At 70.5% G+C, this 230,686-nt stretch carries 145 protein-coding genes and 1 riboswitch (1 of these 146 running past the window's edge); of the genes, 85 read left to right on the top strand and 60 right to left on the bottom strand.

The annotated features are described in order from the left end of the window. Together tal and tkt are read right to left on the bottom strand one after the other, a co-directional pair. Positions 1 to 618: the 5' portion of a transaldolase gene (gene tal / locus IE302_RS09510; RefSeq protein WP_191253900.1), read on the bottom strand. It extends 495 nt beyond the left edge of the window; only the first 618 of its 1,113 coding nucleotides appear in the window; its start codon is at positions 616 to 618; its stop codon lies beyond the left edge, outside the window. 14 nt (positions 619 to 632) lie between these two features. After that, on the bottom strand, positions 633 to 2,735 hold the full coding sequence (tkt, locus tag IE302_RS09505) for a transketolase (protein WP_191253898.1): 2,103 nt from the start codon (positions 2,733 to 2,735) through the stop codon (positions 633 to 635). A 300-nt stretch (positions 2,736 to 3,035) separates the two neighbouring features. On the opposite strand from tkt, the gene IE302_RS09500 reads away from it, so the two are divergent. From IE302_RS09500 to IE302_RS09485, 4 genes are all read left to right on the top strand, one after another. Then, positions 3,036 to 4,016, top strand: a complete 981-nt coding sequence (locus tag IE302_RS09500) for a heme o synthase (protein ID WP_191253896.1) — start codon at positions 3,036 to 3,038, stop codon at positions 4,014 to 4,016. 200 nt (positions 4,017 to 4,216) lie between these two features. Continuing rightward, positions 4,217 to 6,472 (top strand): HelD family protein, encoded by a 2,256-nt coding sequence (locus IE302_RS09495; RefSeq protein ID WP_191254733.1) that lies wholly within the window; start codon positions 4,217 to 4,219, stop codon positions 6,470 to 6,472. Positions 6,473 to 6,482: 10 nt separating this feature from the next. Then, positions 6,483 to 7,058 (top strand): FKBP-type peptidyl-prolyl cis-trans isomerase, encoded by a 576-nt coding sequence (locus tag IE302_RS09490; protein ID WP_191253894.1) that lies wholly within the window; start codon positions 6,483 to 6,485, stop codon positions 7,056 to 7,058. Further along, on the top strand, positions 7,058 to 7,300 hold the full coding sequence (locus IE302_RS09485) for a cold-shock protein (RefSeq protein WP_191253892.1): 243 nt from the start codon (positions 7,058 to 7,060) through the stop codon (positions 7,298 to 7,300). Before IE302_RS09490 ends, IE302_RS09485 begins: the two co-directional genes overlap by 1 nt. Before the next feature lie 66 nt (positions 7,301 to 7,366). Here the strand turns inward: IE302_RS09485 and IE302_RS09480 are convergent, their stop codons facing one another. Then, a complete protein-coding gene (locus tag IE302_RS09480; RefSeq protein WP_191253890.1) occupies positions 7,367 to 7,903 on the bottom strand; it encodes a GNAT family N-acetyltransferase in 537 nt (178 codons plus the stop codon). Beyond that, positions 7,900 to 8,871, bottom strand: coding sequence for a quinone oxidoreductase family protein (locus IE302_RS09475; RefSeq protein WP_191253888.1), 972 nt, complete (start codon positions 8,869 to 8,871; stop codon positions 7,900 to 7,902). Before IE302_RS09475 ends, IE302_RS09480 begins: the two co-directional genes overlap by 4 nt. Positions 8,872 to 8,966: 95 nt before the next feature. Between IE302_RS09475 and IE302_RS09470 the strand changes: the two genes are divergently transcribed. Beyond that, on the top strand, positions 8,967 to 9,275 hold the full coding sequence (locus IE302_RS09470) for a hypothetical protein (protein WP_191253887.1): 309 nt from the start codon (positions 8,967 to 8,969) through the stop codon (positions 9,273 to 9,275). Continuing rightward, positions 9,272 to 10,138, top strand: coding sequence for an ATP-grasp domain-containing protein (locus tag IE302_RS09465; RefSeq protein WP_191253885.1), 867 nt, complete (start codon positions 9,272 to 9,274; stop codon positions 10,136 to 10,138). Before IE302_RS09470 ends, IE302_RS09465 begins: the two co-directional genes overlap by 4 nt. Before the next feature lie 77 nt (positions 10,139 to 10,215). Here the strand turns inward: IE302_RS09465 and IE302_RS09460 are convergent, their stop codons facing one another. The 5 genes from IE302_RS09460 to mptB all read right to left on the bottom strand — a co-directional run bounded on the left by IE302_RS09460 (position 10,216) and on the right by mptB (position 15,820). Next, positions 10,216 to 11,163 (bottom strand): acyl-CoA desaturase, encoded by a 948-nt coding sequence (locus IE302_RS09460; protein WP_191253883.1) that lies wholly within the window; start codon positions 11,161 to 11,163, stop codon positions 10,216 to 10,218. Positions 11,164 to 11,281: 118 nt separating this feature from the next. Then, on the bottom strand, positions 11,282 to 12,250 hold the full coding sequence (locus IE302_RS09455) for a COX15/CtaA family protein (RefSeq protein ID WP_191253881.1): 969 nt from the start codon (positions 12,248 to 12,250) through the stop codon (positions 11,282 to 11,284). A 240-nt stretch (positions 12,251 to 12,490) separates the two neighbouring features. Continuing rightward, a complete protein-coding gene (locus tag IE302_RS09450) occupies positions 12,491 to 13,291 on the bottom strand; it encodes an ABC transporter permease (RefSeq protein ID WP_191253879.1) in 801 nt (266 codons plus the stop codon). Continuing rightward, complete coding sequence (locus IE302_RS09445) at positions 13,288 to 14,214, bottom strand: ABC transporter ATP-binding protein (protein ID WP_191253877.1); 927 nt, start codon at positions 14,212 to 14,214, stop codon at positions 13,288 to 13,290. Before IE302_RS09445 ends, IE302_RS09450 begins: the two co-directional genes overlap by 4 nt. A gap of 19 nt (positions 14,215 to 14,233) precedes the next feature. Further along, positions 14,234 to 15,820, bottom strand: a complete 1,587-nt coding sequence (mptB, locus tag IE302_RS09440; protein WP_191254732.1) for a polyprenol phosphomannose-dependent alpha 1,6 mannosyltransferase MptB — start codon at positions 15,818 to 15,820, stop codon at positions 14,234 to 14,236. Positions 15,821 to 16,033: 213 nt separating this feature from the next. Here mptB and IE302_RS09435 point away from each other — a divergent pair, with 213 nt between their 5' ends. The 7 genes from IE302_RS09435 to IE302_RS09405 are packed head-to-tail and all read left to right on the top strand — an operon-like array spanning position 16,034 to position 22,441. Then, positions 16,034 to 16,834 carry a helix-turn-helix transcriptional regulator gene (locus IE302_RS09435; protein WP_373307927.1) on the top strand — a complete coding sequence of 267 codons (801 nt, stop codon included), beginning with the start codon at positions 16,034 to 16,036 and terminating at the stop codon, positions 16,832 to 16,834. Further along, positions 16,831 to 18,279, top strand: coding sequence for a Fe-S cluster assembly protein SufB (gene sufB / locus IE302_RS09430; RefSeq protein WP_191253875.1), 1,449 nt, complete (start codon positions 16,831 to 16,833; stop codon positions 18,277 to 18,279). The genes IE302_RS09435 and sufB overlap by 4 nt, the downstream gene beginning before the upstream one ends. Positions 18,280 to 18,281: 2 nt before the next feature. Continuing rightward, complete coding sequence (gene sufD, locus IE302_RS09425) at positions 18,282 to 19,454, top strand: Fe-S cluster assembly protein SufD (RefSeq protein ID WP_191253873.1); 1,173 nt, start codon at positions 18,282 to 18,284, stop codon at positions 19,452 to 19,454. 37 nt (positions 19,455 to 19,491) lie between these two features. Then, positions 19,492 to 20,262: a Fe-S cluster assembly ATPase SufC gene (gene sufC / locus IE302_RS09420; protein ID WP_191253871.1), complete on the top strand. Its 771-nt coding sequence runs from the start codon at positions 19,492 to 19,494 to the stop codon at positions 20,260 to 20,262. A gap of 39 nt (positions 20,263 to 20,301) precedes the next feature. After that, on the top strand, positions 20,302 to 21,588 hold the full coding sequence (locus IE302_RS09415; RefSeq protein WP_191253869.1) for a cysteine desulfurase: 1,287 nt from the start codon (positions 20,302 to 20,304) through the stop codon (positions 21,586 to 21,588). After that, the gene (gene sufU, locus IE302_RS09410) at positions 21,588 to 22,037 is read left to right on the top strand and encodes a Fe-S cluster assembly sulfur transfer protein SufU (RefSeq protein ID WP_007029705.1); all 450 of its coding nucleotides are present in this window, start codon (positions 21,588 to 21,590) and stop codon (positions 22,035 to 22,037) included. The genes IE302_RS09415 and sufU overlap by 1 nt, the downstream gene beginning before the upstream one ends. Then, positions 22,034 to 22,441, top strand: a complete 408-nt coding sequence (locus IE302_RS09405; RefSeq protein WP_191253867.1) for a metal-sulfur cluster assembly factor — start codon at positions 22,034 to 22,036, stop codon at positions 22,439 to 22,441. The genes sufU and IE302_RS09405 overlap by 4 nt, the downstream gene beginning before the upstream one ends. Before the next feature lie 79 nt (positions 22,442 to 22,520). Here IE302_RS09405 and IE302_RS09400 read toward each other — a convergent pair whose 3' ends face one another. Further along, positions 22,521 to 23,012, bottom strand: coding sequence for a DUF4232 domain-containing protein (locus IE302_RS09400; protein ID WP_191253865.1), 492 nt, complete (start codon positions 23,010 to 23,012; stop codon positions 22,521 to 22,523). An 85-nt stretch (positions 23,013 to 23,097) separates the two neighbouring features. Further along, entirely contained in the window at positions 23,098 to 24,387 is a 1,290-nt protein-coding gene (locus IE302_RS09395) for a protein kinase domain-containing protein (RefSeq protein ID WP_191253863.1), read from the bottom strand. Positions 24,388 to 24,556: 169 nt separating this feature from the next. Between IE302_RS09395 and IE302_RS09390 the strand changes: the two genes are divergently transcribed. The 4 genes from IE302_RS09390 to lepB all read left to right on the top strand — a co-directional run bounded on the left by IE302_RS09390 (position 24,557) and on the right by lepB (position 26,696). Continuing rightward, the gene (locus tag IE302_RS09390; protein ID WP_191253861.1) at positions 24,557 to 24,898 is read left to right on the top strand and encodes a hypothetical protein; all 342 of its coding nucleotides are present in this window, start codon (positions 24,557 to 24,559) and stop codon (positions 24,896 to 24,898) included. Positions 24,899 to 24,986: 88 nt separating this feature from the next. Then, positions 24,987 to 25,526 carry an RNA polymerase sigma factor gene (locus IE302_RS09385; RefSeq protein WP_191253859.1) on the top strand — a complete coding sequence of 180 codons (540 nt, stop codon included), beginning with the start codon at positions 24,987 to 24,989 and terminating at the stop codon, positions 25,524 to 25,526. After that, a complete protein-coding gene (locus tag IE302_RS09380) occupies positions 25,523 to 25,852 on the top strand; it encodes a YnfA family protein (protein ID WP_191253857.1) in 330 nt (109 codons plus the stop codon). Before IE302_RS09385 ends, IE302_RS09380 begins: the two co-directional genes overlap by 4 nt. Before the next feature lie 52 nt (positions 25,853 to 25,904). Then, on the top strand, positions 25,905 to 26,696 hold the full coding sequence (gene lepB, locus IE302_RS09375; protein WP_229907743.1) for a signal peptidase I: 792 nt from the start codon (positions 25,905 to 25,907) through the stop codon (positions 26,694 to 26,696). Here lepB and IE302_RS09370 read toward each other — a convergent pair. Both IE302_RS09370 and IE302_RS09365 read right to left on the bottom strand, forming a co-directional pair. Next, entirely contained in the window at positions 26,620 to 28,584 is a 1,965-nt protein-coding gene (locus IE302_RS09370; RefSeq protein WP_191253853.1) for an ABC1 kinase family protein, read from the bottom strand. The two genes, lepB and IE302_RS09370, sit on opposite strands and share 77 nt — an antisense overlap. Before the next feature lie 13 nt (positions 28,585 to 28,597). Beyond that, positions 28,598 to 29,815, bottom strand: a complete 1,218-nt coding sequence (locus tag IE302_RS09365; protein ID WP_191253851.1) for an MFS transporter — start codon at positions 29,813 to 29,815, stop codon at positions 28,598 to 28,600. Between the two features lie 89 nt (positions 29,816 to 29,904). Between IE302_RS09365 and IE302_RS09360 the strand changes: the two genes are divergently transcribed. The 3 genes from IE302_RS09360 to IE302_RS09350 are packed head-to-tail and all read left to right on the top strand — an operon-like array spanning position 29,905 to position 32,363. After that, the gene (locus tag IE302_RS09360; protein ID WP_191253849.1) at positions 29,905 to 30,474 is read left to right on the top strand and encodes a TetR/AcrR family transcriptional regulator; all 570 of its coding nucleotides are present in this window, start codon (positions 29,905 to 29,907) and stop codon (positions 30,472 to 30,474) included. A gap of 9 nt (positions 30,475 to 30,483) precedes the next feature. Next, positions 30,484 to 31,713 (top strand): sensor histidine kinase, encoded by a 1,230-nt coding sequence (locus IE302_RS09355; protein ID WP_191253847.1) that lies wholly within the window; start codon positions 30,484 to 30,486, stop codon positions 31,711 to 31,713. Then, positions 31,710 to 32,363 carry a response regulator gene (locus IE302_RS09350; protein WP_191254730.1) on the top strand — a complete coding sequence of 218 codons (654 nt, stop codon included), beginning with the start codon at positions 31,710 to 31,712 and terminating at the stop codon, positions 32,361 to 32,363. Before IE302_RS09355 ends, IE302_RS09350 begins: the two co-directional genes overlap by 4 nt. Before the next feature lie 73 nt (positions 32,364 to 32,436). Here IE302_RS09350 and cysC read toward each other — a convergent pair whose 3' ends face one another. Continuing rightward, a complete protein-coding gene (cysC, locus tag IE302_RS09345; protein ID WP_191253845.1) occupies positions 32,437 to 34,266 on the bottom strand; it encodes an adenylyl-sulfate kinase in 1,830 nt (609 codons plus the stop codon). Further along, complete coding sequence (gene cysD / locus IE302_RS09340; RefSeq protein ID WP_191253843.1) at positions 34,266 to 35,174, bottom strand: sulfate adenylyltransferase subunit CysD; 909 nt, start codon at positions 35,172 to 35,174, stop codon at positions 34,266 to 34,268. Before cysD ends, cysC begins: the two co-directional genes overlap by 1 nt. A 77-nt stretch (positions 35,175 to 35,251) precedes the next feature. Here cysD and IE302_RS09335 point away from each other — a divergent pair, with 77 nt between their 5' ends. After that, on the top strand, positions 35,252 to 35,719 hold the full coding sequence (locus tag IE302_RS09335) for a nuclear transport factor 2 family protein (protein ID WP_191253841.1): 468 nt from the start codon (positions 35,252 to 35,254) through the stop codon (positions 35,717 to 35,719). 23 nt (positions 35,720 to 35,742) lie between these two features. On the opposite strand, the gene IE302_RS09330 is transcribed toward IE302_RS09335, so the two are convergent. Then, on the bottom strand, positions 35,743 to 36,621 hold the full coding sequence (locus tag IE302_RS09330; RefSeq protein WP_191253839.1) for a helix-turn-helix domain-containing protein: 879 nt from the start codon (positions 36,619 to 36,621) through the stop codon (positions 35,743 to 35,745). A gap of 87 nt (positions 36,622 to 36,708) precedes the next feature. Between IE302_RS09330 and IE302_RS09325 the strand changes: the two genes are divergently transcribed. Genes IE302_RS09325 through IE302_RS09315 form a run of 3 tightly spaced genes read left to right on the top strand, consistent with a single transcriptional unit; the run spans position 36,709 to position 39,867 of the window. Beyond that, complete coding sequence (locus IE302_RS09325) at positions 36,709 to 37,917, top strand: hypothetical protein (protein WP_191253837.1); 1,209 nt, start codon at positions 36,709 to 36,711, stop codon at positions 37,915 to 37,917. Continuing rightward, positions 37,914 to 38,696, top strand: a complete 783-nt coding sequence (locus IE302_RS09320) for an SDR family oxidoreductase (RefSeq protein WP_191253835.1) — start codon at positions 37,914 to 37,916, stop codon at positions 38,694 to 38,696. Before IE302_RS09325 ends, IE302_RS09320 begins: the two co-directional genes overlap by 4 nt. Before the next feature lie 10 nt (positions 38,697 to 38,706). Then, positions 38,707 to 39,867 carry a sulfotransferase family protein gene (locus IE302_RS09315; protein WP_191253833.1) on the top strand — a complete coding sequence of 387 codons (1,161 nt, stop codon included), beginning with the start codon at positions 38,707 to 38,709 and terminating at the stop codon, positions 39,865 to 39,867. Between the two features lie 87 nt (positions 39,868 to 39,954). Here the strand turns inward: IE302_RS09315 and IE302_RS09310 are convergent, their stop codons facing one another. Beyond that, positions 39,955 to 41,640 carry a GGDEF domain-containing protein gene (locus IE302_RS09310; RefSeq protein WP_191253831.1) on the bottom strand — a complete coding sequence of 562 codons (1,686 nt, stop codon included), beginning with the start codon at positions 41,638 to 41,640 and terminating at the stop codon, positions 39,955 to 39,957. Positions 41,641 to 41,712: 72 nt separating this feature from the next. After that, positions 41,713 to 42,840 (bottom strand): lycopene cyclase family protein, encoded by a 1,128-nt coding sequence (locus IE302_RS09305; RefSeq protein WP_191253829.1) that lies wholly within the window; start codon positions 42,838 to 42,840, stop codon positions 41,713 to 41,715. Positions 42,841 to 42,883: 43 nt separating this feature from the next. Between IE302_RS09305 and IE302_RS09300 the strand changes: the two genes are divergently transcribed. The 5 genes from IE302_RS09300 (at position 42,884) to IE302_RS09280 (ending at position 50,672) form a co-directional block, all read left to right on the top strand. Continuing rightward, complete coding sequence (locus IE302_RS09300) at positions 42,884 to 44,446, top strand: deoxyguanosinetriphosphate triphosphohydrolase family protein (protein ID WP_191253827.1); 1,563 nt, start codon at positions 42,884 to 42,886, stop codon at positions 44,444 to 44,446. A gap of 237 nt (positions 44,447 to 44,683) precedes the next feature. Further along, positions 44,684 to 47,572, top strand: coding sequence for a S8 family serine peptidase (locus IE302_RS09295; protein WP_191254729.1), 2,889 nt, complete (start codon positions 44,684 to 44,686; stop codon positions 47,570 to 47,572). Positions 47,573 to 47,845: 273 nt separating this feature from the next. After that, positions 47,846 to 48,514, top strand: coding sequence for an acVLRF1 family peptidyl-tRNA hydrolase (locus IE302_RS09290; RefSeq protein ID WP_191253825.1), 669 nt, complete (start codon positions 47,846 to 47,848; stop codon positions 48,512 to 48,514). Between the two features lie 141 nt (positions 48,515 to 48,655). Beyond that, positions 48,656 to 50,284, top strand: a complete 1,629-nt coding sequence (locus IE302_RS09285; protein WP_191253823.1) for an ABC-F family ATP-binding cassette domain-containing protein — start codon at positions 48,656 to 48,658, stop codon at positions 50,282 to 50,284. 178 nt (positions 50,285 to 50,462) lie between these two features. Next, on the top strand, positions 50,463 to 50,672 hold the full coding sequence (locus IE302_RS09280) for a helix-turn-helix domain-containing protein (protein WP_003071237.1): 210 nt from the start codon (positions 50,463 to 50,465) through the stop codon (positions 50,670 to 50,672). On the opposite strand, the gene IE302_RS09275 is transcribed toward IE302_RS09280, so the two are convergent. Next, positions 50,673 to 51,974: a glycosyltransferase family 87 protein gene (locus IE302_RS09275; RefSeq protein WP_191253821.1), complete on the bottom strand. Its 1,302-nt coding sequence runs from the start codon at positions 51,972 to 51,974 to the stop codon at positions 50,673 to 50,675. Between the two features lie 146 nt (positions 51,975 to 52,120). Here IE302_RS09275 and IE302_RS09270 point away from each other — a divergent pair, with 146 nt between their 5' ends. Continuing rightward, entirely contained in the window at positions 52,121 to 53,986 is a 1,866-nt protein-coding gene (locus tag IE302_RS09270) for an ABC transporter ATP-binding protein (RefSeq protein ID WP_191253819.1), read from the top strand. An 80-nt stretch (positions 53,987 to 54,066) separates the two neighbouring features. Here the strand turns inward: IE302_RS09270 and IE302_RS09265 are convergent, their stop codons facing one another. Continuing rightward, on the bottom strand, positions 54,067 to 55,215 hold the full coding sequence (locus IE302_RS09265) for a serine hydrolase domain-containing protein (RefSeq protein WP_191253817.1): 1,149 nt from the start codon (positions 55,213 to 55,215) through the stop codon (positions 54,067 to 54,069). 93 nt (positions 55,216 to 55,308) lie between these two features. After that, positions 55,309 to 56,037, bottom strand: coding sequence for a sugar isomerase domain-containing protein (locus IE302_RS09260; RefSeq protein WP_005152167.1), 729 nt, complete (start codon positions 56,035 to 56,037; stop codon positions 55,309 to 55,311). A gap of 131 nt (positions 56,038 to 56,168) precedes the next feature. Between IE302_RS09260 and IE302_RS09255 the strand changes: the two genes are divergently transcribed. From IE302_RS09255 to IE302_RS09240, 4 genes are all read left to right on the top strand, one after another. Further along, positions 56,169 to 56,864, top strand: coding sequence for an alpha/beta hydrolase (locus tag IE302_RS09255; protein ID WP_191253815.1), 696 nt, complete (start codon positions 56,169 to 56,171; stop codon positions 56,862 to 56,864). 21 nt (positions 56,865 to 56,885) lie between these two features. Further along, complete coding sequence (locus IE302_RS09250; RefSeq protein ID WP_191253813.1) at positions 56,886 to 58,148, top strand: SAM-dependent methyltransferase; 1,263 nt, start codon at positions 56,886 to 56,888, stop codon at positions 58,146 to 58,148. Between the two features lie 94 nt (positions 58,149 to 58,242). Then, a complete protein-coding gene (locus tag IE302_RS09245) occupies positions 58,243 to 59,439 on the top strand; it encodes an LCP family protein (protein WP_191253811.1) in 1,197 nt (398 codons plus the stop codon). A 143-nt stretch (positions 59,440 to 59,582) separates the two neighbouring features. After that, positions 59,583 to 60,113: a GNAT family N-acetyltransferase gene (locus tag IE302_RS09240; protein ID WP_191253809.1), complete on the top strand. Its 531-nt coding sequence runs from the start codon at positions 59,583 to 59,585 to the stop codon at positions 60,111 to 60,113. Here the strand turns inward: IE302_RS09240 and IE302_RS09235 are convergent. The 5 genes from IE302_RS09235 to IE302_RS09215 form a co-directional block, all read right to left on the bottom strand. Next, positions 60,100 to 60,564 (bottom strand): peroxiredoxin, encoded by a 465-nt coding sequence (locus IE302_RS09235; RefSeq protein ID WP_191253807.1) that lies wholly within the window; start codon positions 60,562 to 60,564, stop codon positions 60,100 to 60,102. The genes IE302_RS09240 and IE302_RS09235 overlap by 14 nt on opposite strands. A gap of 17 nt (positions 60,565 to 60,581) precedes the next feature. Further along, on the bottom strand, positions 60,582 to 62,261 hold the full coding sequence (locus tag IE302_RS09230) for a diguanylate cyclase domain-containing protein (RefSeq protein WP_229907742.1): 1,680 nt from the start codon (positions 62,259 to 62,261) through the stop codon (positions 60,582 to 60,584). 375 nt (positions 62,262 to 62,636) lie between these two features. Continuing rightward, entirely contained in the window at positions 62,637 to 64,082 is a 1,446-nt protein-coding gene (locus IE302_RS09225) for a cytochrome P450 (protein ID WP_191253805.1), read from the bottom strand. Positions 64,083 to 64,215: 133 nt separating this feature from the next. Then, positions 64,216 to 66,489: a 5-methyltetrahydropteroyltriglutamate--homocysteine S-methyltransferase gene (metE, locus tag IE302_RS09220; protein WP_191253797.1), complete on the bottom strand. Its 2,274-nt coding sequence runs from the start codon at positions 66,487 to 66,489 to the stop codon at positions 64,216 to 64,218. 101 nt (positions 66,490 to 66,590) lie between these two features. Then, positions 66,591 to 66,811: riboswitch (cobalamin riboswitch) on the bottom strand. 39 nt (positions 66,812 to 66,850) lie between these two features. Further along, positions 66,851 to 67,420 carry a TetR/AcrR family transcriptional regulator gene (locus IE302_RS09215; protein WP_191253795.1) on the bottom strand — a complete coding sequence of 190 codons (570 nt, stop codon included), beginning with the start codon at positions 67,418 to 67,420 and terminating at the stop codon, positions 66,851 to 66,853. Between the two features lie 90 nt (positions 67,421 to 67,510). On the opposite strand from IE302_RS09215, the gene IE302_RS09210 reads away from it, so the two are divergent. Continuing rightward, positions 67,511 to 68,461 carry a ketopantoate reductase family protein gene (locus IE302_RS09210; protein ID WP_191253794.1) on the top strand — a complete coding sequence of 317 codons (951 nt, stop codon included), beginning with the start codon at positions 67,511 to 67,513 and terminating at the stop codon, positions 68,459 to 68,461. A gap of 86 nt (positions 68,462 to 68,547) precedes the next feature. Here IE302_RS09210 and IE302_RS09205 read toward each other — a convergent pair whose 3' ends face one another. From IE302_RS09205 to IE302_RS09185, 5 genes are all read right to left on the bottom strand, one after another. After that, complete coding sequence (locus IE302_RS09205) at positions 68,548 to 69,636, bottom strand: ribonucleotide-diphosphate reductase subunit beta (RefSeq protein ID WP_268246744.1); 1,089 nt, start codon at positions 69,634 to 69,636, stop codon at positions 68,548 to 68,550. Between the two features lie 72 nt (positions 69,637 to 69,708). Beyond that, entirely contained in the window at positions 69,709 to 72,720 is a 3,012-nt protein-coding gene (locus IE302_RS09200; RefSeq protein ID WP_191253792.1) for a ribonucleoside-diphosphate reductase subunit alpha, read from the bottom strand. A 222-nt stretch (positions 72,721 to 72,942) separates the two neighbouring features. Continuing rightward, complete coding sequence (locus tag IE302_RS09195; protein ID WP_191253791.1) at positions 72,943 to 73,551, bottom strand: acetoacetate decarboxylase family protein; 609 nt, start codon at positions 73,549 to 73,551, stop codon at positions 72,943 to 72,945. Further along, positions 73,548 to 74,387: an enoyl-CoA hydratase-related protein gene (locus tag IE302_RS09190; RefSeq protein WP_191253790.1), complete on the bottom strand. Its 840-nt coding sequence runs from the start codon at positions 74,385 to 74,387 to the stop codon at positions 73,548 to 73,550. Before IE302_RS09190 ends, IE302_RS09195 begins: the two co-directional genes overlap by 4 nt. 41 nt (positions 74,388 to 74,428) lie before the next feature. Continuing rightward, positions 74,429 to 74,809 carry a MerR family transcriptional regulator gene (locus IE302_RS09185; protein WP_191253789.1) on the bottom strand — a complete coding sequence of 127 codons (381 nt, stop codon included), beginning with the start codon at positions 74,807 to 74,809 and terminating at the stop codon, positions 74,429 to 74,431. Between the two features lie 50 nt (positions 74,810 to 74,859). On the opposite strand from IE302_RS09185, the gene IE302_RS09180 reads away from it, so the two are divergent. From IE302_RS09180 to IE302_RS09120, 13 genes are all read left to right on the top strand, one after another. Continuing rightward, positions 74,860 to 75,714: an NAD(P)-dependent oxidoreductase gene (locus IE302_RS09180; RefSeq protein WP_191253788.1), complete on the top strand. Its 855-nt coding sequence runs from the start codon at positions 74,860 to 74,862 to the stop codon at positions 75,712 to 75,714. A gap of 284 nt (positions 75,715 to 75,998) precedes the next feature. Beyond that, on the top strand, positions 75,999 to 76,793 hold the full coding sequence (locus IE302_RS09175) for a TIGR03084 family metal-binding protein (protein WP_191253786.1): 795 nt from the start codon (positions 75,999 to 76,001) through the stop codon (positions 76,791 to 76,793). Next, a complete protein-coding gene (locus tag IE302_RS09170) occupies positions 76,790 to 78,487 on the top strand; it encodes an acyclic terpene utilization AtuA family protein (RefSeq protein WP_191253784.1) in 1,698 nt (565 codons plus the stop codon). The genes IE302_RS09175 and IE302_RS09170 overlap by 4 nt, the downstream gene beginning before the upstream one ends. After that, the gene (locus IE302_RS09165) at positions 78,484 to 79,632 is read left to right on the top strand and encodes an acyl-CoA dehydrogenase family protein (protein WP_191253782.1); all 1,149 of its coding nucleotides are present in this window, start codon (positions 78,484 to 78,486) and stop codon (positions 79,630 to 79,632) included. The genes IE302_RS09170 and IE302_RS09165 overlap by 4 nt, the downstream gene beginning before the upstream one ends. Beyond that, positions 79,629 to 81,227, top strand: a complete 1,599-nt coding sequence (locus IE302_RS09160) for an acyl-CoA carboxylase subunit beta (RefSeq protein ID WP_005152118.1) — start codon at positions 79,629 to 79,631, stop codon at positions 81,225 to 81,227. The genes IE302_RS09165 and IE302_RS09160 overlap by 4 nt, the downstream gene beginning before the upstream one ends. Before the next feature lie 187 nt (positions 81,228 to 81,414). Continuing rightward, the gene (locus IE302_RS09155) at positions 81,415 to 83,367 is read left to right on the top strand and encodes an ATP-binding protein (protein WP_191253780.1); all 1,953 of its coding nucleotides are present in this window, start codon (positions 81,415 to 81,417) and stop codon (positions 83,365 to 83,367) included. After that, on the top strand, positions 83,364 to 84,530 hold the full coding sequence (locus IE302_RS09150; protein WP_191253778.1) for an acyl-CoA dehydrogenase family protein: 1,167 nt from the start codon (positions 83,364 to 83,366) through the stop codon (positions 84,528 to 84,530). Before IE302_RS09155 ends, IE302_RS09150 begins: the two co-directional genes overlap by 4 nt. A gap of 11 nt (positions 84,531 to 84,541) precedes the next feature. Continuing rightward, positions 84,542 to 85,378 carry an SDR family oxidoreductase gene (locus IE302_RS09145; protein ID WP_191253776.1) on the top strand — a complete coding sequence of 279 codons (837 nt, stop codon included), beginning with the start codon at positions 84,542 to 84,544 and terminating at the stop codon, positions 85,376 to 85,378. Then, complete coding sequence (locus IE302_RS09140; protein WP_191253774.1) at positions 85,375 to 86,016, top strand: TetR/AcrR family transcriptional regulator; 642 nt, start codon at positions 85,375 to 85,377, stop codon at positions 86,014 to 86,016. Before IE302_RS09145 ends, IE302_RS09140 begins: the two co-directional genes overlap by 4 nt. Positions 86,017 to 86,103: 87 nt before the next feature. Beyond that, entirely contained in the window at positions 86,104 to 86,373 is a 270-nt protein-coding gene (locus IE302_RS09135) for a hypothetical protein (protein WP_005152108.1), read from the top strand. Between the two features lie 123 nt (positions 86,374 to 86,496). Beyond that, positions 86,497 to 87,036, top strand: a complete 540-nt coding sequence (locus IE302_RS09130) for a hypothetical protein (protein WP_229907689.1) — start codon at positions 86,497 to 86,499, stop codon at positions 87,034 to 87,036. Between the two features lie 222 nt (positions 87,037 to 87,258). After that, entirely contained in the window at positions 87,259 to 89,244 is a 1,986-nt protein-coding gene (locus IE302_RS09125) for a CobW-like GTP-binding protein (protein ID WP_229907688.1), read from the top strand. Positions 89,245 to 89,263: 19 nt separating this feature from the next. Beyond that, a complete protein-coding gene (locus IE302_RS09120) occupies positions 89,264 to 90,832 on the top strand; it encodes a type 1 periplasmic-binding domain-containing protein (RefSeq protein WP_229907687.1) in 1,569 nt (522 codons plus the stop codon). A 92-nt stretch (positions 90,833 to 90,924) separates the two neighbouring features. Here the strand turns inward: IE302_RS09120 and IE302_RS09115 are convergent, their stop codons facing one another. Continuing rightward, on the bottom strand, positions 90,925 to 91,875 hold the full coding sequence (locus tag IE302_RS09115) for a chitinase (RefSeq protein WP_191253771.1): 951 nt from the start codon (positions 91,873 to 91,875) through the stop codon (positions 90,925 to 90,927). 229 nt (positions 91,876 to 92,104) lie between these two features. Here IE302_RS09115 and IE302_RS09110 point away from each other — a divergent pair, with 229 nt between their 5' ends. Further along, positions 92,105 to 93,370 (top strand): GGDEF domain-containing protein, encoded by a 1,266-nt coding sequence (locus tag IE302_RS09110; protein ID WP_229907686.1) that lies wholly within the window; start codon positions 92,105 to 92,107, stop codon positions 93,368 to 93,370. Here the strand turns inward: IE302_RS09110 and IE302_RS09105 are convergent. Beyond that, entirely contained in the window at positions 93,367 to 93,831 is a 465-nt protein-coding gene (locus IE302_RS09105; protein ID WP_191253769.1) for a nucleoside deaminase, read from the bottom strand. The genes IE302_RS09110 and IE302_RS09105 overlap by 4 nt on opposite strands. A 580-nt stretch (positions 93,832 to 94,411) precedes the next feature. On the opposite strand from IE302_RS09105, the gene IE302_RS09100 reads away from it, so the two are divergent. After that, on the top strand, positions 94,412 to 95,371 hold the full coding sequence (locus IE302_RS09100; protein ID WP_191253767.1) for a helix-turn-helix transcriptional regulator: 960 nt from the start codon (positions 94,412 to 94,414) through the stop codon (positions 95,369 to 95,371). On the opposite strand, the gene IE302_RS09095 is transcribed toward IE302_RS09100, so the two are convergent. Both IE302_RS09095 and IE302_RS09090 read right to left on the bottom strand, forming a co-directional pair. After that, complete coding sequence (locus tag IE302_RS09095) at positions 95,330 to 96,715, bottom strand: MFS transporter (protein WP_191253765.1); 1,386 nt, start codon at positions 96,713 to 96,715, stop codon at positions 95,330 to 95,332. The genes IE302_RS09100 and IE302_RS09095 overlap by 42 nt on opposite strands. A gap of 158 nt (positions 96,716 to 96,873) precedes the next feature. Then, on the bottom strand, positions 96,874 to 97,488 hold the full coding sequence (locus IE302_RS09090; protein WP_191253763.1) for a TetR/AcrR family transcriptional regulator: 615 nt from the start codon (positions 97,486 to 97,488) through the stop codon (positions 96,874 to 96,876). Between the two features lie 138 nt (positions 97,489 to 97,626). Between IE302_RS09090 and IE302_RS09085 the strand changes: the two genes are divergently transcribed. Both IE302_RS09085 and IE302_RS09080 read left to right on the top strand, forming a co-directional pair. Continuing rightward, positions 97,627 to 98,379: an SDR family oxidoreductase gene (locus IE302_RS09085; RefSeq protein ID WP_191253761.1), complete on the top strand. Its 753-nt coding sequence runs from the start codon at positions 97,627 to 97,629 to the stop codon at positions 98,377 to 98,379. Beyond that, complete coding sequence (locus IE302_RS09080) at positions 98,376 to 99,170, top strand: SDR family oxidoreductase (protein ID WP_191253759.1); 795 nt, start codon at positions 98,376 to 98,378, stop codon at positions 99,168 to 99,170. Before IE302_RS09085 ends, IE302_RS09080 begins: the two co-directional genes overlap by 4 nt. Here IE302_RS09080 and IE302_RS09075 read toward each other — a convergent pair. After that, on the bottom strand, positions 99,157 to 99,651 hold the full coding sequence (locus tag IE302_RS09075) for a beta-class carbonic anhydrase (protein WP_191254724.1): 495 nt from the start codon (positions 99,649 to 99,651) through the stop codon (positions 99,157 to 99,159). The genes IE302_RS09080 and IE302_RS09075 overlap by 14 nt on opposite strands. A 235-nt stretch (positions 99,652 to 99,886) precedes the next feature. Between IE302_RS09075 and IE302_RS09070 the strand changes: the two genes are divergently transcribed. From IE302_RS09070 to IE302_RS43060, 5 genes are all read left to right on the top strand, one after another. Beyond that, entirely contained in the window at positions 99,887 to 100,222 is a 336-nt protein-coding gene (locus tag IE302_RS09070; RefSeq protein ID WP_191253757.1) for a hypothetical protein, read from the top strand. A 519-nt stretch (positions 100,223 to 100,741) separates the two neighbouring features. After that, positions 100,742 to 101,407, top strand: coding sequence for a helix-turn-helix transcriptional regulator (locus IE302_RS09065; protein WP_191253755.1), 666 nt, complete (start codon positions 100,742 to 100,744; stop codon positions 101,405 to 101,407). Between the two features lie 486 nt (positions 101,408 to 101,893). Next, positions 101,894 to 104,596 (top strand): AAA family ATPase, encoded by a 2,703-nt coding sequence (locus tag IE302_RS09060; RefSeq protein WP_229907685.1) that lies wholly within the window; start codon positions 101,894 to 101,896, stop codon positions 104,594 to 104,596. Then, positions 104,593 to 107,346, top strand: coding sequence for an AAA family ATPase (locus IE302_RS09055; RefSeq protein WP_191253750.1), 2,754 nt, complete (start codon positions 104,593 to 104,595; stop codon positions 107,344 to 107,346). Before IE302_RS09060 ends, IE302_RS09055 begins: the two co-directional genes overlap by 4 nt. A gap of 9 nt (positions 107,347 to 107,355) precedes the next feature. Then, positions 107,356 to 110,079 (top strand): AAA family ATPase, encoded by a 2,724-nt coding sequence (locus IE302_RS43060; RefSeq protein ID WP_191253748.1) that lies wholly within the window; start codon positions 107,356 to 107,358, stop codon positions 110,077 to 110,079. 6 nt (positions 110,080 to 110,085) lie between these two features. Here IE302_RS43060 and IE302_RS09045 read toward each other — a convergent pair whose 3' ends face one another. The 5 genes from IE302_RS09045 to IE302_RS09025 form a co-directional block, all read right to left on the bottom strand. Next, entirely contained in the window at positions 110,086 to 112,863 is a 2,778-nt protein-coding gene (locus tag IE302_RS09045; protein ID WP_191253746.1) for a helix-turn-helix transcriptional regulator, read from the bottom strand. A gap of 206 nt (positions 112,864 to 113,069) precedes the next feature. Beyond that, complete coding sequence (locus IE302_RS09040) at positions 113,070 to 114,623, bottom strand: MFS transporter (RefSeq protein WP_191253743.1); 1,554 nt, start codon at positions 114,621 to 114,623, stop codon at positions 113,070 to 113,072. Further along, complete coding sequence (locus tag IE302_RS09035) at positions 114,620 to 115,558, bottom strand: ACP S-malonyltransferase (RefSeq protein WP_229907684.1); 939 nt, start codon at positions 115,556 to 115,558, stop codon at positions 114,620 to 114,622. Before IE302_RS09035 ends, IE302_RS09040 begins: the two co-directional genes overlap by 4 nt. Before the next feature lie 27 nt (positions 115,559 to 115,585). Further along, positions 115,586 to 116,998 (bottom strand): class I adenylate-forming enzyme family protein, encoded by a 1,413-nt coding sequence (locus IE302_RS09030; RefSeq protein ID WP_191253741.1) that lies wholly within the window; start codon positions 116,996 to 116,998, stop codon positions 115,586 to 115,588. Positions 116,999 to 117,017: 19 nt separating this feature from the next. Next, the gene (locus IE302_RS09025) at positions 117,018 to 118,709 is read right to left on the bottom strand and encodes a flavin monoamine oxidase family protein (protein WP_191253739.1); all 1,692 of its coding nucleotides are present in this window, start codon (positions 118,707 to 118,709) and stop codon (positions 117,018 to 117,020) included. Positions 118,710 to 119,023: 314 nt separating this feature from the next. Here IE302_RS09025 and IE302_RS09020 point away from each other — a divergent pair, with 314 nt between their 5' ends. The 16 genes from IE302_RS09020 (at position 119,024) to gntA (ending at position 192,335) form a co-directional block, all read left to right on the top strand. Further along, positions 119,024 to 125,416: a type I polyketide synthase gene (locus IE302_RS09020; RefSeq protein WP_191253737.1), complete on the top strand. Its 6,393-nt coding sequence runs from the start codon at positions 119,024 to 119,026 to the stop codon at positions 125,414 to 125,416. Beyond that, positions 125,416 to 125,637, top strand: coding sequence for a hypothetical protein (locus IE302_RS09015; protein WP_026467854.1), 222 nt, complete (start codon positions 125,416 to 125,418; stop codon positions 125,635 to 125,637). The genes IE302_RS09020 and IE302_RS09015 overlap by 1 nt, the downstream gene beginning before the upstream one ends. Positions 125,638 to 125,648: 11 nt before the next feature. Further along, positions 125,649 to 135,506, top strand: a complete 9,858-nt coding sequence (locus IE302_RS09010; RefSeq protein ID WP_444541938.1) for an SDR family NAD(P)-dependent oxidoreductase — start codon at positions 125,649 to 125,651, stop codon at positions 135,504 to 135,506. A 326-nt stretch (positions 135,507 to 135,832) separates the two neighbouring features. Beyond that, positions 135,833 to 137,080 carry an HNH endonuclease signature motif containing protein gene (locus IE302_RS09005; protein WP_191253733.1) on the top strand — a complete coding sequence of 416 codons (1,248 nt, stop codon included), beginning with the start codon at positions 135,833 to 135,835 and terminating at the stop codon, positions 137,078 to 137,080. Positions 137,081 to 137,828: 748 nt separating this feature from the next. Then, positions 137,829 to 142,190 carry a type I polyketide synthase gene (locus tag IE302_RS09000; protein WP_191253731.1) on the top strand — a complete coding sequence of 1,454 codons (4,362 nt, stop codon included), beginning with the start codon at positions 137,829 to 137,831 and terminating at the stop codon, positions 142,188 to 142,190. Positions 142,191 to 142,229: 39 nt separating this feature from the next. Then, the gene (locus IE302_RS08995) at positions 142,230 to 163,973 is read left to right on the top strand and encodes a type I polyketide synthase (RefSeq protein WP_191253729.1); all 21,744 of its coding nucleotides are present in this window, start codon (positions 142,230 to 142,232) and stop codon (positions 163,971 to 163,973) included. Between the two features lie 34 nt (positions 163,974 to 164,007). Then, positions 164,008 to 175,050, top strand: coding sequence for a type I polyketide synthase (locus IE302_RS08990; protein ID WP_191253721.1), 11,043 nt, complete (start codon positions 164,008 to 164,010; stop codon positions 175,048 to 175,050). A gap of 33 nt (positions 175,051 to 175,083) precedes the next feature. Next, on the top strand, positions 175,084 to 183,843 hold the full coding sequence (locus IE302_RS08985; protein ID WP_191253719.1) for a type I polyketide synthase: 8,760 nt from the start codon (positions 175,084 to 175,086) through the stop codon (positions 183,841 to 183,843). Positions 183,844 to 183,851: 8 nt separating this feature from the next. Continuing rightward, a complete protein-coding gene (locus IE302_RS08980) occupies positions 183,852 to 186,788 on the top strand; it encodes a type I polyketide synthase (protein ID WP_191253717.1) in 2,937 nt (978 codons plus the stop codon). Beyond that, complete coding sequence (locus IE302_RS08975) at positions 186,785 to 187,630, top strand: 3-hydroxyacyl-CoA dehydrogenase family protein (RefSeq protein ID WP_191253715.1); 846 nt, start codon at positions 186,785 to 186,787, stop codon at positions 187,628 to 187,630. The genes IE302_RS08980 and IE302_RS08975 overlap by 4 nt, the downstream gene beginning before the upstream one ends. Before the next feature lie 45 nt (positions 187,631 to 187,675). After that, positions 187,676 to 187,927, top strand: a complete 252-nt coding sequence (locus IE302_RS08970; protein ID WP_191253713.1) for an acyl carrier protein — start codon at positions 187,676 to 187,678, stop codon at positions 187,925 to 187,927. Between the two features lie 14 nt (positions 187,928 to 187,941). Further along, entirely contained in the window at positions 187,942 to 189,081 is a 1,140-nt protein-coding gene (locus tag IE302_RS08965) for an acyl-CoA dehydrogenase family protein (protein WP_191253711.1), read from the top strand. Beyond that, entirely contained in the window at positions 189,078 to 190,136 is a 1,059-nt protein-coding gene (locus IE302_RS08960; protein WP_191253709.1) for an HAD-IIIC family phosphatase, read from the top strand. Before IE302_RS08965 ends, IE302_RS08960 begins: the two co-directional genes overlap by 4 nt. Continuing rightward, entirely contained in the window at positions 190,133 to 190,879 is a 747-nt protein-coding gene (locus tag IE302_RS08955) for a thioesterase II family protein (RefSeq protein ID WP_191253707.1), read from the top strand. The genes IE302_RS08960 and IE302_RS08955 overlap by 4 nt, the downstream gene beginning before the upstream one ends. Next, complete coding sequence (locus IE302_RS08950) at positions 190,876 to 191,634, top strand: 4'-phosphopantetheinyl transferase family protein (protein WP_191253705.1); 759 nt, start codon at positions 190,876 to 190,878, stop codon at positions 191,632 to 191,634. The genes IE302_RS08955 and IE302_RS08950 overlap by 4 nt, the downstream gene beginning before the upstream one ends. After that, positions 191,631 to 192,335 (top strand): guanitoxin biosynthesis heme-dependent pre-guanitoxin N-hydroxylase GntA, encoded by a 705-nt coding sequence (gene gntA / locus IE302_RS08945; RefSeq protein ID WP_191253703.1) that lies wholly within the window; start codon positions 191,631 to 191,633, stop codon positions 192,333 to 192,335. Before IE302_RS08950 ends, gntA begins: the two co-directional genes overlap by 4 nt. A 202-nt stretch (positions 192,336 to 192,537) precedes the next feature. Here gntA and IE302_RS08940 read toward each other — a convergent pair whose 3' ends face one another. Beyond that, on the bottom strand, positions 192,538 to 194,925 hold the full coding sequence (locus tag IE302_RS08940; RefSeq protein ID WP_191253701.1) for an ATP-binding protein: 2,388 nt from the start codon (positions 194,923 to 194,925) through the stop codon (positions 192,538 to 192,540). A 250-nt stretch (positions 194,926 to 195,175) separates the two neighbouring features. Beyond that, entirely contained in the window at positions 195,176 to 197,959 is a 2,784-nt protein-coding gene (locus tag IE302_RS08935) for an ATP-binding protein (protein WP_191253699.1), read from the bottom strand. Positions 197,960 to 198,132: 173 nt separating this feature from the next. On the opposite strand from IE302_RS08935, the gene IE302_RS08930 reads away from it, so the two are divergent. Next, on the top strand, positions 198,133 to 198,750 hold the full coding sequence (locus tag IE302_RS08930) for a TetR/AcrR family transcriptional regulator (RefSeq protein ID WP_191253698.1): 618 nt from the start codon (positions 198,133 to 198,135) through the stop codon (positions 198,748 to 198,750). Positions 198,751 to 198,753: 3 nt separating this feature from the next. Here IE302_RS08930 and IE302_RS08925 read toward each other — a convergent pair whose 3' ends face one another. The 7 genes from IE302_RS08925 to fabG form a co-directional block, all read right to left on the bottom strand. Next, the gene (locus IE302_RS08925; RefSeq protein ID WP_191253697.1) at positions 198,754 to 199,146 is read right to left on the bottom strand and encodes a DUF7715 family protein; all 393 of its coding nucleotides are present in this window, start codon (positions 199,144 to 199,146) and stop codon (positions 198,754 to 198,756) included. Between the two features lie 82 nt (positions 199,147 to 199,228). Next, complete coding sequence (locus IE302_RS08920; protein WP_191253696.1) at positions 199,229 to 200,344, bottom strand: acyl-CoA dehydrogenase family protein; 1,116 nt, start codon at positions 200,342 to 200,344, stop codon at positions 199,229 to 199,231. After that, positions 200,341 to 201,522 carry an acyl-CoA dehydrogenase family protein gene (locus IE302_RS08915; protein ID WP_191253695.1) on the bottom strand — a complete coding sequence of 394 codons (1,182 nt, stop codon included), beginning with the start codon at positions 201,520 to 201,522 and terminating at the stop codon, positions 200,341 to 200,343. The genes IE302_RS08920 and IE302_RS08915 overlap by 4 nt, the downstream gene beginning before the upstream one ends. Beyond that, entirely contained in the window at positions 201,519 to 202,739 is a 1,221-nt protein-coding gene (locus IE302_RS08910; RefSeq protein ID WP_191253694.1) for an acyl-CoA dehydrogenase family protein, read from the bottom strand. The genes IE302_RS08915 and IE302_RS08910 overlap by 4 nt, the downstream gene beginning before the upstream one ends. A gap of 2 nt (positions 202,740 to 202,741) precedes the next feature. Further along, positions 202,742 to 203,767 carry a phosphotransferase family protein gene (locus tag IE302_RS08905; RefSeq protein ID WP_191253693.1) on the bottom strand — a complete coding sequence of 342 codons (1,026 nt, stop codon included), beginning with the start codon at positions 203,765 to 203,767 and terminating at the stop codon, positions 202,742 to 202,744. Positions 203,768 to 203,858: 91 nt separating this feature from the next. Next, on the bottom strand, positions 203,859 to 204,311 hold the full coding sequence (locus IE302_RS08900) for a MaoC family dehydratase (RefSeq protein ID WP_191253692.1): 453 nt from the start codon (positions 204,309 to 204,311) through the stop codon (positions 203,859 to 203,861). Between the two features lie 3 nt (positions 204,312 to 204,314). Next, positions 204,315 to 205,076 (bottom strand): 3-oxoacyl-ACP reductase FabG, encoded by a 762-nt coding sequence (gene fabG / locus IE302_RS08895; protein WP_020637045.1) that lies wholly within the window; start codon positions 205,074 to 205,076, stop codon positions 204,315 to 204,317. 225 nt (positions 205,077 to 205,301) lie between these two features. On the opposite strand from fabG, the gene IE302_RS08890 reads away from it, so the two are divergent. Then, on the top strand, positions 205,302 to 208,610 hold the full coding sequence (locus IE302_RS08890) for a S8 family peptidase (RefSeq protein WP_191253690.1): 3,309 nt from the start codon (positions 205,302 to 205,304) through the stop codon (positions 208,608 to 208,610). A gap of 297 nt (positions 208,611 to 208,907) precedes the next feature. Next, the gene (locus IE302_RS08885; protein WP_191253688.1) at positions 208,908 to 209,192 is read left to right on the top strand and encodes a hypothetical protein; all 285 of its coding nucleotides are present in this window, start codon (positions 208,908 to 208,910) and stop codon (positions 209,190 to 209,192) included. Here IE302_RS08885 and IE302_RS08880 read toward each other — a convergent pair. The 4 genes from IE302_RS08880 to IE302_RS08865 form a co-directional block, all read right to left on the bottom strand. After that, positions 209,167 to 210,216, bottom strand: a complete 1,050-nt coding sequence (locus IE302_RS08880) for a phospholipase D-like domain-containing protein (RefSeq protein ID WP_191253686.1) — start codon at positions 210,214 to 210,216, stop codon at positions 209,167 to 209,169. The genes IE302_RS08885 and IE302_RS08880 overlap by 26 nt on opposite strands. A gap of 80 nt (positions 210,217 to 210,296) precedes the next feature. Next, positions 210,297 to 210,950 carry a dCTP deaminase gene (locus IE302_RS08875; protein ID WP_191253685.1) on the bottom strand — a complete coding sequence of 218 codons (654 nt, stop codon included), beginning with the start codon at positions 210,948 to 210,950 and terminating at the stop codon, positions 210,297 to 210,299. Then, positions 210,947 to 211,702 (bottom strand): hypothetical protein, encoded by a 756-nt coding sequence (locus IE302_RS08870; RefSeq protein ID WP_191253684.1) that lies wholly within the window; start codon positions 211,700 to 211,702, stop codon positions 210,947 to 210,949. The genes IE302_RS08875 and IE302_RS08870 overlap by 4 nt, the downstream gene beginning before the upstream one ends. Continuing rightward, positions 211,699 to 212,994: a helix-turn-helix transcriptional regulator gene (locus tag IE302_RS08865; RefSeq protein ID WP_191253683.1), complete on the bottom strand. Its 1,296-nt coding sequence runs from the start codon at positions 212,992 to 212,994 to the stop codon at positions 211,699 to 211,701. The genes IE302_RS08870 and IE302_RS08865 overlap by 4 nt, the downstream gene beginning before the upstream one ends. Before the next feature lie 362 nt (positions 212,995 to 213,356). Here IE302_RS08865 and IE302_RS08860 point away from each other — a divergent pair, with 362 nt between their 5' ends. Beyond that, complete coding sequence (locus IE302_RS08860) at positions 213,357 to 213,689, top strand: hypothetical protein (protein WP_191253682.1); 333 nt, start codon at positions 213,357 to 213,359, stop codon at positions 213,687 to 213,689. Then, positions 213,686 to 214,336 (top strand): hypothetical protein, encoded by a 651-nt coding sequence (locus tag IE302_RS08855; RefSeq protein ID WP_191253681.1) that lies wholly within the window; start codon positions 213,686 to 213,688, stop codon positions 214,334 to 214,336. The genes IE302_RS08860 and IE302_RS08855 overlap by 4 nt, the downstream gene beginning before the upstream one ends. Here IE302_RS08855 and IE302_RS08850 read toward each other — a convergent pair. Further along, the gene (locus IE302_RS08850; protein ID WP_229907683.1) at positions 214,230 to 214,907 is read right to left on the bottom strand and encodes a class I SAM-dependent methyltransferase; all 678 of its coding nucleotides are present in this window, start codon (positions 214,905 to 214,907) and stop codon (positions 214,230 to 214,232) included. The genes IE302_RS08855 and IE302_RS08850 overlap by 107 nt on opposite strands. Before the next feature lie 101 nt (positions 214,908 to 215,008). Next, the gene (locus tag IE302_RS08845) at positions 215,009 to 215,695 is read right to left on the bottom strand and encodes a DUF998 domain-containing protein (RefSeq protein ID WP_191253680.1); all 687 of its coding nucleotides are present in this window, start codon (positions 215,693 to 215,695) and stop codon (positions 215,009 to 215,011) included. A 235-nt stretch (positions 215,696 to 215,930) separates the two neighbouring features. Here IE302_RS08845 and IE302_RS08840 point away from each other — a divergent pair, with 235 nt between their 5' ends. Continuing rightward, a complete protein-coding gene (locus tag IE302_RS08840) occupies positions 215,931 to 218,429 on the top strand; it encodes a M14 family zinc carboxypeptidase (protein ID WP_229907682.1) in 2,499 nt (832 codons plus the stop codon). A 158-nt stretch (positions 218,430 to 218,587) separates the two neighbouring features. Here IE302_RS08840 and IE302_RS08835 read toward each other — a convergent pair whose 3' ends face one another. Next, positions 218,588 to 219,667, bottom strand: a complete 1,080-nt coding sequence (locus IE302_RS08835; RefSeq protein WP_191253679.1) for a J domain-containing protein — start codon at positions 219,665 to 219,667, stop codon at positions 218,588 to 218,590. A 151-nt stretch (positions 219,668 to 219,818) separates the two neighbouring features. On the opposite strand from IE302_RS08835, the gene IE302_RS08830 reads away from it, so the two are divergent. Then, on the top strand, positions 219,819 to 220,685 hold the full coding sequence (locus IE302_RS08830) for an alpha/beta hydrolase family protein (protein WP_191253677.1): 867 nt from the start codon (positions 219,819 to 219,821) through the stop codon (positions 220,683 to 220,685). Here the strand turns inward: IE302_RS08830 and IE302_RS08825 are convergent. Together IE302_RS08825 and IE302_RS08820 are read right to left on the bottom strand one after the other, a co-directional pair. Beyond that, positions 220,682 to 221,581 carry a hypothetical protein gene (locus IE302_RS08825; RefSeq protein ID WP_191253675.1) on the bottom strand — a complete coding sequence of 300 codons (900 nt, stop codon included), beginning with the start codon at positions 221,579 to 221,581 and terminating at the stop codon, positions 220,682 to 220,684. The two genes, IE302_RS08830 and IE302_RS08825, sit on opposite strands and share 4 nt — an antisense overlap. Continuing rightward, complete coding sequence (locus IE302_RS08820; RefSeq protein WP_191253673.1) at positions 221,578 to 222,087, bottom strand: hypothetical protein; 510 nt, start codon at positions 222,085 to 222,087, stop codon at positions 221,578 to 221,580. Before IE302_RS08820 ends, IE302_RS08825 begins: the two co-directional genes overlap by 4 nt. Positions 222,088 to 222,304: 217 nt before the next feature. Between IE302_RS08820 and IE302_RS08815 the strand changes: the two genes are divergently transcribed. From IE302_RS08815 to IE302_RS08795, 5 genes are all read left to right on the top strand, one after another. After that, on the top strand, positions 222,305 to 223,714 hold the full coding sequence (locus IE302_RS08815; protein ID WP_191253671.1) for an APC family permease: 1,410 nt from the start codon (positions 222,305 to 222,307) through the stop codon (positions 223,712 to 223,714). Beyond that, positions 223,711 to 224,610 (top strand): ROK family protein, encoded by a 900-nt coding sequence (locus IE302_RS08810; RefSeq protein WP_191253669.1) that lies wholly within the window; start codon positions 223,711 to 223,713, stop codon positions 224,608 to 224,610. The genes IE302_RS08815 and IE302_RS08810 overlap by 4 nt, the downstream gene beginning before the upstream one ends. Before the next feature lie 329 nt (positions 224,611 to 224,939). Then, the gene (locus IE302_RS08805; RefSeq protein WP_191253667.1) at positions 224,940 to 225,512 is read left to right on the top strand and encodes an NADPH-dependent FMN reductase; all 573 of its coding nucleotides are present in this window, start codon (positions 224,940 to 224,942) and stop codon (positions 225,510 to 225,512) included. A 24-nt stretch (positions 225,513 to 225,536) separates the two neighbouring features. Then, on the top strand, positions 225,537 to 226,517 hold the full coding sequence (locus IE302_RS08800) for an ATP-binding cassette domain-containing protein (protein WP_191253666.1): 981 nt from the start codon (positions 225,537 to 225,539) through the stop codon (positions 226,515 to 226,517). Further along, on the top strand, positions 226,514 to 227,365 hold the full coding sequence (locus IE302_RS08795) for an ABC transporter permease (RefSeq protein ID WP_191253657.1): 852 nt from the start codon (positions 226,514 to 226,516) through the stop codon (positions 227,363 to 227,365). Before IE302_RS08800 ends, IE302_RS08795 begins: the two co-directional genes overlap by 4 nt. 27 nt (positions 227,366 to 227,392) lie before the next feature. Here IE302_RS08795 and IE302_RS08790 read toward each other — a convergent pair whose 3' ends face one another. Further along, a complete protein-coding gene (locus IE302_RS08790) occupies positions 227,393 to 230,518 on the bottom strand; it encodes an ATP-binding protein (protein ID WP_191253655.1) in 3,126 nt (1,041 codons plus the stop codon). Positions 230,519 to 230,686: the final 168 nt, after the last annotated feature.

The following is a 230,686-nucleotide window of genomic DNA, read 5'->3' as shown; positions in this document are numbered from 1 at the left end:
GGACACGAAGAACGACGCGACCGAGTGGATGCCCTTGAGGTCGTGGCCGTTGGCCTTCGCCTGCTCCAGACCGGCGAAGTAGGCCTCGATGACCGCCCGGTACCGCTCGACCGAGAAGATCAGCGTGACGTTGACGCTGATGCCTTCGGCGAGGGTCTTGGTGATCGCGGGGATCCCCTCTTCGGTGGCCGGGATCTTGATCAGCACGTTCGGCCGGTCCACGGTCTTCCACAGGTCCTGCGCCTCGGCCACCGTCTTGTCGGAGTCCTTGGCCAGCCGCGGGTCCACCTCGATGGACACCCGGCCGTCGACCCCGTTCGTGGCGGTGTACACGTCACGGAACAGGTCCGCGGCGTTGCGCACGTCGGTGGTGGTCAGCTCTCGGATGGTGGCCTCGACGTCGGCGCCGCGGGCGGCGAGCTCCTTGGTCTGCTCGTCGTACGCCTCGCCCTTCGACATCGCGTTGGCGAAGATCGTCGGGTTGGTCGTCACGCCCACGACGTGCTTGTCGCGGATCAGGCCCGCGAGGTTGCCGGTGTTCAGGCGCTCACGCGACAGGTCGTCGAGCCAGATCGACACCCCGGCCTCGGACAGCTGCGCGAGCTTGTCGGTGCTCATGCTTGCTTTCCCCTTCAGTTCTTGGTGTTGGAGATCGAGCGACGGGCGGCTTCGACGACTGCCTCCGCGGTGAAACCGAACTCACGGAACAGTGTGGCGGCGTCGGCCGACGCACCGAAGTGCTCGATCGAAACGTTCACCCCGGCGTCACCGGTGAAGCGGTGCCACGACTGGGCGATCCCGGCTTCGACGGAGACGCGCGCCTTGACCGACGGCGGGATGACCGAGTCCTTGTAGGACTGGTCCTGCGCGTCGAACCACTCGACACACGGCATCGAGACGACGCTCGCCGGGATGCCGTCGGCTTCGAGGGTCTTGCGGGCCTCGACGGCCAGCTGGACCTCGGAACCGGTCGCGATCAGGACGACCTCGGGGCTGCCGTTGGACGCCTCGGCGAGGACGTAACCGCCCCGCTTGACGCCTTCGGCGCTGGTGCCCTCCAGGACCGGCACGTTCTGCCGGGTCAGCGCGAGGCCCGACGGGTGGTGGACGTCCTCCAGGACGGCCTTCCACGCGTACGCGGTCTCGTTGGCGTCCGCCGGGCGGACGACGTTGAGGCCGGGGATCGCGCGCAGCGAGGAGAGCTGCTCGATCGGCTGGTGGGTGGGGCCGTCCTCGCCCAGGCCGATCGAGTCGTGCGTCCACACGTAGGTGACCGGCGCCTTCATCAGCGCGGCCAGCCGCACGGGCGGGCGCATGTAGTCGGAGAAGATCAGGAACGTCGCGCCGTAGGGGCGGGTGCCGCCGTGCAGCGCGATGCCGTTGAGGATCGAGCCCATCGCGTGCTCGCGGATGCCGAAGTGCAGCGTCCGGCCATACGGGCTGGTCTTCCACATGTCGGTGGAAGCCTTCTCCGGGCCGAACGAGTCGGCCCCCTTCATGGTGGTGTTGTTGCTCTCCGCGAGGTCCGCGGAACCGCCCCACAGCTCGGGAAGCGGGTCGGCGAGGGCGTTGAGCACCTCACCGGAGGCCTTGCGGGTCGCGACGCCCTTGGCGTCCGGCTCCCACTTCGGCAGGTTGTCCGCGAAGCCCTCGGGCAGCGAGCGGGTGGCCATTCGGTCCGCGATCTTCTTGCGCTCCGGGTTGGCGGCGCCCCACGCCTCGAACTTCTCCTGCCATTCGGCGCGGGCGGTCTTGCCGCGGTCGACGGCCTGGCGGGTGTGCGCGATGACCTCGTCGTCGACCTGGAAGTCCCGGTCCTTGTCGAAGCCCAGGTACTCCTTGACCGCGGCGACCTCTTCGGCGCCGAGCGCGGCGCCGTGGGCCTTGCCGGTGCCCATCTTCTTCGGCGCCGGGTACCCGATGACGGTCTTCAGCGCGATGAACGACGGGCGCTCGGTCTCGGCCTTCGCGGCCTTGATCGCCTCTTCGATCGCGACGACGTCCTCGCCACCCTCGACGACCTGGGTGTGCCACCCGTAGGCCTCATAGCGCTTCACGACGTCCTCGGACAGCGCGATCTTGGTGTCGTCCTCGATCGAGATCTCGTTGTCGTCCCAGAAGACGATGAGGTTGCCCAGCTCCTGGCGGCCGGCGATCGAGGAGGCCTCGGCGGTGACGCCCTCTTCGATATCGCCGTCGGAGGCGACGACGTAGACGTAGTGGTCGAAGATGCTCTCGCCCTGCGGGGCGTCCGGGTCCAGCAGGCCGCGCTCGCGGCGGGCCGCCATCGCCATGCCGACCGCGTTGGCCAGGCCTTGGCCGAGCGGGCCGGTGGTGGTCTCGACGCCCTTGGTGTGGCGGTACTCCGGGTGACCCGGGGTCTTCGAGTCCCACTTGCGGAGCTGCTTCAGGTCTTCCAGCTCCAGGCCGAAGCCGGCGAGGTAGAGCTGGATGTAGAGGGTGAGGCTCGAGTGACCGGCGGAGAGGACGAAGCGGTCACGGGCGGGCCATTCGGGGTCCGCCGGGTCATGACGCAGCGTCCGCTGGAAGAGCGTGTAGGCGAGCGGCGCCAGGCTCATCGCGGTGCCGGGGTGACCGCTGCCGCAGTTCTCGACCGCGTCCGCGGCGAGCACCCGCACGGTGTCGACGGCCCGCGTGTCGATGTCGGTCCAGTCGGCGGGCACGTTGCGCCCGAGGAGTGGGTTCTTCTCGCTGGTAGAGGCGGTTTCGGACACTGAACTCGAACTCCCCGTCATCAGGTTGTGGCTTCTCTTCCCTCGTGGGTAGCCCACGCGTACCGCTACTAATCTCAATCGATCCGGAAGGGACGATATTCCTGCTCCGGGCCGTTCGCAGAGGCACGCCGCGAGCCACCGCGGCCAGCCTAATGGTTCGGCCGGTCGAGGACCCGCGATCACCCTCTGGAAACAGCACGTCTAACATCGGGGAAGGGTTCAGAACACTCCGGATCCGGGGCCGCCACATCACCCGGAAGCCTGGTGGGCCCCGCCCCGAAAACTGACGCAGGGAGTGAAATGTCGTTGGTGAACGCTGCGCACGGACGCAGTGACAGCACCAGCGCCGTACATCCGACCGGTGAACGACCGCACGGTGGCCGGCGAACAATCCGCCAGGTCGTCGGCGCGTACGCCGCCCTCGCGAAGCCCAGGGTGATCGAGCTCCTCCTCGTCACCACGATTCCCGCGATGTTCCTGGCAGGACGGGAAATCCCGTCGCCGTGGCTGGTGCTCGCGACGCTCGTGGGCGGCACCATGGCCGCGGGCAGTGCCAACGCCTTGAACTGCGTCATCGACGCGGACATCGACAAGGTGATGAACCGCACCAAACGCCGCCCGCTGGTGAAGGATTCGGTGCCCCGGCGCGGCGCGTTGATCTTCGGTCTCGCGCTCGGTGTCCTCTCGTTCGCCGTGCTCTATCTCACGGTGAACCTGCTCTCGGCGATCCTCGCGATCGCGACGATCCTGTTCTACATCTTCGTCTACACGCTGCTGCTGAAGCGGCGTACGTCACAGAACGTGGTCTGGGGCGGCGCGGCGGGCTGCATGCCGGTCGTCATCGGCTGGGCCGCCGTCACCGGCACCGTCGAATGGCCCGCGTTCGTGATGTTCGGCGTCATCTTCTTCTGGACCCCGCCGCACACCTGGGCGCTGGGCATGAAGTACCGCGACGACTACGAGCGCGCCGGCGTCCCGATGCTGCCGGTGGTCGCCACCCCGCAGCACGTGGCGCGGCAGATCGTCATCTACTCGTGGGTGATGGTCGCCTGGACGCTCCTGCTGGTCCCGGTGACGAGCTGGATCTACACGACGTTCGCCATCCTGGCGGGCGGCTGGTTCCTCTTCTACGCGCACAGCCTGAACGCGGCGGTGCGGCGCGGAGAGGAGACCAAGCCGATGTCGCTGTTCCACCGCTCGAACACGTACCTGATGATCGTGTTCGTCGCGCTGGCCGTGGACTCGGCCATCGGGCTCCCCACCATCGGGCTGCCTTTCTAAGGGCAGCTCGCATTTAGTCCTCTGGATGCGGTACTTGCGCGTGCAACTACCGCATCCAGAGGACTAATTGCATAGAGGGGTGTCGCCGGCGCCCGGGGAGCCGGACCCCCGGGGTGCGACAGCGGGAATGAGATGATGACGGGCGCCGTTGTAGTTTCTTCGGCCCCTGTCCCACCTCCGAAAGCAGGCTGCTTTTGTCCGTGTCCCCGGACCGGGAACTCGACGCGCTCGAGCGTGATGTCGCGCTCGAACAGGAGTACGTCACCACCCTCTACCGCAAGCTCGACGCCGAACGCGTCGACGCCCAGCGCAGGCTCGACCAGACGCTGCGCCAGACCGGCGGCACCCCGCAGGCCCGCACCGAACGCGACGTCGCCACGACGCTGTACACCGACCGGCTGTCCCAGCTGGGCTCCGTCGAGCAGGGCCTGTGCTTCGGCCGCCTCGACTTCCTGCCCGGCCACGCCGAAGAGACCACCTACATCGGGCGGCTCGGGCTGTTCGACGAGGACGACGACTACCGCCCGCTGCTCGTCGACTGGCGCGCGCCGGTCGCGCGGCCCTTCTACCTCGCCACCGCCGCGTCACCCGAAGGTGTGCGGCGGCGCCGCCACATCCGGTCGCTGAGCCGGAAGGTCGTCGGCGTCGACGACGAGATCCTCGACCTCTCGGCCGCCGACCAGGGGCAAGACCTCGGTCTCGCGGGGGAGGCGGCACTGCTGGCCGCGCTCGAACGCCGTCGCACGGGTGAGATGAGCGACATCGTCGCCACCATCCAGGCCGAGCAGGACCGCATCATCCGCGCGTCGCCGAACGGCGTCCTGGTGGTCCAGGGCGGTCCGGGCACCGGCAAGACCGCGGTCGCGCTGCACCGCGCGGCGTACCTGCTCTACACCCACCGCCAGCAGCTCACCACGCGCGGCGTGCTGGTGGTCGGGCCGAACAGCACGTTCCTGCGCTACATCGGGCAGGTCCTGCCGTCGCTGGGCGAGACCGGGGTGCTGCTCGCCACGATGGGGCAGCTGTACCCGGGCCTGGACGCCACCGGGCCGGTCACCCGCGAGGCCGCCGAGATCAAGGGCCGTCCGGTGATGGCCGACGTGCTCGCCAACGCCGTCCGCGACCGTCAGCGCGTCCCGGAACCGGTGCTGGAGATCGAGTTCGAGCGCGAGATCCTCATGCTCGACCGCAAGACCTGCACCGAGGCGCGGACGCGGGCCCGGCGGTCGCGCCGTCCGCACAACCTCGCGCGGCGCATCTTCGTCTCCGACCTCCTCGACGCGCTGACCCGCCAGGCCGCCCGCAAGCTGGGGGAGGACCTGCTCGACGCGCGCGACGTCCAGGACATCCGGGCCGAGGTCGCCGCCGACAAGAACGTGGCCACCGCGATCAACGGACTGTGGCCGCAGCTCACCCCCGAGATCGTCCTCGACGAGCTGTTCGCCGACCGCGAACGGCTGCGCAGCGCGGCCGGGAAAGCCTTGTCGGACACCGATCGTGAGCATCTCTACAGTCCGACGGACGCGAAGTGGAGCCCGTCGGACGTCCCGCTGCTCGACGAACTCGCCGAACTGCTCGGCGAGGACGACACCGAGGCCCGGGCCGAAAGCGCCCGTCGCGAGCGGGAAGACCGCGCGTACGCGGAAGGCGTGCTCGACATCCTCGAACAGGACGAGGAGATCATCGACGAGGAACTGCTGCGGGTCGGCGACGTCCTCGACGCGGAGCTGTTCGCCGAGCGCCAGCATCGCCGCAGTGAGATGACCGCGGCGCAGCGGGCCGCCCAGGACCGGACCTGGACCTTCGGGCACGTGATCGTCGACGAGGCACAGGAACTGACCGCGATGGACTGGCGGCTGCTGATGCGCCGGTCGCCGAACCGGTCGATGACGCTGGTCGGCGACGTCGCCCAGACCGGCGCTTCCGGCGGCGCGCGGTCCTGGGGCGAGGTGCTGTCGCCCTACGTCGCCGATCGCTGGCGGCTCGAAGAGCTGACCGTGAACTACCGGACCCCGGCGGAGATCATGGCCGTCGCGTCCCGGGTGCTCGCCGACGTCAACCCGGAACTGGAAGCGCCGGTTTCGGTGCGGGAGACCGGTTTCGAGCCGTGGCTGCGTTCCGTGGAACCCGCGGATCTCGCCGGCACGCTGCCGGGGATCGTCGGCGCCGAACTGTCCGCTGTGGACGGTGGGACGGTCGCCGTGCTGTGCCCGGTCCCGATGATCGAACCGGTTTCCGAGGTGCTCGGTGAAGCGGGAGACCGGGTCTCGGTGATGCCGGTCGAGCGGGCGAAGGGCCTGGAGTTCGACTCGGTGGTGCTGGTCGCCCCGGACGAGGTCGTCGCCGGGTCCCCGCGCGGGCTCAACGACCTTTATGTGGCTCTGACCAGGGCGACCCGTCGGATGGGCGTAGTGCAGACCGGTGACCTGGTTCCGGCGCTGGAAGGTCTTGGCTAAGGTCGGCCGCATGCGCACATTCGGCAAGATCGTGGTCATCGGCGCGGGCGTGCTCGCCCTGGCGGCCTGTGGCGAGAAACAGAACACCGCAGGTTCGGTCCAGACCTCCGGCGCCGCCCCCGCGTCGGCTTCGACGTCGGCCCCGGCCTCGAAGGCCCCGACGGGCAAGGAGTGCACGGCGGAGGACGTGAAGACCACCGGGAAGTTCGGCGAGGCGCCGACCATCACCATCCCGGACGACTGCGACCCGCCGAAGAAGCTCATCACCAAGGACCTCGAGCCCGGTACCGGCGAGGGCGCCAAGTCGGGCGCCAACCTGAAGATGAACTATTCGCTGGTCACCTGGTCGAACAAGCAGAAGCTGGACAGCTCGTTCGACCGGGGCGAGCCGTTCGACCTGACCCTCGGCGCCGGCATGGTCATCAAGGGCTGGGACCAGGGCCTCGAAGGGATCAAGCAGGGCGCGCGGCGGCTGCTGATCATCCCGCCGGACCTCGGCTACGGCGAGGGCGGCCGCGGTATCGCGCCGAACGAGACCCTCGTGTTCGTCACGGACGCGGTGAGCGTCCCGACCGACAAGGGCTGATGGGGACTTCCGACGGCCGTGTCCACCGCGGCCGGGTCCGCTCCTGGCTGGTGGACGACGGCTGGGGAGTGGTCGAGTCGGCCGACTTCGCCGATCCCGTCTGGGTCCACTATTCGATGATCACCGGTGTCCGCCCCGGAGCGTTCCGGGAGCTTCATGTCGGTGACGAGGTGGAGCTCACCGTCGAGCACGCCGAACAGGACGAATTCCGGCTGCGGGCCGTCTGGGTGCGGTCGGCTTGACCGAAGTACATGAAGGCCCCCTTCCTTGCGCCTAGGTACAGGAAGGGGGCCTTCATGTACTTCCCGTCAGCCGCTGTATCCCCAGGTGAGCAGGGTGATCTCCAGGCCCTTCTCGACCTTCGCCTCCGGCGGCGCGTCGGTCAGGGCGTAGCCGACCCGGCGCGCGACGGCCTCGCTCGCCGCGTTCTCGGAGTCGATCTGCAGCCTCAGCGGGCTGAGCCCGAGCTCCAGCGCGTACGCGGTGAGAACCCGCAGCGACCGGGCCGCCAGATCCTGTCCGCGATGCGCGGGGCCGACGGCGTAGCCAAGTTCGGCGGGCCCCGAGAGACCCTCCTTCAGCAACAGCACCACCTCGCCGAGCGGCTCGCCGCCGTCGGTCGTGATGGCCAGCCGCAGTCCCTTGCCTTCGGCGCGGCTGCCGACGTACTTCGCGTAGTGAGCCTTCGCCGCCACCTCGTCGAACGGCGACGGCAGCGGCGTGAACCGCGCGACCGCGGGATTGTCGAACAGCCCGGGCATGAAAGCGACGTCGTCTTCGCGCCACTCCCGCAGGACGAGCCCCTCGCCGGTGAGCCGGATGTCGTCGGGCCAAGGCGCTGTCACGGGATCAGCAGGAGCTTGCCGGTGGTGCGCCGCCCCTGGAGGTCTTCGTGCGCCTGGCGGGCGTCGGCCAGCGGGTAGCGGCCGCCGATCCGGATGTTCAGCGAGCCGTCCTGAACGGCGGCGAACAGCTCGTTCACCCGCCACTCCAGTTCCTCGCGGGTGAGCACGTAGTGCGCGGAGGTCGGCCGGGTGAGGTACACCGAGCCGCTGCGGTTGAGCAGCTGCGGGTCGATCGGCGGCACCGGGCCGCTGGCCGCGCCGTAGAGGGCGAGCAGGCCGCGGACCTTCAGGCTCGCCAGGCTGCCGTCCACAGTGGACTTGCCGACGCCGTCGTAGACCACCGAGACGCCCTTGCCGCCGGTGAGGTCACGGGTGGCCTTGGCGAAGTCGACCTGGTCGTAGCGGATGACGTCGTCCGCGCCCGCCTGCTTGGCGAGTTCGGCCTTCTCGTCGGTGGAGACGGTGCCGATCACCCGCGCGCCGCGTGCCTTGGCCAGCTGGACCAGCAGCAGGCCCATCCCGCCCGCGGCGGCGTGGATCAGCACGTCGTCGCCCGCCTTGACCTCGTAGGTCGAAGCGATCAGCGCGTGCGCGGTGACACCTTGGAGCATCGTCGCGGCGGCCGTCTCCTCGGTCACGCCGTCCGGGATCTTCACCGCGATCGAGGACGGAAGCAGACGGCGCTGGGCGTAGCTGCCGAGCGAACCCTGCCAGGCGACCCTGTCGCCGACGGTGAACCCGGTCACGTCCGCGCCGACCGCGGCCACCGTGCCCGCGCCTTCCATCCCCAGGATGAACGGCGTGTCGATCGGGTAGATGCCCTCGCGGTGATAGGTGTCGATGTAGTTGACGCCGGCCGCGGCGACGTCCACGAGCAGTTCCCCGGCGCCGGGTTCGCCCACCTCGACTTGCGCCGGCTCAAGGACTTCGGGACCGCCGGTTCGCCGGATCTGCACTGCCGTGGGCATACATCCTCCTCGTTCAAGGTCGTTCCGACCGGGACAACTATGGCCGACGCCACGGTTATTCCGCGTCCCGGGCCGTTCGCGGTTAAGCTCGGCCCGTGGCTGAGACCGAAGAGAAGACCGAGACCGCCGCCCCCACGTCGCGCCAGGTCGCGGCCGCCCGCGACTTCGTGAAGCGGCACGGGAAGCCGTCGCGCGCGGTGGTGGAGAACATCGGCCGCATCGGCGCCAGGGTCGTGCTCGTGGGCGCCGACGGCGCGCTCGGCGACGTCGTCGTCGCCTCCACGGAGGCGGGCGACGCGCTGGTCGAGGCCGTCCAGGACCTCGAACCCGCCGAATGGGACAGCGAGACCGTGAAGGCCACCAAGATCGGCGCCGAGCACCGCCGCCGGATGGCGGGGAAGTGAGCGGCTCCGCGATCCTCGTCTCCTGCTCGGCGCTGCCGGAAGGCGACGGCGACGAGCACGCCGTTCCCGAGGCGCTGGCCGACCTCGGCTTCAAGACCCGCTGGGCCGCCTGGGACGACAAGACCGTCGACTTCGGCGCCGCGGACATCGTCGTCCTGCGCGCCGCGTGGGACTACGCCGAGCGCCGCGACGAGTTCCTGTCCTGGGCCGAATCCGTGCCCGCGCTGTCCAATTCGGCCGAGGTCGCGCGCTGGAACACCGACAAGTCCTACCTGGCCGAACTCGGCGACGCCGGGGTCGCGGTCGTGCCGACGACCCTGATCGCGCCGGGCGGCGACACCCCGCGCTGGCCCAAGGGCGAGTTCGTGCTGAAGCCCGCGATCGGCGCGGGCTCCCGGGGTGTCGGGAAGTTCTCGGCCGGCGACGACGCCGCGTCGCATCTGAAGACCCTCCACGACGACGGCCACACCGTGATGATGCAGCCGTATCAGTCCAGTGTGGACAGTGAAGGTGAGCAGGCGCTGGTGTTCTTCGGCGGCGTGTACTCGCACGCGTTCTCGAAGGCCGTCATGCTGGGCCGGGAACTCGACGAATCCGGTTTGTGGGTCACGGAAAAGCTCGCGCCCGTGCAGCCGTCCGCCGCGTTCCGCGCGCTGGCCGAAGACGCCCTGGACGCGACAGCGGCGCTTCTCGGCATCCTGCGCGCGGAGCTGCTCTACGCGCGCGTCGACCTCGTCACCGGTCCGGACGGCAGGCCGCTGCTGTTGGAACTGGAGCTCGTCGAGCCTTCGCTCGGTTTCCGGCAGACCGATGCCGCCGCCGCTTGGCGCTTCGCGTCCGCCGTGCGGCAGCAACTCGCCTGACGCCTGACGCGTTTCGTCCTCTGAATGCGGTAGATGCGTGTGCAACCACCGCATTCAGAGGACGAAATGCGAGAACGTCAGGCGGGCTTCACGCGTTTCGCGGCCAAACGCTCCGGCTTCGGCCACCGCACGTCCCGCGCCCACCCGAACTTCTCGAACAGCCAGATCACCCGCGCCGACACGTCGACCTGTCCGCGCAGGACACCGTGCCGCGCGCAGGTCGGGTCGGCGTGGTGGGAGTTGTGCCACGACTCGCCCATGGACAGGATCGCCAGCGGCCAGAAGTTCGCCGCCTTGTCCCGGCTGGCGAACGGGCGCTCCCCGACCAGGTGGCAGATCGAATTCACCGACCAGCTGACGTGGTGCAGGAACGCGATCCGGACCAATCCCGCCCAGAAGAAGCCGGTCACCACACCCCACCACGACCAGCTGAGCAGTCCGCCGAGCACAGCGGGCAGCGCGAGGCTGAGCGTGATCCACAGCCAGAAGTAGCGGTTCACCAGGCGAAGATCCTTGTCCGCCACCAGATCCGGCGCGAACCGCTCGTAGTTGGTCACCTCGCGGCTGAACATCCAGCCCATGTGCGCGTGCCAGAACCCGCGCAGCAGCGCCCCGGGCGACGTCCCGAACAGCCAGGGGGAGTGCGGGTCGCCTTCGCGGTCGGCGAAGGCGTGGTGACGGCGGTGGCTGGCCACCCAGAAGATGACCGAGCCCTGCACCGCGAAACTCCCGGCGATGGCGAGCGCGATCCGCAGCGGCCGCCCGGCCTTGAAGGCACCGTGGGTGAAGTAGCGGTGGTATCCGACGGTCACCCCGAGCGTCCCGAGCGTGTAGAACACCGCCGCCAGCACGAGATCGACCCAGGTCATGCCCCAGCCCCACACGATCGGCACGGCGGCGAGCAGCGCGACGAACGGGACCAGCAGGAAGGTCTTGAGTATCAGCATCTCGCCGGAACCCCGGCGGTGCGAGATCAGCGGTTTCGACGGGCTTGCCGGAGGGGCGGGATCGGTGCTGGCGGTCATGCGACACCTCGTGTGCCTAGGACTCGACGGTCACTCCCGGACGGGGTACCGAGGCGCAGCGTAAGGGCATCGTCTGGCGGGTATGCCGCCTGGGGGTTACGTCCGGTTTGCCACGGGGTCAGTTCGAGGTGGCGAGTTCGCGTTCCGGCGCCGTCGCGGAGGGAACGGGACCACGATCGCGCGAACCGCACCAGAGTGCGGCCGTCGAGATGATCACCAGCGCGGAGCCGAGGACGTGGAACGAGACCAGCGCCTCCGGCACGCCCAGGGCGTACTGCACCGAACCCAGGACGCCCTGCGCGAGCGCGATGACCCACACGATGGTGTACCGGCGCCACAGCTGCTTCGGCGTCTCGCCTCGCATCAGCTGGAGCCCGAAGACGGCCAGCACGATCAGGTAGGCCACCAGCAGTCCACCGTGGATCTGGGTGAGCGTCTCGATCGGGGCCTGGAACCGGTGGGTGCCGGGGTCGCCGCCGTGCGGGCCCGCCCCGGTCACCGCGGTTCCCGCCACGAGGACGGCCCACATCGCCGCGGCGAGCACGACCAGCGTCTTGCGGCCCGCGTCCGGGATCAGCCAGCGCGCGGGCTCGTCACCCTCCTTGAACGCCCGCAGCAGCAGGACCGCGAGCCACACCAGGGGAGTGGAGGCCAGGAAGTGGAGCGCGACGGTCCACCATTCGAGTTTGGCGAGCACGGTGATGCCGCCGACGACGGCCTGCAGTATCACGCCGGCGGGCATCGTCCAGGCCAGCTTCACCAGACGGCGGCGGCTCGGGTGCTCGATCTGCACGCGCCACGCGGTGATCACGCACAGCGCGGCGACGGCGATGACGACACCGGTCAGCATCCGGTTGCTGAACTCGATCCACTGGGTGAGCGCGTCGAACTCGGGGTGTGCCACCGGGACGATGCTGCCCTCGACGCACTGCGGCCAGGTCGGGCAGCCGAGGCCCGAACCCGTGACCCGGACGACCGAGCCGGTGACGCCGATTCCGGCCTGCGCGATCACCGCCGCTATCGCGACCGCTCGCTGAACCGCGAACGAGGGATACGGCAGACGCGCTACAAGGCTCTGGAACGGCACCGTCCGATGCTAGAACGCCCTTCCTGAGAGCGTTCCACCGGCTACGTGGGGTGTGTCGGGGGCCTCAGAGTCTGGTGGTGAACCCGCGTCCGCGATCGACGTCGGCAGGACGCTGCCTGGTCGACCACCTCGCGACGGCGGGCAGGGCGTCCTGCCACCGCGATAGCGGGGCCTTCGGCCGAGGCGGGTTCACGCGTGTGGTCGCCTCTTCGGGTCCATCTCAGCTCCGCCGACAGAGCTTCAGGTGAGCTTGGTGGTCTTGCTCGCCAGCGCGCCCGCGACGACGCCCCAGCCGACGAGGACCGCGAACGGGCCCCAGCCGAACGAACCGTCCAGCAGTACCGAGCGCAGGCCTTCGGCGAGCGCGCCCGACGGCAGCAGCTCGACGACCGTCGCGAGCCCGGCCGGCATCGTCGACGGCGCCAGCAGGATGCCGCCGGCGAGCAGCAGCACGAACCAGACGATGTTCGCCAGCGCCAGCACGGCTTCCGCGCGCAGCGCCCCGCCGAGTAGCAGGCCCAGCGCGCCGAACGCGAGCGTGCCGACGATCAGGAACGGGATGGCGCCGAGGATCCCGCCCAGCGACGGCGACCAGCCCAGCAGCGCGGCCACGACCCCGAGGATCACCGCCTGCAGCGCGACCACCACCAGCGCGGCGGCCACCCGGCCCGCGACGAGCAGCCAGCGGGGCAGCGCGGTGGCGGAAAGCCGTTTGAGGACGCCGTACCGGCGGTCGAAGCCCAGCGCGATGGCCTGTCCGGTGAACGCGGACGACATCACCGCGAGCGCCAGGATCCTCGGCGTGATCCAGTCCACTTTGGACGAATCGCCGAGTTGTGCCGACGGCAGGATGTCCAGCAGCGACAAGCCGATCAGCAGCGCGAGCGGGATGAGCAGGGTCAGCAGGATCTGCTCGCCGTGGCGCAGGGTCAGGCTCGCCTCGACCTTCGCGTGCGTGCGCAGCATCCTGCCGAGCGAACCGCGGCCGGGGGCCGGGGTGAACGTGCCGGGGGTGAACCGCGGTGCCGGTGTCGTGGTCATGCGCGCAGTTCCCGTCCGGTCAGCTCCAAGAAGACCTCTTCCAGCGTGCGCCTGCCGACCTGCAGTTCCTCGGGCATGACGCCCTGCTGCGCGCACCACGCCGTCACAGTCGACACCACCTGCGGATCGATCGCGCCCTCGACGAGGTACGTCCCCGGCGCCGACTCGCGCACGAGGTGACCTTCGGGCAGCGCCGCGGTCAGCAATCCGGTGTCGAGCCGCGTGCGGGCCTTGAACCGCAGCTGCGCGGTCTCGCCGGCGTCGACGGTCAGCGACTGCGGGGAGCCTTCGACGACGACCTTGCCGTGGTCCACGATCACCACGGTGTCGGCCAGCGTTTCGGCCTCCTCCATCAGATGCGTGGTGAGCAGCACGCTGACCCCGTCGGCGCGCAGCGCCTGGAGCAGGTCCCAGACCAGGCGGCGGGCCTGCGGGTCCATCCCCGCGGTCGGCTCGTCGAGGAAGAGCAGTTCAGGGCGCCCGACGAGCGCGCAGGCGAGCGAGAGCCGTTGCTGCTGCCCGCCGGAAAGCCGTTTGAACGGCGTCTTGCGCGCTCCCGCGAGACCGAGGACGTCCAGCAGCCAGGCCGGGTCGAGCGGATTCGCCGCGCACGCCGCGACCAGTCCGAGCATCTCGTCGGCGCGGACGCCGGGATACGCGCCGCCGCCCTGGGGCATCACGCCGATCTGCGGCCGCAGCGCCGAGCCGTCCCGCGACGGATCCAGGCCAAGGACCCGGACTTCGCCGCCGTCAGGCCGCAGGAAGCCTTCGCAGATCTCGACGGTGGTGGTCTTGCCGGCCCCGTTCGGGCCGAGCAGAGCGAGCAGGGTGCCGCGGTCCATCCGCAGATCGAGTCCATCGACCGCGGTGGTGGATCCGTAGCGTTTCACCAGCCCGGTGATCTCGACGGCGGGGGCGTTCACGACAGGTCACGATACGGCCTCACGCCGGGACCGAATGCTCCGGGGACGGTCTGGACAGCAGCAGTGGTGAGAGGCGGTGGACGATGAACAGTCCCAGAAGCGTGACGACCCCGGCGGCGGCCCACGCGAACGGCAGCACGAAGCCGCGGCCTTCGAAGGTGCTGCCCGTCGTCGGCAGCAGGAACGGCAGGACGGCGGTGACGATCGTCGCGGCGATGCGGAACCGCGAGGTCCCCGCCGCCGCGGCGAGCGGGATGATCGCCCACAACAGGTACCAGGGCTGCAGCGCCACGTGCAGCACCATCACCGCGCCCAGCGAGACCCCGAGGCCGATGATCGGCCGGTAGCGCCACTTGAAGCTGTCCCACAGGAACTTGACCGTCACCGCGCCCGCGACGAGATACCCGAGCGCGCCGAGGATCGGCACCATCGCGTTGGTGTGGTTGCCGAGACCGAGCGCGATGCCAAGGACACCGCCGAGCGCCGCGAGCTCCGACGTCGGCGAGATCCACGAGCGGACCAGCCCCGGGGTCCCGAGCGCGCCGACCCAGCCGAAGCCGAGGCCGGTGCCGTAGCAGACCGCCACCAGCACCACCCCGAACAGCAGTGCCATCGGCACCGCCGCGGTGAGCAGGTCCTTGATCCGGCCGTGCCAGCGTCTGGCCACCATCACCGTGAAGAACGGCAGCGCCAGGATCGCGTTCAGTTTCACCGCGACGCCGAGGGTGATCAGTACGACCCCGAGCCCGATGTACAGCAGCTCGCCCTTGGCAAGCGGGGGCGGTTCGTCGTTCTTGAACCGCACCGGCATCCGCTGGAGACCGACCTCCAGCCCGGCGACCATGAGCCCGATCGCCAGCGCGTCGTTGTGGGCGCCCGCGACGAAGTGGAAGATCAGCAGCGGGTTCGCGGCGCCGAGCCACAGCGCGGTGGCAGGCTGCACGCCGAACCGCTTGGCCAGCCGGGGCAGCGCCCAGATGATCAGGATGACGCCGATCAGCGCGAGCCCGCGCTGCAGCAGCACGCCGGTGACGATGTTGCCGCTGCTCAGCGGGGCGAGCCAGCCGCCGAGACGCAGCAGCAGCGGACCGTAGGGCGCCGGGGTCTCGCGCCACATGTTGGAGACGCCCGAGGTCAGCGGGTCGGAGACGCCGAGCGCCTCGGCCGGGCCGAGGGAGTACGGGTCCATCCCGCGGGCCACGATCTCGCTCTGCGCGAGATAGCTGTAGACGTCGCGGGAGAACAGCGGCGGGATGAACAGCAGCGGCGCGCACCAGAGCGCGATGGTCCGGGCGAGCTGGCCCTGGGTGGTGAGACGGCGGCGCGCGGGCTGCGCGAACCGGCCGAGCAGCAGCCAGCTCAGCACGATGATCGCCATGCCCGCCAGGCCCATCGCGAGCGAGACCATGGGGATGCGGGTGAACAGCCGCAGGACCGGGATCTCCTGCACCGGGTTGATCACCGGCGCGGCGCCCGCGCCGAGCGAGCCGAGGGCGAGGAACAGGGAACCGACCGCGCCGAAGCGGCGGACGACGTTCAGCCCGCGCAGTTCCTTGTCGTCGAGCGGCTCCGGTTCACGCGGGTGCCCGGGGGAGAGCGTCGCCACCGATCCCGCGGCCGGGTACTTCTCCGGGCCTGCTTCGTCCGTGTCCCGCCCTGCCGGGTGATCGCCCACTGCCACGAACGAAGGGTAGCGATCGCGGGAACAGACCGAGCGGGTACATGGTTACCCCTGTGGTTTCACCGGCGGACGTGACCCACGCCACTCCGTGAGGCACCCCTCTTTGCCGTCTCCCCGGAAATACGTCACACTTGTGTTGTGAAAAAGACGGGGACGCGGAACGAGGCCGGTGGCGACATGCCCCGCGCCGAGGTCCAGCCTGTCCCCGCGCAGGTCGGCCCCGAGGGCCGGACCAGGCACGAAGTGGCCCGTTTGCTGCTGGAACAGGGTCCGATGACCGCCGTCGAGGTGGCCGATCAGCTGGGCATCAGCGCGGCCGCCGTCCGCCGTCATCTCGACGCGCTGCTCGCCGACGGCGAGGCCGAAACCCGGGACGCGTCCCGCCGCGGCCCTCGCGGACGCGGCCGTCCCGCCAAGAACTTCCTGCTCACCGAAGCGGGCCGCGCCCGGTTCGGGCACGCCTACGACGACCTCGCGTCCTCGGCCATCCGCTTCCTCTCCGAGCACGCGGGAGAAGACGCGGTGAAGGCCTTCGCGGAGGCCCGTGTCGCTTCCCTGGTCGGTCCGCATCAGGACGCGATCACCAAGCACACGGACCCGGCCGCCCGCGCCGAGGCCCTCGCTGCGGCGCTGACCAGGGAGGGTTACGCTGCGTCGACCCGTCAGGTCGGTGTCGGCGAACAGCTTTGCCAGCACCATTGCCCGGTCGCCCACGTCGCCGCCGAGTTCCCTCAGTTGTGTGAAGCCGAGACAGAGGCTTTCGCGGAACTTCTGGGTACCCACGTGCAGCGACTGGCGACCATCGCACGCGGTGACAACGTGTGCACCACCCACGTACCCGTCGTTCCGACGGGTCACCCGGCCACACCCGCGCCGGGAAGCACGGCGCCCTCCCCAGGGCGCACAGCACGGATCCCGAATGGAGGGAAACCCGCATGACTGCCGCTGCCGAGCAGCGCACTCCCACCACCGCGCCCATGAGCCAGGAAGAGACCATCGAGTCCCTTGGCAAGTACGCGTTCGGCTGGGCGGACTCCGACGAGGCGGGCGCCAGCGCCCGCCGAGGACTGAACGAGGACGTCGTCGTCGACATCTCCTCGAAGAAGTCCGAGCCGGAGTGGATGCGCGAAGCGCGACTGAAGGCGCTCAAGCTCTTCGACTTGAAGCCGATGCCCAACTGGGGTGCGGACCTCTCCGGGATCGACTTCGACAACATCAAGTACTTCGTGCGGTCCACGGAGAAGCAGGCCACTTCCTGGGAAGACCTGCCCGAGGACATCAAGAACACGTACGACAAGCTCGGCATCCCCGAGGCGGAGAAGCAGCGCCTCGTCGCCGGTGTCGCCGCGCAGTACGAGTCCGAGGTCGTTTACCACCAGATCCGCGAGGATCTGGAGGCGCAGGGCGTCCTGTTCCTGGACACCGACACCGCGCTCAAGGAGCACCCGGAGATCTTCAAGGAGTACTTCGGCTCCGTGATCCCGGCCGGGGACAACAAGTTCTCCGCGCTGAACACCGCGGTGTGGTCCGGCGGCTCGTTCATCTACGTCCCCAAGGGCGTCAAGGTGGACATCCCGCTGCAGGCCTACTTCCGCATCAACACCGAGAACATGGGTCAGTTCGAGCGGACCCTGATCATCGTCGACGAAGACGCCTACGTGCACTACGTCGAGGGTTGCACCGCGCCGATCTACCAGTCCGACTCGCTGCACTCGGCGGTCGTGGAGATCATCGTGAAGAAGGGCGCCCGCTGCCGTTACACGACCATCCAGAACTGGTCGAACAACGTCTACAACCTGGTCACCAAGCGCGCCAAGTGCGAAGAGGGCGCGACCATGGAGTGGATCGACGGCAACATCGGGTCCAAGGTCACGATGAAGTACCCGTCCGTCTTCCTCATGGGCGAGCACGCCAAGGGCGAGGTCCTCTCGGTCGCGTTCGCGGGCGAGGGCCAGCACCAGGACGCCGGCGCGAAGATGGAGCACCTGGCGCCGCACACCTCCTCGACCATCGTGTCGAAGTCGGTGGCGCGCGGCGGTGGCCGCACCTCCTACCGCGGCCTGGTCAAGGTCGCGAAGCGGGCGCACCACTCGCGGTCCAGCGTCGTCTGTGACGCGCTGCTGGTCGACACGATCTCGCGGTCGGACACGTATCCGTACGTCGACATCCGCAACGACGAGGTGTCGATGGGCCACGAGGCGACCGTCTCGAAGGTCAGCGAAGACCAGATGTTCTACCTCATGTCGCGCGGTCTCGACGAGGCCGAGGCCATGGCGATGATCGTGCGCGGGTTCGTCGAGCCCATCGCGCGTGAGCTGCCGATGGAGTACGCGCTCGAGCTGAACCGCCTGATCGAGCTTCAGATGGAAGGGTCCGTCGGCTAGTCATGTCGGTTACCGAGAACAACGTTTCCGAAGCGATGCGCGAAGGGGTCGTCATCCCGGCGACCTCTCGCGCGGAGCGCTTCACTTCCCACGACGTCGAGGCCTTCGAGGTCCCCGGCGGCCGTGAGGAGAACTGGCGGTTCACGCCGATGAAGCGGCTGCGCGGCCTGCACGACGGGTCCGCCACCGTTTCGGGTTCGGCCACCGTGGACGCCGACGCCGCCCCTGAACTGAAGATCGAGAAGGTCGGCCGGGACGACGAGCGCCTCGGCGTCGCGGGCGTCCCGAGCGACCGGATCGCCGCGCAGGCCTACTCCTCGTTCACCGAGGCCACCGTCATCACGGTGCCCAAGGAGACGAAGACGTCGAAGCCGTCGACGGTGAAGATCACCGGCCCCGGCGAGGGCAAGGTCGCCTACGGGCACGTGCAGGTCCGCGCCGAGCAGTTCTCCGAGGCCGTCATCGTCCTCGACCACGTCGGCTCCGGCACTTATGCCGACAACGTCGAGTTCGTCATCGGCGATTCGGCGAACGTGACCGTGGTCAGCGTCCAGGACTGGGCCGACGACGCGGTGCACGTCTCCGAGCAGCACCTCAAGCTCGGCCGCGACGCCACGCTCAAGCACATCGTCATCACCCTGGGCGGTGACCTGGTCCGCGTCTCGCCGACGGCGACCTTCGCCGACAAGGGCGGCGACGTCGAGATGCTCGGCCTGTACTTCGCGGACGAAGGACAGCACCAGGAGCACCGGCTCTTCGTCGACCACGCGGTGCCGAACTGCAAGTCGCGGGTGATGTACAAGGGCGCGCTGCAGGGCGACGACGCGCACACCGTGTGGGTCGGCGACGTGCTGATCCGGGCGGCCGCCGAGGCCACCGACACCTACGAGCTCAACCGCAACCTGGTGCTGACGCCGGGCGCGCGGGCCGACTCGATCCCGAACCTGGAGATCGAGACCGGCGAGATCGAAGGCGCCGGGCACGCGAGCGCGACGGGAAGGTTCGACGACGAGCAGTTGTTCTACCTTCAGTCGCGCGGGATCGGCGAGGACGCCGCGCGGCGCCTGGTCGTACGCGGGTTCTTCCACGAGATCCTGGTCAAGATCGGTGTTCCCGAGGTGCGCGAGCGTCTCGAGGCCGCCATCGAAGCCGAGCTCGAAGCCGTGGGCGTCTAAGCCCTCTCGTCCGTCCACATCAGACTTTAGGAAAGAAATGCCTACGCTGGAAATCAAGGATCTGCACGCCTCGGTCACGACCGAGGAGGGCCCCAAGGAGATCCTCAAGGGCGTCAACCTGACCATCAAGTCGGGCGAGACCCACGCGATCATGGGCCCCAACGGTTCGGGCAAGTCCACGCTGTCCTACGCCATCGCCGGTCACCCCAAGTACGAAGTCACCTCCGGGCAGGTCCTGCTCGACGGTGAGGACGTGCTGGAGATGAGCGTCGACGAGCGCGCCCGCGCGGGCCTGTTCCTCGCCATGCAGTACCCGGTCGAGGTGCCGGGCGTGTCCATGTCCAACTTCCTCCGCACCGCGGCCACCGCGGTCCGTGGCGAGGCCCCCAAGCTGCGCCACTGGGTCAAGGAGGTCAAGGAGGAGATGGGCAAGCTGGAGATCTCGTCCGAGTTCGCCGAGCGTTCGGTGAACGAGGGCTTCTCCGGTGGCGAGAAGAAGCGCCACGAGATCCTGCAGCTGGCGCTGCTCAAGCCGAAGATCGCCATCCTCGACGAGACCGACTCGGGCCTCGACGTCGACGCGCTGCGCGTCGTGTCCGAGGGCGTCAACGAGTTCAAGGCCAACAACGACGCCGGCGTCATGCTGATCACGCACTACACGCGGATCCTGCGGCACATCACGCCCGACTTCGTGCACGTCTTCGCCGGCGGCAAGATCGTCGAGTCCGGCGGCCGTGAACTCGCGGACGAGCTGGAGGAGAACGGGTACGTCAAGTACACCGGCTCCGCCGAGACCGCCTCCGTCTGATCACTGAACTTCACGACTACACCGAGAGGAGTTGGCCCGATGACCACCACCACGGCTAACTCTGTACCGCTAGATGTGGCGGCCATCAGGGCCGACTTCCCGATCCTGACCCGCACCGTGCGGGACGGGAAACCCTTGGTGTATCTGGATTCCGGTGCGACGTCCCAGAAACCGGCGCAGGTGCTCGAAGCCGAGCGCCGGTTCCTGGAGACTTCGAACGCCGCGGTGCACCGCGGCGCGCACCAGCTCGCCGAGGAGGCGACCGACGCCTACGAATCCGCCCGTGTGCGGATCGCGGAGTTCGTCGGCGCCTCCCCGCACGAGCTGGTGTTCACCAAGAACGCCACCGAGGGCATCAACCTCGTCGCCTACGCCATGAGCAACGCCGCCACGGCCGGTCCCGGGGCCGAGCGGTTCAAGATCGGTCCCGGCGACGAGATCGTCATCACCGAGATGGAGCACCACGCGAACCTGGTGCCGTGGCAGCAGCTCTGCCAGCGCACCGGCGCGACGCTGAAGTGGTTCTCCGTCACCGCCGACGGCCGCCTCGATCTGTCCAATGTGGATGAACTGATCACCGAGCGGACCAAGGTGCTCGCGTTCACGCACCAGTCCAACGTGCTCGGCACGATCAACCCGGTCGAGTTCCTGGTGAAGAAGGCCCGCAAGGTCGGCGCGCTGGTCGTGCTGGACGCCTGCCAGTCGGTGCCGCACTTCCCGGTGGACCTGCACGCGCTGGACGTCGACTTCGCCGCTTTCGCCGGGCACAAGATGGTCGGCCCGTACGGCATCGGTGTCCTCTACGGCCGCCGCGAGCTGCTCGAAGCGATGCCGCCGTTCCTGACCGGTGGTTCGATGATCGAGCTGGTCCGCATGGAACAGACCACGTTCGCCGCGCCGCCGCAGCGGTTCGAGGCGGGCACCCCGATGACGTCGCAGGCCGTCGGCCTCGGCGCGGCCGCCGATTACCTGTCGGCGATCGGCATGGACCGCGTCGCCGCGCACGAGCACGTCCTCACCGAGGCCGCGCTGGCCGGGCTCGGCGAGATCCCCGGTGTGCGGATCATCGGCCCCACCGACATGGCCGACCGCGGCGGGCTGGTGTCGTTCGTCATCGACGGCGTCCACCCGCACGACTCGGGCCAGGTGCTGGACAGCCTCGGCGTCGCCGTGCGCGTCGGGCACCACTGCGCGTGGCCGCTGCACCGGGCCTGCTCGGTCCCGGCGACCGTGCGCGCGTCGTTCTACGTCTACAACACACTGTCCGAAGTGGACGCACTGGTGAACGGTGTGCGCGAGGCGCAGAAGTTCTTCGGGGTCGCCTGATGAACCTCGAAAGCATGTACCAGGAGATCATCCTGGACCACTACAAGAACCCGCACGGCCGTGGCCTGCGCGAGCCGTTCGACGCCGAGTCGTTCCAGGTCAACCCGACCTGCGGCGACGAGGTGACGCTGCGGGTGAAGGTCGACGACGGGAAGGTCGCCGACGTCTCCTACGAGGGGCAAGGCTGCTCGATCAGCCAGGCGTCCACGTCGGTCTTGACGGATCTCGTCGTCGGGCACACCGTGGAGGAGGCGTTCACCACCATGGACGCCTTCGTCGAGCTGATGCAGGGCAAGGGACAGATCGAGCCGGACGAGGACGTGCTGGAGGACGGCATCGCCTTCGCCGGCGTGGCCAAGTACCCGGCCCGCGTGAAATGCGCCCTGCTCGGATGGATGGCGTTCAAGGACGCCGTCGCCCGCACGACCAACGGAGTTGAGACGGCATGACCGAACAGCAGACCGAAACCCGCGAGGGGCGCACGGCCGCCGACCTCGACGCCGAGACCGCCGCCGCCCCGGACACCGCCGACGTGGCGAAGGTCGAGGACGTCGAAGAGGCGATGCGTGACGTCGTCGACCCCGAACTCGGCATCAACGTCGTCGACCTGGGGCTCGTCTACGGCATCCACGTCGAGCCGGACAACACCGCCACCATCGACATGACCCTGACGTCCGCGGCCTGCCCGCTGACCGACGTCATCGAGGACCAGACCGGTGCCGCGCTCGTCGGCGGGGGAACGGGCCTGGTCAAGGACTTCCGGATCAACTGGGTCTGGATGCCGCCGTGGGGCCCGGAGAAGATCACCGACGACGGCCGCGAACAGCTGCGGGCGCTCGGCTTCACCGTCTGAGGCTCACCTCCCCGGACCGCATTTAGTCCTCTGGATGCGGTCCGGGGAGCGTATAACGACCTATACCGCGGCCCGCAGGTCAGTCGTGGGTCGGCTGAACGGCGGTGAAAAGCAGCGGCTGAGCGGTGTCGATCCCGCCGCCCTTCCAGTCCACGACGCTCGTCTCGTCGGCGCCCGGCAGCCGGACCTCGAGGTACGCCGGCACCGTCGTCCCGTCGGTCCAGGTCAGCCCGACCTCCGCGCCCGGTCCGTTACCGACCTGCGCGAGCCGGACGGGCTGGGAGGTGTCCCGGGTGGCGACCGACGGGATCGGCCGCTTGCCCGCGTCGAGCAGGCGCACGTCCTGGACGTAGCCGGTCAACGTGCACTCGCCGTTTTCGGCGATGGTGCCGAAGAACAGGCCGGATCCCTTCACGGTGCCCTGCTGTCCGGCCTCGTTCGTGAACAGTTCGACCTCGGCGGCACGGCACGGCCCCGCGGGTTCGCTCGCGAAAGCGGTCCCCGCCAGGATCAGCGACGCGGCCGTGGTCCCGGCGAGCGCCAGTCCGATGAACTTCTCCGTCTTCCCCATGATCTTTCCCCTTCCTGGACCGGGTGGTCCGGACATGGGGTGTGATGCCGCCCGGGGCGGGGGAGTTGGACCACGATCGGGTGATCTAGTTCACTGCCGGGCCGATCGGGCCGATCTCCAGCTGACCTTCGTCGCCGACCGGCCCGAGACCCCAGGGCAGGACGTAGCGGGTGCCCGTTCCCGGCACGGTGAACTCCGCGCGGACCGGCGTCGGGGCCGCGGAGCCGTCGACGGTCTCCCGCGACCAGCTCATCGACACCTCCGCCATTCCCTCGCCGGGCACGAGGGTGACGCGTTTCGGTTCACCCGTCCCGTCGCCGACTTTCCGGGGCAGCGGTCCCGTGGCGGTCACGAGCCGGAAGTCCTGCGGGTAGCCGAAAACATCGCAGGTGCGGGTCGTCGCTTCGATGAGCAGGGCGGCGTACCAGCGGTTCTCGTTGCCGGTGCCGTTGTCCGCGTCGTTGTGGTAGATCCGCAGTTCGTCGGCGCGGCACAGGGCCGGATCCACCGCCGGAGGCGTCGCGGCCGGGGGCGGAGCCGCCGGAGTCTCGCGGGGGACCAGCCACCACGTCGCGCCCGCGGCCGCGATCACGCAAGCGCAGAGGTACGGCAGCCAACGGCGTTTCGCCGGCTTCGCGTTCCCGCGCAGGCCGTCGGCGAAGGCCCGCATCGTCGGCCATCGTTTCGCCGGGTCGGGTTGAAGCGCTTTACGGATGACGGCGTTCAGCGTCCGGGGCAGGGTGACGGCCGAGGGATCGCCCACGACCGCGCCGGTCAGCAGCCGGTGGGCGAGCGCGCCGAGACCATAGACGTCGGTCCGCTCGTCGACGATTCCGGCCTGCTTCGCCTGTTCCGGCGCCATGTAGCCGGGTGAACCCGCCATCTGCGTCAGGCCGGAACCCTGGGCCAGCGCCTTCGCCAGGCCGAGATCCGCGAGTACCACGCGATCGCCCTGGAAGAGCACATTGGACGGTTTGAGGTCCCGGTGCACGACGTCCATCCCGTGCAGGACGCAGACCGCCTCCGCCACTTCGAGCAGGATCGGCAGGGCCACCTCGGGAGCCATCGGGCCGTCGAGACGCTCTTCGAGGCTGCCGCCATCGGCGAACGGGGTGACGAAATACGGGCGCCCGTCGGGAAGCTCGCCGATGTCGAGCACGCGCAGGACGCGGTCCGAATCGGCCTGGCGCAGCAGCCGGGCTTCGGTGCGGAAACGGTCGCGAACGTCCATTCTGGACGACCAGTTGTCCGCGAGAACCTTGACCGCCACGGAAGAACCCAGGATGTCGTCGCGGGCCAGCCACACCGACGCGAACGCGCCGGTGCCCAGCAGGCGCTCGACCCGGTAGCGCCCGATCTCTTCGATGATCTTCACCCCCGGCCACGATGCTAACCGAGCCCGATGTCCCGCTGACCGGCCACCTTTCTTCGAAAGTCCTGGAAATGCTTGTGGACCTCGGCGGCGTTTCGCCACGATTTTTCGAGCCTGGACGAAACCAGGCGGAACTGGGGAACAAATGAAAACGCGCAAAACCCTCACGGCCATGTTCATGGTCGTGGCCTCCGTGATCGCCACGGCGGGGACTGCGGACGCTTCGCCTGCGGTCGCTGACAAGGCCGGACTCGTCTACTTCACCACCTTGGTCACCCAACCGAGCTACAAGCTCCAGTACGCCGACGAGTGGAACAAGATCGGCACGCTCTACGCGGGCTCGAACTACTTCAAGTGCTGGAAGGTCGGCACCCGCATGCGTGCCTTCAACCGCAGCAGCGCGATCTGGCTGCTCACGGACGACGACACCGGGAACGCGAACGTGTGGGTTCCGGACGTCAACCTGGACGACTACGGCTTCGCGAACGACACCACCCTGCTCAACGAGTGCTGATCCGCGGTGACCGGCGGGGAGGATTCGCCCCGCCGGTCACCCCGGTTACGATCCGGATGGGGTGATCAGCCGAGTCCGGGGGAGCGCGATGGTGGACGACGATCTCGAACGGCTCGCCGCCGAGGCCGCGGCCGACCCCGCCGCGCTGGACAGGCTGCTCCGCCGGATCGAACCGGAGGTGCTGCGCCGCTGCGGCCGCTTCCTGCCCTGCCGTCAGGACGCCGAAGAAGCGTGCCAGGACGTCCTGCTCAAGGTGTCGGCGAATCTCGCCGCTTTCGAGTGGCGGTCGAAGTTCGGCACCTGGCTGCACACGATCGTGTCGAACAGCGCGCTGAGCACCTATCGCTCACTCAAACGCCGCTCCGCCAAGCAGTTCTCCGCCGACGAACTGATCGCGCTGAAACCGGACCCGCGCACCACGAGCGTCATCGCCGGCTCACGGCTCGATCTGCTCGACGCGCTCGAAAAGCTCGAAGTGTCCAAGCCGCAGGTGGTCCGGCCCTTCATCTTGCGCGACATCTCCCAACTCACCTACGCCGAGATCGCCGACGAACTGGACGCCCCGGTCGGCACGGTGAAGTCCCAAGTGCACGACGCGCGCCAGGCGATCCAAGAGCTGTTGGGATGATCTTCCGGTCCATCGGGCTCTTCGCCCTCGCCGCCCTCCTGGAGATCGGCGGCGCCTGGCTGATCTGGCAAGGCGTCCGGGAACATCGTGGCTACCTGTGGATCGGTGCGGGCGTCGTCGCGCTGGGCCTCTACGGCTTCGTGGCGACGCTGCAACCCGACGCGAACTTCGGCCGCATCCTCGCCGCGTACGGCGGGGTGTTCGTCGCGGGCTCGCTGGCCTGGGGAATGGTCGCCGACGGCTACCGGCCGGACCGCTACGACGTCATCGGCGCCCTGATCTGTCTCGCCGGGGTCGGCGTCATCATGTACGCGCCCCGGGGTTGACGCGTTCGCCGGAAACTGTCGGCCATCGGAGCTAGTCTGCGCTGTGACCGAAATGGACTTTCCCGCTCCGCCCGCCGACAGGCCCGGGCAGAAGCGAAGATTCTCCCCGCTCCTGCTCGTGATGATCCTGGTGGCGATCGTCGGCGTGGGCACCGGAGGATACGGGTTCTGGACCCTGATGAGCTATCGCATGGTGAGCGTCCCCGGCGAAGCGATGATGCCCACGATCCAGCCGGGGGAGGTCGTCCTGTACCGCTGGGCGGATCTTCCCGAGGTCCCGCGCGGCGCGGTGGTCCTCATGGATCTGTCCGCTTTCCCGGACGCGAGTCCCGGCGAGGGCCGGGCCGTCAAGCGGGTGATCGGCGTGGGTGGTGATCAGGTCGTCTGCTGTACGAAGGACAACCTGATCACCGTCAACGGGAAGCCGGTCAAAGAGCCTTACACCAACGACGACAACGGGTACGGCCGCAAGGAATACCGGCCGTTCAGCGTCCAGGTGCCGCCGGGCACGGTGTTCGTCGCCGGTGACCTGCGGAACAATTCCCGGGACTCGCGCATCTACGCCGAGGAGCCCGGCAACGGCGCCGTTCCCCTGTCGAAGCTGAGCGGAATCGTCGTCGGACTGGGGAGTCCTTTCGCCGCCGAGCCCTTTCCTCAGACCACCGCTTTCGTGGAGGCCGGTCTTCCCGGCGATCCCTTGTCCGACACCGGTTTCCGTACCTCGCGGCTGCTGATGTTCGCCGGCATCGGTCTGTTCGTGCTCGGGGTCATCGGGACGATCGTGATCGTTGTCCGGTCCGCCGGAAAACGACGAAAAGCAGCCGCAGTCCCACCAGCGCGCTGACCACCAGCAGGTTGTAGCCGAACATCTGGTGCAGCGTGACACCCGGCATGGCCTCCGGGCCGGTCGCGCTGCCCAGCAGCAGCACCGCCATCAGCCCGGTGGCCGCGCCGACGAACGCCAGCAGGACCTCGTGCACCAGTCCGGTCACCACGTCGCGGTCGCGTTCGTCGGAGAACAGCCGGACGTTGACCGAAAGCCTGCCCTGCTCCAGCGCGTTGCCGATCCGGTCGACGCGGCGGGGGAGGCGGCGCAGCACCGGCAGGAGCGCCAGCAGTTCGTTGGTGGCCGTGGAGCGCAGCGATTCCGGGCGCAACCCGGCACCCACCTGCTCGGCGGCGTAGGCGCGGGATTCGACGACGATGTTGAATCCCGGCGCCAGCGCGGCCAGCGTTCCCTCCAAAGTGGCCAGTGCGCGGAACACCGCGGCGATCGGCGGGGGCACACTGAGCCGGAAGTCGGCGATCACCCGGAACAGGTCGGTGAACATGTCCAGATCCGGGGCCTGGCCGTGGTTGAAGTGCTTGGCCACCAAGGAACCCAGTGCCCGCTCCAGCCGCCGTTCCTCGATCTCGTCCGGCTGGTCGACGATCTCCAGCAGGCCGTCGCGCAACGCGGCCGGGTCGCCGCGGTCGAGGGCGAGGATGAGGTTCTGCAGCCCGCCGCGCAGACCCGAGTCGAGCCGTCCGACGGAGCCGAAGTCGAGCAGGCCCAGCCTGCCGTCGGCGAGCAGCAGGACGTTGCCGGGATGCGGGTCGGCGTGGAAGACGCCGCTGCCCATCACCTGGCCGAGCACGCAGCGCAGCATCGAGCGCGCGAGGTTCGCCCGTTCCGCGACCGGGACCTGCTCCTTGGCGGCGGCCAGCGGTTTGCCGTCGAGGCGCCGCATCACCAGGACGCGTTCGGTGGACAGTTCCTTGTGGACGGTCGGGAGCGCGACCTCGGTGCCGGGGTAGGCCGCGGCGACCGCTTCGATGTTCCTGGCCTCGGTGCGGAAATCGAGTTCCTCGACCAGTGCGTCGGCGAAGCCCTCGGCGAGGTCGACGACGCCGAGCGAGCGCGCCCAGTCCGCGCGCTGGTCCAGCGCGGCCGCGACCCGGCGGACGATGTCGAGATCCCGGTCGACCAGGGCCTGCACACCGGGCCGCTGCACCTTGACGACGACGTCCTGCCCGCCGCGCAGCTTCGCCCGGTAGACCTGCGCGATCGACGCCGCCGCGATCGGCTCCGGATCGAACTCGGCGAAGATCTCGTCCGGATCGCCGCCGAGTTCTTCCTTGAGCACGGTCGCGATCTCGTCCGCGTCGGCGAAGGCGACCTGGTCCTGGAGTTTGCTCAGTTCGTCGATGAACACCGGCGGGAGCAGATCGGACCGTGTCGAGAGCAGTTGCCCGAGTTTCACGAACGTCACGCCGCCCTCTTCCAGCGCGCGTCGCAGCGACCGCGCCAGTTTGGCGTGCCGGACCTGGGCGAGGCCGGGTTCGCGGCGGCCGGTGAGGTACCGGCCGAGGCCGTGCTTGATCGCGATGCGGGTGATCTGCGAGTACCGCCGTGTCCGGGCAACGCGGCGGCGCAGCGACCGGATCCTGCCGATCAGCCCGAGCCCCGAGCCGGACGGCAGGGCGAACTCCGCGACGAACAGGAAGATCAGCGTCGCCAGGAACGCGCCGCCCGCCACCGGGACGATCAGCCCGGCGACGGCGCCGCCCGTGTACAACGGCCGGGGGAACGCGCTGAGGATGCCGCCCGCGACCAGCCAGCCGAAGCCGGCGGCGCAGAACGCGCGGATCACGCCGATCCGGACGCCCAGTACGCGGCGGGCGGCGACCACGAGCGGCCACAGCATCAGCGCGTAGACAGGCAAGGTGAGCAGGCCGAGCAGCAGGTTCATGCCGATGAGGACATCACGCGCAGCCCGCGCGGGATTCCCGCTCCGGCGGGACGGTACTCACCCTCGAGAGGGAACGGACCCCGAAGTTGTAGGTAGTGGTCGCTTCCTTGGGCGCGAACAGGACACCGAGGACGGCCGTCGCCGCGGCGACGAGGAAGCCGGCGCGAAGGTCGATCAGGTCGCCGAGCAGGCCGATGAGCGGTGCGCCCGCGGCTTGGCCGAGCGCCAGCATCAGGAAGGCCACGCCGACACCGAACGCGGGTGCCGTCGGATAAGCCCTGGTGCCCCAGAGGATCAGCACGCCGGTCAGTCCGATGTAGACGGCTCCGAACAGTGCCGCCGCGACGACGAGCGCGGGGAACGACCGGGTGGCGAGGGCGAAGAGCGCCGTGGCGAGGGCGAACAAAACCATCCCCGCCGACCACGCGCGGCGCAGTCCCGCCCGCGAGGTCAGCTCGGCGGTGAACGCCCCGGCCAGGCCGACCGCGCCGAGGACGATCCACACCACCGTCGACTCCGTTTCGCCGAGCCCGCCGACGCTCACCGCGATGTCCCGGCCGAACGTCCAGATCGCCGCGCTGGCCAGGCCGAGGGTCGCGGCGGCGGGCAGCAGCCGTCCGGTGGCCGGCGGGAACAGCGGTGCCGGCAGGCCGCGCGCACGGTCCTCCTTGACCGGCGGCACGATCCGCGCGATCCACAGGGTCACCAGCGCGGAGGCGGCGGCGAAAGCCCACCAGGCCAGCCGCCAGTCGCCGATCGCGAGCAGCGAGACCGGGCCCGAGATCAGCACACCGAGTCCGGTCCCGGCGTTCACCACGGACTGGGCGCGGTCGCGGCGGGTCACCCGGACGACGCGGGAGACCGCGTCCGCGAGCGAAGGGGACGCCAGCCCGGTGCTGGCCCCGGCGAGGACGACGCCGAGCGCGAGGACGGCGGCGTTCGGCGCGGCCGCGATCAGCGCGGTTCCCGCGGTGGCGGCCGTCCCGGCGGCGAGCGCGCCCGTCCGCGCACCCCAGCGGGTGGTGACGGCGGTCGAAGCGACGACGGCCAGGCAGTACGCGACGTAACTTCCCGCCGCGATGGCGCCGAGCGTGCCGCCGTCGAGGTCGAATTCCGTCCGGAGGGTCGGTGCGAAGAGCCCGTAGGCGTACCTCGCGAGTCCGTAGGTGACCGCGATCAGCGACAACCCGGCCGCGGTCAGCGTCAGCTCGCGTTTGTACGAAGAAACCATCAGCGCGCCTCCATGCGTATACCGATCGGTATACCTAGGGAGTGTTCCTGCATTTCGCGCTCAGGTCAACCGATCGGTATAGTCGAGGCATGCTGACTCCAGCCGGCGAGCGTGTCCTGGCGGCCGCGACCGAGCTCTTCTACCGGGAGGGCCTGAACGCGGTGGGTGTCGCCGCCGTGGCCGAGGCCGCCGGTGTCACGAAAAAGACGCTGTACGCGTGCTTCGGCTCGAAGACGGAGCTCACGCTCGAGTACCTCCGACGCCGGCACGACGTTTGGTGGGCGTACCTCGAAGAGCGGCTGGCCGAGGCCGACAAGCCCCGGGCGCTCGTGGTCTTCGACGCCTACGTCGACCATCCCCGGCTCGGCAGCGACCGGGGTTGCGCGTTCCTCAACGCGGCCGCCGAGCTGCCCGCCGGGCATCCCGGGCTCGACGTGATCCGGCGGCACAAGGAGGCGGTCCGGGCGAAGTTCGCCGAACTCCTCCGCGAGGACGCCCCGGGCGCGGCCGATCCCGAGCGGCTCGCGGAGCAACTCTTCCTCCTGCTGGAAGGCGCCGTCGCGCACACCGGCATCGACGGTGACTCGCACCGGGTCACGCTCGCGAGGGAGATCGCGGAGATACTGATGAGGGATCCGCGCGAAGCCGGCACGCGCTAGAAAGAGCGCATGCGACTTTTCGGCCCGCTCGTGGACCGGGCGACCTACCGGCGATGGGTGTACTTCATCCTCGGTGGTGCCCTCAGCGTGCCGTATCTGCTCTTCGCCGCCATCGTGGTGCCGTCGCTGCTGCCCCTCGTCGTGACGCTGGGGCGCGGGATCGTCATCGGGATGATCGTCCTCGTCCTGGTGATCATCGCGTCGTCGTTCCTCCCCGCGGTCCGGGTGCTCGAAGGAGCGGCCGTGCGGGAACTGCTGGACGATCCGGTGCCAGGGGTGACGTTCGGGCCCGCGGGGAGCTGGCCCGTCCGGCTGCGGTCGAGCGCGATGTTCCTGCTGCACGTGGGAACCGGTTGCGTCGTCAGCCTGGTGAGCCTGCTCGTCCCGGTCGCCTTCGGCTTCTCGGTCGCGGCGCCGTTCACCGGCCGGATCGCGCTGTCCACAGAGGACCCGATCGTGGTGCCGAAGGGCTGGGCCAGCGCCTGGATCCCGCTGGCGCTCCTGGTCGGCCTCGTCGCGCTGGTGTACGTCGTCTGGGCGGCGGGCGCGGTGCTGACCCGCTGTGCCAAGAGCCTGCTGGGGATCTCGGCCGCCGAGCGGATCGCCCAGCTGGAGAAGCGCACCGAACAACTCGCCGAACGCAACCGGCTCGCGCGGGAACTGCACGACTCGGTCGGCCACGCGCTGAGCGTCGTGACCATCCAGGCCGGGGCCGCGCGCCGGACCCTGCGGTCGGATCCGGAGTTCACCGAACAGGCGCTCACCGCGATCGAGGATTCGGCCCGGGCCGCGCTGGACGACCTCGACCACGTGCTTGGCCTGCTGCGCGAGGAGGCGTCGTCGCGGGCGCCGCAATCGGGACTGACGGAGCTGTCCGCGCTGGTCGAGGCCACGCGGCTGGCGGGCGCCGAGGTGACGGCGGAGGTGCGGGGAGCCCCGGCGTCGGTGCCGCCGGTCGTCTCCCGTGAGGCGTACCGGATCTTGCAGGAATGCCTGACGAACGCGCTGCGGCACGCCGGTAAGGTGCCGGTGACGGTGCTCGTCGACGCCGAAGCGGAGCTGCTGCGGTTACGGGTGACCAACCCGCTCGGCGCCGCGGCGCCGTCACGGGACGGGGGCGGCCGGGGGCTCGAGGGAATGACGGAACGGGTGGAAGTGCTCGGGGGCACGATCACCGCGGGCCGCGCGGACGGATGCTGGAAGGTCGAGGTGGCGGTGCCATGGGGGAAACGGCGATGAGCATCGGGGTGCTGCTGGTCGACGACGAACAGCTCATCCGGGCGGGGCTGCGGGCGATCGTCGCCTCCGAACCCGACCTGGAGGTCGTGGGCGAGGCCGCCGACGGTGCGGAGGTACCGGGCCTGGTCTCGCGATTCCGGCCCGACGTCGTGCTGATGGACGTCCGGATGCCCTCGGTCGACGGGATCAGGGCGACCGCACATCTGATGTCCACTCTTGCCAATCCGCCGAAGGTGATCGTGGTGACCACCTTCGAGAACGACGACTACGTCTACGACGCCCTGCTCGCCGGTGCGAGCGGTTTCCTGCTGAAGCGGGCCAGGCCCGAGGAGATCGTCGCGGCGATCCGGACGGTGGCGGCGGGGGAGTCCCTGCTGTTCCCGGCCGCGATCCGGCGGCTGGCCGCGCAGCAGGCCCATCGGCGCCCGCAGGACGGTCTCGCCGACGCCGGGCTCACTGAACGCGAGCGCGAGGTGCTGCGGCTGATGGCGGCGGGACTGTCCAATGTGGAGATCGCGGGTGAGCTCTACCTCGGTGTGCAGACGGTGAAGACACATGTCGGGAACATCCTCGCGAAACTCGGTGCGAGGGACCGGACGCAAGCGGTGATCAAGGCCTACGACACCGGATTCGTCACGCCGGCGGGCTGAAGGACGCTTTACCCGCATAGGACGAGGCGAAGGGCGCTTTACCCGCATCGGATGCGGGGAAAGCGTCCTTCAGCTATTCCAGCGCGGCGAGGATCAGCGCGGCCATCGCGGCGGGGTCCCCGTCGTCCGGGCGCAGCACCAGATCCGGGTTCTCCGGGCGCTCGTAGGGAGCGTCCACCCCGGTGAAGCCGCTGATCTCGCCCGCCCTCGCCTTCGCGTACATCCCCTTGGGGTCGCGGTCTTCGCAGACTTCGAGCGGGGTGTCGACGAAGATTTCGAGAAACGGCAGCCCGGCCGCCTCATGTGCGGCGCGGGCGAGTTCGCGGTCGGCCTGGTACGGGCTGATCAGCGAGACCACCGACACCACGCCGGCGTCGGCGAACAGCTTCGCGACCTCGGTGACACGCCGGACGTTCTCGGCACGATCGGCCGGGCTGAAACCGAGGTTCCCGTTCAGCCCGTGCCGGAGATTGTCGCCGTCCAACAGATACGCGGGCCTGCCGGACGCGACGAGCCGCCGCTCCAGTTCCACGGCCACGCTCGATTTCCCGGACGCGGAAAGCCCGGTGAGCCAGACGGTGAGCCCGCGCGTCGGGCGTTCCGACCTGGTGACCGCGGCGGTGTGCCAGACGACGTTCGACGCCGTCACGCTCGGGCCGGTGATCATGCCCGCCGCGACCGTCGCCCCGGAGTGTTCGTCGATGAGGAGGAATCCGCCGGTGGACCGGTTGCGGCGGTAGGGATCGAACAGCAGCGGCTGCCGTGCGCGCAGCCGGATCCGACCGATCTCGTTGAGGGACAGAGACTTCGCGGTCTCGTCGCGGTGCAGGCTGGTGACGTCGAGCCGGTAGTCGAGGTCGCGGATCTCGGCCTTGGTCTCCCGGGTGGTGTGCCGGACGACGTAGTTGTTCCCGGGCTTCAAGGTCCCTTGTTCGGAGAACCAGCAGACCATCGCGTCGACGTCCCGGCTCGTGTGCGGTCGATTGCCGGGGCGGCAGATCAGATCGCCGCGCCCGAGGTCGAGTTCGTCGGCGAGTTCGATCGTGACGGCCTGCGACGCGAAGGCTTCGGTGACCGTGGTGCCGCCCGGCCCCCAGATCGCGCGCACCGTCGTGGTGAAGCCGGACGGCAGCACGGCGACCTCGTCGCCGGGTTTGAACACCCCGCCCGCGACGGTGCCCGCGTACCCGCGGAAGTCCCGGCTGTGCTCCCGGATCACGTACTGCACCGGGAATCGCGCGTCGATGAGATTGCGATCCGAGGCCACGTGCACCTGTTCGAGGTGATGCAGCAGGGAAGTCCCTTCGTACCAAGGCATACTGGCGCCCCGGTGCACGACGTTGTCGCCGTGCAGTGCCGACATCGGCACGAAGGTCAGGTCGTGCACCTGGAGTTTCATGGCGAAGCGCCGGAAGTCCTCACGGATCTCTTCGAAGCGCTCCTGCGACCAGTCGACCAGGTCCATCTTGTTGACGCACAACACCAGATGCGGGATTCCCAGCAGGCTCGCCAGGAACGCGTGCCGCCGCGACTGTTCGAGCACGCCTTTGCGGGCGTCGATCAGGATCAGCGCGAGATCCGCCGTGGACGCCCCGGTGACCATGTTCCGGGTGTACTGCACGTGTCCCGGCGTGTCGGCGATGATGAACTTCCGGCGCGGCGTCGCGAAGTACCGGTGGGCGACGTCGATCGTGATGCCTTGTTCCCGTTCGGCGCGCAGGCCGTCGGTCAGCAGCGCGAGGTTCGGATACGCCTCGCCGCGGTCGCGGCTGGCGCGTTCGACGGCTTCGAGCTGATCGGTGAACACCGTCTTCGAATCGAACAGCAGACGGCCGATGAGGGTCGACTTCCCGTCGTCGACGCTGCCCGCGGTCGCGAGGCGGACCAGCTGTGAAGCGCCCATCAGAAGTAGCCTTCCTTCTTCCGGTCTTCCATGCCCGTCTCGGAGATCCGGTCGTCGGCGCGGGTGGCGCCGCGTTCGGTCAGCCTGCTGACCGCTACCTCGGCGACCACTTCTCCCGCCGACGCCGCCGTCGACTCGACGCAGCCGGTGCAGGTCGCGTCGCCGACGGTGCGGAAGCGAACCGTTGCCTCGTAAGGACTTTCGCCTTCACCCAAGGTGAGGAAACGGGTGTGCGCGAGCAGCATCCCGTCCCGCTGGACGACCGGGCGCCGATGCGAGTAGTAGATCGACGGCAGGTCGACGCCCTCGGTCTCGATGTACTGCCAGATGTCGAGTTCGGTCCAGTTCGACAGCGGGAAGACGCGGATGTGCTCGCCTTTGCGATGCCTGCCGTTGTAGAGATCCCAGAGTTCCGGCCGCTGATCGCGCGGATCCCATTGGCCGAACTCGTCGCGGAAGCTGAACACGCGCTCCTTGGCGCGGGCTTTCTCCTCGTCGCGCCGGGCTCCGCCGAAGACGGCGTCGAAGGAATGCTCGCGGATCCCGCGCAGCAGGGCGGCGGTCTGGAGACGGTTGCGGCCCGCCTTCGGGTCTTCGACGACCCGGCCCGAGTCGATGTCGTCCTGGACGCTGGTGACGACGAGCCGGAGCCCGTACCTGTCGACCGTGCGGTCCCGGAACTCGATCACCTCGTCGAAGTTGTGCCCGGTGTCGATGTGCATCACCGGGAACGGCGGTGGTGACGGCCAGAACGCCTTGGCCGCCACGTGGAGCATCACCATCGAGTCCTTGCCGCCGGAGAACAGCAGCACCGGTCGTTCGAAGGTCGCCGCGACCTCGCGGAAGATGTGCACGGCTTCGGCTTCGAGTGCTTCGAGATGGGTGAGCTCGTAGGTCGGCGGCGCCATCGTGACCTCCGTGGTTCGAGATCAGAAAAGTAGAACAGGTTCTTGTGCTTGGTCAAGGGGAGGAGGACGCTGTCGGCATGGACCTGGTCGCGCTCGAAGAGATCCGTCGCCTCAAAGCCCGCTACCTCCGGTGCCTCGACCTCAAGCTGTGGGACGAGATGCCTGGGACCCTGACGGCCGACGCGCACGCGCGCTTCGGCACGCCGTCCTACGGCGAACCTCTGAACTTCGAAGGACGTGAGGCGATCATCGGGTTCTTCCGGAACGCCGTCGGTCCCGGCGTCACCACGGTGCATTTCGCCGGGCAGCCGGAGATCGACGTCGACGGCGACACCGCGACGGGCACCTGGCTGATGCGCGACAAGGTGATCGTGCCCGAGCATCGGGTGGTGATCGAGGGCGCGGCGTACTACGAGGACACCTACCGGCGGGTGGACGGCGTGTGGCTGACCGCGTCGACCCAGTACGACCGGCTGTACGAAACGATGATGTCGATGGACGACGTGCCGAGTCTGAAGCTCACCGCGAACCGCTGGTCCTCCTGACCCGCATTACCGCATCCAGAGGACTAAACGCGCGGGTCGCGGCCGCCGGATTCGGCGGTGACGGCGTCGGCGTTGGCGGCCAGTGCCGCGCCCCGCCGCGCGATCTCGGCGCCGGTGATCGGTTCGCCGACCGACAGCGTGAGTACCAGCTCCTGCCTGCCCGCAGCGTCGAACGTCGGCGCGGCGAGCAGGCTCACCGCGTGCTTGTGGCGCGGCTCCAGATCGGCGCCGAGGTAGACGCGTTCGCCGAGGCTCGACACGAGTTCGCCCACCAGGCTCCGCACTTCGGGCGGCAGTTCCTCCGCGCCGACGCCCGCCATCAGCGTGTAGAGCCGTCGCCCGGCGGAGGTCAGGCTCTCCACCAGATAGCCGTGCTCGCGGCACTCGGCGACGACGCGACGCAGGTGCGCTTCGTCCAGCCGTACCGGTACAGCCGGGGGCTTGGCGAGCCACGCGTCGAACGCCGCGTCGGAATCCCACAGCACGTACATCAGGCCGACCGGCGGGGCGAACGGGTAGGTCTCGCCGAGTTTGACCCGGCCGGGCCCGGCGCTCTGCAGCATCAGGATCCGGTCCCCGACGACGGCCGACGCCGTGCACGTGGCGCCGTATCGCCTGCTCAGGTCCTCCAGATGCCGTCGCGCGACCTCGCTCGCGCCGAAACCCTCGCCCGCGACGCGGCCCGCGGCGACCATCGCCGGCCCGAGGCGGTACGTGACCGGGCTCGGGTCCCGGACCAGGTAGCCGCCCGCGGCCAGCTCGGTCACGATGCCGAGGCAGGTCGGTTTGGCCAGGTCCAGTGCGCGCGCGAGTTCCGAAAGGCCGAAGCGGCGGCCGGGGTGCGCGGCGAAGAAGTCGAGCAGCCGCACGACTCGCTCGGTGGGCGGGGAACGTCGGGCCATTGACCCATCCTTAGAACGCGTTCTAGTCTGATATCGGGAAGAACGTACCAAGTCGGTACGTATTTGTACCAGCATGAGGAGTCGCCGGTGCTCACTCAACCGTTCGCGGACGCGATCGTCGAAGCCGAGAAGGTCATCGCGGAGGCGCCGCACATCCGGACCGAACAGGATCTGGTCGAGGGATACGACTACCTCGCCGGCAGCATCCGCGCGTCCCTGCAGATGGCGTGGGCCTACGAACGGGACTATCCGTTCTTCACCCAGTCCACCGGGCCGTACACGAAGATGGGCCTGGACAACCCGGACACGCTGTACTTCAACGCGAACATCCGCGAGGACCGCGAGTACGTCGTCACCGGGACGCGGGGGAGCACGGCCGACGTCAGTTTCCAGATCCTCAACGGCGACTACTCACCCGTCGAGGTGCCGGACAGTCTCGCCGCGTTCGACGACCGCGAGATCGAGATCGCCGACGACGGCACGTTCGAACTCCGCTTCGGACCGGCCAAACCGGATCCCGGTCCCAACAGCGCCGATGAGTCCTCGGCGGGAAAACGTGCCTCGAACTACTTCGTCCTCGGCCCGGGTTCGTCGATGCTCGTGGTGCGCGAGGTCTACAGCGACTGGGCCACCGAACGCCGCGGCACGATCCAGATCCAGTGCGCCGACACCGCGGGCGGCGCGCCCGCGCCGCTCACCCGTGACGGGCTGGCCAAACGCTACGGCGTCTCCGGCAAGATCCTGCTGAGCAGGCTGCGCACCTTCCTCGCCTTCCCGAAATGGTTCTACCTGAACCTGCCGGCGAACACGATGACCGAACCGCGGCCGACGCCGGGCGGCCTGACCACTCAGTACTCCTCAGCCGGGCATTACGAACTCGGCGACGAGGAGGTCATGATCGTCACGGTGCCCCGTTCGGACGCGCCCTATCAGGGCATCCAGCTCGGCAGCGTCTGGTACCTCTCGCTGGACTACATCAACCACCAGACCAGCCTCACCGCCGACCAGGCGCGGGTCGACCCGGACGGCAAGATCCGGTTCGTGATCAGCGAACGCGACCCCGGCCTGGCCAACTGGCTCGAACGCACCGGGCACGATCGCGGCTACGTCCAGATCCGCTGGCAGCGGCTGTCTCGCGCGCTGGACGTCGCCGACGGTCCCGAGGTCGAGGTGGTGAAGTTCGGCGAACTCGCTGACAGGCTGCCCTTCCACGACGACGCCCGCGTGAGCCCGGAGGAATGGGCGGCCCGGATCGCGGCCCGCCAGGAGGCCGTCGCGGGGAGGATGCTGGGATGACGGATCTCTTGCGGGACAAGGTGGTCGTCGTCTCCGGGGTCGGACCAGGACTCGGCCGGTCCATCGCCGTGCGCAGCGCAGCGGCGGGTGCCGACGTCGTCCTCGCCGCGCGCACCGAATCCCGGCTCGCCGAGGTGGCCAAGGAGGTCGACGCGCTCGGCCGCCGCGCGGTCACCGTGCCCACCGACATCACCGACGACGCGTCGGCGGCGAACCTCGCCGAAACCGCGCTGAAGGAGTTCGGCCGGGTGGACGCCTTGGTGAACAACGCTTTCGCCATCCCGCCGATCATGGATCTCGCCGACGTCGACCTCGCCGCCGTGCGGGCGGGGTTCGAGACCAACGTGCTCGCGGCGCTCCGGCTCACGCGGTTGTTCACGGCTTCGCTCGAAGAGAGCGGCGGTTCGGTGGTGATGATCAATTCGGCCGTGCTGCGGCATTCCCGGCGGACGTTCGGCGCGTACAAGATGGCGAAGGCGAGCCTGCTCGCGCTCGCCCAGAGCCTCGCCTCGGAACTCGGCCCGCGCGGGATCCGGGTCAATTCCGTGGCGCCCGGCTACATCTGGGCGGACTCGCTGAAGTGGTATTTCGCTTACCTGGCCAAGGAACGCGGTGTGCCACCAGAGCAGGTGTACGCCGAGACGGCGGAGACGATCGACCTGCGCCGCCTTCCCGAACCGGACGAGATCGCCGACACCGTCGTGTTCCTGACCTCGTCGCTCGCCCGGTGTGTCACCGGCCAGTGTCTCGACGTCAACGCCGGCGAATACCACCACTGAAGGGGAGAACATGCTGCCAGGGCGGGAAAACGTCGGCACCGTGGAGGATCTGCACGCGTCGGCGGCGAAACTCACCGGGCTGGACGACTTCGGTGGAGACGACCATCTCGAAGGGCTGCGGGTCCTGCTGGATTCCTATGCCGGAGAGGCGGGTTTGACACCGTACGGCAACAAGATCCATCGCGCGTTCCTGCGCGGTGCCCTCGTGGCGAGGTCGTTGAGCGAGGCGTCCTGGAAACAGAACCCTCAGTACGCCGAGATTCCCGTCGAGCGGCCCATCTTCGTCACCGGCCTGCCGCGCACCGGGACCACGGCGCTGCACCGGCTGCTCACCGAGGATCCGGCGCACCAAGGGCTGGAGGTGTGGCTGACCGAGGTGCCGCAACCGCGGCCGCCGCGCGAGACCTGGGCGGAGAACCCCGTCTTCCAAGGGATCCAGGCGGGCTACGAGAAGCATCACGTCGACCATCCCGAGTTCATGGGACTGCACCACATGTCCGCCGACCAGGTCGAGGAATGCTGGCAGCTCCTGCGGCAGTCCCTGAAATCGGTGTCCTACGAATGCCTCGCGCACGTGCCGTCGTACTCGCGCTGGCTGGACGGGCAGAGCTGGACCGACGCCTATCGCAGGCACCGGCGGAATCTCCAGCTCATCGGCCTGCCCGACGCCGGGCGCCGCTGGGTGCTCAAGAACCCGAGTCACCTCTTCGCGCTCGACGCGTTGCTGGAGGTGTACCCGGACGCGCTGATCGTCCAGACGCATCGCGCGCCCAGCACGATCATCGCGTCGGTGTGCAGCCTGAACGAACAGGCTTCGGAGGGCTGGTCCGACGTCTTCCGCGGTGACGTGATCGGGCGCGCCCAGCTGGATCTGTGGGCGCGAGGCGCGGAAAGGTCGCTGGAGGCGAGAAAACGGCACGACCCGGCGCAGTTCTGCGACGTCCGATACGAGGATTTCGTCGCCGACCCGATCGGCACGGTCGAGGGTGTCTACCAGCACTTCGGGCTGTCGCTGAGCGACGAGGCACGGGACGCGATGACCGTCGTGCACGCCGAAAGCCGTTCCGGGGAAAGGAAACCCGTGCACCGGTACGACCTCGCGGACTTCGGGCTCACCGCGGGCGAGGTCGACGAACGCTTCTCCGCCTACCGCGCGGCTCACTCCCTCTGAAACCCCCGCATTTCGTCCTCTGAATGCGGTACTTGCGTGTGCAACTACCGCATTCAGAGGACGAAATGCGGGGTGTCGAGAATGAGGTCAGAAGCCGGCGGCGGCGCGTTGCGCGGGCAGGCCCCGCGTCGTGATGCCGCGCAGCACCTCGACCCGGTCCGAGCCCGGCCGGCCGAGCACCCAGCTCGACCCGGGCACCTCCTTGGCCCGCTTCTTCAGTGGCGCCAGGAGCCGGGAAGCGTCCTTGTAGGACCGGATCGCGCCGTTCCCGCACACCAGGGTCGCCAGCGAAACCGTCACGGGCAGCCCGTCGGCCGACCACGGCGTGTCCAGCAGCGCGGCGGCGACCGTGCCGATCTCGTCGACGTCGCAGGCGATCAGGAAATCGTCCCCGCCGACATGGCTGACCCGCATCCGGCGCAGCCGGGCCTCCAGATCGGTGAGCGTCCGGCCGAGGGTGCGGATCAGGTCGTCGCCCGCGGCGAACCCGGCGGTGTCGTTGACCGTCTTGAACGAGTCGACGTCCAGCCAGGCCGCGACGAACGGCTCCCGCGCGTTGATCCGGCGGTCGACGTCCCTGGCGACGGCGTCGCTGCCGGGCAGACGGGTCAGCGGGCTCAGCGAGACGGCCTCCTCGACCTTCGCCTCGGCGACGCCGCGGAGAACCTCGTTCACCAGCACCACACCCACGCATCGGCCGCGGTCGTCGACCACCACGACGTCGTCGCCGGTGCGGCTCCAGTCCGCGTCGGTGACCAGTTCGAGGAACTCCAGCGCGCTCGCGTCGGCGTGGATCGTGTGCGGCCGGTCGGCGAGCCGGGACGCGGGCCGCTTGGCGTGCAGGGCGTGGCCGTACAACCCGGTGACCGCGACCAGGAACCGGGTCCGGTCGATCGACCACTGTGGACGGTGCCGGTCGTCGATGCCGACGATGCCGCTCGGTCCGTCGGCGGCGGCCAGCACCTCGCGCACGTCGTCACAGGTCGCGTCTTCGGGCAGGGTCGTCGCGGGCTTGAGGAAGTCGCCGACCCGGCGGGCACGCGCGGTTCCCGGGATGAACGGGCCGGGCGCGTCCGGAGCGGGCAGCGGCGCGTGATCGCCGTCCGGCGGGGCGAGCAGGTTGCCCTGCGCGATCCGCACCCCGAGCCGCCGCGCGGACTCCAGCTGTTCGGTGGTTTCGAGCCCGGTCGCGACCAGCCGGTTGTCGGTGCGCGACGCGAAATGCAGCACCGCCTCGACGATCGCGACGGCGGCCGGGTCGTGCGGCAGGCCGCGCAGCACGCTGCGGTCCAGTTTCACCAGGTCGATCGGCGCGGAGGCGAGCAGCGTGAGCGGCAGGTCACCGCGGCCGAGACCGTCGAGCGCGAGCCGGAACCCGAGTTCGGTGAGCCGTCGCATCCCGGTGAGCAGCAGATCGGCGGGGATCTGCGTGAACGGCGGCCCGATCTCCAGCACGACGTCCCTGGTCCGGCGGCCGGACAGGGTGAGCGCTTCGGTCAGCGGTTCGAACCGGGACGGTGGTGCCGCCACGGTCCGCGCGGACAGGTTCAGGTGGAGCGGGAGGGTCGCCTGCGCCTCGTTCTGCTGCCGCACCGCTTCCGCCGCCAGACCCACGTCGACCTCGGTCAGCTTTCCGCTGCGCCGGGCGTCGGCGAGCAGTTCGTGGGCGGTGCCGCGGCCTGGCCGGGCCAGGGCTTCGAACGCGACGACGCCACCGGTGTGCAGGCTGTACAACGGTTGGTAAGCGAAGCGGACCGCGATCTGCAACGTCACAACCGCATGGTCGTCGGTGACGGTACGAAACGAAACACGTGTCAACTGATGTTCATCGTGCAGGCACCTGGGTTACCTAGAACGGCGTAACGCACGCCACCCGATCAGGTGTTTTCTTACTTTCCACGGCGCTATCCGGAAAAGTGCCGACATCGCTTCGACGGTCGCCGGGGCGTCTTCGCGGCCGGAAGTGAAAGCACGCTGGAGAGGGATCGGCAGCGTGAAGAAGAGATCGAAGAACACCGGGACCATTTCGGACGGCATTCCGCACAGCGCCCGCAGCCCGTGCCGCCGCAGCCCGTGCACCGTCCGGGCCGAGGCCGGCCACAGCGCGCCGTGAGCGGCCGCCGCGGCCGCGCCGGGTCCTCGTTCCCAGGACCGGGCGACGGCGTCGGCGACAGGCTCCGCGAGCCGCACCGACGTCGCGACGCTGTATCCGGTCGCCGGATGCACCAGGCCCGCGGCGGCCCCGAACGGCACCGTCCGGCCGCGCCGGGGCACCGGAACGTCGAGCACGATCCGCACGCGTTCCTCGCGCCCGCGTGACGTCAGCCCGACGGCCTTCAGCCGGGCACGCAGGCGCGCGGCGAGGAGTTCCAGCGGCAGACCGGGCTTGCGGGCCAGCGAGGTCTCCTCGACCAGGACGGCGCCGTCGCCGAGCGGCAGCACGTACAGGAAGCCTTGTTCGCTGCCGCGCCAGTCCATGAACACGGCGGTGTCCGGGCTGTCCACCAGGCGTAGCGCGTCCTCGGCCGGCAGGACCGCGCCGAAGGCCGTCTGTTCGTACCGGTCGCCTCGCGGCCGGGCACCGGAGGCGTCGAAGTACAGACCGGCCGCGAGGACCCGCCCGTCTTCGAGACGCACCGAGGAGCCCTGCCCGCCGTGGTCCACGCCGGACACCGTCCCGGCGACGACGTCGTAACCGCCGTCCAGCCACGTGCGCAGACCGGCGTTGTCCACCACGAGGTACCGCCGATCGAGGACGTGCGGCGCGGTGCCGAACGCGAGCGTCGTCGAAGGCGCGCAGGCGACGGCGTTTCCGGGCAGTGACGGCAGTTCGTCGGCCCACAGCCCATAGGTCGCCCGCCAGCGCCTCGCCGGTGCGGGGTCGATCAAGACCGTCACCAGGCCACGCCGGGCGCAGGCACGCGCGAGCGCGCGCCCGGCCGGGCCGCCGCCCGCGATCACCACGTCCGCCACCTGGGCAGTGTCTCAAAGCGCCCCGGCGGATACGGTGTGACGCATGGGACAGACGGATCCAAGGGCGTGGCGGCGCGATCCGGAGAGCGAGAGCGCCGGGTTCACCGACCTCGCCACGAGCCCGTTCCGCATCGACCGGGACCGGATCGCCGCGTCGCCGTTCTTCGCCCGGCTCGGCGGGGTGACCCAGGTGGTCAGCGCCGGCGGCTCCGGGCTGCTGCACAACCGGCTCACGCACAGCCTCAAGGTCGCGCAGGTCGCGCGCGCGATCGCCGAACGGATCAACTCGACCAGCGATTCCGCCGAACTCGCCGCGAAACTGGGCGGCTGCGACCCGGACGTCGCCGAGGCCGCCTCGCTCGCGCACGACCTCGGGCATCCGCCGTTCGGGCACCTGGGGGAGCAGACCCTCGACCGGATAGCCCGGCACCGGTTCGGCCTCGCCGACGGGTTCGAGGGCAACGCGCAGTCGTTCCGGATCATCACCACGACCGACGTGCGCGGGCCGTCCGCCTCCGGGCTCGACCTCACCACGGCGGTGCGCGCCGCGGTGCTGAAGTACCCGTGGGCGCGCCTGCACGTACCCGATCCGCATCCGACGTCGATGGACGTCCAGCCGCGCGGCGCGGCCGAACCGGCCGACGCGCCCGGCACCGGCGCGAGCAAGTTCTCCGCCTACAGCACCGAACTCGACGACTTCACCCAGGCGCGGGCGCCGTTCGCCGGCCGGATCGAACCCTGGCAGCAGACCGTCGAAGCGTCCGTGATGGACACCGCGGACGACATCGCCTACGCCATCCACGACCTCCAGGACTTCCACCGGATCGGTGTCCTGCAGCACGCGCCGGTCGCGGCCGAGTTCGCGGGCTGGGTCGACCACGCGGTGGAACTGGCCGGGCTGGACGACGCGACCTTGACCGCCGAACGGCGGCTGCCGGGCCGTTCGCTGGAACGGCTGCGCCGCCGGATGCACGCCAAGGACGGCTGGATAGTCGACGACGACGCGTTCACCAGCGCGGTCGCCCGTGTCCGCGCCGAACTCGTCGACGGGCTGCTCGCCACCGGATTCGACGGTTCGATCGAGGCCGAGCAGGCGACCGCCGCCTTTTCCGCGAAATGGACCGCGCGGCTCGTCGACGGCGTACAGGTGGTGTCGTCGCCTTCGACCCGGACGGGGCATCTCACGCTGCGTCCCGCGCAATGGCACGAGGTGCAGGTGCTGAAGTTCGTGCACCGGAGGTTCGTGCTGCTCCGCCCGGAACTCGCGCTGCACCAGCGCGGACAGGCGAGCCTCGTGACCACGCTGGTCGACGCGCTCGACGCGTGGCTGCTCGACCGCGACGAGTTCTACCGGCTCCCGCGGCGGCTGCACGATCTGGTGGAGCTCGCGCAGGCGGAGTTCACCGGGCTCGCGCGGACGTCGCCGGAACTGCTCATCGGAGCGACCGGGGAACCGGTCACCGGGGCCGACGCCGTGCGCGGTCTGGCGCGGGGGCGGGCGGTGGTCGACTTCGTGGCGTCACTGACCGACAAGCAGGCCGTGACCCTTTTGGACGGCTTGTCCGGTCGCGCTTCGCAGCCCTGGTCGGACTCGTTCGTCCTTTGAGGCCGGTCAGGTCATCACATCGTGACCATACGATTACGCTGAACAGGCTACGACTTGCGGCCAAAACGGAAAATCCCCATCCGACGTCACTCGAACGGCGCCTCCCGCCAGTGCACGCCCGGTACTTAGCTTGATCCAGCCGGTGATCGCCGGCGTCGGTCAGCGTGAGTCGGGGCACGCGCCTAGGAATCGGAGGCGCACGTGCGTCCAACCCGTTCTAACAGGAGAAGAAGATCGATTCTGACCGCGAGCACGGCGGCACTCGTCGCGGCGCTCGGCTTGGTCAGCCCACCCGTCTCGGCCGCGGAAACCGCCCAATCCCCGGACGCGTTCTCGGAGAACACCGTCCGGCAGATCGAGGCCCTGCAGTCGATCAAGAAGAACCAGACCGCCGAAGAGTCCAAAGTGGACAGCCGGCTTCTCGTCGAACACAAACTCCGCGCTCAACGCATGTCGGCCTCCGCGGTTCCCGCACTGGGGTCTGGGGCGAATGTCTCCGCCGCCGGCACCGTACTCGTGGACATCCGGGGCCAGGTCTCGGAAGAACTCCTGAAAAGTCTGCGTGAATCCGGTGCGGGGATTCGCGCGGTCTCGCAGCGGTACGGCAGCGTCCGCGCCGAAGTGCCGCTGAACGCGGTCACGGCGATCGCGGGCCGCGCCGACGTCAAGCGGGTCGAGACCGCCAACGAGGCGTTCACCGCCCGCCAACTGGCCGAGCCCGCCACCGCGGTCGAGGAGAAGCGGGAAAGCAAGGAAGAGAAGGCCGCCCGGATCGCGGACGAGCTGAAGAAGGCCATCGAGGCCAAGGGACAGGTCGGCGTCGCCGCCGGACCGGTCAACAGCGAAGGCGACCGCGCGCACAACGCCGACACCGCGCGCCAGCAGTTCGGCGTCACCGGGGTGGGCACCAAGATCTGCGCGTTGTCCGACGGCATCGACTCGCTCGCGACCTCGCAGGCGCGCGGCGAACTCCCGCCGGGTGTCGACGTGATCCCCGGCCAGGAGGGCAGCGGCAACGAGGGCACCGCGATGCTCGAGATCATCCACGATCTCGCGCCGAACGCGTCGCTCGGTTTCGCCACCGCGTTCAACTCCGACGCCAGCTTCGCCGACAACATCCGCAAGCTGCGGTTCGACGCGCACTGCGATGTCATCGTGGACGACGTCCTGTACTTCAAGGAATCGCCGTTCCAGGACTGGATCATCGCCCAGGCCGTGAACGACGTGACCGCCAACGGCGCGCTGTACTTCTCCTCGGCCGGTAACGAGGGCAACGTCGCCGACGGCACCTCGGGCCACTGGGAAGGCGACTTCGTCGACTCCGGCAAGGGCGTCGGCAAGTTCGCCGGGACCGCGCACAACTTCGCCGGGGCCGAGGGCAACCAGATCTTCCAGCCGATTTCGTCCGCGTCGTCGGCGGGCGTGCCGGTCACGCTGTTCTGGTCGGACCCGCTGGGCCGGTCGAACAACGACTATGACCTGTACCTGCTCAACGCGGCGGGCAACGTCGTCGACCTGAGCCAGGACGTCCAGACCGGGACCCAGGACGCCTACGAGCGGGTGGACACGCCCGCCGCCGGCGGTCTCGGGCTGCGGCTGGCCGTCGTCAAGTTCTCCGGTGAGGGCCGCTACCTGTCGCTGTCGGCGCTGCGCGGTCGTTTCTCCGACTCGCCGGACGGCCTCAAGGCCTACACCAAACCCGGCGTGACCGTGGGCCACTCGGCCGCGCGGGACGCGTTCAGTGTCGCGGCGGCCCCGGCGGCCAAGGCGTTCCCGCGTGCCCTCGAACCGAACGACCCGGCCAACCCGGCCGGTCCGTTCCCGGCCGCGTTCGGCGCGACCAGCAAGGTCGAACGGTTCACTTCGGACGGTCCGCGGCGCGTGTTCTACCAGGCCGACGGCACCCCGATCACCCCGGGCAACGTGTCCGGCACCGGCGGTGAGGTCCGCGCCAAACCGGACATCACCGCGGCCGACGGCGTCTCCACCAGCGTCACCGGGTTCACCACGTTCTACGGCACGTCGGCCGCCGCGCCGCACGCCGCCGCGATCGCGGGCCTGGTGCTTTCGGGCAACCCGGGGCTGCCCCCGGCCGAGGTGCGCGAGGCGCTGATCAACACCGCCGTCGACATCCTGGCCCCGGGCCGCGACAACTCCAGCGGCGCGGGCGTCATCCTCGCCGACAAGGTGCTCGCCTACACCGGTGCCAGCCCGCAGCCGCTCGTGACCGCGGGCCAGCCGACGGTCACCCCGGCCGACGGCGGTCCCGCGCTCGACCCGGGCGACACCGCCAAGGTGACCCTGCCGGTGACCAACCGCGGCGACGGCACCGCGACGTCGACCAGCGTCGTGCTCTCCAGCCCGACCCCCGGTGTCACGGTGGCGCCGCGGTCGAAGTCGTACGGCACGATCAGCCCCGGGCAGACCGGCGTGAACGACTTCACCATCACCGTTCCCCCCACGCAGGAACTCGGGGTGCCGGTGGTGCTGAACGCCAGGGTGACCTTCGCGGGTTCGTACTCGCCGACCACGTCGACGTTCTCGCTGCCGGTCGGCACCCCGTCGCCGGTGACGCAGAACTTCGCCTACGCCGGTGCGCCGGTGGCCATCCCGGACAGCGACCCGACGGGTGTGACCGTGCCGATCACGGTCAGCGGCGTCGGGCGCGCGGCGAAGCTGACGTTCTCGGTGGACGGGGCGACCTGCAACACCGACCAGACCTCGACGACCGTGGGCATCAACCACTCGTACGTCGGTGACCTGGTCGGCACGCTGACCGCGCCCTCGGGCGCCAAGGCGACCGTGTTCCAGCGAAACGGCGGCTCGGGCAACAACCTGTGCCAGGTCGTCTTCGCCGACAACGCGGCCACCCCGTTCAGCTCGGTCAGCGCGGCGAACAACCCGTTCACCGGGACCTACCGGCCGGCGCAGCCGCTCGGTGGCCTGACCGTCGGCGCCGCGGCCGACGGCACCTGGAAGTTCACCGCGGTGGACGTCGCCGGTGGCGACACCGGGTCGATCCGCGCGATCTCCTTGCACATCAACGGTTTCGCTCAGCCCACGGCGGCTGAGCGGCCCGCGAGTGTCGGGAAGTCGGTCGGGACTGGTCCGGTGAAGCCGGTCTAGCCCTTTCGTCGGTCCGTGAAGGACTCCTTGAGGGACTCTGGGTCTCTCAAGGAGTCCTTCACGGACTCCGTTATCGCCCACGTTCACCTCAGACGCACCAGCAGCCACAGCAGTCACAACAGCTGCGCGTGAAGGCCCCCTTCCCTCGGCTGAGCCGAGGAAACTCGACCTTCACACCTTGCCGAGTACATGAAGGGGGCCTTCATGTACCTCAGGCGGGCAAGGGCTCCGGTGCCGGCTGCCGAACCAAGCCCGGACCCGTAGGTTGGAGCCATGGCGAGGGAGCGGCAGGTGGCGGGCGGGGGACGCGCCGTCGAGGTCGCCCCGGAACGCCTCGAAGGCTGGTACGCCCGCTTCGCCGTCCGCAACGAAGGCGTCCGCGAGACGCGATTCGAACCGGAAACCGTCACGGTCACCGCGGAAAACGGAGTCATCGCCGTCGCGACCGTCCCTTTCGGACCGCTGAAAGCGGAAGGTGCGACAGCGGGACTGGCCGTCGGCCCGCTCGTCGACCACGCCCTCATCTCCCGGAGGATCGCGCTCCTGCTGGTCCGTCGCGGCGGGCACAGCGTCGGGATCGCGCGCGGGGGAGTGGTCGTCCAGTCCAGGACCGATCGCCACCTCGTCCAAGGCCGGTCCGCGGCGGGCGGCTGGTCGCAACAGCGGTTCGCGCGACGGCGGGAAGGACAAGCGCGCACAGCACTTCGTTCCGCCGCCGAGGACGCGTTCGAAGTCCTCGTGCCGCAACTGTCCGAAGTGGACGCCGTCGTGCTCGGCGGCGACCGCCGGGCGCTGGAATCACTGCGCGAGGACAGGCGGCTGGCGCCGTTGTTCCGGCGCGCCGAAACCTGGATTCTCGACATCGCCGAACCGCGTCGCACGGTGCTCGACGACGCGGCCGAGCGGGCGGTCGCGGTCGAAATCACCCTGTCCGGGCCGTGACCTCGGGCACGGTCGGATAAAACCGCTCGACATCGGCCCGTACACTGATCGCGTGGACATCCTCTTGGAGTAGCTCCTCGCCGGCCTCGCCCGGCGAGTCGAAGCTGTCCGCTCATCCACCCCCTTTTACCGGGAGTTCCCGTGATCACGGCCTCTGGCCTGCAGCTGCGCGCTGGTTCGCGCATTCTGCTCGACGACACCAACGTCCGCATCCAGCAGGGCGACCGCATCGGTCTGGTCGGCCGCAACGGCGCCGGCAAGACCACCTCGCTCAAGGTCCTGGCGGGGGAAGGCGAGCCGTACGCCGGCGAGGTCCGCCGCAGCGGTGAACTCGGCTACCTGCCGCAGGACCCGCGCGAAGGCGACCTGTCCGTCACCGCGAAGGACCGCGTGCTCTCCGCGCGTGGCCTCGACTCCTTGCTGCGCAACATGGAAAAAGCGCAGAACGCGATGTCGGAGCTGGTGGACGAGAAGGAACGCGACAAGGCGGTCAACCGCTACAGCCGTCTCGAAGAGCGCTTCGCCTCTCTCGGTGGTTACGCGGCCGAGAGCGAGGCCGCGCGGATCTGTTCCAACCTCGGTCTCGCCGACAGGGTGCTCGCGCAGACGCTGCAGACGCTCTCGGGTGGTCAGCGCCGCCGCGTGGAGCTGGCGCGGATCCTGTTCGCCGCCGCCGAAGCGGGCGCGGGCGGCAAGTCCGAGACGATCCTGCTCCTCGACGAGCCCACCAACCACCTCGACGCCGACTCCATCACCTGGCTCCGTGGCTTCCTGAAGCAGCACGACGGCGGTCTCGTGGTCATCAGCCACGACGTCGAACTGCTCGCCGACGTGGTCAACAAGGTGTGGTTCCTCGACGCGACCCGCGGCGAGCTCGACCTGTACAACATGGGCTGGCAGCGCTACCTCGACGCGCGCGCCACCGACGAGAAGCGCCGCCGCCGCGAGCGCGCGAACGCCGAGAAGAAGGCGTCCGCGCTGCAGCAGCAGGCCGCGAAACTCGGTGCCAAGGCGACGAAGGCGGTGGCCGCCAAGAACATGGCCCGCCGCGCCGAGCAGATGCTCTCCGCGCTCGACGAGACCCGCCAGGCCGACAAGGTCGCCCGGATCAAGTTCCCCGAGCCCGCCCCGTGCGGCCGGACCCCGCTCACCGCGGAGGGGCTTTCGAAGTCCTACGGCTCGCTCGAGATCTTCACCGGAGTCGACCTCGCCATCGACCGCGGTTCGAAGGTTGTCGTACTCGGATTGAACGGTGCCGGAAAGACGACTTTGCTCCGGCTGCTCGGCGGAATGGAAACTCCGGATACCGGCGAGACCATTCCAGGTCACGGATTGCGTTTGGGCTATTACGCACAGGAACATGAAACACTCGACCACGACGCGTCCGTGTGGGAAAATATCCGTCATCTCGCGCCGGACACGGGAGCGCAAGAGCTCCGGAACCTTCTCGGGTCGTTCCTCTTCACCGGCGAGCAGCTCGATCAGCCCGCCGGCACGCTTTCCGGCGGCGAGAAGACGCGGCTCGCGCTCGCCGGGCTGGTGTCCAGCGCTGCCAACGTTTTGCTGCTCGACGAGCCGACGAACAACCTGGATCCGGCCAGTCGTGCGCAGGTCCTGGACGCTTTGCGCAGCTTCTCCGGAGCCGTCGTCCTGGTGACGCACGACCCGGGTGCTGTCGAGGCTCTGGAGCCGGAACGCGTGATCCTGTTGCCGGACGGAACCGAAGACCATTGGTCTGCGGATTATCTGGAACTTGTCCAGCTTGCGTGAGGTCTGCGTCCGTTCGGGTGCTTGATCGATGCCATCCGGCCACTGAAATGGCCCAATGTGATCGCGGTTTCAGCAGTTTTGCGCTCGTCGTCTGGCATTCCGGCGCTCAGTGTTCGATCATTGCGGCGACAGGGGCCGTTATGTGGCCCAGAACACTCTCGGCGGGAAGGCGATCGACGTGGCTGATCTCAAGAAAGGCGCGCGGATCACCGGCAACACGCGTGACAAGCTGGCCGCTGACCTGAAGAAGAAATACGAGAAGGGCTCGAGCATCCGCGCTCTGGCGGAGTCCACGGGTCGCTCGTACGGATTCGTGCACCGGGTCCTCTCGGAGTCCGGCGTCCAGCTGCGCGGGCGTGGCGGTGCCACCAGGGTCAAGAAGAAGTAGTCACGAAGAAGTAGCGGACTGCTGCGCGGGGGGCGCAGTTCCCTTTCCCGGGACCGCTGTTTCACGGGTTTCAGCAGACAGGAAGACCAGCCTGGCACCGAGCAGGACCAGCGGATACACCAGGTATCCGTATCTCGTCGCCGGAGTGAGCAGGATCAGCGCGACGAGCCCGACAGCCATGCGTGTCAGCGCGTCCGATCCGGTCGCGGGAGGGCGGCGCACCAGCCAGACGAGGATCACGACGGCCGCGATGCCGAGCAGGGCGAAGGAAACCGCCGTGCCCACCGGGCCCAGTGAGGCGATGAGACGACCCGGCAACGGGCTCGCCGCCGGAGACTTGATCGCGCCGATTCCCATCGGGAACCGGAAGACGTGCTCGACGAACGCCTTCGGGTCCACGAGATAGACCGGGACGTGCAGGACGAGGGTCGTCACCACGAGTGCCGCGGCGAAGCCGCCCAGTGCGCGAGGGCCACGCCGCGTGATCAGCAGGACACCCAGTACCACCACCGCGGGCGCGACGATGAGTTTCGCGCTGATCACCAGGGCCAGCATCAGGCCGGACAGGACGGCGCGGCCGGTCGCGGCCAGTGCGAAGGACAGCACCAGCAGGCCGACGATGGCCAGGTCCGGTCCCGCCACCGCCCAGGTCAACGCGGTCAGCGGGCAGGCGAGGGCGAGCTGGGCCGCGCTGACCGGGATCTTCGGCCACTTCAGCAGTCGCAGCGTCAGCAGTACACACGCGACGGCCGCCAGGGCGAACATCCAGCGCGCGTCGGTGAGGGCGTTCGCGACCGGGCCGCCGCCGAAGAGCGCACGCGGCAGGCCGAAGACGGTCATGACCGGGCCGTAAGGGGTGTAATCGTTTACTTCCACCGCGCGACCGAGCGCGGTGACGTCGACGTACGGGGTTCCGTTCTCCAGCAGGAGTTTCGCCGACCGCTCGATCACCCAGACCTCGGGCTGGGCGGCCCACGAGATCGGCGTGACGAGCCAGTCCACTCCCGTCAGACGGCGAATGACGAGCATTCCCAACGGAAGGATCATTGCGAACAGTCCGATGGCGCCGATACCGATCCACCGCGAACCGAGCGCTCCGGCCGGCGGCTTGCCGCGCCGGGCGGCGATCGTCAGCCAGGAGGTGTGGACCACGGCGAGGCCGTAACCCGCCACGGCGAAGTTCGCCCACACGCGATAGCCGTAGAACTCCGCGACGGCCGTGTTCACGACGGCGAAGATCAGGCAGCCCGTGTAGAAGACCAAGTCGATGGTCAGTCGTCGCCGGTCCGGATCCTTGGTCACCGACTCAGGCTACCGACGCTGCCCGCTCCGCCGGAAAGAGGACGCGGAAACCGGGAAGCATCTGGTGTGCTGCGGTGTTGGTGATGCTTATATCCGGGAAAACTCTCGACTAATATCGAGGTTTTGGGGGCGAAGAGAGGGTTCTCATGGACAACACGTGGACGCTGATGAACTCGGCGATGAAGTCCGCCGACGTTCCGAAGGGGCTGCACAAGGGCACGCTCCGCCGCGTCGCGAGGTTCGCCAGGCCGCATTGGCGAAGGTTGCTGATATTCCTGGTGCTCACCGTCGTCTCGGCGGTCCTCGCGGTGAGCACACCGGTGCTGGCCGGGAAGGTGGTCGACGCGATCGTCGGCGGGCACGACGTGTCCGTGGTGGTGTGGCTGGCCGTGGTGATCGCGGCGCTGGCGCTGCTCGACGCCGGACTCGGGCTGGCGGAACGGGCCCAGTCGTCGAGGATCGGCGAGGGGATCATCCTCGACCTCCGGCTCGCGGTGTACCGGCACGTGCAGCGGATGCCGGTCGCGTTCTTCACCCGCACCCGCACCGGCGCGCTGGTGAGCAGGCTCAACAACGACGTCATCGGCGCGCAGCGCACCTTCACCGCGACACTGTCCGGTTTGGTCACCAACGTGATCCAGCTGGCGCTTTCGCTGGTGGTCATGGTGACCCTGTCCTGGCAGGTCACCTTGCTCGCACTGGTGCTGCTGCCGGTGTTCATCCTGCCGACACGGCGGCTCGGGCGGCGGATGGCCGGGTTGCAGCGGGAGGCCGGTCAGCTCAACGCGGCGATGACCACACAGATGACCGAACGGTTCTCCGCGCCGGGCGCGACGCTGGTGAAACTCTTCGGCGACCCCGGCCGGGAGGCGGGCGAATTCGGCGCGCGGGCCGGACGGGTACGCGACATCGGGGTGCGGACGGCGATGCTGACCCGCTGGTTCCTGACCAGCCTGACCACGGTCTCCGCGCTCGCGCAGGCCCTGGTCTACGGCCTCGGCGGGTACCTCGCGCTGACCGGGGCGCTCGCGCCGGGCACCGTCGTGGCGCTGGCGTTGCTGCTGACCAGGCTGTACTCGCCGCTGACCGCGCTGGCGAACGTCCGGGTGGACGTGATGACCGCGCTGGTGTCGTTCGAGCGGGTCTTCGAGGTGCTGGACCTCAAGCCGATGATCGAAGAGAAGCCTGACCCCGGCCGCGTTCCCGAAGGCCCGGTTTCGGTGGAGTTCGACGGCGTCCGGTTCGGCTACCCCGCGGCGGACCGGTACTCGCTGGCGTCGCTGGAGGACGTGTCCACTTTGGATCACCGAGGTGGGGAAGAAGTGTTGCACGGCATCAGCTTCCGTGCCGAACCCGGGCAGATGATCGCCCTGGTCGGGTCCTCCGGTGCGGGCAAGTCGACGATCGCCTCGCTGCTGCCGCGCCTCTACGACGTCGACGCCGGGTCGGTCAAGCTGTCCGATGTGGACGTTCGTGAGCTGAGTTCCGCCTCGCTGCGGGACACCGTCGGTGTGGTCACTCAGGACGGACATCTCTTCCACGACACGATCCGGGCGAACCTCGAATACGCGCGGCCCGGCGTCACCGACGCCGAGATCTGGTCGGCGCTGGACCGCGCCCGGCTGGCCGAGCTGATCCGGGGCCTGCCGGACGGGCTGGAGACCGTGGTGGGGGAGCGAGGCTACCGGCTCTCCGGCGGCGAACGGCAGCGACTGACCATCGCCCGGCTCCTGCTGGCGCAGCCGCGGGTCGTCATCCTCGACGAGGCGACCGCGCATCTGGACTCGCAGTCCGAGGCGGCCGTGGGCGAGGCGCTGACCGACGCGCTGGACGGGCGGACCGCGCTCGTCATCGCGCACCGGCTGTCGACGGTCCGGGCGGCGGACCAGATCCTGGTGATCGAGCACGGGGAGATCGTCGAGCGGGGGACGCACGAGGAACTTCTGGCACTGGAAGGGCGCTACGCGACTCTGTACCTGACGCAGTTCTCGGAGGAGCCCGCGGCCGCGTGACTCCGGAAACGCTATGAAGGACGCTTTCATGGCAAATTTTGCTATGAAAGCGTCCTTCATAGCGCGCGCGAGGGCGAGGGTCAGGCGAGGGCGGGCGAGGAGAAGGTCGCGTTCACCAGCGCCATCTTCCGCGGATCGTCCCGCAGCAAGGAGCCCATCCGGTTCATCGTGTAGCCGAACGCGATCCCGCTCTCGGGATCCGCGCCGCCGGACGAGCCGCCGAACCCGTCGTGCCCGAACGCCCGCGGGTTCGGCCCGAAACCGCGTTCCTCGCTGCCGAGGTAGAACCCCAGCGCCCATTCGGTGCCCAGCCCGCCGACGACGTCGACCTCGCGGCCCTGCCCCGCTCGGGCGGTCGCGAGCGCGGCGTCCGACAGCAGCCGTCCGGAGGCGAGCGCGCCGTAGATCGTCGCGATGGCCCGCGCGGTGCCGTGTCCGTTGAGGGCGGGCAGGATCGCGCGCCGCCACGCGGGGTCGTTGGAGTCCCGCCCTTGGACGCGCGGGTTCCCCAGTGCCGCGAGGGCGGGCGGGCCGGCGCTGGCGAAGGCCTGTGCCAGCGCGCTCGCCGTCTCGGCGCTGAGCACCGGTTCGACGAGGGTGGAACAGCGCGCCAGGTCGGCGTCGGTGTCCAGGCCGATCCGGAAGTCGGCGTCCAGCGGACCGGCGACGTGCTTCGCGAAGTACGCGCGGACGTCGAGCCCGCTCACCCGGCGGATCACCTCGCCGACGAGGAAGCCGAACGACAGTGCGTGGTAGCCGCTGACCGTGCCGGGTTCGAAGAGCGGCGCCTGCGCGGCGAGCAGGCCGGTGAGGTGGTCCCAGTCGTAGAGCTCCTCGACCGCCACCGGCCGCTCCGGGCCGATCCCGGTCACCCCGGAGCGGTGCGAGAGCAGCCAGCGCACCGGGATGTCCTGTTTGCCCGCCGCCGCGAACTCGGGCCAATACTCCGCGACAGGCGCGTCGAGGTCGAGCAGACCGGCGTCGGCGAGGTGGTGGGCGCAGATCGCGGTCATGCCCTTGGTGGTCGACCAGACGTTGGTGAGCGTGTCCGCCCGCCACGGCGTCGTCCGGTCCGGATCCGCCCAGCCCGCCCAGAGATCGACCACGGTCTCACCGTGCCGGGTCACCGAGAACGCGGCGCCGATCTCGTCGCGCTCGGCGAAGTTCTCCTCGAAGGCGGCCCGGACGGGCTCGAAGCCCGCCGCGCATTCGCCGTGGATCTCGGTCATGGGCACGGACCTCCCGCGAGACACCGACCAGTCGGTATGTGACCGTAGGAGTGCCGCGCGGACGAGTCAAGAGGCTCGTCCGCGCGGCGACCGCTACCGGAGAGCGGGAACCCGCGCGCCGTACTTGGCCAGCAGCGCGGCGTTGGCCTCGTCGCCACCGTCCACGTTGGAACTGCGCCACAGCGGGATGTCGACGCCCTGTGCCGCGCCGAGGTCCACGACCTCGGCGAGGACGAGGTTCCACAGGAACGCGTTGATCACTGTGGACAGTGGCGCGGTCCGCGGCGCGTCCGGCGGGTAGCTCGAATCGCCGGGCCGGACGTGGGAGTCGAGCACGATGCTCGCCTCTTCGATCAGCGTCGTCGCCGCGCGCTTCGGCGCCGCGGCCACGGACGCGGCCGAACTCACCGCGATGACCGACGCGCCGCGCGCCCGCGCCCCGGCGGCCAGCTCGACCGGATACGGGTTGACGCCCGAGGTCGAGAACACCACCAGCAGGTCGTCCGGCCCCGGCGCGCGTTCGGCCAGCACCTCTTCGGCGAGCCCGGAGCGGCGCTCGGTCTTGGTGCTGTGCTGCGCGCCGTGCAGCGGCAGCAGTTCGGGGTGGTAAACCGGGTACACGCAGGCGAGCCCGCCCGCGCGATAGAAGGTCTCGGCGACCGCGGCCAGCGAGTGCCCGGCCCCGGCGGTGAACACCAGGGCGTCGGCCCGGATGACCCCCAGGATCAGCTCGGCCGACTTCCGGATCTGCTCCGCGTTACCCCGTTCGGCCTCCGCGAGCCGTTCGGCGACGTCTGCATAACGTTCGGTGGTGCTCACCACATCCGCCCTTCCGTCTGAAGATCAGCGACGAATGTATCGCGTGGACCAATGGCAGAAGTGGAATACATCGGGTCATGATCGAGGTTGACCCGATCGCTGTGGCCGGGGATTCGGAGACTGGAGGGCCCAGGGTGAGCGAGGCTGATCCCGCGGTGCGGACATGGCGAGTACGCGGCCAGGTGAAAGCCGTGGTGCTGGTGCTGCACGGCGGCGCCGAGCACAGTCATGCCCGCGTGGCGCCCTGGCGGCTGGCGTACCAGCGGATGGTGCCGCTGGCGAAGGAGGTCCACCGGGCGGGCCGTGAGCACGGCGTCGAGGTACGGCTCCTGCGCAACCGGATCTACGGCTGGAACGACCACGGCACCGACGCGCTCGCCGACGCGCGCTGGGCCCTGGAACGCATCCGTGAAGACCACCCTGGAGTGCCGGTGGTCCTCGTCGGCCATTCGATGGGCGGGCGGGTCGCCTTGCGTGTCGCCGACGATCCGGCTGTCATCGGAGTCTGCGCACTGGCACCGTGGACACCACCGGGTGAACCCATCGGTGCCGTCGACGGTCGCGTCGTGCTCATCGCACACGGGACCAAGGACCGGATGACCGATCCGGTGGCGTCACACGCTTTCGCGGAACGTGCCGAAAAGGTGACATCGCGGTCCGCGCGGTTTGAAATCGGCGGCGAAGGGCACGCGATGCTACGAAGGTCGCGCGTCTGGAACCGTCTCGTACGGGCTTTCACACTCGAGCTGATCGAAGCCGGTGGAACTGACGAAACGGTGAGCGCGGCCTGGGATCGGCCGAGCTCCGAGCGGCTGCGGATCCCGGTCTAGACCGGGTGGGAGGGAGCACCTATGTCCACATCGAGCGTCGATCGGACGGCGGGTCCGGCCGACCTGCCCACCCCTGACGAAACCCGGTGGCCGGGATTGGCCACCCCGCCGCATTCCCCGTTCCGGGCGCGGATCGCGGAGCAGTTGTTCCGGCAGGCGGTGCGCCCGCTGAACGTCCGCGTGCGCATGCCCGACGGCTCGCAGCTGGGCGCAGGCGGCCCGGACGCGCCCGAAATGCGGCTCAACCGCCCCGCCGCCTTCTTCCACCGCCTCGGCGTGGACGCGAAGATCGGGTTCGGCGAGGCCTACATGGTCGGCGACTGGACGAGCGACGCGCTCGCCGAGGTGCTGACCCCGTTCGCGGAGCGGATGGCGACGCTCATCCCGCCGCTGCTGCAACGGTTCCGCCGGTTCGTCGACCGCGGCCACCCCGCGGACGAGGAGAACACCATCGAAGGGTCGCGGGCGAACATCCACCGTCACTACGACCTGTCCAACGAACTGTTCGGCGCCTTCCTGGACCCGTCGATGATGTACTCGTCGGCGTTGTTCGGGCCAGACGACGACCTCACCACCGCCCAGCACCGCAAGATCGACAGCGTCCTCGACTACGCCGGGGTCCGCGACGGCAGCACCGTGCTCGAGATCGGCACCGGCTGGGGCGAACTCGCGATCCGCGCCGCCGCGCGCGGGGCCCGGGTCACCTCACTGACCATCTCCGAGGAGCAGGCGAAGCTGGCGACCGAGCGCATCGCGGCGGCGGGCTTCGCCGACCGCGTCGACGTCCGGCTGTGCGACTACCGCGACTCCACCGGCGAGTACGACGCCGTGGTCAGCGTCGAGATGATCGAGGCGGTCGGCGAGTCCTACTGGCCCACGTTCTACGAGACCATCGGCAAGCGGCTGAAGCCGGGCGGCAGGCTCGGGCTCCAGGCCATCACCATGGACCACGAGCGCATGCTCGCCGCGGCCCGGTCCTACACCTGGGTGCACAAGTACATCTTCCCCGGCGGGCTCATCCCGTCGACCACCTCGGTGGAGCAGGGCCTGCTGGAGCACGCGCGGCTGAGACTGCAGGGGGTGCGCGAGTTCGGCCAGGATTACGCCCGCACGCTGCGGTTGTGGCGGGAGACGTTCACTCGGCGGTGGGACGAGATCACCGAATTGGGCTTCGACGACGTCTTCAAACGGATGTGGGAGTTCTACCTGGCGTACTCCGAAGCGGGGTTCCGTTCGGGGTATCTCAAGGTCCACCAGTTCGGATTCGCCGAAAACGGACAGTGAACGCCACCCAACCGATGCGGGGTGCCGGACGTCCTTCACCTAGGGTCTGCGGTTGACTGGGCCCTACACGCGAAATCGGGACGGGTGATTCGGCATGACCTATGGAGGCGACGACCGGGGGCGACGGATGCCGCCACAGCGGCCGCCGTCCGGCCGCCCCCGGCGGCATCAGCCCGCGCAGATGATGCCGCTGCCGGGTCGCGGGAGCAGCCCGTACGACGAGCGGACGACGCCCATGGGGCACGGGGGCGCCGAACGCCCCGCCGGCCCGCCACCACGCCGTCCGGAGCCCCCGCAGGGCCGCCCGATGGACGACGCGCGCCCGCCGCGGCGACGCAAGCGCTGGGGTTTCGGCAAGGTGCTGCTGACGTTGCTCACCGTGTTCGTGGTGTTCCTCGCCGGTGTGTGGGTGTACCTGGAGTTCTCCATCAACCGCGTCGACGCGCTGGCCGACTACGCCGGCCGTCCCGTCGCCGCCGAGGGAACCAACTGGCTGATCGTGGGCTCCGACAGCCGGGACGGGCTGACGCCCGAGGAGCAGGAGAAACTGGTCACCGGTTCCGGCAACGAGGCCGGTGGCAAGCGGACCGACACCATCATGGTCGCGCACGTCCCGGACAACAGCACCAAGCCGACGCTGCTGAGCCTTCCGCGCGACTCTCAGGTGAGCATCCCGGGGCACGGCAAGAACAAGATCAACTCGGCGTTCGCGATCGGTGGCCCGACGCTGCTCGCGAAGACCGTCGAAGGCGCCACCGGCCTGCGGATCGACCACTACGCCGAGATCGGCTTCGGTGGGTTCGCCAAGATCGTGGACGCGATCGGCGGGGTCAACATGTGTGTCGAGAAGCCGATGGAAGACACCATGACGGGGATCAAGATCGAACCGGGCTGCCAGGATCTCCAGGGTCCGCAGGCGCTCGGGTTCGTCCGCATGCGGCACAGCGCGGCCACCCCGCGTTCGGACCTCGACCGCGTCGCCAACCAGCGGAAGTTCATCGGCGCGCTGGTCAGCGAAATCGGCAGCCCCGGCACGCTGCTGAACCCGTTCTCGCTGTTCCCGCTGCTGTCGACCGCGCCCGACGCGCTGACCATGGACACCGGCGACCACGTGCACAACCTGGTGGGGCTCGCGCTGGCGATGCGCGGGATCTCGTCGGGCGGCGTCGTCACCACGACGGTGCCGGTGACCAGCGGCTCGGCGGAGAACTGGGACAAGACGAAGTCGAAGCTGCTGTTCGACGCCCTGAAGAACGACACGGAGGTCCCGGACAGCGTCATCCTGTCCTGATGGACCCCGCGGGCTGCCAGATGTCATGAAAGGGGCGTTCAGGACGAAAAACGTCCTGAACGCCCCTTTCATGACATCCGCGTGGCCCGTCCGGCGCCCGAAAATCGGAGGCGCTCAAGGCGACGGCGAGTCACCATGGGCCGATGGAAGCGCCTGCCGAGACCCTCGCCGACGACGTCGTCGTGCTGCGCCGCTGGAAGCCGGAGCAGCTCGAAACCCTGACCGCCGTCGCGGGGGATTCCGCGGAGCATCTCGGCGCCTGGATGAGCTGGGCCACCCGCGGCTACGGCCGCGACGAGGCCGCCGAGTTTCTGGAGAACACCGCGAAGAACTGGGCCGATGGCAAGACCTACGACTTCGCGATCTTCGCCGGCGGTGAGGTCGTCGGCGGCTCGGGCATGATCACCCATCCGGACCGGATCGAGATCGGCTACTGGCTCAGCCGCCGTCACACCGGCCGCGGCCTGGTGACGAGGGCCGCCAGGTTGCTGGCCGACGAGGCCTTCCGCCTCGGCGCGCCGGAGGTCGAGATCCGGCACGACGAGAACAACGTCGCGAGCGGCGCCGTGCCCGCGCGGCTGGGGTTCACGCTGACCGGCGACGAGGCCGCCGAACCGCCGCTCGCCCCCGCCTGCGCGGGCGTCAACCGGATCTGGCGGCTCAAGCGTCCTTAGTCTTGCGTCCGCGCAGGGCCGCGAGCGCCTTGTCGGCGTGCACGGTGAACTTCAGTTCGCTCTTGATCACTTCGAGCACCTTGCGGTCGGTGTCGATGACGAACGTGTGCCGCTTGGCGTGCAGCGGGCTGAATTTGCGCCAGACGCCGAACTGTTTGGCCACCACACCGTCCACATCGGACAGCAGTGGGTAGTCGAAGCCGTGTTTGGCCGAGAACTCCTGCTGTTTGGCGACGGCGTCCGGGCTGATGCCGACGCGGTGCGCGCCGACTTCGGCGAACTCCGCGGCCAGATCGCGGAAGTGGCAGCTTTCGGCGGTGCAGCCGCTCGTCATCGCGGCGGGGTAGAAGAACAGCACGACCGGGCCGGACGAGAGGAAGTCCGACAGCGTGCGCTCCTCGCCCTTGTCGTCGGGCAGGGTGAAGTCCGGGGCGATGTCACCTTGGTCCATGGGTGGATCCTGCCACCTCAGTGGGCGTGCCGTTCGATGAGCTCGTCGACCTCGTCCCCGGTCGCGGAATCGGCGACGAACGAACCGCGCGCCGCGAGCACGCCGTACCGCCGCAGCCGTTCGGCCTGTTCGTGGCTGCGGACGCCTTCCGCGCCGATGCGCAGTTTCAGCTCCTTGGCCCTGGTGACCAGCTGGCACAGGTGACGGACGTCGGCCTCGTGCTCGCCATCGGCCAGCGCGTCGATCACCGCGCCGGACAGGATGACGTGGCGGACCGGCAGGCCGTGCTGGGGGATCAGCTCCAGATCGGCCGAACCGGAGATCGTCAGCACCAGCTGGGCGCCCAGATCGGCCAGTACGGCGAAGGAGTCCAGCACCTCGCCTCCCGCGTCGAGCACGGACTCGCGGTCGGTGCACAGCCGCAGCGCGTGCGCGGGCAGGCAGTGCCGGTCGAGCTGTTCCTTGACCAGCAGCACCAGATCGGGATCGATGGCCAGCCGCTTCGGCAGCCGCACGCAGACGTCCGGCGCCGCGTCGCCGAACCGGTTCCGCCAGCGCGCGGTGGCGGCGAGCGATTCCGCCAGCAGCCACCGGCCGAGCGGGATGGTCATCCCGGTGATCTGCGCGAGCGGATAGAACTCGTCGGAGTCCAGCTCGCCCTTCTCCGGATGGGTCCAGCGCAGCCCGGCGTTGACCGCGGCCAGCTGGTCCGGGTTCGCGAGCTTCACCGTCGGCTGGTAGATCAGCGAGAACTCGCCGTTCTCCAGCGCGCCCGCGATGACCGCGCCGAGCTGGTACCGGCCGCGGTCGCGCGCGTCGAGTTCGGGGTCGAACAGCATCCACTGCGCCTTGCCCGCCTCCTTGGCGCGGTGCAGCGCGATCTCCGCGGCCCGGAGCAGGTCTTCCGGTCCGCCGTCGGCGACCGGGCGGACGACGATGCCGGCGCTCGCGCTGACCCCGATGCCGTGCCCGCCGAGGTAGATCGGCTCGACCAGTTCGTCCAGCGCCTGCTCGACCAGCGCGATCACCTGGGGCGAGGTGAACTCGCCGCGCAGCAGGACCGCGAACCCGTCGCCGGACAGCCGGGCGACGGAACCGTTGTAGCTGCCGGTGAACACGGACTTCAGCTTGTTCGCGACCCCGCGCAGCACCTGGTCGCCGACACCGGCGCCGAGACCGTCGTTGATCACCTTGAAGCCGTCGACGTCGAGGTAGACGAGCGCGACCTGCTCGCCGCCCGGCCCGGCCAGCGCGGTTTCGAGGGCGTTCCCGAACGCGGTGGCGTTCGGCAGGCCGGTCAGCGCGTCGTGCACGTTCTGGTGCAGCAGCTGTTCCTGCAGCAGGTGGATCTCGTTGGCGTCGGCGACCATCAGCACCGGGTACGCCGAGCCGGGCCGGTCACCGGGAAGGTCGGTGAGGGTCACGTCGACCCAGAGCGTGCCTTCTTCGCTGTGGTTCAGCAGCAGGCGTTCCTGCTGGGTCTGCTGGCCGAGCGTCATGAGCTGGGAGAGCCCGTTCCGGAGCCGGGCGACGTCGTGCTCGGCGGAGCCGAGTTCGGGGATGGTCCGGCCGCGCAGCGCCACGGGGCGGCAGCCGAGGAGTTTGCCGAGCGCGGTGTTCGCCTCGACGATCTTGCCGTCGGCGTCGGCGAGCGCTATCCCGATGGGGGAGGCGGAATAGAGCTTGGTGAAGCGCATCCGGGCGGGCTCGTGGTCGGGCTCGGTCCGGACGGCGTCCTGAGCGACGCCGAGCAAGAACTCTTCGAGTTGCTCCTGGGGAAGCGATACTCCTTTAGTGTCAGCGAGCGTCGCGGCCCATCTCCGAGCGACGTCCACCAACCCTGGCTCGGAACCAGGCTCGGGCACACTTCACCTCTTCATGCGCGGTTAATGGCCAGCTCAGACCGGGTGTCCGAGCGCATGGGCCCACACTGGGTATGAGCCGACCGGGTGTAGTGCCACGCCATCACGCGCGATCCGGGGTGTCTACCGGCTGAAAGGGTGATCGCTACTACACGAGTGGTGACCGGAAGTTACCAAGAGTGCTCGATAGTGGTTGTCCGTTGACCGGCCTCAGCGCGCCGCCAGCCGGATCGGCAGACCGTCCGCGGGAACGGGCAGGGAGACGTAGTCCCAGCGAGCGGTGTAGTCCTCCGGGACCGACCATCGATACGCGCGCAGCATCTCGTGGAGCAGCGCTTTCACTTCGAACGTCCCGAAATGCAGGCCGATGCACTTGTGCGCGCCGCCGCCGAACGGCATCCACGCGTAGCGGTGCGACTTGTCCTCGCGGCGTTCTTCGCCGAAGCGGTCAGGGTCGAAACGCCTCGGATCGGTCCAGTGCTCCGGCGCGAAATGATTGACGGTGGGCGAAACCCCGACCAGCGTACCTTCGGGGATGAAGTGCCCGAGAACCTCGGTGTCCTTCACTGTTTTCCTTGCCAGAGAAGGCACCGGGGCCACCAGGCGCAGGGATTCCTTGATCACCAGGTCCAGCGTCGTCAGGGATTCCAGCGCCTCGATGTCCGGCACGTCGTCGCCGAGCGCGAGGGATTCCTGCCGCGCGCGTTCCTGCCAATCGGGGTTCTTGGCGAGGTGGTAGACGGCGGCGGCGCTGGTGATCGTCGACGTGTCGTGCGCCGCCATCATCAGGAAGATCATGTGGTTGACGACGTCGGAGTCGGTGAAGCGGTCGCCGTCCTCGGTGGTGGCCTGGCACAAGGCGGCGAAGAGGTCGTCGCCGTCGCTCGCCCGTTTCGCGGGCAGATTCGCCGCGAAGTAGCGTTCGAGGACCTTGCGGCCGTGCAAACCCGCGGCCCAGCGGCCGCCGGGAACGGGGAACCGCACGATGGCCGTGCCCGCGCGCACGGAGTTCACGAACGCGCGGTTGATCGCGGCCGCGTCGTCACCGGACCGCATGCCCATGAACACGCGCGTCGCGACGTCGAGCGTGAGTTGCTTGAGGGACCAGTAGATCCGCGGGTTCGGCCGGTCCGTCCACGCGGCGACGCCGTCGCGCAGAGCCGGCCCCATCTGATCGACGTAACCGGTGAGCCGCTGCCGGGTGAACGCCGTCTGCATGATCCGGCGGTGCAGATGGTGCTCGCCGAAATCGAGCAGCATCAGGCCGCGGTCGAAGAACTGCTCGATGAAGAACTTCCAGCCCTCCTGGGAGAAGGCCTTGTCCTTGTTCACCAACGCGATCTGAGTGGCCTCCGGCCCGGAGAGGGCGACGATGCGGCGGCCGAACGCGCCCATCCACGACACCGGGCCGTAGGTCTCGTAGCGTTTGAGACCGAAGTCGATGCCGAAGCGCATGAAGTCCAGCGCGTGCCCGATGACCGGCGGGCCTTCGTCGCCGAGGACGGGTTTGAGGCCCGGCGGGGCGGGCGCGAGTTCGCGGACCGGCCAGGTCGCGCCGAGCCAGCGCCGGTCCACCGAACGAGGCAGGGGGATCGAGGTGAGCGGCGGAACCCGCTCGCGCAGCGCCCCGGTGACCCTTTCGACGGCGTTCGCCATGGTGACCATCTCCCCGTTGAGACCGGTTACCGCTCCACCATCGCACCCTTATTGACGTTCTGACAATACCTCGGGTGCGCGTGAAGGCCCCCTTCCCTCGGCTCAGCCGAGGGAAGGGGGCCTTCACGCGACGTCAGCCGAGTTCGGCCCGGACCGCCTGGGCGGCCGCGACCAGGTTCCGCAGCGCCGGTTCGACCTCGGCGTAGCCGCGGGTCTTCAGGCCGCAGTCCGGATTGACCCAGATCCGCTCGGCGGGCACGGCGCCGACGGCGGTCCGCAGCAGCCCGCTGACCTCGTCGACGTCGGGGACGCGCGGCGAGTGGATGTCGTACACGCCGGGTCCGACGCCGCGCCCGAAGCCCGCCGCGCCGAGATCCGTGACGACCTCCATCTTCGATCGCGCGGCCTCGATGCTGGTGACGTCGGCGTCGAGCGCGTCGATCGCCTTGACCACCTCACCGAACTCCGAATAGCACATATGCGTGTGGATCTGCGTCGCGTCGGAGATGCCGGACGTCGCCAGGCGGAACGACGAGACCGCCCAGGCGAAGTACGCCTCGTGCGCCCCGGCGCGCAGGGGGAGCAGTTCCCGCAGCGCCGGCTCGTCCACCTGGATGACGCGGATGCCCGCGTCCTGCAGGTCGTGCACCTCGTCGCGGATGGCCAGCGCCACCTGACGGGCGGTCTCGCCCAGCGGCTGGTCGTCGCGGACGAACGACCACGCCAGGATCGTCACCGGGCCGGTCAGCATCCCCTTGACGGGTTTGCCGGTCAGGCTCTGCGCGTAGCGCGCCCAAGCGACGGTCATCGGCTCCGGACGCGAGACGTCGCCGTACAGGATCGGCGGCCGCACGCACCGCGAACCGTAGGACTGCACCCAGCCGAAGTCGGTGGCGGCGAACCCGGCCAGCCGCTCGGCGAAGTACTGCACCATGTCGTTGCGCTCGGGTTCTCCGTGCACCAGGACGTCCAGGCCGAGGTCCTCCTGCAAGCGGATGACGTGCTCGATCTCCGCCTTCATCGCGGCCTCGTAGCCCGCGTCGTCCAGCGAGCCCGCCTTGTGCGCGGCGCGGGCTTTGCGGACCTCGGTGGTCTGCGGGAACGAGCCGATCGTCGTGCTCGGCAACGGCGGCAGGTCCAGCGCGGCCTGCTGCGCCGCCGCGCGCCGGGCGTAGGGGGAGCGGACGGTGTCCTCCGGACGCAGCGCCTCCAGCCGGGCGCGCACGCTCGCGTCGGCAAGGTCGGCCGCCGTGGCGCGGTCCGTGACCGCCGCTCGGGCGGCCGACAGGTCGACGCCCTCCTCCTTCAACGCGCGCCCGAGCAGGACGACCTCGTCGACCTTCTGCTTGGCGAAGGCGAGCCAGCTCTTCAGGCGCGGGTGGAGCCCGTCTTCCCGCTCGACGTCGTAGGGCACGTGCAGCAGCGAGCACGACGTCGAGACGCTGACCGACTTCGCGGTGCCGAGCAGCGTCGCCGCCCGGCCGAGCGCGCGGGCCGGGTCGGTGCGCCAGACGTTGCGCCCGTCCACGACCCCGGCCAGAACCTCCTTGTCCCGCAAGGCGGGTTCGGCCACGACGGCGTCCACAAAGGACTCATCGGTGACGAGGTCGACGGCGACGGCCTCGATCGGGGAGCGGGCGAGCACCCCCAGACCGCGTCCGAGGCCGCCGAAGTACCCGGCGACCAGGATCTTCGGCCGCGCGGTCTCCTTCGCGAGCCGGTGATAGGCGCGGATGAGCGCGTTGAGCTCTTTTTCGGTGCGGTCCGCGGCGAAGGCGGGCTCGTCGAGCTGGACCCACTCGACGCCTTCGTCGTGCAGGCGGCGCAGCAGTTCGACATAGCCGTCGAGAAGGTTGTCGAGCAGCTCCAGCGGGCGGAAACCCTCCGGCGCGCCCTCGGCCGCCTTGGCGAGCAGCAGGAACGTCACCGGGCCCACGAGCACCGGCCGCGTCTCGACGCCGATCGCGCGGGCCTCGCGGTACTCGTCCAGCGGCTTGGTGCCGGTGAGCGAGAACGTCGTGTCCGGGCCGAGTTCGGGGACGATGTAGTGGTAGTTCGTGTCGAACCACTTGGTCATCTCCATCGCCGGCGCGTCCTGGACCCCGCGTGCGGCGGCGAAGTAGGTGTCGAGCGGCGAAAGGCCGAGTGCCGTGAAGCGCTCCGGCAGCGCCCCGAACAGCTCGGCGGTGTCGAGCACCTGGTCGTAGTGGGAGAACGTGTTGGACGGGACGGAGTCCAGGCCCGCGTCCTTGAGTTCCCGCCAGCTTCGGGTACGCAGCGCGCGGCCGGTGTCCAGCAGCCCGGCCTCGTCGATCTTGCCCGCCCAGTAGCGTTCGAGTGAACGCTTCAGTTCCCGGTCCGGGCCGATCCGGGGGTAGCCCAGCACTGTCGTGCCGATTTCGGTCACAGCTCTCTCCTCGCGAGCTTGTCGTCAAAGCCCGGAGCGCGCGCAGGAGTGACCGCCGTTCGGTCGTGCCCATCCCACGAGGCTCGGACTCACGCACGCCGTCGGCGCGCGTACCACGGGCAGGTCTTCGGACTCGTGGGCGACGCGCTCGCTCCTACCGGCCGTCGCTTCCCGGGAGCCATTCCCAGTGCTTTACCGTGTCTCGCACGGTGACGGCTTTCGTTCCCACATACCGCTGCGGGGCAGTCCCGGATTCACACCGGGTTCCCTGTTACCTCGCCCGGCCTGGAGGGCCGGGCGAACCAGTAGCACCTCGGAGCGTACCGAGGCCCGCTACGGGACTGCTCGAATGTGAGAAAAGTCAGAGCGGGCGGCGCAGCCCGTCCAGCACGAGGGTGATGACGCCGTCGGCCTCGGCCCGCCACCCGGGGCGGTCATGGGCCGCGCCTATGCCGTGCAGAGCCATCATCACGGCGCCGGCGTCCACGTCGTCGCGGACGGCGCCGTCCCGCACGGCGGCGGCCACCAGGGCGGTGACGGCCTCTTCCAACGCTCGGCTGCCCTCGGCGAGAGCCCCTGAACGATCGGCCATGAGCGTGGCCAGCGTCCGGGCCAGGCCTTCATGGGCACCGATGTGGTCGACCATTTCGCGGAGGAAGGTCGCCAAGGCCTCCGCCGCGGGCAGCGTGGCCTGCAGCTGGCGGGCGCGATCGGACAGCGCGGCGACTTCCCCGTGGTAGACCGCTTCGGCCAGTGCCTCCCTGGTGGGGAAGTGGCGGTAAAGCGTGCCGGTGCCCACGCCGGCCAGACAGGCGAAGTCATCGAAGCGCAGCTCGAAGAAGCATCCGGCCTGGAAGATCTCCCGGGCCTTGGCGAGCAGGGCCTCGCGCTTGCGTCGGGCGTCGGCCCGCAACGGCTTGTCGGCGGTCATGCGCTCCCTCGCGTTGACAAATGGAGATCATCTCCATATTTTCGAAGTGGAGATGATCTCCACATCGAATCGTACCCCGTGAGGTGCAGCTTGAAGATCCTGATGTTCGGCCGCGGCGTGATCGCCACCGTCTACGGCTGGGCCCTGCAAAAGGCGGGACATGACGTCGAGTTCTACGTCCGGCCGGGCCGCGCGGCGGAGTACGGGGACACGGTGGACCTCGACCTGCTCGATACGCGGCGCCGGGTGCGGGGGCAGCGCGTCGTCGAGAAGTGGCCGGTCCGCTATCACGAGACACTGGAGCCGGACCACGACTTCGATCTGATCGTGCTCAGCGTGTCGCACCACCGCCTCCCGGAGGCGACGGCCTTCCTGGCCCCGCGGATCGGCAAGGCCACGGTGCTGGTCTTCGGCAACATCTGGGCCGAGCCGACGGACGCGATCGGTCCCCTTCCCCTCGACCGGATCGCCTGGGGCTTTCCCCAGGCCGGAGGCGGTTTCGACGCGGACGGCGTGCTCCGGGGGATGATGATGCCCTCGGTCATCTTCGGCACCCTCGGCCTGCCTCCGACCGAGCGGGAGCGGGCCGCGCGCCAGGCGTTCCGCGAGGCCGGGCTCCGGATCAAGGAGCGGCCCGACTTCCGTGGCTGGCTGTGGGTCCATTTCGCGTCGGATGCCGGCCTCCTCTCACAGGGCCTGCGGCGGGGTTCCCTGTCCCGGCTGGCCGGGGCGACGGGGGCCCTGCGCGAGGGGTTGCTGACCGGCCGCGAGCTGCTGCCGCTCCTTGAGGCACGCGGCCTTGACCTGCGACGTCATCGGGTCGGTGTGCTGCCGTTCCAGGCGCCCACCTGGCTGACGGCCCCCGTGCTCGCGTGGCTGACCGCGCATGTCGAGGTGGCGCGCGTGAGTGTCACGGCGCACTCCGACCCCGACGCCGAGGAGCCGCGTGAGGTCTGCCGGGACACCTTGGCCGAAGCCCGTCGGTTGGGTGTCTCGGTACCGCGCTTGGAAGCGGCGGAACCGTACTTCGCCCGGGCCTGAACCGGTCGGCCGCGGAAGTACATGAAGGCCCCCTTCCTTGCGCTAGGCGCAAGGAAGGGGGCCTTCATGTACTTCTGGATGGACTGTCAGTCCCAGTCGAGGGCGCCACCGGACTGGTACTCGATGACGCGGGTCTCGAAGAAGTTCTTCTCCTTCTTGAGGTCCATCGCCTCCGACATCCACGGGAACGGGTTCTCCGTCTCGCCGAAGATCGGCGCGAGGCCGATCTGCTGCGCCCGCCGGTCGGTGATGAAGTGCATGTACTGCTCGATCAGCTCGGCCGACAGCCCGAGCATGCCGCGCGGCATGGTGTCGCGGGCATAGGCGACTTCGAGCTCGCAGGCCTCGGTCAGCATGCCGCGGATCTCCGCCTGGAACTCCTCGGTCCACAGGTGCGGGTTCTCGATCTTGATCTGGTTGATGCAGTCGATGCCGAAGTTCAGGTGGATCGACTCGTCGCGCAGGATGTACTGGTACTGCTCGGCGATGCCGATCATCTTGTTCCGGCGGCCGAGCGAGAGGATCTGCGCGAAGCCGGTGTAGAACCACATGCCTTCGAAGATCACGTAGAACGCGACCAGGTCACGCAGGAAGTTCTGGTCGGCCTCGGGGGTGCCGGTCTCGAAGTCCGGGTTCTCCAGGTTCTGCGTGTACTTGAGCGCCCACGCGTCCTTCTCCGAGATGGACGGGACCTCGCGGTACATGTTGAACAGCTCGCCCTCGACCAGGCCGAGGCTCTCGCAGATGTACTGGAAGGTGTGCGTGTGCACGGCCTCCTCGAACGCCTGGCGCAGCAGGTACTGGCGGCATTCGGGGTTGGTGATCTGGCGGTACACCGCGAGCACGATGTTGTTGGCCACCAGCGATTCCGCGGTGGCGAAGAAGCCGAGGTTGCGCTTGAGCATGGTGCGCTCGTCCTCGGTGAGGCCGTCGGGCGACTTCCACAGCGCGATGTCGGCCTGCATGGCGACCTCGGTCGGCATCCAGTGGTTGTTGCAGCCGGCGAGGTACTTCTCCCACGCCCAGGTGTACTTCATCGGCAGCAGCTGGTTGACGTCGGCGCGGGCGTTGATCATCCGCTTGTCGTCGACGTTGATGCGGGCAGCGCCGACTTCGATCTCACCGAGCCCGGTGGCGTCGGTGGAGGAGTCAAAGGTGGTCATAGAGCGGCTCACTTCACGAGGTGGTCGGATGGGTCGTGAGTGGCGATTCGGGTTGGAACACGAATCGCCACTCACGACCGGAGGTCACTGGCAGGCTTCGCAGTCGGGGTCGTCGATCCGGCAGGCGGCGCCGTCGGTGGCGACGAAGTCGACGTCCGAGACCTGCGGAATCTCCTTCGGCTCCGGCTTGGCGGCGGGAGCCGCGGCCGGGGCGGTCACCGGCACGGCCGGAACCGCGGCGGCGGGCGACGGCGAGACCGCGGCGGAAGCCGACGGCGCGGGCGAAGCCGCGGGCGCCGGAGCGGCGGCGGGCTTGGGCGAAGCGGGAGCGGCGGGGGCCGGGGTGGCCGACACCGCGTTCAGCTTGCCGTCGGTACCGCGCAGGGTGCTCTTCTCCACGTGCGTCGCGGACCGCGCCCGCAGGTAGTACGTGGTCTTGAGGCCCTTGTGCCAGGCGTAGCGGTACAGCTCGTCGAGCTTGCGGCCGCTGGGCGCCGCGATGTACAGGTTCAGCGACTGAGCCTGGTCGATCCACTTCTGACGACGCGAACCGGCGTCCACGAGCCACTTCGACTCGATCTCGAACGCGGTCGCGTACAGCGCCTTCAGGTCGTCCGGCACGCGGTCGATCTGGCCGAGGCTGCCGTCGAAGTACTTCAGGTCCGAGACCATGACCTCGTCCCACAGCCCGCGCGCCTTGAGCGAGCGGACCAGGTGCGGGTTCACCACGGTGAAGTCGCCGGACATGTTCGACTTGACGAACAGGTTCTGGAACAGCGGCTCGATCGACTGCCCGACGCCCACGATGTTGGAGATCGTCGCGGTCGGCGCGATCGCCATCACGTTGGAGTTGCGCATGCCGACGGTCTTGACCCGCTCACGCAGCGGCGCCCAGTCCAAAGTGGACGAGGTGTCGACGTCGAGCGCGTCGCCCTGGCGGGCGTCGATCAGCAGCTGCATCGAGTCGATCGGCAGGATTCCCTTGCTCCACAAGGAACCCTCGAACGTCTGGTACTGGCCGCGCTCCTCCGCGAGATCGGTCGAGGCCGAGATCGCGTAGTAGCTGATGTGCTCCATGCTGAGGTCCGCGAACTGGACGGCCTCTTCCGAAGACAGCGGGACACCGATCTCGAACAGCGCGTCCTGGAAGCCCATCAGGCCCAGCCCGATCGGGCGGTGGCGCAGGTTGGAGCGGCGCGCCTCCGGGATCGTGTAGAAGTTGATGTCGATCACGTTGTCGAGCATGCGGACGGCGGTGCGCACGGTCTTCTCGAGGCGCTTCGCGTCGATGCCCTCGGGGGTCACGTGCTTGAGCAGGTTCACCGAGCCGAGGTTGCAGACGGCGACCTCGTCGGTGGTGGTGTTCAGGGTGATCTCGGTGCACAGGTTGGACGAGTGCACGACGCCCACGTGCTGCTGCGGCGAACGCAGGTTGCACGGGTCCTTGAAGGTGATCCACGGGTGGCCGGTCTCGAACAGCATGGTCAGCATGCGGCGCCACAGGTCGACCGCGCGGACCTTGCGGAACACCTTCAGCTCACCGCGTTCGGCGGCGGCCTCGTACTCGCGGTAGCGCTCGGCGAACGCGGTGCCGTAGAGGTCGTGCAGGTCCGGGGTCTCGTTCGGCGAGAACAGCGTCCACTGCGCGTCGGCCTCGACGCGGCGGAGGAACTCGTCCGGCACCCAGTTCGCGGTGTTCATGTCGTGCGTACGACGACGGTCGTCACCGGTGTTCTTGCGCAGGTCGAGGAATTCCTCGATGTCCACGTGCCAGGTCTCGAGGTACGCGCAGGCCGCGCCCTTGCGCTTGCCGCCCTGGTTCACCGCGACGGCGGTGTCGTTGGCGATCTTGAGGAACGGCACGACACCCTGCGACTGGCCGTTGGTGCCCTTGATGTGCGCGCCGAGGCCGCGGACCGGGGTCCAGTCGTTGCCGAGACCGCCCGAGTACTTCGCCAGCAGCGCGTTGTTCTTGTACGCCTGGAAGATCGAGTCCAGGTCGTCGTCGACGGTGGTCAGGAAGCAGGACGACAGCTGCGGGCGCGTGGTGCCCGAGTTGAACAGCGTCGGCGTGGACGCCATGAAGTGGAACGACGAGAGCAGCTCGTAGAACTCGATGGCGCGGGCTTCGCGGTCGTCCTCGCGGATGGCCAGGCCCATCGCCACGCGCATGAAGAACGCCTGCGGCAGCTCGAAGCGGACGCCGTTGTGGTGCTGGAAGTACCGGTCGTACAGGGTCTGCAGGCCGAGGAAGCCGAAGTCGAGGTCACGCTCGGCGTGGATCGCCGCGGTGATCTTGTCCAGATCGAAGGTCTGCAGCTCCGGGTTGACCAGCTCCAGCTCGATGGCGCGCTTGAGGTAGTCCCGGAAGTACTGCGGGTACCGGGTGGTCATCTCGTCTTGGCTGGCCTGCTGCGGCACGCCCGCGAGGTAGCTGAGCGCCTCGCCGCGGAGCTTGTCCGCCAGCAGCCGGGCGCTGACGTAGGAGTAGTTCGGCTCCTGCTCGACGAGCACGCGCGCGGCCATGATCTGGGCGAGGGCGAGTTCGTCGGCGCTGATGCCGTCGTAGAGGTTGCGCTTGGCCTCGGCCAGCACCGGCTCGGCCGAGACGTCTTCCAGACCGGAGACGGCCTCGCCGACCACGTGCGAGACGCGGGCCCAGTCGAGCGGGCGGAGCGAACCGTCGGCCGCCTTGACGCTGATCGCGACGTCGGACGACGCGGGCTTCTCGGCCTCGCGGGCCTTCGCGCGCTCGTCGCGGTACAGGACATACGCGCGGGCGACCTTGTGGTGCTCGCCGCGCATCAGCGCGAGCTCGACGATGTCCTGGATCTGCTCGATGTGCAGCGCGGTCTCGGGACCGGCGTGGCGGAGCAGGGTGGTCTCGATCTGCTCGGTCAGTTCCTTGACCAGATGGTGGATCCGCGACGAGGCGGCCGCGTCACCGCCCTCGACGGCGAGGAAGGCCTTGGTCACGGCGACCGAGATCTTGTTCGCGTCGAAGGGGGACACGCTGCCGTCCCGCCGGATGACCCGCACGGTCGCGGGCGTGGTGTCCGAAGACGAAGGTGGCCGCTGACCGGTATCGACTGACATGCATCACTCCAAGAAGGCGCGTTGAAGCACCACAAGGCCTCACAAGGCCGTGCGCTGCAGGTTCACAAAGCTGCCCGACCACCGCTCCCGAGCGGTCTCCCCGTCGCTGGGCGGTGCCGGTTCCCAGAGACTACATGTAGGGGTCGGAGGCTGCACGTGCCCCAATGGGTGGCGTGTCGTGGTCTCACCCTGGCGGGTTAGACGATCACGCTGTGCGGCTGGTCAGCCGCCGAAAACGAGGGTGAAATCGCGCAGGCAGGCGCTCAGGACGGGCCGCTGACCGGCCAGGAAACCGATCGGCCCGTGCTCGTTGATCCGCCAGTCCGCGGCCGCCGGCCGCGGTCGCGCCTTCGCCCGGACGGGGCTCCTTTTGAGACGGTCGTCCAGCATCTGGACGACGTCGAAGGCCGCGGGCATCTTCACCGGGAGGCTCGGACGGACGGTGAAGGCCGCCGTCGCGATCCAGTCCTCGTGGGTGGCCGCCGAGGCGGTGAACGTCCGCCCGTGGGTGAAGTCGAGTGTGGCGAGGTCCTTGGGGATGCCCCACAGCGCGCGGCCGCCGGCGAGCGAGACCTCGCTGTCGACCCAGATGTCGGTGATGGAGCTGGAGAGGCGTTTGCCGCGGACGGCGACGGTCGCCAGCAGCTCGTGGTACTGGAGCTGCCCGGGCTCCTGGTAGTCGATCCAGGCGGTGAACACCTGAGCGCGGCCGCCCGCCACGACCGGTTCGGCGCCTTCGGGCAGCGCGGGCAGTTCGTTCACCGGGACACGCCAGACCGACAGGTACGCCTGGCCCGCCAGGTGCCACGGCTCCGGGGGATAGGCGGTCACGCGTTCCGCCACGGCAGGTAGTCGGGCTGATCGGTGTCGACGCGCATGGAGAACTCCGGTGGTCGTTTCTGCAGGAAGGACAGGACCCCTTCGACGGCGTCCGGGCTGGAGCCCAGGCCGCCGATCAGCCGCGAGTCCAGCTCGTGCACGGGGAACGGCGACGCGGCGCTCGCCATCCGGTACAGCAGCTGGCGGGTCACCGCGACGGAGACCGGTGACGTGGTCGCGGCGATCTCCAGTGCCAGTTCGCGGGCCTTGCCGAGCACCTCGCCGGGCTCGTGGACACTGTGGACCAGACCGGCGTTTTTCGCTTCGTCCGCGCCGAAGACACGGCCGCTGATCATCCAGTCGAGTGCCGTGCCCATCCCGACGAGCCGGGGGAGGAACCAGGCGGACGCGCCTTCGGGATAGATGCCGCGGCGGACGAACACGAAGCCGAACCGGGAATCCGTGGACGCCAGGCGGTAGTCGCACGACAGTGTGATCGTGACGCCGCCGCCGACGGCCGCGCCCCGCAGGGCCGCGATCACCGGCTTGTTCATCGTGAAGACGCGTTTCGAGCAGCGTCCCGCCGGCTCCTGCCACGCCGCGTCCGGCCCGGCCTCCGGATCGAAGTCGAAACCGCCTTGCGAGAGGTCCGCGCCCACCGAGAAGTCCTTGCCGTTGCCGGTCAGGATCACCACGCGGACGTCTTCGTCGCGGTCGGCCCGGTCCATCGCGTCGCCGAGTTCGTCGGCCATGCGGATGGTGTAGCCGTTGCGGGCCTCGGGCCGGTTGAGCGTGACCGTCGCGATGCGGTCGGCGACCTCGTAGGTGATTTCGGCGTACGCGCTCATGACGTGAAAGTAAGGCTCCGTTGACAAGGTGTCAATAAGGCTCAGGCGAAGAGCTCGTAGGTCTTCTTGCCGGTCTGTTCGGCGGCGTCGATGTACCCGGCGAGCGCGGTGCGGGACCGCATGATCCTGTCCAGCTGTTCGTCGAGCTTGCCGAGTCGTTCGCGCATCGCGGCCAGCAACTCGGGGCAGCCGATCAGCTCGGGCTCCTCGCCGATCGCGCAGGGCAGCAGGTACGCGATGTCCTCGGACGACAGGCCCGCGGCGAGCAGGTGCCGGATCTGTTTCACCCGCAGGACGGCGTTCTCGTCGTACTCGCGGTAGCCGTTCGTGGCGCGCTCCGCCTCCAGGAGGCCTTGTGCTTCGTAGTAGCGCAGCTGGTGAGTGTTGACTCCCGTGCGGCGGCTCAGTTCCCCGATTTTCATCGTGTTTCCCACTTGACCTTCATACCGGTCTCAACGTCGACGATGCAGCCATGGACAACGAAACCACCGCACCTGTGACAGTTCTCGGCCTCGGCCTGATGGGGACCGCGCTCGCCCGCGCGTTCCTGAAGGCCGGGCATCCCACCACCGTCTGGAACCGGACCGCCGCCAAAGCTTCCCCTTTGGTTGCCGAGGGTGCGCGGCTCGCGCCCACGATCGGTGACGCGCTCGCGGCAGGCGGCACGACGATCGTGTGCCTCACCGACTACTCGGCCGTGCGCGACCTGCTCGACGATGCCGCGCTGGAAGGAGCGACCTTGGTCAACCTGACCTCGGGCGATTCCGCTCAAGCACGGGAAACCGCCGCCTGGGCCGAAAAACGAGGTGCCCGCTACCTCGACGGCGCGATCATGGCGATCCCGTCGTCGATCGGGACCGCCGAGGCGGTGATCCTGCTGAGCGGGCCGCGGCCGGACTTCGACCTCGGCGCGCTCGGCACGGCCAGCCATCTCGGCGAGGACCCCGGGCTCGCGTCCCTGTACGACGTCGCGGGTCTGACGATGATGTGGAGCGTGCTGAACGCGTGGCTCCAGGGCACCGCGATGCTCAAGACGGCCGGTGTGGACGCCGCGACGTACGCGCCGTTCGCGCAGCAGATCGCCGCCGGCGTGGCCGGCTGGCTGCCCGGATACGCGGAGCAGATCGACAAGGGTTCCTTCCCCGCGGAGGTGTCGGCGCTGGAGACCGACGCGCGGGCGATGGCGCACATGGTCGAGGAGAGCGAGGCGCTGGGCGTGAACGCCGAGCTGCCGAAGCTGATCAAGGCGATGGCCGACCGCGCGATCGCGGCCGGGCACGGCGGGGAGCAGTACCCGGTGCTGATCCGGGAGTTCGAGCGGCCCTGACGAGCGGACGCGCGTGATCAGGCACGTGACTCGCGTGATTGAGCACGTGACTCGCGTGACGGAAGGCGGAACTCGCGTGTCTGGACGCCGTCCTTGGTGTGCGGAGTCCAGACACGCGAGTTCCGTGTCTGATCACGTGAGCGCGGCGTCGTGTCACGCCATGTCACGCATTTAGTCCTCTGAATGCGGTTTGGGTCGGTGGGCGCAGGCGAGTAAAACAATCAGGCGTGCTTGATTTTTCTGGCGGAGGGTGCCAGCCTGGGGAGAGACGCGAGGAGGCGGGCATGGCTGACCTGGGCGTGATCCTTGGGGATCTCGCGGCGGAATCGCAGGCCATCGACGACGTGGTGGCGGACCTGCCCGCGTCGGACTGGGCGCGGCAGACCCCGGCCGAAGGCTGGACGATCGCCCATCAGATCGCCCATCTGGCCTGGACGGACCAGAAGGCGCTGATCGCGGCGCGCGGATCCGAGGCCGACTGGCAGGCCGAGATCGAAGGGCTCCTCGCGACCGGGGAGTCCTACGTCGACGACGGCGCGGCCGAGGGCGCGAAGACGCCGCCCCGTCAGCTGCTGGCCGAATGGCGCGCCGGCCGCGCGGAACTCGCGAAGGCGCTCGAAGAAGTGCCCAGCGGCCAGAAGATCCCCTGGTACGGACCGCCGATGAGCGCCGCGTCCATGGTGACCGCGCGCCTCATGGAGACCTGGGCCCACGGCCAGGACATCTTCGACGCGCTCGGCCTCACGCGCGAGAACTCGTCCAGGATCTGGCACATCGCCCGGTTCGGGACCCGCACGCGCGACTTCGCCTACAAGCTCAACTCGCTCGCCCCGCCCGCCGAGGAATTCCGCGTCGAGCTGGCCGCGCCCGACGGCACCACCTGGGCGTTCGGGCCCGAGGACGCCGGGCAGCGGCTCACCGGGAGCGCGGTCGACTTCTGTCTCGTCATCACCCAGCGCCGTCATCCCGACGACACCGACCTGGTCGCGACCGGCGCCGACGTCGAGGAATGGCTCGGGATCGCGCAGGCCTTCGCCGGGCCTCCCGGTGCGGGACGGCGGCCGGGGCAGTTCGCATGACCCCCGCCCCGATCAGGATCGGCAACGCGTCCGGGTTCTACGGCGACCGGTTCTCCGCGGTCCACGAGATGCTCACCGGCGGCCCGCTCGACGTGCTGACCGGCGATTACCTGGCCGAGCTGACCATGCTCATCCTCGGCCGCGACCGGATGAAGGACCCGAATCGCGGCTACGCCAAGACGTTCCTCCGCCAGATGGAGGCGAACCTTGCGCTGGCCATGGAAAAGGGCGTCAAGATCGTCGCCAACGCCGGTGGGCTCAACCCCGCCGGACTCGCGGACGCGCTGCGCGAGCTGGCCGCGAAACTGGGTGTCGACGTCGCCATCGCGCACGTCGAGGGCGACGACCTCGTCCAGCGCGCCGAGGAGCTCGGGTTCGGCAAGACGCTGACCGCCAACGCCTACCTCGGCGCGTGGGGGATCGCGGAATGCCTGAACGCGGGCGCCGACATCGTGGTGACCGGACGCGTCACCGACGCTTCAGTGATCGTCGGCCCCGCGGCCGCGCACTTCGGCTGGGCGCGCGACGACTACGACGCGCTGGCCGGCGCGGTCGCGGCCGGGCACGTGATCGAATGCGGCACGCAGGCCACCGGCGGCAACTACGCCTTCTTCACCGAGCACGAGATCGGCGTGCCCGGCTTCCCGATCGCCGAGATCTCCGCCGACGGCTCCAGCGTGATCACGAAGCACCCCGGCACCGGCGGCATCGTGAACGCCGGAACCGTTACCGCGCAACTGCTCTACGAGATCACCGGCGCCCGTTACGCCGGGCCGGACGTCACGACGCGGTTCGACACGCTGACCCTCACCGACGACGGCCCGGATCGCGTCCGCATCAGTGGTGTCACCGGCGAACCCCCGCCGCCGACGCTCAAGGTCTGCCTGAACGGTCTCGGCGGTTTCCGCAACGAGACGACGTTCGTCCTCACGGGACTCGACGTCGAAGCGAAAGCCGCGCTGGTCAAGGAACAACTCGAAGGCGCGCTCAAGGCGCGGCCGCCCGCCGACGTCCGGTGGACGCTGGCCCGCACCGACCGGCCCGACGCCGAAACCGAGCAGCAGGCGAGCGCGTTGCTGCACGTCGCGGTGAAGGACGCGGACCCGGAGGTCGCCGGGCGCGCGTTCAGCGGCGCGGCCATCGAACTCGCCTTGGCGAGCTACCCGGGATTCCATGTCACCGCACCGCCCGCGGCGGCGTCGCCCTACGGCGTCTACCGGGCCGCTTTCGTCGACGCGCACGAGGTTCCGCACGTCGCCGTGCTGCCGGACGGGACGCGCCACGACATCGCGCCCGCCACCGAAACACTTCCTCTGTCCGAAGTGGACAATGAGCCGCTGCCCGCCCCGTTCACGCAGGCCGAGGTCCGCCGGGCGCCACTCGGCAGGGTGATCGGCGCGCGCAGCGGCGACAAGGGCGGCAACGCGAACGTCGGCGTCTGGGCGCGTTCGGACGAGGCGTGGCGCTGGCTCGCGCACCGGCTCACCGTCACCGAGTTCAAACTGCTGCTCCCGGAGACCGCGGACCTCGAGGTCCAGCGGCATCTCCTGCCGAACCTGCGGGCGCTCAACTTCGTCGTCGAAGGCATCCTCGGCGAGGGCGTGGCGTCGCAGGCGCGGTTCGACCCGCAGGCGAAGGCGCTCGGGGAATGGCTGCGCTCCCGCGAGATCGACATCCCGGAGGCTCTCCTGTGACCGACCCCTTCTCCACGCCGGAACGCGTCGAGCTGCGCAAGACCGTCCGGCGGTTCGCCGAAGCCGAGATCCTGCCGTATCTCGACGACTGGGAGCGCGAAGGCGAATTGCCGCGCGACCTGCATCGCAAGGCCGGAGAGCTCGGACTGCTCGGCGTCGGCTTCCCCGAGGAGGTCGGCGGCGGGGGCGGCGACTACCTCGACGCCGTCGTCATCGCCGAGGAACTGCACTACGCGGGCGGTTCCGGCGGGCTTTTCGCCTCACTGTTCACCTGCGGCATCGCCGTCCCGCACATCGCGGCGGCAGGCGATCCGGTGCAGCTCGAACGCTGGGTCCGGCCGACGCTGGAAGGCGCCAAGATCGGCTCGCTCGCGGTCACCGAACCCGACGGCGGTTCGGACGTCGCCGGGATCCGCACCACGGCGGTACGCGAGGGCGACGAGTACGTCATCAACGGCGCCAAGACCTTCATCACCTCGGGTTGCCGCGCGGACTTCGTGACCACGGTCGTCCGCACCGGCGAATCCGGCGCCCATGGCATCTCGCTCATCGTGGTCGAACGCGGCACGCCGGGTTTCACTGTATCCCGCAAGCTGGAAAAGATGGGCTGGCTCTGCTCCGACACCGCCGAACTGTCCTATGTGGACGTCCGGGTGCCCGTGGAGAACCTGATCGGCGCCGAGAACAGCGGGTTCGCGCAGGTGGCCACGCAGTTCGTCACCGAGCGGGTCTCCTTGGCGGTGCAGGGTTACGCGCACGCGCAGCGGGCGCTCGACCTGACCCTGGACTGGTGCCGCCTGCGGGAGACCTTCGGCCGTCCGCTGATCTCCCGGCAGCTGGTGCAGCACAAGCTCACCGAGATGGCCCGCAAGATCGACGTCGCCCGCGCCTACACCCGGCAGGTCGCGCAGCGGCACGTCGCGGGCGAAGAGGTCATCGCCGAAGCCTGTTTCGCGAAGAACACCGCCGTCGAGACCGCCGAATGGGTGGTCAACGAGGCCGTGCAGCTGCACGGCGGACTCGGCTACATGCGAGAGTCCGAAGTGGAGCGTCACTACCGTGACGTGCGCATCCTCGGCATCGGCGGCGGTACGAACGAGATCCTCACCGGCTTGGCCGCGAAGCGATTGGGATACACCGCATGAGCACGATCAGGTCCACAGTGGACTCACGGAGTGAGGAGTTCGCGGCCAACCGCGAGTCCATGCTCGGCAAGCTCGCCGAGATCGACGGCGAGCAGGCGAAGGCGATCGCGGGTGGCGGCGAGAAGTACGTCACCCGGCATCGCAAACGCGGCAAGCTGCTCGCCCGCGAGCGGATCGAACTCCTCCTCGACGAGGACTCGCCGTTCCTGGAGCTGTCGCCGCTCGCGGCCTGGGGTTCGGACTACCAGGTCGGCGCCAGCGTGATCACCGGCATCGGCGTGGTCGAAGGCGTCGAATGCATGATCTCGGCGAGCGATCCCACGGTCAAAGGCGGGGCGAGCAACCCGTGGACGGCCAAGAAGAGCTATCGCGCCGCGGACATCGCCGCGCAGAACCGCCTGCCGGTGATCAACCTCGTCGAGTCCGGTGGCGCGGATCTGCCGACGCAGAAGGAGATCTTCATCCCCGGCGGCCGGATCTTCCGCGACATCACGCGGTCTTCGGCGGCCAAGGTGCCCACGATCGCGCTGGTGTTCGGCAACTCGACCGCGGGCGGTGCGTACCTGCCCGGCATGTCGGACTACGTCGTCATGGTCAAGGAACGCGCGAAGGTGTTCCTGGGCGGGCCCCCGCTGGTCAAGATGGCCACCGGCGAGGAGTCGGACGACGAATCGCTCGGCGGCGCCGAGATGCACGCCCGCACATCGGGCCTCGCCGACTACCTCGCGGCGGACGAAGAGGACGCGATCCGGCTCGGCCGCAGTATCGTCAAACGGCTCAACTGGACCAAACAGGGGCCGACGCCGAAACCGGACTACGCCGAGCCGCTGTACTCCGCCGAAGACCTGCTCGGCATCGTGCCCACCGACCTCAAGGTGCCGTTCGACCCGCGCGAGGTGATCGCCCGGGTCGCCGACGGCTCGGATTTCGACGAGTTCAAACCCTTGTACGGCAGCAGTCTCGCCACCGGCTGGGCGAGCATCCACGGCTACCCGGTCGGTGTTCTCGCCAACGCGCAGGGCGTGCTCTTCGGTGAGGAATCGCAGAAGGCGGCGCAGTTCATCCAGCTGGCCAACCAGATCGACACGCCGCTGGTCTTCCTGCACAACACCACCGGCTACATGGTCGGCAAGGAATACGAGCAGAGCGGCATCATCAAACACGGCGCGATGATGATCAACGCCGTGTCGAACTCGAAGGTCCCGCATCTTTCGGTGCTCATGGGTGCCTCGTACGGCGCCGGGCACTACGGCATGTGCGGCCGCGCCTACGATCCCCGGTTCCTCTTCGCTTGGCCCAGTGCGAAATCCGCGGTCATGGGGCCGCAGCAGCTGGCCGGTGTGCTGTCCATCGTGGCCCGCGCCGCCGCCGCGTCGCGCGGGCAGGACTACAACGAGGAGCACGACGCCGCCATGCGCGCCATGGTCGAGGGCCAGATCGAGGCGGAGTCGATGCCGATGTTCCTCTCCGGGATGCTCTACGACGACGGGATCATCGATCCCCGCGACACCCGCACGGTGCTCGGGCTCAGCCTGTCCGTGATCCACAATGGACCAGTGAAGGGCGCCGAGGGCTTCGGCGTCTTCCGTATGTGACGGGCGGCGGAGCAGACTGATGTCGCGGCAACCAAATACACGTAAAGGCGCGCGTTCGGCCGAAGGCCCCGCTATCGGGGCGGCAGGGCGCTTGTCGACCGACAGCGCGGGTACTACGCGAAGTCGCGCCCTGGCGACCCGATCGCGGACGCGCGCGATCTCGCGTAAGGACAGTGAGGGGCCGAAAGTGATCGAGAAACTTCTGGTCGCCAACCGCGGTGAGATCGCCCGCCGCGTGTTCCGCACCTGCCGTGACGCCGGGATCGGCACGGTCGCGGTGTTCTCCGACGCGGACGCCGACGCGCCGCACACCGCCGAGGCGGACGTCGCCGTCCGGCTGCCGGGCAACGCGCCGTCCGACACCTATCTGCGCGCCGAACTGCTGATCAAGGCGGCCGTCGAGACCGGCGCCGACGCGATCCACCCCGGTTACGGCTTCCTGTCCGAGAACGCCGCGTTCGCCCGCGCCGTGATCGACGCCGGGCTGACCTGGGTCGGCCCGCCGCCGGAAGCCATCGAGAGCATGGGGTCGAAGGTCGAGTCCAAGCGGATGATGGCCGACGCCGGTGTCCCGATCCTGTCCGAATTGGACCCGGCCGAGGTCACCGAGGCCGACCTTCCGTTGCTGGTCAAGGCTTCCGCCGGTGGTGGCGGACGAGGCATGCGCGTCGTGCGCTCGCTCGGCGAGCTCGCCGAGGCCGTCGAAGGGGCGAGCGCGGAAGCCGCGTCGGCGTTCGGCGACCCGACCGTGTTCTGCGAGCGGTACCTGGAGACCGGGCGGCACATCGAGGTCCAGGTGCTCGCCGACACCCACGGCACGGTGTGGGCGGTGGGGGAGCGGGAATGCTCGATCCAGCGCCGTCACCAGAAGGTCGTCGAAGAGGCGCCGTCGCCGTTCGTAGACGAAGCCATGCGGGAAGCGCTGTTCGACGCCGCCCGCAAGGCCGCGCAGGCGATCGACTACGTCGGCGCCGGGACGGTCGAGTTCCTCGCCGGTCCGGACGGGCGGTTCTACTTCCTGGAGATGAACACCCGGCTCCAGGTGGAACATCCGGTCACCGAGGCCACGACCGGACTCGACCTTGTGTCGCTGCAACTGCGGATCGCCGAGGGCGAGCACCTGCCGATCGACGAGCCTGAGACGCGGGGGCACGCGATCGAGGTCCGGCTCTACGCGGAAGACCCGGCCGCGGGCTGGCAGCCGCAGAGCGGCACTCTGCATCGCTTCGCACTCCCCGCCGCACAGCGGGAATTCGAAGTCGGCCCGGGTGTCCGGCTCGACTCCGGCTTCGTCAGCGGCCAGACCGTCGGCGTGCACTACGACCCGATGCTCGCCAAGGTCATCGCCTTCGCCCCGGACCGCCGGAGCGCGGCGCGGGCGTTGGCCGGAGCGCTGGCCGACGCGGAGATCCACGGCGTGGTGACCAACCGCGACCTGCTGGTGAACGTCCTGCGCCACGAGGCCTTCCTCGCGGGCGAGACCGATACGGCGTTCTTCGACCGGCACGGTCTCGAAACGCTGGCCCGGCCACTGGCCACTGTGGACACTGTACGGATTTCCGCGCTCGCCGCCGCTTTGGCCGGTGCCGCCGTGAACCGGGCGGACGCGCGGGTGCAGGGACGACTGCCGAGCGGCTGGCGGAATGTCCGCTCACAAGGGCAGCGCAAACGTTTTCGTCAAGGAGAGGACGAGATCGAGGTCGTCTACACCCTTGGTCGCGACGGTCTGCGCGCGGACGGATTCGAAGGCGTCGAACTGGTTTCGGCCGAGTCCGGCGGCGTGGTCCTGGAAGTGTCCGGGGTGCGGCGGAAGTTCGGCGTCGCCCGGTACGGCGACACCGTGTACGTCGATTCGCCGGAAGGCACCGTCGAACTGAACGTGGTGCCGCGGTACACCGATCCCGACGCGGCGCTCGCCGCCGGTTCGCTCGTGGCGCCGATGCCGGGCACCGTCGTCCGGCTCGCGGTCGAGGCCGGCGACACCGTCAAGACCGGCGATCCGCTGCTGTGGCTGGAAGCGATGAAGATGGAACACCGGATCGCGGCGCCCGCCGACGGCGTCGTGACCGAACTCCCGGTGGTGGTCGGACAGCAGGTCGAAGTGGGCACGATCCTCGCGGTGGTAGGAGACGACGAATGAACGCGATGAACTTCACCGAGCCCGAGGAGCGCGTCGCGCTGCGGGCCGCGGTCGCCGAACTCGGCAAGAAGTACGGGCACGAGTACTACGCCAAGCAGGCCCGCGCCGGGCTCAAGACCGAGGAACTGTGGGCCGAGGCCGGACGGCTGGGCTACCTCGGCGTGAACCTGCCCGAGGAGTACGGCGGCGGGGGAGCGGGGATCGCGGATCTCGCCGCGGTGCTCGAAGAACTCGCCGCGGCGGGCTGCCCGCTGCTGCTCATGGTGGTCTCGCCGGCGATCTGCGGCACGGTCATCTCGCGGTTCGGCACCGACGAGCAGAAGAAGCGCTGGCTGCCCGGCATCGCCGACGGCAGCAGGCGGATGGTCTTCGCGATCACCGAACCGGACGCCGGGTCGAACTCGCACAAGATCACCACCACCGCGAAACGCGACGGCGGTGATTGGGTCCTCAGTGGACGGAAGGTCTACATCTCCGGTGTCGACGAGGCGGACGCCGTCCTGGTCGTCGGCCGTACGGAGGACTCGAAGACCGGCAAGCTCAAGCCCGCGCTGTTCATCGTCCCGACCGACGCGCCCGGCTTCGAGTACAAGCAGATCGAGATGGACATCGTCTCGCCGGAGAAGCAGTTCGGCCTGTTCCTCGACGACGTCCACCTGCCCGCCGACGCGCTGGTCGGCGAGGAGGACGCGGCGATCGCGCAGCTGTTCGCCGGGCTCAACCCCGAACGCATCATGGGCGCGTCGTTCTCGCTCGGCATCGCGCGGTACGCGCTGGCCAAGGGCGTGGCGTACGCCAACGAGCGCAAGGTGTGGGGCGCGCCGATCGGCACCCACCAGGGCCTCGCGCATCCGCTGGCCGAGATCAAGATCGAGCTGGAACTGGCCAAGCTCATGACGCAGAAGGCGGCCTCGCTCTACGACTCCGGCGACGACTTCGGCGCGGGCGAGTCGGCGAACATGGCGAAGTACGCCGCCGCCGAGGTCGCCATCCGTTCCGTCGACCAGGCCGTGCAGACCCACGGCGGCAACGGCCTCGCCAGCGAATACGGGCTGGGCACCCTGGTCGCGGCCGTCCGGCTGGGCCGGATCGCGCCGGTGAGCCGCGAGATGGTGCTCAACTTCGTCGGCCAGCACAGCCTGGGCCTGCCCAGGTCCTACTGAGAGGCGAGCGTATGAGCACGCTGCACGGAAAGACGATCATCATCTCCGGTGGCAGCCGCGGGATCGGCGAGGCCATCGCGGTCCGTGCCGCCCGGGACGGGGCGAACATCGCCCTGCTGGCCAAGACCGCCGAGCCGCACCCGAAACTGCCGGGAACGCTCTACACCGCGGCGAAGGCGATCGAGGACGCCGGAGGGCAGGCGCTGCCGATCGTCGGTGACGTCCGCGACGACACGTCGGTCGAGGCCGCGATCGCGCGGACCGCGGAGCAGTTCGGCGGCATCGACATCGTGCTCAACAACGCCAGCGCGATCGACCTGACGCCGACCGAAGCGGTCAGCATGAAGCGTTACGACCTGATGCAGGACATCAACGCGCGCGGGTCGTTCCTGCTGTCGAAACTCGCCATCCCGTACCTGAAACAGGCGGAGAACGCGCACATCCTGACGCTGTCGCCGCCGATCAGCCTCGACGAGAAGTGGTTCAAGGCCGGGCATCTCGCGTACAGCATCGCGAAGTACTCGATGAGCCTGGTGACCGTCGGGCTCGCCGCGGAACTGCGGCAGTACGGGATCGCGGCGAATTCGCTGTGGCCGCGCACCACGATCGACACCGCGGCGATCCGCAACGTCGTCGGTGCCGAACTCGCGGCGAAATCGCGGACGCCGGAGATCATGGCGGACGCGGCGCACGCGATCCTCACCAAACCGAGCACCGAAGCGACGGGGAATTTCTACCTCGACGACGAGGTGCTGGCCGCCGAGGGCGTCACGGACTTCTCGAAGTACCGCGTCGGCGGGAGCGAGGAAGACCTGCAGCTCGACTTCTGGGTCGAAGAGCGGCGATGATCCGCGAACCACAGCAGGAACGCAGCCGGACGACTCGGCGGCGGCTGGTCGAGGCCGCCGTCGGGACGATCGGGGAGCTGGGCTGGAACGGGACCACGGTCGCGGTCATCGCCGAACGCGCCGGTGTCTCGCGCGGTGCCGCCCAGCACCACTTCCCGACCAGGGAAGACCTGGTCGCGGCGGCGGTCGAGCACGTCGGCGAGATCCAGATCGTGGAACTGCGCGCGCGGGCGGCGGAGCTGCCGTCCGGGCGGTCCCGGATCGAACGGGCCGTCGACATGGTGCTCAACCTCTACAGCGGGCCGATGTTCCGCGCCGCGCTGCACCTGTGGGTCGCGGCCTCGACCGACGAAGCCCTGCGCGCCACCCTGGTGCCGCTGGAGGCGCGGGTCGGCCGGGAAGCACACCGGGTGACCGTCGAACTGCTCGGCGTCGACGAATCCCACCAGGGCGTCCGTGAGCTGGTCCAGGCCACTCTCGATCTTGCCCGCGGCCTGGGCCTGGCGAATCTGCTGACCGACGACACGAAGCGCCGCAAGCAGATCGTGGCCCAGTGGGCACGGGTCCTGGAGCCCACGCTGGCACTGGCGAAAAGCCAGAAGATCGAACGGAACCTGGATAATCCCGGGAACGTCTGAGATCTTGTTAACACTGATGGAGCAGCGACCGATAACACGGTGTAAGTGCTGCTGATTCGGGTAGCTGATCGAGAGAGGTCCAGTCCGGTGTCCGGTTCAGAGGTCGAACTGTCCCATCGAGCGATGGCGATGCTGCGAGCGGTCGCGGCCCGTCGTGCCGAGATGTCGTGCAGCTGCGAGCCGGACCTCTTCATCGACGGGTTCGCCTGTTGCGATCAGATGACCGCGCACGCCCTGGCCCACGGCGGGTACATCCGCCCCGCCGAGTCCACCGGGCTCTCGGCGGTCACCGGCCGGGTGCCCGCCGAACTGACCGAGGCCGGCGAAGCCGCCATCGCGGTCACCGCAGCGGCCTGACCCTTCACCGCACCGTCTGTCCGCAGTGGACGACGGCCGTTTACAACCGCCTCCCGCGTTCCTAGGATCCACCCCGGGTCGAGGCCGCCGAGTCGATCGGCGGACCGGGGTTGGGAGGTGCCGATGGCACGGACGGCTCGCCGCGAAGCCGGTGGGGACGCCCTGAGCGAGCTGATGCGGGCGGCCGGTGCCGTACCCCGTCGCCGGGGGCCGCGCGGGCCGAAGCACCGGGCTCCGATCACCGTCGGTCCTGGCAGCGGGAGGCTGCTGCGCATCTCGGCGCTTTCGGCGGGTGGTGTCGTCGTCGGTGGCCTGCTGGCCGTGCTGCTCACCCCGGCCGACTCGGCCGAGGTCGTCCCCGGGACACCGCTCCCACCGCCGTCGCTGACCATCGCCCCGCAGGCGATCGTGGTCCCGGACGACGCGGCGTCTTCACCCGTCCCGTCGGGACCCTCGGGCGGCAGTGTCGCGCCCCCGCCGCCGATGACCGCGTCGATCCACGGCTCGGAGACCCCGTCGCCCACCCCGGAGCCCGAGCCCGAAGAACGGCAGGATCCGCGCGCCGGCCATCACGATCACGACGAGTACTACGACTGGTACTACGGCGGCGGATATCCCGGTGGGTATCGGGGCGGCGGCCGTCAGCCGCACTGGGGCGGATAGCGCCGATCGGGTGAGCGGCGGTATCGCTCACCGCCGAAACAAAATTACGATTCTTACCGGATTTCGTCCTTTCGTGTCTGGTGTCATTGTTCCCGTGTCCCGGATCCGGCCGGGTACCTACGATGGTTCGCACTCTCTATTCCCTTCCCGGAGCACAGCTAGGGGCTGAACAGGAAAATGAGTGTGGACCGACATTCTCCCGCGGTGCGGTTCGCCCGGAGAATGCTGATCAATCGTGAGACCGGCAGGCCGTCGCGCCGTCAACCGGTGACACTGCTGCTCGGACCGGTCGGTTCGGGAAAGACCACGGCACTGGAGGCGATCCGCCGCGACCTGGGCTGGGGTGTCGTGCACGCCGGGTTCGATTTCGGGCAAGGCGGCAGAGCGAGCACGATCGACGTGCTCACGAAACTGGCCTACGGGTTGTCGGGCAAATGGCGAAATCGGCCGAAACCGCAGTTCGTTCGTTTCACCATTGCGCTGATCGCGGTACAGGCGGAACTTTCCGGGCGAAATCGTGACGAAGACCTGGCGCAACTGAAGGCATTGATCAACAGTTTCCACCGGATCATCTGGAAACCGGCGCTCGACAACGCGCTCGACACACTGGCCGAGACGGCGAAGGCGATCGGTCTCGTCGAACCTCCGTACGCGGAGTTGTTCCGGCAATTCTTCCCGCATCTGGTCCGGAACATCCGGCCGAGGCTCGGGAAGGCGCTGCGCTCGCTGGCCGACTTCCCCAACGCGGAGGGAAGACCCCCGTTCGACGCGCTGCTCGAACTCAACCGGCTCGCGCACGGCAGCGCCCGTGATGCCAAGGCGGTCACCGAATGGGTGATGGCGGCGTTCCTCGCCGACGTCCGGGAGAACCATCCACGGCTGGCCAAACCGGAGGAGAAGAGCCCGTGCGACTGCGACATCTCGCAGCAGCGCAAGCACCGGCACAACTGGGTGGTCGTGCTCGACGACGTGGACCACGCCGGCGGGACCGAGTTCCTCGCCGACCTGGTCGCCGCGCGGGAACGCTACGCGGTCCAGCATCCGAACGACCGCGACGCTCATGACGCGCTGCTGATCATCGCGACCAGCGGGCGATGGCAGGACGAGTGGGGCACCGCGTGGCTCGCGCCGTGGAAACCCGCGTCGGGAGCCCCGCCCGCCGTCCGGCCGATGGCGGAGTGCGAAGAGGCCTCGTACGAAGACTGGGCGAACCCGGGCAACGGCGCGCTCGATTCGCCCTATTACCCCATCCGGATCGCGCCGCAGCCGGTCGGGCGGATCGCGCGCTTGCTCGATTCCGGGGTGCGGAGCCCGAAGGTCACGCTCGCGCACCGGGCGACCGGTGGACTGCCGTCGGCCGTCGCGCAGCTCACGGAACGGCTGCGGGCGAGCGACGTGCGCGAAGGCGACCGCGACCTGCTCACCGCCGATCCCCGCGGCGAGCAGGACCCCTGTTACCGCAGGCTGGCCGGGCTGGGGCTGACCGATCACCTCGACGGCGTCCACCTCGACGATTTCGTGACGGCGGCGCCGTTCGCGACCGCGCCCTGGCTGATCCCGGACGCCGCGCAGAGCCGCATCGACCAGCCGCACGTCGGGCGGATCCTGACCGAACTGCGCACCTCGTTGTGGGTGACGGCGAAGAACTCGGCCGGGACGACCGAGGACCAGGCGGCCCTGCATCCGTGGATCGCCGCGAACCTGGTGTCCGCGCTGGCCCGGCGAGGCGACGGGGACGGGCCGACCTACACCGACCAGTTCAAGGCCCTGCGCGACGACCCGGACACCGCGCAGGACCCGGTGCGCCTCGCGTACTGCAACCTCGCGCTGGGAGACATCGGCGAGGTGGTCACCTTCTTCGAGGACGAGTTCAACCGGATCCCGCACGCGGAATGGATCGCGAAGCTCGAACTTGTCCTGAACGCGCCGGACGATCTGCCGCCGGGGCGGGACCACACGGAGCTGTACGACGAACTGGTGAATCTGGACAACGCGCGGTGCCCCACCGGCCGGTCCAAGATCCGCAACGACGTCGCCCGGCTCATCGCGGCGGGCTGGTTGACCGCCAACCCCTTCGCCGTCCGCGCGGAGAAACAGCGCGAAGCGATCGCGAACGCCTTCGCCGCGCTGGCCGCCACCTCGCACCAGCCCGACGTCGGCGCGCTCGTGTCGGCGAAGAAAGCCGCCGGCCGCGGCGAATTCCTCTGAACCCGAACGGAAGCCCGTCATGCCCTGGCTCGATTCGTTGAGAACCCGTATGTCCGAGGCCCGTGAACGAGCCGAGACGGGCCCGCCCGTCCGGCCCCATGGCTGGGCGCGCCGTTATCGCGCCCTGCTGCTCGCTCTCGTGGTCCTGCTGGCGGCGACCACGTTGGCGATCACCACGCCCTGGGAGTCGTGCGGCGCGGGGCTGCACACCGTGTCCGCGGACGAAGAGTCCGTCGGCTCGTCGTACGTCTGCGTCGGGCTGAACCTCGACTCCGGCCCCCTGCGGGACGACGACCCGCTCGATCCGCTGGAGAAGCTCATCAAGGGCCGCAACGAGTCGGCGGGCGACAACTTCAGGACCATCGTGGTACTGGAGAACCTGGCCCCCGATCCGAAGGTCGACAGCCAGCCGTTCCCGTTCGTGCGGCGTGAGGTCCAGGGCGCGATCACCGCCGCCTGGCCGAAGAACGGGCCGCCGGGGATCAAACTGCTCCTGGCCAACTACGGGAGCAACGCCGACCACTGGCGCGTCGTCGCCGACGAGATCGTCGCCGCGGCCGCCGCCCAGCGCATCGTGGCGGTCACCGACGTCGGCACCAGTTCGGAGAACAGCCGGGCCTTGGTGGCCGAGTTGTCCCGGCACGGCATCGCCACGATCGGCGCGACCGTCACCGCGGACAACATGAACACCGACCTGACGGGCGCGCGGATCGACAACTTCTTCCGCGTGGGCCCGACCAACACCGACGAGGCCCGTGCGGCCGCCGGGTACATCGCCGCGCACGGTTTCCAGCGGGTGATGCTGATCCAAGGCGCCGGCAAGGAGGACACCTACGCGACCACCCTCGCCGAGGCCTTCAAGAACTCGTCGAAGGTCCCGATCGTCTTCACGAAGACCTACGACGTCAAGCCGCTCGCCGACACCTCGCGCGAGGCGTACCTGCGGGGGCTGTTCAGCAGGTGGCACAACGACATCTGCGGCGCGAGACCCGATCTGATCTACTTCGCGGGCCGCGGTCTCGACCTCGGCGCCCTCGTGGCGGCGCTGGCGGGCGACGGCGCCTGCGAAGGGCTCGATTCGGTGACCGTGATGACCGGTGACGACGCGAGCACCCTCGCCGGGAAACCCTTGGAGCTCAACAAGGACATCAGCGTCCGGCTCCGCTACACGGCGCTCGCCTATCCCGACCAGTGGGATATGTTCACCGCCGATCCGGCGTATCCGACGTACAAGAAGAACCACGACAACTTCGTCGCCGAATTCACCGGCACCCACGGTTTTCCCAAGGGGGAGTTGTGGGACGGCGCCGCGATGATCGAACACGACGCCGTCGCGGCGGCGGTCGAGGCCGCGGTGCAGAACGTGTCGGCGGATCCGGTCTCGGTGGCGAACGTGGTGCGCAGCATCGACTGCAACTCGCCGGTGCCCGGCGCCACCGGGTTCATCGCGTTCGACCAGGCGACGGGGAACCAGCTCGACAAGGCGCTGCCGATCCTGTCCATCGATCCGGACGGTTCGGTGCATCCGGTCGACCTCGTCTGGTCGCGGGGACGGCCGCTGAACACCGCGCCGGACTGCGGCCGGTGAGGCTCTGAAGTACATGAAGGCCCCCTTCCTTGCGCCTATCGCAAGGAAGGGGGCCTTCATGTACTAGTGCTGACACCGGTGGGGAACGGAAGTCAGCCGGTGTAACCCGCCACGATCTTCGTGTAGTCGTACTTGCCCTGCGAGATCCCCGCGCAGTTGTTGCAGTCGCGGTTCACCGCCCAGAACGACAGGCGGGCGAGATGTTTGCTCGCCGCGTAGTCGCGGATCGCGCGGAAGTCGGCGACGCTGACGGTCTCGCCCGCCACATCGGTCTTCCCGTTCATCGACGAGAGCCCGCTGCGCCGGTAGGCGGCGTCGTCGCTCAGGCCGAAGGTGGACTTCACGGCGTTCTTCAGCCCGTCCACGGCACTGCGGGTCTTGCCGGCCATGTCACCGCCGCTGGAGAAGTCGAACGGCATGACCGACCACGCGTCGACGCCCGCGCCGAGCACCTTCGACTGGTTGATCAGCCGTTTCCCGGTCGCGTTGGGGCCGCCGACCTCGGTCGGGATGGTGATGACCACGCGCAGGCCGGGGTTCTTCTGCTTCGTGATCTTGACGGCGTTCAGGATCCGGTCCTGGACGGTGTAGTTCTCGAATTCGTCGGTGTTCTCGATGTCGAGGTCGATCGCCTTGAGCTTGTAGGCGTCGATGACCTTCTGGTACGCGCCGGCGAGGGCGGCGGGGGTGGTGCACTTCGTGCCGAGCTTCGTGCCGGACCAGCCGCCGAACGACGGGATGACGTCGCCGCCCTTGGCCCGGATGTTGTTGATCATGGTGGCGTCGGAGCCGGTGAGCGAACGGCTGCCGTCCCACTTCGGGTTGCAGCCGCCGTCGGAGAGGATGAACGCGAGGGTGAAGGCCTTGACGCCGGTGGCGTTCATCGCCGCGATCGGGTCCGTCTGTCCCGACCACTGGTACAGATACGGCGAGGCGAGCACCGCGTCCGGTGCCGCCGAGGCGACGGGGGCGAGGCCGACGGCCGTGGCGAGAGCGGCGCCGACGGTGGTGGCCAGTGTTGCCCAGCGTCGTAGGGATTTCATAGGTCCTCCAACTGGTACGCGCGCGGTGAGGCGCGCAGGTGTGGAGCACCTCCGTCTTGACGCGGCGTATCAACCGGGAGGTCACTGTGTGCTCCCTCACAGTGGACTAGACCATTGAGGACTGTCAAGAATTCACCGGCATTCCTGGCCGGAACGACCGACCTTAGTAGGGGGGTCATGACCCGGAAAGAGGATCGACACCACCGCCGGAACGGGCTAGTTTGCCGAAATGGTGGGGGACTCCCTGATGGCGACCGGAAGCCGAGGCCGGAGAGGCCGGCTCGCCGCACCGCGTCGGCTACTGGGGTCCTGGAGCCTGTGGGAACTACCCAGGCGGGGCCTCATCGGGTACCTGCTCCTCGTCGACGCCGCCGCCTTCGCCGCCACCGCCTACCTTTTCGTGCTGCGGCCGCCCGCGCCGTCGTCACTGCTCCCGTTTTCCGCTCTGCTGGCCGGAATGATCCTCAGCTCGGAGCTTTCGCGTTCCGTTGAGCGGTCCCGTGCCGACACCCGGCTCGGCGCCGGACTCGACGCCGCCTGGATCTTCGCGGGCGCGTTGCTGCTGCCGCCCGCGCTGGCCGCCCTGCTCGTCGTCGTCTCGGCGGGGTACCGCTGGTTCCGGATCCGGCGTGGAATCCCGCACCGTCAGGTGTTCGCGGCGTCCGCGACCATGCTGTCGGCGCTGGGCACCTCGATCATCCCGGTGTTACTGGGCGCGCCTCCGTTCGCCGACGCGACAAGGGATTTCGAAAGTTTCGCCCTGGTTTTCGCGACCGGGCTGGTGTTCTTGTCCGTCGACGCCGCGCTGGCCGCGCCGGCGGCGGAATTCGGGGCGGAGCCCTCGGGATTCGCCTTCGACGCGGCGATGGTCGCGTTCGGATTGCTGCTCGCGTGGTCGGCGGTGGACTGGCCGTTCGTCACCGTGGTACTCGCCGGTGCGCTCGTGGTGTTGCACCGGGCCGGGACGATGCGCGCGCTGCGCGGCCACGCGGGTACGGATTCCGGCACCGGGCTGCTGACCGCGTCGTCCTGGATGGACGGTGCGCGCACCCAATTCGACCTGCTTCGCGGCCGTGGCGCCGATCTTTCGCTGCTGATGCTCGACCTCGACCACTTCGCCCGGCTCAACGACCAGCACGGCAGGCACGTCGGGGACGACGTTCTCCGCGCCGTGGCGGACACTTTGCGCGCGGAGGTCCGGGCGGCGGACCTGGTCGGCCGGTTCGGCGGCGAGGAGTTCGTCGTCCTGCTGCCCGGCACGAGCCGGTTCGACGCGCACGCCATCGCGGAACGGATCCGGCTGCGGATCTCCTCGACGTTCGTCTCATTGGGTGGGACGTTCGCCGGGGCGACCGTCTCGATCGGGGTCTCGTCGCATCCCGCCGGCGGCGAGACGCTCGACAGGCTCGTCGGCGCGGCGGATCAGGCGCTGCGCGCGGCCAAGGGGGCCGGGCGCAACCGGACCGTCGTGTTCGACGCCGAGGAGCCGGTCTAGTTCTCGGCCGGGACCCCGATGTCCTCGAACCACAGTTCCGGACGGTCCCGGATGAACTCGGTCATCAGCGCGGTGCACGCCGGGTCGTCGAGCAGGGTGATCTCGACGCCGTGCTCCTCGAGCCAGCCGTGCCCGCCTTCGAACGTGGCCGCCTCGCCGATGATCACCCGGCCGATGCCGAACTGGCGCACCAGTCCGCTGCAGTACCAGCAGGGGGACAGGGTGGTGACCATGATGGTGTCCCGGTAGTGCGGCCGCCTGCCCGCGTTCCGGAACGCGGAGGTCTCGGCGTGCATCGACGGGTCGCCGTCCTGGACCCGGCGGTTATGGCCGCGGCCGAGCAGGACGCCCGTGGTGTCGAAGAGCGCGGCGCCGATCGGGACGCCGCCCTCGGCCTTGCCGAGTTCGGCCTCTTCGCGGGCGACGGACAGCAGACGCGCGGGATCGATCACCCGGGTCACTTTACGGCCTCGTGAGTGGTGATTCGGGTACCGGCGCTTGCTCGCTTGAAGTACATGAAGGCCCCCTTGCTTGCGCCTGGCTCCGTGAAGGACCCCTTCATGTACTTGGGCCTGGCGTGAAGGTCGAGTTTCCTCGGCTGAGCCGCGTGAAGGGGGCCTTCACGCGCACCCGCTGTGGCGTGTGGGGTTTCTGGGGTTTTTGAGGTTCCTGAGGCGATGCGGCTGTCCGTGAAGGGCCCCTTCACGGACCGGCCCGCGATCGCGACCTGCTTCAGCCCCGCGCAGGCGGAAATCGCTCACGAGGACCTCTGCCCAATGCACTCCAAGAAGTGGTGTTGTGAAAGCCACCTTCGCAACCTTCAACGTTGTGAAGGTGGCCTTCACAACGCCCACCCTGCGGGAAGTACTTGAACTGCGGCAGCGGAGCGTTCGCGGCACTGGCTCCTACCTGGCCACGCTGGGTACAGGACCTCGTGAGTGGTAGGGACGGTTCTAACCATCCTTACCACTCGCGAGCACAATGCGGACCGGATCTGTCCGCGATGTCTGCCAGACTCACCGTCATGAAGCGAGCGAACCGATGACCACGGGCACGTCGGCGCGGCTGCTGAGGCTGCTCTCCCTGCTCCAGGCCCGGCGCGACTGGCCGGGCGCGGACCTGGCGGACCGGCTGCAGGTCGACGTCCGCACGGTCCGGCGTGACGTCGAGCGGCTGCGGGAGCTGGGCTACCCGGTGCACGCCACCCCCGGCGTCGCGGGCGGCTACCGGCTCGGCGCGGGGGCCGCGTTGCCGCCGCTGCTGCTGGACGACGACGAGGCCGTCGCGGTCGCCGTCGGGCTCCGCACGGCCGCCAACGGGACGATCTCGGGGATCGAGGAGACCTCGGTGCGCGCGCTCACGAAACTGGAGCAGGTGCTGCCCGCCCGGCTGCGGCACCGGGTGGCCGCGCTGAACACCGCGATGATCCCGCTCGGCGGCGCCGGTCCGGTCATCGACGCGGAGACGCTGACGGTCATCGCGTCCGCGTGCCGTGACCATCATCGGCTGCGGTTCGGTTACAGCGGCTACAACGGCGAGGTCAGCGAGCGCCGCGTCGAGCCGCTGCGCCTCGTGCACACCGGACGTCGCTGGTATCTCGTCGCGTTCGACCTCGACCGCGACGACTGGCGGACCTTCCGCGTCGACCGGATCGACGGCGTCCCGGACACCAGTTTCCGCTTCACACCGAGGGAACCGCCCGCCGAAGACCTCGCGGCCTACGTCTCCCGCGGGATCTCGTCGTCGCCGTATCCGCATCAGATGGTGCTGCGGGTGGACGCCCCGGCGGAAGCGCTCGCCGAATGGATGCCACCGACCGTCGGGACGATCGAGGCCATCGACGAGCGCACCAGCCGGGTCCGCGTCGGAGCCGCCAACCTTTCCACGGTGCCGTACTACTTCGCCCAATGGGACGTCGATTTCGTGGTGGAGGAGGCGTCGGACGAGCTCAAGGAGCGGCTACGGCTGGTCGCCGACCGCTTCACGCGAGCGATCCGCTGAGTCCGAAGTGGACTGTGCGGCGTGTTTGGCGCGCCGGGCCAGCAGGCCGATCGAGCCGAGCGAGATCAGCGCCAGCACGATGATGTAGAGCGAGACCGACATCGAGGTCCCGGTGGATTCGAGCAGCAGCACCATGATGAACGGCGCGAGCCCGCCGCCGACCACAGCGCTGATCTGGTACCCGAGCGAAGCGCCGGTGTAGCGCATCTCGGCGGTGAACAACTCGGCGAACAGCGCGGCCTGCGGGCCGTACATGATGCCGAGGAACATCGACCCGACGAACGAGGCGACCACGAGCAGCGGCAGCGAAGCCGTGTCGATCAGCAGGAACATCGGGATCGCCCAGAGCGCGATCCCGGCGGCGCCGAAGGTGTAGATCTTGAGCCTGCCGATCCGGTCGGACAGCTTCGCCGAAAGCGGGATGATCGCCAGCTGCAGCGTGCTGATCAGCAGGGTCGCGACGAGCACGGTCGTCCGCGACATCCCCAGATGGCGGGTGGTGTAGTCGAGGACGCCGTTGAGCAGGATGTAGAAGGTGGCGGTGTTGACCATGAACGAACCGCCTGCCAGCAGCACGGTGCCTTTGTGGTTACGCAGGACGTCGCGCAGCGGCGACTTGGCCCGGCCGCGTTCCTCGGCGGTGAGTTTCGCCGCCGCCCGGCGGTATTCCGGCGTTTCGTCGATCTTGACGTGCATGTACCAGGCCAGCCCGAGTACGAGGATGCCGACCAGGAAAGGGATCCGCCAGGCCCAGGTGAGGAAGTCCGACGGCGGCGCGACCTGAGCGGCGATCAGGAACACCGTGTTCGCCAGCACCACGCCGATCGGGACACCGAGCTGGACGAGACTGCCGTAGAGCCCGCGTTTGCCGGGCGGCGCGTACTCGGTGGCGAGCAGCATCGCGCCGCCCCACTGCGCGCCGACCGCGACACCCTGCACCAGCCGCAGCAGTACCAGGAGGATCGGCGCGGCGATGCCGATCGTGTCGTAGGTGGGGAGCACGCCGATCAGCGTCGTCGCCGCGCCCATCAGCGCGATCGCCAGTACCAGCACGGGTTTCCGGCCGCGTTTGTCGCCGAGGCTGCCCGCGATGATCCCGCCGAGCGGGCGGGCGAGGAAGCCGACCGCGAAGGTCGCGAACGAGGCGAGGACGCCGGCCGCCGCGTTGGTGGTGGGGAAGAAGGTCTTCCCGAACACCAGGGCGGCCGCGATCCCGAAGACGAAGTAGTCGTACCACTCGACCGAAGACGCGAGCGCCGCCGCGGTGGCGGCCCTTCTGCGCTGGGAAACGGTGATCGTCGGTTCAGCTGCTGTTCCGGGGACGTTCGGTGCGCTGTCGGCCATCGGTGTGCCCTTCGCTCGGCGCTGCTGCGGCGATGCAGTCCGGGCAAGTTAACAACCGCTTAGTATGTGGTCAACGTCTCAACGGGTAATTCTCGATACCGACCAGTTGGTATGTCACCCTGGTGGCGGTATCGCCGACGGAGGTCGATCAGTACTGGTCAGGAGAGTTTCGTGCCGAGCATGCGCAGCACCAGCTCGCTGTACTCCTGGCCCAGTTTCTTGGGGGTCTGGCGGGCGCGGTCGCTGTACCAGCGGGAGACGTCGACGCCGAGCGAGAGCACGGCCCGGGCGGCGGTGTGCGGGTCGCCGACGGTGAAGACGCCGGCCTGCGATCCTTCGGTGATGACCTCGCGCACGACCTGCTCGATGCGGCGGCGCAGCTTCGCGACGATCTCGAACTCCTCGTCCGGCAGCGCGTGCAGTTCGTACTGCACCACACGGGCCACGGTGTGCCGTCGCGCGTGCCAGGCCACGAAGTCCTCGACCAGCAGCCGGATCCGCTCGACCGGGTCGGTCTCGCGCGCCACGACGCTCTCGACCAGCGAGAGTGTCTGCTCGTGGCCGTACTTCGAGATCGCGAACAGCAGCGCGGCCTTGGACGGGAAGTGCACGTACAGCGCGGCGGGGCTCATGCCCGCCGCCGAGGCGATGTCCCGGGTCGTGGTCGCGTGATAGCCGCGCCGCGCGAAGGATTCGACCCCGGCCAGCATCAGCCGTCGTGCCGTCTCGGGCTGGACGTCGGGCCACAGTTCGGCCGACAGCGACATGGTCATCCGCAGATCCTCCCAGACGCTCGTACTCCGATGGTGGGCTTGACACCACCTTCGGACCTTTCCATTGTAAGTGAGCGCTCGCTTAGTGGCTGCGCTCGCCGGTGAACACTCGCAGGTGAACACAGAGGAGATCGAAGAGTGAACTCGTTCAAGGATCGCGTCGCGATCGTCACCGGGGCCAGCCGGGGTATCGGCCTCGGGATCGCCAAGGACCTGGTCGAGCGCGGGGCGAAGGTGTGCATCACCGCGCGCAAGCCGGAGCCGTTGGCCGAGGCGGTGGCCGAACTGGGCGGCGAGGCGGTCGCGATCGCCGTCCCCGGCAAGGCCGACGACACCGAGCACCAGAACGAGGCCGTCGCCAAGACGATCGAGACCTTCGGGCGGCTCGACATGCTGGTCAACAACACCGGTATCAACCCGGTGTTCGGGCCGACCCTGGACATCGACCCCGGGGCCGCCGCGAAGATCTTCGCCGTCAACGTGCTCGCGCCGCTCTCGTGGACCCGCCGGGCGCGCGACGCGTGGATGGGGGAGCACGGCGGCGCGGTGGTGAACGTCGCGTCCATCGCCGGGCTCGGCGCGTCGCCCGGGATCGGCATGTACGGCGTCAGCAAGGCCGCGCTGATCCGGCTCACCAAGGAACTCGGCTTCGAACTCGGCCCGAAGATCCGGGTGAACGCCGTCGCGCCGGCGGTGGTCAAGACCAAGTTCGCGACCGCGTTGTACGAAGGGCGCGAGGAAGAGGTCTCGGAGTCGTACCCGATGAAACGCCTCGGCGTCCCGGCGGACATCGCGGGCGCGGTGTCGTTCCTCCTCTCGGAGGAGTCGGGCTGGATCACCGGGCAGACGGTCGTCCTCGACGGCGGCGTGACGCTGGCGGGTGGCCTGTGACCGCGTCGTCCCCCTCGTTCTCCGGGTCCGGTGTCGTCGTCACCGGAGGTGGGGGCGGCATCGGCGCCGTCCTCGCCCGCCGGTTCGCCGCCGAGGGTGCGAGGGTCGTCGTCGGTGACCTGAACGGGGACGCCGCGGCCGAAGTCGCGAAGGAGATCGGCGGGACCGCCGTCGCCGGTGACGCCGCGAGCGAGGCCGGTGTCGCGTCGCTCATCGAGACCGCGCGCGAAGCCCTCGGAGAGATCGACGTCTTCTGCGCCAACGCCGGGATCGCGCCGATGGGCGGCGTGGACGCGCCCGAGGAGGACTGGGCGCGGATCTGGGACGTCAACGTGATGGCGCACGTGCGAGCGTCGCGGCTGTTGCTGCCGTCGTGGCTCGAGCGCGGCCGCGGGCACTTCATCTCGACGGTGTCGGCGGCGGGCCTGCTGACCAGCCTCGGTTCGGCGTCGTACTCGGTGACCAAACACGGCGCGCTCGCCTTCGCCGAATGGCTGTCGGCGACCTACCGGCATCGCGGGATCACCGTGCAGGCGATCTGCCCGCAGGGGGTGCGGACGGCGATGCTGGAGAACACCGGACCCGCGGGCGAACTGCTGATGGGCGCGTCGGCGATCCAGCCGGAGCAGGTCGCCGACGCGTTGTTCGAGGCCATCGCCGCCGAACGCTTCCTGGTGCTGCCGCATCCCGAGGTCGCGGACTACTACGCCGCGCGGGCCACGCAGACCGACCGCTGGCTCGGCGGGATGAACAAGCTGCAGCGGAAGGTGGAGCAGGTCATCGGCGAGTGACCTCGTTCAGTTTCCCGGTGGCCACGTCGAAGACGAAGCCGCGGACGGAATCCTTCTCGGGGATGAACGGGCTGTTCTTGATGCGTTCGATCGACTGACGGACGTCCTCGTCGAGGTCGCCGAACGCTTCGGCGGCCCAGGACGGCTTGACGCCGACGTCCTCCTGGATGGATTTCTTGAAACCGTCGTCGGTGAAAGTCAGCATTCCGCAGTCGGTGTGGTGGATGAGGATGATTTCGCGCGTGCCGAGCAGGCGCTGGCTGATCGCGAGGGAACGGATCTCGTCCTCGGTGACGACGCCGCCCGCGTTGCGGATCACGTGCGCTTCACCTTCCTGAAGGCCGAGGACGCCGTAGACGTTGATGCGGGCGTCCATGCAGGCGAGCACGGCGACGTGTTTGGCGGGCGGCAAGGGCAGCGGCCCGGAAAAGCGTGCGGCGTAATCGGCGTTGTTGGCCAGAAGCTCGTCGGTGACCGACATGGGTACCCCTTCCGATTGGCGTAGCGACGAGTGGACCGTCGGGATGCACGCATGCGCAACCGTGCCCATGAGCTGGGACCGGTTGCCGGTCTTGAAGTACATGAAGGCCCCCTTCCCTGCGCCAGGCGCAAGGAAGGGGGCCTTCATGTACTTGGGCGGGGTGCAACCAGGTTGATCTTGGTCGGGGATTCGGCCAGAGTGGTCGTGGGGTCTTGCTCGCGGTAAGGAAAACTCAATGGACAAGCGCTTCGTGCTCCGTGGTGCCGTGCTCGCCGCGACACTGGCGGGGTCGGTGCTCACCGCGGGCTCGGCGATGGCGAGTGCCGCGGCACCGTGCGCGGCCGGCGCGTCGGGTGACGTCGCGGCGGCTTCGTGCACGCCGTACCGCAAGGTGAGTGAGGGCTGGAGCAGCAAGACCTCCTGCAACCGCGCCGGCAACGAGGGTGCCCAGGCCGGCCGCTGGACCGGCTGGAACTGCAACCAGGCGCTGGCGGGCTGGGAGCTGTGGGTGCGCACCTGTACCGCGCTGGCCGCCGAAAAGGACGCGGTGACCACGCGCGAAACCGTCTGATTCCTGCGGGGCCGCCTCGGGGTGAAACACCCGGGGCGGCCCTGTCACTCTCCTGCGTCTACAATGGACGGTACGATTCCGGTCAAGCGATCGCTTCGAACGGTCGCTCGCGATTCGGTCGATCGATAGGCCGGGGCGGGCGTGTACCGATGACCGGTCACATGGTTCGCGGGGTGCCGCGAGATCTACCTTAAATCAATCTTAAGCATCGGCGGATTCGGTGCTATCTTGACTGAGCGAAAACGCGAGAGTTTCTTCACGCGGAATTCGCCTTTCGGTCCTCGTGGTGTGGGCCCGCGGTGGAGGTTCGGTCACCGAACCGGCCGCTGAGCTGAGGATTCTCCTGATGAGACCCCGATACCGAACCTTCGGTACGGCCTGTCCGCACGGTGGGTTCGGTGGCCACGAACTGCTCCGGAATTCGTTGACCCCGTCGACAGCCGGTTCGTAGTGTTTGCCGAGTCTTGGGCAGGGACGGCTTTGGTGGACACATATGGCTCAGGCAGAAGGGGGCTTTCCATGGCCGGCATCCGAACGATTTCCCCGATCGGCAAGCGTGCTTTCGACGCTGGTCGTACCGCGCGACCCGGAATCATCAGTGAATTCGTGGAAGTCGCCGACATGCCACTGGCGGCGCTCAGTGCCGGGCTGCGGCTCGGTGGCGGTAACGCCGCTTTCTATCGCTTGCTCGGCCGCCGTCCCGCCGACGTGCTCGGCGAATCGTTCCCCGAGCTCGTCACCACCGGTCCCGATCACCTGCGCGACCGGTTGAACCGGGTCGCCGAAGGCTGGGAGCAGCGGTTCCGCGGCAGCGTCACCGGACTCGGTTCCGGCGGTGCCGACAGGCTGACCATCATGGCGGGCCGGATGCGGGCGCCGGGGACGGCGATCCTGCTGACCATGCTCCCGGAGACGGGACCGGCCGTGGCCCGCGCCGAGCAGCTGGGCTCGGTCACCGACATCGAGGCGAAGATCCTCCAGGGGATCGCCAGCGGCCTGTCCAGTCTGGAGATGGCCGACAAGTTCTACCTCAGCCGCCAGGGGATCGACTACCACGTCGCCCGTCTGCAGCGGAAGTTCAAGGCGCGCAACCGGGTCGAACTGGTTTCGCGGGCCTTCGCCACCGGCCTCCTGGACTCGACGGCCTGGCCGCCGCGGGTGCCGGAGTCCCGGCGCGCGAGCTGATCGTCCGGGACTTGACGTGCGGGTGGCCGTGGCGTGACGTGCTCGTGCGGTTACGGTGCGGTCCCAGTGAACGGCCACCTCGGTTGCATGTATTTCGGCAGAATTCGTAATGTCTCGCGAGGGCATTTCGCTCGTTTGAGCGCTTGCGCCGGATGCTGACCGCGCTGGTCGGCCATCCGGCCGCAACCCCGGCGACGTCGCCGATTCACGCCCTGTTTCCTTCTTGTGGGACATCTGTCATTCTTCGTCGTGCCCGGGCTCGCGCGCCGAGGCGCACGGGCCCGCGGTGCTCCATGCTCGAAACCCCTCATCGACGAGTGGCCTGCTCATCTGAGCGCCTGGTATCCCTGTAGTGAGGGATAACCCTTATCGAGGTTGCACGCTCTATTCGGTAAGACGATCACACGATGAGATGGAAGCACGTAAGCGATTGTTCGCTCTGTGTGACGGCAACGACTCCGATGGGACGACAGGGAGGCGAGGGTGATGGACGCCAACAGACCCGGACGCGCGCTGGCCGGCCGTGACGACGAGCTCCGACGGCTCGCCGCTCGCCTGAGCCCCGGCGCGCCCGGTGAAGGCTCCGTCATCGTCGTGCGCGGGCAAGCGGGCATCGGCAAGTCCAGCCTGCTGGACGCCGCGCTGGCCGCGCTCACGGACACCGTCGTCTGCCGGGGCGCCGGGCTGCCGGACGAGGGGGCCGCGGCCTCCCGGGATCTGCTCGCGGAGCTGCGCCGGGCCGGTGCCCGGGTCTCGGACCCGGACGACTTCGCCGCCTGGTACGAGGATTTCGCGGACTGGGCGGGTGGTCGGTCCGCGATCGTGTTCGCCGTCGACGACGTCCAATGGTGTGACGAACCGACGGTGCGGTGGCTGAGTCTTCTCGCCCGTCATTCGACCAGGCTGCCGGTGCGGATGATCCTGGTGCGCTCGGCCGCCGACGGCCCGGCCGGTGCGGCGGAACGCTTGGCGGACCTCGAATCCTGGTACGGCACCGAGGTGCTCGACCTCGGCCCGCTGCCCGCGGAGGCGGTCGCGTCGCTCGCGCGCGAGGCGGTCGGTTCGGAGCCGGGGGAAGCCTTCGTCCGGCACTGCGTCGAACAGTCCGGCGGAAATCCTTTGCTGCTGCGGGAGATGCTCGACGAACTGGGCAAGGTCGCCTCCGGGATCGCTCCGGTGGCCGGGTCCGCGGCGGGCGCGGCACTGATCCACTCCCTCTTCGCCGGTGTCCCGGACTACGCCCGGACGGTCGCCACCGCCATAGCGGTGCTCGGCGGGCAGGACCTGTCCCTGGTGGCCCGGCTGGCGAAGGTGCCCGCCCGCACCGCGGGTACCGCCGTCGAACTGCTGCGGAGTCAGCACATCCTCGCTGTGGACGGCTTTTCCTTTCGCCACGACCCGGTTCGGGACGGCCTGCTCGACGCTCTCGAACCCGCCGAGCTGGGCCGGTGGCGCCGGACCGCGGCGATCCTGCTGAGCGACGCGGCCGGGTCCCCGGAAGAGGTCGCGGAGCATCTGCTCGAACTCGCCGAGCTGGACGCGTGGATGGTCGACCTGCTGCGGGACGCCGCGAACGCCGCGTGCGACCGGGGCGCGCCCTGGGACGCGCTGCGCTATCTCCGTCCCGCCGCGGCGGCCAGGCCGTCCGATGGTGGACTGGCGATTCAGCTCGCCGAGACGGTCGCGTTGCTGGAACCGGACAGCGGATTCGACCTCCTGCGCCGCGCGCTCGAACTGCAGCAGGATCCCGTCGACCGGGCCAGGGCCGCGGTGAAACTGGGCCGCGCCGCGCTCGTCGCCCGCCGGTGCGGGACCGCCGTCACCGTGCTGGACCGGGTGCTCACCGTGCTCGGCGGCGAGATGGACCAGCAACTGCGCGGCCACCTCGAAGGGCTGCTGTGCCTGGTCGGCATCGAAGACCGCGACAGCCTGGCGAAGCTCGACACCCGGATCCAGCCCCGCGACGAGGACGGCCCGGAGGCCGTCGTGGACGCCCGGCATCTGGCGGTCTGCGCCGTCGTCGCCGCGCTCGACGGGACCCGGCCGCGCGAAGCCGCCGAATGGGCGATGCGCGCGATCCGCGGGTACACCCCGACCACCGACGATTCGGCCGTCAGCTCCGCCGTGCTCGCCCTGCTGCTGGCCGACGAGGTCGACGTCGCCAGGGACGAACTGACCAGGGCCGTCGAACTCGTCCCGGCGCAGCGCAGCGAGTACCTCGCCTTCCGTGGCCTGCTCGGACATTGGTGCGGGGATCTCGCCACCGCGGCCGCCGACGCCGGACAGGCCTACGCGCTCAGCCGCCGCGCCGAGGGGCGCACCGGCGGTGTCGTCCCCCGTATCGCGCTCGCGACCGTCGCGGCCCAGCAGGGTGACACCACGAAGGCGATGAAGTTGTTGCGGGAAGCGGATTCCCCGCAGTTGTGGGACCACACGGTGATGCGTCCGTGGTTCGAGCTCGTCGACGCGCGGGTGCACTGGGCCGCGGGAGATCGCGAGGCGGCGCTGAAGCTCTTCCAGCGCTGCGGGGAGAGCCTCGCCGACGTGGGCATCGCCAATCCGCTGCTGGCACCGTGGTGGTTCGAGGCCGCCTGTCTGCTGGCCGACGAGGGACGGTTCGACGACGCCGCCGAGCTCGCGGCCGAAGGAACCGAACCGGCGTCGCGATGGGGAACGCCGCGGGCGATCGGGATGGCCAAGCTCGCGACCGCGGTCGCCACCCGCGGGCACGAGCGGGTCGGGCTGATCGAGGAGGCGGCGGCCATCCTGGCCGGATCACCCGCCCGCCTGGAGGAGGCGCTGGCGGAGTTCCACCTCGGCCGCGCGCTCGTCGACGCGGGGGACACCGCCGCTGCGCGCACCCGCCTGCGGCGCTGTGTGGAGCTGAGCCTGCGGACGGGCGACCGTTTCCTGCTCCGCCGCGCCCAGCGGATCGCGGCCGAGGCCGGCATCCCGAGCGAGGTGACCCCGCTGGCGTCGCTGAGCCCGGCCGAACGGCATATCGCCCGGCTCGCCGGACGCGGGGCCAGCAACCGGGTCATCGCGGAACGGCTGTTCGTCACCGTCCGGACCATCGAGACGCATCTGACGAGCGTGTACCGGAAGCTGCGGATCTCCGGCCGCGCCGAACTGGCCGCGGTACTGGGGCATACCGAAGAACGCCCGGCCGTCCTCGAAGGCGTCCGGTGAGCGCGGTCCGGCGGCTCGAAGCCGAACGCGCGGACGAACTCGTCGAGCGCGAGACCGAACTGCGCCTGCTCACCCGTCTCATCGGGGACCTCGAACTCGGCCACGGGGGTTCCGCGCTCGTGCTCGGCCCGGCTGGCAGCGGACGGACGGCGCTGCTGGACCAGGTCGCGTCCGTGGCCGCCGAGCGGGGTCTGCAGGTGTTCACCGCGCGGGGATCCGCCACCGAATCGGAGCTGCCGTACGGGCTCCTTTCCCAGCTGCTCGCCTCGATCCCGGAGCTCGCGGACGTCCCGTGGCTGCACGCCGCGCTTTCGGACGGCACCGATGTCCAGGTCCTGCACGAACTGCTCTGCCAGCGGCTGCTGGAATCGGCCCGGCGTTGCCCGGTCCTGCTGGTCGTCGACGATCTGATCCTGGCCGACGAGCAGTCCGAGGCCTGGCTGGCCGCTCTGCAGCGACGCCGGGGGAGCGACCCCGTGCTGCTCGTCGCCGCGCATTCCGGTCCGCAGGACGCGGACAGCGACGAAGCGCCCCTCTGTCTCGGCGGCCTGCCCTGGGAGAACCGGCACGTCGTGCGGCTGCGGCCGTTGAGCGAGGCGGCGGTCCGGCGGCTGGTGCACGCGGTCCCGGCGCCACGGCCGCCGGTGGCCGAGGTCTACGCGGCCACGCGGGGGAACCCGGCCCTGCTCGCGGAGGTGCTCGCCCGGTCGTCCGCCGGTCCCGGTCCCGGCGCGGAGATCACCGCCATCACCGCGGACGTGCGCCGGGACACCGTGCTCGACCTGCTCGCCCGGCTGCCGTCCGATCTCGCCGCGCTGGTGCGGACGATCGCCGCGATCGGCACCCTCGACGAGGCCTACCTGCGGCCGCTGGCCGCTCCGCTCGGCATGCCGCTGAGCCGGGCGCTGCGGGTGCTGGCGGACTCCGGCCTGATCGGGACCGATCCGGCCGAACCGATGAATCCCCAGGTGGCCACCTGGGTGCTGGCCGCGACCGGTGCGGACGAGCGGGCGGGAACCCGCCGCCGGGCCGCGGAACTCGGGCATCGCCGGGCCGCCCCGGAGGAGGACGTCGCCGGACTGCTGCTCGGGTCCCAGCCGGTCGGTGAGCCCTGGGCACTGGAGACCCTGCACGCGGCCGCGCTGCGCCGTCGCGAAGCCGGGGACCACACCGAAGCCGCTCGCTACTACCGGCGCGCGCTCGCCGAACCCGCGCCGCCGGGGACGTCCGCGCGGCTGCGCCTGGAACTGGAAACGGTCGAGGCGTCGTCGTGCCCGTTCACCGGCGGTCTGCGACTGGCAAGGGCCACCAGGATTTCCGGTGACGACACCGTCCGAACGCGACTGTCCGCTGTGGACCTGATGATGCAGCGAGGAGCCCGGGACGACGCGTTGCGCGAGCTGGCCGTCTTGAGCGAGGCCGCGGTCGACGACCGGGATCGCGCGGATCTGGTGGCGTTGCACTGGCTGGCCGAAGGGACCGGCGCCGGCGCGCCCCTGCTCGGCGTCCCCGCGGCGGCGGACGTCGACCCCGCCGCGCTGACCCCGGCGCAGGCGGCCGCCGCGTCCTGGCTGGCGACGACGTCCTGTCGTGACGGGCGGGCGGCCCGCCGGCTGGCCCGGCGGGCCGCGGATCCGTCGAACGAGCCGATGACGCTCTACTCGCCGCGGCTGGCGCTGGCCATCACTTTCACTCAGACCGACGACGTACTGGAAGCGCTTTCAGTCTACGAAGAGGTGATCGCGGACGCGAGCGCCGCTGGGGCGGGCGTGCCGGTCGCGCTCGGTCTCACCGGTCAGGCCTGGATCCATCTGCAACGCGGACGCGTGCTGGCCGCCGAGGAGGCGCTCGCCAAGGCCGCCGCGTCCGGTCCGCCGGACGGCTGGCCGCTGACGGTCTCCGATTCACTGAGCACGATCGCGATCGCGTCGGCGCTCACCCGCGGGGATCTCGACGCCGCCCAGCGCGCCGTCGACGCGTCGGTCGACGGCGGGCCGTTGTACTCCGCGCCGTATCTGCTCTTCATGCGCGGACTGCTGGAACTGGACTTGAAGCGGCATCGGCGGGCGCTGGGCCTGTTCCAGGAATGCGGCAGGCGGATGAACGCGGCGGGCTGGCTGAATCCCGGCCTGGTGCCGTGGCGTTCCCACGTCGCCATCGCGGCGCAGGCGCTCGGCGACGAGCACACCGCCGCCGCGATGATCAGCGAGGAATGGCGGCTGGCGCAGAACTGGGGAACGCGCACCGCGATCGGGCGCACTCACCTGAGCGCGGGTGTCGCGGTCCGATCCGAGGACGCTGTTTTCCGGCTCACCCAAGCGGTCAACGCGCTCCAGCAGTCCCCGGCCAGAGTGCTCTATGTCGAGGCGGTGCTGCTGCTCGCGGGCGCCCAGCTCAACCGCGGCCAGACCAGTGGTGTGCCGCGGCTGCTGCGCGAGGCCGAACGGCTGGCCACCGCGTACCAGCTCGCCTGGGCGACGTCCCGGATCGCGGACCTCGGGAAACGGCTGTCCGACCGGCCGCGGCGGTCCTATCGCACGGCGTCCCGGCGATGGCGGGCGCTCTCGCCCGCGGCGACCGACCTCGTGCGCCGCGTGCTCTCGAACGCGTCCAACGCCGAACTGGCGGAGGAACTGGGCGTGAGCAAACGCGCCGTCGAACTCCGGCTCACCGCGATCTACCGGCAGCTCGAAGTGACCGGGCGGGCCGAACTGCGGGAGCTGTTCGACGCGCTGGACAAGGAGCTCTGATCCGTCGTCATGATGATCGAGCGAGCGGATCAGCTGGCCGCGATCGCCGGGGCGGTCGCCGAGGCCCGTGCCGGGTCGGGGGAGTTCGTCGTCGTCCGGGGAGGTCTGGGCGCCGGCCGGTCCGCCCTGCTGCACGCGGCGGGGGAGGAAGCCGCCGCGCGGGGCCTACGCGTGGTCCGGGCGGCCGCGACGCCACTGGAGCGCGGGGTCTCCCACGGCGTGGTCTGGCTGCTGCTGGAACCCTTGCTGGAGGCCGGCCGGCGCGGGGAACTGCTCACCGCGGTCCGGGCCGAGGGCGAGTTCCCCGGCGATCCGGCCGACGCGCGCCGCGCACACCTCGTCCTGCACGAACTGCTGGAGCTGTTCACCGAAATGGTGCGTGACACCGGACCGGTGGCGTTGCTCGTGGACGATCTGCAATGGGCGGACGCGGCCTCGGCGCGCTGGCTCGCCTATCTGGCCAAGCGGATGAGCAGGCTGCGGGTCCTCGTCGTCGCGACCCTGCTGGAGGGCGACGACTCGGCGGACGACGTCGTGGTCAAGGACATCGCCCGCACCGCGGCGCGCACGGTGCACGCCACCCCGCTCTCGTCCGCCGGTGTCCGGGCCTACCTGACCGCCCGGTGCGGAGCCGAACCCGAGCCCGAGTTCGCGGACACCTGCTACGCGCGCACCGGCGGTTCGCCGATGCTGCTGGACGCGCTGGTCAACACGATGCTCGGACACGGTCTGCGCCCGGTCGCCCCGGCCGCGGCCGAACTCGCCGCGCTGCGGCCCTCGCCCGCGGCGGCCCGGCTGACCCGGTGCCTGCGCGCCCAGCCGGACGACGTCCGCGCGGTGGCCAAGGCGATGGCCGCGCTCGGTGAACCGACCGAGACCGGCGTTCTCGCCGAACTCGCCGGTCTCGACTCGCCGGACTTCGACGCGGCGTTGCGCGCGTTGCGGAGGCTGGGTCTCGTCGAGGCGCCCGCCGACGGGCTGCTGCGGTTCGCCGGGGAGATGGCGGGCGATCTCGTCGCCGATCAGCTGAGCGCGGAGGAACAGGACCGGCTGCATCTGCGCGCCGCGAATGTCCTCTACCGCAACGGAAGGCCGGTCGAGCAGATCGGACGGCAGCTGCTGGCCACGGTCGCCGAACCCGAACCGTGGGCCGCGGACGTGCTGCGGACCGCGGCCAGTGCCGCGCTGGCGAACTCGTCGCCCCGGACGGCCGCGCAGTACCTGCAGCACGCGCTGGCGCATCCAGGGGCCGATCGCGCGGAACTGCTCGTCGATCTCGCCGCCGTCGAGCGCGGTTACGACCTGCCCGCCGCGCATCGGCATCTGCATCAGGCGCTGGGCCTGATGCGGGATCCGGTCGATCGCGCCTTCGCGCTCGGCCTGCTCCCGGTGGTGGCCGGGGTCCGCTTCGCCGCGGACGTCCGCCGTCTCCGCCAGGTGCTCGCGGAACTGCGGGAGGTCCCGGGCCCGGAAGCGGCCGAAGCGGCCTTGCGCATGGAGGCCCGGCTTCGGTACCACGAACGGGGTGTGCCGGGGGCCGGGGACTCGGCCGCGGACCGACTGGCCGAGCTCGGCCCCGCGCCCGCTCAGGATTCCTCGGCCCAGCGGGAGCTGGTCGCCGTCCTGTTGTACCTGATGACCGTCGCGGGCACCGCGCCCCGGGAGTCCATTGTGGACCTTTCCCGGCAGGTGCTGGAACGGGAACCCGGTTCACCGGACCAGATGTACACCACGTTCCCGCTCACGGTGCTGGTGCTCGCGGCCGCCGATTCGCTCGACGGCGTCGACTCCTGGCTCGCCGCGGCGTGCGGCCCCGCCGCCGATCCGGACCTCCCGACGCTGGTCGCCTGGGCGGGGCAGGCGCTCGTGGCGTCCGCGACGGGTCTGCTCGGCGTGGCCAGGGACCGGGCGCAGGCGGTGCTGACGTCGGCGGGGCCGAGCCGGGTCGGGATCACCATGACGGCGATGCGGGTACTGGCCGAAATCGCCATGGAGCAACGGGATCCGGCGCTCGCGCGGCTGATCGTCGACAACCTGGAGGTCGACCACGACCCGTGGCTGCGGTCGCTGGCCCACGGCACCCTGGCGCTGACCGAGGCCAATCACACCGCAGCCGCCGAGTACTTCCTCGACTGCGTGCACCAGCTGGAGCGGTTCGGGAACCGGGTCCTCCTGCCGCTGCGCGGCCAGATCGCCCTCCTGCTCGCGGCGACCGACGACCCGAAGCGGGCCGAAGCGGTCGCGCAGGGCGAGGTCGAACGGGCGTTGTCCTGGGGCGCGCCGTCGTCGGTGGGACGCGCCCTGCGCATCCGCGCGACGCTGCTCGACCGGGACGAGGACGCCGTCCCGGTGCTGCGCGAGGCCGCGGAAACCCTCGCCCGCTCGGGAGATCGGCTCGAACTCGCCCGCACGCTGGTCCTGCTCGGGGAACGCGGCACCGGACCCGACGCCCGCGAACGGCTGCTGGAGGGCCGCAGCCTGGCGGCGGGCTGCGGGGCGAGCTGGCTCACCGGGTCCGCGGAGCCGTCCGAGTCGGACGGCGGTCTGCTGACCGCGACCGAGCAGCGCGTGGTGGAGCTCGCGGTGTCCGGCCGCCGCAACCGCGACATCGCGGAACTGCTGGAGGTCACCGTGCGCGCGGTGGAGAAGCACCTCACCAGTTCGTATCGCAAGCTGGGCATCACCGGCCGCGCTCAGCTGGCCGCCGCGATGCGCGGCCATCGGGCGGGGTGAGCCCGGTCAGGAGTCGGCGAGTGCCGCCGCCGTGCCGAAGCGGCCCTGCAGCCACGCCGCGGCCAGCTCCACCCGGGAATGGCTGCCGGTGCGCTCGAACAGCGACGTCAGCCTGGCCTCGATGCGTTTTTCGCTGACCTGCAGCGCCGCCGCGATCTGCCGGTTCGTGTGGCCGTTCGCGATCAGGCCGACGATGTGGCGCTCCAACGGATCCAGCGTCGCCCGGCCGGTCCGGTCCACGCGGTCCGGCGAGAAGGTGATCCGGTGCTGATCGAGCAGCGCCGCGACGGACGTCAGCGACGCGACGGCGTCGAGCCGCTGCAGCGTCCGGTGTGCTTCGAGCAGCGCGGGCGCGGGGACCGGGCTCACCTCGCCGAACGCCGTGCACGCCTCGGCGATCCGGAACGCGTCACCGGACTGCCGGGCCAGTTTGACCCCCGCGCGCACCGATTCCATGTCCCCGCGCACGAGCCCGCCGCACACCAGGGCCGCTTCCTGGACCGACGCGGTCGGGCTGCGGACGGCGAGGCCTTCGAGTTCGGCCAGCAGGCGGGTGACGGTCTCGGTGTCCCCTTGGCGTCTCGCCCCGTGCAGGAGCCGGGCGAGCAGCCGTTCCATCCCCGCCCGCACCCCGCGTTCGCGGCAGTCCGTGTAGTCCCGCCAGCCCAGGGCGATCGCCTCGTCGTGCTGTCCCGCGGACTGGCGCAGCCGGCACCGGACCCACGCGACGCAGGCGTCGGCCGAGGTACGGAAAGGCAAGCGGCGCAACCAATCCGCCGCTCGGTCCGGCTGGTCCCGCTGGGCGCAGATCTCCGCGGCGAACACGCTCGCGAACCGGTGACGGCGAGGCGGATCCCACCACAGCCGGTCGCCTTCGAGCCGTCGCGCCAGCGACAACGCCGCGTCCCAATCACCCTCGCGGTAGGACTGCCGGACCGCTTGCCAGCCGACCGAGAAACCGGTCGTCGGCGGCTGGTAGCGACCGCGCAGCAAGACGTTCAGCACGCTGACCGTGTCGAGGACCTCGGCGGATTCGGCGACGTCCTCGTGCGGCGGCATTTCCGGCGGTACCAGCCATTCCTCGGCGGGTCTGCCACCGTCGCCGGGCAGCGCGCCCAGCAGGATCCCGGCGCCTAGGGCGAACAGGTGATCGTCCTCGGCGCCGCAAGCACGCGCGAGCACCCGGACCGCCTCGGCGGCCACCGGCCGGTCCGCCCGGTTGACCGCGTCGAGCAGACGACGACACTCGCCGCCCGTGTCGAGGGCACGGGCGACTTCGGCGGCCAGCGGTCGCACGACGTCGACCTCGGCGAGCCGCTGTTCGTGGGCGAGCGCGCCGAGCCAGCACATCAGCACGGTGGCGGACAGCCGGGGATGCGGCCACGCGCCGTCGAGCCGCGGTGCGACGAGGGTCGCGAGATCGTCGGCCAGCGTGCCGTACCCACCGGCCGCGAGGCTGTCGGCGAGCAGGGCCCGGAGCACTTCGGGAAACCGGTCGTCGGACGGATCGAGCAGCCGCAGCGCCGCCATCCGATAGCGGCGGGCCGTCGGCAGATCGGTGTTCGCGCCCGCGGCCGCGGCGAGCAGGAGACCCGCCGTCCCGGGATCCGGTGGCGACGGCGGAAGCTCGGCGAGATGCGGGGCGATCTCGGCCTCCTCGACCGGACTCCGGTCGAGGAGGACCCGGGTGATCCTCCGGTGCAGCACGGTGCGCCAGCGCGTGCCGTGCTCCAGCCGGAGCCGGTCGGCCAGCGCGGGGACGGCGAACTCCACCGCGCCGTCCGTGCCGGAACGCAGGATCCCGGCCCGGACCAGCTCGTCGAGGGCCTGGCCCGTGGCGGACGGCGACAGCGCCGCCGCGGAGGCCAGCCACGGCAGCCTTTCGAGGGTGGGGGCGGTTTGTTCGCTGAGCACCGCGAGGACGGCGGCCAGCCGCCGGGCGCGAGGCCCGAGCCGCCGCAGCCGGAGCGTCTCGGGGTGCCCGCCGGGCAGCACGATCGGCGGGCCCGCGCCGATCAGGCAGACGTGCTCGTCGACGACCGACAGCCTGCCGGTGGCGCGCAGCCCGGCGATCGTCGCGGCGACGGTGCCGGGATTGCCGAACAGCGGCCCGAGCGCGGTGCGCACCGAGGTGACGAGCGCGGGGTCGCTCGCGATCCGCCCGGCCCGGGTCGTCCAGCCGGGCAGCAGCGCGGTCGTCTCCGCGGTGGTCAGCGGCCGGAGACCGATCGTGCCGTCGGCGATCGCGAGCAGTTTGCCCGCCGGGCCGCCCGCCCGGTCGGTCACGCTCGCGACGGTGACCGTCCCGGTGGCGCGGGCCCCCTCGGCGACCAGGGTGAGCACGGTGGCGAGCTCCGGCGGCAGCAGGTCGAAGTCGTCGAACTGCAGCACGATCCGGCCGCGCGGGGCGAGGGTGGCGAGGACGGTGATCAGATCGTGGGCCGTCGTCTGCGGTCCGGTCCCGGACCCCGACTCGAGCCTTGCCCGGAGCCAGGCGACGGCGCTGAGCATGCTGACCAGCTCGGGCCGGTCGAGCGCGGTGATCAGCTCGACCAGCTGGGTCGTCAGCCGGAGCAGCACCGTCTCCGGCTCGGGGCCGGCGGGCACGGGCAGGACGGCCGCGCCGGAGCGGCGGGCGCGCTGGGCAGGTCCGGAGAGGACGGTGCTGCGGCCGCTGCCGGACGGTCCGTGCACCACCCAGATCGCGCCGGACCCGGCGAGGACCCGGTCCAAGGCGGCCTGCGCGTCGTCCGGTCCGGCGCTCGTGACGGCCGTCGCTCCCATTTCCCTCCTCGACCGGTGCGGGACCACGGCGCGGCCGGGCGACGGTCGCTCCGAGCATGGCGCAAGGAGGACCGTTCGGTCGGGAGGTCAGGCGGCCGGGGCACCTTCGGCCAGCATAGTTGCCCCGGCGGACCACGGAGCGTCTTTTCGGCGCGTTTCGTCCTCTGGATGCGGTCCTTGCGCGTGCAAGCACCGCATCCAGAGGACTAACCGCGTGTGCTCGGGGCCTCGGCGACCGCGTCGGGCTGAGGGGGTACGTCCGTTTCGATCACCTTCGGGACGCCTCGCAGGCTCCGCAGCGCCACCACGGCGAGGACGACCATCACCGCCGCGCTGCCGAGCATGCTCGTCCGGATGCCGCCGACGAACGACTCCTCGGCCGCCGTGCGGACCGCCGTCGCCACCGGTTCCGGCAGCCCGGTCGCGACCGCCGCGGTGGCGCTGAACGACTCCCGCACCTGGGCGGCCAGATCGGGCGGCACGTCGGCGGGCAGGCTCAGGTTCGCGTGGTAGACCGCCGACAGCACGCTCCCGACCACCGCGATGCCGAGCGAGCCGCCCAGTTCGTAGGCGGTGGCGGAGATCGCCGACGCGGCACCTGCGCGGTCACGGGGGACCGTGCCGAGGATGGTGTCACCGGTGACGGTCAGGGTGAGCCCCGCGCCCGCGCCGAACGCCACCTGCGCGGCCAGGACCAGCAGATACGGCGAGTCCGTGCTCACCGCGCCGAACAGCCCGAAACCGACCGACGCCAGTGCCAGCCCGCCCGAGACCGTCGGCGCCCGGCCGAACCGGCGCACCGCCTTGGCCGCCAGGACACCGCCCGCGAGGAGCGCGGCGATCGCGCCCGGGACGAACGCCAGCCCGGAGCGCAGCGGGCTCCAGCCCAGCACGAGCTGGAAGTACTGACTGGAGATCAGGGCGAACGCCGACATCGTGAACACCGACACCAGGTTCGAGCCGACCGACGCCGAGAACCCGCGGCGCCGGAACAGGTCCAGGTCGATCAGCGGCTGATCGAGACGTCGCTGGCGCCGCCCGAACCACAGCAGCGAAGCGCCACCGAGCGCGAAAGCGCCGAGCACCTCCGGGTACCAGAGGCCGACGTAGAACGCGCCCTTCAGCGCGTACACCACGGCGACCAGACCGACGATCGACAGCAGCACGCTGGGCAGATCGAGCCGCAACCGGCCGCTGGACCGCGATTCGGGGACGACCCGGGCCGCGCCGAGGATCAGCAGGGCCACCGGGATGTTGACCAGGAAGACCGAACCCCACCAGAAATGCTCCAGCAGGACCCCGCCGACGATCGGGCCGATCGCGAAACCCGCGGCCGACACCCCGGCGGTGACTCCCACCGCCGCGGTCCGCGCCCGTTGGGTGGTGAAAACCGCGCGCAGCAACGAAGTCGTCGACGGCAGCACGGCGGCGCCCGCGACGCCCAGCAGCGCGCGAGCCGCGATGAGCGTTTCAGCGCTCGGGGCGTAGGCGGCCACCAGCGAGCCCAGCGCGAACGCGGTCACGCCGATCAGGAGCACCCGCCGCCTGCCGAACCGGTCGCCGAGATTGCCCATGGTGACCAGCAGGCCGCCCATGGCGAAGCCGTAGACGTCCGCGATCCACAGCAGTTCCTCGGCCGACGCGCCGAGCTGGGTGGTCAGCGCCGGCACCGCCAGGTGCAGCACGGTCATGTCGATCGCGACCATCAGCTGCGCCAGGCAGGACACCATGATCGTGGCGATGTCGCGGGCCTTGCTCATGCGGCCACCGCCTCGGGCAGCCGGGGCCGGGGTTTCGGTTTCAGGGTGTCCCGGAGGTCGGCGCGCAGCAGGGTGAACGCCGACGTCAGTCCGGGCAGCCGGTGCAGCAGGTGGTCCGGGCCGGCGACGAGGACCCGGCCGACGCCGAGCCTGGCGAACCGGTGGACCAGCCCGGGCAGCCGCACCGCGTTGACCGTCGACTCCAGCAGGAGTGACGCCGCCTCGTCGCCGGTCCGGACCGGCTCTCCGTCCTGATCGGACACGATCGGCAGGGCCGGGTCGGCGAACCCGAACCCGCCGAAGACCTCTTCCGCCAGCCTGTCCCGCAGCCCGCCGAGCATCCGCGCGTGCGCCGCGGGACGCATGGTCGTGAGCGCGTACCCGCCCGCCGCCCGCACCCGCCGGACGAACTCGTCCAGTTCGGATTCGCGCAGGGTCACCAGGTGGACCTCGTCGTCGAAGCGGCCGGAAAGCTCGTGGCCGATCCCGTCGAGGATCTCGCCGAGCGCCGATTCCGGTGTCCGCACGATGAACTGGCTGACGAGATCCTGGTGCGCCGTCTCGAAATACTCCCGTTCCCGGCTCGCGACGGCGTCGACGAGCCGGACGAGATCCGCCAGCGGCAGCGCACCGGCGCGGACCACGGCGGCGCGTTCACCGAAGCTGGCGCCACCGACCGCGACCGGCACCAGCCCGTGTTCCCGCTCCGCGCGTTCGGCCAGCGCCAGCGACGCGAGCACGAACGCGATCTGGGTGTGCTCGTTGTACTCCTCGTCCGCTCTGGCGAGCGGATCCAGCAGGGAGCGCCCGAGCGCGTGCTCGGCCACGCCGAGCAGGCTCCGGGCCAGGGGATCGATGACGAGGAACCGGCCCAGTTCCGCAGCACGGGCCGGGCCCATGCCGGGGAAGAGGACGGCATCGGTGGAATTGTCCACAGTGCACACCCAGTTTCGTGGTGGGGATCAGAGCTGTTCGGCGGCGGCGAACTGTTCGAGCCGCTTCCGGTCCGGTTTCCCGTTGCGGTTCAACGGGAACTGATCGGTGACGAGGACACGGTTCGGCTGCTCCGCAGGCGGCAGCACCCCGCAGATGCGGTCACGCCAGTACCGCGAGTCCCGCTGCGCGTCGTCCTCGACGACGAACACCAGGCTCGACCCGCGACGCTGGTCGGGCAGCGCGACGATCTTCGCGGAACAGCCGTCGGCGGCCAGGCGGTGCTCGATCACCTCGGGATGCAGGGTGTGCCCGTTGCGGTGCACCGCGCGTTTGCGCCCGACGACGAACAGGTTCCCGTCCGCGTCGAGCCTGCCGAGGTCTCCGGTGGCGTACCAGCCGCGGTCGACCGGACGCACCTGTCCGGCGGCGTCGAGGTAGCCCTCCATGAGGTCCGGGTCGAGGACGAACAGCTCGCCGACCTCGTCGTGGGGCAGCACGGTGCCGTCGTCGGCGCGGACCTCCAGGGCGAGTCCCTCGACGATCTGCCCGCAGCCGCGCGGATTCCCGATGTTGGCGAAGGCGACGTTGCCCATCTCGGTGCTGCCGTAGCTGTCGAGCAGTGGCATCCCGAACAGCTCTTCCGACTGGCCGACGACGCCGGGTTCGAGCGGGGCCGCGCCGCTGCACAGCATGCGCACGCGAGAGAATTCCGCTTTGAGCGCCGGGCGTTTGCCGATGATGTTGAACAGGCTGCGGTAGGTGGACGGCGTCGCGTCGACGACCGTCGCGCCTGCCCGTCCGGCCAGGCGCAGGGCCCGGTCGGGACGGCGGTAGGGCGCGATCACCAGCGAGCAGTCCCGCAGCCACGCGATCATCACCATGGACAGGCCGTACTGATGGTTGAACGGCAGCAGCGGCAGGAGGACGTCGTCGGCGACGTGGCCGACGAGATCGGCGTTGCGTTCCAGGTTCTTCAGGAACCGCGCGCCGTTCTTCGCGACGCCCTTGGGGACGCCGGTCGAGCCGGACGACCACATCACGAGACTGTCGGGCAGCTTCTCCCAGACGTCGAACCGCAGCTGGACATCGGTCGGCTCCCGGTCGGCGGCGGCCACCATGATCTCGTAGGTGTAGGCCGCGGGCGCGTCCACCGGCATCGGCGCGTCGTCGTCGACGACGGCCAGCACGACACCGGAACCGGCGATCGTCTCGGCGGTGCGGTCGGCGTGCTCCATGTGGTCGACGAGCACCACGGACGCGCCGACGTGCATCAGCGCGACGAGGATCGTCAGATAGGCCAGCGTGTTGTCGGCCTTGAGCAGGACCCGGTCACCGGAGCCGACGCCCCGGTCCCGCAGCACTTCGGCGACGCGGAGGGCCTGCTGTTCGAAGGCCGCGCCGCCGGTGACCGCGTCGGGGGAATAGATCTTCGCGAACATGGGGAAGTCCTTTCCGCTGTCAATCCAGGCTCACCGGGGCGATCTCGTCGAACACGTCGCCGGGACCGGGGTTGTCCGGATGGGTGCCGCCGCCCAGGTGCTCGACGACGCCCCACACGGCGTTCAGCGCGGTGGTGACCGCGCTCTCGGAGAAACCGGCGATCCACGCGACGTCGTCGCCGGCCAGGAAGAAGCCGCGGTGGTGGTCGGCGGAGTCGCGCTGCATGAACTGGGTGAACAGCCTTCGCTGGTAGCGGTAGCTGCCGGGCAGGCACGATTTGAAGGCGCCCTTGAAATGCGGCTGGGTCTCCCAGGTGATCGCGATCGGCGGGCCGATCATGTGCGAGCGGATGTCGACGCCCGGGTAGATCTTGGCCAGCGCGTCCAGCATCACGTCGAGCCGCTCGTCCGGGCTCAGCGACGCGACCTTCAGCGAGTCGTCGTTCCACGTGTAGGACAGCAGCATCGTGCCGGGTTCGTCGGGGCCGTTGTCGATCAGGTAGACCCCGCGCGGGATGCGGTCGGTGAGCGTCGTGCTCATCACGTCCCGGCCGGTCGCCGGGTCCTGGTCGAGCCAGAACGGGCGGTCGGTGATGACGAACAGCTTGGACGCGCCCATGTAGTGGGTGCGCTCCAGCGCGGTCCAGACCGGCTGCGGCAGGAGGGCGTCGTCGCTCTTCATCCCCGAGAGCAGGTTCCAGTTCTGCGCGGCGAAGATCGCCGCCGGGTAGGTGCGCACGTCGCGGTTCGCGTCTTCGATGGTGAACCCGCGGCCGGTCCGGTCGATCCGCACGACCGCCGGACGCGGCTCGCCGCCGTGCAGGCTCTTCAGCGACGTCCCGGACGGCCAGTATTCGAGGTCGGCGGGCTCGTCCGCCCACAGTCCGAGCGGCAGCTGCTGGCAGCCGCCGATGATCCGGTGGTGCTCGTCGCTGGTGTCGGTGCAGATCACCCGGAGGATTTCGAGCGCGGAGTTGGGGAAGTCGGTGTCCCAGCCGCCGCAGCCGAAGCCGACCTGGCCGAAGATCTCGCGGTGCTCGAAGGAGGAGAACAGCGGGGACGAGGTCAGGAACCCGTAGAACGACACGTTGTCGAACTTGGTGACCAGGTGGTTCCACAGTGCCTTGATGGTCGTGATGTCGCGGCGCCGGATGGCGTCCTCCATCAGCGACATGTCGGCCTGCTCCTGCAGGGTCTTCGTCCAGGCGTCGTTGACCTCGCGGTACACCGGCGGCAGGTCGGCGGACGTCCGCGCCCAGTGGTTCTCGCCGTGCAGGTTGATCACCGTGCTCGGTGACGCGGGGGAGAGCGGGTTGGGGAACGGCGTGGTCTCCAGCCCGACCTTGTCGATGTAGTGGAACAGCGCCCCGGCGGACGGCGGGAAGCGCATGGCGCCCAGTTCGGCGACGGCGTCGGGATAGCCGGGCAGGCTCACCGAGCGCATCCGGCCGCCCAGCTGTTCGGCCTCGTAGATCACCGGCTTCAGGCCGAGCCTCATCAGCTCGTAGGCGGCCACCATCCCGGACAGTCCGCCGCCGATCACCGCCACTTCGGTGCCGTGCGCTTGGCGCGGCACACGGCCGATGCCGGCGGGATGGCGGATCCAGTCGTCGTAGGCGAACGGGAAATCGGGGCACAGCATGCTCGTCGGCGGCGCCGCCTCGGCCCGTTGGCGGGGCAGGACGCGTTCTTCGACGGGAGACATGGTCATCGGCGTTACCTCCGGCACTAGTGGCGTCGCGCTGACGGTCCCGGGCCGGCACGGCGGACGCCGGCGTCCTCGTGCGGCTCCGGTTCCGTGCGCTGAAATCGGGGCGCTGAAATCCGGTTCGCCGAAAGCCACGTTAACGATTCCGATCAGCCGCGCTGGATACCTTTTCCACCGCTTGTCCACGACCCGGAAACCCGGCAGGGAGCGGGCGGTTACCCGGCGGTGGAACAGTTCCGTCCCGCCCGCGACGGCCGCTGTGGCTAGCTGGACCGCGACTTCCCTGTGCCAGGCGACCCGAGGTGGCGAGTGCGCGCATGACCGAGCTGGATTCCCTGCGACGGCTGGAAAGCAGGCCGCGCGCCGAACGGCGCCGCACGCTGCTGGGCCTGGTGCGACGGGCGACGTCGGCGGTGCTGGACGGGCCGCTCGCGGCCGGTCGCACCTTCGCCGACCTCGGGTTCGACTCCCTGCTGGCGGTGAAACTGCACGCGTGGCTGAGCGCCGAGACCGGCCTCGACCTGTCGGTGACCCTCGCCTACGACCATCCGGGGCCGGAGGCGCTGGCGGACTTCCTCGACGAGTGCCTCTTCGGAGCCGAGTCCGCCGACGCAGCGGAAGGCGAAGCGGCCTACGGCGAGCCGATCGTGATCGTCGGCATCGGCTGCCGGTTCCCCGGCGGCGCGGATTCGCCCGCCGCCCTGTGGTCCCTTGTGGACGAAGGCCGGGACGTCGTCACGGAGTTCCCCCACGACCGCGGCTGGGACGTCGACGGCCTGTACGACCCCCGGCCGGGCACCCCGGGCCGGACCTACGTGCGCCACGGCGGGTTCCTGCCCGGCGCGGCCGAATTCGACGCCGGGTTCTTCGGGATCTCGCCGCGCGAGGCGCTGGCGATGGATCCGCAGCAGCGCCTGGCGCTGGAGACGGCGTGGGAGGCCCTGGAACGCGCCGGGATCGACGCCGGGACCCTGACCGGCAGCCGGACGGGCGTGTTCGTCGGCGTCGAGCCGCAGGAATACGGCACCCGCCTGGCCGACGCGCCCGAAGGCCTCGACGGCCTCCTGCTCACCGGCAGCGCGCCGAGTGTCGTGTCCGGCCGGATCGCGTACACGCTCGGCCTGCAAGGACCCGCGCTGACCGTCGACACCGCTTGTTCCGGTTCGCTGGTCGCCCTCCATCTCGCGGTCCGCGCGCTGCGGAGCGGGGAATGCGGCCTCGCCCTCGCCGGCGGGGTCGCGGTACTCGGCACGCCCGGTCCGTTCGTGGCGTTCTCTCATCAGCGCGGCCTGGCACCGGACGGGCGCTGCAAGCCGTTCTCCGCCGCGGCGGACGGTACCGCGTGGGCCGAAGGCGCCGGGATGTTCGTCCTGGAAAGGCTTTCCGACGCCGAGCGCAACGGCCATCCGGTCCTCGCGGTGATCCGCGGCAGCGCGGTCAACTCCGATGGCGCGTCGAACGGGCTCACCGCGCCGAACGGTCCTTCCCAGCAGCGGGTGATCCGCGCGGCGCTGGCCGACGCCGGGATCAACGCGTCCACTGTGGACGCTGTCGAAGCGCACGGGACCGGGACCACCCTCGGCGACCCGATCGAAGCCCAGGCGCTGCTTTCGACGTACGGGCAGGATCGGGAAACGCCGCTGTGGCTGGGTTCGGTGAAGGCCAACATCGGGCACGCGCAGGCGGCCGCGGGCGCGGCCGGGGTGATCAAGATGATCATGGCGCTCCGGCACGACCGGCTGCCGCGCACCCTGCACGGTGACGCTCCGACCCCGGCGGTCGACTGGTCTTCCGGCGCGGTCTCGCTGCTGGCCGAGCCAGTGGACTGGCCACGCGGCGAGGAACCGCGCCGGGCCGCCGTCTCGTCGTTCGGCATCTCGGGCACCAACGCCCACTTGATCCTCGAAGAACCGGCGCCCGCCGAGCCCGACGACTCCGTGCCCTCGGTGCCTTCGCCGATCGCCGTCGCGTTCTCGGCCGCCGGCCCGGACGCGTTGCGCGCCCACGCGGCCCAGCTTGCGGACGTCGAAGCGAACCCGGCGGACCTGGCCTTCTCGCTCGCCAAGACCCGGGCGACACTGGCCGAACGCGCCTTCGTCGTCGCATCGGACGCCGCGAGCCTGAAGGAAGCCCTGGCCGCTTTCGACGACCGGGTGCTGCGCGGCGGGCCGCTTCCCGAGCCCGCCGAACTCGCGTATCTCTTCACCGGCCAGGGTGCTCAGCGGATCGCGATGGGCCGGGAGCTCTACGACGCCTACGACGTCTACGCCAGGACGTTCGACGAGGTCTGCGCGCACGTAGACCTGCAACTCGATCCGCCGCTGCGGGACGTGGTGTTCGGCCACGCGGACGCGGCGCTGCTGGACCGCACGGACTACGCGCAGCCCGCGCTGTTCGCCGTCGAGGTCGCCCTGTTCCGGCTGCTGGAGTCCTGGGGCGTCGTCCCCGCCTACCTCTGCGGGCATTCGGTCGGCGAGTTCGCGGCCGCGCACGTCGCGGGCGTGCTGTCGCTGTCCGACGCCGCGATGCTGGTGACCGCGCGCGGCAGGCTCATGCGGGAGCTGCCCGACGGTGGCGCGATGGTTTCCCTGCGTGCCACCGAGGAAACGGCCCGCGCGCTCCTGAGCGGGCACGAGCGTGAGGCGGGGATCGCCGCGGTCAACGCCGATGAAGCCGTTGTGCTGTCCGGTGCGCGTACCGCGCTGGAAGCGGCGATCGCCGGCTTCGACGGCAAGGTCAAATGGCTCAACGTCAGCCACGCCTTCCACTCGCCCTTGATGCGGGACATGCTCGACGACTTCGCCCGGATCGCGCGGCTCGCCGACTACCACCCCGCGAACCTCCCGATCGTCTCGACGGTCACCGGCGAGATCGGCGGGCACGACTCGGCCGGGTACTGGATCGAGCACGTCGGGGCGACCGTCCGGTTCGCCGGCGCGCTGCGCGTCCTGCGCGACGCCGGCTGCGGCACCTACCTGGAACTGGGCCCGGACGGCGTCCTGTCGGCGCTGGTCGACGCCGGCGTCGCGCGCCCGCTGCTCCGCCGCGACCGGCCCGAGGTCCCCGAACTCCTGACCGCGCTGGGCACGGCCCACGTCCGCGGGGTGGACGCCGACTTCGCGGCGCTCGCCCCGGGCGGACGCCGGATCGACCTGCCGACCTACCCGTTCCAGCGGTCGCGGTACTGGCTCACCCCCGGTCCGGGCGGGGACGCGCGCGGGCTGGGCCTGCGCCGCGCCGAACATCCGCTCCTGGGGGCGGTGGTCGCGGTTCCCGGCGGCGACACGGTGTTCACCGCCCGGCTCTCGGTGACCGACCAGCCGTGGCTGAGCGGTCACCGCGTCGGTGACGACATCCTGTTCCCCGGCACCGGTTTCCTCGAATTGGCCTTGCACGCGGGTACCGAGACCGGTTGCGGCCTCGTCGAAGAACTGACCCTGGGCGCGCCGCTCGTCCTTTCCGGGCCGGTCGAGGTCCAGGTCGTGGTGGCCGCCGCGGACGACGACGGCCGCCGCGCGGTCACCGTCCACTCGCGACCGGAGCACGGCGAGGACTGGACGCGGCACGCGAACGGCACACTTGTTCCTGACACCGATGCCGCCGCACAGACCGTCACGTGGCCACCGCCGGGAGAATCCCAGTCCCTGGAAGGCTTTTACGACGACCTGCCCGGCTTCGGTTACGAAGGCGTGTTCCGCGGCCTGAAAGCGGTGTGGATCGACGGCGACGACGTCCACGCCGAAGTCGAGCTTCCCGCCGACGAGGACGGAGGGTTCGGCATCCATCCAGCCCTGCTGGACGCCGGGCTGCACGCGATGTTCCTCCGTGAGTCGGCGGAGAACGCCGGTGGGCTGCCGTTCTCGTGGTCGGGAGTCCGCTTGCGGGCGAGCGGCGCGACCGCGTTGCGGCTGCGGATCACCTTCCACGCGGAGGACACCGTTTCGCTGACCGCCGTCGATCCCTCGGGGGCCGAGGTGCTGAGCGTCGGCTCGCTGGTCGTCCGCCGTCCGGCCGCCCGCGGACGGGAACTCCCCACCGGACTGTTCACTGTGGACTGGACGCCGGTCGCGGTCGCGGAACCGGTGGCGTGCACGGCGTATCCGGAGGTCGTTCCCGGCAAACCCGCCGTGCTTTCGGTGCTGCCGGAGGACGATCCGGTCGTGTCCGCGCACGAACTCGGTGCCCGGGTGCTGGAGGCGATCCAGGACTGGGTGACCCGGGAAGAGTCCACTTTGGTCGTCCACACACGACACGCGGCGGGACCGGACGCCACCGATCCGGCGGCCGCCTCGATCTGGGGCCTGGTGCGCAGCGCGCAGGCCGAACACCAGGGCCGGTTCGTCCTCGTCGACGGCGAGGCCGAAGACGTGCCGATGGCCGTGGCGACCGGGGAACCGCAGGTCGCGGTGCGCGACGGCGTCCCGCTGGTCCCGCGGATCGCCGAGGCGGGCGCGGGAGTCCTGCTGCCGCCCGCCGGGTCCTGGAGGCTGGACAAGTCCGGCGAGGGCACGGTCGAAAACCTCGCCCTGGAGCCGATCGACGAGCCGGAGCTCGGACCGGACGACGTCCGCATCGCCGTCCGGGCGGCCGGGCTGAACTTCCGTGACGTGCTGAACGTCCTGGGCATGTACCCGGGCGAGGCCGGGCCGCTGGGCTGCGAGGTCGCCGGGACCGTCCTGGCCACCGGCGCCGAGGTGACCGATCTGGCGCCGGGCGACCGCGTGATGGGCATGGTGCACGGCGGGATCGGCCCGGTCGCCATCGGCGAGCGCCCGTTCCTGACCCGGGTGCCGGACGGCTGGACCGACGAGCAGGCCGCGACCGTGCCGCTGGTCTTCCTGACCGCCTACTACGCGCTGGTCGATCTGGCCGGACTCAAGGCTGGCGAGTCGATCCTGATCCATTCGGCCGCGGGCGGGGTCGGGATGGCCGCGACGCAACTCGCGCGTCATCTGGGGGCGGAGGTGTTCGGCACCGCGAGCGAGGGCAAGCAGCACGTCCTGCGCGCGGCCGGACTGCCCGCCGACCACATCGCCTCGTCGCGGACCCTCGACTTCGCCGAGGCCTTCCGGACCGCGACCGGCGGACGCGGGGTCGACGTCGTGCTCAACTCCCTCGCGGGCGAGTTCGTCGACGCTTCCCTCGACGTGACCGCATCAGGTGGTCGCTTCCTCGAAATGGGCAAGACCGACGTCCGCGCTCCCGAAAACGTCGCTTACCGGGCCTTCGACCTGATCGAAGCGGGCCGGACGCGCACCGCCGAGATCTGGACCGAACTCACCGCCCTGTTCGGCAAGGGTGCGCTCACCCCGCTCCCAGTCCGGACCTGGGACGTCCGGCACGCGCCGGACGCGTTCCGGTTCGTCAGCCAGGCCCGGCACATCGGCAAGGTCGCGCTGACCCTGCCGCGGGCCCTGGATCCGGAGCGGCCGGTGCTCGTCACCGGTGGCACCGGCGGACTCGGGGCGCTCGTCGCGAAGCATCTCGTGACCGCGCACGGGGTCCGCAAGCTGCTGCTCACCAGCCGTCGCGGCCCGGACGCGCCGGGCGCGGGCGAACTCGCCGCCGAACTCACCGGCCTGGGCGCCGAAGTCCGGGTGGTCGCCTGCGACGTCGCCGACCGGGCCGCGCTCGCCGCGCTGCTGGACGGCGTCGAGCTGACCGGTGTCGTGCACACCGCGGGCGTCCTCGACGACGGCGTGCTGACCGGCCTGACCCCCGAAAGGCTCGCGAAAGTGTTGCGTCCCAAGGTGGACGCGGCCTGGCACCTGCACGAGCTGACCCTCGGCCACGAGCTCGCGGTGTTCGCGCTGTACTCCTCGGTCTCCGGGATCGTCGGCTCCGCGGGTCAGGCGTCCTACGCGGCCGCGAACACGTTCCTGGACGCGCTGGCCGCCCGCCGTCGCGCCCACGGCCTGCCCGCGGTCTCGCTCGCCTGGGGGCTCTGGCGGGAGGGTATGGGCAGCGGGCTGGCCGAGAACGACGTCGACCGCATGGCCCGCGAAGGGCTGCCGCCGCTGACCGCGGAGACCGGGCTCGGCCTGTTCGACGCCGCCCTCGACGGCGGGTTCACCGCCGTCCTGCCGATCGAAGTCGACCGGGCCGCGTTGCGCGCCCACGCCCGGACCACCGAGGTGGCACCGGTCCTGCGTGGCCTCGCGAAGGTCGCCACCCGGCGAGTGGCCGGACCGGCGACGACGGGCGGGGCCGGCCTCGCCGAGCGGCTCACGGCGCTGCCCGACGAAGAACGCACGGCCCTGCTGATCGATCTGGTGCGGCACAACGCCGCCGCCGTCCTCGGTCACGAGGCGGGCGGCATGATCGACCCGGCGCGCGCGTTCAAGGACCTCGGATTCGACTCGCTGACCTCGGTCGAACTGCGCAACCGGATCAACGGCGTCACCGGGCTCCGGTTGTCGGCCACCGCCGTGTTCGACCATCCGACCGTCGCCACGCTGGCCGCGCATCTGCTGGCCGAACTCGCCCCGCCGTCGCTCAGCGCGGCGGACGCGGTGCTCGCCGAACTCGACGCGCTCGAAGCGCGCCTGACCGGGGTCGGCGACGACGACGGCCGGGCGGCGGTCGCCGGACGGCTGCGGATCCTGCTCGACGGCCTGACCACGACGGGAACCGACGTCGGCGGACGGCTGGAGGACGCGACCGCGGACGAAGTCGTCGACTTCCTGGCCACCGAACTGGGGATTTCCTGATGGCGGACAAGAAAGCCGTCGCCAAGGTGCTCGCCGACATCGAGCGGCTGAGCGAACGCCTGGGCGACCTGGAACCCGAAGACCGCAAGAAGGTCGCCAAGCCGCTGAAGAAGCTGCTGCTGGCCTACGCGGCCGGAGACAAGGACGACGAGTTCGACGACCTGCTCTTCGACGCCGCTGTCGACAAGGTCTTCGACTTCCTCACCGACGAGATCTTCTGACCAGCGAGGGTGTGATGGCGGACCAAGAGAAGCTTCTCGACCTGCTGAAGCGTGTGACCGGGGACCTGCACCGGACCCGGGAGCGGCTGCGTGACGCCGAGGACGGACGGCACGAGCCGATCGCGATCGTCGGTATGGCCTGCCGGTTCCCCGGCGGGGCCGACACCCCCGCCGCGCTGTGGGATCTGGTCGAATCCGGCCGTGACGGGATCGGCGAGTTCCCGGCCGACCGCGGCTGGGACACCTCCGGCCTGTTCGACGACGACCCCGACCGGCGCGGCACCACCTACGTCCGCACCGGTGGTTTCCTGCCCGGTGCGGCCGGGTTCGACGCCGAGTTCTTCGGGATCTCGCCGCGCGAGGCGCTGGCCATGGAGCCGCAGCAGCGGCTGCTGCTGGAGGTCGGCTGGGAGGCCGTCGAACGCTCCGGTCTCGACCCGGCCGCGCTGCGCGGCAGCCCGACCGGTGTCTACGTCGGCGTTTCCGCGCAGGAATACGGGCCGCGCCTGCACAACCCGGGTGACACGGTGGACGGCTACCTGCTCACCGGCACCACCTGCAGTGTCCACTCCGGACGGATCGCGTACCAGCTGGGCCTGGAGGGCCCGGCGGTGTCGATCGACACGGCGTGTTCGTCGTCCCTGGTCGCCGTGCACGCCGCGGTGCGCGGCCTGCGCGCGGGGGAGTGCACCCTGGCGCTGGCCGGCGGCGTCAACCTGATGGCGTCGCCAGGGATCTTTGTCGACTTCGCGCGTCAGCGCGGGCTGGCGCCGGACGGGCGCTGCAAGTCCTTCTCCGACGACGCCGACGGCACCGCCTGGGCCGAGGGCGTCGGGATGCTCGTGCTGGAGAAGCTGTCGGACGCCCAGCGCAACGGGCACCGGATCCTCGCCGTGGTGCGGGGCACCGCGGTGAACTCCGACGGCGCGTCCAACGGCCTGACCGCGCCGAACGGCCCGTCGCAGCAGCGCGTGATCCGTGCCGCGCTCGCCGACGCGCGACTGTCCACCTCGGACGTCGATGCCATCGAAGCGCACGGCACGGGGACCAGGCTGGGCGACCCGATCGAGGCCGAAGCCTTGATGGCCACTTACGGCCGTGATCGCGATCGCCCGCTGTTCCTCGGTTCGGTCAAGTCGAACTTCGGGCACGCGCAGGCCGCTGCCGGGGTCGCCGGGATCATCAAGATGGTCGAGGCGATGCGCCACGGTGTCCTGCCGCCCACCCTGAACGTCGGCACGCCCAGCCGCGAGGTCGACTGGTCCGCCGGACCGGTCTCGCTGCTGACCGAACGCACGCCGTGGCCCGAGACCGGACGCCCGCGTTCGGCGGCGGTGTCATCGTTCGGGATCAGCGGGACCAATGCGCACGTCGTGCTGGAGCAGGCCCCTTCGGCGGAGGCCGCTCCTGTCCAGGACGCGCCCGCCATCGTGCCGTTGCTGCTGTCCGCCGCCACGGAACCTGCGCTGGCCGCCCAGGCGTCCCGCTTGCTGTCGGCTGCCGGAACCGCCGAGCCGATCGACGTCGCGCACACGCTGACCACCCGCGCGGCACTGCCGTACCGGGCTGTTGTCAGTGGTATGGACTGGGAGACTCTCTCCGCCGGTCTGTCCGAAGTGGCCGGTGGTGGCGGTGTGACCGGCCGCGTCACCGAAGGCGGACTCGCTTTCCTGTTCACGGGTCAGGGTTCGCAGCGGCTCGGCATGGGTGCCGAGCTTTACGAGGCGTTCCCGGTTTTCGCGGCGGCTTACGACGAGGTCTCTCCGCTGCTGCCGGAGTTCGGGGATTTGTCGAGGACAGAGTTCGCGCAGCCCGCGATTTTCGCGTTGGAAGTGGCTCTGTTCCGCTTGGTGGAGTCGTGGGGTGTGCGGCCGGACTATCTGGCTGGGCATTCGATCGGAGAGATCGCGGCGGCACATGTCGCGGGTGTGTTGTCGTTGGAGGACGCGGCGAAGCTCGTCGTCGCACGTGGCCGGTTGATGCAGGCGCTGCCGTCGGGTGGCGTGATGGTCGCGGTGCAGGCGTCCGAGGACGAGATCGGCGAGCTGCCGGACGGTGTTTCGCTGGCCGCGGTGAACGGGCCGACGTCTGTGGTGTTGTCGGGCGCCGAGAAGCCGACGCTCGCCTTCGTGGAACGGTTCAAGGACCGGAAGACCAAGCGCCTGGACGTGTCGCACGCGTTCCACTCGGTCTTGATGGAGCCGATGCTCGACGACTTCGCCGCGGTGGTGCGGAGTTTGCGGTTCTCGGCACCGAAGATCCCGATCGTGTCGACGGTGACCGAATCGGCGGATCTGACCGACCCCGAGTACTGGGTCACCCATGTCCGGGAGACGGTGCGGTTCGCCGACGCGGCCGGACGCCTGACCGCCGCCGGAGTCACGAAGTTCTTCGAGCTCGGTCCGGACGCCGTGCTCAGCGCGCTGGTCGACGGCGGCGTGCCCGCGCTGCGCCGCGGTCACGGCGAAGCCCGGCAGCTGGTCACCGCGCTGGGCACCCTGCACACGCGCGGTGTCGCCGTCGACTGGACCGCGTACCTCGGCGGCAGCGGCCGGTTCACCGAACTGCCGACGTATGCCTTCCAGCACGAGTACTTCTGGCTCGGCCAGGAAAGCGACGTCGACGTCACCGCGGCCGGGCTCGCCGCCGCCGACCATCCGCTGCTCGGGGCGGCGGTGTCCGTCGCCGCGGACGATGGTGTCCTGCTCACCGGGCGGCTTTCGCTCGACCGGCACCCGTGGCTGGCCGACCACGTCGTCGCGGGCCGCGTGCTCGTCCCCGGCACCGCGTTCGCCGAGCTCGCCGTCCGCGCGGGCGACGAAGCCGGCTGCGCGGGAGTGGAAGAGCTGATCCTGCAGGAACCGCTGGTCCTCGAACCCGGTGCCGCGCCCGAAGTCCAGGTCATCGCGGGCGCCGCCGACGAGCATGGCCGCCGCCCGGTGTCGATCCACTCGCGGCTGCCGGAGCGTCCGTGGATCACCCACGCCACCGGCTTCCTCGGGAACCCGCCGACGTCCACTATGGACGTTGCGTGGCCGCCTCAGGACGCTGAGGCCCTGGGCCTCGAAGACGCCTACGAGCGGCTCGCCGCCGCCGGTCTGGCGTATGGGCCGATGTTCCAAGGCCTGCGCACCGTCTGGCGCCGTGGCGCCGAGATCTTCGCCGAGGTCGCCCTGCCGGATCCCGATCAGGCGGCGAAGTTCGGTCTGCATCCGGCCTTGCTGGACGCCGCGCTCCAGGCGACCGCCGTCCACGGGGAAGACCAGGGCTCGGTTCCGTTCGCCTGGCGTGACGTCGTCCTGCACGCGCGGGGCGCGACCGAACTGCGGGTCCTTGCCCGGCCGGTCGCCGACGGCTTCGCGTTCGACCTCACCGACGGGACAGGCGCACCTGTCGCCTCCATCGGAGGGCTCAGCGTCCGCGCCGTGACGGCCACGGCCTCGGTGCAGGACGGCCTCTATCGCGTCGAAGACGTTCCGCTTCCCACCGGCTCCTCGGACGTCACACCCGCCGCCGTCCTCGAAGCTGATTCGCTCGACGCCACTCTCGCCGCGCTGCAGGACTTCCTGGCGACGGACGAGCCCGGCCCGCTCGTGGTGCTGACCGGTCGCGAAGGCGCGGTCGAAGGCCTGGTCCGGGCCGCGCAGGCGGAGCATCCGGACCGGATCGTCCTGGTCCGCGGTACCCACGCAGACGTCGACGCCGCTCTGGCCACCGGCGAACCCGAAGTACACGCTCTCGAAGGATCGCTGTCCGCGCCACGCCTGGCCAGGGCCGGATCCGGGGAGTCCACACTGGACACTTCCGGAACGGTACTGATCACCGGCGGAACCGGTGGACTCGGCGCCCGTCTCGCGCGGCACCTGGTCGCCACGCACGGCGTCCGGAATCTGCTGCTGGTCAGCCGTCGTGGTGAGGACGCGCCCGGTGCCAAGGAACTGGCCGAGGAACTCGGGGCGCGGATCGAGGCCTGCGACGTCGCCGACCGGGACCAGGTACGCGACTTGCTTGCCCGGGCCGAACCGCCGGTGACCGGCGTCGTCCACGCGGCGGGTGTCCTCGACGACGGCGTCGTCACGTCGCTGACTCCGGAGCGGCTCGACGGGGTCTTCCGGGCGAAGGCGACCGCCGCGCACGTGCTCGACGAACTCACCGGAGACCTCGACTTCTTCGTGCTGTTCTCCTCGATCGCCGGGGTGTTCGGCTCACCGGGGCAAGCGGCTTACTCGGCCGCGAACGCCGCGCTCGACGCCCTCGCACGCAAGCGTCGCGCCGACGGGAAGCCCGCCCAGTCGCTGGCCTGGGGCCTGTGGCGGGACGGGATGGGCGCCGCGCTCAGCGGCACCGACCGGGACCGGATCGGCAAGGACGGCTTCGGCGCTCTCGAAGCCGAAGAAGGGCTCGCGCTGTTCGACGCCGCCGTGGCCGAAGGCGGTGACGTCCTCGTGCCGGTGCGGCTCGACCTCGCGGCCGTGCGGAACGCCGGGGTCCCGCCGCTGCTGCGCGGTCTGGTCCGCGTCCGGACGCGCCGCGAAGCCGCCCGCCGTACCGATTCGGGCCTGGCGGCACGGCTCACGGGACTGTCCGAGGCCGACCGCGAAGCCTTCTTGATCGAGCTGGTCCGGGCCCGCGTCGCGGCCGTCCTGGGTCGGGCGGGCGCGGAGACCGTCGAGCCGTCGCGACCGTTCACCGAACTGGGCTTCGATTCGCTGACCTCGGTCGAACTGCGCAACGAACTCACCGCCGAGACCGGCCTGCGGCTGCCCGCGACGCTCGTGTTCGACCACCCGAGCCCGGCGGCGGTGGCCGCGTTCCTCGGCACCGAACTGCTCGGCGCCCCGGAACCGGCCCGTCCGGTGGTGACCCGACGAGGTGCCGCCGACGAGCCGATCGCGATCGTCGCGATGAGCTGCCGCTATCCCGGCGGGGTCCGGTCGCCCGAGGACCTGTGGGACCTCGTCGACGCGGGTACCGACGCGATCTCGCCGTTCCCCGGCGGACGTGGCTGGGACGTCGACGGCATCTACGACCCCGAACCCGGCCTGCCCGGCAAGACCTACACCCGGCACGGCGGATTCCTGCACGACGCGGGCGAATTCGATCCGGAGTTCTTCGGGATCTCGCCCCGTGAAGCGCTCGCGATGGATCCGCAGCAGCGTCTCCTGCTGGAAATCAGCTGGGAGGCCCTCGAACGCGCCCGGCTCGACCCGGCGTCGCTGAAGGGCAGCGCCACCGGTGTGTTCGCCGGGATCATGTACTACGACTACGCCGCGAAGCTCGCCAGCGTCCCCGACAGCGTCGCCGGGTTCCTGGGCACCGGGACCTCGGCCAGCGTGCTGTCCGGGCGGGTCGCGTACACCCTCGGGCTGGAGGGCCCGGCGGTGTCGGTCGACACGGCGTGTTCGTCCTCGCTGGTCGCCCTGCATCTGGCCGCCCGGTCGCTGCGGGCGGGGGAGTGCGACATGGCGCTCGCCGGCGGGGTCACCGTGATGGCGACCCCGGAGACGTTCCTCGACTTCTCCCGCCAGCGCGGGCTTTCCCCGGACGGGCGCTGCAAGTCTTTCTCCGCCTACGCCGACGGCACCGGCTGGTCGGAAGGCGCCGGGGTGCTCGTGCTGGAACGGCTTTCCGACGCCCGGCGCAACGGGCATCCGGTGCTGGCCGTGGTCCGCGGTTCCGCGGTCAACCAGGACGGCGCGTCCAACGGTCTCACCGCACCGAACGGTCCCTCGCAGCAGCGCGTCATCCGCGCGGCGCTCGCCGACGCCGGTCTGTCCACTTCGGACATCGACGCGGTCGAGGCGCACGGCACGGGCACGCGGCTGGGCGACCCGATCGAGGCGCAGGCACTCATCGCGACCTACGGCGCCGAACGGGAGGAACCGCTGTGGTTCGGTTCGGTCAAGTCGAACCTCGGCCACACGCAGGCCGCCGCCGGGGTCGCCGGGATCATCAAGATGGTCGAGGCGATGCGGCGGGGCACGCTGCCCCGGACCCTGCACGCGGCGGAACCCTCGACCGAGGTCGAATGGGACGCGGGCGCGATCGAACTGCTTCGTGAATCGCGGCCGTGGCCGGAGGCCGGTCGCCTGCGCCGTGCCGCGGTGTCGTCGTTCGGGATCAGCGGGACCAACGCGCACGTCGTCCTGGAGCAGGTCCCGGCCGAAACGCCCGCCGAGCCTGCCTCGCACGGCGTCGTTCCCTGGGTTCTTTCCGCGAAGACCAACCAGGCGCTGGCCGAACGTGCTCGCGCTCTTCTGTCCCTTGTGGACGGTCATGATCCGCGTGACGTCGCCTACTCTCTGGCCACGACAAGGACCGCGCACGAGCGCCGGGCCGCCGTCGTCGGCACGGACGCGGCGGATTTGCGCGCCGGGCTCGAAGCCGTCGCCGAAGGTGGCGGGATCATCGGCAAGGCGCAACCGGGCAAACTGGCTTTCCTGTTCACAGGTCAGGGTTCGCAGCGGCTCGGCATGGGTGCCGAGCTTTACGGGGCGTTCCCGGTTTTCGCGGCGGCGTATGACGACGTGACCGCGTTGCTGCCGGAGTTCGAAGATTTGTCGCGGACGGAGTTCGCGCAACCGGCGATCTTCGCGCTTGAGGTGGCGTTGTTCCGGTTGGTGGAGTCGTGGGGTGTCCGGCCTGATTTTCTGGCTGGGCACTCGATCGGTGAGATCGCGGCCGCGCACGTCGCGGGTGTGTTGTCGTTGGAAGACGCGGCGAAGCTGGTGGTGGCGCGTGGTCGTTTGATGCAGGCGTTGCCCGAGGGTGGCGTGATGGTCGCGGTGCAGGCGTCCGAGGACGAACTCGGGGAGCTGCCGGACGGGGTTTCGCTGGCCGCGGTCAACGGTCCGACCTCCTTGGTGCTGTCCGGTGCCGAAGAGCCGACGCTCGCTGTCGTCGAACGGTTCAGCGGCCGTAAGACCAAGCGTCTCGATGTGTCGCACGCGTTCCATTCGGTCTTGATGGAGCCGATGCTGGACGACTTCGCCGCGGTGGTGCGGGAGTTGGAGTTCTCCGCGCCGCGGATCCCGATCGTGTCGACGGTGACCGAATCGGCGGATCTGACCGATCCGGCGTACTGGGTCACGCACGTCCGGGAGACCGTCCGGTTCGCCTCGGCTGTCGATACCCTCCGCGCCGACGGTGTCACGAAGTTCCTCGAACTGGGGCCCGACGCGGTGCTCTCGGCGCTTACCGAAGGCATTCCGTTGCTGCGCGAGGGGCGCGACGAAGCCGTCACGGCGATGACCGCGATCGCCACCCTGCACGTCCAGGGTGTCCGTATCGGCTGGGACGACGTCCTGCCCGGCGCGCGTGCTCTCGACCTGCCGACCTATCCCTTCCAGTACAAGCACTTCTGGCTGGACCCGGCCCCGGTCGCGGACCTCTCGTCGGCCGGGCTGGACTCGCCGGGGCATCCGCTGCTCGCCGCCGGCCTCTCACTCGCCGAGGGTGACGGCACCGTCCTCACCGGACGGCTTTCGCTCGCGACGCATCCCTGGCTCGCCGGGCATACCGTGCACGACACCGTCCTGCTCCCGGGAGCGGCACTCGCCGAACTCGCCGTCCGGGCGGGTGACGAGGCCGGACGGCCGCGGCTGGTCGAGCTGACCCTGCACGCGCCCGTGGTGATCCCCGAGAGCGGGCCGATCGAACTGCAGGTCGCGGTCAGCGGTGCGGCGGCGGTGACCATCCACTCGCGGATCCCCGGCGAGGATTGGGAACTCAACGCGCTCGGCCTGCTGGCCGAGGCGAATCCGCCGGTCAAGGGATTCGCGTGGCCCGACGGTCTCGAGCCGATCGACCTCGGCTCGTTCTACGACGACCTCGCCGACCGCGGGTTCGCCTACGGCCCGCTGTTCCAGGGGCTGCGGGCGGCGTGGCGGCACGGCGAGGACCGCTACGCCGAGATCTCGCTGCCGGAGGAGGCACGCGACGACGCGGCCCGCTTCGGCATCCACCCCGCGCTGTTCGACGCGGCCCTGCACGGCATGTTCCTCGGCGAAGGTGAGGAATCCGGGGCGCTGCCGTTCAGCTGGAGCGACGTCAGCCTGCACGCGACCGGCGCCACGACGGTCCGCGCGCGGCTGCGGTTCCTCGCGCCCGGTGAGGTCGCGGTCGACCTGACCGATCTCGCCGGAGCGCCGGTGCTTTCGGTCGGTTCGCTGGTGGTCCGCGCGGTCACCGGTGAGCAGCTGCGGGCCGGGGAAGACCGGTCGCTGTTCCGCGTCGAGCACGTCGCGGCCGAGCCGGCGGCCACCACGCCGGTGCCGTGGGCGCGGTGGGACGAGGTGACCGAGCCGGTGCCGCCGGTGGTCGTCCTGCCGGTTCCTCCGGACGGGATCCACGCCGTCCTCGTTGTCCTGCAACGCTTCCTGACCGAGTCCCGGTTCTCCGGCTCGCGTCTGGTCGTCGTCACCGGCGACAGTCTCGACGACGCGGCCGCCGCCGGGCTGGTGCGGTCGGCGCAGGCGGAGAACCCCGGCCGGTTCGTCATCCTCGACGGTGAGGTGTCCGATGTGGACATCGCGCTGGCCACCGGGGAACCCCGGGTCCGCGTTCGCGACGGCCGGGCCGAGGTGCCGCGGCTGGTCCGGGCCGAGCCCGGTCCGAAGCCGGACTGGGAGTCCGCGGGCACGGTGCTGATCACCGGCGGGACCGGCGGTGTCGGGGCCCAGCTGGCCGAACGGCTCGTCACCGAACACGGCGTCGAAAGCCTGGTCCTCACCAGCCGTCGCGGCCTCGCCGCCCCCGGCGCGGCAGAACTGGCCGCGCGCCTGGGTGAACAGGGCGCTGAAGTGCGGGTCGAAGCGTGCGACGTCGCCGACCGTGACGCCGTGGCCGCCCTGCTCGACGGCATCCCCGACCTGTCGGGCGTCGTGCACGCGGCCGGGGTGCTGGACGACGGCGTCGTCACCGCGTTGACCCCGGAACGCCTGGACCGGGTCCTCGGCCCGAAGGCCGACGGTGCCCGTCACCTGCACGAACTGACCCTCGACCGGCCGCTGACCGAATTCGTGCTGATCTCGTCGGTGTCCGGCGTGCTCGGCGGACCGGGGCAGGGCAACTACGCCGCGGCCAACGCCTACCTCGACGCGCTGGCCGAACGACGGCACGCCGACGGCCTGCCCGCGCGGTCGCTCGCCTACGGGATGTGGGCGGCCGAGGGCATGGGCGGTGTCCTCGACCAGGCGCTGATCGACCGGATGCGGCGCGACGGCTTCGGCGCCCTGAGCCCGGAGGAAGGAGCGGTGCTGTTCGACGTCGCTCCCGGTCCGGTGGCGGTGCCCGTCAAACTCGACCTGGCCGGGCTGCGGGACCAGGCCCGGGCGGGGGTGCTGCCCGCGCTGCTCACCGGGCTCGTCCGGCTGCCCGTGCGGCGGACGGCTTCCCCGGTCACTGAGTCTGTTGTGCTGACACCGGACACGCTGGAAGACCTGGTCCTGACGCACACCGCGCAGGTGCTCGGCTTCGCGTCCGCGGGCGAGGTGGATCCGGAGCACGCGTTCACCGACCTCGGGTTCGACTCTTTGACCTCGGTCGACCTGCGCAACCGGCTCGCGGCCGCGGCGGGGCAGCAGCTGGGGGCGACGGTGGTGTTCGACCACCCGACTCCGTCGGCCCTCACGGCGCACCTCCGCACGCTGCTGTTCCCCGAAGTGGTGGTGCCGGACGAGGCGCGGCTGCGGCGGGCTCTGGCCGGTGCGTCGCTCGACCGGTTCCGGGAGCTCGGGGTGCTGGAAGCCCTGGTCAAGCTGGCCGAGGAGGCACCTTCCTCGGCGCCTGCGGTGTCCGTCGAGGCTATCGATGATCTGGACGTGGGGGACCTGATCAGCCGGGCGATGTCTACCTCCGAGGCGGGCTGAAGGGGACTTTCCCCGCGTTAGACGCTGTGAAGGGCGCTTTCCCCGCATGGGATGCGGGGAAAGCGCCCTTCGGCCTTCACTGGACTGGCATTCGGCGGTGATCCGCGGGGGAAGGGGACTTTCCCTGCATTGCATGCGCGGAAAGTCCCCTTCGCCCTGGGGCTTTCGGTCCTTGTGGGTGGCGGAGTCGCGGAGGTGGGGGCTGTATGCGGTCGAGCGACAGAACACGTCACATTTGCACTAACCCCTCAATAAATACCTTCAATTCGGTTTCGGTAAAATGGTTCATATTCGCACATTTGTTCGATTCTTGGTATTCTCGTGGGGTGTCCAGCCAACGGATCCTCGAACCGCCGCAGGAGCTGTGGCGTGCCGGTGCGCGGGAGCTCGCGCACGGCGTGGTCGAGCGCATGTCGTTGGCACGACAGGCTTTGGCGGAGGTCGGGCAGTTCCTGGTGGAGATCGAGTCGCGGGGTCCGATGGAGCTGTTCGGGCATGGGTCGACCGCGGGCTGGTTCGCCGAAACGGCCAGGATCAGCCCCAAAGAAGCAGGTGTCACCGTGACGCGGGCGGTGGCGTTGAACGAGGGCCGGAATCTGGACGGCACTCCAGCACCGGCTTTCGCCCCCATCGCGGGCGCCGCCGCGGCCGAGGGGGATCTCGGCCATCAGCAGCTGGATCCGATCCTGGCGGTTCTGAGGAAGATTCCCGCCGAAGCTTCGGAGGAAGACCGGTCAAGAGCGGAACAGATCCTGGTCAATCTCGCCCGCAGCGCCGGACCGCAAACCATCCTCAACGCCGGAGCGGAACTCCTGGCCCATATGGATCCCGACGGGAACGAGCCCAAGGACGAGGACCTGAAACCGCCGTCGCGTGAGGTGTATCTGCGGAAACGTGACGATGGCTGGTGGCGGCTGAATGGGCTGTTGGATCCGGAGTTCGGGGCGAGAGCGAATGCGTTGTTCGAGACGTGGGGTCAGCGAAGACCCGTCGACGAGGACGGTAACCGCGACCCCCGCACTCCCGGTGAGCGCCATGGTGATGCGCTCTTTGACGCGATCCATTACGCGATGACCAACGACAAGGCACCGACCCTGTCCGGAGACCGCACGACCGTGGTGGTCACCATCCCGCTGGACACCCTCACCTCAGGACTGGGGATGGCGTGCGTGGACGAGGTCACCCAGATCACCGCCCGCCACGCCCGGCTGCTCGCTTGCGACGCGAAGATCATCCCCGCGGTGCTCGGGTCCGAAAGTGAACCGCTCGACATCGGGCGCGCGGCCCGCACCGTCACCCCCGCCCAACGACGGGCCCTGAACCTCCGCGACCACGGCTGCGCCTTCCCCGGCTGCCATAGGCGGCCCAAGCACTGCGAAGCGCACCACATTCTCCCGTGGGGTGAGCTCGGTGACACCGATCTGAACAATCTGTGTCTGTTGTGCCGCTACCACCACATGGTCATCCACGGCCAATCCGGCTGGAAAGTCCACATAGCCACCGACGGCCGACCCGAGTTCATCCCGCCGCAATACCTCGACCCGCTACAAACACCCCGCCGCAACAACCACTGAACCCCGAGGAGCCCGCCACCACCACCGGCGACGGGCCCCTCGGCATGCCCACACCCAGGGCGTGTCCTGCGGATCTTTCCATGATCGTGTGCAGATGATGGACCGCGGACGGGACGTGGGACCGGGTGCTGGAGCACGTGATCGTCAAAGACGATTCCCTCGGGACGCTCGAGGACAACGTCGAGTTTGTGATCAGTGTCGATTCCACGGGTGTCCGGGCGCATCAGCACGCGGTCGGCGCCAGGAAAAGGGGGCTGCGCGGACTGGATCGACGAGCTCGCCGTCGAGCACGCCAGGGCAGGCCGGGGACAACCCGCAACTGCTTCCGCTGCTGGACGACATCCGTGACATCGAGGTGGACGGACAGAAAATACGGGTCGGGTCGGTGCTGGCCGACAAGGCCTACACCCACCCGAGCACCCGGACAGCGCTGCGGGCACGCGGGATCAAGGCAAGGCCAGTGGCAGGCCACCGGCCTTCGACCCCGAGCTCTCCCGCCAACCGCTCTTCATGATCGACGGCCTGGGCGTCGGTGGGTGGACAGCGGTAGCGGCCGGGCTTCGGTACAGCCCCGCCTACCACTCCCGACCCCGACCGGGACCGAACGCCCGCCAGCAGGACACGGGTGGGCCCCCGGTTACCGGGGAATGGGGCCGGGGTGGCGAACAGCGCCCAGGACAGGAGGAGCCCGCGCCCAGGATGAGGCCATGCCCGAGCTGCGTCCGTCTCGTCCGGTCCGGAGAATCTGATGGCGACACCCGAAGAGCTGGTGACCGCGCTGCGGGAATCGGTCAAGGAGAACAGCAGGCTGGCCGCGCGCAACCGCGAGCTCGTCGAAGCGGCGAAAGAGCCGGTCGCGATCATCGGCATGGGATGCCGCTACCCGGGCGGGGTCGACTCGCCCGAGGCGTTGTGGGATCTGGTGGCCGCCGGCCGTGACGCGGTCTCGGAGTTCCCCGAAGACCGCGGCTGGAACCTCGCCGAGCTGTTCCACCCCGACCCCGACCATCCTGGCACGTCCTACGCGCGTGAGGGGGGATTCCTCCACGAGGCCGCCGAATTCGACCCCGAGTTCTTCGGCATCTCCCCGCGTGAGGCGCTCGCGATGGACCCGCAGCAGCGGCTCCTGCTGCAGATCAGCTGGGAGGCGATCGAACGCGCCGGACTCGACGCCTCGGCGTTGAAGGGCAGCGCGACCGGCGTGTTCGCCGGGATCATGTACCACGACTACGGATCCGGCGTCACCGAGCTGCCCGAGGGGGTCGAGGGCTTCCTCGGCACCGGCACGGCGGGCAGCGTGCTTTCCGGCCGTGTCGCCTACACCTTCGGTTTCGAGGGACCGGCCGTTTCGGTCGACACCGCCTGTTCGTCGTCGCTGGTGGCCGTGCACCTGGCCGCGCAGGCGCTGCGGTCGGGGGAGTGCTCGCTCGCCCTCGCCGGCGGCGCGACCGTGATGGCCGTCCCGGACACCTTCGTCGAGTTCTCCCGCCAGCGCGGCCTCGCCCCGGACGGGCGCTGCAAGTCGTTCGGCGCGGGCGCCGACGGCACCGGCTGGGGCGAGGGCGCCGGGGTCCTGCTGCTGGAGAAGCTGTCCGACGCCGTCCGCAACGGCCATCGTGTGCTCGCCGTCGTCCAGGGCTCCGCGGTCAACTCCGACGGCGCGTCCAACGGGCTCACCGCGCCGAACGGGCCGTCGCAGCAGCGCGTGATCCGCACCGCGCTCAAGAGCGCCGGACTGTCCACTTCGGACGTCGACGTCGTCGAGGCGCACGGCACGGGCACGAAACTCGGGGACCCGATCGAGGCCGACACGCTGCTCGCCACCTATGGCCGCGAACGGGAAAACCCGCTGTGGCTCGGCTCGATCAAGTCGAACATCGGGCACACCCAGGCCGCGGCCGGGGTCGCCGGGATCATCAAGATGGTCGAGGCGTTGCGTCGCGGCGAACTGCCGCGCACGCTGCACGCCGACGAGCCGTCCCCGCACGTCGCCTGGGATTCCGGCGCGGTCGAACTCCTCACCGAGCACCGGCCCTGGCCCGAGACCGGCCGCCCGCGCGCGGCCGCCGTGTCGTCGTTCGGGATCAGCGGCACCAACTCGCACGTCATCCTCCGCCAAGCCCCTGAGCAGCCCGCCGAAACCGAGAGCGGCACGCGAACCCGTCTCCCGTGGGTGCTCTCGGCCCGCAGCGAAGCCGCCCTGCCCGAACTGGCGGACCGGCTGCTCCAGACCGGCGGCGACCCCGCCGACATCGCCTGGTCGCTCGCCACCGGCCGGGCGCCGCTGCCGTATCGCGCTGTCGTCACCGGCGCCGACCACGAGGAACTCCTCGCCGGCCTCGGCGCCCTGGCTCGCGGCGAGGCCGCCCCCGGCGTCGTCACCGGCCGCGCGGGCAGCGGCAAACTGGCGTTCCTCTGCACCGGGCAAGGGGCGCAGCGGCTCGCGATGGGCACCGCGCTCGCCACGGCGTTCCCCGTCTTCGGCGAGATCTTCGACAGTGTCGCGGAACGGCTCGACGCGCACACCGGCTTCAAACTCGCCGAAGTCCTTTCTTGTGAGGACCAGTCGAGGATCGACCGGACCGACGTCGCCCAGCCCGCGTTGTTCGCCTTCGAGGTCGCGATGGCGGAGCTGGTGCGGTCTTGGGGTGTCGAACCGGACTTCCTGCTCGGACACTCGATCGGCGAGCTCGCCGCGGCGTACGTGGCCGGGGTGTGGTCGCTCGACGACGCCGCCCGGCTGGTCGCCGCGCGCGGCCGGTTGATGCAGGCGCAGCCCTCGGGCGGCGTGATGATCGCCCTGCAGGCCACCGAAGCGGAACTGGACCTGCCCGACGGCGTGAGCATCGCCGCGATCAACGGTCCCTCGTCCGTCGTGCTCTCCGGTGAGGAAGCCGCCGTCACCGCGGTCGTCGAGGCGTTCCCGGACCGCCGCACCAAACGGCTCTCGGTCAGCCACGCCTTCCACTCCGCGATGATGGACGGGATGCTCGACGACTTCCGCGAGGTCGCCGCGAGCGTGAGTTACGCCGAACCGCGCATCCCGATCGTTTCGGGCCTCACCGGCGACATCGCCGAGATCGGCTACCCGGAGTACTGGGTGCGGCAGGTGCGCGAAGCCGTCCGGTTCGCCGACGGCGTCAAAACCCTGCACGCGCGCGGCGTCCGGCGCTTCGTCGAAGTCGGGCCCGACGCGTCCCTGACCGCGCTCGGCGCGGACAGCGCCGGCGACGGCACGTTCATCGCCACGCAACGGAAAGACCGCGACGAGGCGGCCGCCGCCGACCTGGCCCGGGCAAGGCTGGTCACCGCCGGCGTCCGGCTCGACTGGGCCCGGATCTTCGACGGCACCGGCGCCGCCCGTGTCGACTTGCCGACGTATCCCTTCCGTCGCGACCGCTTCTGGCTCGCCGCCGCCGATCGGAGCACGCCTCCGGCGCGACGCTACGAAATCGTCTGGCGTCCGATCGAGCCCCTGGCGTCGCAGGAAACCTGGACCGTCTACGCCTCCGAAACCAACGCGTGGGCCGAAGCCGCCGCGAAGGCGCTCGACGCGCCTCTGGTGACGGAAGTCCCGGAGAACGGGCCGGTTCTCGCCTTCCCGGCGGACGGGGCCGCGCTCGCCGCGCTCCTGAGGGACTCCCCGGCGAAGATCTGGTGCGCCACCGGCGATCCCGGCGTCGCCGCCGTCGCGCGGGTCGCGGCGATCGAGCAGCCCCGTCGCTGGGGCGGCTGCGTGACCCTGCCCGAGGATCCTGCCGCGGCCGTCCGCCTCGGCGAGGTGCTCGGCGGTCCGGAGGACGAGGTCGCGATCCGCGAGGACGGGATCTTCGCCCGCCGGTTCGTTCCCGCCGCCCCCGCGCCCACCACGCCGTGGACGACTTCGGGGACCGCGCTGATCACCGGTGGTACCGGGGCGCTGGGCGCGCTCGTGGCCGAACGGCTGATCCGTGCCGGAACCGAACACGTGGTGCTCCTTTCGCGGCGCGGGGAAGACGCGCCGAGTGCGGCGGACCTCCGCCGAAAGCTGGAAGACCTCAACGCCCGCGTAAGCATCCACGCCTGCGACGCCGCCGACCGCGAGGCACTGTCCACAGTGGTCACCGGCCTCGAAGACCTGCGCGTGGTCGTGCACACCGCCGGTGTCCTCGACGACGCGATGCTCGACGACGTCACCCCGGAGCGGTTCGAAGCCGTCGCCCGGCCCAAGGTGACCGCCGCGCGGCATCTGCGCGAACTCACGAAGGATCTCGACGCGCTGGTGCTGTTCTCCTCCGTGGCCGGGGTGCTCGGCAACGGCGGGCAGGCCGCCTACGCCGCCGCGAACGCGGAACTCGACGCGCTCGCGGCCCGGTGGCGGTCCGAAGGGGTCAAGGCGGTGTCGATCGCCTGGGGCCCGTGGGCCGAGGGCGGGATGGCCGAGGCCGTCGACGACGCCGTCCGCCGCAAGGGTTTGCGCCCGATGACCCCCGAAGCCGCGGCGGAGGAGTTCGTCCGGGCGATCGCCGCGGACGACACCTGCGTCACCGTCGCCGACTTCGACTGGCCGTCGTTCTTCGAGGACTTCCGTGCCGCGCCGATGCTCGCCGAGCTGCCGCGACCGGAGACCGCGGCCGCCGAAGCTCCGGTGGCGGATCTGCGGTCGCGGCTGGCCGGGCTGATCGAGCCCGAGCAGCGACGACTGCTGCTGAAGGTCGCGCGCGAGACCGTGGCCCGCGTGCTCGGCCATCCGGACACGTCGGCCATCGGGCCGGACCGCGCGTTCACCGAACTCGGGTTCGACTCGCTCACCGCGGTCGAACTGCGCAACCGCCTCGACGCCGCGACCGGCCTCGCCGTGCCCGCGACGCTCGTCTTCGACCATCCGACGCCGCAGGCCCTCGCCGCCTACCTCTGGCAGGAGCTTGCCGGAACCACCGAAGAAGCCGACGTGGAAGGCCTGCTGGACGGGCTGGAAGCCGCGCTCGGCCGTCTCGACCCGGGCAGCGAAGACCACGCCAAGGCGGGTGCCCGCCTGCGGGAACTCGCCGAGAGCCTGGACGGTCCCGGCTTCACGCCGTCTTCGGACGACGAACTCTTCGCCTTCATTGACCAGCAACTCGGCGCTTGAGCCGGGTGCACGCGACCTCGACCGATGAGTGGGGACACCGTGGGTGAGAACGACAAGCTTCGCGACTACCTGACGCGAGTCACCGGCGAACTGCAGCGCACGCGCGGCAGGCTCGCCGCGCTGGAGGACCGGGCCGCCGAACCGATCGCGATCGTCGGCATGGGCTGCCGGTTCCCGGGCGGCGTCCGCACGCCGGAGCGGTTCTGGGAACTGCTGACCGCCGGGGACCACGGGATCACCGGGTTCCCCGAAGACCGCGGCTGGGACGTCGGCGCGCTCGTCGACCCGGATCCGGACCATCTGGGCACCAGCTACGTCGACCGAGGCGGATTCGTCGACGGCGCCGGGGAATTCGACCCCGAGTTCTTCGGCATCTCGCCGCGCGAGGCCGTCTCGATGGACCCGCAGCAGCGGCTGCTGCTGGAGACGTCGTGGGAGGCGCTGGAGCGCGGCGGGATCGATCCCGCGTCGCTGTCCGGCAGCCGCGCCGGGGTCTTCGTCGGCACCAACGGCCAGGACTACGGCCGTGACCTGCCCAAGGGTGTCGAAGGCGTCGAGGGCTACCTCGGCACCGGCATCTCCGGCAGTGTCCTTTCCGGACGGATCTCCTACGTCCTCGGGCTGGAAGGCCCGTCGGTCACCGTCGACACGGCGTGCTCCGCGTCGCTGGTCACGCTCCACCTCGCCGTCCGTGCCCTGCGTGCGGGAGAGTGCGACCTCGCGCTTTCCGGTGGTGCCACCGTGATGGCGAGCCCGGACGCGTTCATCGAGTTCTCCCGCCAGCGTGGTCTCGCCCGCGACGGCCTGGTCAAGGCGTTCGCCGCCGGGGCCGACGGCACCGCGTGGGGCGAGGGCGCCGGCATGATCGTGCTGGAGCGCCTTTCCGACGCCCGGCGCAACGGACATCCGGTGCTGGCCGTGGTCCGCGGCTCCGCGGTCAATCAGGACGGCGCGTCCAATGGCCTCACCGCGCCCAACGGTCCGTCGCAGCAGCGCGTCATCCGCCAGGCGCTGGCCGACGCCCGTCTGTCCACAAAGGATGTCGACGTCGTCGAGGCGCACGGCACAGGAACCACGCTCGGTGACCCGATCGAGGTCCAGGCCCTGCAGGCCACCTACGGCCGCGACCGCGGTGAGCGCGGCCCGCTGCTGCTCGGCTCAGTCAAGACGAACATCGGCCACACCCAGGCCGCCGCGGGCGTCGCCGGGATCATCAAGATGGTCCTGGCCCTGCGCAACGGGATCCTGCCCGCGAGCCTGCACATCGACGCGCCGAGCCCGCAGGTCGACTGGTCGCCCGGAACGATCGAGCTGCTGGCGTCCGCACGCCCCTGGCCGGAAGGGAAGATCCGCCGCGCGGGTGTCTCGTCGTTCGGCATCAGCGGCACCAACTCCCACGTGCTGCTGGAGCAGGCGCCCGCGATCGAAGAGTCCACAGTGGATACAGGGGACGCCGTCACGCCGCCGGTGATCCCGTGGGTGCTGTCCGGCCGCACCCCGGCGGCGTTGCGGGCTCAGGCCCGCGCGCTGCTGGACGTCGAGGGCGACCCGGCGGACCTCGGCTGGTCGCTGGCCGCGACCCGGTCCGTCTTCGAGCACCGCGCCGTCGTCACCGGCCGCGACGAGGCCACGCTGCGGGCCGGTCTGACGGCCGTCGCCGAAGGAAAACATGACATCGGCGAGGCGACCGACGGCAGCCTCGCGATCTGCTTCACCGGTCAGGGTTCGCAGCGCCTCGGCATGGGCCGCGAGCTGTACGACGCGTACCCGGCGTTCGCCGCCGCGTTCGACCAGGTCTGCGAGCTGCTGCCGGGTGTCCGCGAGATCGTCTTCGGCGACGACGCGGACGCCTTGAACGACACCGCGAACGCCCAGCCCGCGCTGTTCGCGCTGGAGGTCGCCCTCTACCGGCTGGTCGAATCCTGGGGTGTCGTCCCGGACTTCCTGATCGGGCATTCCGTCGGTGACTTCGCCGCGGCCCACGTCGCCGGCGTCTGGTCGCTGGAAGACGCGGCCGGGCTGATCGCCGCGCGCGGCCGCCTGATGGGCGCGTTGCCGCGTGGTGGCGCGATGTGCGCGATCGAGGCGACCGAGGACGAGGTTCGCGCCGCGCTGGTCGCGGGCGCGGACATCGCCACCGTCAACGGCCCGCGCGCCATCGTCGTCTCCGGCACCGAGGACACCGTGCGGACCGTCGCCGCGGTGTTCCGTGAGCAGGACCGCCGGACTAAGGACCTCGCCGTCTCCCACGCGTTCCACTCGGCGCTGATGGACGGCATGCTGGACGACTTCGCCGCCGTCGCCCGCCGCGTGACCTACAAGACGCCGAAGATCGCGCTGATCGCGGGCGTCACCGGCCGTATCGCCGAGACCTCCGAGATCCTCGATCCGGCTTACTGGGTCCGGCACGTGCGCGAGGCCGTGCGCTTCGCGGACGGCGTCGAGGCGCTGGCCGAGGCCGGGGTGACCCGCTTCCTCGAACTGGGCCCGGACGGCATCCTCTCCGCCGCCGGTCAGGAGAGCGCGGACGGCCTGTTCGTCCCCGCGCTGCGCCGCGACCGGCCCGAACCCGAGACGTTCGTCGCCGCGCTCGCCGCCGTGCACGTCCACGGCGGGAAGGTCGGCTGGGCCGCCGCGTTCGACGGCGCGCGTCCGGTCGAGCTGCCCACGTACCCGTTCCAGCGCGAGTTCTACTGGCTTCCCCCGACCCATGCCGCCGGTGACGCGGCGGGTCTCGGCCTCGGCTCGCTCGACCATCCGCTGCTCGGCGCCGCCGTCTCGGTCGCCGACGCGGGCGGATTCCTGTTCACCGGCAGCCTTTCGCTGCGCACGCACCCGTGGCTGGCCGACCACATGGTGCACGGTCAGGTCGTCGTCCCCGGCACCGCGCTGGTCGAGCTCGCCGTGCGCGCGGCCGACGAAACCGGCCTGGCGGCACTGGAAGAGCTGACCCTGCAGACGCCGCTGGTGCTCCCGGAGAGCGGCGCGGTCCAGGTCCAGCTGTGGGCCGGGACGCCGGAGGACTCGGGCCACCGCCCGCTCACCGTGCACTCACGTCCGCATGGTGCGGGGGAGTGGACGCTGCACGCGACCGGCGCGCTCGCCCCGGCCGCCGCCACGCCGGACTGGGAGCTGGCCGAGTGGCCGCCGCCCGGCGCCGAAGCCGTTTCCCTCGAAGGCCGCTACCCCGAACTGGCCTCGGCCGGTCTGGAGTACGGCGAGATCTTCCAGGGCCTGCGCGCTTTGTGGCGCGACGGCGAGCACACCTACGCCGAGGTCGCGCTGCCCGAGGCCGCCCGCGACCAGGCAGGCCGGTTCGGCCTGCACCCCGCGTTGCTCGACTCGGCGCTGCACGCGCTGGCGGAGGGTGACGGTCCCGCGCGCCTGCCGTTCGCGTGGAGCGACGTCGTCCTGCACGCCTCCGGCGCGGCCGAACTGCGTGTCCGGCTCACCCCGGCCGGCACCGACGCGGTGACGCTGCGCGTGGCCGACGGGACCGGCGCGCCGGTCGCCACCGTCGGCTCGCTGGTCGTCCGCCCGGTTTCGGCGGGACAGCTGCGTCCGGCGGCCACCCGCGAAGGCCTGTACGAGCTGGCCTGGCGCCCGATCGCCACGCCGGAAACCGCGGCACCGGCTTGGGCGCGGTTCGCCGACGTCACCGGCGAGGTTCCCGAGGTCGTCGTGTACCGCGCCGAGGGTGACGACGTGCACGCCGTCACCGGTGCCACGCTGGACGTCCTTCGGACCTTCCTCGCCGAAGACCGGTTCTCCGCCGCGAAACTCCTCGTCCACACTGGACGGTCCGATGTGGACCCGGTCGCCGCCGCCGTGTGGGGACTGGTGCGCAGCGCGCAGTCCGAGCATCCGGACCGGTTCCTGCTTGTCGACGCCGACGAGCTGTCCGACGCCGTGCTGGCCGCCGGTGAACCGCAGGTCGCCGTCCGCGACGGCGAACTCCGGGTGCCGCGCCTGGTCACGCCCGAATCCACCGGCAGGCTGCTGCCGCCGTCCGGGAACTGGCGGCTCGGCCTGTCCGGCAAGGGCACCTTCGACCATCTGACCCTGGAGCCGCTGCCCGACGAGCCGCTCGGCCCGCAGGGCGTCCGGGTCTCCGTCCGGGCCGCCGGGCTCAACTTCCGCGACGTGCTCAACGCGCTCGGCATGTACCCCGGCGAGGCCGGGCTGCTCGGCAGCGAGTTCGCCGGGACCGTCCTCGAAGTCGGCGACGGCGTCACCGACCTGCGGCCCGGCGACGAGGTGATGGGCCTCGTCTCCGGCGGCGCCGGTCCGATCGCGATCGCCGAACGGCCGATGATCACCCGCAAACCCGCGGACTGGACCTACGAGCAGGCCGCGTCGACACCGCTGGTGTTCCTCACCGCCTACTACGCGCTGGTCGATCTGGCCGGGCTCAAGGCGGGCGAGTCGATCCTGATCCACGCCGCCGCCGGCGGGGTCGGCATGGCCGCGACGCAGCTCGCGCGTCACCTGGGCGCCGAGGTCTACGGCACCGCCAGCGAGAGCAAGCAATACGTGCTGCGCGACGCCGGACTCGACGACGCGCACATCGCCTCCAGCCGAACGTTGGAGTTCGAGGAGCGGTTCAGCGGCATCGACGTCGTCCTGAACGCGCTCGCCGGGGATTTCATCGACGCCTCGATCCGCACGATGGCGCCTGGCGGCCGGTTCCTGGAAATGGGCAAGACCGACATCCGCGAGCCCGAAGACGTCCACTACCAGGCCTTCGACCTGATCGACGCGGGTAGTGAGCGGACCGCGCAGATGTGGGACGCGCTGACCGCGCTGTTCGCCTCCGGCGCGCTCGCCCCGCTGCCGACCCGCACCTGGGACGTGCGCGAAGCTCGGGAGGCGTTCCGGTTCCTCAGCCAGGCCAAGCACATCGGCAAGGTCGCGCTCACCATGCCGAGGGCACTCGACCCGGACCGGACGGTGCTGATCACCGGCGGCACGGGCGGGCTGGGCGCGTTGATCGCCCGCCATCTGGTGACCACGCACGGCGTCCGCAAGCTGCTGCTCACCAGCCGCCGCGGTCTCGACGCGCCGGGCGCGCGGGAACTCGTCGCCGAACTCGGCGATTCAGGTGCCGACGTCCGGGTCGTCGCCTGCGACGTCGCCGATCGCGACGCCGTCGCCGCACTGCTGGACGGCGTCGACCTGACCGGTGTCGTGCACGCCGCCGGTGTCCTGGACGACGGCACCATCGACGCGCTCACCCAGGAGCGGCTCGACTTCGTGCTCGGCCCGAAGGCCGACGCCGCAAGGCATTTGCACGAACTGTCCGGCGATCCGGAACTGTTCGTCACGTTCTCCTCGGCCGCCGGCGTGCTCGGCGCGCCGGGACAGGGCAACTACGCGGCGGCCAACGGCTACCTCGACGGCCTCGCCGCCCACCGCCGTTCGCTCGGTCTCGCCGGGCAGTCACTGGCCTGGGGTCCGTGGGCCGCCGGCATGGCGGAGACGCTCGGCGAGGCGCACCTGGCGCGGCTGCGCGCCGGGGGCACCCCCGCGCTCGCCGTCGAGGACGGTCTCGCGCTGTTCGACGCGGCCATCGCCGCCGGGGCGCCGCTGGCCATCCCCGTCCAGCTCGATCTGCCGGTGCTCGCCGCGTCCGGACCGCTCCCGCCGCTGCTCGGCGCGCTGGTGAAACCCGGCCGCCGGACCGCGAAATCGGGCGGTGGCCAGGATTCCTCGCTCGCCAGGCGGCTCGCCGGGCTGACCGAGGCCGACCAGGACCGCGAACTGCTCGACCTCGTCCGCACCCAGGTCGCCCTGGTGCTCGGGCACGTCAGCGCCGCCACCGTCGAACCCGGCCGCGGGTTCATGGACTCCGGCTTCGACTCGCTGACCGCGGTCGAACTGCGCAACCGCCTCGGTGCCGTGACCGGGCTGCGGCTGCCGTCGACGGTGATCTTCGACCACCCGACCCCGGTCGCCCTCGCCGGATACGTGCGTTCGGAACTGCTCGGCGACCTCACCGCCGGGCCGCGTACCCGTGCCCGCGTCATCGATGACGGTGAGCCGATCGCGATCGTCGCGACCAGCTGCCGCTTCCCCGGCGAAGTGAACACGCCGGAAGACCTGTGGCGCCTGGTTTCCGAAGGCCGCGAAGGTCTCACGGAGTTCCCCACCGACCGTGGCTGGGACCTGGCCGCGCTGTTCGACCCGACCCCGGGCAAACAGGGCGTCTCGAACACCCGCACCGGTGGCTTCCTGCCCGACGCGGGCGACTTCGACCCGGAGTTCTTCGGCATCTCGCCCCGCGAAGCGCTCGCCATGGACCCGCAGCAGCGGCTGCTGCTGGAGATCGCGTGGGAGGCCTTCGAACGCGCGGGCATCCCGCCGGGCACCTTGCGCGGCAGCGACACCGGTGTCTTCACCGGCGCGATCTACCACGAATACGCCTCGCGGCTGACGAAGATCCCGGAGGAGGTCGAGGGCTTCCTCGGCACCGGCACGTCCGGCGCGATGATGTCCGGTCGCGTCTCCTACACCTTCGGCTTCGAGGGACCGGCCGTGTCGGTGGACACGGCGTGCTCGTCGTCGCTGGTCGCGATGCACCTGGCGAGCCAGGCGCTGCGGTCGGGGGAGTGCTCCCTCGCGCTGGCCGGCGGTGTCACCGTGATGGCCAACCCCGACCCGTTCGTCGACTTCAGCAAGCAGAACGCGATGGCGATCGACGGCCGCTGCAAGGCGTTCGCCAACGGCGCCGACGGCGTCGCTTGGGGTGAGGGCGCCGGATTCGTACTGCTGGAGAAACTGTCCGACGCCCGCCGCAACGGGCATCCCGTGCTGGCGCTGCTCAAGGGATCCGCGGTCAACCAGGACGGCGCGTCCAGTGGCCTCACCGCGCCGAACGGGCCGTCGCAGCAACGCGTGATCCTCCAGGCGCTCGCCAACGCCGGACTGTCCACTTCGGACGTCGACGTCGTCGAAGCGCACGGCACCGGCACCAGGCTGGGCGACCCGATCGAGGCGCAGGCCCTGCTCGCCACCTACGGCCAGGACCGGGAAGAGCCGCTGCTGCTCGGCTCGGTGAAGTCGAACTTCGGGCACACGCAGGCCGCGGCCGGTGTCGCCGGGGTGATCAAGATGGTCGAGGCGATGCGCCACGGCGTCGTCCCCGCGACACTGCACGTCGACGCGCCGTCGGCCCAGGTCGACTGGGAAGCCGGCGCGATCCGCGTCGCGACCGAGTCTGCGAGCTGGCCGGAGACCGGCCGTCCTCGCCGGGCCGGTGTGTCCTCGTTCGGGTTCAGCGGGACCAACGCGCACGTCGTGCTCGAACACGTCCCCGCCGAAGAGAGCGTCACGGAACCGGCCGTCCGGCCCGCGATGCTGCCGTGGGTGTTGTCCGGCCGGTCCGAGGAAGCCTTGCGGGCACAGGCCGCGCGGCTCGCCGGCCTGACCGCCGATCCGCTCGACGTCGCCTGGACGCTCGCCACCACCCGCACCGCGCACGAACGGCGCGCGGTCGTCGTCGGGACCGATCCGTCGGTGCTGCACGCCGGGCTGGCCGCGTTCGCCGACACCGGCCGGGCGGCCAACGTCGTGTCCGGCCGCGCGGTCACCGGACGGCTCGCGTTCCTGTTCACCGGTCAGGGTGCCCAGCGCCTCGGCATGGGCCAGGGCCTGTACGAGACGTTCCCCGCCTTCGCCGCGGCTTACGACGAGGTCGCCGCGCTTCTTCCGCTCGATGGCGACATCGACCGCACCGGCACCGCCCAGCCCGCGATCTTCGCCCTTGAGGTCGCGCTGTTCCGGCTCTTCGAATCCTGGGGCGTGACCCCCGACCTTCTCGCCGGTCATTCGATCGGCGAGATCGCGGCGGCGCATGTCGCCGGGGTGTTTTCGCTGGAGGACGCGGCGAAACTCGTCGAGGCGCGCGGCCGGTTGATGGAGGCGCTGCCCGAGGGCGGCGCGATGGTCGCGGTCCAGGCTTCCGAGGACGAGGTGCGCGAGTTCCTGACCGACGAGGTCTGCCTGGCCGCGGTGAACGGGCCCGACGCGGTCGTGCTGTCCGGTGTGGATGGTCCGGTCCGCGAGGTCGCCGCCCGGTTCGCCGGAGAAGGCCGCCGCACCAAGCATCTCGTGGTGTCCCATGCCTTCCACTCGGCGCTGATGGAGCCGATGCTGGACGAGTTCGGCGCGGTCGTGCGGAGCTTGGAGTTCTCGGCGCCGCGGATCCCGATCGTCTCCACCGTGAGCGAGTCGGCGGATCTGACCGACCCGGGCTACTGGGTCCGGCACGTCCGCGAAACCGTGCGGTTCGCCGACGGTCTCGCGGCCCTGACCGCCGAGGGGGTCACGACGTTCCTCGAACTCGGCCCGGACGCGGTGCTGTCCGCGATGGGTACCGACGGCGTCTTCGTTTCCGCGCTGCGCAAGGACTCCGACGAGGCCCGGACCGCGATGACCGCGCTCGGCGCGGTGCACGCGGCGGGCGCTCCCGTCGACTGGGACCGCTTCTTCGACGGCAGCGGCGCACGGCCCGCGCACCTGCCCACCTATCCGTTCCAGCGCCGCCGCTTCTGGCTGCTGGCCCCGCCGGGATCCGGCGACGCCACCGCGCTGGGCCTCGGCGCGCTCGACCATCCGCTGCTGGGCGCCGCCGTCGCACTGCCCGAACGCGGCGGACTCGTGCTCACCGGACGCCTGTCGCTCGACGAACAGCCGTGGCTGGCCGGGCACCGCGTCCGCGACGCCGTCCTGCTGCCCGGGACCGCGTTCGCCGAACTGGCCGTGCGGGCGGGTGACGAGGTCGGCTGCGGCACCGTCGAGGAACTGACGCTGCAGGCACCGCTGGTGCTCACGTCGGCCCCGGTCCAGCTCCGAGTGTCCCTTTCGGACGGTGACGGCCGCCGGACCCTGGCCGTGCATTCCCGTCCCCAGGACGGCGACTGGACGTTGCACGCCACCGGCTCGCTGACCACGACCGCCGAGGAATCCGCCGCGATCACGGAGTGGCCGCCGTCCGGCGCGGAAACCGTTGACCTGGAGGGCTTCTACGCCACGCTGGCCGAGGCCGGGCTCACCTACGGCGACCCGTTCCGCGGTCTGCGCGCGGCTTGGCGCCAAGGCGACGACGTCTTCGCCGAGGTCGCGCTGCCCGAGGGCACCGACGTCCGCGGGTTCGGGCTGCACCCGGCCCTGCTCGACGCGGTCCTGCACGCCGTCGGCCTGACCGGCGGCCCGGCGCGGCTGCCGTTCTCGTGGGCCGGGCTGGCGTTGCACGCCACCGGCGCGAGCACCCTGCGGGCCAAGCTCACCCCGGCCGGGCAGGACGCCGTTTCCTTGCAGGTCGCGGACGGCACGGGCGCGCCGGTGCTTTCGGTCGCGTCGCTGAGCCTGCGTCCGGGGGGTGACGGGCCGCTGCCCAGCGCCGCCACCGACGCGCTGTTCGGCATCGACTGGATTCCCGTCGCGCTGCCTTCAGAGGCCGAAGACGTCGCTGTGCACGAAGCCACTTCGGTCGAGGCCGCGCTCGAAGCGGTGCAGGCGGCCGAAGACCGGCTCGTCGTCCACCTCACCGGCGACAGCCCGGAGCACGCCGCCGTCGCCGGCCTCGTGCGCAGCGCGCAGGCCGAGTACCCGGACAAGTTCGTCCTGGTCCACGGCGCCGGAGACGCCCGGCTCGCGGCCGCCACCGGCGAGCCCGAGGTCAAGTTCACCGAAGACGGCCCTCGCGTGCCCCGCCTGACGCGGTCCCGCGCCACCGCCGACCCGGACTGGACCCTCGACGGCACCGTGCTGGTCACCGGCGGTACCGGCGGACTCGGCGCACAGGTCGCGCGACGGCTCGTCGAGCGGCACGGCGTCCGGCACCTGCTGCTCGTCGGACGCCGGGGCGCCGACGCTCTTGGCGCCGAAGCCCTGCGGGAAGACCTGCGCGCGCTCGGCGCGGAGGTGACGATCGCCGCGTGCGACGTCGCCGACCGCTCCCAGATCGAGTCCGTGCTCGCGCTCGCCGAGGAGCCGCTGACCGGTGTCGTGCACGCGGCGGGTGTTCTCGACGACGGCGTCCTCACCTCGATGACCCCCGAGCGGCTCGCCGCCGTGGCGGGGCCGAAGGCGGAAGCCGCGCGGCATCTGCACGAACTGACCACCGATCTGAAGCTGTTCGTCACGTTCTCCTCGATCGCCGGTGCGCTCGGCGCGCCCGGTCAGGCGAACTACGCGGCGGCCAACGGCTACCTCGACGGGCTCGCCACGCTCCGGCGTGCCCAGGGGCTAGCCGGGACGTCGATCGCATACGGCCTCTGGGAAACCGGCATGGGCGAGGGGCGCGGGGGAGCGGCGCTGCCCGTCGAAGCCGGGCTGGAACTGTTCGACCTGCTGGCCCTCGGTGACGACCCGCGTCCGGTCGCGACCAAGCTGGACCTGGCCGCGCTGCGGGCGGAAGCCGAGGTACCGCACGTGCTGCGGAGCCTGGTCCGGCCCCGGCGTCGCCGTGCGGCCGAAGAGGCGGAAGCCGCGGGTCTGCGGCAGCGGCTGGCGGGCGTGCCCGCCGGTGAGCGCACGCGGCTGCTGACCGAACTGGTCCGCACCGAGGCCGCGCACGTCCTCAGCCACACCAGCCCGGACGCCGTCGAAGCCGACCGCGCGTTCGGCGACCTCGGCTTCGACTCGCTCACCGCGGTCGAGTTCCGCAACCGACTCGGCACGGTCACCGGGCTGCGGCTCCCGGCGACGCTGACCTTCGACCACCCGACCCCGGTGGCGCTGGCCGAATTCCTGCTCGCCGAACTGCTCGACGAACCCGCCGACGCGACCCCGGTCTTCGCCGCCGCCCGCGCCGACGGCGATCCGATCGTCATCGTCGGCATGGCCTGCCGCTACCCGGGCGGCGTGACGTCGCCGGAAGAGCTGTGGGACCTCGTCGCCGGCGGCCGCGACGGCGTGACCCGGTTCCCCGAGGACCGCGGCTGGGACGTCGACGGCATCTACGACCCCGACCCCGACCGGCCGGGCAAGACCTACACCCGCGAAGGCGGATTCCTGCACGACGCGGGCGACTTCGACCCCGAGTTCTTCGGGATCTCGCCCCGCGAAGCGCTCGCCATGGACCCGCAGCAGCGTCTGCTGCTCGAAGTCGCGTGGGAGGCGCTGGAGCGCTCCGGCACCGATCCGACGGCGCTCAAGGGCAGCCCGACCGGCGTGTTCGCCGGCGTCATGTACCACGACTACGGCACGCGGCTCGGCAACGACGTCCCCGACGACGTCGAGGGTTTCCTCGGTACCGGCACCTCCGGTTCCGTGCTGTCCGGCCGGGTCGCCTACACCCTCGGCCTGGAGGGACCGGCGGTTTCGGTCGACACCGCGTGCTCCTCGTCGCTGGTCGCCCTGCACTGGGCGACGCAGGCCCTGCGCTCGGGCGAATGCTCGCTGGCGCTGGCCGGCGGGGTCACGGTGATGGCCACGCCGGAGACGTTCATCGGGTTCTCCCGTCAGCGCGGCCTCGCCGCCGACGGCCGCTGCAAGTCCTTCTCGGCCGACGCCGACGGGACCGGCTGGGCCGAAGGCGCCGGAATGCTGGTGCTGGAACGGCTTTCCGACGCGCGCCGCAACGGCCACCGGGTGCTCGCGGTCGTCAAGGGCTCCGCGGTCAACTCCGACGGCGCGTCCAACGGCCTCACCGCCCCCAACGGTCCCTCGCAGCAGCGGGTGATCCGTCAGGCGCTGGCCGCCGCCGGGGTCCCGTCGTCCACTGTGGACGCCGTCGAGGCGCACGGCACCGGCACGACGCTGGGCGACCCGATCGAGGCGCAGGCGCTGTTGGCCACTTATGGTCGCGAGCGGGACGGCGAACCGCTGTACCTCGGCTCGGTGAAGTCCAACTTCGGCCACACGCAGGCGGCGGCCGGTGTCGCCGGGATCATCAAGATGGTCCAGGCGATGCACCACGGCGTCCTGCCGCCGACGCTGCATCTCGGCGAGGCGACCCCGCACGTCGACTGGGAAGCCGGTGACGTCGAGCTGCTCGCCGAAGGCCGGGAGTGGCCGGAGACCGGACGTCCGCGCCGGTCGGCCGTGTCGTCCTTCGGGATCAGCGGGACCAACGCGCACGTCATCCTCGAACAGCCGCCGGTCGAGACCCCGGCGCCGCGTGCGGTCGTGACCCCGGCCCTCGTGCCGTGGGTGCTCTCCGGCCGCGCCGAAGACACCCTGCGGCAGCAGGCCGGGCGCCTGCTCGACCGTGACGGCGAGCCGGTCGACGTCGGCTTCGCGCTCGCCACGACCCGGACCGCGCACGAACGGCGTGCCGTCGTGCTCGGCGCCACGGACGCGGATCTCCGCGCCGGACTCGGCTCGCTGGCCGAGGGCACCAGCACGCCGTCGGTCGTCGCCGGACGTGTACTGCCCGGGCGGACCGCGTTCCTGTTCACCGGTCAGGGATCCCAGCGCCTCGGCATGGGCGAAGGGCTCTACGCCGCCTTCCCGGCGTTCGCCGCCGCCTACGACGAGGTCGCCGCGCTGCTCCCGGCAGGCGGTGACCTGAACCGGACCGGCGCCGCGCAGCCCGCGATCTTCGCGCTGGAGGTCGCGCTGTACCGGCTCGCCGAGTCCTGGGGCATGACCCCCGATTTCGTGGCGGGTCATTCGATCGGCGAGATCGCGGCGGCGCATGTCGCCGGGGTGTTTTCGCTGGAGGACGCGGCGAAACTCGTCGAGGCTCGTGGCCGGTTGATGGAGGCGCTGCCCGAGGGCGGCGCGATGGTCGCGGTCCAGGCTTCCGAAGACGAGGTCCGCGATCACCTGACACCGAAGGTCTCGCTGGCCGCCGTGAACGGCCCGGATTCCGTCGTGCTGTCCGGCGCCGCGTCGCCGACGTTGAAGCTGGCCAAGAAGTTCGAGAAGCTCGGCCGTCGCACCAAGCGGCTGGAGGTCTCGCACGCGTTCCACTCGGCGTTGATGGAGCCGATGCTCGAGGAGTTCGCCGCCGTGGTGGCCGAACTGGAGTTCTCCGCACCGACGATTCCGTTCGTGTCCACAGTGGACGGCGAGCGGACCGCCCGGGTCGCCGAACCGGAGTACTGGGTCGAGCACGTCCGCGCCACCGTCCGGTTCGCCGCCGGGCTGGCGTGGCTGCGCGAGGCCGGGGTGACCAGGTTCGTCGAGCTCGGTCCGGCCGCCGTGCTGACCGCGCTCGCCGACGACGGCCTGGACACCTTCGCGGCGTCGTTCCTGCGTGCCGACCGCGACGAAGCGGAAAACGCGCTCACCACCCTGGCCGCCGCGTACACCCGAGGCGTCACCGTCGACTGGGCCGAGGTGTTCCGGCCGACCGGCGCCCGCGTCGTCGACCTGCCGACGTCGGTGTTCGACCGCCGCCGGTTCTGGCTCGCCGCCGGAAGCGGAGCGGGCGACGTCACCACGGCCGGGCTCCAGGCCGCCGGGCATCCGCTGCTGGGCGCGGCCGTGCCGTTCGCCGACGGCGACGGCTGGGTCCTCACCGGACGTCTTTCGGTCGCGACACATCCGTGGCTGGCCGGGCACGCCGCGTTCGGTGAAGTGCTCGTCCCCGGCACCGGACTGCTCGAACTCGCCGTCCGCGCCGGTGACGAAGCCGGCTGCGGAGGCGTGGAGGAACTGACCCTGGCCGCACCGCTGGTGCTGCCGCCGCACGGCGCGCTGGACGTCCAGGTGCTCGTCGGCGCGGCGGGCACGGGCGGACGACGTCCGGTTTCGGTGCACTCGCGTGCCCCGCAAGGGGAGTGGACCGAGCACGCCACCGGAACGCTCGCTCCCGAGTCCGCCGCGGCGCCGTCCGGGCTGACCGCATGGCCGCCCGCCGCCGAGCCGGTCCCGCTGGACGGGCTCTACGCGGACATGGCGGCCGCCGGGCTCGACTACGGCCCGCCGTTCCGCGGGCTCACCACCGCCTGGCGCGACGGGGACACCGTCTTCGCCGAGGTCGAATTGCCCGAGCACACCGACGTCGACGGCTTCGGCCTGCACCCGGCGCTGCTCGACGCGGCGCTCCACACCCTCGGTCTCCTGCCGGGCGAGGGCACCCGCCTGCCGTTCCTGTTCGGCGACGTCACCCTGCACGCCGCCGGTGCCACCGCGCTGCGCGTCCGGGTCACGCCGACCGGACCCGGCACGGTTTCCTTGCTGGCCACTGACATCACCGGCGCCCCGGTCGCCACCCTCGGCACGGTGAACGTCCGGACCGCGGAGGCACCGAGGCCGCGCGGCACGGACTCGCTGTACGAACTGACCTGGGTCGAGGTACCCGCCGACGGCGAAACCGGCGAGGACGTCCAGGTCTTCACCGCACCCGAGGGTGAGCCGAGGGACGCGCTCGCCGCGACCCTCGCCGCGATCCAGGAGTTCCTGACCGACGGTGGGACGCGCCTGGTGGTCCGCACCGGCGACACCCCGGCCGGGGCCGCCGTCCGCGGTCTCGCCCGCACGGCCGCTTCGGAACACCCGGACCGGTTCGTCGTCCTCGAAGGGGAGGACGTCGCGACCGCGCTGGCCACCGGCGAACCGCAGGTCCGGATCCGCGACGGCGTCGCGGAAGTCCCGCGACTGGCCCGTGCCACCGCGGGAGAACCCGCGATCTGGGGCGAGGGCACGGTTCTCGTCACCGGCGGCACCGGCGGGGTCGGGGCCGCGATCGCCCGGCACCTCGCGCCCGAGGTCACCAAGCTGGTCCTCACCAGCCGCCGCGGCCTCGACGCACCGGGCGCGGCGGAACTGGCGGAAGAACTCGGCGCCGACGTCGTCGCCTGCGACGTCACCGACCGCGACGCGCTCGCCACCCTGCTCGACGGGATCGACGACCTCACCGGGATCGTGCACGCCGCCGGTGTGCTCGACGACGGCGTCGTCACCGAACTGACTCCGGAGCGCTTCGACACCGTGCTGCGGCCCAAGGCCGAGGCGGCGCTCGCGCTCCACGAACTCACCCTCGGCAAGCCGTTGACGCAGTTCGTCCTGGTGTCCTCGGTTTCCGGGATCCTCGGCGGTCCGGGGCAGGCCAGTTACACCGCGGCCAACGCCCTGCTCGACGACCTCGCGCGTCGCCGTCACGCGGAGGGCCTGCCCGCCCGCTCGCTCGCGTATGGCCTGTGGGCCAACGGCATGGGCGGACAGTCCGATGTGGACCGGCTGGCCCGTGCCGGATTCGGCGCCCTGACCGACGAAGAGGGCCTGGCGCTGTTCGACGCCGCGCTGGCCGCTTCGACGCCGGTCCCGGTGCCGGTCAAGCTCGACCTGGCGACGCTGCGCACGCTGGCCCGCACGAGCGAGCCCGCTCCCGCGCTGCGCGGTCTGGTCCGGGTGCCGAAGCGACGGGGCGCGGCCAACGCCGCGGCCGCCGCCGGGCTGACCGCGACCCTCACCCGGCTCTCGCCCGCCGACCAGCTCTCGCATCTGGTCGACCTGGTCCGCGGGCACGTCGCCGACGTGCTCGGACACGGCACCGCGACGTCGGTCGAGGCAGGCCGCGCGTTCACCGAACTCGGGTTCGATTCGCTCACCGCGGTCGAACTGCGCAACCGGCTCGGCGAGGCGACCGGCCTGCGGCTGCCCGCCACGCTGATCTTCGACCACCCGAACCCGGCGGCGCTGGCGGCCTACATCCGCGCCGAACTCGCCGGTGATTCGTCCACTGTGGACGTCGAGCCGGTACGGGTCGCCGAGCCGGACGAGCCCATCGCGATCGTCGCGATGAGCTGCCGGTTCCCGGGCGGCGTCAGCTCGCCGGAGGATCTGTGGCGCCTGGTCGCCGAAGGGACCGACGCGATCACGCCGTTCCCGTCCGACCGCGGCTGGGATCTCGACGGGCTGTACCACCCGGACCCCGACCACCCCGGCACCAGCTACGCCCGCGAGGGCGGTTTCCTGCACGACGCCGCCGACTTCGACGCGGAGTTCTTCGGGATCTCGCCGCGTGAGGCGGTCACCGTCGACCCGCAGCAGCGGTTGCTGCTGGAGACCGCGCAGGAGGCGTTCGAGCGTGCCGGGATCGACCCGGTCTCGCTCAAGGGCAGCGCCACCGGTGTGTTCGCCGGCGTCATGTACGACGACTACGCCTCCCGCTTGGCCGCCACCCCGGACGGGATGGAGGGCCTGCTCGGGACCGGCAGCGCGAGCAGCGTGCTGACCGGTCGCGTCGCCTACACCTTCGGCCTCGAAGGCCCGGCGGTGTCGGTCGACACGGCGTGCTCGTCCTCGCTGGTCGCCCTGCACTGGGCGGCGCAGGCGCTGCGCTCGGGTGAATGCGGCCTGGCGCTGGTCGGCGGCGCGACCGTGATGGCCAGCCCCAACCCGTTCATCGAGTTCTCCCGTCAGCGCGGCCTGGCCGCCGACGGCCGCTGCAAGCCGTTCGCGGCCGCGGCCGACGGCACCGCCTGGGCCGAGGGCGCCGGATTCCTGCTCCTGGAACGGCTTTCCGAGGCGCGTCGCAACGGACGTCGTGTGCTGGCGGTCGTGCGAGGCAGCGCGGTCAACCAGGACGGCGCGTCCAACGGCATGACCGCGCCCAACGGTCCTTCGCAGCAGCGGGTCATCCGCCGCGCGCTGGCCGCGGCGGGCGTCGAATCGTCCACTGTGGACATCGTCGAGGCGCACGGCACGGGAACCGCGCTGGGCGACCCGATCGAAGCGCAGGCGCTGCTGGCCACCTACGGCCAGGACCGCGAGGAACCGCTGTGGCTGGGTTCGGTGAAGTCCAACATCGGTCACACACAGGCCGCCGCCGGACTCGCCGGGATCATCAAGATGGTCGAGGCGATGCGCCACGGCGTCCTGCCCGCGACCCTGCACGTCGACGAGCCGTCCCCGCACGTCGACTGGAGCGAGGGTGAGGTCCGGCTGCTCACCGAGGCTCGGCCTTGGCCCGAGACGAGCAGGCCCCGGCGCGCGGCGGTGTCCGCGTTCGGCATCAGCGGGACCAACGCCCACGTCATCCTGGAGCAGGTCCCGGAACCGGCCGTCCCCGCGAGGACCCCGGCGCCGCCGTCGCTGCTGCCGTGGGTGCTGAGCGCCCGTACCGAAGACGCGCTGCGAGCCCAGGCAGGACGGCTGCTCGGCACGGTCGGGTTCGCCGACCCGGCCGACATCGGCTACGCGCTGGCGACCACTCGGACCGCGTTCGAACGGCGGGCGGTGCTCACCGGCGACTTGCGCACCGGATTGGCCGCCCTCGCGGGTGGCGGGACCACTCCGGACGTCGTCACCGGGCGTGCCACCGAAGGCAAACTGGCGCTGCTGTTCACCGGCCAGGGTTCCCAGCGGCTCGGCATGGGCCAGGGGCTCTACGACGCCTTCCCGGTGTTCGCCCAGGCTTACGACGAGGTCGCCGCGCTGCTTCCCCTCGACGGCGATATCGACCGCACCGGCACCGCGCAGCCCGCGATCTTCGCCCTGGAAGTGGCGCTGTTCCGGCTCGTGGAGTCGTGGGGGATCCGGCCCGATTTCCTGGCCGGGCATTCGATCGGCGAGATCGCGGCCGCCCACGTGGCGGGCGTGTTCTCCCTGGAGGACGCGGCGAAACTCGTCGAGGCGCGCGGCCGGTTGATGGAGGCGTTGCCGGAAGGCGGCGCGATGGTCGCGGTGCAGGCGACCGAGGACGAGGTGCGCGAGTACCTGTCCGACGAGGTCTGCCTGGCGGCGGTCAATGGGCCGCAGGCGGTCGTCCTGTCCGGTGTGGACGGTCCGGTCCGCGAGGTCGCCGACCGGTTCGCGCAGGATGGCCGCCGCACCAAGGCTTTGGTCGTCTCGCACGCCTTCCACTCGGCGCTGATGGAGCCGATGCTGGCGGAGTTCGCCGAAGTGGCGGCGTCGCTGGAGTATTCCGAGCCGCGGATCCCGATCGTGTCCACGGTGAGCGAATCGGCCGATCTGACCGACCCGGGCTACTGGGTCCGGCACGTCCGTGAGCCGGTCCGGTTCGCCGACGCCGTCCGCGCCCTCGCCGAAGCGGGAGTCACCCGGTTCGCCGAATTGGGCCCGGACGGCGTGCTCTCCGCGATGGGCCTCGACAGCGCCCCCGACGCGGTGTTCGTCCCGGTGCTGCGCAAGGACCGCGATGAACGACAGACCGCCTCCGCCGCATTTAGCCGACTGGTTGCGACGGGTACCGAGGTCGACTGGGCGGCGTTCTTCGACGGGACCGACGCTCAAGCAGTCCCGCTGCCCACCTACGCGTTCCAGCGTGAACGCTTCTGGCTCGACCCGCCTGCCGTCGCCGGTGACGCCGCCGGGCTGGGCCTGGCCGCGGCCGGGCACCCGCTGCTCGGAGCGACCGTGCCGACGGCGGGCGAGGACGGCCTGGTCGGTTACGGCAGGTTGTCGCGGGCCGTGCAGCCGTGGCTGGCCGATCACGCGGTGCTCGGCACCGTGCTGGTCCCCGGCGCGGCGCTGGTCGAACTCGCCGTCCGGGCGGGCGACGAGCTCGGCTGCTCCCGCGTGGCCGAACTGACCCTGGCCGCGCCGATGGTGCTGCCGGAGACCGGCGGGCTCGCCGTGCAGGTCGTGGTCGGTGCGCCGGACGACGACGGACGGCGTCCGGTGTCGATCCACTCGCGGCGTCGGGAAGCCGACACCTGGACCGAGCACGCCACCGGCCTGCTCGCCCCCGGGGACGCCCACCCGGCGGCCTCGGACACCGCGTGGCCGCCCGCCGGAGCCGAAAGCCTCGACGTCACCGAGCTTTACGCGGGTCTCGCCGACGCTGGCCTGCAGTACGGGCCGGTGTTCCAGGGCCTCACCGCCGCGTGGCTCGTGGGCGAGGAGGTCTGCGCCGATCTCGAACTGCCCGCCGTCGCGCACGGCGACGCCGGGAAGTTCGGTCTGCACCCGGCCCTGCTCGACGCCGCGCTGCACGCCATCGGCCTGCTGCCCGGGAACGCCGAGACCACCCGGCTGCCGTTCCTCTGGCGTGACGTCGTCCTGCACGCGGCCGGCGCCACCGCCGCCCGCGTCCGGGTCGCCGCCTCCGGCACCGACTCGGTGCGGCTGGAACTCACCGACGGCGCCGGGGCACCCATCCTGACGGTGGGATCGTTGCTGCTGCGCGAGGTCACCGACCTCGGCCCGGCGGATCCGTCCACTTCGGACTCGCTGTTCCGGCTCGGCTGGGCCCAGGTCACGAACGGGTCCCCGGTTCCGTCGACAGAGCTGCTCTCGGCGGTGCCGGGAGCCGAAGACACCCCGGCCGCCGCGCACGCCCTGCTGCGCGCCACGCTGGCGAAGCTGCAGGAGTGGCTCGCCGAAGAGAAGGACACCACGCTCGTGGTGCGTACCGAGAACGCCGTCGCGGTGTCCACTTCGGACAGTGTCGATCCGGCCTCGGCCGCGGTCTGGGGCCTGGTCCGCAGTGCCCAGTCCGAGAATCCCGGCAGGCTGGTGCTGCTCGACGCGGCCGAGGCCGACGTCGACACCGCGCTGGCCGTACTGGGCGACGAGACCCAGCTGGCCGTCCGCGACGGCGTCGTCCACGCGGCCCGGCTGCTGACCGCCGCGTCGTCGACGGACCTGGCTCCGCCGTGGCACGAACCGGCCTGGCGTCTCGACAGCGTCGTCAAGGGCACGCTCGACAGGCTCTCCTTCGAGCCGTACCCCGACGTGCTCGAACCGTTGCTGCCGCGTGAGGTCCGGATCGCCACCCGCGCGGCCGGGACGAACTTCCGCGACGTGCTCAACGTGCTAGGCATGTACCCGGGTGACGCCGGCCGGATCGGCTACGAGGCCGCCGGTGTCGTCACCGACGTCGGGTCCGAGGTGACCGACCTCGTGCCGGGCGACCGCGTGATGGGCCTGGTGCACGGCGGGTTCGGCCCGCTCACCTTCGCCGACCGCGATCTGCTGGCGAAGATGCCCGAGGGCTGGACGTACGAAGAGGCCGCGTCGGTGCCGCTGGTGTACCTCACCGCCTACTACGCGCTGACCGACCTCGGCGCGCTGAAGAAGGGCGAGTCGGTGCTCATCCACGCCGCCGCGGGCGGTGTCGGCATGGCCGCCACGCAACTCGCCCGGCACCTCGGCGCCGAGGTGTTCGGCACCGCGAGCGAGGGCAAATGGGACGTCCTGCGCGCGGCCGGGCTGGACGACGACCACATCGCCTCGTCGCGGACGCTCGAGTTCGAGGAGCGGTTCCGCGAGACCACCGGCGGGAACGGCGTGGACGTGGTCCTCAACGCCTTGACGGGCGATTTCATCGACGCGTCGATGCGCCTGTTACCGCGCGGTGGACGGTTCGTGGAAATGGGGAAGACCGACGTCCGTCCGGACGGCGGCGGCGCGGGGCACCATCCCGGTGTGACTTACCAGGCGTTCGACGTGATCGAAGCGGGCAACCGCCGGATCGCGCAGATGTGGGAGGAGCTGATCACCTTGTTCGACCAGGGCGCGCTCACCCCGCTGCCGATCCGCACCTGGGATCTGCGCCGGGCACCGGAGGCACTGCGCTTCCTGTCCCAGGCCAAGCACGTCGGCAAGGTCGTGCTGACCGTGCCGCGCCGCCCGATCGGCGGCACGGTGCTGGTCACCGGCGGTACCGGTGGCCTCGGCGCGGTACTGGCCAAGCATCTGGTCACCGAACACGGCATCCGGGACCTGGTGCTGACCAGCCGTCGCGGTCCGGACGCGCCCGGCGCGGCCGAACTGACGGCGGAACTGACCGGGCTGGGCGCGACGGTGCGGATCGAAGCGTGCGATGCCGCGGACCGTGCCTCGCTCGCCGAGGTACTGGACCGCACGCCCGGGCTGACCGGCGTGGTGCACGCGGCCGGCGTCCTCGACGACGGCCTGCTGACCGCGCTCACTCCCGAGCGGCTCGAAAAGGTGCTGCGGCCCAAGGTGGACGCGGCGTGGAACCTGCACGAGCTCACCCGGGGCCACGACCTGACCATGTTCGTCCTGTTCTCCTCGGCCGCCGGGGTGCTCGGCGCGCCGGGACAGGCGAACTACGCCGCGGCGAACACCTTCCTCGACGGGCTGGCGCACCACCGCCGCGGCCTCGGCCTGCCCGCGACGTCGCTCGCCTTCGGTCTCTGGGCCGACGGCATGGGCGACTCGGCGGACGCGGACCGGATGGGCCGCGACGGGGTCGGCAGTTTCGACCCGGTGGAGGGACTGGAGCTGTTCGACCTGGCCACCGGCCTGGCCGAACCGGTCTCGGTGCCGGTGAAGCTGGACGTCGCCGGGCTCCGCTCGATGACCGGACCGGTGCCGCCGCTGCTGCGCGGTCTCGTCCGCGGTTCGGTGCGGCGCGCCGCACCGGTGGACGCGGCGGCGCAGGCCGACGGCCTCAAGCGACGGCTCGCCGGGCTGTCGCAGGTGGACGCCGAGCGGGTGCTGCTCGACGTGGTACGCGGCCAGGCCGCGGCCGCGCTCGGACACGACGGCGCGGACTCGATCGAACCGGGCCGGGCGTTCACCGAACTGGGCTTCGACTCACTGACCGCGGTCGAGCTGCGCAACGGGCTCGACGCGGCCACCGGGCTGCGCCTGCCCGCGACGCTGATCTTCGACTACCCGACCCCGGACGACCTCGCCAAGTTCCTGCAGTCCGAGATGGACGCCGCGGGACCGGCCGCGGCAGAGGAAACCGGCCTGGTACCCGGAATCGACAAGCTCGCCGCCGAATTGTCCACAGTGGACCTGGCGAGCGCGGACGGGGCCGAGGTCGAGGCGAAGTTGCGGAACCTGGTGTCCCTGTGGCAGGACCGCGTCCGGCCGTCGGGCGGCGACGCCGACCTGGAAGTGGACACCATCGACGACATGTTCGCCCTGCTGGACAACGAACTCTGACCCCCGGCCCGCCGCCGCGAGGAGGACCACCGTCATGACCACCGACGAGCGGACGCTCGACTACCTCAAGCGACTGACCGCCGAACTGCGTGAGACGCGGCGCCGTCTGCGAGAAGCCGAGGAGAGCGGCTCCGAGCCCTTGGCCGTGATCGGCATGGCCTGCCGGTTCCCGGGCGGGGTCACCTCGCCGGAAGGACTGTGGGACCTCGTCGACGGCGGCGGGGACGGGATGACGGGGTTCCCGGCGAACCGGGGCTGGGACACCGACGGGCTGTACCACCCGGACCCGGAACACCGGGGCACCAGCTACAGCGATCAGGGTGGATTCCTCCACGACGCCGGGGAATTCGACGCGGGCTTCTTCGGCATCTCGCCGCGGGAAGCCCTCGCGATGGACCCGCAGCAGCGGCTGCTGCTGGAGGTCACCTGGGAGACGTTCGAACGGGCGGGGCTGGACACGGCCGCGCTGAAGGGCAGCGCCACCGGGGTGTTCGCCGGTGCGATGCGCAGTGAGTACGTCTCCGGGTTCGACGGCGGATCCGAAGAGGTGGAAGGGTTCCTGGGCACCGGCTCGTCCAACAGCGTGCTGTCGGGCCGGCTCGCCTACACCCTCGGCCTGGAGGGCCCGGCGGTCACGATCGACACGGCGTGTTCGTCGTCGCTGGTCGCGGTCCACCTCGCGGCGCACGCGCTGCGATCGGGGGAGTGCTCGCTCGCGCTGGCCGGCGGGGTCACGGTGATGGCCACGCCGGAGACGTTCGTCGAGTTCTCGCGTCAGCGCGGCATGGCGCCGAACGGGCGCTGCAAGGCGTTCGCCGCGGGCGCCGACGGCACCGGCTGGTCCGAGGGCGCGGGCATGCTCCTGCTGGAGCGGCTGTCCGACGCCCGCCGCAACGGGCACCGGATCCTCGCCGTCCTCAAGGGTTCCGCGGTCAACCAGGACGGCGCGTCCAACGGCCTCACCGCGCCCAACGGCCCGGCCCAGCAGCGCGTCATCCGTGCCGCGCTGAAGAACGCGAAGCTGACCGCCGCCGACGTCGACGCCGTCGAGGCGCACGGCACCGGCACCACCCTCGGTGACCCGATCGAGGCGCAGGCGCTGCTGGCCACCTACGGCCGCGAGCGGGAAACCCCGCTGTGGCTCGGGTCGATCAAGTCGAACATCGGGCACACGCAGGCCGCCGCGGGTGCCGCCGGGATCATCAAGATGGTCGAGGCGATGCGCCGCGGCGTCCTGCCCCGCACCCTGCACGTCGACGAGCCCTCCCCGCACGTCGACTGGACGGCCGGAGCCGTCGAACTGCTCACCGAACCGAAGCCGTGGGACACCGGCGACCGTCCGCGCCGGGCCGGGGTGTCGTCCTTCGGCATGAGCGGTACCAACGCGCACGTCATCCTGGAACAGGCCCCGTCGGACGAGGCACCGGAGCCGGAGCGGACCCCGCCCGCCGTCCAGACGTGGCCGCTTTCGGCTCGTGGTCCCGCCGCGCTGAAAGCCGCCGCCGCCGAACTTCTGTCCACTGTGGACACTGTTGACCCGCTCGACCTCGGCTGGTCGCTGGCCACCACGCGGACCGCGCTGGAAAGCCGCGCCGCGATCGTCGGCACCGGCGTGGAAGACCTCAAGGCCGGGCTGACCGCGCTCGCCGAGGGCGAACCCGCCCCCGGCGTCGTCACCGGCGAACCGCTGCTCGGCCGCACCGCGTTCCTGTTCTCCGGCATGGGCGCCCAGCGCTGCGGCATGGGCCGCGAGCTCTACGACACCTTCCCCGCGTACCGCGCCGCCTTCGACGAGGCGTGTGCCGCGCTCGACCCGCACCTCGATCGTCCGCTGGCCGGCGTCGTCTTCGGCGACGACCAGAAGCTGCTCGACCGGATGACCTTCGCCCAGCCCGCGATGTTCGCCCTGCAGGTCGCGCTGTTCCGCCTGCTGGAATCGTGGGGCGCCCGGCCGGACTACGTCGTCGGCCACTCCGCCGGTGAACTCGCCGCGGCCCACGTCGCCGGGGTCTGGGACCTGGCGGGCGCCGCGCGGATGATCACCGCGCGCGGCCGTCTGATGGAGGCGCAGCCGCCGGGCGGCGCGATGATCGGCATCCAGGCCACTGAAGAGGAGGTCGCCGCCGAACTGACCGACGGCCTCGCCATCGGCGCGCTCAACGCCCCCGACTCGGTCGTCGTCTCCGGCGAGGAGGCCGCCGCCGAGGCACTGGCCGCGAAGTTCGCCGAACGCGGCCGGAAGATCAAGCGGCTCAACATCTCCCACGCGTCCCACTCCGCGCGGATGGACGGCATGCTCGCCGAATTCGGCGCCATCGCCGAAGAGATCCCGCACGGGACGCCGACGATCCCCGTGGTTTCCAACGTGACCGGCCGTCTCGCCGGACCCGACGAGGTCACCGTGCCCGGCTACTGGCCGCGCCACGTGCGGCAGCCCGTCCGGTTCGCCGACGGCGTCGGATTCCTGCGCGGCGAAGGGGTTTCCCGGTTCGTCGAGATCGGCCCGGACGCGGTGCTGGCCGGGATGGCGGCGCGGACGCTGCCGCCGGAAGGCACCCTCGTCGTCCCGGTGCTGCGCAAGGACCGCCCCGAAGCCCTGACGGCGATGACCGTGCTCGCCGAACTGCACGTCCGCGGTGCTCGCGTCGACTGGACGACGTTCCACGAGGGCACCGGTGCCCGCACGATCGATCTGCCGACGTACCCGTTCCAGCGCGAGAACTACTGGCTGCGCGGCGGACACGGCACCGGCGATCCGGGCGGGCTCGGCCTGGCCGACGCCGCCCATCCGCTGCTGGGCGCGGCCGTCCCGCTCGCCGACGGCGCCGGGGTCGTGCTGACCGGCCGGATCTCGCCGTCGACCCACCCCTGGCTTTCCGATCACGCCGTCGCGGGCACCGTCATCGTGCCCGGCACCGCGCTGGTCGAACTCGCGCTGCGGGCCGGTGACGAAGCCGGCTGCGCGCATCTGGAAGAACTCACCCTGCGCGAGCCGATGGTCCTGGCCGGTCCGCTGGACGTCCAGGTCGTCCTGGCAGGCCCGGACGAGGGCGGCCGCCGCGCCGTCGCCGTCTACTCCCGCGCCGGTGAAGGAGCCTGGACGCTGCACGGTTCGGGAACCCTGGCCCCGCAGGCCCCGGCCGCGAACTTCGAGCTGGCCGAGTGGCCGCCGCGTGACGCCGTCGCGATCGACGTCGCCGACGTCTACCCGGTGTTCGCCGCCGCCGGACTGGAGTACGGCCCGGTCTTCCAAGGCCTCAAGTCCGCTTGGCGCCTCGGCGAGGAGATCTTCGCCGAGACCGCGTTGCCGGAAGACACCGCGAAGGCCGACGTCGAGCGCTTCGGCCTGCACCCCGCGCTGCTGGACGCCGGTCTGCACGCGATCGGCCTCATGAGCGAGGAGCCGGGCGGCGCCAAGCTGCCGTTCCTCTGGCAGGACGTCACCCTACACGCCACCGGCGCGTCCGCCCTGCGGCTGAAGCTCACCCCGGCCGCGTCCGGCGCCGTCACGTTGCGCGCCGCGGACGGCACCGGCGCGCCGGTCGTCACCATCGGCTCCCTGACCCTGCGCGAACTCGCCCCCGTCACCACGGCGACCCCTGGGCTCGACTCGCTGTTCCGCCTCGACTGGACCCCGGTGCCCACCCCGGCCGACCCGGCTGAGATCGACTGGGCGTACCACGGACGGGTCGGTGGCGGCGCCGTGCCGCCGGTCGTCGTCCTCCCGGTGTTCACCGACCCGGAGGGCGCCGGCATCGCCACCCGCGAGGTCCTCGCCGTCCTGCAGCAGTTCTCCACCGAAGACCGGTTCGCCGACGCGAAACTCGTCCTCGTCACCTGTGCCGCGATCGGTCCCGGCCGCGTCGACCCGGCGGCGGCCGCGGTCTGGGGCCTCGGCCGCTCCGCGCAAAGCGAACTCCCGGGCCGCGTCGTCCTCGTCGACACCGAGACCGGCGACCTGACCGGCACCGAACTCGCCGCCGCGCTGGCGACCGGCGAACCCCAGCTGACCTTGCGCGACGGCGGATTCGCCGCCCTGCGCCTATCGCCGGTCCCCGGGACCGACGAACTCAGCCCGCCCGCCGAACCCGCGTGGCGGCTCGGCATGGCCGCGCGCGGCACCCTGGAGGAACTGCGGCTCGAACCCTGCCCCCAGGCCCTGGAACCGCTCAAGCCCGGGCACATCCGGGTCGCCGTCGGCGCCGCGGGCCTCAACTTCCGTGACGCGCTCAACGTCCTCGGCATGTTCGAGGGCGAGCCCGGTCCGCTCGGTAACGAGATCGCCGGTGTCGTGCTCGAAGTCGGGTCCGAAGTGGACGACCTGGTGCCCGGCGATCGGGTGATGGGTGTCGCGATCGGCGGCATCGGCTCGATCACCACCGCGCAGCGCTCGATGTGCGCGCGGATCCCCGACGGCTGGACCGACGAGGAAGCCGCGTCCGTGCCGCTGGTGTTCCTCACCGCCTACTTCGGGCTCAAGGAACTCGCCGGGCTGAAGGCGGGGGAGTCCGTCCTCGTCCACGCGGGCGCCGGTGGCGTCGGCATGGCGGCGATCCAGATCGCCCGCCATCTCGGCGCCGAGGTCTACAGCACCGCCAGCCCCGCGAAGCAGCACGTGCTGCGCGAGGCCGGGCTGGACGACGGGCACATCGCCAACTCCCGCACCCTCGACTTCGAACGGCATTTCCTCGCCACCAGCGAAGGACGTGGCGTCGACGTCGTGCTCGACGCGCTCACCGGTGACTTCGTGGACGCGTCCCTGCGGCTGCTGCCGCGTGGCGGCCGGTTCCTGGAGATGGGCAAGGCGGGACTGCGCGATCCCGAAGAGGTCGCCGCGCAGCACCCCGGCGTGCACTACCGGCCCTACGACCTCATCGAGGCGGGCCCCGAGCAGTTCTCCCGCATGTGGGCCGAAGTGCTGGACCTGTTCGCGAGCGGTGTCCTGAAGCCGTTGCCGCGCCGCGTCTGGGATGTCCGCCGGGCGCCGGAGGCGTTCCGGCTGCTCAGCCAGGCCAAGCACATCGGCAAGGTCGTGCTCACCATCCCGCCCGGCCCGGAGCCCGAGGGCACCGTCCTGATCACCGGCGGAACCGGTGGTCTCGGCGCGATGCTCGCCAAGCACCTGATCGCGGAGTACGGCGTCCGGCACCTGCTGCTGACCAGCCGTCGCGGTCCTGACGCCCCCGGTGCTTCCGAGTTGTCGCAGGAGCTCGAATCCCTCGGTGCGACCGTCACCATCGCGGCCTGTGACAGCGCGGACCGCGACGCCGTCGCCGCGCTGCTCGCCGCCATCCCCGGCAAGCATCCGCTCACCGCCGTCGTCCATGCGGCCGGTGTCCTTGACGACGCCCCGATCGACGCGCTGAACTCCGAGCGCCTCGACCGCGTCCTCGCCCCGAAGGCCGACGCCGCCTGGCACCTGCACGAGCTGACCGCGGACCTGCCGCTGCGCTGGTTCGTCCAGTTCTCCTCGGCCGCCGGCGTGCTCGGCAACCCAGGGCAGGGCAACTACGCCGCCGCCAACGCCTTCCTCGACGGCCTCGCCACCCGCCGTCGCGCCGAAGGCCTTGCCGCGCAGTCCGTCGCGTGGGGCCTGTGGTCCGGCGGCATGAAGGGCGAACTCGGCGACGCGGGCGAAGAACGCATGCGCCGCAGCGGTTTCCCGCCGATCGACCCGGAAGAGGGCCTGGCGATGTTCGACCGCGCGGTCGGCCTCGACCACGCCGTCCTGCTCGGCCTCAAGTTCGACCGCGCGACCGTGCGCGGCAGCGACGCCCCGATCTCGCCGCTCATCCGCGCGCTGGTCGGCGGATCCGGCCGGGCGAAGGCCAAGACCGCCACCGCCGAGCAGGCGGGCGAACTGCGGCGCAAACTCGCCGGGCTGCCCGCGCCGGACCGCGACGAACTGCTGCTGGACCTGGTGCGCCGCGAGGTCGCGCTGGTCCTCGGCCACGCCGACGCGGCCGGGATCGCCGCGACCCGCGCGTTCAACGAAATCGGGTTCGACTCGCTCACCGCGGTCGAACTGCGCAACCGACTCGGCGCCGCGACCGGTCTCCGGCTGCCCGCGACGCTCGTCTTCGACCACCCGACGCCCGACGCGCTGAAGGTCTTCCTGCGCGGCGAACTCGTCGGGGACGAAACGCCGGCCCCGGTCGTGGTCACCCCCACCACGGCCGGGTCCGGTTCCCACGACGACCCGATCGTCATCGTCGGCATGGGCTGCCGGTACCCGGGCGAGGTCACCTCGCCCGCCGAGCTCTGGCAGCTGGTCGCCGAAGGCCGCGACGGCGTCGGGGACTTCCCGGCCGACCGCGACTGGCCCCTGGACTCGCTGTTCCACCCGGACCCCGACCACCGCGGCACCACCTACGCCTCCGAGGGTGCTTTCCTCTACGACGCGGGCGATTTCGACGCCGAGTTCTTCGGGATCTCGCCGCGCGAGGCACTGGCCATCGATCCGCAGCAACGCCAGGTCCTGGAGACCTCCTGGGAGGCGCTGGAGCGGGCGGGCATCGACCCGGCTTCCCTGCGCGGCACCAGCACCGGTGTCTTCGCCGGGGCCCTGTCCAACGACTACATCTCGCGGCTGAGCGCGATTCCCGAGCAGGTCGAAGGCTTCCTCGGCACCGCGTCCTTCAGCAGCGTCGTGTCCGGCCGCGTCGCCTACGCGCTGGGTCTCGAAGGCCCGGCCGTCTCCGTCGACACCGCCTGCTCGTCTTCGCTGGTCGCCGTCCACCTGGCCGCGCAGTCGCTGCGGTCGGGGGAGTGTTCCCTGGCGCTGGCCGGTGGCGTCAACGTGATGGCCTCGCCCGACATGTTCGTCGAGTTCTCGCGGCAGCGCGGACTAGCGCCGGACGGCCGCTGCAAGCCGTTCGCCGGGGCCGCCGACGGCACGAACTGGGCCGAAGGCGTCGGGATCCTGGTGCTGGAGCGGCTTTCCGACGCTCGCCGCAACGGACACCGCGTGCTCGCGGTCGTCAAGGGTTCGGCGGTCAACCAGGACGGCGCGTCCAACGGCCTCACCGCGCCCAACGGACCTTCGCAGCAGCGCGTGATCCGTTCGGCGCTGGCGAACGCGGGCGTCGAATCGTCCACTGTGGACGTCGTCGAGGCGCACGGCACGGGTACGCCGCTGGGCGACCCGATCGAGGCGCAGGCGCTGCTGGCCACCTATGGCCGTGACCGTGAGCGGCCGCTGCTGCTCGGCTCGGTCAAGTCCAACATCGGTCACACCCAGGCCGCCGCCGGGGTCGCCGGGATCATCAAGATGGTCGAGGCGATGAACCACGGTCTCGTCCCGGCGAGCCTGCACGTGGACGAGCCGACCCCGCACGTCGACTGGACCGCCGGTGACATCGCGCTGCTCACCGAGCAGACGTCGTGGCCGGAGACCGGTGGCCCCCGCCGCGCCGGGGTGTCGTCGTTCGGCATCAGCGGCACCAACGCCCACGTCGTCCTCGAACAGGCCCCGGCCGAAGCCGAGCCCGAGCCTTCGCGGCCGCTGCCCGTGGTGCCGCTGCTGCTTTCCGGGCGGACGCCGGACGCGCTGGCCGCACAGGCTTCCCGCCTGTCCACTGTGGACTTCACGGTCGACACCGGCTTCTCCCTCGCTACCACCCGTACTCACCACGGGTGCCGCGCGGTCGTCGTCGGCGAGCCCGGCGCCGGGCTGCGGGCGCTCGCCTCGGGCGGAGCCGCCCAAGGCGTCGTCACCGGCGAGCCCGCCTCCGGCCGTCTCGCGTTCCTGTTCACCGGACAGGGATCGCAGCGGCTCGGCATGGGACAGGGCCTCCACGCGGCCTTCCCCGCGTTCGCCAAGGCTTACGACGAGGTCGCCGCACTCCTTCCGCTCGACGGTGATCTCGGCCGGACCGGGACCGCCCAGCCCGCGATCTTCGCCCTCGAAGTCGCGCTCTACCGGCTCTTCGAGTCCTGGGGTGTGCGCCCCGCGTTCGTCGCCGGGCACTCGATCGGCGAGATCGCCGCCGCGCACGTCGCGGGCGTGTTCTCGCTGGAGGACGCGGCGAAACTGATCGAAGCGCGCGGCAGGCTGATGGAGGCGCTGCCCGAAGGCGGCGCGATGGTCGCCGTGCAGGCGACCGAGGACGAGGTCGCCGAGTTCGACGGGGTCGCCGTCGCGGCGGTCAACGGTCCGGACGCCATCGTGCTCTCGGGGGCGGAGGAGCCGGTGCTCGCCGCCGCCTCGGCGCTGGAAGCCCGCGGCCGCAAGGTGAAGCGGCTCGACGTCTCCCACGCGTTCCACTCGCCGCTGATGGACCCGATGCTCGACGACTTCGCCGAAGTCGCGCGGAGCCTGACCTACGCCGAGCCGTCGATCCCGGTCGTTTCGGCGGTCACCGGCGCTGTCGCCACCGAGCTGACCGACCCGGGCCACTGGGTGCGGCACGTGCGGGAACCGGTCCGGTTCGCCGACGCGCTCGCCGCCCTCTCGGCCGAGAACGTGACCACCTTCCTCGAAATCGGCCCGGCGGCGGTGCTTTCGGCGCTGGCCGCGGGATCCGGCGAGGCGATCCCCGCCCTGCGCGACGAGAAGGACGAGCCGGGGACCGCGGTCACCGCGCTGGCCCGGCTGCACGTCCGCGGGATCGACGTCGACTGGCCCGCGTTCTTCGCTCCCGCGAAGCCGCGCGTGATCGACCTGCCGACCTACGCCTTCCAGCACGAGCGGTACTGGCTGCGCGAGCCCGCCGTGGCACGCGTCGCAGGCGGTCTGCGTCACCCGGTCCTGGCTTCGGCCGTGACCTCGGCCGACGACGGTTCGGTCCTGTGCACCGGTGTCCTGCCCGCCGACCCGTCGGACACGCTGCTCGTCGAACTGGCAATCCGCGCCGGGGACGAGAGCGGCGCGGGCACCCTCGCCGAATTCGCCGTCGAGGCGCCGCTGACCGGCGACCGCGAGGTCCAGGTCTCCGTCGGCGCCGAGAACGACGGCCGCCGCCCGGTCTCCGTCCACACCCGGTCCGGCGCCGGCTGGCAGCGGCACGGCACCGGATTCCTGGTCGCCGCCCCGGCCCCGGCGCCGCGGGTCCCGGAAGGCACGCTGACCGAGCTGACCCTGCCGGACGACAGCGCGCAGCTGTACGGCCTGCACCCGAGCCTGCTCGACCCGGTCCTGGTCGAACGCGGCTGGCCGGTCGCCTGGCGGAACGTGACCCTGCACGCCACCGGCGCCACCACCGTCAGGGCGCACCTGAGCCCGGCGGGGGAGCTGGCGGTGTTCGACCTCGCGGGAGCCCCGGTGCTGTCCGCCGAGGTGACCTTCGGCGAGCGCCCGGCCGCCGTGACGGAGCCGAGCGAGTCCCTGCACCGGATCGTCTGGGCGCCGGTTCCGGCGGGCGACACCGAAACGTCGTGGACCCGCCGCGAGGACGTCGGCGCGGAACTGCCCGGCGCGGTCGTGCTCGAACTCGCCGAACCGGCCGGGAACGTGGCCGACGCGGCGCGTTCGGCGACCGCGACCGTGCTCGCCGCGCTGCAGGAGTGGCTCACCGAGCCGAAGTACGCGGACACCCGTCTGGTCGTGCTGACCGCCGGTGCCGTCGCACTGTCCGAAGAGGACGGTGCGGATCCGGCCGCCGCCGCGGTCTGGGGTCTGGTGCGGGCGGCGCAGTCGGAGAACCCGGGCCGGTTCGTCCTCGTCGACGGCGACGGTGACACCGCGATCCTCGGCAAGGCACTGGCCACCGGCGAAGACCAGCTGCTGCTGCGTGAAGGCAGGCTGTACGCGCCGAAACTGGCGCTGGTGCGCGCTCAAGCCACCGAGGCTCCGGCCTTGGCGGGCGGGGCGGTGCTCGTCACCGGCGGCACCGGCGGGCTCGGTGCCCACCTCGCGCGTCACCTGGTCCAGGCACACGGCGTCACGGAACTCGTGCTCACGAGCCGGCGCGGTCCGGACGCCCCGGGCGCGGCCGAGTTGTCCGACGAGCTGACGGCGCTCGGCGCGAGCGTCCGGATCGAAGCCTGCGACGTCGCCGACCGCGCCGCCGTCGAAACCGTCCTGGCCGGGATCCCCCGGCTGAGCGGGGTCGTGCACGCGGCCGGTGTCCTCGACGACGGCCTCGTCGGCGCGCTCACCCCGGAGCGGCTCGCGACCGTGTTCGGTCCCAAGGCCGCCGCCGCTTGGCATCTGCACGAGCTGACCAAGGGCCACGAGCTCGCGGCGTTCGTCCTGTTCTCCTCGGCCGCCGGGGTCTTCGGCAACGCCGGGCAGGGCAACTACGCCGCCGCCAACGCCTTCCTCGACGGTCTCGCCGTGCACCGCCGGGCGCTCGGCCTGCCCGCCCGCTCGCTGGCCTGGGGCCGCTGGGCGGACGGCATGGGCGGGGCGCTGGGCACCCAGGCGGGGCAACGCTTGAGCCGGAACGGTTTCCCCGCGCTCAGCCTGGACGAAGGGCTGGCGCTGTTCGACGCGGCACTGGCCGCGGACGTGGCCGCGTCGGTCCCGGTGAAGCTCGACAAGTCCGGTCTCGCCGACGCCGCCGCTGCCGGGCAGCTCCCGCCCGTCCTGCGCGATCTGGTGCCCGCGGTCCGGCGCACCGCCGCGGCCGCCGACGCCGGCGCGCTGCGGCTCAAGCTCACTGGACTGGCAGAGTCCGAGCAGGAACGCGCGCTGCTCGACCTGGTGCGAGGACAGGCCGCGGCCGTGCTCGGACACGCCGGGGCGGCCGCGATCGCCCCCGGCCGCGGCTTCCTCGACCTCGGGTTCGACTCGCTCACCGCGGTCGAGTTCCGGACCGCGCTGGCCGCCGCGACCGGCCTCACCCTGCCCACGACGGTCGTCTTCGATTACCCGGCGCCCGACGCGCTGGCCAAGTACCTCCAGACCGAACTCGCCCCCGAGACCGGCGCGGGCGCCGCGGTGACCGAACAGATCACCCGGCTCGAAGCGCTGCTCGACGGGGCAGACCCCGGCGACGCGGAGATCGACGGACGGCTGAAGCGGCTGGTGGCGGCCTGGACGGCGAAGAAGCCCGCGCACGCCACCGCCGACCTCGACGCCGCTTCCCCGGACGACCTCCTCGCGCTGATCGACGACGAGTTCGGCCCGCGCTGACATCCGCCGACAGACACTCAGGAGCCGTGACCCATGCCTTCGGAAGAGCAGTACGTCGACTACCTCAAGCGGATGGCGGCCGACCTGCGGGAAAGCCGCCGCGAGCTGGCGGACGCGCGGGAGAAGGAGACCGAGCCCATCGCGATCGTCGCGATGAGCTGCCGGTTCCCCGGCGGCGTCCGCACCCCGGAACAGCTGTGGGAGCTGGTCGACGGCGGCGGTGACGCGATCTCGCCGTTCCCCGCCGACCGCGGCTGGGACACCGACGCGATCCACGATCTCGACCCGTCCGTCCCCGGCACCAGCTACGTCCGCGAGGGCGGCTTCCTGCACGACGCCGCGGAGTTCGACAACGAGCTGTTCGGCATCTCGCCGCGTGAGGCCGAGGCGACCGACCCGCAGCAGCGGCTGCTGCTGGAGACCGCGTGGGAGGCCGTCGAGCGGGCCGGGATCGACCCGCTTTCGCTGAAGGGCAGCGCCACCGGTGTGTTCGCGGGCGTCGGGTTCACCGACTACGCGTCGCGGCTGACCGCGCTGCCCGAGGAACACGAGGGCTACCTCGGCATCGGCACCTCCGGCAGTGTGGTGTCCGGCCGCGTCTCCTACGCACTGGGCCTCGAAGGACCGTCGGTGTCGATCGACACGGCCTGCTCGTCTTCGCTGGTCGCGGTCCACCTCGCCGCCCGCGCGCTGCGGTCGGGGGAGTGCACGCTGGCGCTGGCCGGCGGGGTCACGGTGATGGCGACGCCGGGCGCGTTCGTCGAGTTCTCGCGGCAGCGGGGCCTCGCGCCGGACGGCCGCTGCAAGCCGTTCGCGGCCGCCGCCGACGGCACGAACTGGGCCGAGGGCGCCGGGATGCTGGTGCTGGAACGTCTTTCCGACGCGCGCCGCCACGGTCACCCGGTCCTCGCGCTCGTCCGCGGCAGCGCGGTCAACTCCGACGGCGCCTCCAGCGGCCTGACCGCCCCGAACGGCCCGTCCCAGCAACGCGTGATCCGCGCCGCACTCGCGAACGCCGGGGTCGAAGCGTCCACTGTGGACGTCGTCGAGGCACACGGCACCGGGACCGCGCTGGGTGACCCGATCGAGGCGCAGGCGCTGCTGGCCACCTACGGCCGGGACCGGGAAACGCCGCTGTGGCTGGGTTCGGTGAAGTCCAACATCGGCCACACGCAGGCCGCCGCCGGGCTCGCCGGCATCGTCAAGCTGGTCGAGGCGATGCGGCACGCCACGCTGCCCGCGACCCTGCACGTCGACGCGCCGTCCCCGCACGTGGACTGGTCGGCAGGCTCGGTGGAACTGCTCGACAAGGCCCGCCCCTGGACCGCGACGGACCGGCCGCGCCGAGCGGGTGTGTCGTCGTTCGGGATCAGCGGTACCAACGCGCACGTCATCCTTGAGCAGCCCGCCGAAGAGGGCGCCGCGGACCGCGAGATCGTGGCGCCGCCGGTGGTCCCCTACGTCCTGTCCGGCGCCTCGCCCGCCGCCGTCCGCGCACAGGCGGCCGCGTTGTTGTCCACTGTGGACGAATCCGGCGCCGAACCGGTCGACGTCGCGCTTTCCCTCGCCACCACCCGCGCCGGGATGGAGCACCGCGCGGTCATCACCGGTGCCGATCGAGCCGAGCTGGCCGCCGGTCTTCGTGCCCTCGCGGGCGGTGAAGCGGGAACGGTCACCGGCAGCGGCACCGCCGGCCGCCTGGCCGTGCTGTTCACCGGTCAGGGCTCGCAGCGGCTCGGCATGGGCCGCCGTCTCCACGACTGCTTCCCGGTGTTCGCCGAGGCCTTCGACGAGGCCTGCGCACACCTGCCCGACGTGCGGGAGGTCGTGTTCGGCGCCGACGCCGCGCGCCTCGACCGCACCGAATTCGCCCAGCCCGCGCTGTTCGCCTTCGAGATCGCGCTCTTCCGGCTCGTCACGTCCTGGGGTGTCAGCCCGGACTTCCTCGCCGGGCACTCGGTCGGCGAGATCGCGGCCGCCCACGTCGCCGGGGTGCTTTCCCTGGAGGACGCCGCTCGCCTGGTCTCCGCGCGTGGCCGCTTGATGCAGGCGCTGCCCGAGGGCGGCGCGATGATCGCGCTGGAGGCGACCGAGGACGAGGTCCGCCCGTACCTGTCCGACGACGTCGCGCTCGCGGCGGTCAACGGCCCGCGCGCGGTCGTCCTGTCCGGCGCCGAGGCGGCGACGACCGCTGTCGCCGAACGGTTCCCGGGCCGCCGCACGACCCGGCTCTCCGTGTCCCACGCCTTCCACTCGGCGCTGATGGAGCCGATGCTCGCCGAGTTCGCCGCCGTCGCGCGGACCCTGACCTACCGCGAGCCCACGATCCCGGTCGTGTCGGCGCTGACCGGCGAACTCGCCGACCGGCTCACCGATCCGGAGTACTGGGCCGAGCACGTCCGCGGTACCGTCCGGTTCGCCGACGCGGTGGAAACCCTGCACGGTCAAGGCGTCACCACGTTCCTCGAACTCGGTCCGGACGCAGGCCTCACTCCGATGGGCCGTTCCGTGCGCCCCGATGGCGCTGTTTTCGCAGCGGCCCAGCGCAAGGATCGCGACCAGGCCGCCACGCTCGTCACCGCGCTGGGCCTGATCCACGCCCACGGCGCCCGCGTCGACTGGTCCGCCTACCTCGGCGGAAGCGGGGCTCGGGTGGTCACGCTGCCGACGTATCCGTTCCAGCGCAAGCGTTTCTGGCTGGAGGACCCGGGTGTGGACGTGGTCGCCGCCGAGGACGGCCGGTTCTGGTCGGTCGTCGAGTCCGGCGACGTCGGCGAGTTCGCCGCCGAACTGAAGCTGTCCGACGTCGAAGCTCCGCTCGGCACCGTCCTGCCCGCGCTGTCACGTTATCGCCGTGCCCGGTCGCTGGCGGCCGAAGCGACGTCGCTGGCCTACCACGTCCGCTGGCAGCCCTTCACCCCCGCGACGACCACGGCCACCGGACGCTGGCTGCTCGTCACCTCCACGCGGGAGCACCCGTGGATCGAGACCGCCACCGAGGCCCTGGCCGGTGCCGAGGTGCGGCGGCTCGTCGTGGAGAGCCCCGACCACATCGCCCTGCCCGATGAGGCGTTCGACGGCATCCTGTCCCTGCTGGCCCTCGACGAGACCGAAACCGACGGATTGTCGTTCGGTGCCGAAGCCACCATGTCGCTGGTCCGCGAGCTGGCCGCCCGTGACCCGCAGGGTCCACTGTGGACGCTCACTCGCGGCGCGGTCTCGACCGGCGCCCACGACGTACCCGACTCACCCGAACAGGCCCAGCTGTGGGGCTTCGGCCGCGCGGCGGCGCTGGAGAACCCGCAGGCGTGGGGCGGTCTCGTCGACGTCCCGGCCGAGCCGGGGGAGCGGACCGTCGCTCTTCTGCGCGGCGTCCTCACCGGTCCTCGCGGTGAGGACCAGGTCGCCGTCCGGGTCACCGGCGCCTTCGGCAGGCGGCTCGCGCACGCCGAACCCGCCGAGGCCAAGCGGTCCTGGCAGCCGCGCGGCACCGTGCTCGTCACCGGCGGGACCGGCGGACTCGGCGGGATCGTCGCCCGCTGGCTGGTCGACCACGGCGCCGAGCACGTCGTTCTCGTTTCCCGCCAAGGACAAGACGCTCCCGGCGCCGACGAACTCCTCGGCGACCTCGGGACGAGGGTCACCATCGCAGCCTGCGACGTCGCCGACCGGGATGCCCTCGCGGCCGTCATCCAGCCGATCCGTGAAGATCTCCGCGCCGTCTTCCACCTCGCCGGTGTCCTCGAACTCGGCCTCATCGAGATGATGGACCGCACGCGCTACGCCGACGTCCTCCGCCCGAAGGTCGCCGGGACACGCAACCTCGAAGAACTGACCGAAGGACTCGACCTCGACGCCTTCGTCCTGTTCTCCTCGATCGCCGCCTCCATCGGCAACGCGGTCCAGAGCGCTTACGGCGCCGCGAACGCGCATCTCGAAGCCGTCGCGCAGCGGCGCCGCGCGAACGGCCTGCCCGCGACGTCGATCGCGTGGGGCCGCTGGGGTCGCGTCGGCATGGGCGTCGGCGCGGATCTCGACGAACTGCTCAGCGGGCTCGGCGTCCCGGCCATGGCGCCGGAGACCGGTCTGGTCGCGCTCGGCCAGGCGCTGGATCGCGACGAGACCGCACTGACCGTCGCCGAACTGACCTGGGAGAAGTTCGCCCCGCCGTTCGCGGCTCTGCGCCCGAGCCCGCTGCTGGCCGACCTTCCCGAGGTCGTCGCCATCGCCGAGGCCGAAGCCGCTCAAGCCGCCGAGGGCGCGGAAACCGCCGACGCCTGGCGCACCCGCCTCGCCGGACTGCCCGAGGCCGAACGCGAACGGGTCATCACCGAACTGGTCCTGACCCACACCGCGGCCGTGCTCGGGCACACCGACGGCGTCCCGGCCGGGCAGCAGTTCACCAAACTGGGCATCGATTCGCTCACCGCCATCGAACTGCGCGGCCGGATCAACACCGAGACCGGGCTGGCGCTCCCGCCGACGATGGTGTTCGACCACGCGACCCCGGCCGCGCTCGCCGCGCATCTGCTGGCCGCGCTCACCCCGGCCGCCGAGGAGACGCGGACCGTCGTCACCGGACCGGCCGCCGCGGGCCAGGACGTCGCCGTCGTCGGCCTCTCGTGCCGCTTCGCCGGCGGCAGTGACACCCCGGAGAAGTTCTGGCAGAACCTGGTTCAGGGCAAGGACTTGGTCCGAGAGGTCCCGCCGGACCGCTGGACCGCCGCCGACTACTACGACCCCGACCGCACCGCGCCGGGCAAGGCGTACACGCAGCAGGGCGCGTTCGTCAACGACATCGCCGGCTGGGACGCGGCGTTCTTCGGCCTGTCGCCACAGGAAGCGCGGCGGCTCGACCCGACCTTCCGCCTGCTCATGGAGCTGGTGTGGGAAGGCATCGAGGACGCCGGGCTCACCGCCGACGAACTGCGCGGCAGCCGCACCGGCGTGTTCGCCGGGCTGATCGACACCATGCAGTACAGCATGCGGCAGCTCGAAGCCGACGGCATGGACGCGGCCGACGACCCCTACTTCGGGCTCGGCAGCTCGCTTTCCGCCGCCGCCGGGCGCATCGCGCATCTGCTCGACCTGCGCGGGCCCTGCCTGACCGTCGACACGGCCTGCTCGTCGGCGCTCAGCGCGGCGCATCTGGCCGTGCAGAGCCTCCGCCGCGGCGAATGCGACATCGCGATCGTCGGCGCCGCGTCGGCGATGATCAACCCGGACGTCTTCATCCAGTCCTGCAAGATGAGCATGCTCGCCGCCGACGGCCGCACCAAGACCTTCGACGAGAGCGCCGACGGTTACGTCATCGGCGAAGGCGGCGGCGTCGTGGTGCTCCGCCGGGCGGGCGAGGTCGGCCAGGGCAGGCGGACCCGCGCGGTCATCCGCGGCACCGCGACCAACCAGGACGGCCGCAGCAACGGGCTCACCGCGCCCAACCGCGCGGCGCAGAACGCGGTCATCCGCGCGGCGCTCGCCGACGCCGGGGTCACCCCCGACGAGATCGGCTACGTCGAAGCGCACGGCTCCGGCACGCAACTCGGCGACGCGATCGAGTTCACCGCGCTCGGCGAGATCTTCGGCGAGCGGACCGCGCCCGAGCCGCTCTACGTCGGCGCGGTCAAGACGAACGTCGGCCACACGCTCGCCGCGGCGGGGATGGCCGGGCTGATCAAAACCGTGCTGTCCCTGGAAAACGGCACCCTGCCGGGCAACCTGCACATGAGCACGCCGAACTCGGTCGTCACCGTGGACGGCACCGTCCGCCCGGTCCCCGAGGCGCGGCCCTTCCCGGCCAACGCCGCCGGGGTGCTGCGCGCGGGTGTCAGCTCCTTCGGCTGGTCCGGTTCCAACGTGCACTTCGTCCTCGACCAGGCCGCACCGGCTCCGACGGCCACTCCCGGCGTGGAATGGCAGCTGCTCACGGTGTCCGGGCAGAGCGAAGCCGGGCTGCGCGCCAACGCCGAGGCACTGGCCGACCACCTGACCGAAGACGTCGAACTCGCCGACGTCGCCTTCACCACCCAAGCCGGGCGCAGCGCCCTTCCGCTCCGCAAGGCGGTGCTCGTTCGCGACCACGCCGACGCCGCCACGGCACTGCGCGCGGTCACCGACGGCTCGGCCGTCACCGACAAGCGGCGCTTCGGCCTGCTGCTGCCCGGCACCCGCGGCGCGTGGCAGGGCACGACCGACGAGCTGTACCGCACCGAACTCGCGTTCCGCGCCGCGATCGACGAATGCGCGGCCCTGCTGGACGGCCGCGCCGACCTGCTCGGCGCGCTCTACGGCACGGCCGAGGCCGACGAACGGGCCGTGGTCTTCGCCGTCGAGTACGCCTTCACCCGGCTGCTGGCCGCGTGGGGCCTCGAACCGGCCGTGCTGCTCGGACGCGGGACCGGCGAGTGTGTCGCCGCCGTCGCGGGCGGGTTGTTCGGCCTCGGAGAAGGCCTCGAACTCGCGCTCGGCGGAGGAGTTCCGCAGGCGGGAACCCCAGTGGTGCCGGTGATCTCGCCGCGCACCGGCACGGTGCTCACCGCAGCCGAGGCCGCCGATCCGGCGCATTGGCGGATCGCGGACGACCGCTTCGAAGACGGCCTGCTGGCGCTGGCCAAGTACGCCGGGGTCCTGGTCGAAGCCGGACTCGGTGACGAGGGCGCCGAGGCGGCGGGCCGCTACCTGCCGCAGACGCCGGTGGTCTCCCTGCTGCCGGAGCCGGTGGCCGGCGCCGGACGAAGTGCCTGGCTGACCGCGCTCGGCGCACTCTGGGAGCATGGCGTCCAGATCGGCTGGGCGGACGGCGCCGGACCGGACCGCCGGTTCGTCTCCCTGCCCGGCTACCGCTTCCAGCGCACCCGCTACTGGCCCGACGTCGCCTCGCGGGGCACCGGCTGGTCGCTCAACCAGATGTCCGCCGGTGAGCCGCAGCCGGAGACGCCGGTCCGCGACGGTTTGGCCGCGCACACGCCGACCTGGCGCCGGGACAGCACGCGCCGGGTGCCCGCGACCCCGGGCGAGCTGGTCCTGTTCGCCGACCCGGGCGCGTTCGCTGACGGTTTCGCGGCCGCGGCGGAAGCGGCCGGGCATCGTGTCACGGTCGCTTCCGATGTGGACGCTGTGGACCGCCAGGTGCTCGCGGGGGACGGACCGCTCCGGATCGTCCACGCTCTCGGGCTCACCGCGAGCGGCCTCGAATCCGGCTTCTACAGCCTTCTGGAACTCGGCAAGGCCATCGGAGCCGAATGCGCGGGCCGCCGTGTCGACCTGCTTTCCTTGGGACACAACGGCTTCGACGTCCTCGGCGGGGACGCCACCGACGCCTTCGCCCCGACCATCGCCGCGACGACCGACGCGATCGCCGCCGAGTACCCGCTGGTCCACGCGCAGTACGCGGACTTCGAGCGGGCCGGTGACAAGGTCGCCCAGGCCGTCCACGAGCTCGACCTGCTCGCGGCGTCCACAGTGGACACCGTTGACGGGGTCGCGGTCGCCGCCTGGCGCGGCGGACGGCGCTGGCTGCGCGGTTTCGACGTCGTCGAGCTGCCCGAGACCGACGACGCGCTGGCCTGGAAGCCCGGCGGGACCTACCTGATCACCGGCGGTCTCGGCGTCCTCGGCCTGGCGCTGGCCAGGCGGCTCGCGCCGCTGGGCGTGAACCTCGCGCTGGCAGGCCGTTCCGAGCTGCCGCCGGAGGAGACCTGGGACGACTGGATCTCCGACCACGGCGTCGACGACCGCACCAGCGAAGTCCTGCTGGCGGTCCGGGACCTGCGTGCCCTCGGCGCCGACGTCCTGACGCTGCGCGCCGACGTCAGCGCGCCCGGTGAGGCCGCCGCGCTGCTGGCGGAGGTTCGCGGCTACTTCGGTTACCTCGACGGCGTCGTGCACGCCGCCGGGATCGCCGGTGGTGGCCTGCTGCAGAACAAGACCCGCGAACAGGCGGCCGCGGTGCTGGCGCCGAAGATCGACGGCACCCTCGCCCTGACCGAGGCGCTGCGCGTCGAACCGGTCGACCTGCTGGTCCTGTACTCCTCGACGGTGACGCTCACCGTCGGCGTCGGCGAGATCGACTACTCGGCGGCCAACGCCTTCCTCGACGGGGTCGCCTCGGCCTCGGCGGGGGGACGGGGTCCCGCGAAGCAGGTCGTGTCGGTCGCCTGGGGCCCCTGGCAGCTGGACGCCTGGACGGCGTCCGGGCTCTCGGGTTCCGCCGAAGCGCAGGAGGGCTCGCGCAAGTTCCGCGAGGAGTTCGGCATCGGCGCCGAGGAAGGCACCGAACTGCTGTCGCGGATCGTCGCCTCCGGCGAGCCGCTGGTGACCGTGCTGCCGCTCCCGCTGACCGACGTGCTGGCCGCGCTCGCCCGGATGGGTTCGGTCGACGCGCTGGTCGGCGCCGACGCCGCGATCCCCACCGGCGAGCGGTATCCGCGGCCCGAGCTGCGCACCGCGTACGTCGCCCCGCGCACCCCGGCGGAGGTGCGGGTCGCCGCCGCCTGGTGCGACTGCCTCGGCCTGGAAGAGGTCGGCGTGCACGACCCGTTCTTCGACCTCGGCGGCACTTCGCTGATCGGCCTGGTGCTGATCGGCCGCGTCGCCAAGGAGTTCGGCGTCGAACTCGCGCCGGCGAGCCTGTTCGAGAAACCGACCATCGCCGAATTCGTCACGCTCCTCGGCGAGCAGTCCCCGGCGGCCGCCGAGCCGGCCGGGGTCGCCGAAGACGTCTCCGCCCGCGGCGAACGCCGCCGCGCCCGCACCGCGAAGCTCCGCAAGCGCCCGAGCCGGACCGGAAGGTGAACCACCCCATGACCACGCGAGAACGGGATACCGGCGACGACATCGCGATCGTCGGCATGGCCGGGAACTTCCCCGGCGCGGCCGACATCGGCAAGTTCTGGGCCGACCTGTGCGCCGGCCGCGACGGCATCACCCGGATGACCCGCGCCGAGCTGCTCGCCGCCGGGGTCCCGGCCGAAGTGGCCGACGACCCCGCGTTCGTCCCCGCGGCGGGCCTGATCCCCGGGATCGACCGCTTCGACGCGGATTTCTTCGGCTACAACCGGACCGACGCCGAACTGCTCGACCCGCAGCACCGGCTGTTCCTCGAATGCGCGTGGCACGCGCTGGAGGACGCGGGCGTCGACCCGGACCGGATCGAAGGCCTCGCCGGGGTGTTCGCCGGTGGTGCCCCGAGTACCTACCTGCTGTCGAACCTGCTCTCCAACGACGTCACCGCGCTGACCGTCGGACCGGACCAGCTGATCCTGCAGAACGAAAAGGACCTGATCGCGTCCCGGCTGTCGTACGCGCTGGACCTGACCGGACCGTCGGTCAGCGTCCAGAGCTGCAGCTCGACCGCGCTCGCCGCCGTCGCGCAGGGCTGCTCCAGCCTGCTCACCGGCGAGTCCGACCTGGTGATCTCCGGCTCGGTTTCCGTTGTCGTGCCCCAGGAACCGGGCTATCTCTACCGCGAGGGCAGCCGGTTCGCGCCGGACGGCATCAACCGGATCCTCGACGCGGGAGCCAACGGCAAGGTGCCCGGCAACGGTCTCGGCGTCGTCGTGCTGCGGCGGCTGGAGGACGCGCTGGCCGACGGAGACCGGGTTTACGCGGTGATCCGCGGCTGGGCCATCCACCACGAGGGCAACCGGGCGCGGCAGGGGTTCAACCTGCCGGGCGTGCCCGGCCAGGCCGCCGTCGTCGCCGAGGCGATGGCCGCCGCCGACGTCGAACCCGGCGAGATCGACCACATCGAAGTGTCCACTTTGGGCACTCCGTTCGGCGATGTCGCCGAGATCTCGGCGCTGCAGAAGATCTTCGACGTCGACGCCGTCGAGCGGATCACGCTCGGCTCGATCGACGCGAACCTCGGGCACATCAACCAGGCGGGCGGCATCGCCCGGCTGATCAAGGCCGCGCTGGCGCTGCATCACGAGAAGCTGCCGCCCGCGGTCAACTTCGAGAAGCCGAACCCGCAGCTGGCCCACAGCGGCGACAAGCTCGTCGTGCAGACGGAACTGGGTGACTGGCCGCGCGGCGAACGGCCCCGGCTGGCCGGGGTCAGCGCGTACGGTTTCGGCGGCACCGACGCCCACGTCGTCATCGAGGAAGCGCCGGAGGACTGCCCGGAGCGTCCGGCCGCCCGGCCGCATCAGCTGCTCGCGTGGTCCGCGCGGACTCCCGAGGCGGCCGACGCGATGACCGGCAGGCTCGCCGCCCACCGTCCTGAGTGGACGGACCTGGCCGACGTCGCCTACACGCTGCACAATGGCCGCAAGGCGTTCGAGCACCGGCGGATGATCGTGGTGTCCTCTGTGGACGACGCCGCCGACGCGTTCGCGTCCGAGACCCGCGTGGTCGCCGAGGCGGACTCGAAGCCGAGGCAGGCGGGCTTCCTGCTGACCGGGGTCGGCGAGCAGTACCGCGGCATGGCAGGCGGCCTGTACGACAGCGAGCCGGAGTTCAAGGCCGCCGTCGACGAATGCGCCGAGCTGTTCAAGGCCCATCTCGGCACCGACCCGACGGCGAGCCTGCACGGCGAACGCGGTGCCGACGGCGGGGACCTGGCCCGGCTGCTGGGCCGCGTCACCGACGCCGAGGACGCGGCGCCGTCCGTCACCCAGCCCGCCGTGTTCACCCTCGGCTACGCGCTCGGCCGCCTGCTGCGCGCCTGGGGTGTCCAGCCGTCGGTGCTCGCCGGGTACAGCGTCGGCGAGTTCGCCGCGGCGACGCTCGCGGGCGCTCTCACGCTGGCGGAGGCGACCGCCCTGGTGGCCACCCGCGCGAAACTGATCGAAAAGCTGCCCGAGGGTGCGATGGCAGCCGTGCCGCTGGGCGCCTCGGAACTCACCGCGCTGGTGGGTGACGTGACCGCGTTCGGTGTCGACGTCGCCGCGGTGAACGGGCCGCGGATGATCGTCGTCTCCGGTGCCGCCGAAGGTGTCGAGAAGCTGACCGCCGCGCTCGCCGAACACGGCGTCCCGGCCCGGCCGCTGCGCACGTCCCACGCCTTCCACTCGCGCGCCCTGCGCCCCGCCGCCGCCGAACTGACCGCGTGGGCGCGGAAGAACCTCACCCCGCGCGAGCCGGAAGTGCCCTACCTGTCGAACGTCACCGGCGCGCCGATCACCGCGAAGCAGCTGAACGATCCCGGGTACTGGGCCGAGCACATGTGCCGTCCCGTGCGCTTCGCCGCGATGATCGAGCATCTTGCCAGTACTTCCCCGGATACCGTGTTGCTGGAACTGGGAGCCGGGCAGTCGCTCGGCTCGATGTTCCGCGGCCATCCCGATTTCCCCCAGACTTCGTGGTCGCTGCTGGTACCCACCCTGCCCGGCGAGGCCGACCCCCGCCAGGACACGGCCGTGCTCACCGAAGCGCTCGGCCGGGCCTGGCTCTCCGGGGCGGACATCGACTGGCGGGCCTATCACGACGGCCGTGACCCGCGGAAGACCACGTTGCCCGGTTATCCGTTCCAGCGCGACCGCTACTGGATCGAGCCGACCGAAGCCGCCGCCGACGTCGCCCTCGGCGCCCGGTCGACCCGGCCGGTCTACCTGATCGAAGGCGAACTGGACGTCACCGCCCGGGATCTGGCCGCCCGCCTGGGCACCGAACTGGGCGCGACCGTCTTGTTCGCCGAAGAGCACCCCGGCGGTGCCGACGCGGTGCGGGCCGCCCACGGCCGGCTCGACGGCGTGCTGGACCTGACCACGAGCAACGCAGCCAAGGAGGAACGATGACCCTCGTCGGAGTCGTCGGCGCCGGTGTGATGGGCACCGGGGTCGCGCAGAATCTCGCCACCAGCGGGCACGAGGCCGTGCTCATCGACGTCGACCCGGGCAAGCTGGCCGACGCCCGCGACCGGATCGAGCTCGAATGCCGGATGAGCCGCATGCTCGGCGGCCCGGAGATCGACGCGGAGGCCGTACTCGGCCGGATCACCTTCGGCACCGAGCTCGAACTCCTCGCCGAGGCCGAGGTCGTGATCGAGAACATCACCGAGAACTGGGACCTGAAGTCCCGGCTCTACCCGAAACTCGACGAGGCCTGCAAGGTCGACACCGTGTTCGTCGTCAACACCTCCGCCATCCCGATCACCAAGGTCGCCGCGCTCACCCAGCGCCAGGACAAGGTGATGGGCGTCCACTTCATGAACCCCGTGCCGATGAAGCCGTCGTGCGAGTTCATCCCCGGCTACCACACCAGCGAGTCCACGAAGGACATCGTCCGCGAGCTGCTGCTGTCGATGGGGAAGAAGCCGATCCCGGTCAACGACGCCTCCGGATTCGTCTCCAACCGCGTGCTCATGCTCACCGTCAACGAGGCCGCTTTCCTCGTCCATGAGGGAGTCGCGGACGCGGAGACGGTCGACGAGGTCTTCCGCGGCTGCTTCGGGCACCCGATGGGCCCGCTCGAGACCGCCGACCTGATCGGCGTCGACACGATCCTCTACAGCGTCGAGGTGCTCTACGACGAGTTCAACGACAGCAAGTACCGCCCCTGCCCGCTGCTCAAGCAGATGACCGCGGCCGGGCTGCACGGCCGCAAGAGCGGCAAGGGTTTCTACAACTACAGCGGCTGACCCGCGGCCGACGACCATCTTCCTTTTACGAGAGAGGCATCCACCATGTCGCAGGACGTCCGCGGCGAGATCCGCGCCTTCATCGGGGCGAAGTTCCCCAGCCTGTCGTTCACCGACGAACAGGACATCTTCGCACTGGGTTTCGTGAACTCCCTGTTCGCGATGGAGCTGGTCATGTTCATCGAGAAGGCGTTCGCCACGCGGATCCCCAACGAGGAGCTGAAGCTGGACAACTTCCGCAGCGTCACGCGGATGACCGAGCTGGTCGAGCGGCGCACCGCCGCGGCCGCGCACTGAACGGGGAGAAAGACATGAGGGCGAGGACACGGCCCGAAAGCGTGGGAGTCGAGGTGGTCGGGCGTTTCGTCGACGAGGAGGTCGGCCCGCACGCGGACGCGTGGGACCGGGCCGAGCACATCCCCGGTGACGTGCTGCGGCGGGTGGGGGAGCTGGGACTGTGGGCCCCGTTCCTCCCCGCCGAAGCGGGCGGCGCCGGGCTGGACATGGTCACCCTCGGGCGGCTGCACGAGGAGGTCGGCCGCGGGTGTTCGTCGCTGCGCAGCCTGCTCACCGTGCACACCATGGTGACCGCGACGGTGCAGCGCTGGGGCGACGACGAGCAGCGCGGCAGCTGGCTGCCCGCCTTGTCCGAAGGTACGACCCTGGGCGCGTTCTGCCTGTCCGAACCGGATTTCAGCGGCAGTGACTCGACCGCCGCGGGGACGACGGCGGTCGCCGAGAACGGCGTCTGGACACTGCGGGGGCGCAAGACCTGGATCACCGGCGGCCAGGTCGCCGGGCTGCTGCTGGTGTTCGCCGGCACGGCCACCGGGATGAGCGCGTTCCTGGTGCCCTCGGACTACCCGGGCGTCCGGGTGACCCCGGTCCGGCACATGCTCGGCACCACCGCGAGCATGCTGGCGACCATCGAGTTCGACGACGTCCGGCTCGACCCGTCCGCGCTGGTCGGGCCGCCGGGCTGGGCCGCGGGAACGGTGATGACCGGAGCGCTCGATCTCGGGCGCTACAGCGTGGCGTGCGGTTCGGTCGGGATCGTGCGGGCGGCGCTGGCCGCGTCGGCCGCCTACACCTCGGCGCGATCGGCCGGCGGCGGGCTGCTGCGGGACCTGCCGCAGATCCGCGCCAAGATCAGCGAAATGGTCACCGCGCGTGACGCCGGGCGCCTGCTGTGCGAGAAGGCGGGACGGCTCAAGGACGCGGGCGACCCGGCGACCATCATGGCGACCTGGGTGGCCAAGTACTTCGCGTCCACGGCCGCGGCCAAGGCGGCTTCGGACGCGGTCCAGATCCACGGCGCGAACGGCTGCGGACCGGATTACCCGGTGGCGCGGCTGTACCGCGACGCGAAAGTCATGGAGATCATCGAGGGCAGCACCCAGATCCAGGAGCTGACCATCGCGGACGAGGCGTACCGGGAGGTGTCGGGATGAGCAGGGACAGCACGGTCTTGGAAAAGCCGAAGCGGGGCCGCATCAAATGCGTGGTGTGGGACCTGGACAACACGCTGTGGGACGGCACTCTGCTGGAGGACGGCGAGGTCACCGTCCGGCCGGAGGTCGTGGCGGAGATCAAACGGCTCGACGAGCTGGGCGTCCTGCATTCGGTGGCCAGCCGCAACGACCACGAAGCGGCGATGGCGCGGCTGAAGGCGGCCGGGCTCGACGAGTACTTCCTGTACCCGCAGATCAGCTGGAACCCCAAATCCGGTTCGGTGGAAAGGATCGCGAAGGCGCTCAACATCGGCCTCGACGCGATCGCGTTCGTCGACGACCAGCCCTTCGAACTGGAGGAGGTCGCGCACGCGCTGCCGACGGTCAAGACCGTCGACGTGGCCAGGCTGGGAGAGACCTTGGCGTCGGAGGAGTTCCGGCCCAAGTTCGTCACCGACGAGTCGCGGGTGCGCCGCGAGCTCTACCGCGCGGCCGCCGTGCGGGAGCAGGTCGAACAGGACCACGAGGGCACCAGCGAGGAATTCCTGTCCACTTTGGACATGAAGTTCACGATCGCCCGCGCCCAGCGTGAGGATCTGCAGCGGGCCGAGGAACTGACCGTCCGCACCAACCAGCTCAACTCCACCGGCCGCACCTACTGCTACGACGAACTGGACGAGCTGCGGACCTCGCCCGACCACGTGCTGCTCGTCGCGTCCCTTTCGGACAAGTACGGCGGTTACGGCAAAATCGGGCTCGCGCTGGCCGAACGCGGCGCGGAGGCCTGGCATCTGCGGATGATGCTGATGTCGTGCCGCGTGATGTCGCGCGGCGTCGGCACGGTCCTGCTCAACCACATCATGGGGCTGGCGAAGGAAGACGGCGCGAAGCTGCGCGCGGACTTCGTCGAGACCGGGCGCAACCGGGTCATGTACGTGACCTACGCCTTCGCGGGGTTCTCCGAGATCTCGCGCGACGGCGCGCGGCTCGTCCTGGAGTCCGACCTGAGCACGATCCAGCCGCCGCCGCCCTATCTGACGATGGAGCTGCGATGACCAAACCGATCACGGCGCGGCCCTGGCTGCCCGGCGGGATCCCGCCGGGCAGCGCGACGAGGCTGTTTTGCTTCCCGCACGCGGGAGCGAGCGCGGCGGTCTACCGGGAATGGGTCTCCGCGGCCGGCGACGACCTGGCCGTCCTGCCGGTCCAGCTGCCAGGCCGGGCCGAACGCGGCCGCGAGACACCGCACGGCGACGTCGAAAGCCTGGTCGAGGCGGCCATCGACGGTCTCGGTGACGCGCTGACCGGGGACTTCGCGTTCTTCGGGCACAGCGTCGGCGCCCTGACCGCGTACCTGCTCACCCGCAGGCTCGCCGAGCGCGGGGCCACGCTGCCGAAGCACCTGTTCGTCTCGGGCAGGGCGGCGCCGCAGCTGCCCGACACCCGGCTCCAGCTGCGGGACCTGCCGGACGAGCGGCTCGCCGCCGAACTCCACGCGCTCGGCGGGCTGCCGGGCGTCCTGCGGCGCGAACGGGAACTGCTGGCGATGTTCCTGCCGCTGATGCGGGCCGATCTGGCGGTCAACGAGACCTACCGGCACTTGCCGGGGGAGCGGTTGCCGGTGTCGCTGACCGTGTTCGGCGGCGACCGCGACCCGCGGGCCGATCTGGACGAACTCGCGGCGTGGCTCGAACTCTCCGCCGACTCGACGATGGTCACCTACCCGGGCGGGCACTTCTACCTCGAACAGCGCGTACCGGAGCTGCTCGCGGTGATCCAGCGGAAGCTGGGCCGATGACCACGCAGTGGTTCTCGGCCTGGAAACAGCCTTCGGGCGCGCTGGGCGAACGGCTCCGCCCCGGCCGGGACGCGCACGTGTGGCGGATCCCTCTTGCTCGGGTGCTCGCCCCGGGCTCGGCCGAGGTCTACGGCCTGCTCGGCGCGCTCTCCGAAGACGAGCTGCGCCGGGCGGCCGCCATCACGGTGGACGAGGAACGGGCCCGGTTCCTGGCCTCGCACGTCGCCCTGCGCGACGTCCTCGCCTCCTACACTGGCATCCCGCCGTCCGCGCTGCGGTTCACACGCGACGGCGATCGTCCGGCACTGGCGGGCGAGACGGGGATCGAGTTCAGCCTGTCCCGCTCCGGCGCGCTGGCGCTGGTCGCGGTCACCGCCGGGGTCCGGGTCGGCGTGGACGTCGAAGAGGTCCGGGCGGTCGACCACGACGGCCTGGCCGCGCGGACGCTGCGTCCGGAGGAGGCCGCCGCCGTACACGAGCCGCTGACCTTTTTCCGGTACTGGACCTGCAAGGAGGCCTATCTCAAGGTCGACGGCATCGGCCTCGCCGGCCTGCCGGGGCCCTCGTTCACCCTCACCGGCGGCGAAGTCGTCTTCGACGACCGTCCTGAGTGGACGATCACGGAACTGGACGCCGGCGCCGGCCACGCGGCCGCGCTGGCCGTCCCGGCGCGCCCGGTCACCGTGCGCGCCTTCGACTGGCTTCCCGGCAGGCAGCGCACGGCCGGGGAGCACCGGAAAGGCGGAGTGAAATGAGCGACCCGAAAGCGGAGCTCGAAGCGTTCATCCAGACCACGGAGTTCAGCTGTCTCGGCGCTCGCGCGGCGTTGAAGAAGGGCTCGATCGTCCACGGCCACTACCCGGCGCTGGGGGATCCGGAATCGGCGCGTGCCCACTACCGCGACATGCTCGGCTACGCCCGCGGCATCCGATCCACCTTGTCGGACAAGAGTTTCCGCACCTTCGTGTCGACTTTCGAGGAACCCGGCGGGGTTCTCGACGAGGAGGAGTACGAACGCCTGCTGTGGCGCCATCTCCAGCTCATCCACGACATCGACAGCCGCACCTACGGCCTCGACGAGGGTGCCACCTCGGACCCGAACGAACCGAACTTCGGCTTCCACGTCGCCGGGCACTCGTTCTTCGTCGTCGGCATGCACCCGGGCTCGTCCCGGGCGAGCCGCCGGTTCTCGCGGCCGGCGATCGCGTTCAACTCGCTGATGCAGTTCATGCTGCTGGGGGACAAGTTCTTCTCGATGCAGGACGCGATCCGCAAACGCGAGACGACCAACAACGGCTCGGTCAACCCGAGCTTCACCACCTACGAGTACCAGATGCCGTCCCGCCACTTCTCCGGGCGGATGACCGAAGAGGACTGGAAGTGCCCGTTCACCTCGCGGCACGAGCCCTCGTCGGTCAAGTACACCTCGGACGTGATGCAGCGCCCCACCGGCTGACCCCTCCCGCCGCGAAAGAGCCCCCGGCCACTTCGGTGACCGGGGGCTTTTCGTTGTGACCAGACACGGAACTCGCGTGCTTGAAGCCCGTGACTCACGTGATTGGAGCCGTGACTCGCGTGACCGGAGCCGGAACTCGTCCGATCACGCGAGTTCCGGCTTTAATCACGCGAGTCACGTCTTCGGGCCCGGTCGGGAACCCTCAGGCGAGGGCCTCGACGCGGCGCGGGACCGGACGGCGCAGCAGCGCGGTGCGGGTCGCGCGCGGGATCCGCTGGTAGACCAGCTCCCGCAGGGTCGCGCGGCGGAAGGTGTAGCCGGCGTCGTCGTCCTCGCGGCGCAGCACCGAAAGGCTCGCGAGCCGGGAGAGCGTGCCCTCGATCTCGGCGGTGTCCCGGCCGCAGACGGCGGCGACGTCCTCGGCGGTGAACGCGTCCCCGGCGAGGCTGGCCGCCTTCAGGAGGGATTTCTCGGTGGCGGGCAGGTTGTCGAGCTGCGCGGCGAGGGTCCGGCGGACGAGCGGGGGTGTCATCGCCTGGCCCAGTCCCGGAAACGGGGTGGTCCTGCCGTGCACCTCCTGGGCGTACGCGTGCGCGAAGCGGGGGTTCCCGCCGATCCTGCCGATCAGTTCCTGCCTGCCGCGGATGAGCCGGGCGGTGCCGGGAAGGAGCTTGTCGAGCAGTTTGCCGACGGCGTCGTCGGAAAGCGGGGCGAGGCTGACCGTCGTCCCGCAGCGTTCGCCGTGTTCGGCTTCCAGCAGCCCGGGCCGGGCGGACGCGACGATCAGGACCGGCAGCCCCGCACAGGCTTCCCCGAGCCGGTCGACGGCGTCCCGGGTCTCGACGTCAGCGCGGTGCAGGTCGTCGGCCAGCACCACCAGCGGGCCGTAGGCGGTCAGTTCGCCGGCGGCCGCCCGGAGCGCGGAGTCGCCGCCCTCGGTGCGCAGCCGCGAGGCGGTCTGGGGGAGCAGGCCCGGGACGACGGCGAACGCTTCGGCGACGTCGGCACCGGCGTCCAGCACCCGGATCCGGGGCTGTTCGGACAGGGTCTCGGCGAACTCGGCGAGGAGCCGGGTCTTGCCGATCCCGGGCTCGCCGAGCACCGTCACCCGATGCGGGCGGCCGCCGCGCTCGACGAAGCCGAGAAGGTGGTTCAGCAGATCCAGGTCGTGGTCACGGCCGACGAAGCCACCTGGATCGGCGGGCTCCGCAACCGGGTGCTGGCGGACGGAAACGGCGTGCCACCAACCAGGGGAGTCCTCCGATGCCTCGTGCACCACGGCGGGTTCGGAGGCCTCGCGGACCGCGTCCGACACCCGGATCCGGCCTTCCGGCGCGCGCAGCGCCGAGCGGACACAGCGGTCCAGCACGGGACCCGCCACCTGACCGGGACCGGCGGCGGTGAACTCGACGAGGACGTCGCCGCTGTCGACGCCGATCTGGGTGGCGATGCCCGCTGTGACCAGCCGGTCGTGGATCCGCAGCGCGGTCCGGGTCGCGTGGACGGCGTCGTCGTCATCGGTGCGGGGGAGACCGAACAGGGCCAGCACGACCGGACCCGATTCCCCGGGCAGATGCGCACCCGCGGCGAGCGCCTCTTCCTCGACGACGGTCCGCAGCCGTGCTTGCACCGCGACGGCCTCTTCGGGGTCGTCGTCCGGGGTGGCGGCGAGGGCGACACCGATCGCGACGACCGGCTTGCGCTCGCTCTCGACGGGCTCGGACCGGGGCAGGGCGATCACCGGGGCGGGCGTGAACGGCAGCGGCTCGGCCACCGGGGCGGGCTCGGCCGCCGGCTCGGGTGCGGGCCGCGGCGCCGGGTCCGGGCGCCGGGTGAGCAGGGTTTCGTCGTGCTGGAGGATCGCGCGCTCCAGCTCGCGCAGTTCCTTGCCCGGTTCCAGGCCGAGGCCCTCGGCGAGGCTGGCGCGCGTCGCGCGGTAGACCTCGAGGGCGTCGACGTGGCGGCCGCAGCGGTAGAGCGCGGTCATCAGCTGGGCGTTGAGCCGCTCGCGGTTCGGGTTGGCCTCCGCCATCCCGCGCAGGTCGGTGAGCACCTCGTGGTGGTGCCCCCGGTCCAGCTCCAGCCCGAAGAGATCCTCGTGGACGGCGATCCGCTGGTCCTCCAGCGCGACCAGCTCGGGCCACACGACGCCGGTCTCGGTGAGGTCGGCGAGCACCGGGCCACGCCACAGCGCGAGCGCGTCGCGGTACGCCGAGACGGCCTGGTCGACGTCGCCACCCGCCTGCGCCGTCCGGCCTTCGGCGGCGAGACGCCGGAACCGGGAGACGTCGACCTGGTCGCTGTCGACGCGCAGCAGGTAACCGGGGGCGTGGGTGAGCAGCATCGCCTGCTCGGCGCCGGTGCGCTGGGCCAGCGTGGCGCGCAGCCCCGAAACGGCGTTCTGCACCATCTTGCGCGCGGTCGCGGGGATCTCGTCCGCCCAGATCGCCTGCAGCAGGGTGCTGGTGGCGATGACCTCGTTGTGGCGTAACAGGAGATAGGCGAGCACGGCCCGCTGGGTCGCCCCGCGCAGCACGACCGGACGTCCGTCGTGCACGACGTTGAAGGGGCCGAGTAGATCGAAACGCACGGGGTCACCACCTTGTTCGGGGCTTGCGAAGACGATCTCCACCGTGGCCCCGCACCCCGCCTCCCGACAACGTTGTGGCGCGGATACTGGCTCGGTGCCAGTGGCACCCGAGAACGATGCCAGTTACCGCCCGATGTGTTGACTGTGGACGTTCCCACTGCTAGACGCGCGCGGCTCTCCATGCATTTCGTCCTCTAAATGCGTGCCGCGCACCTCCGCCTGATCGCAATTAGTCCTCTGAATGCGGGATTCAGGTGCGGTATTCGCCGGTCAGGATCCCCGCCGCGAGCTCCACGCGGGACGCGTACCCGGTCCGGGAGAACAACCTGCTCAGCCTGCCTTCGACGCTCTTCTCGCTGGTTTCGAGGACGACGGCCAGTTGCCGGTTGGTGAGTCCCTCGGCGACGAGGATCGCCAGCAGCCGTTCGTTCTCGGCGGTCGTCTCCGTCCGGCCGGGACCGGCGAAGCCGTTGTCGCGCAACAGCTTCCGCACCCGGCCGCGCCAGAACCAGGCGCCCACCCCGCCGAACAGTTCGTACGCCTCGGTCCACGACTGTTCCGGCCGGTGCCCGGCGAGGCCCGCCTGCAGGAGCGTCATCGCCGACTCGTAGGGGACGTCGCGGCGTTCGCGGGCGATGGCCGCCGCGCGCCGGGCCGCGGCGGGCTCGCGGTACACCACCGCCCGGGCCAGGTGGTGGTTCTGGTGCGCGCGGGCGGTGTCGAGCTGGGTGGCCGTGCGCGCCGCGCGCCGGACCCAATGCTCCCCTTCGCGCTGCTTGTTCCGCGCCAGCGCCGAACGCGCCAGATCGGCCCAGAGGTCCTCGGTGCCCAGGACGTAGCCGCCCGCGTCGGCGCTGCGCGCGGCCGAGTACAGCAAGGCGTCGGCGCCTTCGGTGTCGCCGAGCTTGCTGAGCACGGTGAACTCGGCGTGGTCGATCGTGTGCCGCATCCCGGACGGGCGGCTGTCGGCGGCGAGCGCCCTGGCCCGGGAAAGCCAGCCTTGCGCGCCGAGGATCCGGATCGCGCATTGCGTCAGCAGGAAATGCAGTGGCCGCGCCGGATCGGTACCGCCCAGCATCGTCCGGCGGGCCAGCTCCATCGCCTCCGGCCAGTCCCCGCCCAGGTAGTTCAGCGCGAACCGGTTCGCCACGGGCAACTCGCCGACGACCAGTCCGGACGCGGCGATCCGCTGTCGCACCTGCCGGAGTTCTCCCAGCTGCAACAGCATTTCCACTTCGAACCGGCGCTGTTCGACCTCGTACTGCGGCAGATGCGCCGCCCGCCACAGCTCCGGATGTGCCACGAGGGTGTGCAGCTGGGACGTGTCGCCGAGCACGACACCGCAGGCCGCGAGGAACATCGTGCCGAAGTCGGCGGTGATGTGGTTGCTGGCGGTCCACACCGCGCGTTCCCGTTCGAGCAGGTCGCGCGTCTCGATCCAGCGATGGCTCAGCAGCAGGGCGTACGCCCGGTTGATCACCATCAGGGCGGGGTCGTCCGGCAGCACCGGTGACGCGCCCGCCGCGATCTCGGCGAGCTCACCGAGATCGCGGCGGGCGGCGAGCCCGGAGATGAACACGGTCGACAGTTCCTGCGCTTGAGCCGGGTCCAGATGGCCGAGATGCTTGCAGAGCACCTGCCGCGCGCAGTCCCCGGCCTCGGCCGCCCGGTAGTGCAGCGCCTTGGCCGAGCTCAGCAACATCAGCACGACCGTCCGCTCGGGCGGTTCGGTCACCCAGGACAGCGTCGCGTGGAGCCAGCGTTCCGCCTTGGCCCCGTCGGTGAACAGGACCCGCTTGCCGTTCTCGAGGAGTTCGGCCGACGCGCGGCGCGTGTCGACGAGCGATCCGGCCTGGGTGATCCAGTCGAGCACCAGATCGGGATCGGAGACGGACGCGGACCCCGACCACACGGCGTGGACCGCCTGGGCGGCCAGGCTGCGCGTGGCGTACGGGCCGATCCCGGTCAGCAGCGCGTCCCGGACGGCGGGGACCCGGAACCGGTGCCCGCCGTCCCGGTCACGCACCAGGACCCGTTCGGTGACGAGCTTGTCCAGCACCGCGCGGAGGTCGGCCTCCCGCCACCCGAGCGCGGTCGCGGCCAGCCCGGCGGCCGAGGCGCCGAGCGGCCCGAGGGCCGCCATCGTCTCGGCGACCTCCCGCACCCCGCCACCCGCCTCGGTCACCGCCCGCAGGAGCGGATGGTCCTCGGTGGCCACCGGCTGGTCGACCCGTTCGACTCGGTAGGCGGTGCGGTCGACGATCCGCAGGGCCCCGGCGGACCGGTAACCGTGCACGAGCGCGGTCAGCGCGGCCGGGTTGCCCCGGGCCGCGGCGTGCAGTTCGGTCACCAGGCCGTCGTTCGGCATGGCCGAGACCAGCCCGGTCAGCAGGGACCGCGACTGGGCCCGCGAAAGCGGCCGGAGAAACCGCAGCTTCGCGCGGCCGCCCGCCCGCAGCCGTGCGAAGGCCCCGAGCAGCGCGGGACTTCCGGACAGGTCGTCCCCGGCGCCGATCCGCACCGTCGCGACCACGCTGATCGGCGTCTCCGCCGAACACCGGTGCAGGAGCGGGCTCACCAGCCGGGCGGTGTGCTCGTCGAGCCACTGCGCGTCGTCGACCAGCACCACCAGCGGGGTCTGCGTCCGCAGGAGGGCGAACACGGCCGTCGCGATCTTCGCGACGGTTTCCGGGGTCGGCGTGGTCTCGCCCGCCCTGGCGAGCATGGCCAGCACGGATCGCCGCGCGGGCTCCTCCTCGGCCCGGTCCGCGCCGAGGAGGACGAGAAGCCGGAAGATCGCGCCGTACGGGAGTGTCCGGTCGAGTTCGGCCAGCCGTAGCACCAGCACCTTGGCCGACGGGGTGAGTTCCTCGGCGAGCCTGTCGAGCACCGTGCCCCGGCCGCAGCCGGGTTCGCCCGCGAGCACTGTCAACGAGGTCGCGGCGAGCACCACGTCGTCCCGCAGGGCCCTGACCTCCTCGGTACGGACATCGGCTCGCAGTCCCGTCCCGGCGCCCGGGTGCCTGGTGCTCATGCGCCCAGTTCACCAGGACGGGGCCCGGCTGGCCGTCACCCAACCGTATGAACCATGCCGTGGTGGGCGTCTCAGTCGACCGGTGACCGGTGATTCCTCCCGGGTACCGGCGGTTCTCCGGCCGTCGACAAACCGGCCGGTATGCTGAGACTCCGCACGAGAAGGAGCCGGCCATGACACGAGCGACCACCCGGAAGGCCGAGGCGAGCGGCGAAGACCAGGCCGCCGTCCCGCGCCGTCTGCTGTCGCACGCCACGAAGCTCTTCGCCAAGAAGGGTTTCGACCGCACCTCCGTGCAGGAGATCGTCGAGGCGGCCGGGGTCACCAAGGGCGCGATGTACCACTACTTCGGCTCCAAGGACGACCTCCTTTACGAGATCTACGCCCGGGTGCTGCGTGCGCAGACCGAGCAACTGGAAAAGGTGGCCTCGAGTGAGGCGCCGCTGCGGGAACGGCTGCGGTCCGCAGGCTCCGACGTCGTCGTCAGCACGATCGACAACCTCGACGACAACACGATCTTCATGCAGTCCATGCATCAGCTCAGCGTGGAGAAGCAGAAGGCCGTCCGCGCGGAACGCCGCAAGTACCACGAGCGATTCCGCACGCTGATCGAAGAAGGCCAGGAGTCCGGCGAATTCCGCGCGGACAAACCGGCCGACGTGATCGTCGACTTCTTCTTCGGCTCGGTGCACCATCTCGGTTCCTGGTACCGGCGTGGTGGCGCGCTCTCGGCCCGGCAGATCGGCGACCACTTCGCCGATCTCCTGCTGGCCTCGCTGCGACCCGAATAGCGTTCAGCCCGGTGGCGTGGGCACGAGCCGTTCCGCGAACCATTCGCTGCGGCGTTCGAGCACCGTTCCCACCTCCCAGCCGGCGGCGAAGGCGAGTAGCCCTTGCGCCACTTCATCCGCGGCCTCGGCAGGCCAGCCCTGGGTGGCCAGGCTCGACCGCAACGCTTCGGTGTAATCGGAGAAGGTGAAGCCGGGCAGTTCCGCGACGAGGGCCGTCGTCGTCCCGTGGTGCGAGTTCAGCCCGGCGAACGACCGGCTGCACCCGCATTCGGAATCGGGTGATTCCTCGCCGTCGTCGCAGCACGGGGCGATCCAGAGCAGCTCGCCCTCGATGCAGTGGGTGAAATCGTTCTCCCGCGCACCCTGGGTCTTCGAGGTGGCCACGAGCAGTTTCATGAGTACTCCCTGTTCGATCAGATGTTCGAACAGGTATACCGGCGGGGTCCGACACTTTCCGGGCCGGACCCCGCCGGGCGGATCAGGCGGGCAGGTCGATCAGCGGCGCGAGGGCCGCGCGATGCCGTCCAGGAGTGCCCAATGCGATCTCGTCGCTCTTCGCCCGCTTCAGGTACAGATGCGCGGGGTGCTCCCAGGTCATGCCGATCCCGCCGTGCAGCTGGACCGCCTCTTCGGCGGCGTGGACGGCGATGGGGGAGTTCCGGGCCTGCGCCACCGCGACGGCGATCGCGATGTCGTCACCGGAGGCCAGGCAGTCGGCGGCGTAGCGTGCGGTCGCCCTGGCGTTGACCAGATCCGTGTACAGATTCGCCAGCCGGTGCTTCAGCGACTGGAAGGAGCCGACCTGACGGCCGAACTGGTAGCGCTCCTTCAGATAGCGCACCGTTTCGTTCAGCGCCCATTCGGCGATCCCGAGCTGTTCCGAAGCGAGCAGCCCCGCCGCCGTCACCAGTGCCGTGTCCAGCGCGGACGCCGCCGTCGAGGAGCCGGCGACGCGCTTCGCGGCCACGTTCTCCAAAGTGACGTCGGCGATGCGCCGGGTCAGGTCCAGGGAAACCGCTTCGGTGACCGTGACGCCCGCCGAAGCCGCGTCGACCGTGTAGAGACCGGGACCGTCGGGTCCCACCGCCGGGACGACGATCAGCTCGGCCACGGAAGCGTCGACCACGCTGCGGACCTGACCGCTGAGCGTGCCGTCGGCGGTCGCGGTGACCGTCGAGGGGAACTCGGCGCCCGGCGCGGTCGAGAGCGGCACGGCCAGCGCGCCGACGAGCGCACCCGCGGCCAGTTTCCCGAGCCTTTCCGCCACTTCCGGCTGCGAAGTGTCGGTCGCCAGCAAGGCCGACGTCGCCAGGACGGCGCTACCGAGATAGGGGACGGGGGCGACGCTGCGCCCGAGTTCCTCCAGCACGACGGCCACTTCACGCGCCGACGCGCCATGCCCGCCCAACGCCTCCGGGACGGCGAGACCGGCCGTGCCGAGATCGGCGGCGAGCGTGCGCCACAACGCCAGGTCGTACGGCTCCGCCGTCTCGGTCCTGGAGATCAGGGACGCGGGTTCCACGCGGTCGGAGAACAGATCGCGGACGCTGGCCCGGAGGTCCTCTTCGACCTCGGAGTACAACAGGTCGCTCATCGGGGCAGGTCCTTCCAGGCGACGTCCTTGTCGATCCGCGGCTCGGACGGCAGCCCCAGCACGCGTTCGGCGATGATGTTGCGCAGGACCTCCGAGGTGCCGCCCTCGATCGAGTTCCCCTTCGCGCGCAGATAGCGGTACCCGGCCTCGCGGCCGAGGAAGTTGACGCCGTCGGGACGCCGCATCGTCCAGTCGTCGTAGCGCAGGCCTTCGTCACCGAGCAGTTCGATCTCCAGCCCGGACGCGGCCTGGTTCAGCTCCGAGAACGCGACCTTGACCGCGGATCCCTCGGGTCCCGGCGCACCGGCGGCGAGTTGCTGCCGCAGCCGCGAACTCACCAGGCGCAGGCTTTCGCCCTCCACCCACAGTTTCAGCAGCCTGTCGTGCAGTTCGGAGGTCCGCAGTTCCGGCCGCTCCCGCCAGGTCTCCGTGACGACGCCGACCATCCCGCCGTCGCGCGGGAACTCGGTCCCGCCGATCGCGACCCGTTCGTTCATCAGCGTGGTCTGCGCGACCTTCCAGCCCTCGCCGACCGCGCCGAGGCGGTGCGCGTCGGGAATGCGGACCTCGCTGAGGAAGACCTCGTTGAACTCGGCCTCGCCGGTGATCTGGCGCAGCGGCCGGACCTCCACGCCCGGCGCGGTCATGTCGCACAGGAAGTACGTCATGCCACGGTGTTTCGGCACGTCGGGATCGGTGCGGGTGACCAGGATGGCCCACTGCGACTTGTGCGCGCCCGACGTCCAGACCTTCTGGCCGGTGACCACCCAGTCGTCGCCGTCGCGTACCGCGCGGGTGCCCAGCGCGGCGAGGTCGGATCCGGCGCCCGGCTCGCTGAACAGCTGGCACCACACCTCCCGCTCGGTCCACAATGGACGCAGGAAGCGCTGATGCTGTTCGGGCGTGCCGAAGGCGAGGATGGTCGGCGCGGCCATGCCGAGGCCTATCCCGATCCGCCGTTTGTCGTTGTCCGGCGCGCCCGCCGCCGCGAGCTCCTTGTCCACGACGGACTGGAGTGAACGCGGCGCGCCCAGCCCGCCCAGGCCCTCGGGGAAGTGGATCCACGCCAGCCCGGCGTCGAACCGCGCGTCGAGGAAGTCCTGGCGCGGTGCGCTTTCCGGCGGGTACGCGGCCAGCAGATCGGCCACCCGCCGCTTGAGATCGTCCACAGTGGTCACTTCTTCTCCCCGCAGTATTTCTTCAGTTCACGGTGCGCCAGCGAGCGCTTGTGCACCTCGTCCGGGCCGTCGGCCAGGCGCAGTGTCCGTACCTGTGCCCACATCTCGGCGACCGGGAAGTCCTGGCTGACGCCACCGGCGCCGAACAGCTGCACGGCCTTGTCGAGGATCCATTCGACGGTGATCGGCGTGGAGATCTTGATCGCCTGGATCTCGGTGTGCGCGCCCTGGTTGCCGACGGTGTCCATCAGCCACGCGGTCTTGAGCACCAGCAGCCGCTGCTGCTCGATCTTGACCCGCGCCTCGGCGATCCAGTCCTGCACCACGCCCTGTTCGGCGATCGGCTTGCCGAAGGTCTCGCGCGAAAGCGCCCGGCGGCACATCAGCTCCAGCGCGCGTTCGGCCATGCCGATGGCGCGCATGCAGTGGTGGATCCGGCCCGGTCCGAGACGGGCCTGCGCGATGGCGAACCCGTCGCCCTCGCCGGCGATGAGGTTCTCCGCCGGCACGCGGACGTCCTCGAAGAGCACCTCGGCGTGCCCGCCGTGGTCGCCGTCGGTGTAGCCGAACACGTGCATGCCGCGTTTCACGGTCATGCCGGGGGTGTCGCGGGGGACCAGGATCATGCTCTGCTGCTTGTGTGCGGGTGCGTCCGGATCGGTCTTGCCCATCACGATGAAGATCTTGCAGTTCGGGTTCATCGCGCCGGAGATGTACCACTTGCGGCCGTCGACGACGTACTCGTCGCCGTCCCGGCGGATGCTGGTGGCGATGTTGCGCGCGTCGGAGGAGGCGACGTCGGGTTCGGTCATCGCGAACGCGGACCGGATCTCGCCGTCCAGCAACGGCTGGAGCCACTGCTTCTTCTGCTGGTCCGTGCCGAACATGGTGAGGACTTCCATGTTCCCGGTGTCCGGCGCCGCGCAGTTCAGCGCGGTCGGCGCGAGCCGCAGGCTGCGGCCGGTGATCTCGGCCAGCGGCGCGTACTGCAGGTTCGTCAGGCCCGCGCCGTGGTCGCCGGGGAGAAAGAAGTTCCACAGCCCGCGCTTGCGGGCCTCGGCCTTCAGCTCCTCGACGATCGGCGGCTGCGACCATTCGCTGTCACGCTCGGCCAGCTGGGCCTCGAAGACGGCCTCGGCCGGGTAGACGTGCGAATCCATGAACTCGAGGAGTTTTTCCCGCAGCTCCTCGGTTTTCGCGTCGAAGGCGAAGTCCATCTCTATCCCTCTTCCTTGAGAGTCTCGTTGCCGTGCGCGATCAACGGGACGACGCCCGAGCCGATGCCGTCGAACCCGGCACCGACGGTCTGCCCCTTGCTGTAGCGGAGGTGGATGCCTTCCAGGATCACCGCGAGTTTGAAGAAGGCGAAGCTCACGTACCAGTTGAGCCGGGAGACGTCGCGGCCGGAACGCTCGGCGTACCGCGCGATGACCTCGTCGTTGCGCGGGTAGCCCGGCGCCGAACTGGCGTTGGACACGAACTGCAGGGAGACCTTGTCGCGTTCGGCGTAGGCCACCAGCAGCGCGAGGTCGGTCAGCGGGTCGCCGAGGGTGGACATCTCCCAGTCCAGCACCGCGGTGATCCGGTCGTCCGCGTTCACCAGCACGTTGTCGAGCCGGTAATCGCCGTGGACGATCGACGGCCTGCCCGATTCCGGCACCGACGACGCGAGCCGGTCGTGCAGTTCGTCGACGCCGGGCAGATCGCGGCTGCGGTTGCCGTCGAGCTGCTTCTTCCAGCGCCGCAGCTGGCGTTCGAGGAAGCCCTCCGGACGGCCGAAGTCGCCGAGCCCCACCGACTCCGGATCGACGGCGTGCAGCGCGACGAGCGTGTCGACCAGCTCGTCCGCGATCGCCTTCGTCCGGGCGGGGCCCAGCGCGGCCAGTTCGGTGTCCGAACGGAAAGGAGTGCCCTCCACGAACTCCATCACGTAGAACCGCGAACCGATGACGTCGGTGTCCTCGCACAGCAGCACCGTTTCCGGCACCGGGACGGCCGTGCCGTGCAGACCGGAGATCACCCGGAACTCGCGGCCCATGTCGTGCGCGGTCGGCAGGACGTGGCCCAGCGGCGGGCGGCGGACCACCCAGCGGGACCGGCCGTCACCCACGACGTAGGTGAGGTTGGACCGGCCCCCTTCCACGACCTCGCCGCTCAGGTCGCCCTGGACGAGACCCGGCCGGTGCTCTTCCAGGTGGGCCTTGAGCCTGGCCAGGTCGAGGCCCGGCAGGTCGGTCTGGTTCATGGTGCCTCCAGCGTCTCGCTTTCCGGTTACAGTACCGACCAGTCGGTATGTCGGGTAGGGGTGGTCCGGCGAGGTGCCGGAGGTCACCCGGTCAGGCGATCAGCCGGACGACCATTTCCGCGACGCACGCCGGCTTCGGCTCGCCGTCGATCTCGATGGTCCACCGGACGACGGCCTGCTTGCCGCCGGCGACGTCGGTGACCTCGATCAGCTCGGCGCCCGCCCGGATCTTCGAGCCCACCTTGACCGGCTGCGGGAACCGGACCTTGTTCAGGCCGTAGTTGATGCCCATCTTGAGCCCGTGGACCCGGTAGAGCTTCCCGACGAAGCCCGAAATGAGCGACAGCGTCAGGAAACCGTGGGCGATCGGCGCCCCGAACGGGCCACCGGCCGCCTTCTCGACGTCGACGTGGATCCACTGGTGGTCGTCGGTGGCGTCGGCGAACAGGTTCACCCGCTCCTGGGTGAGCGTCAGCCAATCGCTGTAGCCGAAGTGCTCGCCGACGGCGTTCTCGAACTCCTGCAGGGAGGCGAATTCGCGCATGGCTCAGTCCTTCGGTCCGCCGGCGACGTAGATGACCTGGCCCGAGATGAACCCGGCGCCGTCGCTCACCAGGAACGAAGCGAGGTTGGCGATGTCGTCGGGGGTGCCGACGCGCTGCACCGGGATCTGCGACGCGGCCGCCGCCTTGAAGTCCTCGAACGACATGCCGATCCGCTCGGCGGTCGCCGCGGTCATGTCGGTGGCGATGAAGCCGGGGGCGATGGCGTTCGCGGTGACGTTGAACTTGCCCAGTTCGATCGCGAGCGTCTTGGTGAAGCCCTGCATGCCCGCCTTGGCCGCGGAGTAGTTGACCTGGCCGCGGTTGCCCAGCGCCGAGGTGCTGGACAGGTTGACGATGCGGCCCCACTTCTCCTGCGTCTGGTACTTCTGCACCTCGCGGGTCATCAGGAACGAGCCCTTCAGGTGCACGCCCAGCACCGAGTCCCAGTCCTGTTCGGTCATCTTGAACAGCAAGTTGTCGCGGGTGATACCGGCGTTGTTGATCAGCACGGTCGGCGCGCCGAGCTCCTCGGCCACCCGGGTCACCGCCGCCTCGACCTGCGCGGCGTCGTTGACGTCCAGCGCGACGCCGACGGCCTTGCCGCCTTCGGCGACGATCGCTTCCGCCCCCTGCTTGACGCCCGCCTCGTCGAGGTCCAGCAGGCCGACGGCGAACCCGTCGGAAGCGAGCCGCTTGGCCACGGCCGCGCCGATGCCGCGGCCGGCGCCGGTGACGATCGCTACACGGGAGGGATGTTCGGTCACGGGTGACTCCTCGTCGTCGAGTGGAAGTGACGCCGAGTCTGCCGTACTAAGCGGTTGGTTTATAGAGATGCCCGGTGATGACTCCCCCTGTGATCGTCATCACGGTGGGTGCCGCCGATGCCCGAACGAATAGTCCGGACGACCTGATCGGACCGGTCTCTAGCGCTCCGACCTGCACTTCCGAAAGCCTCGGCGCACCGATACGAGCGCAACCGGAGGTGCCACATGCGCCGAAGAGCCCCTGTCCTGACCGTCCTGCTCCTGGTGACCTTGCTCGGGGTGACCAGCGCGCAAGTCGCACAGGCCGCTCCCGGGCAGCCGCCGCCGGAGAACGCCGCGGTGCCCGGTCCGCGCACGCTCACCCTGATCACCGGAGACCGGATCACCGTGCAGGAGCGGCAAGGCGAGGTGCCCGCCCTGTCCGTGCAGCCGGGACCCGGTCGTGAGCGGATGGGTTTCCAGCGCAGCCAGGACAAGGACGGCTGGGCGGTCTACCCGGCCGACGCCCTGCCGCTGGTGGCGAAGGGCGTTCTGGACGAGCGCCTGTTCCGGGTCGACCGGCTGCTCGCCGACGGCTACGACGACAGCGCGCGATCGACCCTTCCGCTGATCGTGCAGCAGGACGGCTCGGCGGCCATCGTGGGCGCGACCGCGGTGCGACGGCTGGACAGCGTCGGCGCGACCGCGTTCGCCCAGCCCAAAGAGCGCGCGGGGGAGTTCTGGTCCACTTTGACCGGTCCTCGCGCGGCTTCGGTGCGGAAGGTGTGGCTGGATCACCGGGTCAAGGCGAACCTCGACCACAGCGTGCCCCAGATCGGTACGCCGCGGGCCTGGCAGAGCGGGTTCACCGGCAAGGACGTCAAGGTCGCGGTGCTGGACACCGGGGTCGACGCCGCCCATCCGGATCTGGCGGGAAAGGTGGTCGCGGCCAAGGATTTCTCCGGTGGCGGGGACCCCACCGACCGGCACGGCCACGGCACCCACGTCGCCTCGACGATCCTCGGGTCCGGCGCGGCGTCCACCGGGCGGCTCAAGGGTGTCGCGCCCGACGCGGGACTGCTCGCGGGCAAGGTGCTCGGGGACGACGGCAGTGGCGGCTGGTCCGAGATCATCAGCGGGATGGAGTGGGCGGTCGCCGAGGGCGCCAAGGTGATCAACCTGAGCCTCGGCGGCGAGGACGGTGAAGACGTCGATCCGCTGGAAGCGGCGGTGAACCGGCTCACGAAGGACCACGGCGTGCTGTTCGTGATCGCCGCCGGCAACGACGGGGAACGCGGAGCGGGCACGGTGGGATCGCCGGGCAGCGCCGACGCGGCACTCACCGTCGGCGCGGTGGACCGGGCCGACGCGCTCGCGCCGTTCTCCGGCAAGGGCCCGCGCCGGGGCGACAACGCGGTCAAACCGGAGATCACCGCGCCGGGCGTGGAGATCGTCGCGGCGAAGACCGGAGGCGGCTACCAGCCGATGTCGGGCACCTCGATGGCGACGCCGCATGTGGCGGGCGCGGCGGCGCTGCTCGCCCAGCAGCACCCCGACTGGCGGCCCGAGCGACTCAAGGCCGGGCTCACGGGCACCGCGAAGCCGGCCGAAGGACCGACCGTCTTCCAGCAGGGAACCGGGCGCGTCGACGTCGCCAAGGCGGTCGAGCAGCGTGTGAGCACCGATGTCACCACGCTGGCCTTCGGCACCGTTCCGGTGGCCGATCCGAAACCATTGACCCGGGAGATCACCTACCGCAACAGCGGTGACGCTCCCGTCGACCTCGACCTGCGGCTCGACGTCCGTGACGAGAACGGGAAACCGGCGGCCGACGGCCTGTTCGCGGTGGACCGGCCGCGGATCACCGTGCCCGCCGGGGCGACCGCGACCGCCGTGGTCACCGTGAACCCCGCGCGGAAGCCACGTGGTGCCTATGGCGGCACGCTGCTCGCCACGTCCGCCTCCGGCGCCGAGGTCCGCAGCCTGATCGGCGCCGACCTCCAGCGCGAGGTCTTCACGGCCGACGTCAAGCTGTTCGACCGCAAGGGCAACGGACCCGGGCCGCAGGGACCGAGCGGCATCCTGTTCGTGAGCAATCTGGACAGTGGCGACCTGAAGATCTACGACGCGCGGGAAGGTGGTGGCCCGATCCAGTTGCCGCAGGGCCGCTACCTGTTCGTCGTCCAGATCCACGAACAGCCGGGGTCGAGTCTGGTCAGCGAGCCGGGCTTCGTCCTCGACCGGAATCGGGAAGTGGTGCTGGACGGGCGCTCGGCCAAGCCCGTGACGGTACGTACCGATCGCCGGGACGCCAGCTCGAACGGCCAGATCATCGTCTTCTCCGAAGAGGTCGCGGGCCGGGGCGCGACGAGCCATTCGTGGTACCAGCCGAGGCTTTTCGGCGAGGAGCAGTACTCCTACGTCGCCCCCACTCGCACGGACGTGCCCGGCTTCAGCTTCCTCGTCACGACCATGCTGAGCAAGCAGACCGCCGAGGGCCGGTCGGAGAACAGCCCGTACGTCTACAACCTCCAGTTCCCCAGCGAGGGCCGGGTTCCCGACGTCTCCGCGTACCGGGTGCGCGACCACGAACTGGCGAAGGTGACCGTCACCTACGCCTCCACCGGTAAGCAGTGGGGCAACCTGCACGTGCTGCCCTCGCCCTACGACGACGAAGTCGCCTTCGGCAACGCCTGGTTCCTCACCGCTCAGGCCCAGTTGCCGTCGACGCGGGAGGAGTTCTACAGCACCGGGAAGATCCGCTGGCTGAAGCGGCTCTTCGTGGACCGGGTCGGCAGCAACGGAACCTGGGGCGACATCCATGAAACCGCGGCAGGCGTGGAATACCGCGCGAGTCAACGGTCCAAAGAGGACTGGAACCGCGCCGTCGTCGGCCCGACCCTGACGAAGCTGACCAAGGCGGTGCGCGACGGTGACACCATGAGTGTCCTGCTCCCGCTGCTCTCGGCGAGTGGTGACCACGTCAGCCTCTCGGCGGTGGAAGGCACCACACGGCTCTCGCGGGACGGGAAGGAGATCGGTTCGGTGCCCAAGGTTCCCGGCCACATGTGGCCGAACGCCGGTCCGGTCACCTTCACCGTTCCGCCGGAGGCCGGCGACTATACGCTGACCGTCGACGCGAAGCGGCCGGAAGACGCCAACGCCGAGTTGTCCGGCAATGTGGTCATGTCGTGGAACTTCCGCTCGCAGCGGAGCGCGGGAGAGACGCCGCTGCCGCTGATGACGCTGCGGGCCACCCCGTCGCTCGGCCCGGCCAACGACGCCTGGCGCCTGCTCCCGCTGGTCGTGCCGATCGAGGTCGAGCGATCCGCGGGGATGACGGGAACGCTGCGGCAGGTCACCGCCGAGGCCTCCTTCGACGGCGGCAAGTCCTGGCACCGGCAGCCCGTCTTCGGCAGCGGTCCGCACCGGCAGGCCCTCGTCGTGGCGCCGCCGTTCGGTTCGTCGGCCTTCGCGTCCCTGCGGCTGTCGGCGACGGATTCCGGTGGGAACTCGGTGACGCAGACGATCACGAACGCTTATCGGCTGCGGTAGGCGTCCGGCCTCGTGAGTGGTAAGTGTCGTTCTAACGGCACTTACCACTCACGACCCACCCGCCCCACTGGCTACCAGCGCTTGCCTGCTTGCCTGTACATGAAGGCCCCTTGCTTGCGCCTGGCTCTGTGAAGGACCCCTTCATGTACTTGGGCCTGGCGTGAAGGCCTCCTTCACTACCTTCAGGGTAGGCAAGGAGGCCTTCACGACCAGCCAGAGTTCAGCTTGCGCGCCTGCCCAGGACCTCAGTGATCAGCTTCGGCAGTTCGCCAGATGCCTTCCTCGCGGGAAACGAGGGTGCCGATCTCCTGCGCGGCGACGCCTTCCGCGGCGAGCGTCTTCCTGGCGAGTTCGACGTCCTCCGGCCGCACGGCGACCACGAGCGTCCAGTCACCCCAGGCCTGCGCGAGCTCGAACAGGCCGAGTCAGGACACGGATCCCGGCGACGACCGGTTCGGGGAGCCGGGCCCGCTCTTCGACGAGCAACGCGTACGCCCAGAGGTAGCCGGGCGAACCGAGCAGCAGCAGACGATCACCCGCCTCGGCGGCCGCTGGGTCATCGGTTCCGCCATTTTCGAATAGTCCTGGTCATTCGTGGTATCTCTTCGATGAGCAGTGGGGCGACGATTCCGCAACTGATCCCGATGAGGATTTCGGACCAATGCGGAACGGGTGCCGGGATGAAGGCGAGCACAAGGAAAAGGATGGCGAGCCAGGTCTTCCACTGTTTTCTCAGAAGCCAGAGGAACCTGGCAAGCGGGGAAACGTGCACGGAGTTCGACCACGCTTCTTCGAAGAGCCGCCGGAAGATCCTGACGAAATTCGGCAGCATGCCCTGCGGTGAAGCGACCTCGATCATGACACCTTCGAGGCTTCTTTGCCGGTAAGGATCGTATATGTCGAATCGCACGATTTCGCCGTCCACGGAGAAGCAGGTGGCGAGTTCCATGTCCTCCGGTGTCCTGCTCAGCCGGATTTCGACCGTCGGTGAGTTGTGGAACTCCCGAATCCATGCCGTGATGCGCTCATTGTAAATGGATCGCATGGTTTCGTTTCGCCATTTCGCGGCGAGTGTCGGGGCGGCGAGCAATATGCGCACTTTCACCCCGGCTTCGGCTCGCTCGTGAAGTGCGCGAACCGTCTCTTCGTAAGGTGGTGTCACCAGCATCGGTAGGCAGATTTCGCCTTGCGCGGACCGGAGGAGGTCCAGATACGAGTGAAATACCGAGGAGTTTTCCATCGGGCCGAGGATCTTGATGTAGGGCTCGAGTGTGACGCGAATCGCCAGCAGTCGGTCGGCGACACCTTGGTCGCCGAGGTGGGCTGCGATCAGATATGCCAGATGGGGGACGCGTCCGGTCATCGTCGTGCCGTGAATGACGGCCTGGGTGAGCCATTCTCTGTGGAGCAGGTCTCGAATCGCCAGGCGAGCCTCGGTGATGGACTCGAGTCCGGGATACTGACGGACGATCTCGGCGAGATCCTTCTCTGGCCGGTCGTATTCGCGGGTTGCCATCACCACGGCCAGCATTGCCGAGGAGCGAGTCAACCCGGTCTGCTGGAGATCTTGGGCTATTCGCAGTTCCGACCTGTCGAGAGTTCCCACGAGGCCTCCTCCTGGCGGGCGGACAGCTACAGCATAGATGCGGCTAATTCGGGTGTCTGCCCGCCAGGAGGATGAACCGACTAGCCGCCGAAGTCGGCTGCGCTTTCGATTCTTTCGGCCAGTCGGGAAGGCATGACGAAATGATCCTTCGAGTAATTGTGCGGAATACGGTCGTACGATTCCTCGCTGCCCGCGGAAGCGAACAGCATCAAATTGCAGATTCTGGCACCGGGGTGCAAAAGGACGGCATGGCGCAGATGGTTGACTATTTCCAGGGTCAGAACCGCGCCGGTCGCGCTGCCGAAGCCGGGGCTGACCTGACCGCAGAGAACCACGCTGACCCCGAGGCGGGCGTAGTCGCTGGTGCCGTCGACGAGTCCCGCCAAAAGGCTCGAAAGCCCGATGCGTTCCATGGTCGGAGCGAGGACGACCTCGCCGGGCTCCACTCGTAGCCGGCCTTGTTCGTCCAGAGCCTTCGGTACGAGGTCCGGGTACGTCGACCGGTCGGCGATGTCGACCGGGCCGGTGGACACCAGACTGAAGGCTTCTTCGCCCAGCCGCAGGCTGATCGCCGCGGGCCGGATCAAGGAGTCGTCGAAGGGTTCGACGGAAAGGTCGCCGTCCTTGTACGCCTTCCTGATCTCCCGGTCGGTGAGGACACCGCGGTCGAATCGCGAGTTCCCGATCCGGATCTCGGTGACCCGGCTCGAGGAAGCCGGCTGGACTGTGGTCATGACGAGGCTCGCTTGTCGAATGCGGCGACGACGGACTTGACGAGAATCCGGAAGTCCTCTTCGGTCAGCTCGCCGTTGGGCTGGTCGTCGGTTTGGTCGGGCAGGCAGTAGACGACGGTTTTCGCCGATCGATGAGGTCCTTGCAGGACCACGGTCGCGGTGAGGCGTTCGTCGATCGGCCGGACGGTGTGCACGACCTCGGTGTCACAAGAGTAGACCTGCCCGCGCCGCGCGTGTGGTGCCCGCAGTTTCCTGAGCCGGGCTTGTCCGTCGGGGCGCAACGCCGCGGGGTCGGCGGGATCCACCCCGTACCAGTAGCGGGTGTGGAGCTCGCCGCCTTCGGTGGTTTCTCCGTACTCGACCATGTGCATGCCTTCGCCGGCGATGATGGTCGAGGCGAACTCCCAGCGGTGGCTGTGCGGATTGGACTCGCCGCGGGACGGTTCGACGGATTCCGGCCAGACGTGGAGCCGGATCCGGAAATCCGCGGAAGCGTGCAGCACCATCTTGGCGAATCCGTTGGGGTGCCAATAGGAGCGCTTCGCGGCCTCCCGCACGGATTCCTCGTTCCGGAGAATCGATTCCAGCCAGGCGAGGAAGGTGCCGGGGTCGTCCTGGACGCGGTGTGCCGCGCTGCTGAGCCACGGCAGGTCCACGACGCCGTCACCGGGCCGCGAATCCGTGATGCCACGGAGGAAAGCGTGCACCCCGGCCGGATCGGCGGGAGCGGACGCTGGTGGAGTGTCGGTCATTGAGTCGTACCTGGAGTTCCTGGAGGGCTGAGCGGGGGCGCGGCGACGGCGAGCGCGGCCGCGCGAAGGGAAGTGACGGCGTCCAGTGTCTGCCAAATGGGCACGTCACCGCTTCCCCAGGCCCACAGCCCTTGATCGGCCTCGTAGCGCTCCCAGAGGGTTCCGAGCGCGCGATTGAGCCGGGGGAGTGGCACGAAGGGAGCGGTGGCCAGGGCTTGGACGACCCAGGCGGAGGTGAAGTGCCGGATGATGATCCGGGTCGTTCCATCACCGTCGGGACGAGGCTTTTCGAGATCCTCGGCCACGCCGTCATCGGAGTGGGGGTGGTCGATGAGCCATTGTGTGGCTTCGTCGACCGCCTTCCGGACGTCGTCGCGATCATCGCGCGTCCGCAGTACATCGCGTAGCACCACCACCGCCCGTGCGGTGTGCGCCACGGATGGCTCAGGTGCCACGAGTCCGGCTTCTTTTTTCTCCGGCCACAGCCGGATGTCGCCGAAATCGAGCCTCGTGGCCAGGAGATCGTCGATCAGCCGGCTGGTCAGCCGGGCGTCGGGTCGCATCCGGACCGCTGTCTGCAGCGTCGTCGCCAGCAGATAAGGGCGGGTGTTGCTGAACGGGTCCAGCGAATGTTCCAGGAGTTCCAGGCCATCGTCGACGGAAAGCGTGGTGCCCGCGCGGAACAGCGCGTCCAGAACGGCCGCGGTCGTCTCGGGCCAGCGGCCTTCCGGCTGACCGCGCCAGCCGTACTCGGAGCGCCTCCGGTGCAGGCCTTCGATGAGCGGATGTAGGTCGATGTAGGGGGCGCCTACCAAATGCATCGTGCTGATGCCGTACGCGGTGCTCAGCACTGTCGGAGGGGTTTTCTTCTGCAGATTCTGCCGCCAGCCGAGCGGTTTGCCGTCGGCGTCGTGGATCAGGTGCTCGGTGAGTTTGGCCCCGACGGTGTGGAAGACCTGCAGCAGCGAACCGGAGGTGTCGACGACGCCCGCGTCGCCGGCCGCCGGCGGCGTGTGGTCCTGGGGTGACCGGGCCTTCTCCACCAGCGCGAACAGCGCGTTCGCGGCGCGGAAGTGGTCGTCGAGCTGGCGGGCGTTGTGTGCCGACGGCAGGTACTTGCCGGTCTCCCATTGGGTCAGGTTCGCCCTGGTGACACCGATGATCCGGGCGGTCTCCGCCTGCGTTTCGCTCGTGGCCTTGCGCAGCCGTCGCAGCTCACGGCCGACATCCGACGCGGTAACGGTTTCCGCATCAGGGCTTACCGGCCGGTCGCCGGTCGATGTAGGCTTCATGTAGGCACTAGACACGGGCTTACCTACCTCGGGTAGGCAATGTAGGGCGGTGACTGAACGTGCACACAACGGCGAGAGTACAGCAAGCGAATCGGACCGTGCTGGCGCGTCGGTCAACGTCGTGTCACAACGTGCGAAAGTCCGCTGCGGGCCCTGTTCTGCCAGGTCCGGGCGTGCGCGACCCGCCAGGAGGCCAGGGCCGGTGCGACCCGGGCGCGACCGGAAGCCGGATGCTGTCAGCCATCTGATCGTGACGCTGCGCATCCGATCCGGTTCGAGTCGTCTGCGGGCCACACGAATGCCTGAGTAGGCGTCGTGTGTGCCGACCCGAATCCACGTTTGCAGTATCGGGGGTGAACTCCATGTCCCACCACGAGATCCACACGGCAACGCCCCGATCTTGGTTCGACCGACTTCTCGAACGCTTCCACGAATGGCTTTTCGCGACCGAGGAAGACGCCCGCGCGGTCGCGCGGGGCCTGCAGGTGACCCGCGTGCCGGGGAGCAGGCGCCGCGTATACCGCGATCCCCGCTGGGACACCGTGCGCGCGTGCGAACCGTGCGGAGGTACGGGGTGGTGGCCCTACGAGGACGCCGTTTGCCCGGACTGCGCCGGTGACGGCGTCATCCGTTCCATTCCCGCGGCGGCGGTGGCCGCCGAACAGACCGCCGGACGGACAGGAGGAAGGTCATGAGCCGTTGGCAGGAACCCCAGGCGATCGCCGAGCTGGCCAGGGAGATCACCGTGGTCAGGCGGCCCAACCCGGTCGTCGGCCTCTATCACTGGCGCTACGAGATCGGTGCGCTGCTCGTCGTCCCGTACGCGTTGTTCACCCTTTTCCAGGCGGTCGGCCCGCTCTGGGCGGCGGTCGTGCTGTTCTGTGTCGCGAACTGGCTGTTCTACTGGAAAGCGGCGCGGCGATTCCTCCGCGACCGGCTCCGTTCGGTCGTCGTGCAGCACCGGCTGCGGACCGGGTTCGCCCGGGCGCGGGTGTGCACGCTCGACGGCAAGCTGCCGGTGATCCTGTGGACCAAACCGCAGGGTGACGAGGTCGAGGTCACCGTGTTCTGTCCCGCGGGGGTCGGTTACGAGCGCATCGAGCAGCAGCGGGCCCTTCTGGCCGCGGCGTGCTTCGCCACCGACGTCCACGTGTACCGCCATCACAAGCGTGCCAACGTGGTGCACCTTTCGGTCTGCACCGCGCGCTTGCGCAAGGACGTCGACGACGACGAGGTCACGCCCGCTCTGCCGCCCGCGCGACGATATGCCGGGCAAACGGACGATGTCGCCATTCCCCTTCCGGGGCACGTCGCAGGAATTCCTCGCGTAGCGCGGCGATGAACCCTTCACCGCGCATGCTCGCCAGTGGCCGCATCGGCCCGGACCGGGTGTGCGCGGTGAAGAACGTGTCCGCGTCGGGGTGGACCATCGGGAACGACAACGGCTCGTCCCGTTCGAGCACGGCGTCCTTCAGCGCCGGCACGAGCCGTTCTTCCCAGGAGCGGTCCCCGGCCGGGACGCGTTCCCGCAGGACGTCGGACAGCACCGTGAACGGCCCGCCCGGTTCGGTGCTGTGCGGCCAGTAGACGACCGACAGCAGGCCGCCCGGGCGTAGCGCGGCAGCCCAGGAACCGAGCGCGGTATCGGGCTCGGGCAGTTGCTGGAGCCCGAAGACCGAGACGATCGCGGCGGCGGACGCTGGCTCCAGCTCCGAGGCGTCGCCCTCGACGACACGCACGAGCGAGTTGCCCGCTGCCCGCTTCCGCGCCCTGGCGGCCATGCCCGCGGACAGGTCGACGCCGACGATCTCGCGGCCGGGCAGTCGCGCGGTGAGCGCGGCGAGCTCGGGGAAGGTCCCGCAGCAGGGGACGAGGACGGGGCCGTCGGGCAGGTCCGAGGGAAGGGCGCGCACCGCCGCGGCGACCCACGGCGCGAACCGGGGGACGTAGTAGGTCTCGTACCCGTCGGCGGCTTCGTCCCAGCCCCGGGCGATCCGGGCCAGGTGTTCGGCGGTCAGGACGCGACCCGCAGCGCCTCGGCCTCTTCCGTGACCGGGGCCGCCGCCCGGGACGGGATGAGCAGCGACGCGAGCGCGATCAGCCCGGTCAGCGCCATCGCACGTTCGACCAGCCCCAGCGGGATCGCCTGCCACCAGGGCCTGCCGCCGTTCATCGACACCACGATCGCCCCGAGGATCACGCCGAACCAGGCCAAAGCGGCCACCGCGAGCACCCTTGTCACCGCGCGGCGGGCGGGGGAGGTCGAGAAGACGGCTTTCGCGGCGAACCACACGGCCAGCGGCAGGCAGACGAAGGCCACGACGCTCGCGATCCGGTGCACCGTGCCGCCGGCGCTCGGCCCGATCGCCCAGTTGTTCTTGGGGAACGCCACGATCACCACCAGGCTCACCGTCCAGAGCGCGCAGAAGACCGACGCCGTGGACAGCGCGGGCAGGTGCTTGCGGCGGATCAGCGCCCCGAAGCCGATCGCCGAACCGAACGCGACCAGCAGGACCGCGACGTCGAAGATCCACTTGTTCTCGCTCAGCGCGTACTCGCTGATGGTGCGCCGCACCGGGCTGATGTCGCTGGTGGCGGGGAGGACCTGCAGCAGCAGGATCAGCAGCGCTCCGCCGGCGACCGAGACCACGGCGGCCAGCAGGGCCAGCGGGGACCTGGCGGTGACCTGGGACGTCGTCATGGTGGAACGGTAACCGCCCAACCTGAAGGTTTTCTTAGGCTTTCCTGTCGGAATCGACAGGAAAGTCCCATTCTCGGGTACCCGCGGTGGTGATCGTTCCTGCACGTTCGGTGAGATCATTGGGCCGAAAGGGGTGCAGGCGACTTGTGGCGGGTCCCTCGGACGGGTTCCCGGGTCTAGTGTCTCGCTACCGGTGACCTCACCCGGTCACCGGACTGTCCAAGGAGGTCAGTCTGTGGGGTATTCACCAAACCGGCGAAGAGCGGGATGGACGGCGGCGACACTGGTGCTCGCCGGCACCTTCGTGGCCCTTCCGTCGGCCACGACGGCGGGGGCCGCGGACAACGTGGTGCGCGCCAATCAGGCCGTGGCGCGGTCCTGTTTCGCCGCGTTGCAGAAGCCGGGCACGTCCGGCACCGACCGCCGTGAGTTCACGTCCACAGTAGACGGTCTGTTGCAGGCGAGGCTCGCACCTCGCGGCGGCGCCGAGGGCGACTGGGACCTGGCGGTTTTCGATCAGGCGACCGGCGCCGTGGTCGCCGCGTCCGCCGCGTTGCGCAGTCACGAACTCGCCGAAGGCTTCGTGAAGAAGGGCCAGAAGCTGGTCGTGCAGACCTGCCGGTACGACGGGCAGACGCGCGACGCGGTACTGGGGGTCGACTTCCTCGCGCTCACGCCGCAGGGGACCCCGACCGGCGCCGCGCCCGCGCCGCAGCGCGCCGAACTGGTCCGGGTCGAAACCCCGGCCAAGAAGGACAAGGACAAACTCCTCCGGCTCGGGCTGGACGTCACCGAGAAGGCCGACGCGACCGGGGTCGAGGTCGTCCTCGCCAACGACGCGGACCGCAAGACGCTGGCGGACAACGGCTTCAAGTCGAAGGTGGTCGACGCCGACCTTTCGGCCAGGTCGATCCAGAACGCCAAGACCGACCGCGAGTACGCCGCGAAGACGCCGGGTTCCACCCTGCCGTCCGGGCGCACGAGCTACCGGCACCTCTACGACTACCAGTTCGAGGTCAAGGAACTGGCCCGCAAGAACCCCAAGCTCGCCACGGCGTTCACGCTGCCGCAGCCGACCTGGGAAGGCCGTGACGTCGTCGGTCTCGAGATCGCGACCGACGTCAAGAACATCGCGGACGGCAAACCCGTCAACTTCACCATGGGCGTGCACCACGCCCGGGAGTGGCCGGCGGGCGAGCACGCCATGGAATGGGCCCACGAACTCGTCAAGGGTTACACCGGGAACAACTCCGAAATCCGCGTTCTGGTCGGCCGGACGCGCAACATCATCGTGCCGATCGTCAACCCCGACGGCTTCGAGATCTCCCGTGAGGCCGAGCCCAAGGGCGACTTCTCGCGCTTCGACTACGAGATGAAGCGCAAGAACTGCAACGTCAACGACTCGCCGAAGGAATTCGCGACCGGCGTCTGCAAGGCCAACCCCGGCGGCCGTGAACGCGGCACCGACCCGAACCGCAACTACGCGGGCTTCTGGGGCGGCGCCGGCGCGTCGACCCTGTGGCGCAGCGACACGTTCCGCGGCTCCGGCCCGTTCTCCGAGCCGGAGACGCAGAACATCCGCTCGATCGTGTCCAACCGCCAGGTGACCAACCTGATCACGCTGCACACCTTCTCGAACCTGGTGCTGCGTGTCCCGGGTGTCGCCGCCGTCCGCCCGCCGCTCGACGAGCCGGCGTACAAGGCGCTCGGCGACAAGATGGCCACGCGCAACGGCTACACCAGCCAGCCGTCGTGGGCGCTCTACGACACGACCGGTTCGACCGAGGACTGGTCGTACTGGGCCACCGGTGGCTGGGGCTTCACCTTCGAGATCGGCAACACCGAGTTCCACCCGCCGTTCCAGGCCGGTGTCGTCGCCGAGTACACCGGCGTCGCTCCCGCCGCCGGTGCGGGCAAGGGCGGTAACCGTGCGGCCTTCATCGACATGCTGGCCAACGCCGCCGACCCGGCGGCGCATTCGACGCTGATCGGCTCGGCGCCGAAGGGCTACCAGCTGAAGCTGCACAAGACCTTCCAGACGCCGACCGCCCCGGTGGTGCAGCCCGACGGCTCGACGAAGCCGCCGATCTACGTCACCGACGACCTGAACTCGTCGCTGTCCTCGACCGGTGGCCGGTTCGCGTGGTCGGTCAACCCGTCGACCCGTCCCTACGTCGCGGGCCGCTACGGCCGCGAGCCGCAGGGCCCGGCGCAGGCCAACATCGCGGTGACCAACCCGGCGGGCGTGCCCGCGGCGAACACGAACTACCCGACCGACCCGACGTCGGAGAGCTTCACGTTCCACGTCGACGGGCTGCCGAAGGTGGACAACGGGAAGTTCAGCGTCGACGTCAAGTGGGCCAGCCAGGACACCGACTGGGACCTGTACGTCTTCGACTCCGCGGGCAACATGGTGTCGTCGTCGGCGAACGGCGGGACCACGGAAGAGCACGCGATCCTGTACGACCCGCCCGCCGGGGACTACCGGGCCGTGCTGGTCAACTACGCGCAGGCGAATCCGTCCACTGTGGACGACTGGACCGGCGGTGTGTCGTTCCAGTCGCCGATCCCGCCGACCTACGGCCCCAAGGAGGCGTACCAGCTGACCTGTACGTCGCCGAAGGGCAAGCTCGTCGGGCTCGCGGACGTCTACATCGACCGCGGCCAGACGGTCGACGTCGGTGAGGTCTGCACCCGGTCCGCGCGTGCCAACAAGGAGCGCTCGGTCCGGTAAGCGCTTTTCCCGTGAAGGCCCCCTTCCCTCGGCTGAGTCGAGGGAAGGGGGCCTTCACGCGCGGACCTGTACGCATTTCGTCCTCTGAATGCGGTAGTTGGCAACGTGAACTACCGCATTCAGAGGACGAAATGCGGGCTCCTGCGCTCCCGCGTGTCTCAGCCGCTGCCGACCACCCGGTCCCGCACCACCCGCATCGTCGCCGAGTCCACAGTGGACGGCTCGGCCGCCAGCCATCCGCCGATCTCGTGCAGGAACTGCTCCGGCGTCATCGGCGGCGCGGGGGAGGGATCGCCGGGGTCCGTGGTGATCTCACCGGTCCGGCTCGGGTACACGATCATCGCCCCGCGCAGCGCGACCCCCGGCAGGATCCGCCGGTACTCGGCGAGGCTTTCCTCCAGCCTGCTCCCGCCGCCGCGGAAGGCGCGGCCGTTGCGCAGCAGGCGGTCGTCGTCCCCGGTTTCGTAGTGTCCCGGCAGCCACAGCTTCGATTCGATGAGCACGAGCCGCTTCCCGCACAGCACCGCGTGGTCGACGTCGGCGAACACCGAGTCCGGCCACGAGAGGCCGTGGAAGATCCGCGCACCGGGCAGCCGGGTGAGATAACGCTCCAGCAGGTCGGCGGTGAGCCGCTCGGCGAGCTCGTCGGTCTCGGTGCCAGGGGTGCCGAACACGCGTTTCCCGCCGAATTCGGCGGCGAACCGGTTCTTGGCGCGGGACGCGGCGAGGTAGCCGCGCGCGAGCCGTTGCACCAGGAGGGCCGTCCCGGCGGTCAGGATCAACCAGATGATCAGCGTGGGCGCCGAGAAGCCGACACCGGTCAGCACCGGCAGCAGGACCAGCACCATCCCGCCGACCGCCGCCACGACCGGGGTGTGCCCGGGGCCGCGCCGCCGTCCGTGGCGCACGCGCCCGTCCTGCGCGGCGAATTCCCACCATTCGAGGTCTTCCGGGTCGATCACGACCGGCTCGGGCTCGTAGCCCGGTTCCTCGCCGAAGCGGCGTCTCGGCCGCGGCCGGATCGGCACGCGCACGGAGCGCCCGCCCGCGTCGTAGCCCGCACGCCGCATCGGATCGCTGAGCGTGTCGTAGGCCTCGCGGACCAGCTGGAACGTGAGCGCGGAGCCCCCGGTGTCCGGGTGGTGCGACTTCGCCAGCCGCCGGTACGCGGTCTTGATCTCGGTGTCCGAGGCGGCCTTGCCCACGCCGAGCACTTCGTAGTAGTCGACTTCGGGCACGGGCGGTTCACCTCCAAAGGGCCGGGCCGCAACACTATTCGGCCGCCGCCGGGCATCCGCAACCACCTCCGCGGCGCGTCGGGGTGACGCCGCGGGCATACTGTTTCGCTTGTGGCGGAACGAGGTCCGCCTCCGGTGCGTCGTGGATATCGTGGAGATCGACAGCGTAGGAGGAAGGACCGCGGTGGAAGAACCGGTCACGGGCACGGCCGCGGGGGTGCCGTTCACCGTCTTGCCGCCATCGGCCGAGGTCAGCGGCTCCGCGCCGGTGGTCGTCGCTTGGCACATGATCGACGCCCCGCGTTCCGACGCCGCCTTCGCGGCCGCGTTGCCGCTGGCGGGGGTGCCGGCGTGGCGCGTGTACCTCGGAATGCCGTTGTGCGGCGCGAGAATGATCGACGGCAGCATGGACGCCATCGTCGAGCGGGCCCAGCGGGACGCGATGCTCGCGTACGTCGACCCGTTCGTCCGGCAGGCGGCGCTGGAATTCCCCGCCGCGCTGGCCGAACTGCGCGAACGGTTCGGCTTCGACACCTCCCGGACGGCCGTCGTCGGCGGTTCCCTCGGCGGTGCCGTGGCGCTGACGATCCTGGCCACCCGGGAGATCCCGGTCCGCGCGGCGGCCCTGGTCAACCCCGCCGTGCGGGCGCGTTCGGTGATCGGCCTGGTGGAGGGCCTGCTGGAACACCCGTATCCCTGGAGCGACGAGTCGGAACAGGCGGCGGATCACCTCGACTTCGTCGCACGATCGGGTGAAATCTCGGCCAGGGAAAAGCAGGTTCCGCTGCTGGTGGTCAGTGGCGAAGAGGATTTCCCCGCGTTCCGCACGGACGCCGACGAACTCGTCGACGCGTTGCGCGGTCGGTACTCCGTGCCCGGCGACCTCCGGTTGACCCGCGTCCCCGGTCTCGCGCACCCGCTGGCCGACGACCCCGGAATCGAGCCTGCGCCGCAACTGCCTGTCGCGAAGCGGGTCGACGAGACGATCACCGAATGGCTGGTGGAGCACCTGGGCTAGCAACCGGGCGGTGGCACCGACCGGGCGGGACCGAATTCCAGCCGGAGTTTCTCGGTCTTCGGAATCACGAACGCGACACCGGTGCCCGCCCGCCAGCCCGCCGGTACGAAGACGTACTGCCCGCCGGACTGCAGCAGCAGTTTCAGTCCGGTGTAGCGGTATTTGTAGGCGGCGTCGGGATCCGCGCATTTCACCTGGAGGACGCCGCCGTCGGTGAGGTTGAGGCTTTCGGCGCTGTAGAGCGTCGCGGCGGGCCGCGCCGGGAGCTGCGCCGCGGTCTCGTAACCGCGCCGCGTGCCGACGGCCGCCGAATAGTCGCTGACGGCCCAGAACAGCCCGATGCTGACCAGCGCGTAGCCCAGGACGAGTTCCAGCAGACTCGAGCGCAGCGCCGAAGCCCAGTGGCGCCAGGCGAACAGCAGCATCAGCACACCGGCTCCGAAGCCGAGGCCCGGCAGGCCGGGGCGGTCGCGGAACGGCTCCGGATTCAGCGCGACGAGCACGGTCGCGATGACCAGTAGAGCGCCCAGCCCGGCCGCGACCGGCGCGCAGATCCGCAGCAGCCGGGTCCACGCGCCCTCGGAGAGACGCAACCGCAGGATCCGGACGGCGATCACGAACCCGAGTACCGTCCCCGCGGTACCTGCCAGCGGCAGGTACAGGCCGTCGACACCGCGCGCGAAGATCTCGTCCGGGGTCTGGGCGAGAAGCGTGTAGTGCACGCGGAAGTACGCGAAGAGCACCTGCGTCTGGACGAGCCCGAAGAAGTACAGCAACGCGGTGAGCAGGGTCGTGTTGGCCAGTACGGCGCCGACCAGTTTGAGCGTCTGGGGCGGTCCGGGATCGGGCTCGGCGCCCTTCGGCTCCGGACGGCGCAGGCCGCGCCGGGTCGTCATCCGGACGTGGTCTCGGCGGGCGGTTCACTGGAGGACGCCGGACTCTCCGAGGTCGTGGTCTCTTCGGTGACCTCGGACGCGCACGCCTTGGCCTCGACCGTCACCGTCCCGCCGGGTTTGACCGGCGACAGCGTGATGCTCGCGGTGCAGTCGCCCGAACCGGTGATCACGACCCGCACCCCGCACAGCTTCGGTCCGCAGACCTTCCGGATGTCGCCCTCGATATCCGACTTGGCGGTCTCCGGCGCGGCGCCGAGGCGGGTGTGGTCGTAGATGATCGGGCTGCCGGGTACTCCGGGCCGGTCCGGATCGTCGGTGCGACCGCCGTTCCCGCCGGACGAGGCGGACGAGGTCGGACCGGCCGACGCCGTCGGGGCGATTTCCGTGGTCACCCCGACGCCGGTCTGGTCGGAGGGCGCGGTGTCACGGGGGGTGGACGTTCCTCCGCATGCCGTCGCGAAGCCGAGAGCGGCGATCGCCATCGCCGCGCTGAACAGCCGTTTCATGGACCTCACCGTCCTTGGGAAGACATCCCTTCTTGCTAAGGACGCGAAACGATGACTCCCTGATACGTAACGATTTGGTCCGTTCGGGGGTATTCCGGGGGATTCCGCCCTTTCGGGCAATTCCGGGTGGACCGGAGCACGACAACTTTGCGGACCGGCCTTCCGACACGCCCGAAATTATGTTAAGAAACTTTACTAACTAACAGGGAGGCGCGTTTTGAGTTCATCCCCGCGGCCGGGGCTCGAGCGGAAGATCGGGCCGCTCCAGGCGACCGCCATCAACATGACCCAGATGTGCGGGATCGGCCCGTTCGTCACCATCCCCGCGATGGTGGTGACCCTCGGCGGCCCGCAGGCCATGTTCGGCTGGCTCATCGGCGCGCTCATCGCGCTGGCCGACGGCCTGATCTGGGCCGAGCTCGGCGCCGCCCTCCCTGGCGCCGGCGGCACCTACGTCTACCTGCGCGAAGCGTTCGGCTTCCGGACCGGCAGGCTCATGCCGTTCCTGTTCGCCTGGAGCGCGGTGCTGTTCATCCCGCTGATCATGTCCACCGGCATCATCGGTCTCGTCCAGTACCTCGGGTACCTGATCCCCGGGGTCGCCGACGACGGCGGGACGACCACGCTCGGCAAGCTCATCGGGCTCGGCGTCATCGCCCTGATCGTGCTGGCGCTGTTCCGCAGGATCGGCGAGATCGGGAAGCTGACCACCGTCCTGTTCGCGATCATGCTGTTCGCCGCGCTCTCGGTGATCGTCGCGGCCTTCACGCATTTCGACGGCGCGCAAGCGTTCGCCTTCACGCCGGGCGCGTTCTCGTTCGGCGGCGGCGCGTTCTGGGCCGGGCTCGGCGCGGGCCTGATCATCGCCATCTACGACTACCTCGGCTACAACACCAGCGCCTACCTCGGCGGCGAGGTGCGTGACCCGGGCCGGACGCTGCCGCGGTCGATCATCTTCTCGATCCTCGGCATCATGAGCCTGTACTTCCTGCTGCAGCTCGGCGTGCTCGGCTCGATCCCGCTGGAGGAGCTGAAGACCGCCACGTCGGTCGCCTCCACCGTGCTGGAACAGGCGTGGGGCACGGGCACGGCCAAGGTCATCACCGTGTTCATCGTGATCGCCGCGGTCGGTTCGGTGTTCGCCGGTCTGCTCGGCGGCTCGCGGGTCCCGTTCGAGGCCGCGCGCGACAAGGTGTTCCTCCCGGTGTTCGCGAAACTGCACCCGAAGCTCAACCTGCCGACGGCCGGTGTCCTGACGATGGGCGCCATCACCGCGATCGGCTCGCTGTTCACGCTGACCGCGGTGATCAACGCGGCGGTGACGGTGCTCGTGCTGATCCAGTCGCTCGCCCAGGTCGCGGCGATCGTGGTGCTGCGGCGACGGCGGCCCGAACTGGACCGGCCGTACCGCCAATGGCTGTACCCGATCCCGACGATCATCGCGCTGCTCGGCTGGGTCTACATCTACTTCTCCGCCACCTGGCTCTCGATCGGGCTTTCGGTGGGGTGGATCGCGCTCGGCGTGGCGGCGTTCGCCGCCTACGCCAAGGCGGAGCGCGTATGGCCGTTCGGGCCCAAGGGAATTCAGGAATCGTTCGCGGGGGCGACAGAGGGGAACGGGAAGTGACGGGGGAAGAACTGATCCTGGGGATCGACTTCGGCGGGACGAAGGTCGCGATCGGGCTGGCGGACAAGGCCGGGAGCCTGCTGGTCACCCGGCGGCTCGACACCGACGCGCAGGCGGGCGCCGAGCAGGTGGTGAGCCGTGCGCTCGCCGCCGCGCGGAAACTGCTCGCCGACGAAGGCGCCGCCGACGACCTTGCCGCGATCGGCGTCGTCAGCCCCGGCATCGTGCTGGAGGACCGCATCCTGCTGGCACCCAACGTGCCGGGCTGGGAGGAACTGCGGCTGCGTGAACTCGTCGCCGACGAGTTCGGCGGCGTCGGAATCGAGGTGGGCACCGACGCCAAGGCGGCGGCGCTCGCGGAATGGCGATGGGGGGCGCTGGCGGACACCGATCCGGCGGTGTTCCTCTCACTGGGGACCGGGATCGCCGCTGCGGTCCTGGTCGGCGGCCGGCTGCTGGCCGGCGCGAATGGCGCTGCGGGAGAGATCGGGTACAACCTCCTCTCACCGCAGGACACCGACGGGTTCGCCAGCGGAGCGGCGCCGCTGGAGGAGGCCGTCGGTGGGCGTGGGCTGGGCGGCCGGGCGAGTGTGCTGCTCGGCCGCCCGGTAACCGCGGGCGAGTTGTTCGGCCTCGCCAGGGAAGACGCCCGGGCCAAGGACCTGGTGGGCTCGGCGCTCGACGAACTGTCGATGCACGTCGCGAACCTCGCGATCGCGCTCGACCCGCAGCGCATCGCCGTCGGCGGGGGACTGGTGCGCTCGGCCGACATCCTGCTGCCCGCGCTGCGTGAGCGGCTGGCCAGGGCGGTGCCGTTTCCGCCCGAACTGGTGTCGGCGAAATTCGACCAGGACGCGTCCCTGCTGGGCGCGATCGCGATCGCGCTGGACGCGTAGCGAGTCGGGTGGCGAGCTATGCGCTGACCGGTGCACCGCTCACGACCCCTTGCCCGTTTGCGGTACATGAAGGCCCCCTTGCTTGCGCTAGGCGCAAGGAAGGGGGCCTTCATGTACTTGGGTCGTGGTGAAGGTCGAGTTTCCTCGGCTGAGCCGCGTGAAGGGGGCCTTCACGGACCCTGGCCCGCGATCGCGAGACCTGCCAGGACGGCCGCGCTGGACGCTTAGCGAGATCACAGACCGAAGCCGCCGGGCGTTCGCTAGATCCGATCTAGCGAACGCCCGGCGGCTTTCTCGCGCCCAAGGGGTGAGGCGAGAGGAGGTCGGTCATGACGGACAGTCCGTTGCGGGTCGCGGTGATCATCGGCAGCACCCGCGAGGGCCGGGTGGGGGACGCCGTCGGCAAGTGGTTCACCGGCCGCGCGGAAGCCCGGGACGACCTCGTCGTCGAGCTTCTCGACCTGATCGACTTCGAGCTGCCCGCCGGGCTGCCGGAGCAGCCGACACCTGCCATGAAGCGGTTCGCGAGGCTGGTCGACGAGGCGGAGGCGTTCGTCGTCGTCACCCCCGAGTACAACCGCAGTTTCCCGGCGTCGCTCAAACAAGCCATCGACTGCGCCTACGACGAGTGGCGCGCGAAGCCGATCGGGTTCGTCTCCTACGGCTACCGGTCCCAGGGCCTCTACGCCGTCGAGCAGCTGCGCTCGATCTTCACCGAGCTGCACACGGTGACGATGCGGGACACCGTCGCCTTCAACCTCCTGGACGGCACCTTCGCCCGTGACGGCACCCCCGTCGACACCGACGGCCAAGGACAGGCCGTGACCACCCTGCTCGACGAGCTCGTCTGGTGGGGCCTCGCCCTGCGCGATGCGCGCGCCGCGCGCCCCTATGTCTGCTGAAAACTTCTGAAAGGAAAAGGAAAAATGAGTGAACTGGCCATCGAAGCCTCGGGGCTGGTGAAGGTATTCGGGGAGAACCGGGCGGTCGACGGGATCGACCTGAAGGTCCCCGCCGGCACCGTGTACGGCGTCCTCGGCCCGAACGGCGCCGGCAAGACCACCGCGGTGAAGATGCTCGCGACCCTGCTCCGCCCCAACGGCGGCGAAGCGCGCATCTTCGGCAAGGACGTCGTCCGCGAGGCCGACGCGGTCCGGTCCATGGTGAGCCTGACCGGGCAGTACGCCTCGGTCGACGAGGACCTGACCGGGACCGAGAACCTGGTGCTGATCGGCAGGCTGACCGGGCACCGCAAACCGGCCGCCCGCGCGCGAGCCGAGGAACTGCTGGGGGCGTTCGGCCTGACCGAAGCCGCGGGGCGGCAGGTGAAGAACTACTCCGGCGGGATGCGGCGGCGGATCGACATCGCCGCGAGCATCCTCAACACCCCGGACGTGCTCTTCCTCGACGAACCGACGACCGGGCTCGATCCCCGCAGCCGCAACCAGGTCTGGGACATCGTGCGCGCGATCGTGCAGCACGGCACCACCGTCCTGCTGACCACGCAGTACCTCGACGAGGCCGACCAGCTGGCGTCGCGGATCGCCGTCATCGACCACGGCAAGGTGATCGCCGAAGGCACCAAGGGGCAGCTGAAGGCGTCGGTCGGCGCGGGTGCCGTCCACGTCCGGTTGCGCGAGGCCGATCAGCGGCCGGAGGCCGAAGCGCTCCTCGTCCGCAACCTGGAAGCGCAGGTCGTGCTCGAACCGGACCCCGTCGCGCTGAGCGCCCGCCTTTCGGGGGAGAGCACCGAACAGGGCGCCGCCGAACACGCCGCGCGGGCCCTGGCCGAACTCGCCCGCGCGGGCATCGTCGTCGACACCTTCTCCCTCGGCCAGCCCAGCCTCGACGAGGTCTTCCTGGCCCTCACCGATCGCACCGCGACCTCCGAGGAGAGTGCAGCTTGAGCACCACGGCAGTCAAAGAAAACGAGCCCGTTCTCGCGGCACCGAAGGCAGAGGATCTCGCCGCCGTCCTGATCGCGAAGAACCGTCCTCAGCGCCCGAGCGCGCTGTCGGCTTCGGTCACCTTCGGGTGGCGCGCGATGCTGAAGATCAAGCACGTGCCCGAGCAGCTGTTCGACGTCACGGCGTTCCCGATCATGATGACGCTGATGTTCACCTACCTGTTCGGTGGCGCGCTGTCCGGCTCGCCGACGCAGTACCTGCAGTTCGTGCTGCCGGGCATCATGGCGAGCAGCATCCTGATGATCACCATGTACACCGGGCTGGCGGTCAACACCGACATCGAGAAGGGCGTCTTCGACCGGTTCCGCACGCTGCCGATCTGGCGGCCGTCCGCGATGGTCGGCTACCTGCTCGGCGACATGCTGCGCTACCTCATCGCGGCGCTGGTGATCCTCGGTGTCGGGCTGATCATGGGCTTCCGTCCCGGCGGCGGGGTCGGTGGCGTGGCCGCCGCGATCCTCCTGCTGCTGGCGTTCTCGTTCGCGTTCTCGTGGATCTGGACGATGTTCGGCCTGCTGCTGCGCAGTGAGAAGTCCGTGATGGGCGTCAGCATGATGGTGCTGTTCCCGCTGACCTTCCTCAGCAACATCTACGTCAACCCGGAGACGATGCCGGGCTGGTTGCAGGCCTTCGTCGAGGTCAACCCGGTGACCCACGTGGTCGGTGCGGTCCGCTCGATGATGGACGGAAACTGGGACGGCGGCGAGATCACCTGGGTGCTGATCGCCGGCGCGGTCATCCTCGCGGTCTTCGGAACCCTGACCATGCGGCTCTACAACCGTAAATAGCCTGGGGGTGACAAGGTCCCTTGGTGGCTACAGCCGCCAGGGGACCTTGTCGTCCGGCGCGTAGCGGCACGAGGAACCGGTGGTGACCGACGCGCGCAGGTGCGCGGCGAGTGCCGGGTGCTGTTCGTCGAGTTTGCGCAGGGTGTCCCGGATCCGGGCGGTCACCGTCTTGCGGGCGCGTTCGGCCTCGTCGCCGAGCCGCCGGGTGCGGCCGCCGAGCCCGGCGGCGGACCGCAGTTCCGCGAGCAACGCGTCCCGTTCGCGGTCCAAGGCGGCGGCTCGGGCGTCCTGGCCCAGGCCCGCCGCGGTGTCGATCAGTTCGTCGAGTTCGTCCAGCCGCGCGCGGTAACGGGCCTTCGCCTCGTCGTCGAGGACGGCGTCTCCGCCGAGGCTCTTGGCGGCGACCACGATCTCACCGCCTTCGGGGTCGAGCAGCCGCACGGCCGTCACCTCCGAACCTGGTCTGCCGAGCAGGAAATGCAGATCCCGCAGGCCTTTCGAATCCGGCAGGTGCGCGGTGACGCCGTCGAAGCACAGGGTCCACACGGCATCGTCGCGCCGGAACTCAGCGAACCGGGCCGGAGGAGCCTGCGCGCTGTTCCGGGTCTCCTCGACCCTTTTCACGACGTGACGCATACCGATCGCGTCCGCTTCTCTGTCCACTTCGGACAGAAGTGTCGCGGCTTCGGTGGAGTCCTCTTCGAGATTCCTGCCCAGCAAGGCTTTCGCCAGCCAGGACTTCGCTTCGACCGCCCACGGTGTGGCCCGCATCCGATCCGCCGAAAGCGCAGCGTCCCGCAGCTTCTCGACCGCCTCGTTCCACCGGTGCTGGGCCAGGTCGAGCCTGCCGAGCCACAGGTCGACGGGGCCGGAGACCTCGCAACCGTAGAGCGAAACCACCCACTCGCCGCTGTGCGGGGTGAGCAGTGCGCGGGCCGCCTCGCATCGATCGGGTTCGCCGGACAGCGCGGCCGCCTGAGCCTGACAGCGCAGCCACAGCGGCTCCAGTTCGCGCGGGAACGGCCTCGCCTCGGCCGCGAGATCGGTGAGCCGCACCGCTTCCGCGGCGTCTTCCCGTTGCGCGGCGGTGATCGCCTCCAGCAGCCTGCCGTACCCGTAGCCGCTGCGCGCGATCTCCCGGTGCAGTCCGGTGAGGTCGCCGAAACGGCCCTGCAGACACCATCTCGCCCACTGCTGCAACTGGTTCAGATTGCCGAAGTAGGGATGCTGGTGGTCGTCCTCGCCGTGCACCACCTGCCGGAGTAACGCCTCGGCCTCGGCGAACCGGCCTTGCAGGGTGGCGATGATGTTCTGGTCGATCATCGACGCCAGGTACGAACTCGGCACCTGGTTGTCGCTCGCCATCGCGATGAAGTCCCGGTACTGGTCCAGATAGCGCGGATCACCCTGCTCCAGCAACGCCACCCAGCGGAACGACGACGCGAAGTGCTCCAGCTCCGGGTTCGCCGTGCGGCGGCCGACCGCGATCAGCTCCTCGGTGAGCCGCTGCCGTTCCGCGGCGGTGCCCGGCCCCCAGATCGCGTCGTGCCGGGCCCACAGCCCGAACAGCAGCGCGGAATCGTCGTGGTCGTCGCGGGCGGTCATCATGATCCGCGCGGTCAGTTCCTGGGTCATCCGGTCGACGGAGACCTCGTCGCCGGGTTTACCGCCACAGAGCCGCCGGTGCGCCTCGGTGAGCAGGGTGGTGGTCTCCTCGACCCGCAGTCCCTTGTGGTCGGCCCGGATGAGGGTCAGCGCGAGCCGGGCGAGCAGATCGTCGTCGTCGAGTTCGTGGACGAGCGAAGCAGCGGCGTCGAGGACCTCACGGCCTTCTTCGGAGTCCTGGTGGCGCGTGAGGTGAGCGCCCAGTTCGAGGGCGATGACCGCGCGGCGCCGGCGATCCTCGACGATCTCCATCGCCCGCCGGTAATGGGTGGTCGTCTCGTCGATCGCCATCCGGCCGGTGGCGTCGATCGCGGCCGCCAGCAGGAGATCGGCGGCGCGGTCCGGATCCAGTTCCGGCCCGGCGAGCAGCGCGTGGCGGGCCAGGTCCGCGGCGAAGAGCCTGTCCGGTGACGTCGGGGCCTCGCGGACCGTCGCGATCACCGCGGCGTGCTGCTTCCGTCTGTCCGCTTCGGACAGGCTCGCGTACAGCGTTTCGCGGACGAGGTCGTGCGCGAAGGCGAACCGGCCCTGCCCCAGTACGACGGCCAGCCGGGCCGCGACGGCCTGGTCGAGCAGCCTGTCCACCTGAGGCACGGGGGCCGACGCCACCCCTGCGAGCAGTCTGCGGTGGAACTCCCTGCCGAGGACGGACGCGGTGGTCAGCAGATCGAGAACCGGTTGGGGGAGCAGGGAAAGCCGCCGTTGCAACGCGTCGGCCACCCCGGGCGCGATGGTCTCGGCGGAACCGCCGCTGTGCCAGAGCCGCGCGGTCTGCTCGACGAAGAACGGGTTGCCGCCGGTGCGGCGGTGGACCTCGGCGACCAGCGCGCCGTCCGGCTCCGCGCCCGCAGTCCTGGCCATGAGCGTGCCGACCTCGTCGGGTTCGAGCCCGGTGAGAGTGACCGAAGTGGCCTTCGCGAGCAACGGCAGCATGAGCGAGCGAAGCGGGTGATCGGTCGTCTCGACCTCGACGTCCCGGTACGTGCCGATCAGCAGCAGCCGTTCGAACCAGGTGTGCTGCGCGGCGAACTCGAGCAACCGCAGCGACGCCGCGTCGGCCCAGTGCAGATCGTCGAGTACCACCACGATCGGCTGGTCCTGGGAGGCGGCCACCAGCACGCTCGTCACCGCGTCGTACAGCCGGAACCCGTCCGCCGCGCCGTCGCCGCGGGTCTCGCCGAGCAGGATGTCCAGTTCGCTGTCCGCCATCGCGGCCCAGCGGCCCTGCCCGACCGCGCGCCGCAGCCCGCGCACCACCTGCGTCCACGGCCAGTAGCCCGGCGCGCTCGACGAGTCCCAGCAAGATCCGTTGACCACCAGGGCACCGAGGCGCTTCGCCTCTTCGGCGGCGCCGGTGACCAGGGTGGTCTTGCCGATCCCGGCCTCGCCGGTGACCAGCACCAGCCCGCCGTGGCTTTCGGCGGCACGGGCGATCTCCGCGCGGAGCACACCCGCGGGATGGTCGCGTCCGATGAGCGAGGGTGACATGTCCGAATCCTCCCAGCAGGGTCCGACAATCTCACGACGCCCGCCGGATGTCAGGCGTTACCGATCGTTCGTCGTGACCGACCGTGACCGAGGTCTCCCGGCCACCGGGAACCCCTCGCGGCCCGAATCCGACTTTCTGGACGTGACGAATCGAGTGGGACGGCGGGT

Origin of the sequence: Amycolatopsis oliviviridis (genome assembly GCF_014654365.1) — a bacterium.
Taxonomy (GTDB): domain Bacteria; phylum Actinomycetota; class Actinomycetes; order Mycobacteriales; family Pseudonocardiaceae; genus Amycolatopsis; species Amycolatopsis oliviviridis.
The sequence above is the reverse complement of the archived record's forward strand: the minus strand, read 5'-3'. Positions and strand labels throughout refer to the sequence as shown.

Excerpts from the sequence above, each read along its gene's own strand:
- IE302_RS09500 (WP_191253896.1), top strand. The coding sequence starts at position 3,036 with ATGTCGTTGGTGAACGCTGCGCACGGACGCAGTGACAGCACCAGCGCC.
- IE302_RS09490 (WP_191253894.1), top strand. The coding sequence starts at position 6,483 with ATGCGCACATTCGGCAAGATCGTGGTCATCGGCGCGGGCGTGCTCGCC.
- IE302_RS09485 (WP_191253892.1), top strand. The coding sequence starts at position 7,058 with ATGGGGACTTCCGACGGCCGTGTCCACCGCGGCCGGGTCCGCTCCTGG.
- IE302_RS09475 (WP_191253888.1), bottom strand. The coding sequence starts at position 8,871 with ATGCCCACGGCAGTGCAGATCCGGCGAACCGGCGGTCCCGAAGTCCTT.
- IE302_RS09460 (WP_191253883.1), bottom strand. The coding sequence starts at position 11,163 with ATGACCGCCAGCACCGATCCCGCCCCTCCGGCAAGCCCGTCGAAACCG.
- IE302_RS09450 (WP_191253879.1), bottom strand. The coding sequence starts at position 13,291 with ATGACCACGACACCGGCACCGCGGTTCACCCCCGGCACGTTCACCCCG.
- sufB (WP_191253875.1), top strand. The coding sequence starts at position 16,831 with ATGACTGCCGCTGCCGAGCAGCGCACTCCCACCACCGCGCCCATGAGC.
- sufD (WP_191253873.1), top strand. The coding sequence starts at position 18,282 with ATGTCGGTTACCGAGAACAACGTTTCCGAAGCGATGCGCGAAGGGGTC.
- sufC (WP_191253871.1), top strand. The coding sequence starts at position 19,492 with ATGCCTACGCTGGAAATCAAGGATCTGCACGCCTCGGTCACGACCGAG.
- IE302_RS09415 (WP_191253869.1), top strand. The coding sequence starts at position 20,302 with ATGACCACCACCACGGCTAACTCTGTACCGCTAGATGTGGCGGCCATC.
- sufU (WP_007029705.1), top strand. The coding sequence starts at position 21,588 with ATGAACCTCGAAAGCATGTACCAGGAGATCATCCTGGACCACTACAAG.
- IE302_RS09405 (WP_191253867.1), top strand. The coding sequence starts at position 22,034 with ATGACCGAACAGCAGACCGAAACCCGCGAGGGGCGCACGGCCGCCGAC.
- IE302_RS09400 (WP_191253865.1), bottom strand. The coding sequence starts at position 23,012 with ATGGGGAAGACGGAGAAGTTCATCGGACTGGCGCTCGCCGGGACCACG.
- IE302_RS09390 (WP_191253861.1), top strand. The coding sequence starts at position 24,557 with ATGTTCATGGTCGTGGCCTCCGTGATCGCCACGGCGGGGACTGCGGAC.
- IE302_RS09385 (WP_191253859.1), top strand. The coding sequence starts at position 24,987 with ATGGTGGACGACGATCTCGAACGGCTCGCCGCCGAGGCCGCGGCCGAC.
- IE302_RS09380 (WP_191253857.1), top strand. The coding sequence starts at position 25,523 with ATGATCTTCCGGTCCATCGGGCTCTTCGCCCTCGCCGCCCTCCTGGAG.
- lepB (WP_229907743.1), top strand. The coding sequence starts at position 25,905 with ATGGACTTTCCCGCTCCGCCCGCCGACAGGCCCGGGCAGAAGCGAAGA.
- IE302_RS09370 (WP_191253853.1), bottom strand. The coding sequence starts at position 28,584 with ATGAACCTGCTGCTCGGCCTGCTCACCTTGCCTGTCTACGCGCTGATG.
- IE302_RS09365 (WP_191253851.1), bottom strand. The coding sequence starts at position 29,815 with ATGGTTTCTTCGTACAAACGCGAGCTGACGCTGACCGCGGCCGGGTTG.
- IE302_RS09360 (WP_191253849.1), top strand. The coding sequence starts at position 29,905 with ATGCTGACTCCAGCCGGCGAGCGTGTCCTGGCGGCCGCGACCGAGCTC.
- IE302_RS09355 (WP_191253847.1), top strand. The coding sequence starts at position 30,484 with ATGCGACTTTTCGGCCCGCTCGTGGACCGGGCGACCTACCGGCGATGG.
- IE302_RS09350 (WP_191254730.1), top strand. The coding sequence starts at position 31,710 with ATGAGCATCGGGGTGCTGCTGGTCGACGACGAACAGCTCATCCGGGCG.
- cysC (WP_191253845.1), bottom strand. The coding sequence starts at position 34,266 with ATGGGCGCTTCACAGCTGGTCCGCCTCGCGACCGCGGGCAGCGTCGAC.
- cysD (WP_191253843.1), bottom strand. The coding sequence starts at position 35,174 with ATGGCGCCGCCGACCTACGAGCTCACCCATCTCGAAGCACTCGAAGCC.
- IE302_RS09335 (WP_191253841.1), top strand. The coding sequence starts at position 35,252 with ATGGACCTGGTCGCGCTCGAAGAGATCCGTCGCCTCAAAGCCCGCTAC.
- IE302_RS09330 (WP_191253839.1), bottom strand. The coding sequence starts at position 36,621 with ATGGCCCGACGTTCCCCGCCCACCGAGCGAGTCGTGCGGCTGCTCGAC.
- IE302_RS09320 (WP_191253835.1), top strand. The coding sequence starts at position 37,914 with ATGACGGATCTCTTGCGGGACAAGGTGGTCGTCGTCTCCGGGGTCGGA.
- IE302_RS09315 (WP_191253833.1), top strand. The coding sequence starts at position 38,707 with ATGCTGCCAGGGCGGGAAAACGTCGGCACCGTGGAGGATCTGCACGCG.
- IE302_RS09300 (WP_191253827.1), top strand. The coding sequence starts at position 42,884 with ATGGGACAGACGGATCCAAGGGCGTGGCGGCGCGATCCGGAGAGCGAG.
- IE302_RS09290 (WP_191253825.1), top strand. The coding sequence starts at position 47,846 with ATGGCGAGGGAGCGGCAGGTGGCGGGCGGGGGACGCGCCGTCGAGGTC.
- IE302_RS09270 (WP_191253819.1), top strand. The coding sequence starts at position 52,121 with ATGGACAACACGTGGACGCTGATGAACTCGGCGATGAAGTCCGCCGAC.
- IE302_RS09265 (WP_191253817.1), bottom strand. The coding sequence starts at position 55,215 with ATGACCGAGATCCACGGCGAATGCGCGGCGGGCTTCGAGCCCGTCCGG.
- IE302_RS09250 (WP_191253813.1), top strand. The coding sequence starts at position 56,886 with ATGTCCACATCGAGCGTCGATCGGACGGCGGGTCCGGCCGACCTGCCC.
- IE302_RS09245 (WP_191253811.1), top strand. The coding sequence starts at position 58,243 with ATGACCTATGGAGGCGACGACCGGGGGCGACGGATGCCGCCACAGCGG.
- IE302_RS09240 (WP_191253809.1), top strand. The coding sequence starts at position 59,583 with ATGGAAGCGCCTGCCGAGACCCTCGCCGACGACGTCGTCGTGCTGCGC.
- IE302_RS09235 (WP_191253807.1), bottom strand. The coding sequence starts at position 60,564 with ATGGACCAAGGTGACATCGCCCCGGACTTCACCCTGCCCGACGACAAG.
- IE302_RS09230 (WP_229907742.1), bottom strand. The coding sequence starts at position 62,261 with ATGCGCTTCACCAAGCTCTATTCCGCCTCCCCCATCGGGATAGCGCTC.
- IE302_RS09225 (WP_191253805.1), bottom strand. The coding sequence starts at position 64,082 with ATGGCGAACGCCGTCGAAAGGGTCACCGGGGCGCTGCGCGAGCGGGTT.
- IE302_RS09215 (WP_191253795.1), bottom strand. The coding sequence starts at position 67,420 with ATGACCGCCGACAAGCCGTTGCGGGCCGACGCCCGACGCAAGCGCGAG.
- IE302_RS09200 (WP_191253792.1), bottom strand. The coding sequence starts at position 72,720 with ATGTCAGTCGATACCGGTCAGCGGCCACCTTCGTCTTCGGACACCACG.
- IE302_RS09190 (WP_191253790.1), bottom strand. The coding sequence starts at position 74,387 with ATGAGCGCGTACGCCGAAATCACCTACGAGGTCGCCGACCGCATCGCG.
- IE302_RS09185 (WP_191253789.1), bottom strand. The coding sequence starts at position 74,809 with ATGAAAATCGGGGAACTGAGCCGCCGCACGGGAGTCAACACTCACCAG.
- IE302_RS09180 (WP_191253788.1), top strand. The coding sequence starts at position 74,860 with ATGGACAACGAAACCACCGCACCTGTGACAGTTCTCGGCCTCGGCCTG.
- IE302_RS09175 (WP_191253786.1), top strand. The coding sequence starts at position 75,999 with ATGGCTGACCTGGGCGTGATCCTTGGGGATCTCGCGGCGGAATCGCAG.
- IE302_RS09170 (WP_191253784.1), top strand. The coding sequence starts at position 76,790 with ATGACCCCCGCCCCGATCAGGATCGGCAACGCGTCCGGGTTCTACGGC.
- IE302_RS09160 (WP_005152118.1), top strand. The coding sequence starts at position 79,629 with ATGAGCACGATCAGGTCCACAGTGGACTCACGGAGTGAGGAGTTCGCG.
- IE302_RS09150 (WP_191253778.1), top strand. The coding sequence starts at position 83,364 with ATGAACGCGATGAACTTCACCGAGCCCGAGGAGCGCGTCGCGCTGCGG.
- IE302_RS09145 (WP_191253776.1), top strand. The coding sequence starts at position 84,542 with ATGAGCACGCTGCACGGAAAGACGATCATCATCTCCGGTGGCAGCCGC.
- IE302_RS09140 (WP_191253774.1), top strand. The coding sequence starts at position 85,375 with ATGATCCGCGAACCACAGCAGGAACGCAGCCGGACGACTCGGCGGCGG.
- IE302_RS09130 (WP_229907689.1), top strand. The coding sequence starts at position 86,497 with ATGGCACGGACGGCTCGCCGCGAAGCCGGTGGGGACGCCCTGAGCGAG.
- IE302_RS09125 (WP_229907688.1), top strand. The coding sequence starts at position 87,259 with ATGCTGATCAATCGTGAGACCGGCAGGCCGTCGCGCCGTCAACCGGTG.
- IE302_RS09120 (WP_229907687.1), top strand. The coding sequence starts at position 89,264 with ATGCCCTGGCTCGATTCGTTGAGAACCCGTATGTCCGAGGCCCGTGAA.
- IE302_RS09115 (WP_191253771.1), bottom strand. The coding sequence starts at position 91,875 with ATGAAATCCCTACGACGCTGGGCAACACTGGCCACCACCGTCGGCGCC.
- IE302_RS09110 (WP_229907686.1), top strand. The coding sequence starts at position 92,105 with ATGGTGGGGGACTCCCTGATGGCGACCGGAAGCCGAGGCCGGAGAGGC.
- IE302_RS09100 (WP_191253767.1), top strand. The coding sequence starts at position 94,412 with ATGACCACGGGCACGTCGGCGCGGCTGCTGAGGCTGCTCTCCCTGCTC.
- IE302_RS09095 (WP_191253765.1), bottom strand. The coding sequence starts at position 96,715 with ATGGCCGACAGCGCACCGAACGTCCCCGGAACAGCAGCTGAACCGACG.
- IE302_RS09090 (WP_191253763.1), bottom strand. The coding sequence starts at position 97,488 with ATGACCATGTCGCTGTCGGCCGAACTGTGGCCCGACGTCCAGCCCGAG.
- IE302_RS09075 (WP_191254724.1), bottom strand. The coding sequence starts at position 99,651 with ATGTCGGTCACCGACGAGCTTCTGGCCAACAACGCCGATTACGCCGCA.
- IE302_RS09070 (WP_191253757.1), top strand. The coding sequence starts at position 99,887 with ATGGACAAGCGCTTCGTGCTCCGTGGTGCCGTGCTCGCCGCGACACTG.
- IE302_RS09065 (WP_191253755.1), top strand. The coding sequence starts at position 100,742 with ATGGCCGGCATCCGAACGATTTCCCCGATCGGCAAGCGTGCTTTCGAC.
- IE302_RS09060 (WP_229907685.1), top strand. The coding sequence starts at position 101,894 with ATGGACGCCAACAGACCCGGACGCGCGCTGGCCGGCCGTGACGACGAG.
- IE302_RS43060 (WP_191253748.1), top strand. The coding sequence starts at position 107,356 with ATGATGATCGAGCGAGCGGATCAGCTGGCCGCGATCGCCGGGGCGGTC.
- IE302_RS09045 (WP_191253746.1), bottom strand. The coding sequence starts at position 112,863 with ATGGGAGCGACGGCCGTCACGAGCGCCGGACCGGACGACGCGCAGGCC.
- IE302_RS09040 (WP_191253743.1), bottom strand. The coding sequence starts at position 114,623 with ATGAGCAAGGCCCGCGACATCGCCACGATCATGGTGTCCTGCCTGGCG.
- IE302_RS09030 (WP_191253741.1), bottom strand. The coding sequence starts at position 116,998 with ATGTTCGCGAAGATCTATTCCCCCGACGCGGTCACCGGCGGCGCGGCC.
- IE302_RS09025 (WP_191253739.1), bottom strand. The coding sequence starts at position 118,709 with ATGACCATGTCTCCCGTCGAAGAACGCGTCCTGCCCCGCCAACGGGCC.
- IE302_RS09020 (WP_191253737.1), top strand. The coding sequence starts at position 119,024 with ATGACCGAGCTGGATTCCCTGCGACGGCTGGAAAGCAGGCCGCGCGCC.
- IE302_RS09015 (WP_026467854.1), top strand. The coding sequence starts at position 125,416 with ATGGCGGACAAGAAAGCCGTCGCCAAGGTGCTCGCCGACATCGAGCGG.
- IE302_RS09000 (WP_191253731.1), top strand. The coding sequence starts at position 137,829 with ATGGCGACACCCGAAGAGCTGGTGACCGCGCTGCGGGAATCGGTCAAG.
- IE302_RS08990 (WP_191253721.1), top strand. The coding sequence starts at position 164,008 with ATGACCACCGACGAGCGGACGCTCGACTACCTCAAGCGACTGACCGCC.
- IE302_RS08985 (WP_191253719.1), top strand. The coding sequence starts at position 175,084 with ATGCCTTCGGAAGAGCAGTACGTCGACTACCTCAAGCGGATGGCGGCC.
- IE302_RS08980 (WP_191253717.1), top strand. The coding sequence starts at position 183,852 with ATGACCACGCGAGAACGGGATACCGGCGACGACATCGCGATCGTCGGC.
- IE302_RS08975 (WP_191253715.1), top strand. The coding sequence starts at position 186,785 with ATGACCCTCGTCGGAGTCGTCGGCGCCGGTGTGATGGGCACCGGGGTC.
- IE302_RS08970 (WP_191253713.1), top strand. The coding sequence starts at position 187,676 with ATGTCGCAGGACGTCCGCGGCGAGATCCGCGCCTTCATCGGGGCGAAG.
- IE302_RS08965 (WP_191253711.1), top strand. The coding sequence starts at position 187,942 with ATGAGGGCGAGGACACGGCCCGAAAGCGTGGGAGTCGAGGTGGTCGGG.
- IE302_RS08960 (WP_191253709.1), top strand. The coding sequence starts at position 189,078 with ATGAGCAGGGACAGCACGGTCTTGGAAAAGCCGAAGCGGGGCCGCATC.
- IE302_RS08955 (WP_191253707.1), top strand. The coding sequence starts at position 190,133 with ATGACCAAACCGATCACGGCGCGGCCCTGGCTGCCCGGCGGGATCCCG.
- IE302_RS08950 (WP_191253705.1), top strand. The coding sequence starts at position 190,876 with ATGACCACGCAGTGGTTCTCGGCCTGGAAACAGCCTTCGGGCGCGCTG.
- gntA (WP_191253703.1), top strand. The coding sequence starts at position 191,631 with ATGAGCGACCCGAAAGCGGAGCTCGAAGCGTTCATCCAGACCACGGAG.
- IE302_RS08935 (WP_191253699.1), bottom strand. The coding sequence starts at position 197,959 with ATGAGCACCAGGCACCCGGGCGCCGGGACGGGACTGCGAGCCGATGTC.
- IE302_RS08930 (WP_191253698.1), top strand. The coding sequence starts at position 198,133 with ATGACACGAGCGACCACCCGGAAGGCCGAGGCGAGCGGCGAAGACCAG.
- IE302_RS08925 (WP_191253697.1), bottom strand. The coding sequence starts at position 199,146 with ATGAAACTGCTCGTGGCCACCTCGAAGACCCAGGGTGCGCGGGAGAAC.
- IE302_RS08920 (WP_191253696.1), bottom strand. The coding sequence starts at position 200,344 with ATGAGCGACCTGTTGTACTCCGAGGTCGAAGAGGACCTCCGGGCCAGC.
- IE302_RS08910 (WP_191253694.1), bottom strand. The coding sequence starts at position 202,739 with ATGGACTTCGCCTTCGACGCGAAAACCGAGGAGCTGCGGGAAAAACTC.
- IE302_RS08905 (WP_191253693.1), bottom strand. The coding sequence starts at position 203,767 with ATGAACCAGACCGACCTGCCGGGCCTCGACCTGGCCAGGCTCAAGGCC.
- IE302_RS08900 (WP_191253692.1), bottom strand. The coding sequence starts at position 204,311 with ATGCGCGAATTCGCCTCCCTGCAGGAGTTCGAGAACGCCGTCGGCGAG.
- IE302_RS08890 (WP_191253690.1), top strand. The coding sequence starts at position 205,302 with ATGCGCCGAAGAGCCCCTGTCCTGACCGTCCTGCTCCTGGTGACCTTG.
- IE302_RS08875 (WP_191253685.1), bottom strand. The coding sequence starts at position 210,950 with ATGACCACAGTCCAGCCGGCTTCCTCGAGCCGGGTCACCGAGATCCGG.
- IE302_RS08870 (WP_191253684.1), bottom strand. The coding sequence starts at position 211,702 with ATGACCGACACTCCACCAGCGTCCGCTCCCGCCGATCCGGCCGGGGTG.
- IE302_RS08865 (WP_191253683.1), bottom strand. The coding sequence starts at position 212,994 with ATGAAGCCTACATCGACCGGCGACCGGCCGGTAAGCCCTGATGCGGAA.
- IE302_RS08860 (WP_191253682.1), top strand. The coding sequence starts at position 213,357 with ATGTCCCACCACGAGATCCACACGGCAACGCCCCGATCTTGGTTCGAC.
- IE302_RS08855 (WP_191253681.1), top strand. The coding sequence starts at position 213,686 with ATGAGCCGTTGGCAGGAACCCCAGGCGATCGCCGAGCTGGCCAGGGAG.
- IE302_RS08845 (WP_191253680.1), bottom strand. The coding sequence starts at position 215,695 with ATGACGACGTCCCAGGTCACCGCCAGGTCCCCGCTGGCCCTGCTGGCC.
- IE302_RS08825 (WP_191253675.1), bottom strand. The coding sequence starts at position 221,581 with ATGACGACCCGGCGCGGCCTGCGCCGTCCGGAGCCGAAGGGCGCCGAG.
- IE302_RS08820 (WP_191253673.1), bottom strand. The coding sequence starts at position 222,087 with ATGAAACGGCTGTTCAGCGCGGCGATGGCGATCGCCGCTCTCGGCTTC.
- IE302_RS08805 (WP_191253667.1), top strand. The coding sequence starts at position 224,940 with ATGACGGACAGTCCGTTGCGGGTCGCGGTGATCATCGGCAGCACCCGC.
- IE302_RS08800 (WP_191253666.1), top strand. The coding sequence starts at position 225,537 with ATGAGTGAACTGGCCATCGAAGCCTCGGGGCTGGTGAAGGTATTCGGG.
- IE302_RS08790 (WP_191253655.1), bottom strand. The coding sequence starts at position 230,518 with ATGTCACCCTCGCTCATCGGACGCGACCATCCCGCGGGTGTGCTCCGC.